Here is a 169256-nt window from a genome sequence, read left to right as displayed (position 1 = left end):
CCCCACCCCCGCTGCAAGCCTTCTGACGCTTGCCGCGAAATCCTTATCGAAATTGCTTCGTTCGCCTTTGCCGGCCGCGCCGCTAACGTGTTCAAAACGGCGGCGGCCCGCCATCTGCATTCCGGCAGGATGCGCACCGGCCGCCGCCATCACGACAACCGCGTCGCGATAACGGAACAGACCGGACGGGCCGCGTGCCCGCACCCCGCCAGGAACGTCCGCATCGCGCGCCCTTCGCGATGCCCATGGCCACGACCGACCGCATCATCGACACGACGCCGCTCGACGTCCGCGCGCAACCGCTGATCGACGCGCTGATCGACGAGTATTCGACCCGTTACAACGCGTATCGCCCCGACAGCCGCGCGTCCGCCCGCGAGGAACTCGCTCGCTACCCGGCCGAAGCGTTCGCGCCGCCCGAAGGCGCGTTCGTTCTGCTGCTGCGCGACGGCGTAACAATTGGCGGCGGCGCGTTCAAGCGCTACGACGCGCAGACCGCCGAGCTCAAACGCATCTGGACCCGCTCGGACCTGCGCCGCCAGGGCCTCGCCCGCCTCATCGTCGAGGCGCTCGAGTTGCGCGCCGCGCAGCAGGGCTATCGTCGCATCTACCTGACCACCGGTTTCCGCCAGCCCGAAGCATGGGCGCTGTACGACCGCACCGGCTATACGCGGCTGTTCGATCCGTCGATCGCGCCCGAAGCGTATTTCCACCTGCGGTTCGGCAAGGATCTCGCCGATCCGTCGCGCACGTCGACGCTGGCCGACCTGTGGGCGCCCGTGCCCGAACCGGTGCTGTCGCGCTGACCGCGACCGCCTCCCTGCCTCCCTCCGATCTCCGCTTGCCACCACAGGACGTCTACATGCAACGAGCCGTACCGTTTTCTTCCCGTGCCGCGCGCACGCTGGCCGCCGCACTGATCGGCCTGACCGCGTTCGCCGCAGCCGCGGCCGCCGCCACGTTCGACCTGAGCCCCGAGCAACGCGGCCGCCCGCGCGGCGTGGCCGATGCGGCCGTCGAGCGCGCCGTGCCCGCGTCGTTCAAGTTCGCCGAGCCCGGCACGCTGACGATCGGCGTTGCGCCGAGCCTGCCGCCGATCAGCTCGTATGCGACCGACGCGCGCACGGTGATCGGCTTCGACGCCGACGTCGGCCAGCTCGTGTCCGATAGCCTCGGCCGCAAGCTGAAGATCGTCGCGCTCGCGTGGGCCGACTGGCCGCTCGCCCTCGAATCCGGGAAAGTCGACGCGGTGATCTCCAACGTGACCGTCACCGAGGAGCGCAAGCAGAAGTTCGATTTCTCGACCTACCGCAAGGACCAGGTCGGCTTCTACGTGCGCAACGACAGCAAGATCCAGGCGATCCGCGAGCCGAAGGACGTCGCGGGCCTGCGCATCGTGACCGACGCCGGCACCAACCAGGAAAAAATCCTGCTCGCGTGGGATCGCGAGAACGTCGCGCACGGGCTGAAACCCGTGCAGATCCAGTACTACGACGATCAGGCGATGCGCATCGTCGCCGTGCAGTCGGGCCGCGCCGATGCGGTGTTCAGCGTGAACTCGGTGCTCGCGTACCAGAGCGCGCAGCAAGGCAAGACGCGGCTCGTCGGCGCGATCAGCGGCGGCTGGCCGCGCACCGCCGACATCGCGATCGCGACGCGCCGCGGCAGCGGGCTCGCCGATCCGCTCACCGTCGCGCTGAACGGGCTGATCAAGAACGGCCGCTACCAGCAGGTGCTCGACCGCTGGAACCTCGCATCGGAAGCGATCGACCAGTCGCGCACGAATCCGCCGGGGCTGCCGAAGAGCTGAACGCCGCGCACGCTCACCGTCCATTCACGCTCACGCAGGAACGCCGCCCACCATGTCTTATTCGCTTTCGTTGCTGGACAAGAGTCCGATCGCCGACGGCGCGAACGCCGCCGACGCGCTGCGCTTCACCACGACGCTCGCGCAGCGCGCCGAACAGCTCGGTTACGAGCGCTTCTGGGTCGCCGAACATCACGGCACGCCGGCCTTTGCAAGCTCGGCGCCGGAGATCGTCGTCGCGCACCTGCTCGCGCACACGTTGCGCATCCGCGTCGGCTCGGGCGGCGTGATGCTGCAGCACTACAGCCCGTTCAAGGTCGCCGAAACCTTCAAGGTGCTGGCCGCGCTCGCGCCGGGCCGCGTCGATCTCGGTATCGGCAAGGCGCCCGGCGGGTTGCCGCTGACCACGCGCGCGCTGCAGTGGTTCCACGACAAGGCGCGCAAGCCGGACTTCGCGGGCCAGCTCGCGGAGCTCGACGCGTTTCTCGGCTGGGGCGTCGCCGAGGATCACCCGCTCGCCGGCGCCGTCGCGCTGCCCGTGCCGCCGCAGGCGCCCGAACGCATCCTGCTCGGCGGCTCGCCGGACAGCGGCGCGCTCGCCGCGCGCAACGGCTGGCGTTTCTGCTACGCCGGCCATTTCAACGGCGACGACGCGAACCTCGAACGCTCGCTGGACGCGTACCGCAGCGCGGGCGGCACGCGGCCGCTGGTCGCGCTGTACGCCGTGGCCGCGCCGACGCGCGACGCGGCCGAGCAGCTGATCGGGCCGCTGAAGATCTTCAAGCTGCAGTTCGCGGGCGGCCAGAGCTTCAATCTCGCCAGCGCGCAGGCGGCCGCCGAATTCGCGCGGCAGAGCGGCGCGTCCGACTACCGGATCGACGAGTTGCGCCCGACGGTGCTGGCCGATACGCCCGAGCGCATCCACCGCGCGCTCGATGCACTGAGCCGGCGGCTCGACGTCGATGCGTTCGTGATCGATTCGCCGGTGACCGACTACGCGGCCCGGCTCGCATCGGTCGAATGGCTCGGCGGCGCGCTGTCGGCCTCGCCGTTGCAGGCGGCCCTCGCGGCCGACCGCTCCCTCTCTCCTGACCAGAACGCGTGACGCTCCCATGACCACCCGACGATCGATCCCCTTCGGCCTGATGCTGCAAGGCGCAGGCAGCCACATGAACGCATGGCGGCACCCGAGCAACCCGCCGGACGCGAGCATCAACCTCGACTTCGCGATCGGCATCGCGCGCAAGGCGGAAGCCGCCGGCATCGCGTTCGCGTTCGTCGCGGACGGCCTCTACATCAACGAGAAGTCGATCCCGCACTTCCTGAACCGCTTCGAACCGCTGACCGTGCTGTCGGCGCTCGCGGTCGCGACGAAGAAGATCGGGCTCGCCGGCACGATCTCGACGTCGTACAGCGAACCGTTCACGGTCGCGCGCCAGCTCGCGTCGCTCGATGCGATCAGCGGCGGACGCGCGGGCTGGAACGTCGTGACGACGCCGCTCGAAGGCACCGCGAAGAATTTCGGCAAGGCGCATCCCGATCACGAACTGCGCTACGAGATCGCCGACGAATACCTCGAAGTCGTGCAAGGCCTGTGGGACAGCTGGGACGACGACGCCTTCGTGCGCGACCGCGCGACCGGCCGCTTCTTCGACCGCGACAAGCTCCACACGCTCGACCACCACGGCCGCTTTTTCCAGGTCGCGGGCCCGCTCAACATCCAGCGCTCGCCGCAGGGGCAGCCGGTGATCTTCCAGGCCGGTTCGTCGGACACCGGCATCGCGCTCGCGGGCAAGTATGCGGATGCGGTGTTCACGCATTCGCCGTCGCTCGACGAAACGGCCGCGTTCACGCGGCGCGTGAAGCAGAGCGCGATCGAGCACGGCCGGCAAGGCAGCGACGTGAAGATCTTCCCCGGCATCGGGCCGATCGTCGGCCGCACCGCGGCCGAGGCCGAGGACAAATACCAGGCGATCCGCAACCTGCTGACGATCGACGAGGCGCTCGCGTATCTCGGCCGCTATTTCGATCACCACGATTTCACGCAGTACGCGCTCGATGCGCCGTTCCCTGAACTCGGCGAACTCGGCCGCAACAGCTTCCGCTCGACCACCGACCGGATCAAGGCCGACGCGAAACAGAAAGGGCTCTCACTGCGCGAGACGGCGCTCGCGGTCGCCACGCCGCGCCCGAACTTCATCGGCACGGCCGAGCATGTCGCCGACGAGCTGATCCGCTGGCACGACGCCGGTGCCGGCGACGGTTTCATCCTCGGCTTCGCGGTGCAGGCGCAGGGCGTCGAGGATTTCGTCGAACTCGTGATTCCGGAGCTCGAGGCACGCGGGCGCTACAGCCGCGACCTGCCCGGCGCAACGCTGCGCGACCACCTCGGGCTGCCGCGCAAGGCCAGCCGCCACGCGGCGCCTGGCGCGTCGCACGAAACGGCGGCCGAAGCGCACGCCTGACACCCGCCGCCGCGCCGCCCGTGCGCGGCGCGCCCGTCCGACCGATTCGAGGATTTCCACCGACATGAGCGACACCACCCACCTCGGCGGCGCGCTGCCGCCGCTCTCTCCCCCCGGCGCACGCGACGCCGGCACGCGTTTCAGGATCGTGCCCGCGCGCCACCGGTCGCGCACGGCCGGCACCGTGCTCGCCGTCGCGCTGATCGCGATCGTCCTGCATTCGATTCTCGGCAACCCGCAATGGGGCTGGCCGGTGTTCGCCGAATGGTTCCTGTCGCCGCCGGTGCTGTCGGGGCTCGCACGCACGCTGGTGCTGACGCTGCTCGGTGCGGTGTTCGGCTTCGTGCTCGGCGCGTTCGTCGCGCTGGCCAGGCTTTCGCGCTCGAGGCTGCTGTCGGCGAGCGCGTGGACATTCGTGTGGCTGTTCCGCTCGATTCCGCTGATCGTGCTGCTGCTGATCCTGAACAACCTCGGCTACCTGTACGAGCACGTGCGGCTCGGCGTGCCGTTCACGGACATCGTGTGGTTCGACACGCCGACGACCGATCTCATCAGCCCATTCCTCGCGGCCGTGCTCGGCCTCACGCTGAACCACGCGGCGTTTTCCGCGGAAGTGATTCGCGGCGGCATTCTCGCGGTCGACCAGGGCCAGCTCGAAGCCGCCGCCGCGCTCGGGCTGCCGCGCGGCCGCCAGACCACGCGGATCGTGCTGCCGCAGGCGATGCGCGCGATCCTGCCGACCGCGTTCAACGACCTGATCTCGCTCGCGAAAGGCACGTCGATGGTGTACGTGCTCGCAATGCCGGAGCTGTTCTATACGGTGCAGGTGATCTATCGCCGCAATCTCGAAGTGATTCCGCTGCTGATGGTCGCGACCGTCTGGTACCTGATCATCCTGACCGTGCTGTCGGCCATCCAGGTGCAGGTCGAGCGGCACTACGCGCGCGGCGCGCTGCGCAACCCGCCGCCGTCCGTCATCACGTTCGCGCTTGCGCGTATCGGCGCGCTGTGGCGCCGTGTCGCGTCCCGTCACGCGGCATCGGTCGCCCAGGCTCACGATGATGGCGACGCGGCGAGCGCCGTCGCACCGCGCGCCGGCGGCGAAGTGGCCGTGCATGGCGTCTCGAAGCAGTTCGGCATGCAGCGCGTGCTCGACAACGTGTCGTTCGTCGCGCCGCGCGGCAGCGTGACCGCGATCGTCGGGCCGTCGGGCTCGGGCAAGTCGACGCTGCTGCGCACGATCAACCATCTCGAACGCGTCGACGACGGCTTCATCGACATCGACGGCGAACTGATCGGCTATCGCCGCGACGGCGACGTGCTCTACGAGCTGAAGGAGCGCGACGTGCTGACGCGGCGCACGGCTGTCGGGATGGTGTTCCAGAACTTCAACCTGTTCCCGCACCTGACCGTGCTTGAGAACCTGGTCGAAGCGCCGGTCGCCGTCGGCGGCATCAAGCGCGATGCCGCCGAACGCATCGCCCGCACGCTGCTCGCGCGCGTCGGCCTCGCGGACAAGGCCGATGCGTATCCGCGCCAGTTGTCCGGCGGCCAGCAGCAGCGCGTCGCGATCGCGCGGGCGCTCGCGCTGCGCCCGAAGGTGCTGCTGTTCGACGAGCCGACGTCGGCGCTCGATCCCGAACTCGTCAACGAGGTGCTCGACGTGATCAAGGAGCTCGCGCGTTCGGGCACGACGCTCGTGATCGTCACGCACGAAATCGGCTTCGCGCGCGAAGTCGCGGACAACGTGCTGTTCATGGAGCGCGGGCGCATCGTCGAAGCCGGGCCGCCCGCCGTCGTGCTCGACGCGCCGTCGCATCCGCGTACGCGTGCGTTCCTGTCGCGGGTGCTGTGATGCGCGCCGCTCCCGACCTGCGAGGTACCGCACGATGACCGACCGACGCCAGTTCATGACCGCCGCGCTGGTCGCGGCAGCGGGCCTGCCGTGGCGCGCGGCGCACGCGGCCGCCGCGACGGCCGACCTCGATCCGCGCCAGGCCGGCCGGCCGCGCGCGCAACCCGACGACGCGGCGATCCGTGCGGCAGCCGGCTACCGCTGGGTACGCGACGGCGCGTTCACGGTCGCGATTTCACCGCATGCGCCGCCCGTGTCGACCTACGCGACCGACGCGCGCACCGTGGTCGGCGCCGATCCCGACTATGCGCAGCTCGTCGCCGACGCGCTCGGCCGCACGCTGGTGCTGCTGCCGATCGCATGGGCCGACTGGCCGCTCGGGCTGACGTCCGGCAAGTACGACGCAGTGATCTCGAACGTCGGCGTGACCGAGAAGCGCAAGGAAAAATACGATTTCACGACCTACCGGCTCGGGCTGCACGGCTTCTATGTGCGCACCGGCAGCCCGATCGCGAAGCTCGCCGAGCCGAGGGATATCGCGGGCCTGCGCATCATCACCGGCGCGGGGACGAGCCAGGAGCGCATCCTGCTCGAGTGGAACAAGCGCAACGTGGCGCAGGGGCTGAAGCCGGCCGAGCTGCTTTATTTCGACGACGATGCGGCGGCGCGCGTCGCGCTGCTGTCGGGTCGCGCGGATGCGGAGCTGAACCCGAATGCATCGCTCGCGTACGAGGCCGCGCGCACGGGCAAGATCCGCCGCGTCGGCGTCGTCAATGCGGGCTGGCCGGCCAACGCCGACGTGGCGATCGCGACGCGGCGCGGCAGCGGGCTTGCACCCGCGCTGACGCTCGCGACGAACGCGCTGATCGGCAACGGCCGCTACGGGCAGGCGCTCGCGCGCTGGGGTCTGCAGAGCGAGGCGATTGCGCGTGCGGAGACCAATCCGCCGGGGTTGCCGTCGTTTTGACGGCGTCGAAACGTCGACGACCCGAATGACATCGCCCCGGCATCCCGTAACGGAAATGCCGGGGCGAATCGCTGAAGTCCCGTACAACGTTGCGCCGCGATGCGTCTACGCCGTCACCGCCGCGTGATACCGGTCAAGCTCCGCTACGTGCGCATGAATCGCCGGAATCAGCTCGCGCCCGTAATCGAGCGCATCGTCCAGCGGATCGAACCCGCGAATCAGGAACGTCGACACGCCCAGCCGGTAATACGCGCCGAGCGCCTGCGCGACCTGTTCGGGCGTGCCGACCAGCGCGGTCGAATTCCAGCGCGCGCCGGTCAGGTTCGCGACACCCATCCACAGCCGCTCGTCGAGCACGTCACCCTGCGCGGCCGCCGCCATCAGCCGTTGCGAACCCGCATTCTGCGGCGCATGGCCGGCAATCGGCTGGCCGTTCGCGACCCGCGCCGCGCGCACGCGCTCGCGGATCGCCTCGGCCTTCTCCCATGCGGCCGCCTCGGTGTCGGCGACGATCGGCCGGAACGACACGCTGATGCGCGGCGCACGCCCGAATGGCGCGGCGGCCGCCCGCACGCGCGCGATCTGCTCGCGCACCGACGCGAGCGGCTCGCCCCACGTCATGTAGACATCGGCATGTTCGCCCGCGACCGCCAGCGCGGCCGGCGACGATCCGCCGAAATAGATCGGCACGTGCGGCCGCTGTGCGCCCTTGACGAGCGGCGACGCACCGCGCAGCCGGTAGAACGTGCCGTCGTGGTCGACCGGCGCGTCGGCCTGCCAGATCCGTTTCAGCACGTCGAGGTATTCGCCGGTCCTGCGATAGCGCGCATCGTGCGGCACAAAATCGCCGTCACGCTGCAGGTCCGCATCGTCGCCGCCCGACACGACGTTCAGCGCGAGCCGGCCGCCGCTGAACACGTCGAGCGTCGCGATCTGCCGCGCGGCGGCCGACGGCACGATCACGCCCGGCCGGTGCGCGAGCAGGATGCGGATGCGTTCGGTCGCGGCGGCCGCGAACGACGCAACGATGAAACCGTCCGCCGCGTTGCTGAAGTGGCCGACCAGGATCTGGTCGAAGCCGGCGGCCTCGTGCGCCTGCGCGAAGCGGCGCACGTAGTCGGGCTGGACGGCCGCGCCGCCCGGTACGTCGACCTCCGCGCCGGGTGTCGCGGTGATCATGCCGATGATGTCGACTGGCATGTCGGGGGGTCCTTCGGGTTATCGATCGGGAATCGTGGCCGGTATGGCCCGCTTACTGGGCGGCAGCCGTCTTCTGCGCAGGCGCCGCGAACGCACCCGCATACGAACGGTCGAGCAGCTTCGACGTGTCGTACGCCGCCGGAATCACGCCGGCCTTGTGCAGGAAGTCGGCCGTGTTCTGCGCGTCCTTCGCGGCCGTCTCGTCGACCGGGCCGACGCGCTGCTTCGCGTTGTTGAGCCAGCGGTATGCGACGTCGGGTTCGAGCTTCGCGCGCTTCGCCCACAGGTCCGCGTACTCGCGCGGATGGTTGTCGACCCACTGGCGCGCGGCAACGACGCGCCGCAGGAAATCGGTGATCTCGGCGCGCTTGCCGGAGGCGGCCTGCTCGTTCGCGGCAACGAAGCTCAGCGCCGGCATCAGCCCCTGCGCGGTCGCCACGGGCCGCGCACCCTGCCGCAACGCGAGCGTGCTGACGAACGGCTCCCACAGCGACACGGCGTCGACCGAACCGTTCGCGAGCGCGTTGGTCGCATCGATCGGCATCAGGTACGCGTACTTGACGGAATCCGCGCGCAAGCCCGCGTGTTCGAGCGCGCGCAGCACGAGCTGCTGGCTCCACGCACCGCGCCATACGGCGATAGTCTTGCCCTGCAGGTCGGCCACGGTGCGCACCGGCGAATCCTTCGGCACGAGGATCGCGACGCCGTCGAGGCTCTGGCGCGACACCGCGACCACCTTCACCGGCGCGCCGCGCGCGGCCAGCGTGAGCAGCGCCGAATCGCCGAGGAAGCCCACGTCGATCGCATTGCCGTTCAGCGATTCGGCAACGGGCGCGGCGGCCTGGAAATGCTTCCACTCGATCGTGTAAGGCAGGTCCTTCAGCACGCCGGACGCCTCCATCGACGCCTGGATGTTGAAGTAGTTCTGTTCACCGACGCGCAGCGTGACGGTGTCCTTGGCCATGCCCGGCTGCGCGGCAAGCGCCAGCAAGAGTGCCGTGACGATTCGACTCAACAACGTGATCTCCCGTAGGGTTGGCGGGCGGCCGCGCGAGGGCGGCGCCCCGTGGTCCGCCGTGCATGGTGGCCGGCGCAACGGATGGAACCGCTGAAGATACGTCGATCTTGATCATGAAACAAACGCAATATTCTTCTATCGAAAGATGCAAATGTTTTATGACACGGCGGGCCTCGCCGGATGCCGCCGGTCGCGGTCGCGGGAACCCGGTTCGAACGAATCCTCAACAGATATTTCGCGCGCGAAATAAATCTTGGACTATATTTCGCATACGAAATAACTGCCCGAGCGAGGATGGCCATGACCTCCCAACCCATCGAGTTTTCCGCCGCCGACGGCTACGCGCTGCACGGCACGCTGTGGTCGCCGGACGCGCCGCCGCGCGCGCTGGTGCTGATCCATTCGGCAACGGCCGTGCCGGAGCGGCTGTATGCGGGCTTCGCGCGCTTCCTGACCGAACGCGGCTTCGCGGCGCTCACCTACAACTACCGCGGCATCGGCGCGTCTCGCCCCGCGCGCCTGCGTGCGTTGAAGGCCCGCATGCGCGACTGGATGGAACTCGACGTGGGCGCCGCGACCGCGTGGGCGCGGCAGGCGTACGACGGTTTGCCGCTGCTGGCGGTCGGGCATAGCGTCGGCGGCCATGCGATCGGGCTGTCCGCCGCGACGCCGCACCTGCGCGCGGCCGTGCTGATCGCCGCGCATGCGGGCAGCACGCGGCTGATCACGCAGGCGGCCGAACGCCTGAAGGTGCGGCTGATCCTGCGTGTGCTCGGTCCGCTGATGTCGGCACTGCTCGGCTACGTGCCCGGCAAGCGGCTCGGGCTCGGCGAGGACATGCCGGCCGGCGTGTTCCGCGAATGGAGCCGCTGGACCGCGCTGCCGAACTATTTCTTCGACGATCCGACGCTCGGCGCCGCCGAACGATACGCGAAGCAGCAGTTGCCGATCCTCGCGCTGGGCTTCGACGACGACCCGTGGGCGAACCCGACTGCGATCGGTCTGCTGGTAAGCTATCTGACCCGCGCGACGGTCGAACGCCGCCAGATCGATCCGCACGCGGCGGGCAGCGGCCCGGTCGGGCACATGGGCTTCTTTCGCAGCCGCCCCGGCACCGTGCTGTGGCCCGACGTGGCCGACTGGCTCGCGCAGGCACTGGACACGCCGCGCGCCGCACGCCGCCCCTCCCTTTCCATTGCAGCCGGGAACCCAGCTTGAGCGAAGACCGACGACTGTTTTTCATGTTGAACATCGGCCAGCGGCGCGTGCAGCGCTGGATCGACCGCAAGGCGGAGACCGAGACGCGCGCGAGCGCCGCGCAGGCCGGCGTATTGTTCTGTCTCGCGAAACAGGACGGCGCGCTGATCGGTGAAGTCGGCGCCGCGCTGCAGCTTGCGCCGTCCGCGATGACGGGGCTCGCCGACCGGATGGCGAAAGCCGGCCTGATCGCGCGCCACGCCGATTCGGACGATGGCCGCGCGACGCGGTTGTACCTCACCGATGAAGGCCACGCCGCGCTCAAGCGTGCGCGCGTGCTGCTGCGCGAACTCAACGGCAAGCTGTGCGACGGGTTCTCCGACGACGAACTCGATGTCGTCGCGCGATGGCTGCATGCGCTGCAGGAGCGGTTTCCGGCGGAGCGCTGAGCAGCACGATCCCGCATCGCCGCCGGCGCTCAACGGCCCCATCGAAAGCGATTCCGATTCGCATTTTCGATTCGATTTTCATGCCGTCTCGACGGCATTTTTTGCGCGTCCGCCGCCCTCTTCCGGCAACGCTTTCCGGCTACGCACTGTTACAAAAAACTGCCTGCCGGGCGGCATTCGAATCGCCTACATTGCAATCCACCTCGACACATTCGTCGCCTGCCCGGGCAAGGCTTCCCGTCCGGCCGACATCGCAGTCACGCCCGACAATCAATGAAAATGAAAAGGAGTCTTAACCGAAGTGCTGGCGGCGTCCAGCGCACGCGGATTGCGATGACCGAAGCGGCATCCTGAACGACACGTATCGGCCCGATGCGCGGCATACGACGCCGCGCGCCGGATCGCGCTGCCGCGTCGTGCCGCCCCATCGCACCCGCACGTCAACGAGGAGCAGTCCATGCGACGCATGATCGTGTCCCACTCGCTTGTCACCCGCCTGTCCGCCGCGATGGCGATGGCCGCCGCTGCCGCGGCGCACGCCGATCCCGTCGTCGTGTCCGGCCCGAGCCCGTTCGTCGCCTGCACCATCGGCGGCCCCGGCACCAACTACGTGAACGCCGAAGTCGAGCCGTGGCTATCGGTCAACCCTGCAAACCCGATGAACATGATCGGCGTGTGGCAGCAGGACCGCTGGTCGAACGGCGGCGCCCACGGGCTCGTCGCCGGCTACACGTTCGACGGCGGCGCGACCTGGGCACGCACGCCGCAGCCGTTCAGCGCATGCGCGCCGGGCGGGCTCAAGTACGAGCGCGCGTCCGATCCGTGGGTCTCGTTCGGGCCGGACGGCACCGCGTACTCGGTGTCGATCTCGTTCAACCAGTCGAACAACAGCAATGCGGTTGCCGCGTCGGTGTCGTCCGACGGCGGACAGACCTGGAGCAGCCCCGCGGTGCTGATCGCGAACGACGAGCCGACGACGCAGTTCTTCAACGACAAGGAATCGGTCACCGCGAACCCGGTGAAGGCCGGCACGGCCTACGCGGTATGGGACCGCCTCGAGCTGCCGAACGGCAACCCTTATGCGAACCTGCACACGAAGGCGTTCCGCGGCCCGACGCTGTTCTCGAAGACGACCGACGGCGGCAAGACGTGGAGCGCCCCGAAAGTGATCGTCAACGTGCCTTCACGCCAGCAGACGATCGGCAACCAGATCGTGGTCGATCCGAGGAACGGCACGCTCTACGATTTCTTCGACCTGATCCAGCCTCCGTTCAGCAAGGCGGCCGGCAAGGTGGCGTTCATCAAGTCGACCGACGACGGCGCAACATGGACGAAACCGCAGGTGATTGCCGGCCTGCAGACGGTCGGCGTCACGGATCCGATGACCGGCGAACCGGTGCGTACCGGCGACATCATTCCGGAACCCGCGATCGATCCCGCGTCGGGGCAGCTGTACGTCGTGTGGCAGGACAGCCGCTTCAACGGCGGCACATACGACGAGATTGCGGTATCGACGTCGAAGGACGGCGGCGCGACCTGGAGCGCGCCACAACAGTTGAACACGCCGACCGGACGCCCCGCGTTCAATCCGTCGGTGCGCGTCGACAACACGGGGGCCGTGATGGTCACGTACTACGACTTCCGCGACCTGCAGGCCGGCAACACCACGACGCTGCCGACCGGCTTCTGGCGCAAGATCTCGCATGACGGCGGCACGACGTTCGCCGACGAGCGGCGTGTGGGCGGCCCGTTCGACATGAAGCTCGCGCCCAATGCCGAAGGTTTCTTCATCGGCGACTACCAGGGGCTCGACGTGCTTCCGTCGTCGTCGTTCCATCCGTTCTTCGTCCAGACCAACGCGGGCAACCTGACGAACCGCACCGACGTGTTCTTCGCACCATGACGCTTGCATGACCGCCACGCCGCCGCATGACGCGATGCGTCGCGCGGCGGCGCGTGCGTGTTCACGGCATCAATGCATGTCGGTCAGCACGATGCGCCCGTCGACCTTGCCTTCGCGCAACTTCGCGAACACGTCGTTGATGTTGCCGAGCCGGTCGCGATGGATATGCGCGCGCACCAGGCCATCGGCCGCGAAGTCGAGCGATTCCTGCAGGTCGCGCCGCGTCCCGACGATCGACCCGCGCACGGTGATGCCGTTCAGCACCGTGGAGAAGATCGGCAACGGGAAATCGCCGGGCGGCAAGCCGTTGAGCGCCACCGTGCCGCCGCGCCGCACCATCCCGAGCGCCTGCGCGAACGCGCTGCGCGACACGGCCGTGACGAGCACGCCGTGCGCACCGCCGATCTCCTTCTGGATCACCTTGGCCGGATCGTCGGTCGACGCGTCGATCGTCAGTTCCGCGCCGAGCTGCCGCGCCAGCGCGAGCTTGTCGGGCGAAATGTCGATGGCCGCGACGTGCAGCCCCATTGCGCGCGCATACTGCACGGCCACGTGCCCGAGGCCGCCGATGCCGGAAATCGCGAGCCATTGGCCCGGGCGCGTATCGGTGACGCGAATGCCCTTGTAGACGGTGACACCCGCGCACAGGATCGGCGCGATCTCGTCGAACGCGACCTGCGCGGGCAAATGGCCGACGTAGTCGGGATCGGCCAGCACGTATTCCGCGTAGCTGCCGTTCACCGAATAACCGGTGTTCTGCTGGCCGTGGCACAGCGTTTCCCAGCCCGTGTGGCAGTACTCGCAATGGCCGCAGGCCGTGTAGAGCCAGGGCACGCCCACGCGATCCCCCTCGCGCACGTGCGTGACGCCCGCACCGACCGCCGCGACGATGCCCACGCCTTCATGCCCCGGAATGAACGGCAACGTCGGCTTGACAGGCCAGTCGCCGTCGGCCGCGTGCAGGTCGGTGTGGCATACGCCCGATGCCTTGATGTTGACGAGGATCTGGCCGGGCCCCGGCGTCGGCACGGGCACTTCCTCGATGCGCAGCGGTTCGCCGAATGCGTGCACGACGGCCGCTTTCATGGTTTGGGTCATAGGTCGCTCCTGCCTGGTCGATGAGCGACCCAGTATCCGGCTTCGGAATCGACCGACGTTGATACGTATCAACACGCGGGGCAATGCACGACGATGGCCATCGCTACAAGACGTCGCACCGTTGCGCGACGCTGAATCGCACTGGCTCCTGATTCAGGCGCGGATGTCCGCGTCCGGCGCATCGATCAGCGCAGGGCCGCTTCCGGCGGGCCGCTTCGACGGACACCGAACACCGGACGCGGGCAACACGCACGGGGCCGACGTATCGGCAACGCGTCGGCGCGCGCATCGCATCACCCGGTTCTAGCGATCGTTTCGAGCACCGCGCAGACAGTTTCCGCTCCCGCCGCCATTTCACCCTTCCGACAGAAACCCGACAGGATCCCGCCATCCGGCTTGGATTTTGAAATGATATAACATATCATTTCGCGTGCTCGTCCGCCTGACGCCGTTCCACTTCGGGTGGCCGGGCCTCGCCGAGCCATGTTCCAACGGGTCACTGCGCGTCGCAGACGCAACAATATATCGTATCCAGCCGTGATCCGCATCGCTCGTTATCCGATCCGATTCCAACCGATTCACCGACCATGCGCGACCTCCCTCGTCTACCGCTTCGCCCGCTCTCGTCCCTTTCGCTGATGCTGTTCGCCGCCGTCGCGCACGCGCAGACCGAACCGCCCGCCGTGTCCGGCACGCCGCCGGCCACCACGCTCGCCCCGATCTTCGTGACCGCGAACCCGCTCGGCGACAACGAACTGATCGCGCCGACCGCCCAGCTTTCCGGCGATGCGCTGACGCGCCGCCAGGCCGATTCGCTCGGCGAAACGCTGAACGGGCTGCCCGGCGTGTCGACCACCACCTACGGGCCGATGGTCGGCCGCCCGATCATCCGCGGGATGGATGGCGACCGGATCCGGCTGCTGCAGAACGGCGTCGCGGCGTACGACGCGTCGTCGCTGTCATACGACCATGCGGTGCCGCAGGACCCGCTGTCGATCGAACGCGTCGAGATCGTGCGCGGCCCGGCTGCGCTGCTGTACGGCGGCAATGCGGTGGGCGGCGTCGTCAACACGATCGACAACCGGATTCCGCGCGAAGCGATCGAAGGCGTGACGGGCGCGCTCGACGCGCGCTACGGCGGCGCGAACTCGGTGCGCGCGGGCGCCGCGCAGGTCGAAGGCGGCAACGGCCGCTTCGCGTTCCACGTCGATGCGTTCGACCGCGAGACGAGCAAGCTGCGGATTCCCGGCTACGCGCGCAGCAGCGCACAACGCGCGATCGACGGCCCCGACGCGCCGCAGCCGTACGGCAACGTGCCGAACAGCGACGGCCGCGTGCACGGCGGCGCGGTCGGTGCGTCGTACACGTGGGCGGACGGCTTCGCGGGCCTGTCCTACAGCGGCTACGAATCGAACTACGGCTCCGTCGCCGAAAGCGACGTGCGGCTGCGGATGCGCCAGGAGCGCCTCGCGCTCGCGTCCGAAGTGCGCAACCTGAGCGGGCCGTTCACGAAGCTGAAATTCGACTTCGCGTACACCGACTATCGCCACAAGGAAGTCGACAACGGCGAGACGGCGACCACCTTCCGCAACCGCGGCTACGAGGCGCGCATCGAGGCAACGCATCGCAAGATCGGCCCGTTCGAAGGCGCCATCGGCGTGCAGTTCGGCCAGAACACGTTCTCCGCGCTGGGCGACGAGTTGCTCGTGCCGTCCACGCGCACGAACAGCGTCGCGCTGTTCGGCCTCGAGGAATGGCAGGTCGTCCCCGCGCTCAAGCTGAGCCTCGGCGGCCGCTTCGAACACGTGAAGGTCGATCCCGATCCGGCCGGCGTCGAGAAATTCGCGGGCGCGCAGCCGCGCGAATTCAACGCGGGCAGCCTGTCGGCCGGCGCCCTGTTCTCGCTGACGCCCGTGTGGTCGGTGGCGGCCAACGTCGCGTACACCGAACGCGCGCCAACCTTCTACGAGCTGTATTCGAACGGCCCGCACGATGCGACCGGCCAGTTCCTGATCGGCAACCCGAACGCGTCGAAGGAAAAGGCGGTGTCGACCGACCTGTCGCTGCGCTACGCGAGCGGCCCGAACCGCGGCAGCGTCGGCGTGTTCTACAACCGCTTCTCGAACTACCTGACCGAGTACAACACGGGCCGCGTGGTGAACGGAGACGACGAGCCGGTCGCGCCCGGTACCGACGGCTCGCTCAACGAGGCGATCTACCGCGGCGTGCGTGCCGAGTTCTACGGCATCGAGCTGGACGGCAAGTGGCGCGCGTTCGCGCGGCACGGCCACACGGTCGACCTGGAACTGACCGCCGACTACACGCATGCGCGCAACGTCGACACGGGCCAGCCGCTGCCGCGCATCGCGCCGCTGCGCGCGACCCTCGCGGCCGACTACGGCTACGGCCCGTTCGGCGCGCGTGCGCAAGTCACGCATGCGTGGTCGCAGCACCGCGTGCCCGACAACGATTTTTCGACGGACGGCTACACGTCGCTCGGCGTGATGCTCACCTACAAGTTCCGCGTCGGCCCGACGCACTGGCTCGCGTACTTGCGCGGCGACAACCTGACGAACCAGGAGATCCGCTATTCGACCTCGGTCGTGCGCGGCTTCGCGCCGCAAGGCGGCCGCAGCGTGATGGCCGGGTTGCGCACCACGTTCTGACCCTCTCATGGCCCGCGGCGCCCGCCGCGGGCCTCGTTCCGGCGCGCTCCCCCTGCGCCGCGAATTTCCGTTGATCCGTCATTACCGCTCATTGCGCGGCATTCTCCCGCGACGCGCACCGGTTCCCGTCTCCAATCAAGTCGAAACAAAATCCGATATTCATCCATAAATCGAAACCGATTCATCAGACAATTATTAGCAAAACGATAGTTTCTGTTTCACCCAGCAAAACCGGTTTCGAATTCCATGTATAAACCTTTTAATCACGGGCACTCCGTCAATTCCTGATCAAAATCAGGCGCGCCCATCCGGCAACGATTCCAGCGCTAAAAAAACTAATATCAGGGTTTTCGAAGGGTAAAGAATCATCCCGTATACCCGTTAATGCCGGCACGAGCCCGTATCTGGTCGAACAATAAATCCGATTCGTCAACCACACGCACAGAGGCACACTGTGAAAATCGCCAGAATGAGCATCAGAACAAAACTCCTTGGCGGCTTCGGCCTGCTCGCCGCGGTCGTCGTGATCGTGTCGGGCATGGCACTCAAGGCGCTATCCGATACGAACGCCGAGTTTTCCCGCTACATGAACGGCATCAATGCGCGGGCGACCGTTTCCGCGCAAATCCGTACCGCGGTCGACCGGCGCGCGATCGCCGCGCGCAACCTCGTGCTCGCGACCAAACCGTCCGACGTCGAGCTCGAACTGGCCGAGGTGAACCAGGCGCACAAGGACGTGCAGGATCGCCTCGCGAAGCTCAAGGACATGATGGCGAACGCGACGGACACCTCCGACCGCGCGCGCGAACTGGTGGCCGACATCGTGCGCATCGAAGCCAGCTACGGGCCCGTCGCGCTGCGCATCGTCGGGCTCGCGCAGGCCGGCAAGAAGGACGAGGCGATCGCCGACATCGACGACAACTGCCGCCCGCTGCTCGCGCAACTGGTGCGCGCAACCGATGCATACGCAACCTATACGCATGAACGCGAGCTCGCGATCGCGCAGCAATTCGCGGATCGCTATGCGATGGAGCGCAACCTGCTGGCCGGCATCTGCCTGATCGCGGTCGTGGTCGCGGCATGCGGCGGCCTGTGGCTGACGCGCAAGATCACGGCGCCGATCGGCTCGGCCGTGGACGTCGCGCGCACGGTCGCGAACGGCGATCTCGGCAGCCGCATCAACGTGAGCGGCAACGACGAGACGCGCGATCTGCTCGAAGCGTTGCGAACGATGAACGAGCGGCTGATCGGCATCGTCGGCCGCGTGCGCGATTCGTCGAACAGCATCGCGCATGCGGTCAGCGAGATCGCGTCGGGCAACCTCGACCTGAGCCAGCGCACCGAGGAACAGGCCGCGTCGCTGCAGGAAACCGCCGCGACGATGGAGGAATTCACGTCGACGGTGCGCCTGAACGCGGAGAACGCGCAACAGGCCAGCTCGCTCGCCGCGAACGCATCGGACGTCGCGCAGCGCGGCAGCTCGGTGGTCGGCCGCGTGGTCGACACGATGACGGAGATCGGCCACAGCTCGTCGAAGATCGCGGACATCACGGGCATCATCGAAGGCATCGCGTTCCAGACCAACATCCTCGCGCTGAACGCGGCCGTCGAAGCCGCGCGTGCGGGCGAACAGGGCCGCGGCTTCGCGGTGGTCGCGAGCGAAGTGCGCAGCCTCGCGCAACGTTCGTCGACGGCGGCGAAGGAGATCAAGGAACTGATCTCCGCGTCGGTGCAGACGATCCGCGACGGCTCCGAGCTCGCGGGCGAAGCCGGCAAGACGATGTCGGACGTCACGCAGGCCGTCGCGCGTGTGACGGACATCATGGGCGAGATCGCGGCCGCGTCGGCCGAGCAGAGCCGCGGCATCGACCAGGTGAACCTGACGATCACGCAGATGGACGAGACGACCCAGCAGAACGCGGCGCTCGTCGAGCAGGCCGCGGCCGCATCGAAGTCGCTCGAGGCGCAAGGCCGCGAGCTGTCCGAAACGGTTGCCGCGTTCCGGATGCCGTCCGGCACGCACGTGGCGTCGCCGGGCGCGTACACGCAAGAACCCGCCGCGCATCACTGGCAGCCGGCCGCTGCGTAACCGCATAACCGCGTAACCGATACCGCAAGGAGACGACGATGCGCCCGCTGTTCCGCCGGTCCGCCTGTATCACGCTTGCGCGCACCGCGCGAAGCGCGGCCGCACGCGGCACGCGCAACCGCTGCGCATCGTCACCGTCCGGCGCGGCCGGTTCGCATGCACGGCGTCGCGCTTCGCCGATTCGCGCCGCGCGTTCGCGGCACGCGTGCGTGTAACGCGCACACCTGCGTAATCGCATCGCCGGCGCTCGTTTCTACCGACCGGCGCGACATCGTGCGCGTGCCCGGCCATGCACGCCACCACGAACGATTGCGTGCGATACGCTCTCCTCCACATCGTAGGGCGCACGCTACGTTTGCAGCGGTGCGCAATTTTCGATCCCGCCCGCGGTTCGCACGTTGCCATACCGGCGACATGGAGATCACGTTGCATCCGCACGTGCATCGCTCTCCGATGCAGACTTTTAAAACGACCGAATGACGAGTATGCTTAAAAAAGCACTCCCCGTTCGGACGGCGAATCGCGTGCCCTGACTCCCGTCCGATCGCATTGCGGCCCCATCGCTCTGCGCGTATCGCGCGTCGATGGCGGCGTCTGCTTCTCGCGCCACGGCCGCACGAACCTTTCCCTCAACAAACGTCAGGAGAGCTGGTGAGCCGACTCGTCGTCGTATCCAATCGCATTGCAGATCCCCGTAAGGCCGCGGCCGGCGGGCTCGCCGTCGCCGTAAAGGACAGCCTGCAGGAATCCGGCGGCGTCTGGTTCGGCTGGAGCGGGAGGCTACGCGGCGGCGACGACCAGCCTGCGCACGGCGACGAAGTGCAGATCCAGAACGTCGGCGGCATCCAGCTCGCGACGATCGATCTCGACCCGCAGGATTACGACGCGTACTACCTCGGTTATTCGAACAACGTGCTGTGGCCGGTGTTTCACTACCGGCTCGATCTCGCGCAGTTCGACCGCCGCTTCGCCGACGGCTACCGGCGCGTGAACCAGCTGTTCGCGCGCAAGCTGCGCACGCTGCTGCGGCCCGACGACACCATCTGGGTCCACGACTACCAGCTGATTCCGCTCGCCGCCGAGTTGCGCGCGATGGGCTGCAGGAATCCGATCGGCTTCTTCCTGCATATTCCGATGCCGCCGCCGCCGATCATGGCCGCGATCCCGGAGCACGAATGGCTGATGCGTTCGCTGTTCGCCTACGATCTCGTCGGCTTCCAGACCGAGTCGGACCTGCTTCACTTCGAGCATTACGTCGAAGCGGAAGCCGGCGCCGCGCGGCTGCCCGACGGCCGCCTGCGCGCATTCGGCCGCACGCTGTCGGCCGGCGCATTCCCGATCGGCATCAACGTCGACGAGTTCGAATCGCTCGCGCGCGATCGCGACGGCCTCGACATGTTCGACCGGATGCGCGACGAATACTCGCGCCGCCAGTTGCTGGTCGGCGTCGACCGGCTCGACTACACGAAGGGGTTGCCGCAGCGCGTGAATGCATTCCGCCAGTTGCTCGAGCAATACCCGGAGAACCGCAACCGCGCGACGCTGATCCAGATCGCCGCGCCGAGCCGCGAGGATCTCGGCGCGTACGACGACCTGCGGCGCGAGATGGACAGCCTGTGCGGCGCGATCAACGGCGACTACGGCGAACTCGAATGGATGCCGATGCGCTACATTCACCGCACCGTCGCGCGCAAGCGCTTGCCGGGCCTCTACCGCGCGAGCCGCGTCGCGCTCGTCACGCCGCTGCGTGACGGGATGAACCTCGTCGCGAAGGAGTTTCTCGCCGCACAGGATGCCGCCGATCCGGGCGTGCTCGTGCTGTCGCGTTTCGCCGGCGCGGCCGAGCAGCTGAAGTCGGCACTGCTCGTCAATCCGTATGACACGCAAGGCACCGCACAGGCGATCCAGCGCGCGCTTGCGATGCCGCTCGAAGAGCGCCGCCAGCGTCACGCGGCGTTGATGGCGATCGTGCGCGCGACCGACGTGCACTGGTGGCGCACGCGCTTTCTCAACGCGCTCGCCGAAGCCGCCGAAGTCGCGGCCGCGACCGAATCCTGATCTGCGCTCACGCGTTCGTCATCGCGTATTCGAACACCGCGCCGTTCACGTCGCACAGGTCCACCGAAACCGGAATGCCTTCGCGCAGGCTCTCCGTCAGTACGCAATACGCATCGAACCGATCGAGCACGCGCGTCGCGGCTGCGAGATCGGCCCACGTCTTGCCGATCGACAGCCGTACCGACATCGCGCCCACGCGCACCCTGCCCGCTTCGTTCTGCACCATGTCGACGTCGATATGCGCGGCGATCGGCTGCGGATCGACATGTTGCTTTTCCAGCGCGAACAGCAGGCTCGCCGCGAGACAGGTCGCGACGGACGCGGCCAGTAACCGGATCGGGTTCGGCCCGCGTCCGTCGCCGAGCGGCGGCGGTTCGTCGGTAAGCACCGGCGCCAGCGTCGTGCCGGCAAATGCGACTTCGAAACAGAAACGCGCCTGCTGCGCGACATCGACCGATACGTGCGCCTCGCTCATGGCGACTCCGTGGAGATCAACGGGGAAAGGAATGCCGGCACGCAGTCGCTTCGACGCGCGCCGCTCGCAGGTTCGCGGCACCTTCAGCGCTCGGGTTCGCGTGGCGGCCCGTACGCGACGAAATCGCGCTCGACCGCGGACGCCTGCTCCGTCTCGACCGTGCCGTCGCGTGCGCCGGCTGCGTCGTCCGGCGCGATCGTGCTGGCGGATGGCGGTTCGACGCGCCCGTCGATCAGCGCCTGCAGCGCGTCGCGTTCGAGCACCTCGCATTGCAGCAGCCGGCGCGCGATGCGTTCGAGCACATCGCGGCGTTCGCCGAGCGTCGTCGCGACTCTTGCATGGGCGTCGGCCAGCAGCGTGCGCACCTCGTCGTCGATCATCCGCGCGGTGTGCTCGCTGCAGCGCCCGTCGCCCGCATGCCACGCGCCCGGCATGCCCTGGCGCGCAGCGCCGTCGTCGAACGTCGCGAGCCCGATCTTCTCGCTCATCCCGTACTGCATGACCATGTGGCGCGCCATCGCGGTCGCGCGTTCGAGATCGTTCTGCGCACCCGTCGACACGTCGCCGAACACGAGCTCTTCGGCAACGCGCCCGCCGAGCAGGGCATCGATCCGGTCGAGCAGCTCGCTCCGGCGCAAAACGTAGCGATCCTCGGTCGGTACCTGCTGCGTATAGCCGAGCGCCGCGACACCGCGCGGAATGATCGACACTTTCTTCACCGGATCGCAATGCGTGCGGCTTTCCGCGACGAGCGCATGGCCGGCCTCGTGATACGCGATGGTCAGCTTCTCCTGTGCGTTCATCACGCGGCTCTTGCGCTCGAGGCCCGTCAACGCGCGGTCGATCGCCTCGTCGAAGTCGGCCATGCCGATTGCCGGCTTGCCGAGTTCGGCCGCATGCAGCGCCGCCTCGTTGACGACGTTCGCGAGATCCGCGCCGACGAAGCCCGGCGTGCGCGATGCAAGTTCGCCGAGATCGACGTCGGCCGCGAGTTTCACGCGCTTCACGTGCACGCTGAGGATCTGCCTTCGGCCATTCACGTCGGGGCGGTCGATCGCGATGTGGCGGTCGAAGCGTCCCGGCCGCAGCAGCGCGGGATCTAGGATCTCGGGCCGGTTCGTCGCGGCCATGATGATCACGCCGGAGCCGGCCTGGAAGCCGTCCATCTCGACGAGCAACTGATTGAGCGTCTGCTCGCGTTCGTCGTTGCCCGACATCGGGCCGACGCCGCGCACCTTGCCGAGCGCATCGAGCTCGTCGACGAACACGATGCACGGCGCCTTCTGCTGCGCCTGCTCGAACAGGTCGCGCACGCGCGCCGCGCCCACGCCGACGAACATCTCGACGAACGCCGAGCCGCTGATCGAGAAGAACGGCACGGCCGCCTCGCCGGCCACCGCGCGCGCGAGCAGCGTCTTGCCGGTGCCCGGTGCGCCGACCACCAGCACGCCCTTCGGGATCTTGCCGCCGAGCCGCTGGTAGCGTTCCGGATTGCGCAGGAATGCGACGAGCTGCTGAAGTTCGGCCTTCGCTTCGTCGATGCCGGCGATGTCGTCGAACGTGATGCCGGTTTCCTGCTGCACGTACACCCGCGCGCGGCTCTTGCCCATCCCGGTGAAATCCTGCAGCCCGCCGCGCCTGCGCAGCATCATGTTCCAGATGAACACGAACAGCACGAGCGGCAGCAGCCACGACGCAAGCGATGCGATCCAGCTCGTGTCGGGCGCACCGTGATAGCGGATGCCGGCGGCGGTCAGCGTGTCGGTCAGGTGCTCGTCGGTCACGCGATTGGTCGTGAAGCGCCACGGCGCACCGGCCTCCCGCACGGCCGCGGCTTCGGACGCCGGCAGCATCGCGCCCGCCTGCGGCATCTTCAGCGTGCCCGAGATCGATACGGGGCCGACTTCGAGATCGTCGACGAGCCGTGCGGCGACGAGCTGGTGGAAATCGCTGTACGCAATCGGCGCCGACGTCGGATGCAGCATCAGCAACTGCGCGGCGAACAGCACGAAGAAGCCCGCCGCGATCAGCAATCCCGGGTAGTCGAATTTCCTGTCCATGGCATCGGGCCGGACGTGCGCGCTACGCTTGCGTTGCGCGGCACGGCGGACGTGTGCGGGCACGCGCGCAGCCGGCGCGCACCATCGGCGGCCATGCGGAAGCGGCATTCATGCGCGCCATCGTCGCCTCGCTTCATCGCGTCGTTCGTCGCATCAACGGCACCGCGACGGCGCCGTGGGCCGGCGCCGCCGGGCAATCCTCGCCCGGGCGGCATGCTGCGACGCGCCGCCCCTGAATCCAGTCTAGCTCGCGCGCAGGCGTCGCGCATCGCCCGACGCGCAACTCGAATCGTCCGACAAACACCTTTCATCCGCCCTCGTTGCCGCGTTATAGTCGCACTCGTGACATTTTTGTGACACATGCATCGCACCGGCCCAGCCGCGACACGGGCCGTTGCGTTCCATCGCGCGGCGCGGCAGCCTGTGCGACGCCGCCGCGCATCACGCCCCCGTCCACCCGCCCATTCGAGGAACCCACGACGTGAACGACACGCCCGATCGCCCCGACGACCTTCCCGCCGATCCCGACCGCCGCCGCATGCTCGGCGGCCTCGCCGCGCTCGGTGCGGGTGTCGCGCTCAGCGGCTGTGAAACCACGGCGGGCAGCGCACCGCGTTCGGCCGCCGACCTGCGCATCGACGAAGCGCTGCGCCAGCGCGTGCGGCACATCGTCGTGATCTATGCGGAAAACCGCAGCTTCGCGAACCTGTACGGCGATTTTCCGGGCGTGCGCCATCCGCTGAGCGAGGTGCGGCCCGAACATGCGCAGCAGCTCGATCGCGACGGCAAGACGCCGCTGCCCGTGCTGCCGAAGATCTGGGGCGGGCTCGTGCCGCAGGCACAGGAAGTGGACGGCAAGCGCTACGCGATCGCCGAGCGCGACATCGACAAGCTGCCGAACGCGCCGTTCCTGATCAAGGACGCGCAGGGCAACCCGCTGCCGAACGGCGTGATCACGCGCGACCTGTGGCACCGCTTCTACCAGAACCAAATGCAGATCGCGGCCGGCCGCAACAACCAGTTCGCCGCGTGGGCCGATTCGGGCGGCCTCGTGATGGGCCACTACCGCAATTCGGCCGACACGCTCCGGCTGTGGAATCTCGCGCGGCAATACACGCTGTGCGACAACTTCTTCATGGCGGCCTTCGGCGGGTCGTGGATGAACCACATGTTCCTCATCTCCGCGCAGCCGCCGCTGTATCCGGATGCGCACAAGCATCCGCACGCGGCGAAACTGCTGTCGAAGGTCGAAGGCGACGATCCGGCCGGTACGCGCCTGAAGCTCGCCGACAATTCGCCCGCGTCCGCGCTCGACGGCCCGCCGAAGTTCGTGGCCGACGGCCCGCTCACCCCGGACGGCTACGGCGTGAACACGATGGCGCCGCCGTACCAGCCGAGCTACGTGCCGCCGCCCGATCCGGGCAACGCCGCATATGCGGATCCGGCCGACCATCGCGTGATGCCGCCGCAAGGCCATGCGACGATCGGCGACCGCCTGTCGGAAAAGAACGTCGACTGGGCGTGGTACAGCGGCGCATGGCAGTACGCGCTCGAGCATCGCGACACGGGCGCCGTGCCCGATTTCCAGTACCACCACCAGCCGTTCAACTATTTCGCGAACTACGCGCCGGGCACCGAGGCGCGCAGCAAGCACCTGCGCGACGCGGGGCTCGGCGACGAGCCGTCGACCAACCACTTCATCGCCGACATCGACGCGGGCCGCCTGCCGGCCGTCACGTTCTACAAGCCGCAGGGCAACCTGAACATGCACGCGGGCTACGCGGACATCGAATCGGGCGACCGTCACATCGCGACCGTGATCGACCATATCCGGCGCGGGCCGCAATGGGACAACACCGTGATCGTGATGACGCACGACGAGAACGGCGGCTGGTGGGATCACGTCGCGCCGCCGGAAGGCGACCGCTGGGGCCCCGGTTCGCGGATTCCCGCGCTCGTGATCTCGCCGTTCGCGAAGAAGGGGTTCGTCGATCACACGCTGTACGACACGAACTCGATCCTGCGCTTCATCAGCCGCGTGCACGGGCTCGCGCCGCTCGACGGCGTGGTCGCGCGCAACAAGGCGTTCGCCGCGCGCGGCGCGACGCCGCCGGGTGATCTGACGAATGCGCTCGATCTCGGCTAAGCGCCGACCGGCCTGATCGGTTGGCCGCCTGGCCGCTTGAAATGAACGACGCCCCGGGCAATGCGGTTGCCCGGGGCGTCGTTCATTTCCGGCCTGCAAACGCTACGCGGCGCGGCGCACCGCATCGCACCCCGCTTGCGCGGCGTGACGCCCGGCCTGCCGCCCGAAGAATGTCGCGTCGGCCAGCGACAGCCCCGAGCTGTACCCGGCGCCCCAGCGCGGCAACCCGCAGGTCGTGCGGCCCGCCGCATAGAGCCCCGGCACCGGCGCGCGTGATGCATCGACCACCTGCCCGGTCGGCAGCGTGTCGAGCCCGCCGAGCGTGAAGTGCGGATAGAACGCGTAGTCGATCCGGCAATCGAGCGCGACGAACGGCGGCTCGATCAGCGGCTGCAGCCACTTCCTCGCCTTGTGGAACAACGGATCGGTGCCTTCGGCCGCATGGCGGTTGTAGACGTCGACGGTCGCCGTCAGCGTTCCGGCCGGCATCTGCAGGTCGCGTTCGACTTCCTCCCACGTTTCGCCCGCCGCCGCGATGCCGATCCGCGCGATCGCAGGCGGCTCCTGGTAGGTGGCCTGGTCGACGAGCAGGTAGATCCGGTCGTCGGCCTGGTGAAACGCGTGATGGCCCGTGCGGCCGTGATAGCCGTCCTCGTTGATGAAGCGCTGGCCGCGTGCGTTCACGAAAATGCCCTTGATCAGCGATTCGGGCGCGTAGAACGGCAGGCTGACGAAGCCCTGATCCATGTGAATCGCCGCGCCCCCCGCGCTCTGGCCGAGCAGGATGCCCGAGCCGTCGTCGCCGGGGCTGCCGATCGGTTCGTCCGAGCGCAGGAACTGCGGCGCATGCCGGCGCACCATGTCGCGGTTCATCGCGAAGCCGCCCGCGCACAGGATCACCGCGCGACGCGCGCGGACGAACGCCGTCTCGCCATAGGCGCGCAGCACGACGCCGCGCACCGCGCCGCCGTCATCCACGATCAACGCGAGCGCGCGCGTGTCGTAGCGCGTCGCGACACCGAGCGCCGCCACGCGTTCGGCCAGCACGCGCATCAGCATCTGTCCGCCGCCCCAGCCCGGCCATTGCGGGGTGTGCCCGCGCGGGCACGGCTTCGCGGCCTCGCTGAACGGCCAGGCTTCCTCGCTGCCCGACCAGATCAGGCAATCGTCGGTTTCCGGTTCGACGATCCGCTCGGCGACGAACGTGTTCTTGTACGTGAGGCCCTGCGCGACGAGCCAGTCGTGGTGCGCCAGGCTTTCGTTCGCGTAGAGGCGCACCTTCGACTCGTCGGCGTCGCGGCCGCCGGCCAGCATCAGGTAGCGGTACAGATCCTCGGTGTCGTCGGTGAAGCCGGCCTGCCGCTGGGCGGGCGTGCCGCCGCTGCCGCCGAGGTAGATCTCGCCGCCCGACAGCGCGCTCGTGCCGCCGTAGCTCGACGCGCGCTCGACGATCAGCGTGTCCGCGCCGGCGCTCGCGGCTTCGATCGCCGCGCACGCGCCGGCCGCACCGAAGCCGACGATCACGACATCGTGTTCGGCATCCCAGCGATGCACGTCGCGGGTGTTCAGGGGATGAGTCAGGGAATGGTCGGATGACATGAGGAATGGGTCAGCGTTTGGGAATACTGCGGAAAGCGGCGGAGGTGGCGACGGCCTGATGCGGCCGTCGCGGCGATGCCTCGTTGCCGAGACGGACGTGCAACGGGGCGCGTGGAAAACGCCCACCGTCTCATGTCCGGATTTAATCGAACCGCGGGAAGCGGGACCGGCGCGCGGCGATTCAGCCGGGGTCGTACGGGAAGGCGTCCGTGCGCCAGCGCGCCGCCACGGCTTCCGTGCTGCGCGGCGCGCGGCCGCGCCGGCATCACATGCCGCGCATCGCGGCGAAACCGAAGTGCGACGGATCGATTGGCACACAACCTGCCGGCAAACCGTTCGCGTCGACCGAGCGGCATTGCAGGATGCCGGCTGCATACGGCGGCGACGGGACCTGGTCGGCACCGTATCGCGCCATCGCCATGGCAGCGACCGTGCCTATCGCCAATACGCACAGCTTGCGAGTCGTCAGTCTCATGATCGTGGTCTCCTCCGGTTGTCCGCTGGTGCGGTTCGTGTCCGGCTGGCATCGCATGCGCCACCGGATGACTGCACGGTAGCCAGCGCCCGGCCGTCGGCCATCGTCCGTTTCGACTAGGGGCAAACGCTGAGCGGACGATGCGCGGCCTGCGGCATCGCAACATCGCGCGCCACGGCTTCGCCTGCATGAAGGAAACGCGGCACGTCGCGCGCCTGCCGCGGCCGGCCGCACGAATCGTCAGACGCATGCCGCGCACCGTTCGCTGCGCCGCACCATCCATGCACCCTGATGCCACATGCGGCGGCCCGCCCCGGTGTTTTCCCCGACCCTCGCCCTGCTCCGTATGGACGATGAATCCCGGCCGGCCCGGTGCGAACCTGCGCGTCGACGTCGCATTGCCGCCGCGTCGGCCCGCCTTGCGCGGCCAACGCGTTCCGTTCTTCCACGGGAGCCCACGCATGACCGATTCCAATCCCCGCCACGCGCTGTACGAACTTGCGTGCCGCTACGCGCAAGCCGTCGACCGGCGCGACTGGCCACGACTCACCGCACTCTTCACCCGCGACGCCACCCTGGCCGGCCCCGGCTTTCGCTTCGACGACCGCGACGCGATCGTCGCCGGCATGCGCGTGATCGAGCGCTACGAAGCGACCCAGCATCACGTGCACAACCAACTCGTCACGCTCGACGGCAGCGAGGCCGATGTCGAGACCTACGGCGTCGCCTGCCACGTCTACGTGCGTGACGCCGTGAAGCGCAAGCTCGACTGGGGGCTGCGCTATCGCGATCGCTGCGTGTTCGACGACGGCAAGTGGCGCTTCGCCGCGCGCACGCTGCACGTCGACTGGGCGCAAGACCTGCCGCTGGAGGGCTGAGCGATGCACACCTCTGCTCCCCTCGCCGGCCGCACCGCGCTCGTGACAGGTGGCGCCGGCGGCATCGGTGCGGCCTGCGCGCATGCGCTGGTCGCCGACGGCGCGGCCGTCGTGCTGATGGGCCGCCGCCGCGATGCGCTCGAACGCACGCAGCAGCAATTGACCGACGCCGTACCCGACAGCCGCGTCGCGATCCATGCGGGCGACGCCTGCGACGAAGGCGACCTGCAGGCCGCGCTCGACTGCGCATGGGCGATCGACCATCGGCTCGATATCGTCGTGCCGACGGTCGGCGGAGCCGGCTTCCGGCCGCTGCTGCTGCACGACGCCGACACCTTCCGCGCGGAAATCGACCTGAACCTGCACAGCGCGTTCGCCGCGATCCGTCATGCCGCGCCGCGGCTCGCTGAAAGCGGCGGCGGCGCGATCGTCTGCATTTCGTCGACGGCCGCGCAGATCAATTTCCGCTGGCTGTCCGCGTACTGCACCGCGAAGGCCGCGCTCGAAGCGCTCGTGCGCGGCGCGGCCGAGGAACTGGCCGGCGCGCAGATCCGCGTGAACGCAGTGCGCCCGGGCCTCACGCGCTCCGAAGCCACCGCGCCGATGTTCGACAACCGCGCGCTCGTCGCCGGCTTTCTCGAGCAGATCCCGCTCGGCACGCTCGGCGAACCGGAAGCGATCGCGCATGCGGTGCGCTATCTCGCCGGCCCCGAGTCGGGCTGGGTGACCGGCCAGAGCTTCGCGGTCGATGGCGGCCATGAGCTGCGCGCCAACCCGCGCGTCGACGACACGATCGCGCAGATCTACGGCACGGCCGCGCTCGATGCGATCAAGGCCGGCCGCGCGCCGGGTGCCGCATGAGCGCCGTCCTTCTTTCAACGTCAACGGAATCCGACCGACCATGAATCGAGTCGCAAACAAGGTCGCGCTGGTCACCGGCGCGGCAAGCGGCGTCGGCCGCGCGGATGCACTGCTGCTCGCCGCCGAAGGCGCACGTGTCGTGCTGACCGACATCGACGAGGACGCGGGTCGTGCGCTCGCCCGAGAGATCGGCGACGCGGCGCTGTTCGTCCGTCACGACATCGCCGACGAAGCCGGTTGGCAGCACGCGATCGCATCGACGCTCGAGCGCTTCGGCCGCCTCGACGTGCTCGTCAACAACGCGGCGATCTGCCCGGTCGGCTCGATCGAGGACACGAGCCTCGACACGTGGCGGCGCGTGATGCGCACCAATGCCGACGGCTATTTCCTCGGCTGCAAGTACGCGATCGGCGCGATGAAGGGCAACGACACGCCGGGCTCGATCGTGATGATGTCGTCGGTCGCCGCGCTCGGCGGGCTGCCGATGATGTGCGCGTACACCGGGTCGAAAGGCGCGGTGACGGCGCTCGCGCGCAGCGTCGCCGTGCACTGCAAGCGCAGCGGCTACCGGATCCGCTGCAACTCGATCCATCCGGACGGCATCTGGACGCCGATGACGCAGGCGCTGATGCCCGATCTCGACCCCGCCGCGCTCGGCATCGGCAGCGATCCGATGGCGCGCATGTGCGACCCGCAGGACGTCGCGAATCTCGTGCTGTTTCTCGCGTCCGACGAATCGCGCTTCGTGAATGGTGCGGAGCTGCGGATCGACAACGCGCAACTGGTGTCGTCGCTGTGACGCGACTCACTGCTTTCCCGTTCAAAGGAGTCCATCGATGATTTCATTCACCGGCAAGACCGTGCTGGTCACCGGCGGCGGCGCGGGCATCGGCCGTGCGTGCGCGCAAGCGTTCGGCGCGGCCGGCGCGCGCGTCGCGGTGGCCGAGATCGATCCGGCCCGCGCGCAGGATGTGCGCCACGCACTCGAAGCGGCGGGCGTCGATGCGCTCGTCGGCACCGTGGACGTCACGCGCCCCGACGAGGTCGACGCATTCGCGCGAACCGTCGACGCACGCTTCGGCGGCCTCGACGTGCTCATCAACAATGTGGGCGATTTCCTGCAGATCGCGAAACCGTTCGACGACTGCACCGACGACGACATCGCACGGCTGTTCGACGTGAACCTGCGCCAGGTGTTCATCGTCACGCGCGCGATGCTGCCGTTGCTGCGCAAGCGCGGCGCGGGCAGCAGCATCGTCGGCGTGTCGTCGATCGAGGGCTTCCGCGCGATTCCGAACTGCACCGTGTACGCGTCGTTCAAGGCTGCGCTGACCGGCTTCACGAAGAGCCTTTCCGTCGAACTCGGGCCGGCCGGCATTCGCGTGAACCAGATCGCCCCCGAAACCACCGAGACGCCGCAGGTGCCCGTCAGCGCGATGGTCGCGGCCGAGCATCACGGGCACATCCCGCGCTGGATCCCGCTCGGGCGCTTCGGCGTGGCCGGCGATATCGCGGGCGCCGCGCTGTTCCTCGCGAGCCCGCTCGCCGCGTGGGTCACCGGCACGACGCTGCATGTCGACGGCGGCGCGCTCGCGGCGGCCGGCTGGTATCGCGACCCGAACGGCTTCTGGACCAACCTGCCCGTCGTCACGGGCAACGGCTTCAACTTCTGAGCGGCACCGCTCGCCTGTTCCTCGCCTGTACCTTTCACGCGGCGCGGTTGCGCCGCTAACGGAGACTTCATGAAGATCCTGATCGTCGGCGGCACCGGCCTCATCGGCGGCCATGTCGCGCTGCACCTGCACGCGCAGGGCAACCATGTCACGCTCGCCGCGCGCAAACCGCCCGCGCCCGGCAGCGCACTCGTCCGGTTCGACGTGCTGCTGCGCGACTACGTGGCCGGCAACTTCACGCGCGACGATCTCGCGCCGTTCGACGCGGTCGTATTCGCAGCGGGCAACGACATCCGCCACCTGCCGCCCGGCACCGACGAAGGCGCGCACTGGGAACGCGCGAACGTCGACGCGGTGCCGCGCTTCTTCGCGCTTGCGCGCGACGCGGGCGTGAAGCGCGCGGTGCTGGTCGGCAGCTTCTATCCGCAGGTCGCGCCGGCGCTCGTCGACACGGTGCCGTACGTGCGCTCGCGCCATCTCGCCGACGAACGCGTGCGTGCGCTCGCGACGCCGTCGTTCGCCGTGTGCAGCGTCAACGCGCCGTTCGTCGTCGGATCGGTGCCGGGGCTGCGCAACGAGATGTTCGCGGCGTACACCAACTATGCGCAGGGCCGGTTCGCGGGGCTGCCCGTATTCGGGCCGGCCGGCGGCAGCAACTTCATCTCGACGCAATCGCTGTCGGAAGCGATCTGGGGCGCACTGCAGCGCGGCGAAGCGGGCAAGGCCTACCTCGTCGGCGACGAGAACCTCAGCTTCGCCGATTACTTCGCGGCCTTCTTCCGCGCGGCCGGCAATCCGCAGGACGTGCCGTCGCTCGACCAGGAGCATCCGCTGCTGCCCGACATGGCGATCTACACGGGGCGCGGCAACGTCGTGTCGTATGAACCCGATCCGGCCGACAGCGCGCTGCTGCGCTACCGGCGCGGCGACGTGCAGCGCGCGGTGGACGAAGTCGTCGCGCATTGCCGCGCGCAGTAAGCGAACGGCGCGTGTGCCGCGCCGATGCAGAAACGTCCCGCCGCCGGCGATGCATGCCGGCGGCGGGACGTCGGGTACGACGTGTCGATGCGGGCCGTCAGGCGCCGATGCGCTGCTCGATCTTCTTCATCGTGTCGGTCATTTCGGCCGGCAGCCGCAGCTTCAGCGTATCGAACAGCGCCGCATGCAGCTTCAGTTCCTCGCGCCATTCATCGGCGTTCATCGCCGTCACCGCATCGAACTGCTCGCGCGTGAAATCGAGCCCGTCCCAGTGCAGGTCCTCATACGCGGGCGACACGCCGAACGCATGCTCGCCGCCACCGCCCGTGCCTTCGAGACGATCGAGCATCCACTTCAGCACGCGCATGTTCTCGCCGAAGCCCGGCCACACGAACTTGCCGTTCGCATCCTTGCGGAACCAGTTCACGCAGTAGATCTTCGGCAGTTTCGCGCCCGCGCCTTCGAGCTGCTTGCCGAGTGTCAGCCAGTGCGCGAAATAATCGCTGACGTTGTAGCCGCAGAACGGCAGCATCGCGAACGGATCGCGGCGCACGATGCCCTGCTGGCCGACTGCCGCAGCGGTGGTTTCCGAACCCATCGTCGCGGCCATGTACACGCCTTCGACCCAGTCTCGCGCCTCGGTCACGAGCGGCACGGTCGTCGAACGGCGGCCGCCGAAGATGAATGCGTCGATCGGCACGCCGGCCGGATTCTCCCAATCGTCGTCGATCGACGGGCACTGTGCGGCCGGCGCCGTGAAGCGCGAATTCGGATGCGCGGCCTTGCGGCCCGTTTCCTTGCCGATTTCCGGCGTCCACGGGTTGCCCTGCCAGTCGGTCAGCTTCGCGGGCGGCGTGTCGGTCAGACCTTCCCACCACACGTCGCCGTCTTCCGTCAGCGCGACGTTCGTGAAGATCACGTTTTCTGTGAGCGTCGAGATCGCGTTCGGGTTGGTCTTCACGCCGGTGCCCGGTGCAACGCCGAAGAAACCGGCTTCCGGATTGATCGCATAGAGTCGGCCATCGCGGCCCGGCTTCAGCCACGCGATGTCGTCGCCGATCGTCGTGACCTTCCAGCCTTTGAAGCCCTGCGGCGGAATCAGCATCGCGAAGTTGGTCTTGCCGCACGCGGACGGGAACGCCGCCGCGACGTGATATTTCTTGCCGGCCGGTGACGTCACGCCGAGGATCAGCATGTGTTCGGCGAGCCAGCCCTGGTCGCGGCCCATCGTCGACGCGATACGCAGCGCGAAACACTTCTTGCCGAGCAGCGCGTTGCCGCCGTAGCCCGAGCCGAAACTCCAGATTTCGCGCGTTTCGGGGAAATGCACGATGTACTTGACCGGGTTGCACGGCCACGGCACGTCCTGCTGGCCGGCCTCGAGCGGATGGCCGACGCTGTGCACGCACGGCACGAACTCGCCGTCCTCGCCGAGCACGTCGTACACCTCGCGGCCCATGCGCGTCATGATCCGCATGTTCACGACGACGTACGGGCTGTCGGACAGTTCGACGCCGACGTGCGCGATCGGCGAGCCGAGCGGGCCCATCGAAAACGGCACGACGTACAGCGTGCGGCCACGCATCGAGCCGCGGAACAGGCCGTTGAGCGTTTCGCGCATTTCGGCGGGCTCGATCCAGTTGTTGGTCGGGCCGACGTCGTCGCGCGAAGCCGCGCAGATGAACGTGCGATCCTCGACGCGCGCGACGTCCGACGGATCGGATTGCGCGAGATACGAATTCGGGCGCTTCGCCGGGTTCAGGCGCTTGAGCGTGCCCTGGTCGACCATCGCCTGGCACAGCGCGTCGTTTTCTTCCTGCGAACCGTCACACCACACGACGCGCTCGGGCTCCGTGAGCGCCGCGATGCGCGACACCCAGTCGATCAGCTTGCGATGTTTGACGAAAGCCGGCGGAGCGATCAGCGGGCCGTGTGTTACTTCGGCCAGATTGTTGTGCGACATGAGGTGTCTCCAGATTATTAGGCGAGGATGGGGGATGCGGGGCGAGCCCGCGAGATGGGGTATGCGATTGGAGCGCAGGGTGCGGCGGCGCGCAGGACGGGACGCGCGAGCGGAGCGCGTGTCGATGCCGCGATGCGAGCGAGAGAAGGTGATGTCTCTTTAGTAAGTGCGAACGCGAGTTTCGCCATACAAGCAACCTGCCGTACAACTCCATGACGGCCAGCATACCATCGCCGTTATTCGGCAAACGTTGCGTTGCAACAAGAAACAACTATGTCGGCGACCCGGCACGCCGGTTGCCTGCGCGTTCTTTTTACAGCGCCATTGCGCGCGCTTTGGGGACGAAACGGCCAGGACGGCCGTCCGGCAAGGGTTTCGCGGAAGCGGAAAATTTGGCGCACCGCTCGCGCGCGCGGCCCGCACGAGCGCGGGCCGGGCGAATTCACGTTTTCGCTACTCAGGCAAACCCTGAATTAGGTTGCGTACACAAACATCTGACGTGAGCGTGTCGCAAGCACCCCCGCTCAAAACGGCGCGCCGGGCAATCCGGGGTAATACGCGCCCGCTGCCATCCCGCCGTCGACGGCCAGCTCGGCGCCATTGCAGTACGACGCTTCGTCGCTCGCGAGGAACAGCGTCGCGCGCGCGATTTCGTCAGGCAGGCCGACGCGTTGCAGCGGCACGTTCGCGTAGTGCTGGTTGATTTCCTCGAGCGGCGCGCCGGTCGGGTTCGACATCGCGGTGTTCACGCCGCCCGGATGGATCGAATTCACGCGCACGCCCTGATGGCCGAGTTCGAGCGCCGCAACCTTCGTCAGCCCGCGCACGCCCCACTTGCTCGACACGTACGCGGCCAGCGCGTTCACGCCGCGCAGCCCGTCCACCGACGAGATGTTGACGATCGACCCGCTCTTGCGCGCGATCATGTGCGGCGCGATGGTCCGGATGCCGACGAAGGTCCCGACGAGGTTGATCGACACCGCACGCTCGAAATCGCGTTTCGACAGCTCCGTGATGCCGCCGAACGTCAGCACGGCAGCGTTGTTGACCAGCACGTCGATCCGGCCGAACTGCTCCATCGTCGCGTCGGTCGCGCGCACCCAGCTTGCTTCGTCGGCGACGTCGAGCCGCATGAAGCGCGCCGCGTCGCCGAGTTCGCGCGCGAGCGCTTCGCCTTCCACGTCGAGCACGTCGCCGATCACGACGCGCGCACCTTCCGCGACGAACAGCCGGCACGTCGCCGCGCCCATGCCACGCGCACCGCCCGTGACGATCGCTACCTTTCCTTCCAGTCGACCCATGTCGTCCTCTCTTCGATTCCGGTTTGCCGGCTGCCCGCTACGCCCCTGCGCGGGTTTGCCGTTCCATGATTCGCGCGCGGCCCCAGTGCCGCGCACCTTCGATCCCGCCTTCAGCCCCAGTAAGCCTGGCCGCCGTCGAGCGGCAGCGTCGCGCCCGTCAGGTAGGCCGCGTCGCGGCTCGCCAGGAACACGATCGCGCGACCGATGTCCTGCTCGCAGTCGCCGACGCGGCCGAGCGGAATCGTGCGAAAGAACGCGGCGGCTTCCTGCGGATTTGCGTCGACCCAGCCTTTCAGGCCCGGCGACAACGCATGCGGCGCGACCGCATTCACGCGGATGCCGTCCACGCCCCATTCGCACGCGGCCGCGCGCGTCAGCGCACGGATCGCCTCCTTGGTCGCCGCGTACGCGCCGTAGCCGGATGCATCCCAGCGCACCGCGGCGGACGATGCAAAATTGACGATCACGCCGTCACCCTTCAGATGCGGATGGCACGCGCGCATCATGCGCAGCGTCGCGATCGGCCCCGATTCGAGCCCCGCCTGGAAACTCGCGTCGGTGACGTCGAGCAGGCGGCCGAGCGGCACGACCTGCGCGTTGTTGATCAGGATCTGCACGCCACCGAACCGCGCGACGACGTTGTCGACGCATTGCTCGATCTGCGACGCGTCCATCACGTCGCACACGAACGGCTCGGCCACGCCGTTGCGCGCGCGGATCGCCTCGCAGGTCGCGAGCAGTTTGTCGAGGGTGCGGCCGACCACGGCGACGTGCGCCCCTTCCGCCGCGAGCGCCTGCGCGACGCCCTGGCCGACGCCCTGCCCCGCGCCCGTCACGAGCGCGACCTTGCCTGTCAGGATGCCCATGCGTGCTCCTCAGGCGACGATCGCCGGATGCGCCTGTACAGGCCCACCCAGCAGTTCGCGGTACGACGGCGGCTGCTTGCCGTCGAGATCGGCGATGCCGTACCGCAGCGCGGCCTCCGCGCCGACTAGCACCTGGCCCGACAGCGTCATGCGCTGCGGATCGCCATGAATCGCGTGAATCACGCGGCCGGTGAACTCGGGGCTTTCCGCGACGAGCGAGAATTCCTTGTACAGATCCGGGTGTGCTTCCCACACGCGCGTCGTACGCTCCGTGCGCAGCGGGCCCATCCAGATCGACACGGCCGCGACGTCGAACGGCTTCAGATCGACGGCCATGTCCTTCGCGAACTTGTCGACGCCGGACTTCTGCGCGCCGTATGCCGCGCCGTGCATATAGCAGCTCGCGCCGAACGACGACGTGAACGCGATCAGCCCGCTGCGGCGCTGCGCCATCAGTCGCGCCGCGTGCCAGCTCGCGACATAGGCCGAGCGCAGCCCGACATCGAGGATGTTGACGAGATCGAGCGACTTCTCCCAGAACGGGCCCGGCAGGATCAGCTGATCGTGCAGGCAGGTCGCGTTGTTCACGAGAATGTCGAGCCGCCCGCTTTCGCGTTCGACACGCTCGAACAGCGCCTTCACCTGTGCGTCGTCCGCGTGGTCGCAGGCCACCGCGATCCCGCGGCCGCCGAGCGCATCGATCTCGCGCGCGGTTTCGTGGATCGTGCCGGGCAGCGGCGCATCGCCTTCGTTCTGCGAACGGCCCGTCACATAGACGGTCATGCCGGCCGCGCCGAGCGCGCGCGCGATGCCCTTGCCCGCGCCGCGCGAGGCGCCCGTCACGACGGCGACCGGCGCCTCGTGGTTCTGTGTCATGTTCGATGTCTCCTATGGAATGTGCTTGGCGCCACGTGGATGGCGTTCGCTTGCGTCAGGCGGCCGGCGGCAGCACGCCGGCGAACAGCACGCCCGGCGCATCGCCTTCGTAGCGGGCCGACAGCGTCGACGTGACGACGCAGCGCGTGCCCGCGATCTTCCATTCGCCGTCGACCTTCCGGTATGCGTCGTCGTAGTACGCGCCGAGCTGCGTGAGCGTGCGCGCGTTCGTGTCGATCATCTGGTAGTGCAGGCCCCACGTGCCGCGTGCATGCGTCGCGTCGAGCACGTCGATCTCGGGATTCACGCCGTGGTGCATCTCGACGATGTGCGGATGGCAGCCGAGTTGCGCGAACACGTCGACGAGCGCGTCGCGCGTGTCGAATGTGCCGATCCGGCCGTAGTCGATATGCACGGGGCCGGGCGCGAAGCAGTCGCGCATCCCCTCCGGATCCTTGCGGTCGCAGCAGGTGAAGTAGCGCGCCTTCAGCCGGCGGATTGCGTCGGCGTCCTCGAGCCGGCGCACGCGCGCTTCCAGCGATTCGATGAGGGTCATCCTGTCTCCTTGTTCGGTGCCGGCGCGGTTCGAACGCCGCGTCGATGCCACGTTACCGCCGCGCGATGTGTCGGCCATCACCCGTTCGGATGAAACCGGCGATTCGACCCGGCGGCACGGGCCGCATGCGTGCGGCGCGTTCGTCCGAACAGACGATGTGGTGCGGGTGCCTTCGTTCCTACCATCGAACGACACCACCACGAGACCCGGCGATGGACGACACGACCCGCACGCTCCACGAGTACGAACAGATCAGGCAGTTGAAGTACCGGTATTTCCGCGCGGTCGACACGCACGACTGGGCGCTGCTCGCGGATTGCCTGACAGAAGACTGCGAAGCGCGGCTGTATGGCGGCCGCTATGCGTACGACGGCCGCGACGCGTTCGTGACGAGCCTGCGCGCGCTGATCGGCAAGCCGACCTTCCTGACGATGCATCACGGCCATCACCCGGAGCTCACACTCGTGTCGGTCGATCATGCGTGCGGTGTGTGGTTTCTCGAGGATCACGCGATCAATCTTGAGGATAACTACCTGCTGCACGGCACCGCGTTCTACGACGACCAGTACGTGAAACGCGATGGCGTGTGGCGCATTCACGCGACGCGCCACGAGCGGCTGTTCGAAACCGTCACGTCGCCGATCCCGCCGTCGTTCACGCTGACCGCGAACCGGTTCGCGCCGGATGCGCATCAGATGTCCGGATCGACCGAAGCCGCTTCCTGAATCCCGGCGGCAATGCCGCCGATCCTGTCATCCCCCTCTGGAGCCGGAGCAATGGAGAAAATCATGTATGTGTTGTGGCGCGATACGCAGGCCGCGCCCGATCAGTGGAGCCGCACGGTGCGCGCGCAGCTCGCCGACAAGCTGCTGTCGCTCGGTGCGCACGGCGTGCAGGTGAACGTCGCCGATGCGGATGTCGCGCCGGCCGCCGGCCTGAAACAGACCAACACGCACCCGGGCATCGACGGGATCGTCGCGGTGTGGGTCGACAGCGCGAATGCGATGTTCCGTCAGCCGTTCGACGACGCGGTGCGCGCCGTCGTCCCGCACATGGCGGCGTATCTCGTCACCGAGTCGCAGCCGATTCCGAATACGCGCTTTCCGGCGCGGCCGGGTGAGCGGACCACGGGGTTCTCGCAGCTCGCGTTCCTGAAGCGGCCGCCGCGGCTGACGCACGAAGCGTGGCTCGACGTGTGGCACGGGCATCACACGCGCGTCGCGATCGATACGCAGGACAATTTCCTGTACGTGCAGAACGTCGTCGTGCGCGCGCTCACGCATGCGGCGCCGGGGTACGACGCGATCGTCGAGGAGTGCTTCCCCGCGGCCGCGATGACCGATCCGCATGCGTTCTTCGATGCGCTCGGCGACGACGAGAAGTTTCAGCGGAACGTGGCGGAGATGATGGACAGCTGCGGGCGATTCATCGATTTCGACAAGATCGATGTGGTGCCGACGAGTCAGTATGTGGTGAAGGCGGTGCGGGGGTGAGTTTGGGCGATCGCGTGGAGCGATCGCCTTGCGCGGGATCGGGTGCCCTGTTCCCCTGCCGGCCGGCGCAGCGCTCGCGCGCATCGCCGGCCTGACGTTCGGACAGGCCGGCGCAAGGCCGGCCACGACGCTAGAACGCGCTCTTGATCACGCCACCGTCGGCGCGCAACGCGGCGCCCGTCGTCGCCGACGAAAGCGGGCTGGCGACATACGCCACGAGCGACGCAACTTCCTGCGGCGAACTGAATCGCTTGATGAGCGACGTAGGACGGACCTTCTCGAAGAATTCCTTCTCGTACGCTTCGAACGATTTGCCGTCCGCCTTCGCGAGCGTCTCGACGAATTCGCCCACGCCGCGCGATCGGGTCGGCCCCGGCAGGACGCTGTTGACCGTAATGCCCGTGCCGGCAACGGCCTCGGCCAACCCGCGCGCAACCGCAATCTGCGCGGTCTTCGTCATTCCGTAGTGGATCATTTCGGTCGGAATCTGAACGGCGCTTTCGCTCGAGATGAAGATGATGCGCCCCCAGTTTGCCTGCTTCATCGCCGGCAGAAACAGCCGCGCGAGGCGCACGCCACTCAGGACGTTGACGTCGAAGAAACGCTGCCAGTCCGCATCGGGGATCTCTTCAAACGGCTTGGGCTCGAAGATGCCGAGGTTGTTGACCAGAATTTCCACGCCGGGATGGCGCTGCGCGAGTTGGTCGGCCGCTTCGGCGGTGCTCAGATCGCCGGCAAACCCGACCACGTCGCCGCCGGTTTCCGCCTTCAGTTGTTCGACCGCTTCATCCACCGATGACTGCGAGCGGCCGTTGACGATCACGCGAGCGCCTTCCTGCGCCAGCGTGCCGACGATAGCGCGGCCGATGCCGGCCGTGCTTCCGCTGACCAGCGCGAGTTTGCCTTTCAGATTGAGATCCATGGTGATTTCCTGTTCCTTGAACGAAGTAAAAACGACGACATCAAGTGCTGAACAACCGGATGCGGCGATCGGGGCTCAAGTCCGCGTGATCGAGGCGCCGCCATCGACCAGCGATGCGGTGCCGGTCACGAACGACGAATCGTCCGACGCAAGATAGAGCACCGAGCGCGCGAGTTCTTCCGGCTTCGCGACGCGCTTGAGCGCATGCAGCCCCGTCACGAACTGCCGGGACTCGTCGGTATCGTTCATGCCGCGATACATCTCCGTGTCCACCGCGCCCGGCAACACCGCGTTCACGCGCACGCCCTGTGCGCCGTACTCGGCGGCGAGCGCCTGAGTCAGGCCGATCAGGCCGGCCTTGCTCGCCGCATAGGCCGCGGTGCCCGGAAACGCGAACGAGTACCCGACGAACGTCGACGTGAAGATGATCGATCCGCCGCCGTGCTTCACCATTTCGGGAATCTGGTGCTTCGCGCCGAGGAAGGCACTGGTCAGGTTGGTGGCCAGCGCGGCGTTCCAGCCCGCTTCGGAAATACCGGTGCTCGGCCCCATCTCGCCCAGCGTACCCGCGTTGTTGTAGGCAATGTCCAGGCGGCCGAAGCGGTTCACGGCGAGCGCGACCAGCGCCTTCGCGAAGTCCTCCGATTGCACGTCGCCCGCCAGATACGCGGCTTCGCCGCCTTCGCTCGCAATCTCTGCGGCGAGCGCTTCAAGCTCGCCCGCGCGGCGGGCCGCAATGACCACCTTGGCGCCTTCCTTCGCGAACAGCTTCGCCGTTGCCCGGCCGATTCCTGCACTGGCGCCCGTCACGATGGCGACTTTTCCCGTCAAACGTTGCATGTTCAATCTCCGATGTACTCCGTTGGCCAGTGCCCGATGCCTTGGCCCGTGAGAGCACTATAGGATTCAGCATTGATTGAAGAAAGGCAGAAAACGTGGTTGTATCGTTCATCTTTTATGAATGATCGGGGAACGAGATGGACCGCCTGCGTGCGTTTGAGGTCTTCGTAACCGTCGTGAGCCGCGGCGGCTTTGCGCGAGCGGCGGACGTGCTCGGCACGTCGCCCGCCAACGTCACCCGTTATGTGCACGAGCTGGAAGCGCACCTCGGCACGCGCCTGCTGAATCGCACGTCGCGCACGCTGTCGCTCACCGAGGGCGGCGAGACCCTGTACGCGCGCTGCAAGACCATCCTCGACGAAGTCGCGGAGACGGAAGGGCTCGTGTCGTCCGCGTCGGTGGAGCCCCGTGGGCGCCTGCGCATCAACGCGCCCGTGAGCTTCGGCATTCAGTACCTGGCGCCGCTATGGCCCGGCTTCATGCAGAAATATCCGCGCATCGAACTCGACGTCGGGCTGATCGACCGCGTCGTCGATATCGTCGACGAAGGCTACGATCTCGCCATTCGCATTTCTCGCGCGGGTTCGACGAGCCATGCAGCGCGAAAACTGGCGACGTCGCAAAACGTTCTGTGTGCGTCGCCGGCCTATCTGGCGCACTTCGGACATCCGGCCGTGCCCGAGGACCTGATCGGGCATCGACGCATCGGGTACACGTATGCGGCCACCGGCGACGAATGGGAACTGATCGACGGAGACGGCAAGGTTCATATCGTGAGGTCCGACTGCCACATGCATACCAACAACGGAGATACGGCACGCGCCGCCGCGCTCGCCGGGCAAGGCATCATCTGGCAACCCACCTTCCTGATCGGCGACGATCTCCGGACAGGCAAGCTCGTTCCCGTGTTGCCCGGGTATCGCCTGCCGGATATCGACATCCTTGCCGTCTATCCGAGCCGGCGGCATTTGAGCGCCCGGGTGCGCGTCATGATCGACTTCCTGGTCGATGCGTTCGGCGGCGTGCCGCCGTGGGATCGGGACGCCGGAAATCGGGCAGACGCCACGCAGGCGACGCGTTGAGTGCAAATTCGGCCCACAGTGTCCGTCATGTTGTTCGTTCAGGTTGGGGCGTGGGTGGTCGTTCTTCGGTAGCCCCGCGCCGCCGCATCCATTCAGCTCAAGGCACCTTGGCCAACGCCAGAATGGCCATCACCGCATCGTCCTCGATTCCCTTGATATCCGACGGAAATCGATTCCTTTGCGGTATCAGCACGATGAGCCCCTCGATCTGCGCGGTGACCAGTGCAGCGCGCCGGTTGAGCGCGGCTTGCGACAATGCCGGGTTCACCGCTTCGATGAATCCGGCGATCACGCTTCGCTGAAACCCGTATCCCTCTTCGAGCATTTTCCGCGCGAACTCTTGCGTCTGAGCCAGTGCCCAGAAGTTCACGAACAGGCTTTGGGTCCTGGGCTGCTTGCTGTCTTCGAGCAACAGCCGGACCACTTTCTCCAGACGGCCCTCGGGTGTCAGCGACGTGTCCGCACGCACGCTGTCGTACGTGTTGGCGTACGCCTCCCTCGTCACGGTCAGGATGGCCTCGAAGATGTCCTCGCGCGTGGGAAAGTAATGCTGCAGGTTCGACAGCGCCAATCCCGCCTTTGCCGCGACCTTCCTCATGGTCAGCCCGCCGTAGCCTTCGTCCACGAAGATCTCGATCGCACTGGCCATAATCTTGTTCACAGCGTGCTTGCCGCGTTCGGTCAAGACGCGTCCGTTATCGAGAGCCGCCCTCTTCAAGAATTCCTCCTGCTGCCCTGTGAGCGAATGCCCCGGGCGATGATGCCGATGGCGCGTCAGCGCCGTTCATGCCCGGTCGCAGACCGACCGCGTCTTATCGGCGCCATGCATGAGGCGCGGTAATTTAGGTTGGTCGACCGGATTTTGCAAAACATCGATGCCTGACACGGGTCGTGTCAGTTCCACTGCAGGGGCCGAAAGGCCGAACCTGACGGCGACATTCTACGCAGGATCGGCAATCCGGGGACAGGCGCCGATGTCGATTGGCGAGCGGCCCCATGACTTGCTCGACACCCGTCAAAAATGGGTCGAGTGACACCTTTTCGTCGATGCGACCGAACACCGTTGACGCCCCCGCGGTCCCGTCCCTTTGCCACGCGCATGACAAAACGTCTATACTTGGACATTCCATCGACCGACTCGCCGACGCACTCGCCCCGGCGCGCCTCGATCCCCCGGCCCCACCTGCCCGGAGCGACATGAGCGACTATCCCGTTTTCGACACGCTTTGCGATCTGCTGAACACGTCCGGTGCGCGGTTCCGTGTGCTGGAGCATCCGGCCGAAGGGAAATCCGACGCAATCGCCGCGCTGCGCGGCACGCGCCCCGAACAGGGCGCGAAGGCGATGCTCTGCACGTTCAAGGATGGCGGCGACGCCACCGCGCTCGCGGTGATTCCCGGCCACCTGAAGATCGACTTCCGCAAGGTCGCCGATGCGGTCGGCCGCCGCAAGGCCACCCTCGCATCGCCCGACCTCGCGGCCACCGTCACGCGCTGCGTGATGGGCGCCGTGCCGCCGTTCGTGTTCGACCCGAGCGTGACGCTCGTCGTCGATCCGGCCCTGGTCGAACGCAACACCGAGATCGCCTTCAACGCGGGTCGCCTCGATCGCTCCGTCGTGCTCGACGCGGCCGACTACGTTCGGATCGCGCAGCCGCTGCTCGCCGACATCACGCGGCCGGAGGCGGCGGGCGGCGAGTAACACGCCTGTCGCCCGTTTCCCCAAGCCGTCGCATCGATCCGAAACCTGACCGCGAAACCATCATGACCACCACCCGTAAACTCGCGCTGACCGAACAGGCATCGCTGATCGAACAGGTGCAGCGCATCGCCGAAGGGCTCGGCGCGATGTTCGCGCCGTTCACCGAGGTCGTGGTTCACGACCTGCGCACGCCGAAGCACGCGATCCTCGCGATCCACAACAACCTGTCGGGGCGCGCAGTCGGCGATCCCGCGACCGAGCTCGGCCTCGCCCGCATCGCGGACGACGATTTCCCGCCCGTGCTCGCGAACTACCCGAACCGCTTCGCCGACGGCCGCACCGCGAAAAGCACGTCGATCGGCATCAAGGATTCGACCGGCCGCTACGTGGCCGCGCTGTGCCTGAATGCCGACGTCACGCTGTTCCGCGGCTTCCAGGGCATGCTGAACCAGTTCTGCAGCACGGACGGCGAAGCCGTCGCGGAAACGCTCGATCCGGCCGGCGCGGATGCGATCCGCCAACGCATCGACGCATTCGCGATGCGCCTCGCGACGACGCCGCGCGAACTGAAGACCGACCAGCGCCGCGAGTTGATGCAGACGTTGAAGGCCGACGGTTTCCTCGAAGTACGCCGCGCGATGGAGATCGTGTCGCAGCATCTCGGCGTCTCGCGCGCGACCGTCTACAACGATGCGAAATGACGCAAGCGCGCGGCACGCGCGCTGCTTTACTGCTGAACGATTCCAACGACCACCAGGCAATCCATGAACGCTCCGACTCTCCCCACATACGACGACGTCGCCGCCGCCGCGGCCCGGCTCGAAGGCCATGCGCACCGCACGCCGGTGATGACGTCGCGGACGATCGACGAAGCACTCGGCGCGCAAGTGTTCTTCAAGTGCGAGAACCTGCAGCGCATGGGCGCATTCAAGTTCCGCGGCGCGTTCAACGCGCTGTCGCGCTTCGACGCGGAGCAACGCCGCAACGGTGTCGTCGCGTTCTCGTCCGGCAACCATGCGCAGGCGATCGCGCTGTCGGCGCGCATGCTCGGCATTCCCGCGACGATCGTGATGCCGCAGGATGCGCCGGCCGCGAAGATGGCCGCGACGCGCGGCTACGGCGGCAAGGTTGTGACCTACGACCGCTACACCGAGGATCGCGAGCAGATCGGGCGCGAACTCGCCGCGCAGCACGGGCTCACGCTGATCCCGCCCTACGACCACCCGGACGTGATCGCCGGCCAGGGCACGGCGGCCAAGGAACTGTTCGACGAAGTCGGCCCGCTCGATGCGGTATTCACGCCGCTCGGCGGCGGCGGGCTGCTGTCGGGCACCGCGCTCGCCACGCGCGCACTGTCGCCGCACGCGACGCTTTACGGCGTCGAGCCGGAAGCCGGCAACGACGGCCAGCAATCGTTCCGCTCGGGCGCGATCGTGCATATCGACACGCCGCGCACGATCGCCGACGGCGCACAGACGCAGCACCTCGGCAACCTGACGTTCCCGATCATCCGCCGCGACGTCGACGACATCCTGACCGCGACCGACGCGGAACTGGTCGACTGCATGCGATTCTTCGCCACGCGTATGAAGATGGTGGTCGAGCCGACCGGCTGCCTGTCGCTCGCCGCGGTGCGACGGATGAAGGACGCGCTGCTGGGCAAGCGCGTGGGCGTGGTGATCAGCGGCGGCAACGTCGATCTCGAGAACTTCTGCGCGCTGGTGTCGGCACCGGCATGAACGTCGCGGCGCGCATGAACATTCCGTCATCCGCGCCGCATCACTCCTTCACGTCGCGTTAAGTTTCGCGCCCTAGACTGATTACGTTGTCCCGCAGCCAGTCGTGAAGGAGCCACCATGAAATCGCACGCGATCGTCGCCGCCGCCCTGGCGGCTGCTTCCCTTTCGGCGTTCGCTCAACCGGGCGTGACGTCATCCGGTTTCCCCGCCGCGTCGCCGCACGACGCCGTTGCGCAAGCGACGCACCGCTCGCCCGGCACGTTGCCGCACGCCGGCTTCGTGCTCGCGAAGATCGATCAGAACAATACGCCGCCCGATCGCGGCGGCGACCCGAGCGGCCGCTCGCATTCCGGCATGCGCATGTGACGACACGCGCCGGGCGTGGCTGCCGCACCGGCCGTCAGAACGACGGCAGCGACGGATCGCGTGCAGCGAGGATGTCGTCGGTGCGCCGCTGCAGCGCGCCGTCGATCGTCTCCGGTTGCGGAATCAGCCAGTAGCGCCCTGCCCGGATACCGTCGAACACCCGCGCGGCGAACGCGTCGGGCGTGAGCCCGTGCGCGTTCAGCATCGAGCGCATCGTGTCGACGAAGCCGCGCACCTCGGGCCGGTCATGCACCGCGCCGAACGGGTCGTTGAAGATGCCCGACTGCACGGGGCCCGGCGCGAGCAACGACACGCCGACCGGTGCGCCCAGCATCTTCAGTTCTCCATACAGCGATTCCGTCAGCGCGACCACCGCGAATTTCGTCGCCGAATAAGGCGACATCAGCGGGCTCGGCAGGAACCCGCCGACCGACGCGGTATTCACGACGCGCGCCGGCACGTTGCGCTCGAGCATCCGCGGCACGAAGCTGCGGATGCCGTTCAGCACGCCGTGCACATTGATCGCGAAGCTGCGCGCGAAGCGTTCCGGCGTGATTTCCCAGCTGAAGCCGGTCGCCATCACACCGGCGTTGTTGAACAGCAGGTCGACGCCGCCGAAGCGCTGCCAGGCGGCCTCCGCCAACGCGTCGACGGCTTCCGGCCGGCTGACGTCGGTCGGCACGCACAGGACCTCGGTGTCGAGCGTCGCGGCGAATGCGTCGAGCTTCGCCGGGTCGAGATCGGCCAGCACGACGCGCATGCCGAGCCCGGCGGCGTGGCGTGCGAGCCCGCTGCCGATGCCGCTGGCCGCGCCGGTGATCACGGCGGTGCCGCCGTCGAAGCGAATCGAATTCGTCATGTCAATCAAAGTCCTGTCGGGTCGATGTGGGGATGCGCATACGCGGGAATCACCGGCGGCGGCAGCACCGTGCGGCCGTCGAGCGAGCGCACCGCGAGTCGCTGCGCGAGCGGGAAATGCAGGCTGTGCGTGACGAGGCCCGTGCGTTCGCGCGCCGGCAGGCGGCACAGCGCGAGCGCGGTTTCGGCGAGATACGCGACGTCCTCGGTCGGATAGCCTTCAGGGATGTAGCGCGCGGCGCCCGGCGTGCGGATCGCCGTGCTCGGCGCGACGAGATTCACCGCGATGCCGTCGGCTTCGAGTTCGGCCGCGAGCCCCTGCGTGAAGCGCGACAGCGCCGCTTTCACCGCCGCATAGACGGTCGCGCCGCCCGCACGCGAGAAATCGTCGAACGGGCGCAGCGGCGGCAGCGCCGTCACCGAGCCGACGTTGACGATCCAGCCTGCGCCACGGGCGCGCATCAGCGGGATCGCGGCCTGCGCCAGCGCGAACGGAATGCGCAGATAGTGTTCGATCGTCGTGTCGAACATCGTCATCGGCATCGCGTCGACGCACGCGTAGTCGGCCACGCCCGCGTTGTTGACGAGAATGTCGAGGCCGCCGGCGGCTTGCGCCGCGCGCCCGACGAGCGCATCGCGCTCGGCTGCGTTCGACAGATCGGCCGCAAGCGCGATCGCGCGGCCGCCGGCCTGCTCGATCAGCGCAACCGTTTCGGCGAGCGTGCCGGCGGTCGTCGCCGATTGCGTGAGGCTGCGCGCCGTCACGACGACGGTCGCGCCTTCGGACGCGAGGCGCTGCGCGATCGCACGGCCGATGCCGCGGCTTGCGCCCGTCACGAGCGCGCACTTGCCGGCCAGTACGCCGGTTCGGGAATCGGTCATCATTGTCTCCTGTGATGTGCGTGCGGGCCGCTCAGCGGGCGATATCCGCAACATGAAGCACCAGCTTCGTTTTCGCCTCGCCCGTTTGAACGAGATCGAGTGCGCGGGCCGCCTGTTCGAGCGGAAAACGGTCGAAACACGGCACGCGCAGCACGCGCTTCTCCAGTTGCGCCGCGATCCGGCCGAGCGTGCCGCCGCTCGGCGTCCGGCTGTAGGTCATCGCGGTGCGCAGGCCGCGCCGTGCGGCAACGGCCGCCGTCGCGGCGAGCCGCTCCGCATCGCCGGCCGCGAGCGTCATGATGTTCACCAGCGTGCCGCCCGCCGCCAGCAGGTCGAGCGGATTGGCCAGCGTGCCGCCGCCGACCGCGTCGAGCACGAGGTCGACCCCGCCGGGCGCCCAGGCGCGCAGCGCCGCGGCGATATCCTGCGCGCGATAGTCGATGCTCGCCGCCGCGCCCAGCGCTTCGACCGTCTCGCGGTTGCGCGCCGAACACGTCGCCGCGACGCGCGCGCCGGCCTGCACCGCCAGCTGGATCGCGAACGTGCCGACCGCACCCGCGCCGCCGTGTACCAGCACGGTCTGGCCCGCCTGCAGCCCGCCGTCGTCGAACAGGCCGGCCCATGCGGCGAGCGCGGGCGTCGGCACCGTCGCGGCTTCCGCCAGGCTCACCGCGTCGGGCACACGCACGACCGAGTCGTGACGCACGGCGACGTATTCCGCATACGCGCCCCAGCGCCCCGCGCCGACGTCGGTCTGCGCGAACACGCGCATGCCGGGCTCGAATCCGTCGACGCCCTCGCCGACCGCTTCCACCACACCCGCCGCGTCGAACCCGATCACGAACGGAAACGTGTATTGCATGAATGCGCCGAGGTAGCCCTCGCGGCATTTCCAGTCGGCGGGATTGATGCCCGCGCAGGCCACGCGGATCAGCACGTCGCCGGGGCCCGGCGTCGGGGCCGGCACGTCGGCCATTCGCAAGGTGTCGGAATGACCGACGCGGTCGATCAACAGGGCTCGCATCTTCGTGTCTCCAGGGTTGGTTTGACGTCAGCTTGATGTGGGCTGCGCGTCAGGCCGCCGTATCCGCCAGCAGGCTCGACGCGAGCGGACAGAACGCATGCGAGATCGCATCGACCGTCCAGTCGGGGCTTTCGGCGTCGAACCGGCGGTCGACCCAGCCCCAGTGATACGGATGCATCAGGTATTCGCCGAGCAGATCGCCGACGTGCGCGAATTCCTGCTGCCACACGTGCGTCCATGCGCCGGGCGGCTCGATCCGGCTCAGGCGCCAGTTGCGGATGCCGGGCATGAACGCGGGCATCTGCAGCAGTTCGCGTTCGAGCGCGGCGATCCGCGCTGTGCCGGCCTGCGGCCGCGCGCGCAGCATCAGCGTGCGCCATACGCCGTCGCGCAGCGCCGATTCGCGCAGGCCGCCGCCGATCGCGCGACAGCGAGCGCCGTCGATGCGCTCGATGCCCGGCAATCGAGCCAATGCGGCGAAATCCGCCGTACCGTCGGCCGCCGACTCGTCGCGCAATACGTCGAGCGTGTAGTCTCCCGCGCCCCAGCTGCCATCCAGATTGCGTGCCAATGCCACGCGTTTCGTGCCGGCCCGCGCGTGCGCGGCTGCGCGCAATGCATGCTCGATCGCGCCCGCGTCGCAATCTGCCGACACGAATACCTGTGCCGTGTCATGCCGCATGATCGACCTCCGTCAGCGCAGGCAGCGGCGCATCGGCATCCGTCATCACATGGCGGCGGCGCACGTCGCACAGCGCGTCGACGGTCATCCAGAAACCGACCACGTCGGCATCCGTCAGCGCGCGCATCCGGTAGTAGGCCGGCGCGTCGGCCACGTGCCAGGTCAGCCACAGCGTGCTCGGCTGCCCCGGCACCGCGACGGGCGGCGACACCCAGCGGCCGGCCGCCGTCAGCCCGCGCGCCGCGTGGCCCGGCAGGTAACGGTCGCGCAGCAGTGCAAGCACGTCGGGAATACGCTCGGGCGCGAGCGTGATTTCATCTACGATCTGGATCATTCGCGTGTCGTCCGGGGTCGTTCGTTACAGGATGCGCAGCGCGCCTACGCCGTTTCGGTGAGGCCGAAGGCGGTCGGCGTGGATAGCATTCTTGCGTGGCGACGGTTGTCGGACCCCTACCACCGCGCTCACCGACCCCTGTCACAACGCTCAGATCGGGAGACTCATGAAACAGCGCGCCATGCCGGCCCGCGGCCGCATCTTGCCGGGCCTCGGTGCGCGCCTGCTGAGCGAACTCACGCGCAGCGGCGCGCCGCCGGCCGACTGCGACGCGCAGCCGCCACAACCGGCAGCGACGCCGGGCGATTTCGTCGCGCTGTACCGCGACGCGATCGAACGCCTCGAGGCGCAGGTCGCGCGTGGCGACAGCCACCCGCCGATGCGCAAACGCGAAGTCGACCTGATGTGCCGCTGCCTGCTGAGCTGCGCGACGCTCGCCGACGCGATCCGCTGCGCGCGCGAATTCGGCGAGATGCTGACGCCGCGCGCCGGCGCGCTGTCACTCGCCGTGCGTGACGGGCGCGCGACGTTCCGGATGGATTCGCTGCGCCGCACACGCAGCCCGGCCGCGTGCCTCGTCGACCTGACGGGGCTGTTCTGCTATCTGCAGCTGTTCGGCTGGCTGATCGGGCAGCCGCTGCGGCCGACCGACGTGTGGCTCGGCCATCCGCGCCGCGACGACGCGATGCCTTTGCTGGGGCTGTTCAACGCGCCGGTCGAGGTGGGCCGCAAGAGCTACGGCTTCGCATTCGATGCGGGGCGGCTCGAGTGCCGCGTGATCCGGCAGCCGGCCGAGCTCGACGCGTTTCTCGTCGATTTTCCGTTTCGCCTGATCGATGCGGCGCCGGCCGTCGTGTCGTGGGCGCAGCAGGTGCGCGGCTTTCTCGATGCGGCGCTCGCGCACGAACAGGCATTGCCGGCACTCGCCGAACTGGCCGTGTGGCTCGGCGTGAGCGAGGCGACGTTGCGGCGGCGGCTGGCGGCCGAAGGCAGCGGTTATCACGTGCTGCGGGAGCAGTGTCTCGCCGAGGCTGCGCAACGCTGCCTGCGCGAGTCGGACTGGCCGGTCGCGCGGATTGCCGCGCATCTCGGGTTCGGCGGCGAGGAAGCCTTCCGCCGCGCGTTCGTCAGGTGGACGGGTGTCGCCCCGAGCCGGTTCCGGCGCGATTGCATGGCAGCAAACCACGCCATTTCGTCAGACATGAAACGCGCCATCGACGCATGAAAGACAGGATTTCGAAAGTTTTTGCGCATCGATGACGTTTTTTCGCATCCGCGGGCTGCCCGACAATTGACGCGCCGGAGCGCACGCCATTACCCTTGCGCGCTGATGGTTCCCAGGGATGGGATCAAAAGGGAACGCAGGAGAGGCCGCGCCTCGAATCTGCGGCTGCCCCCGCAACTGTGAGCGGCGAATCCGTGCCACTGCATGCCACTGGGAAACCGGGAAGGCCGGCACGAATCAGGACCCGCGAGCCAGGAGACCTGCCATCGACCCGAGGTCCAAGCAGCCGCACCGGGCGGGGTGTCCCGGCGCGCCAGGCACCGCCATTGGCGGTCGCCCGTTGCATGGACGGCCCGACCTCAGGATCCGCCCGATGTCCACTGTTACCGCATCCGCCTCCTCACCGGAAGCGTCGCGCCGGCACACCGCCGGCATGCACGGCCCGCCAGCTCGCGCGCGCCGTTCCCTATCGATCGCGTCCGCCGGCATGCGCCGCGCCGACGCCCGCGACCGCGGCCCGCTCGACCCGGCCGCGCGATAGCCCGATCACGGATAACAAAACCGGTGCTGCCGCCGCCCGCTCACGATCGACGCATGCGCAGCCCGACCATAACGACAGCCTCATGAAGATTCGACACCTCCTTGCCACGTCCGCCGCGACCGCGCTTCTCTCGCCGCTCGCCCACGCCGCCGGCGACACCACGGTTGCGCAACCGGCCCCGGCCGCCGACGCCGCCGACCTGCCGACGATCAACGTAACCGACACACGCCGGCTGCCCGAGTCGTTCGACCAGCGCTATGCGACGACCCAGGTGCTCACGCGCACCGATCTCGACCGGCTGTCGCCGAGCGACCCGAGCATCACGCAGGCGCTCGCGACGCTGCCCGGCGTGACCGTCTCGCAGAACGGCGGCCCCGGTTCGTCCGCGTCGGTCAGCATCCGCGGCTCGTCGGCCAGCCAGGTCGCCGTGTTCATCGACGGCATCCGCATCGGCTCGCCGACCACCGGCATCGCGCCGTGGGCCGACCTGCCGACCGAAGCGTTCGAACGTGTGGAAGTGATCTCGGGGCCGGCCGCCGCGTCGTTCGGCGCCAATGCGATGGGCGGCGTCGTGCAGCTCTTCACGCGCCGCGCGGCCAACCAGCCGAACCAGACCACCGTGTCGTTCGGCGGCGGGTCGAACAAGACGTTCGACACGCAACTGCGCACGTCGGGCACGGTGCCGTCGACCGGGCCGCTCGCCGCACTCGGCGGGCTCACCTACTCGCTGGGCCTGCACTCGTACAACACGGCCGGCATCGACGCGACGCGGCCCTTCGCGTACGGGCACGAGGCGGGCCGCAACCCGTACCATGCGCAGGATCTCGATGCGCGCGTCGGCTACGCACGCGACAACTGGTCGATCTCGACGTTCGCGCTGTATCACCGGTCCGATCTGTCCTACGACAACAGCGGCTACGCGAACCGCCAGCTCGATCATCAGCTGACGACCGGTATCGCGTTCCACCTCGACATCGCGCCGGACACGCAGTTCGACCAGTCGTTCGGTTATGCGAACGATCGCGGGTTCATCTACGCGAGTGATCCGGCCATCCCGACCGACCAGATCAATTCGCAGCGCATCAGCACGTCGACGTCGTTGACGCACCAGGAGCGCGGATTCCATCTGTTCGGGCTGCCGCTGTCGGGCGAAACCAAGCTCGCATACGACTTCACGCGCGAGCAGGCATTCCTGCCGGTCGACATTCCGAACGGCGTGCCGACGCGCAACGATTCCGCGTTCTCGCTGCACCAGTCGGCGACGCTCGGCAGCGTGACGATGTTCCTCGCGGGGCGTCATGAAATCATCGCCGGTCAGTCGGTGAATACGGGTAACGCGGCGCTCGCGTGGGCGATCACGCCGGTGTACACGGCGCGCGTGTCGTACGGCAATGCGTTCAAGCTGCCGTCGTTCAACGACCTGTACTACCCCGGCTACGGCAATCCGAACCTCAGCCCGGAACGCAACACGTCGGTCGAGGCAGCGATCGATGCGAACACGTCGTATGGCACGTTCACGGCCGCGATCTACGATACGCGCGTCACCAACCTGATCGCGTACAACCCGGCGACGTTCTCGCCGATGAACATCGGCCGCGCGCATATTCGCGGGATCGACCTGTCGTACAAGGGGACGATCGGCCGCTCGACGCCGGTAAGCCTGGCAGTCGGGATCCTGAATCCGCAGGACGAAACCAACGACTCGTGGCTCAACCGCCGGCCGCGCCAGACGGTCAGCCTCAACATCGATCACACGTGGGATGAACTGCACCTGCATGCGTTGAGCACGGGGGCGTCGCTGCTTTATGGCGGCACGACGTTCGACGATCCGGCGAATTCGACCTATCTGCCTTCGTACCTGACGGTGGGGCTGCGTGCTTCGTACCGGATCAATTCGCACCTGACCGTGTCGGCGACGGTGTCGAACCTGTTCGATCGGCAGTACATGACCGCGTATGGGTACAACACGCTCGGGCGGACGGCGTTCGGGAAGGTGAGTTATACGTTCTGACGGGAATGGGGAGGCGTTGGCCGGACAGGTGGCAAGGCCTCCCATTTGACATGGCGCATCCGATGCCTGCGCCACCAGGTTCTTGAAACGGGTGATGCCACCCCAAAACCGGGCGATGGACTGACGACTACCGAGCCGTCGGTCTTTCGTCGCACTGCGCACGTTGCTGTCCGTATCAACGCTGTTAGACTGCGGACGCCTTCCCCGCACATGGACTCCACCATTCAGGACAGTGACATGACCGAATGCGCGCTGACATTGACCAGCCAGATCGAATGGGAAAACTGGTTGGAGCAAAACGGCAGCACGTCGGACGGAACATGGCTGCGTCTGGCGAAAAAAGGCACCGCGCAGCAAACCATCACCTATGAACAGGCGTTGGAAAGCGCCCTCTGCCATGGCTGGATCGATGGTCAAAAACGGGCTGAGAGCGAGCAATACTGGTTGCAACGCTTCACCCCGCGCTCCGCAAAAAGCATCTGGTCCAAACTCAACACGGACAGGGCTGAAGCGCTGATCGCCGCCGGCAGGATGCGCCCGCCCGGCTTGCGCGAAATCGAGAAAGCCAGAAAGGACGGCCGCTGGCAGGCTGCCTATACGTCGGCCAGCAACTCGATCGTGCCGGACGACCTGCAGGCGGCCCTGGACGCCAATCCGGAAGCCCGCACGTTTTTCGCAACACTGAACAGCCGTAACCGATATGCGATCCTGTTTCGGATACAGCATGCCAAAAAGCCGGAAACACGGGCGCGCAAAATCCGGGAATTCATCGACATGCTGAATCGCGGCGAAACCATCCATCCATAGATTTTTCGCTGACGAGAATGGGGCCAAACGGCGCATATCGCCCGTCATGGCTGCTTCGGCTCCGCAGCCGGTACCGCAACGCGCAATCAGTGAACGCAGCGACTGGAGGTGAACCATGGACCAAGGCGGAGACTTCATCGTGCGCACCATGTCGGCCGACGAGGTCGCCATGTCGATCGAATGGGCCGCGGCGGAAGGCTGGAACCCCGGCCAGCACGATCCTTCCTGTTTCAGGGCAGCTGACCCGGCCGGGTTCTTTATCGGCGTCTGGCGCGGCGAGCCGGTCGCGTGCCTTTCTGCTGTCGCCTATGACGAGCGCTTCGGCTTCATCGGCCTCTACATCGTGAAACCCGGGTTTCGCGGCAAAGGCTTCGGTATCCGAACCTGGCAGCACGGGATGCGTTACCTCGGAGACCGTAACATCGGGCTCGATGGCGTCGTCGCCCAGCAGGCGAACTACAGGAAGTCCGGATTCGAGCTTGCTTACCGCAACATCCGCTATGAGGGACGCGTGGACGGCATCGGGTGCGCGCACGTGGTAGCGGCGGCCGACGTGCCGTCCGAGCAGTTGCTGGCCTACGATCGCGCGTGCTTTCCCGCGGCGCGCGAGCGTTTCGTCTCCGCCTGGATCGCGCAGCCGGATGCCGTTGCGCTCGCGGCAATCAGCGGCGGCCGTGTCGCCGGCTACGGTGTAGTGCGACGCTGCGGGACGGGCTGCAAGATCGGCCCGCTTTTCGCCGACGACGCGGGCGTCGCTACCGGGCTGTTTCGCGCGCTGGCGGCGCGCATGCCCGGCGAAATCATCGTGCTCGACGTACCGGAAACGAACCCCGCGGCCGTCGCGCTGGCCGAGCGGCACGGCATGACGAGCGTGTTCGAAACCGCACGGATGTACACGAAAGAAGCGCCAGAGATAGCGATCGATCGCGTGTTCGGGGTGACGTCGTTCGAGCTGGGGTAATCGTGGCGAACATGGCGGCGGCCGAATTCGGGAAATTGACGCCAACCCAAAACCTAATACAATTAGCCTTTTCGCTAATTCGAATAGCATTCGCCATGGCACGTGCCGGCATCACCCTGGACAAACTCGTCGAAGCCGGCGCGCAACTCGCCGATGAAACAGGCTTCGAGCAGCTAACCGGCGCGGCGCTGGCGCGTCACTTCGACGTCAAACTGGCCAGCCTGTACTCCCACATCCCGAGCTTCGACGACCTCAAGAGCCGCATCGCACTCTTCGCGCTGAAGGAACTCGCCGATCGCGCGACCGACGCGTTGGCCGGCCGCACCGCCAAGGACGCGCTCACCGCCCTCGCCAACGTCTATCGCGACTACGCCCGCGAGCACCCCGGTCGCTTCGCCGCAGCGCGCCACCCGGTAAGCGCCGAACGCGCCGCCGAAAGCGCGGGCGGCCAGCTCGTCAGGATGACCTCGGCCGTGCTGCGCAGCTACGCCATTCCGGAAGCCGAGCAAACGCATGCGATCCGCCTGCTCGGCGGCTTCTTCATGGGTTACGTCACGCTCGAAAGCGCCGGCGGTTTCGCGCACAGCGCACCGGCTTCCGATGCGTCGTGGTCGCGCAGTCTCGATGCGCTGGACGTGATGCTGCGCCACTGGCCTGCTGCCGCATGACTCGCGCAACGTCCAACGGAACCGAATCGATGAAAGACAAACCCGACGGCGTCGTCCTGCCGAGCCGCATCGTCCCCTTCCCGACGTCGATCAGCGACGAAGCGCGCACCGCATTGCAACGACTGGTCGGCAGCGACGGCGTGCCGCTGAACGCGCTGCACGTGATGCCGTCCCCGGACGATTTCGCTGCATGGATGCGCGTCAAGGCGGCCGCCGATGCGCACTACGCGGCGGCCATCGAGCAGCTCGGCGGCTCTCTGCGTTCGAGCGTGGAGACGATCCGGGCCGGCGCGGCGGACGTGCATGTCGCCACGCCCGAAGCAGCAGCGTCCAGCGAATGCGCGTACATCGATCTGCATGGCGGTGCGCTGGTGCTCGGCGGCGGCGCCGCGTGTCGCGCCGGCGCGCAGATGCAGGCCGACCGGCTCGGCATTCGATGCTACGGCGTCGACTATCGCCTGCCGCCCGAGCATCCGTATCCGGCCGCACTCGATGATTGCATCGCGACCTATGCGTATGTGCTGGAGCACTACGCGCCGGAAAACATCGTCATCGGCGGACGCTCGGCGGGCGGCAACCTCGCCGCGGCGATGGTGCTGCGCGCCCGCGACGAAGGCTTGCCGCTGCCGGCCGCGCTGGTGCTGCTGTCGCCGGAAGTCGACCTGACCGAATCCGGCGACAGCTTCGAAACCAACCGTCTCATCGATGTCGTGCTGCCCGCGTCGCTGATGCCGAACAACCTGCTCTACGCGAACGGCGCCGATCTCGCGCACCCGTACCTGTCGCCGCTGTTCGGCGATTTCTCCGCCGGTTTCCCGCCGACCTTCATCCAGAGCGGCACGCGCGACCTGTTCCTGTCGAACGCGGTGCGGCTGCATCGCGCGTTGCGGCGCGCACAGGTGCCGACCGAGCTTCACGTATTCGAAGGGATGCCGCATGGCGGGTTCATGGGCGCGCCCGAGGACACGGAGCTGAGCCAGGAAATCGCGCGCTTCGTGCATGCGCATTTGCCGGCGTCGGACGTTGAATCGAAGCCGTCGAGCGCCAATCGATGAACGGCAACGCGATCCGCTCGACGCACTGCGCTAAATGACCCCGCGCACGCCCGCGACCATCTGAATCACGCCGAATACCGCGATCACCGCGGCCGACGCGCGCGACAACCCGTGCATGAACGCGAACGACATCTTCGTGCGCAGCGCGGCGGTCGTACCGCTCAGGCATAGCCACCACGTCGCGGAACCGATGAACACACCGGCGACCATCAGCGCCACGGCCGGCCACACCGTCCCTTCCCGCGCCCCCGACAGCGGGCCGAGCGCCGCGAAAATCCCGACGAACGACAGGATCGTCATCGGGTTCGACAGCGTCAGGCCGAACGTCGTCACAAAATCGCGCAGGACGGACGTGCGCGGCAGGTCGCGCTGCGCCGTCGATGCGGCCGGCGCCTGGCGCGCGATGGTCCACGCCAGCCACACGAGAAACGCGCCGCCGCCGATTTTCAGGCCGACTGTCAGCATCGGGAACGCCGTGACGATACCCGCGATGCCGAGCGCGCCGAGCAGGCCGTAGATCGCATCGGCGCACGCGGCGCCGACGCCCGTCGCGAATCCCGCCTGAAAACCGCGGCTCAGGCTGCGCTGGATGCACAGCATGCCGATCGGCCCGACCGGCACCGCGATCGACAGCCCCATGACGACGGACTTGATGAACAGCATTGCCTGCTCCTTGCGACATGTCACGTGTTGAACAGGCATCGTAGGGAAAATCCCGTCATCGCTGAATGCGGTTTTTAAGGAAGAATGGCCACTCCGCCTTAAAAAATACCGCCGTGATGGACGATCTGGACTGGAAGATAGTGACGCTGCTGCAGGCCAACGGCCGCATCAGCTACACGGAGCTGGCGCGCCAGGTGCACCTGTCGGTGCCGGCGGTGACGGAACGCGTGAAGCGGCTTGAAGCGGCCGGCGTCATCGAGGGCTACACGGCCCGGATCAATCCTGCCGCGGCCGGCTATCCGGTCAGCGCGCTGATCGGCATCACGGTGCCGCAACCGGCAAAAGCAAAATTCCTCCGGTTGCTGGAGACGATTCCCGAAGTCGTCGAATGCCATCACGTGACGGGCGCGGACTCGTACATGATGCGGCTCGCCGCGATCAGCATGACCCATCTCGAACAACTGATCGAACGCATCAACCTGTACGGCGAAACCCGCACGTCGATCGTGATGTCGACACCGCTGCCCGCACGCGGGCTGGCGCGGCCGCCGTCGCAGCGCGACGTCGTTCGCGATTGACACATCGAGAGGCCCGTCCGATCCGCTGCCCGCAGGGGATCATCAAGCCATTCCGGTCGGCGGTAACCGGCGGCCGATCATCGTTCGGCCGGGTACCGCCGGGACGATCGACATCGATCGACTACTTGCCGGCCAGACCGCCCAAGCCGCCCAGCAGGCCACCCACCAGCCCCGTCACGGGTGCCAGCGGATTGGAGAGACCACCCAGCGGTGAGCCGCCGCCCGTGCCGCCCGTGCCCGTCGTGGAACCGTTGTGGACGATCGCCGTATTCCCGCCGACCACGCTCGTCACCAGGCCCGCGACCGGCACCGCGCCGTTCGCACCGGCCGGGTTCACGAGGCCGCCCGCGTTGGTCACGGTGTTGCCGACCGCGCGCACGAGGTCGCCCACGCCGCCGACCAGCGGCTGGGGCGACGTCGACGTCACCTTCCATCCCGCCGACGTGATCGCGCCGCCGATCTGTCCGAGCAGGCCCGCGACGGGCTGCCCGAGGCCGGTCGCCGTGCCGACCTGCTGCGTGACCTGGCCGACGGTCGTGACGAGCGGCGTGATCGCCGTGCTGATCGCCTGCGTCGTCTGCTGGACCGGGCCCGACGACAGGGCCGCGCCGAGCATGGTGCCGCCCGTCTTGAGGCCGCCGGCGACGGTGTCGAGCAGGCCGCCGACCGGCGTCGTGAGCGGCGCCAGCGGCGACAGCGGGCCGGTGCCGAGCGCCTTCACCGTGTCGCTGAGGCCGGCGACCGGGTTGCTGGTCGAGCCGACGATGGAGCCCAGCCCGGCGACCGTCGTGCCGACCGGGTTCGCCGTGAAGCCGATCTGACCAATGCCGTTGCTCACGGCGTTCGACGTGTCGCGGATGATCGTGCCCGCGCCCGTGACCGTGTTGCCGAGGCCGGTGGTCACGCCCTTGCCCACTGGCGGGCTCAGGTCGCCGAGCGTGACGCCGGCGTCGATGACGACCGCGCCGACGGCGCTGACGATGCCGTTCGTGCCCGGGGTGCCGCTTGTGCCGCTCGTGCCACCGATTCCGCTGGTTCCACTCGTGCCACTGGTCCCACTCGTGCCGCTGGTTCCGCTGGTTCCGCTGGTTCCGCTGGTTCCGCTGGTTCCGCTGGTTCCGCTCGTCCCGCTCGTCCCGCTCGTCCCGCTCGTCCCGCTCGTCCCGCTCGTCCCGCTCGTTCCGCTGGTTCCGCTCGTCCCGCTGGTTCCGCTCGTCCCGCTGGTTCCACTCGTGCCGCCGGTCCCGCTCGTCCCGCTCGTCCCGCTCGTCCCGCTCGTCCCGCTCGTCCCGCTTGTCCCGCTTGTCCCGCTTGTCCCGCTCGTCCCGCTCGTACCGCTCGTGCCACTAGTCCCACCCGTGCCACTCGTACTCGTTCCGATGGTGTTGCCACCCGACTTCGGCGCCGTCACATCGCTGCCGCCGCACGCAGCCAGTGCGCAAGCCGTCGCAATGGCGGCGAGCGCAACGTTCGCCTTGATGAAATGATTTTGCATGGAAGCCCCCGCTCTCTTTTTCAGCTCGATCATCCCGACAAGCATCTATCGTGCCAGTGAGATCGGCATCATCGACGACTGCCTCCAGCCTCGGACCGCCGCGTCCCGACGGCCGTCCGGCGTGCGACGCACGGCATACGGGCGTAACTTCACAAGCCGTGGTCAAGCGTTGCGTCCCGGGTAACGCGTGCGTAACGCGGGCCCTGCGTTACGTAGCATCGCGCGGCGAAAGACGCAGTCCTGCTCCTGTCCCTATCATTCGAGTCTGCGAAACGGCGCTGTCGCCGATACTCGCCTCATCATTCACACCCGCTGCACGAACGGCGCCCCGACTCCCGACAAGGACAGACGATGAACACCCTGCGTGAAGTGCTGAAAGCCGCCGACATCGCGGCGATGGAACCGGAGCGTTCCACCCACCCGCTGAACGAGAATGCCGTCCGCCTGAAGCGTTCGCTTGGCGACGCAACCGGGCTCACGCAACTCGGCGTTCATCTCATGACCTTGATGCCCGGGCACGAATCCACCGAATACCACCGGCATCTCTACGCGGAGGAATGCGTCTACGTCTTGTCGGGAACCGGCGAGGCAATCGTCGATGGCCGGACCCATGCAATCAGCCCGGGCGACTTCATGGGATTTCCGCGCGGCGGCAGCGCGCACACGATGCTGAATACGGGCGATCAGCCGCTGGTCTATCTCGTGGCGGGCGACCGGCCGGAACATGACGTGTGCGACTATCCGAAACTCGGCAAGCGGCTGTACAAGGCGGGCGCCAACAAGGTCTTCGTGGACCTCGGCAACGGACCTGCGTGACACATGCATCGCCCGGCGCAGGACCGCCCGCGGCCGGCCCTCACCCGTGCACGGCGATTCCGCGAGCCCGCGCCGGCTTGACCATGACGGCCCGTCACACGATCAACGTCACACCGGCCCACGCAATCAGCACGACGCCCAGCGCACGCCCGACACGTTCGCCGCCGGGCAGGATCTTCTCCGCAAACACGAAGAGCGACAGCGCGGCGATCCACACGACGTTCATCACGCCGCCGACGAACAGCAGCGCCATCAGCAACCAGCAGCAGCCTACGCAAACCATGCCGTGCCGCGCGCCGAGCAGGAAACTGCCGGCGACGCCCGGGCGCCAGTGCGCAACCAGGAACCCGGCCGGCGCCCGGCATTGCCGAAGGCACGCGCGTTTCAGCGGCGAGAATTGATAGAGCCCGGCGAGCGCCAGCACGATCGCGGAAAGGACGGCGCTCTTCGACCACAGCATCATCGCGGAGATCAGCCCGGCCGGCTGCAGCATCGCCTGAAGCAACGCCGCGCCGATCGAGAACGCGAGCCATGCGGCGAGGTAGCCGGCCAGCAGCGACAGCGACGTGAACGCCGAACCCGCCCCATCCGCGCCGCGCTGCCGCAGCACCCGCCGGTACAGCATCACGAGCGGCGCCGCGCTGGGCGTCATCATCGCGATCATCATCACCCACCACATCACGATCACCGTGGGCAGCGACGGATCCATGCTGCCCATGGCGCCCTTCAGGCGATGCGGAAAGAGCGTAACGGCGGTCATCTCGAGCGCCGACATGCCGGTTCCCGCGCCCGTCCAGAGATAGAACCAGCACAGACCGACGAGCGCGGCCATGCCGAGCAGCGTGACGACGCGCTCGCGCCCGAGCCAGTGGTCGACGGGAGTCATGCCGCGACGCGATGCCGAACCACCCCGTGGTTGTTCAGGTGCAGCCGCGCGAACTGCGCATAGCTGCCGTCGAGGGTCAGCGGAATGTGCCCCTGCGAGCGCGACGAGCCCGAGCCGATTTCGGCCAGCTCGTATTCGAAGCCGTGCGGCAGGTCGATCCTCGCGCGATGCTCGGCGCCCGTCACCGGATTGACGATGGGATCGCCCGCGAGGTCGAACACGCCGTCGACGTGAATCCGGCCACGCCGCGCATCGACATCGACGTCGAAATCGATCTTCGCGAAGATCGGATCGAACGCCTGCTCGAGCGTCGAAGCAAAGACCGAGAACATCGTCGCAAACGGATCGGTATCCTGACCAGTCATGATCTTCAGCACCGCCTCGCGCTGCGCCGGGCTGGCCCGCTCGTCGACGATCGGCTGGCACCGGCCCCGCCCCTCGTGGATGGCCCCTGGCCATTCGAACACGACCGCGATCCTGACGCCGTCGAGCACCACGTTGCCGTAGTGGCCGCTGTCGATCGAAATCGCCCCCATCGCCGCGCAGTGGCCATGGGTCGGCGGCGCATTGAACTGGCATGGGCAACCGTATGAGCAATTGCAATTGATCAATTCGGTGCCCTGAATCTCCCACGGCGTCATGGCTCCACCTCGCGCTCGGCTACACAGGAATGATTCGAATCTAGTGCACCGCACAGGGGAAATCAAAGCCGCCGTGGCGGCCCGGATCGACGCATGAAAACCGCCGGTCAAGCGCGCGTGGAAGGCGCTTCGGCGCGCTCGTGCAAGCCCCCACCGGCGGACGTCGGCTCGTGCGAATCCCGCACGGATCTCACACGACCAGCGACGCGACGATCGCGCACCACAACGCACTTGCGCCGCACAGAAACACGCGCCGCGCGACGAGCATCCGCGATTCGTCGTCGGGAGTCTTCATCGGCGACGTGGCGAGAAACGGCACGCTGACGAGGCACGCGAACCCGGCCAGCGCCGGCAGGATCACGACGTAGTCGCCGAACCGCCACGGCAGCGGCTCGTGCCAGCCCCAGTAGCCGAGAAACAGCATGCCCATCGAAAACATCGTCGCGGCGGCCGAACTGAGCGCGACCACCGATCCCGTCGGAAATTGCATGGGAGCCTCCCCTCGCGCAGCGTGCGCGACGCCGGGTCATTATCCCGGCACGGCGGGAAAAAGCACAACGACGGCCGATGGACGGCCACGCTCATACCGACGTCGAAGCCGACCAGCACGTCGAAGGAGCGGAGCCCGATCCCGGTGGGGTGGCCGGCTGCGCCTGCGGCGCGGGGATGCGGCAGAGGCACTGACGATTGCGGCGATGCCGCATGAATGATCGTTGTCACGGATTGACAGCGATCTGCTTCAGGTGAAGGAAGCGCCAGCCTTCAGCCCGGCTTCTTCGCGGCCTGCATCACGGAAATCCAGCCCACCACCGCCGCGGCGACCCAGCAGCACGCGATCATCAGGTCGAGATCCATCCAGCCTTCGAAATTCGTGCTGTTTTCGAAGCTGCAGCGCTGATGGCCCCTGACCCACACGCAGCCATTGATGAACTGCTGGATGTGCATATAAACGCTGTAGACGGCAAAAGCCGACGCAATGACTGTGAGCCGCAAACGGACGTGCTTTTTCATGTGGCGCGGATGCCGGTGGGAAAGCCAGTGCCGATCTTACGGCAACGGCAACCCGCCCGGCAATCCGTCGCATCCTGGGCGCCCGGATGCCCGCCGCTCACCCGTCGATCCGCCTGATCGTGCGCAGGCAGTCGGCCGCCAGTTGCTGATAGATGCGCGTACCGTTCGCCTTCGCGTCGATCTCCGAATCGCTCAGCCACCGCACGACGCGCCCCGGCACGCCCGCGAGCAGCACGCCGCGCGGCACGTCGTAGCCGGCCTTCACGAACGCGCACGCGGCGACGATGGTCGTGGCGCCGATCGTCGCGCCGTCCATCACGACCGCGTTCATGCCGATCATCGTGTCGGGTTCGAGCGTCGCGCCATGCACGATCGCGCCGTGGCCGACGTGGCTGTTGACGCCGAGCCGGCACGTCTCGCCGATCCCGACGTGCAGCACGCAGCCGTCCTGCACGTTGCTGCCGTCCTCGACGACGATCGCGCCAAAGTCGCCGCGCAGGCTCGCATGCGGGCCGATGTAGCAGCGCGCGCCGATCGTCACGTCGCCGATCACGACCGCGCTCGGATCGACATACGCGGACGAATCGATGCGCGGCCGCATCCCGTTGAATTCGAACAGCGGCATCGGTCAGAGCGCCGCGGCCGCTTCCGGCACGAGCGTGAACAGGTCGCCGACCACGCCGTAGTCGGCCACGCTGAAGATCGGCGCTTCCGGATCCTTGTTGATCGCGACGATCACCTTCGAATCCTTCATGCCGGCCAGGTGCTGGATCGCACCCGAGATGCCGACCGCGATGTACAGCTGCGGTGCGACGATCTTGCCGGTCTGGCCGACCTGGTAGTCGTTCGGTACGTAGCCGGCGTCGACCGCGGCGCGCGATGCGCCGAGTGCGGCTTGAAGCTTGTCGGCCAGCGGCTCCAGCACCTTCGTGTAGTTCTCGCCGCTGCCCAAGCCGCGGCCGCCCGACACGATGATGTTGGCGCTGGTGAGTTCCGGACGGTCCAGCTTCGTCACTTCACGGCTCACGAACCGCGATTTGCCGGCATCCGCTGCCGCTTCGATCTTCTCGACCGTGGCGCCACCGCCTTCCGATGCCACCGGATCAAACCCGGTCGCACGCACCGTGATCACCTTGACCGGATCGCTCGACTGCACCGTCGCGATCGCGTTGCCCGCGTAGATCGGCCGCTCGAACGTGTCGGCCGATATCACCGCCGTGATCTCGGAGATCTGTGCGACATCCAGCTTCGCCGCAATGCGCGGCGCGATGTTCTTGCCATAGGCCGTGGCCGGCGCAACGATGTGCGCGTAGCCGTTCGCGACGTTCATCACCGTCGCTTCGACGTTCTCGGCCAGACCGTCGGCCAGTTGCGGCGCATCGGCCAGCAGCACCTTCGTCACACCGGCGATCTTCGCCGCTGCATCGGCTGCCGCTTGTGCGTCGTGTCCAGCGACGAGCACATGAACGTCGCCGCCGCCCACCGCGTTGAGCACCTGTGCGGCAGCGACGGCATTCAACGTCACGGCCTTGATCGACGCGTTGTCGTGATCCGCAATCACCAGAATCGTCATTTCCTTGCGTTCCCTGTTACAGCACCTTGGCTTCGGTCTTCAGCTTCTCGACCAGCGTCTTCACGTCCGGCACCTTCACACCGGCTGCGCGCTTCGGCGGCTCGCTCACCTTGAGCACCTTCAGACGCGGCGTCACGTCCACGCCGAGGTCGCCGGGCGTCACGATGTCCAGCGGCTTCTTCTTCGCCTTCATGATGTTCGGCAGCGTCACGTAGCGCGGCTCGTTCAGGCGCAGATCCGTGGTGATGACGGCGGGCAATTGAAGCGACAGCGTTTCCGCGCCGCCGTCGACTTCGCGTGCGACGGTCGCACGGCCGTCGGCGATCGTCACCTTCGATGCGAACGTCGCTTGCGGCAACCCCGCCAGCGCGGCCAGCATCTGGCCCGTCTGGTTCGAATCGTCGTCGATCGCCTGCTTGCCGAGGATCACCAGTTGCGGGTGTTCCTTGTCGACCAGCGCCTTCAATACCTTCGCGACGCCGAGCGGCTCGACGCTGTCGTTCGATTCGACGAGGATCGCGCGATCCGCGCCGATCGCGAGCGCCGTGCGCAGCGTCTCCTGCGCCTGCGCGACGCCCACCGACACGGCGATCACTTCGGTCACGACGCCGGCCTCCTTCAACCGCACGGCCTCTTCCACCGCGATCTCGTCGAACGGGTTCATCGACATCTTCACGTTCGCGATGTCCACACCCGTCCGGTCGGATTTCACGCCGACCTTCACGTTCGCGTCGACCACGCGTTTCACTGCCACGAGCACTTTCAACTGCCTGTCTCCTGTTTCGTTGCGTGCGCCGCGCCCTGTCAGCGCGCGGTAAAGCCGCCGTCGATCACGAGCTCCGCACCCGTCACGTAGCGGCCTGCCGGCGACACGAGATACAGGATCCCGGCCGCGATGTCGCGCGGGCTGCCAATCTTCGCCATCGGCACATTCGTCTGCATGTACTCGAAGGCGCGATCGGGGTCCTGCCCCATCTGGCGGAACGCTTCCTCGAGCATCGGCGTGCGGATATAGCCGGGATGCACCGAGTTCGCACGAATGTTCTTCGCCGCGTACAGCATCGCGTCGACCTTCGCCATCATCCGTACGGCCGCCTTCGACGCGTGATACGCGGGCACGTCGGGGCCGCCGACGATCCCGTACATCGACGACAGGTTCACGATCGAGCCGCCGCCGGCCGCGTCGATATGCGGAATCGCCGCACGCGTGCACAGGAACACGCCGTTCACGTTGACGTCCTGCACGCGCTGCCACTGCGCAAGCGTGAGCTCGTGCGTCGGCACGTTGTGGCCTTCGATGCCCGCGTTGTTCACGAGCACGTCGAGGCGCCCGAAGCGCGCGACGATCTCGCCGAACACGCGCGCCACATCGGCCTCATGCGTGACGTCGAGCGACCAGAACGCGGCCTGGCCGCCCTGCGCGCGGATTTCCTCGACGAGCGCTTCGGCCGGTTGCGACAGCACGTCGAGAATCGCGACGCTCGCGCCGGCGGCAGCCAGCGTGCGTGCGGTTTCCGCGCCGATGCCGCGCGCGCCGCCGGTGATCGCGGCCACCTTGCCGCGCAGGTCGAACAGGTCTTCGATGAGCTTCATGTCGTCTCCAGGTATTGGTTCGGACGGGCCGCCCGCATCGGGGCCGGCCGTCAGGGGCATCCGGCGTTATCGCGTAGTGCGCGTCGCAAGAAAATCGAGGCATTCCCGATTGAAATAGTCGGCGTGTTCCACCATCACCCAGTGGCCGCACCGGTTCATCAGCACGAAGCGCGCATCGCGGCAGCGTTCGAGGAACTTCAGCGCGCCGCCGACCGGATTGAAGCGGTCGTCCGTGCCCCAGAAGCCGAGCACCGGCGTACGCAGGTCGCCGAGCGCGTCGGTCAGGTTCGGCACGCTCATCGTCGACAGCACTTCGGTCGGCTGTTCGACGCACACCTTCATCCGCTCGGCGACGAGCGCGTCGGTGACGATCGCCGGATCGTGCACGAGCAGCGTCAGCAGCTCGCGCATCGTGTCGTCATTCATCTGGCGATTGGTGAACAGCTTCACCATCCGCTGGATGCCTTCCATCCGGAAATAGGTGTCGCGATCCTCGACGCCGCCCGGCGCCATCATGATCAGCCCGTCGACGTCGCCCGGATGGTCGAGCGCGTACTTCAGCGCAATCGCGCCGCCGAGCGAGTTGCCGAGCAGCACGGCCGGCCCGATGCCGAGCGCGGTCAGCTGCGCATGCAGCGCGCTGACGAAGAAATCGAGCGTATAGGCGACGTCGGCGGGCTTCGACGACTGCCCGTAGCCGGGCAGGTCGACGACGATCGCGCGATAGCCGGCCGCCGCGAACGCGGGCACGTTGTGCTTGAAGTTGCTGAAACCGCTGGCGCCCGGGCCGCTGCCGTGGATGAACACCACGGGCCGCCCTTCGCCCGCCTCGTAGTGATGCAGGCGCAGGCCGCCCGGCACGTTGGTGAAGATGCCGGCGGGCGGCGTCGTGGGGATCGTCATTGCGGGTTGTCTCCTTCGTCGTTCGATGGATGTCTGCCACGATGATTGCGCCGCCGGCGTCGGCCGGCATCATCCTTTCAGACTACGAAGCCGCGCGCGCTTCTTCCTATCATCGGCCCACCGAAACGGAGGCAACGATGAACGGATTCGACTACAGCGGCAAGACGGTGCTCGTGACGGGCGGCACCAAGGGCATCGGGCGGCGCATCGCCGAACGGTTTCTCGCGGCAGGCGCGCGCGTGTTCGTGTGCGGACGCAGCGCGCCCGACACGCCGCCTTCTGCCGGCGGCCGCACGGCGGCGTTCGTCGCGGCCGACCTGCGCGACATCGAACAGGTCGACGCGATGCTCGCGACGATTCGCGCCGCGGCGGGCGGCCTCGACGTGCTCGTCAACAACGCCGGCGGCTCGCCGTTCGCGCTCGCGGCCGATGCGTCGCCGCGCTTCACCGAATCGATCGTGCGCCTGAACCTGATCGCGCCGCTGCAACTCGCGCAGCGCGTGAACGCGATCATGCAGCCGCAGCCCGAAGGCGGCGTGATGCTGTTCATCGCGAGCGTCAGCGCGTCACGGCCCTCGCCGGGCACGGCCGCATACGGCGCCGCGAAAGCGGGCCTCGTCAACGCGGTCACGTCGCTCGCCGTCGAGTGGGCGCCGCGCGTGCGCGTGTGCGCGATCAGCCCGAGCCTCGTGCAGACGGAATCGGCCACCGAAGGCCACTACGGCGACGCCGCCGCGCTCGACGCCATTCGCGCGACGATTCCCGCCGGACGGCTCGCGACATCCGACGACGTCGCCGCCGCGTGCCTGTTCCTCGCTTCGCCCGCAGCGTCGTACACGTCGGGCGCGAACCTGCGGCTCGACGGCGGCGGCGAACGGCCCGCGTTCCTGTCGGCCGCGCAGGCCGCCGCACGCTGATGCACGCATGGCCAACCATACGGCGCGAATCGTTGTCAGTCCTAGGGAAGTCATCTAGTTCATTTTGACGATTCCCTGCTACCGCGATCTCCCTACTCTGCCTCTCACGACAACACACACAGTCGACCGTCGTCGATACCCCAAGAGGAGACACCATGCATCAACGGATTTCGCGCCGTACCGACAAGCGGGCAACCGCCACGCTGTCGACGCTGGCCGCCGCGCTGCTGGCATGTGCCGCGCCCGGCGCACACGCAGGCAGCACGATCGAGCTGGGCGCCGACACGACGCTGGACTACACGTTCACGCTCAGTTACGGCCTCGGCATGCGCACCCGCGCACCGAGCGGCAATCTCCTCACGCCGGCGAACATCAACGGCGACGACGGCGACCGCAACTTCGCGAAGAACAAGCTGATCGAGAACCAGGTCAGCCTGCTCGGCGAAGTGAACCTGAAGCACGACGACTGGGGCGTGTTCGTGCGCGCCGACACGTTCTACGACCAGGCGTATCGCCGCCCGAACTACAACGACGCGCCGGGCACCGTGAACCAGTCGGGCCAGTACAACAACTTCACGAGCGATGCGCGCTACTGGTCGGGCGGCCACACGACGTTGCTGGCCGCGTATGCGTACAACACGTTCAAGATCGGCTCGACGAGCCTGAACGTGAAGGTCGGCGACCAGGTCGTCGCGTGGGGCGAGAGCCTGTTCTTCCCGAACATCGCGGGTGCGCAAGGGCCTGCCGACGCGACCAAGTCGTACATGGCCGGCGCCGAAGTGAAGGACATCCTGCTGCCGGTGCCGCAGATCTCCACGCAGTGGCAGATCACGCCGAACTTCAGCCTGCTCGGCTACTACCAGTTCTCTTACCAGCAGAACCGGCTGACCGCGCCCGGCACGTACTGGAGCTATTCCGACGTCACGGGCCCCGGCGCGCAGTTCATCATCGGCCCGGGCGGGATGATCATTCCGCGCGGCCCCGACGACAAGCCGAGCGCGCGCAACCAGTGGGGGATCGGCGCGCGCTTCCGCGTGCTCGGCGACACCGAGCTCGGCCTGTACCACCTGCACTACAACGACATGAACCCGAGTGTCGTCACGACCTACTTCCCGACGCTCCAGTACCAGCAGACCTACTTCAGCAACATCAAGCTGACCGGCGCGAGCTTCTCGACGCAGGTCGGCCCGGTGAACGTCGCCGGCGAAGTGTCGTACCGCCAGGGGGCGGCCGTGCTCGTCAACACGCCGACCGGCCCGCAGTCGACCCGCGCGAACGTGCTGCAGACGAACCTGTCCGGCATCTACTCGATCGGGCCGAGCTTCCTCGCGAATTCGCAGACGCTGATCGGCGAACTCACGTACGTGCATGCCGGCAGCATCTCCGAGCTCGACGGCTCGACCACGCTCACGAATTCGCGCAACGCGCTCGCGATGGAGATCGCGTGGACGCTCAGCTACAAGAACGTGTTCAACGGCTGGGATCTCGACGTGCCGCTGACCTACACGCACGACCTGACGGGCACGTCGCCGCTCGCCGGCGCGCTCGGCTCGCTGACGGGCCAGGGCGACCACCGCGTGACGGCCGGCGTGACCTTCACGCGCCTGAGCAACCTGCAGCTGTCGCTCGTCTACGCGAAGTTCCTCGGCTCGCCGAACCCGGTCACGCGCCCGCTCGCGGATCGCGACTACGTGCTGGCCACGGCGACCTACCACTTCTGAGCGGCCCGGCCGCTCGTCATTCAGCACTATGAGGACCGATATGAAACGCATTCATCTCCCCCTCCTGCGCGCGTCGGTGATGGCCGCGTGCGCGGTCGTCGCGACGGCGTCGTTCCCGAAGGTCACGCCGGACGACCTGAAGGCGCTCGACGGCCCGCTGACGCCGATGGGCGCGGTGCGCGCCGCCAGCAAGGACAGCGGTGTGCCCGAGTGGTCGGGCAAGTGGCTCGGCACGCCGCCTGACGTGCAGTACAAGCGCGGCAGCCGCTACCCCGACCCGTTCGCGAACGACAAGCCGGTCGCGACGATCACCGCGGAAAACATGGCGCAGTACGCCGAGCACCTGACCGACGGCCAGAAGGCGATGTTCAAGCGCTACCCGGCCACGTTCAAGATCAACGTCTACCCGAGCCACCGCGACTTCCGCTACGCGGATTCGGTCTACAAGGACATCCGTGCGTACGCGCCGGATTCGACGATGACGTCCGACGCGAACGGCCTCACGAACGCGCCGCCGACGGTGCCCTACCCGATCCCGAAAACGGCTGCCGAACTGCTGTGGAACCAGCGCTTCTCGTCGGCGATCGGCGCCGAGCAGGCAACCTACGACCAGGCGGTCGTGTACTCGGACGGCAACGTTGCATGGGGCAAGGTGCGCTACGACATCTACTCGCCGCGCAATTCCGGCAAGTTCGACGTGAAGAGCGACCTGAACAACCGCACGTACTACCGCAACGCGACGGAGCTGCCGCTGTCCGACCGCGGCTCGCTGATCGTCGGCTTCACGAACTGGGACAAGGCCGGCGCGGACAACTCGTCGCGCACGTGGATGTACAACCCCGGCACGCGGCGCGTGCGGCAGGCGCCGGAATACGGCTACGACCAGCCGCAGGGCCCGGGAGGCTTCCGCACCGTCGACGACGACCGCCTGTACAACGGCCCCGGCGACCGCTACGACTGGAAGATCGTCGGCAAGCGCGAGATCTACGTGCCGTACGACAACTACAAGGCGATGGACAGCTCGGTGAAGTACGCCGACCTGCTGACCAAGGGCCACGAGAACCCGTCGTATATCCGCTACGAGCTGCATCGCGTGTGGGTGCTGCAGGCGACGCTGAAGAGCAATTACCGTCACCAGTATGCGAAGCGCGTGCTGTACATCGACGAGGATTCGTGGATGACGCTGCTCGCCGACAACTACGACGCACGCGGCCAGCTGTGGCGCACCAACGTGGCGACGACGCTGTATGCGTATGACGCGAAGGTGTTCTACCCGGGCGTCGTGTTCTATCACGACCTGATCTCCGGCGCGTACATGGCCGACCGCCTGACGAACGAAGGCCCGATGCCGAAGCTCGACAACAGCCCGCAGTTCAACGAGGCGTACTTCTCGCCGGACGCGATCCGAAGTTCGGGTAACTAAGCAACCCGCGCGCCGGAGCCTGCGCTCCGGCGCTCCAAGCCGCCCGCCACGGCGGCCTGTTCCATTCGAGATTCGAGGGCCCTTTCATGTCTTCCCGCCTGCATACGACGCTCGGCGACGAGCTGTACGCCGCGTGGCACGCGCGTGCGCCGGTCGCGCCGCTGTCGAGCCGCCCGCGCCGCCTGTCGCTCGACGACGCCTACCGCATCCAGCAGCGCTTCATCGAGCGCCGCATCGAGCACGGTGAGGCCGTGGTCGGCAAGAAGATCGGCGTGACGAGCCAGGCCGTGCAGGACATGCTGAACGTGCGCCAGCCCGATTTCGGCATCCTGCTGTCCGGCATGCATTACGCGGCCGGCGAAGCGATCGCCGCCGATACGCTGATCGCGCCGCGCGCCGAGGGCGAGATCGCGTTCATCCTCGCGCGCGACCTGCGCGGCCCCGGCATCGACCGTACCGACGTGATCGCCGCGACGGCCGCCGTCGCGCCCTGCTTCGAGATCGTCGATTCGCGCATCCGCGACTGGGCGATCCGCATCGAGGACACCGTCGCCGACAACGCGTCGTGCGGCGTGTACGTGCTCGGCGACGCGCGCGTCGATCCGCGCACGCTCGACCTCGCCGCGTGCGAGATGACGATCGACAAGAACGGCGAGCCCGTCGCACAAGGGCGCGGCGACGCGGCGCTCGGCCACCCCGCCGACGCGGTCGCGTGGCTCGCGAACACGCTCGCCGCGTACGACGTGCCGCTGCTCGCCGGCGAGATCGTGCTGTCCGGCTCGCTTGCCAAACTGATTCCGGTCACGGCCGGCGACGCGCTGTCGATGCATATCTCCGGCATCGGCAGCTGCGACGTCCGCTTTATCTAAAGGAAGAATCCTGATGAAGAAAATCAAATGCGCACTGATCGGGCCCGGCAACATCGGTACCGACCTGCTGTACAAGCTGCGCCGCTCGCCGGTGCTCGAACCCGTGTGGATGGTCGGCGTCGATCCGGCGTCCGACGGCCTCGCGCGGGCGCGCGAGTTCGGCCTGAAGACCACCGACCGGGGTGTCGACGGGCTGCTGCCGCACGTGGCTGACGACGACATCCGCATCGCGTTCGACGCGACCTCCGCCTACGTGCATCGCGACAACTCCGACAAGCTCACCGCGCTCGGCGTGAAGATGATCGACCTGACGCCCGCCGCGATCGGGCCGTACTGCGTGCCGCCGGTGAACCTCGACGCGCATCTCGACAGCGCGCAGGCGAACGTGAACATGGTGACCTGCGGCGGCCAGGCGACGATCCCGATGGTATATGCGGTATCGCGCGTGCAGCCGGTTGCGTACGGCGAGATCGTCGCGACCGTGTCGTCGCGCTCGGTCGGCCCCGGCACGCGCAAGAACATCGACGAATTCACGCGCACGACGTCCGGTGCGATCGAACAGGTCGGCGGCGCCCGCAAGGGCAAGGCGATCATCGTGATCAACCCGGCCGAGCCGCCGCTGATCATGCGCGACACGATCCACTGCCTGACCGACGGCCCGCCCGACGTCGACGCGATCACCGCGTCCGTGCATGCGATGGTCAAGGAAGTGCAGCGCTACGTGCCCGGCTATACGCTGAAGAACGGCCCCGTGTTCGACGGCAATCGCGTGTCCGTCTTCATGGAGGTCGAAGGGCTCGGCGATTACCTGCCGAAGTACGCGGGCAACCTCGACATCATGACCGCCGCCGCGGCCGCCACGGCCGAGCGTTTCGCCGAACAGATGCTGGCCGCGACGGCCGCCACCGCTTGAGTCGAGGAGTCACACGATGTCACTTGCAGGCAAGAAGATCACCGTCCACGACATGTCGTTGCGCGACGGGATGCACCCGAAGCGCCACCAGATCACGCTCGACCAGATGCGCAACATCGCGCGCGGGCTCGACGCGGCCGGCGTGCCGCTGATCGAGGTCACGCACGGCGACGGGCTCGGCGGCGCGTCGGTCAACTACGGGTTCCCCGCGCATACCGATGAGGCGTACCTCGGCGCCGTGATTCCGGAGCTGAAGCAGGCAAAGGTGTCGGCGCTGCTGCTGCCCGGTATCGGCACCGTCGAGCATCTGCGCATGGCGCACGAACTCGGCGTCGGCACGATCCGCGTCGCGACGCACTGCACCGAGGCGGACGTGTCGGAGCAGCACATCGGCCTCGCGCGCACGCTCGGGCTCGATACTGTCGGCTTCCTGATGATGGCGCACATGTCGTCGCCGGAGCAGCTCGTCGTGCAGGCGAAGCTGATGGAATCGTACGGCGCGAACTGCATCTACATCACCGATTCGGCCGGCCACATGCTGCCGGATGACGTGACCGCACGGATCGCCCGGGTGCGCGACGCGCTGAAGCCGGAGACCGAACTCGGTTTCCACGGCCATCACAACCTCGCGATGGGTGTCGCCAACTCGATCGCGGCGGTTGCCGCCGGCGCGAACCGGATCGACGCGGCCGCGGCCGGCCTCGGCGCCGGCGCGGGCAACACGCCGATGGAAGTGTTCGTCGCGGTGTGCGACCGGATGGGGATCGAAACGGGCGTCGACGTGTTCGCGATCTCGGACGTCGCCGAGGATCTCGTCGTGCCGATCATGGACGCGCCGATCCGCCTCGACCGCGACGCGCTGACGCTCGGCTATGCAGGCGTCTACTCGTCGTTCCTGCTGTTCGCGAAGCGCGCGGAAGCGAAGTACGGGATTCCGGCGCGCGACATCCTCGTCGAGCTGGGCCGGCAGCGGCTCGTGGGCGGGCAGGAGGACATGATCGAGGACGCGGCGCTGACGATGGCGCGGGCGCGGGCGGTGGCGGCCTGAACGTACGCGGCCGGCAATCATCCGGACGCAGCGGCACAGCGGCAAACGGGGCGCAAGCCCCGTTTTCATTTCGGATGCGCGGATCGAGCGACGTCGGTCACGCATCGCCCGCCGGCTTCAGCGATGCTTCCCCCCGTGCCGCTTGCGCCGATGCGCTTCACGCGCCTGCAACAGCGACGGCATCAGTTCCTCGATGTATTGCCGCGCCTGCCCGCGCGTCACGATCTCGCTGAAGCGCTGATGGGCCTTGTCATGCCCGACCAGCGCCGCATGCGCTTTTTTCAGGATGTGCAGAAACGCGATCAGGCTCGTGCCGTCGCGCACGGGCAGCGCATCGCGCGGGTCGGGGGCCGGTGTCGTACTCATGATCCGATCCTTTGCGGGCAGTCGGTGCGGCACGTCGGGGTGACGAGTGCCAGCAGGTCGTTCGCGAGACGGTCGCGATCCGTCAGCGGCGCGAGACCGAACAGCCGCTCGAGCGTCGCGGCGACCGATGCATGATCGTACGGCGTGTGGTCGACCTGCCCGGCCGCGACCCACGGCGAGATCACGATCGCCGGCACGCGCACGCCATACACGTCGAACCCGAAGCCGCTCGCGTTCAACGTCGCCGCCGCGCCATCGTTCGGCGGCGGCGCGGCGCCCGGCCTGACCGAATCGTAGAAACCGCCGTGCTCGTCGTAGCAGATCACGAGCAGGCTGCTGTTCCACACCGGCGAATTGCGGATCGCGTTGTACACCCGCGCGGCGAGCTGATCGCCGCCGGCAAGGCCATCCATCGGGTGCTGCGAGCTGCCGTTCTGGTACGTGCCGTGCACGATGTCGCCGTATCCGGGCTCGATGAACGTGTAGCGCGCCGTATAGCCGGCCGCGAGATCGGCCTCGAAGTGCGCGAGGTCGTCGATGTCGAAGAAGCTGATGCCCTTCAGCGACGCGACCTGCGGCACGTGGCCGAGCGGGTCGCCGGTCTGGTCCTGGTAGATGCGCCAGTTGTCGTCGCCGAGCGCGGCGAAGATCGAACCCTTCGGATACGGAAAGCCGTTGAACGCATCCCATCCGGCCATTTCTTCCCTGGTCGGCGAATGGTCGAGCCCGGCCGACGATGCGCCGTGCAGGAAGAAGCGGTTCGGCCAGGTCGGCCCCGGCATCGACGCATGCCATGCGTCGCACAGCACGAACGCGTTCGCGAGCGCGTGCAGCGACGGCGCCTGCGTCGCGATATCGACGCCCTGCATGATCTTGCCCGCGTCGGCCTGCTGCGGCGGCGTGCCTTCGGAATGCGATGTCGCGTAGTTCGACACGAACCCGGTGTTGACGACCGGCGGATACGGCTGCCCTTTCACGAACGGCACGCCCGCGCCGCACAGCTGTTCGAGCACGTCGTTGAATTCGTGGCACGGATCGGTCGGCATCCGGTCGGGCGCGCCGCCGCCGAACGGATATACCGCGTCACCGTACGCATTGCTGTTACCCGGCGACGCGGCAACGATATCGGGGTAGCCCGACAGCGCGAACAGGTGATCGAAGGAACGGTTCTCGAGCATCAGCACGAACACGTGCTGGATGCGGTCCTGAACCGACGGGGATGCGGGGGCTGCGTCTGCACTCATGGCGCCTCCTGGCGTCGCGCGACGAAAGTCCTGCTGGCACGATCGTCGGCCCGCTGAAAGCTGCTGAAGGAATTGAAAGCCGTGGCGCGGGCCGCGAATTGCCGATGAGTGTACGACCGCCCCGGCCCGCACGTAAAGCCGCACGCGAACCGCGTCGCGGCGGGCGCGTTCAACTGTCCGCCGACGCGGTTTTCAGCGTGACGACATCGCGCCGCGGCGGCGCACCGAACATCCGTGCGTATTCGCGGCTGAACTGCGACGCGCTTTCGTAGCCGACGCGATACGCGGCCGTTTCCGCGTTCGCCGCGCCCGTCACCATCAGGTGCCGCGCTTCCAGCAGGCGCAACTGCTTCTGGTACTGCAGCGGCGTCATCGACGTGAGCGCCTTGAATTGCCGGTGAAACGCCGACGGGCTCATCTGTGCGACAGCGGCGAGATCCTCGACGCGGATCGCCTCGGCGAACTGGCCGCGCAGCGCATGAATCGCCGCGACGACGCGCTGCGCATGGCCGTTGGCGAACACGACGCGCGCGACTTCGCCGCCGTGCGGCCCCGCGAGCAGCCAGTAGCAGATCTCCCGCTTCACGAGCGGCGCGACGACCGGAATCGCGGCCGGCGTATCGAGCAGCCGCATCATCCGCAGCACGCAATCGGCGAGCGGCCCGCCGAAATCGGTCACGCACACGCCATGGCCGATCGCGCCACGCGGTTGCGATGGCGGCGTATCGAGTCGCTCGAGTACTTCACGCATCATCGCGATATCGAATTCGAGCACCATGCCGAGGAACGGTTCGGTCTCGCTCGCCTTGACGATGCGGCTCGTCGCCGGCATCTCGACGCTGACGACGAGCGCGCGGCCGGGCCCGTAGTCGTAGCGGCGCCCGCCGAACGTCGTCCACTTCGCGCCCTGCACGACGACGCACAGCGCCGGTTTCATGATCAGCGGCGCGGGCAGCTTCTCGCGATTGGAACGCAGCAGGATCAGCCCGTCGATCGCCGTCGCGAACGGGCTCTCTTCACCCGCCGCGCCCGTCAGGCGAGCGACACGTTCGACCAGTTCGTCCGACATGCAGCCCCTCCGTATCCCGATGTCCGGATGGTACACGCGGCGCGACGCTTGCCGGGGCGGTCGGGCAGGATCAGGCAAGAACGCGGCCGGTTCCGGCATTCAGGCGCGGCAGCCGCCACCGTACGCTTGGCGCTGTTCGTCACCGACTTCGATCAGGAGCCCAGCATGACCGCAGCCCAATCCCATCCTTCCACCCCGAAAATCGCCGTCGTCACCGGCGGCAGCCGCGGGCTTGGCCGCAATACGGTGCTGCATCTCGCGCAGCGCGGCGTGCGCGCGCTCTTCACCTATCACTCGAATCGCACCGAGGCCGATCGCGTCGTCGCGCTGGCCGCCGACGCGGGGCAGGCGGCGATCGCACTGCCGCTCGATACGGGCGACAGCGCGACGTTCGACCGCTTCGCCGGGCAGCTCCGCGAAGCGCTGGCCAGTTGGGGCGCCGACCGGTTCGATTTCCTCGTCAACAATGCAGGCACGTCGCATCACGCGCCGATCGCCGAAACGACGGAAGCCGATCTCGATGCGCTCTATCGCGTGCACTTCAAGGGCGTGTTCTTCCTCACGCAAGCGCTGCTGCCGCTGATCCGCGACGGCGGCCGCATCGTGAACGTGTCGTCGGGCCTCACGCGCGTCGCCGTGCCGGGCAGCGCGGCGTACGGGTCGATGAAGGGAGCCGTCGAGGTGCTGACGCGCTATCTGGCCAAGGAGCTCGGCCCGCGCCGCATCGCGGTGAACGTCGTCGCGCCGGGCGCGGTGGCAACCGACTTCAGCGGCGGGATGGTGCGCGACAACCCCGAGGTCAACCGGCGCGTCGCGGAATGGACGGCGCTCGGCCGCGCGGGCGAGCCCGACGACATCGGGCCGATGATTGCTTCGCTGCTGTCGGACGACAACCGCTGGGTCAATGCGCAGCGCATCGAGGTGTCGGGCGGGATGGCCCTCTGAGCGTTGACTTTCGCCGAGCGGCCCGATACGATCGGCGCACTTTCAAGACGCCCTCCCGGTCCGCCGGGAGGGCGTTTCGTTTTGGTTCCGCCAACCAAAAGGAAACCCCTTGAAATGAACCGCATCGCCCCCCTCGCCTCCGGCCCGAATGGCGGCCTCGGCTACCTGCAGCACGGCACCGGCCCCGAATGCGTGATGGTCCTGCACGACTGGCTCGGCGACCGCACGAACTACACGGCGCTGCTGCCGTATCTCGACGAAGCGGCGTTCACGTACGTGTTCGTCGACCTGCGCGGCTACGGCGAATCCATCCACCTGAGCGGTGCCTGTACCGTCGACGAAATCTCGGCCGACTGCCTGGCGCTCGCCGATCGCCTCGGCTGGCAGCGCTTTCACGTGATCGGCCATTCGATGACCGGCATGGCGACGCAACGGCTCGCCGCCGACGCGCCATCGCGCATCAGGAGCGCGATCGCCGTGTGCCCGGTGTCGGCGGCCGGCAATCGCCTGAACGACGACGCACGTGCCTTCTTCGCGAGCACGACCGTCGATGACGATGCGTTTCGCCGGCTCGTGCGATTCGTGACGGGGGGATTGTCGGCGCGCTGGGCCGACGTGAAGCTGCGGCAGAACCGCGAGCGTGTGGCGCCGGATTGCCGGCTCGCGTATCTCGACATGCTGACCGGCACGGATTTCATCGACGACATCCGCGGGCTCGACACGCGTTTCCTGGTGATCGTCGGCGACAAGGATCCGGGGCTCGACGCGGCGGCGATGCAGGCGACGTTCCTCGCGTGGCATCCGAACGCGCGGCTCGTGACGATACCGAATTGCGGGCATTACCCGATGCAGGAATGTCCGCCGTATTTCGCGATGATCGTCGAGGATTTCCTGCGGGACGCGGCCGCCTGAGCGTTGTGCACGCGCGGCGGCCGGTGAAGGCGGTGTGGGCCGCCACGGCATGACGATGCCGGCGGCCGGCGGACGGCACGCGATGTGTCGTCCACCCGGCTCGTCCGGCCTCGTCGGCCGGACAGGATTCGATCGGCGAGGCAGTGCTGCATGCCCGCGCCGATCGTTGCCGCGCTTAACGGCGCGGTTGGCCGCTGCGCTGCGGACGCGGGGAATTCGCGTCCTTGTGACGGAAGTTGATGCGACCCTTGGTGAGGTCATAGACCGACAGTTCCAGCGTCACACGGTCACCCGCGAGAATGCGGATGTGGTTCTTGCGCATGCGGCCCGACGCGTAGGCGCCGACCACGACGCCGTTTTCCAGCGTGACACGGTATTTGCTGTCCGGCAGCACTTCGTCGACGATTCCGTCCAGTTCCAGCAGTTCTTCTTTTGCCAAACCAATTCCTCCAGACAAGGTAATTGACCGCGGCCGCGGCGATCTGCCCGGCGCCGTGCCCCACAACGGGACGGCGGCCGGCAGGCTGCCGGGGATCGGTTCGTTCAGACGGGCCCAGGGCCTGTCTTGCGATCGGAGCCCGGCGCGTTACGGCGTTCAGGCGGTCGGTGGCGGCGGCGCATGGAGCGCCGCGCAAAGTCGGGACCGCGCCTGCTACGGCATGGCGGCGGTCTGCTCGGGTTGATGCGTTGAAGCGGTGATGCGCTCGCGAAACGGCAGGCGCTTCACGAAGGCGTTGCGTCGCACGCGGGTCGCGCATGCGATGAGGGAGGCGTCACGACCGATGCATCGTGGATGTCGCGATGCATCGGTCGTGCGCATCGGAAACGCGCCGGCTGCCGCCAAAGCGGCGCCCTGCGCGCCAATCCAGCCGGCAGCGGCCACCGTTTGGCGGCCGTTGCCGATGCGACTTACTGCGGCGTGATGTTCGACGCTTGCAGACCCTTCGGGCCGCGCTTCACTTCGAAGCTGACCTTCTGGCCTTCGGCCAGGGTCTTGAAGCCCGTGCCGCGAATTTCGGAGAAATGGGCGAACAGATCGTCGCCGCCGTTGTCAGGGGAGATGAAACCAAAGCCCTTGGTTTCGTTGAACCACTTGACGGTACCGGTATCCACAATTACTTCCTTAATACAAATGACGAATGATTGAACATGCGCCCGTGAAGGGCACAGAAAGAATCAAAAGAGGGAGAGACCAACGACCGCCGCACGGAGTGCGGCCAATGATGAGCAATCGAACTTCTTGAACACTTCGGTCATGGACACTACGCGCTAGTGGCCGCTTCGTCAAGTCTTTTTGATGCGATGCACAAGCATGCCCACCGCGTGCGCCTTACGCGGCGGGCGTTGCCGGCCGACGGGAAGCATTTCGATACGCCCCCCTTTTTCGGCCGGGCCGCCGCGTTTTCACTGCGGCTCGAACACGTGATGCAGCGCCGGGGGCGCGTCACCTTCGCGAATCCGCATCTCGAACGCCTTGCGGGCGACGCTCGTCGGCCGCACGTCCGCCACGTCCAGGTAGAACTGCGAATACCAGTCGCGCATCTGGTACAGCGGCCCGTCGCCTTCGCACAGCAGCGGGTTGTCGATCCGCGTCTTGCTGTGCCAGATGTCGACGTCCTCGTAGAACGCGCGCTGCGCTTCCTTCACGTACGCGTTCGCGATCTCCATGTTCTGCGCGTCGGTCAGCCCGGGCACCTTCTTCACGATCACGCCGTAGCGCAGCTCGAAGCTGTTCATGTCGATCGGCACGTGGCAGTTCAGCAGCACCGAGTGGATCGGCTGCCCGCCGCTCTGCCCCGTCATCTGCGTGATGTGCACGGCCGGCCCGAAATACGTCGACAGCGCGGTCAGGGCGTCGCCGCCGAGCTTTTCGCTGCGGCCGACCATCAGTTGCGTCGCCTTGTGATCCTCGAACAGGTTCGCGAAATAGTCGATCGGCGCGCGGTGCACGGTCGCGAAGTGCGCGACGTCCGAGATGTTGTCGACCAGTTCGCGGCAGTTGGCCTGGATCACCATCTTGTCGACGACCCAGTCCGACCATTCGTCGGAAAAGCACACGTCGAGGCGCGGAATCGCGACCTCCGGCGGCGGCGCGTTGCCTTCCGGGTCGTTCCACACGAACAGCAGGTTGTTTTCCTCGCAGGTCGGCCATGCGCCGATGCGCGCCTTCGGCGGGATCCGCTTGCAGTACGGGATCGATGCGCACTGCCCTTCGCCGCTCCACGCCCAGCCGTGGAACGGGCACACGAGGTGGTCGCCCTGCACCGTGCCGAGGCTCAGGTCGGCGCCCATGTGCGGGCAATACGCGTCGACGATGTTGACCTTGCCGGTCGAATCGGCGAACGCGGCGAGCTTGCGGCCGAAGGCGTTCAGCGTGTGCGGCTTGCCGTCCTTGAAATCGCGGGCGAGCCCGAGGCAGTGCCAGCCGCGCGCATAGCGCTGCGCGAGCGGCTGGGCTTCGATCTTGTAAGGGCGTGCGGACATGTGGGTTGACTCCTCTTGTGGAGAGCGCGCGGCGGCCGGCCGCGCGCGGGGGAAATGGGCGCGCCGGTCAGCGCATCGGGTTGCCGGATTCGAGCGCGGGCGACGGCTTCAACGGTGCCGGCGCCGCCGGCGACGGCTGCTGCTGGTGCCGCTCACGGCGCTCGGCCTGCTCGACGCCGAGCCATGCGGCGAGCGCGGGCAGCAGGAACACCGCGCCGAACAGGTTCACGAGGAACATGAACGCGAGCAGCACGCCCATGTCGACCTGGAACTTCAACGCGGAGAACGCCCAGGTACCGACGCCGATGAACATCGTGACGGCCGTGAACAGCGCCGCCGTGCCGCGCTGGCGCATCGCGTCGGCGAAGGCATCCGGCAGCGTCGCGCCGTGGCGGATGTCGTGCTGCAGGCGCTCGTACAGGTAGATCCCGTAGTCGACGCCCACACCCACGCCGAGCGTGATCACCGGCAGCGTCGCGACCTTCAGCCCGATGCCGAGGCGCGCCATCACCGCATTGCACAGGATCGACACGAGCGTGAGCGGCACGATGATGCACAGCACCGCGCGCCACGAGCGGAACGTGACCGCGCAGAGCAGCGCAATCGCGCCGAAGATCGACAGCAGCATCGCGATCTCCGCGTCGCCGACCGCCTCGTTGGTCGCGGCCATCACGCCGACGTTGCCGCCCGCGAGCCGGAACGCGACGTTCGGCGTCGGGTTCTCGGCCGCGAAGCGCTTGATCTCGTCGACGATGTGCGCGATGGTCGTGCCTTCGTGGTTCTTCGTGTAGATCAGCACCTGGATCGCCTTGCAGTTCGCGGTGTTCATCCCGTTGTCGGGATCGAACGCGTTGGAACCCTGCGTGAGGCCGTCGCTGGAGCGCGGCAGCGCGGCCCAGCGCGGGTTGCCCTCGTTGAACGCGGCGATGAACACCTTGCCCTGCGACGACACGCTCGTCACCGACTGCACGCCGGCCACGCCGCGCATGTTCATCTCGAACTTCTCGATCGCGCTCATCACCGGGTAATGGAGGCACGCATCGTCGAAGCCGGTCGTCTCGACGATCACCGACAGCACGTCCACGCCGATGTTGTACTGGTGCGTGATCGCCGCGTTGTCGACGTTGTAGCGCGAGTTCGCGCGCAGTTCAGGCGCACCGGTGCCGATGTCGCCGATCTCCAGCTTGCGCGATTCGAGCGTGCCGTACGCGAGCAGCGCGAGCGCCACCGCGAACACGCCGAGCGCCGGCGCCGGCCGTGCGAACACCGCGAAGCGCGACCACATCGGGCTGCCGCCGGCTGCCGCGGTGCGCTGCGCATGCGCCAGCGTGCCGCGCTCGAGGCGCGTGTACGACAGCAGGATCGGCAGGAACACCTTGTTCGTCACGATCATCAGCAGCACGCCGAGGCACGCGGTGATGCCGAGCTCGCGCACGATGTCGATCCTGATCCGCATGATCACCATGAAGCCGAGCGCGTTGGTCAGCAGCGCGACCGTGCCCGGCACGAACAGCTTGCGGAATGCGTCGCGCGCGGCATCGACCGACGACGCGCCGCGCACCAGCGCCTGCTTCCACGCGTTGGTCATCTGCACGGCGTGCGACACGCCGATCGAGAAAATCAGGAACGGCACGAGGATCGACATCGGGTCGATGCCGAGGCCAAGCAGCGGCAGCGCGCCGAGGAGCCACACGACCGGCAGCAGCGCGACGACGAGCGCCAGCACGGTGGTCTTCAACGAGCGTGTGTACGCAAACAGCAGCGCGGCCGTCACGAGGAACGCGAGCGCGAAGAACGCCATCACGCCCGCGATGCCGTTTTCGACGTCGCCCACCAGCTTCGCGAAGCCGATGATGTTCACGTCGATGCCCTGCTTCGCGTAGCGCGCGCGGATTTCCTCGAGCTGGCGCGCGACCGCGCTGTAGTCGAGCCGCTTGCCGGTGGCCGGGTCCGTCTCGCGCAGCTCCGCGCGGATCAGCGCCGACTTCAGGTCGTTGCCGACGAGGCGGCCGATCTGCCCGGAACGCGCGACGTTGCGGCGCACCTTCCCGAGATCGTCCGGGTTCGCGCTCGAGAACTGGCCCGGCACGACCACGTCGCCACGAAAGCCGGCCTCGGTCACCTCGGTGTAGTGGACGTTCGGCGTGAACAGCGAGAACACGCGCGAGCGGTTCACGCCCGGGATGAAGAACACGTCGTCGGTCGCATGGCGCAGCGCGTCCATGAACGTCCGGTTGTAGATGTCGCCGTCGCCCTTCCAGCGCAGGCTCACGAGGATCGTGTTCGCGCCGGGGAACGCACCCGCATAGCGGTCGAACACCTGCATGTACGGGTGCTGCATCGGGATCATCTTGTTGAAGCCCGGATCGAGCTTCAGGCGCGTCGCGGACAGCCCGAGCGCGAGCGTCACCGCGACGCACAGCAGCATCAGCAGCTTGCGCCGGCGGATGATCGTGTCGGCGCAGCGCTCGACGAACGCGGCGAGGCGCGACGCGGGAACGGCTTCAGGGGAGCGTGACAGGTCGTTCATGGAATTCTCTTGTCGATGCGAAACGAACGGGAGCAGGCAGCAGGACGGCCGCGCGTCAGGACGGGCTTGACGCAACCGCGCCGGCGAGCGGCGCGACGCCGGCCTCGCCGCCGAGCAGCAGCGTGCCGTGGCCCATGTCGAGCACGGCCGCGAGGCTCTGCACGCCGCCGAGCTTGCGCACGTCGAAGGTCAGCCCGCCGTCGCGCGACGCGACGATCGCGCCGCCCTGGCCCACCAGCACGAGTTCGCCGTCGGCGAGCTGGGTCGCGCCGAAGTACGACACCGGGACGTGGCTGTCGACATGCGTCCAGGTCGCGCCGCGATCGGTGCTGCGCACCACGTTGCCGCGCATCCCGTACGCGACCCAGTCGCCGTTCGCGAGCATCAGCGCGCCGAACAGCGAACCGGCGTACGGCGCCGGCAGCTTGTCCCACGTCGCGCCGTTGTCGGTCGAGCGCAGCAGCGTGCCGCTCTCGCCCGCGACCAGCAGGGTGCCGTGGCCGTCGCCGACGATCGCGTTCAGGTGACGATCGCCCGCCGGCGTCTTCACGGTCTGCCAGTTCAGGCCCGCATCGTCCGAGCGCAGCAGCTGGCCGAAGCTGCCGGCCGCGAACAGCGGGCCGTCGGCCGTGCCCCATATGGACAGCAGCGGATCGGCATGGGCGTGGTCCGTGTGCACTTCGCGCCAGTGCAGGCCGGCGTCGTCGCTGCGCACGATCCGGCCGTCGTGGCCGACCGCGATGCCGAGCGTCGGCGTGATGAAGCGCACCTGCGTGAGCGTCGATGCCTGGCCGGGTGTGATCGCGGCCGGCCGCCAGTGGGCGCCCGCGTCGTCGCTGAGCAGGATCACGCCGCGTTCGCCGACCGCGACGATGCGCGCGCCGGCCCGGGCGAGCCCGTTGACCTGCAGCCGGTCCGCATGGATCGCGGTGACCGGGAACGCCGGCAGCGGGCGCGGCGAAAACGCGAACAGCGCGGCGCCGAGCACGAGCGCCGACATCGCGAGTCCGGGCAAAGTTCGTTTCATCGCTTGTCTCCTGTGTCTGCGTTCGACGACGGTTCGCGCCATCGCACTTACCGTCGTCGCCTGCAAGGCTCCGGGCCTTCGGTCGTTGCCGCGGCCTCGAATGGTCCTGAATGGCGGGCAGCCTGAACACCGCGGCCCGTCCGCGTGCCGCTACGCGCCGACTTCGAACAGCGCGGCGGCACCCATCCCGCCGCCGATGCACATCGTCACGACCGCGTGCCGCACGCCGCGCCGCGCGCCTTCGAGCAGCGCGTGCATCGTCATCCGCGTACCCGACATCCCGAACGGATGGCCGAGCGCGATCGCTCCGCCATCGACGTTCAGCCGGTCGTCGGGAATGCCGAGCGTGTCGCGGCAGTACAGCGCCTGGCACGCGAATGCCTCGTTCAGCTCCCACAGCCCGATGTCGCCGACGGTCATCCCGAAGCGCGCCAGCAGCTTCGGAATCGCGAACACGGGGCCGATGCCCATCTCGTCGGGCTCGCAGCCGGCCACCGCGAGGGCGCGGAACGCGCCGAGCGGTGTCAGCCCGCGGCGCATCGCCTCGCTGCGCGACATCACGACCACGGCCGCTGCGCCGTCCGACAACTGCGACGCATTGCCGGCCGTGACGAACGCGCCCTGCTCGACGACCTTGCCGCCGCTCCACGACGGTTTCAGCCCCGCGAGCCGCTCGGCCGTCGTGTCGGCGCGCACGCCTTCGTCGCGCGCGGCGTTCACGTCCTCGTAACCGGCCGGGTTGCCTTCCTTGTCGAACAGCGCGCGCCGCACGTCGAGCGGCGCGATTTCCGCGTCGAAGCGGCCGGCCACCTGGGCGTCGGCCGTGCGCTGGTGGCTCTGCAGCGCGAATTCGTCCTGTGCGGCGCGCGAGATCCCGTAGCGGCGCGACACGATCTCGGCCGTTTCCATCATCGCCATGTACGCAGCCGGCTGATGGTCGAGCACGGCCTGCGAGCGCGCGCGATACGCGTTCTTGTGCTTGTTCTGCGTGAGCGAGATCGACTCGACGCCACCCGCGACGACGATCCGTGCGTCGCCCGCGCCGATGCTGCGCGCGGCGCTCGCGATCGACATCAGGCCCGACGAGCACATGCGGTCGATCGCCATGCCGGGCACCGACGCCGGCAGCCCGGCCGCCGCGGCCGACAGGCGGCCGATGTTGTAGCCCTGCGTGCCCTGCTGCGCGGCGCAGCCGATCAGCACGTCGTCGACGTCGGCTGGCGCGACGCCCGCGCGTTCGAGTGCGGTGCGCACGACGTGGCCGCCCAATGCGGGCGCCTCGGTATCGTTGAACATGCCGCGAAACGCCTTGCCGATCGGCGTGCGCGCAACGGAAACGATGACTGCGTCTTCCATGTGTCTGCTCTCTGAATCTAGAAGTAATAGCGGCTGATCGTGTCGGCCACACAGCCGGGCTTCGCTTCGCCCTCGATCTCGACGGTCACGCGAATCCATGCCTGCACGCCGCCCTCGAGCGGCTCGACACGCAGCAGCTCGCCGACGCCGCGCACACGCGCACCGACCTTCACCGGCGCGGGGAAACGGATCTTGTCGCAGCCGTAGTTGACGCCGAGCCGCGCGCCGTCGATCCGCACGATCTGCGGCAGGAAGTAATTGACGAGCGACAACGTCAGGTACCCATGCGCGATACACGCGCCGAACGGACCGTCCTTCGCGCGCTCCGGGTCGACGTGCACCCATTGGTGGTCGCCCGTTGCGTCGGCGAAACCGTCGATGCGGATCTGTTCGATCGCGAGCCATGCGCTCGCGCCGAGCGTGTCGCCGACGGCCTCGGCCAGTTCGCCGGGATGCGCGAACACGCGGGGCGTCGCGAGCACGAGGTCGAGGGTCGTGCTCATCATGCGTGCTGGCTGCTGACCGACAGCACTTCGCCCGTCATGTACGACGCGTAATCGCTTGCAAGGAACACCATCACGTTCGCGACCTCCCAGACTTCGGCGGCGCGCCCGAAGGCTTCGCGCGACGCCAGTTGATTCAGCAAGTCGGCCGGGGCCGACTTCTTCAGAAAATCGTGCATCGCGATGCTCGGCGCGACCGCGTTGATGCGCACGCCGTATGGCGACGCCTCGAGCGCCGCGCAGCGCGTGAGCGCCATCACGCCCGCCTTCGCGGCCGCGTAGTGCGCCTGTTCCGCCTGTGCGCGCCAGCCGAGCACCGATGCGTTGTTGACGATCGCGCCGCGGCCGCGGGCCTGCATGTGCGGCAGCATCGCGCGCGTCATCCGGAACGTCCCGGTCAGGCTAATGTCGATCACGCGCGACCATTCGGCATCGTCCATATCGACGATGCGGGTCGAGCCGCCGAGCCCGGCGTTGTTGATCAGCACGTCGACGCCGTCGAGCTGGTCCTGCGCTTGCGCGACCAGCGCCTGCACGTCGGCCTCGACCGCGACGTTGCACAGGCGGCCGTAGACCTGCTGCAGCCCCGTTTCGGCACGCAGCGTCTCGACCGCCTGCTCGAGGCGCTTTTCGTGGATGTCGGAGATGAACAGCGCGCGGCAACCTTCTTCCGCGCAGCGGCGCGCGGCCGCGAAGCCGATGCCGGCACCGGCGGCGGCCGTGATCAGCACGGATTTGCCGGCGAGCAGCTGGTGGCCCGGCACGTAGGCCGGCGCTTTCTGGATCTGGGGTTCGGTCATGCGTTACCTCGCGGTTCTCTGGGCATGCCGAGCCCGCGCTCGGCCATGATGTTGAGCTGGATTTCGTTGGTGCCCGCGTAGATCGTGTCCGCGCGGGAGAACAGGAATACGCGCTGCAGATGGGTGAGTTTTTCGTCGGCCGGATCGATCACGTTCGCGCGGGCCCCCAGTGCATCCATCGCGAGCTGGCCGAGGTCGCGGTGCCAGTTCGACCAGAAATACTTGTAGATCAGCGCCTCGCGGCGCAGCGGCGTGCCGGCGCCGGCATCGGCGCCATCCGCACCGGACAGCATCCGCAGCGCGTTGTAGCGCATCACGCGAAGCCCGGCCCACGCGCGGCCGATCCGCTGGCGCAGCACCGGGTCGCGATCCGCGCCCGATTCGCGCGCGGCGTCGATCACCCATTCGAGCTCGCGGACGAACTGCATCTGCTGGCCGAGCGTCGACATCCCGCGCTCGAAGCCGAGCAGCGTCATCGCGATCCCCCAGCCGTCGCCGGGTGCGCCGACGAGGTCGCGGGCTTGCGCTCGCGCGCCGTCGAAGAACACTTCGTTGAATTCGGCGCCGCCGTTGAGCTGTTTGATCGGCCGGATCTCGATGCCCGGCTGGTCGAGCGGCATCAGCAGGAACGACAATCCCTTGTTGCCCTTCGACGCCGGGTCGGTACGCGCGAGCACGAAGATCCAGTCGGAATCGTGTGCGAGCGACGTCCAGACCTTCTGGCCGGCCACGCGCCACGTGCCGTCCGCATCCTGTTCGGCACGCGTGCGCACGTTGGCCAGGTCCGAACCCGCGCCCGGTTCCGAATACCCCTGGCACCAGAACTGCGTGCCCGCCAGGATGCCGGGCAGGAAGCGCGCGCGCTGGTCGTCGGTGCCGCACGCAACGAGCGTCGGCCCGAGCAGCCCTTCGCCGATGTGCCCCATCCGACCGGGGCCGCCTGCGCGTGCATATTCCTCGTGGAAGATCACCTGTTCGGCAACCGAGAAGCCGCGCCCGCCGGCGTCCGTCGGCCAGCCGAGCCCGGTCCAGCCGCCCTTCGCCAGTTCCTGCTCCCACGCCTTGCGCAGCTCGGGCCACGCTTCCTCGTCGCCTGGGCCGCCGCGGTATTTCAGGCATGCGAAGTCGCCGGTCAGGTGCGATTGCACCCAGTCGGCCACTTCGTGCCGCAATTGCTGTTCGCGCGTCTCGCTGTTCATTGCAGGGCTCCTGCGCGTGCGGCCGACGGGCGAGATGCCGCCGCGGCGGGCGGTGCGAACGCTTCGACGCGAGCCGATGCGCCGCCGTCGATCGCATGACACGCGATCCATTCGAGCAGTTGCGGCGTGCTGCCGAACTGCGCACCCGACGCCTGTGCGCGCTTGAAATAGAGATGCGGGTCGTATTCCCACGTAAAGCCGACGCCGCCGTGCAGCTGGATCGCTTCCTGTGCGCAGAACGCATACGCGTCGTTCGCGGCGGATTTCGCGGCGGCGATGTCGGCGCGCAATGCGTCGCTCGGTGTCGCGCCGCCGGCTTCCGCGTCCCACGCGTGTGCGGCTCCGAGCACGGCCGAGCGCGCGGACTCGATCAGCACCATCATCTGTGCGCAACGGTGCTTGACCGCCTGGAACGACGCGATCGCGCGGCCGAACTGCACGCGCTGGCTCGTATAGTCGAGCGTCAGGTCGAGGCATTGCTGGGCGCCGCCGAGTTGTTCGGCGGCCAGCGCAAGTGCTGCGAACCAGGCGGTGCGCTCCAGCACCTGTGCTGCCGCGTTGCCGCACGCGAACAGCCCGTCGCGGTTCACGCGGACTTCGTCGAGCACGATCCGCGCGATCGGCCGCGTGGCGTCGAGCGAGTCCAGCGGCGTGACGTCGAGCCCCGACGCCGTCGCGACATCGATCGCGAACAAGCCGATCGACTGCCCTTCGTTCGCGATCCGCGCGGGCACCAGCAGCAGGTCGGCATGCGCGCCGTCGATCACCTGTTCGACCGTGCCGGACAGCGCATAACCGCCAGCCGCTTCTTCCGCGATTACCGGCAGTTGCCGCGCACCGGCCGGCAGGTCGAACGGCAGCGCCAGCGTCGCGCTGCACGCACCTTCGGCGATCTTCGCGAGCCAGCCGTTTGCCGACGGCGTATCGGCGCAGCCTGCGAGCGCGGTCGCCGCGAGGCACGCCGTCGAAAAATACGGCACGCACGCAATGCGCCGGCCGAGCTGTTCCATCAGCACCGTCTGCTCGACGGCACCGAGCCCCAGCCCGCCGGCCGCCTCGGGCAATGCGAGCGCATTCCAGCCAAGCTCGCCTGCCAGCGCGGCCCACAACGCATCGTCGCGGCCGGCCGACTGCTCGAGCGCGCGGCGCACGTCGGCGGACGCGCTGCGTTCGGCGAGCACGTCGGCCGCTGCGTCGCGGATCATCGCCTGTTCGTCGGTGAGCGCCAGATCCATCGTCAGCTCCCGTACACGCGCTGCGCGGGCCGCGCAGCGGCGAGCAGCTGGGTGACCGCCGGGCCAACCTCGGCCGCCGCCCAGCGCGCGCCGCGATCGATGCTCGGGCCGGTGCGCCAGCCTTCGGCGACCGCGATCATCCCGCCCGCGACCTCGAACACCTGGCCCGTCACGTCGGCCGACAGCGCGCTGCCGAGCCACACGACCAGCGGCGCGACGTTGGCCGGATCGAAGTAGTCGAAGCCGCCGTCCTCGGGCTTCTTCATCATGTCGGCGAACACGCCTTCGGTCATCGACGTGCGCGCGGCCGGCGCGAGCGCGTTCACGCGCACGCCGTAGCGCTGCAGCTCGGCCGCCTGCATCAGCGTGAGCGCGGCGATCCCCGCCTTCGCCGCGCCGTAGTTCGACTGGCCGATCGAGCCTTGCAGCCCGGCGCCCGAACTCGTGTTGACGATCCGCGCGTCGACCGCATGGCCGGCTTTCGCCGCGTCGCGCCACAAGCGCGCCAGCACGCTCGACAGGCAGAAGTGGCCGCGCAGGTGCACGCGCATCACGTCGTCCCAGTCGGTTTCCGTCATGCTCGTGAACATCTTGTCGCGGCAGATGCCCGCGTTGTTGACGAGCACGTGTATGTCGCCGAATGCTGTGTGTGCCGCGTCGACGATACGCTGCGCGGTGTCGACGCGCGTGATGTCGTCGGCATTGGCAAGCGCGCGACCGCCGCGCTGCGCGATCTCGTCGACGACCGCCTGTGCGGCGTCGTGCCGGATGTCGTTGACGACGACCGCCGCGCCTTCGGCCGCGAATGCCAGCGCGTATTCGCGCCCGAGCCCGCCGCCCGCGCCGGTGATGATGACGGTGCGTCCGTTACAGATTCCCATGCTCATGCCTCGTGGATCGTGAAAGATGGCGCGCTCACAGGCGCTCGATGATCGTGACGTTCGCGAGGCCGCCGCCTTCGCACATCGTCTGCAGCCCGTAGCGGCCGCCCGTGCGTTCCAGCTCGTGCAGCAGCGTCGTCATCAGCCGTGCGCCGGTCGCGCCGAGCGGATGGCCGAGCGCGATGCCGCCGCCGTTCGGGTTGGTTTTTTCGTGCGGGAAACGCGTGTCGGCGAGCCATGCCTGCGCGACCGATGCGAATGCCTCGTTCATCTCGACGACGTCGATCTGCGACCAGTCGAGGCCGCTCTTCTCCAGCGCGGCCTTCGTCGCCGGAATCGGCGCGGTGAGCATCCACAACGGATCGTCGCCGAGCACGCTCAGGTGATGGATGCGTGCGCGAGGCGTGAGGTCATAGCGCTTCAATGCATCCTCCGACACGATCAGCAGCGCGGCGGCCGCGTCGCAGGTCTGGCTCGCGACGGCCGCCGTCAGCGAGCCGCCCGGCATCAGCGGTTCGAGCGTCGCCATCTTTTCGAGCGACGTGTCCGGGCGCGGCGTCTCGTCGTGCATCACGCCTTCGAGCGGCACGATTTCCCGCTTGAAATGCCCGGCTTCGATCGCCGCCACCGCGCGACGATGGCTTTCGAGCGCATACCGCTCCATCTCGTCGCGTGACAGGTTCCAGTGATCGGCGATCCGCTGCGCGGCGACGAACTGCGACACCGGCGCATCGCCGAAGCGCGCGCGCCAGCCGGTGCTGCCCGAGAACGGGTCGTCGAAGCCGAGCGGCGCCGCGCTCGTCATCGCGGACGAGATCGGGATCTGCGTCATCGTCTGCACGCCGCCGGCCACCACCACGTCCTGCACCCCGCTCATCACCGCCTGCGCGGCAAAGTGCACGGCCTGCTGCGACGAGCCGCACTGGCGGTCGACCGTCACGCCCGGCACCTGCAGCGGCAGCCCGGCCGCGAGCCAGCAGGTGCGCGCGATGTTGCCCGCGAGCGGGCCGATCGTATCGACGCAGCCGAACACCACGTCGTCGTATTCATCGGCGGGAATCGCGTTGCGCTCGACCAGCGTCCTCAGCACGAAGCCGCCGAGGTCGGCCGCATGCACGTGCGCGAGCCCGCCCTTGCGGCGGCCGGTCGGCGTGCGCAGCGCGTCGACGATATAGGCTTGTTTCATCAGTTCGTTTCCTCGAAGTCGAAGGTCTGCGCGGGGCCGATCGGCAATGCGTCGCCGAGAATCGCGTCGGCCACGCGGGCCTTGTGGAACGCGCTGTCGCCCCAGCTGCCGGAGAGCGCCCAGATGCGTTTCATGAAGATCTGCAGGTCGAGCTCCCACGTGTAGCCGATCGCACCGTGCACCTGCATCGAATGGCGCGCGGCCAGCTGCGCCGCCGACATCGCCGCGAGCTTCGCGTGCGACACGAATACCGCGCGCTGCGGGTGGTCGTCGGCGATCGCCTGTGCGGCGCGTGCCACCACCGGTCGGGCGAACTCGTAGCGGATCGCGACGTCCGCAAGCAGGTGCTTGAGCGCCTGGTACGACCCGATCGCCTTGCCGAACTGCTTGCGCTGCGCGCTGTAGTCGATCGCGACGTCGAGCACGCGCTGCGTGAGGCCGAGCAACTGCGCGGCGACCGCGAACGCGCCGTGGTCGAGCGCGCGATTCAGCAGCGGCGCGGCCGCGTCGGCGCTCGCGATGCGCGTGGCCGGCGACGGCTCCCAGTCGAGCGTGAACAGCCGCCGCGACGGGTCGACGCTGTCGACCGCACGCCAGGCGCACTGCGCGGGATCGACGCGGTGCAATTCGCCGCGGTGCTCGCACAGCAGCGTCTGCGCGACGTGGACATCGGCCGCATACGGGTTCACCGGATGCACGAGCGCGACGCGCGCGCGCCCTTCGGCGATGTCGCGCAGCAGCGCGTCGCGCCAGTCGCTCGCCGGCAGCCGCGCCAGCACGCCGGCCGACACGAGCGCCGTGTCGAGCAACGGTTCGGGGCTGCCGAAATAGCCGTAGGCCTGCGCGAGCAGCGCCCATTCCGCTTCGGTCAGGCCGAGGCCGCTGTACGCCTCGGGCACCGACACGGCCGTCAGCCCCTGCGACGCGAACAGCGCCCACAGGTCGTCCGAGCGCCCGGTCGGCGTGGCCCACAGCTCGCGGATCAGCTCGGGCGTCATCTCGGTCATCAGCAGGCGCTTCACGCTGTCCGCGAGCGCTTCCTGGTCTTCATCGAATACGAAATCCATACGATGTCCGTTCTGTAAAGGTGGCGCCGGCGCGCTTACGCGCGCGGCATGCCGAGCATCCGTTCGGCGACGATGTTGCGCTGGATCTCGTTGGTGCCCGCGTAGATCGTGCCGGCCTGGGCGAACAGGAAGCCGTCGAGCCAGTGGCCGAGCGTCGCGTGCTGCGCGGCCGTCTGCGGGACGACCTCGCCGTGCGCGCCGAGGATGTCGAGCGCGGTCTGGTGCATGCGCAGGTCGAGCTCCGACCAGAACACCTTGTTGGTGCTCGACTCCGCGCCGATATGGCCGCCCTTAAGCAACCGGCTCGCGGTCGCGTAGGTCGACAGCGCGTAGGCCTGCGCATCCATCCACGCCTGCACGACGCGTTCGCGCAGCGTCGGATCGCGATCGGCGCTGTCACGGTGCGCGAGATACAGGTCGCGCAGCGCCTGCGCGGTGCGCTGGAACCGTGCCGGCGAACGCAGCATCAGCCCGCGCTCGAAGCCGGCCGTCGCCATCGCGACCTGCCAGCCCGTGCCTTCGGCCGCAAGCCGGTTCTCGACCGGCACGCGCACGTCGTCGAAGAAGATTTCCGCGAAACCCGTCTGCCCGTTCAGCTGGCGGATCGGCCGCACCGTGATGCCCGGCGCGGACAGCGGCACCATCAGGAACGTGAGCCCGTGGTGGCGCGACGATTCGGGATCGCTGCGAAAGAGGCCGAACAGCCAGTCGGCCCACACCGCGCGCGTCGACCAGATCTTCTGGCCGTTCAGCACGTATTCGTCGCCGATGCGGGCGGCCGTCGTGCGGATCGCGGCCATGTCCGAGCCCGCGTTCGGCTCCGACCAGCCCTGCGCCCATACGTGCTCGCCGGCCGCCATCGCGGGCAGGAAGCGCGCCTTCTGCTCCGCCGTGCCGAAATCCATCAGCGTCGGGCCGAGCAGGAAGATGCCGTTCTGGTTCACGCGCATCGGCGCGTCGGCGCGCCAGTACTCTTCCTCGAAGATCAGCCACTCGATCAGGTCGCAGCCGCGCCCGCCGAGCTCGCGCGGCCACGTGACCATGCTCCAGCGTCCCGAATGCAGCGTGCGCTCCCATTCGCGGTGCGCGGCGAAGCCTTCCTCGGTGTCGAAGCTCGGCAGCCGCTCGCGCGGCACGTGCGCGGCGAGCCATGCGCGGATCTGCGCGCGAAACGCCTGTTGCTGCGGCGTATAGGTCAGGTTCATACGCGGGCCTCCTCGACGCTCGCCTGCGCGTCGAAACGCGCATCGCGCTTCTCGACGAACGCGGCGCGCGCTTCCGTCGAGTCGTTCGTCATGTATGCCTGCAGCGTGAAGCCCTGCTCCCAGCGGTACTTGCTCTCGAGATCGCCGTCTTCGACGCCGTTCAGCGCTTCCTTCGCGAGCCGCACCATCGCCGGGCTCTTCTCCGCGATCTTGCGGGCGATCGCGAGCGCCGCGTCGCGCAGCGTGTCGCGCGTCACGACCTGCTCGACCGCACCGAGGCGGTACGCTTCGGCCGCGTCGATCATGTCGCCGGTGAAGTACATCGCGCGCACCTTCTGCACGCCGAACAGACGCTGCAGATGCGCGCCGCCGCCCATCGCGCCGCGGTCGATCTCGGGCACGCCGAAACGCGCGCAGTCGGCTGCGACGACGATGTCAGCCGCGCCGCAAATGCCGATCCCGCCGCCGAGCACGAAGCCGTGCACGGCCGCGATCACCGGCTTCGGGTTGCGGTGCACCGCGCGGAACGTCTCGTAGTTGCCCGCGTTGACGGCGACGATCCGCTCCGGGTGCGCGGCCAGTTCCTTGATGTCGACGCCCGCGCAGAAGCCGCGCCCTTCGCCGCGCACGACGATCACACGTACGCCGTCGTCCTCGCCGAGCGCGTCGAGCGCACGCGAGAGCGCGTGCCAGCCCTGCGCGTCGATCGCGTTTACGGGCGGATGGGCGATCACCAGTTCGGCGATGCCGTCGGCGCGATCGATCCGGAACGGCATCGCGCCGGCCGGTTGTTTGGATGTTGTCATCTGCACTGCCTCCCTGTGATGTCTTTCAAGCCGTCACGCCGCCTGGGTCGCCGCCGCGCCGCGCAATGCGGCCAGAGCGTCGAGCCGCTCGCCGGCTTCCGCGACGATCCGCGCGATCAATGCGTCGCAGGAATCGATCGCGCCGATCATCGCGGCCGCCTGGCCGCTCGGCAGCACGCCTTCATCCGGGCGGCCCTCGACGATCGCGCGCTGGATCAGGAACGGCGCGTTCGCGGCCATCAGCGTCTGGCTGGCGGTGTAGTCGTGCGAGCGCAGCGCCTTGATCGCGAGGCCGAGCATGTCGCCCGTGCTCAGGCCGTTCTGGCGCCGCCACGCTTCGGCGGTCTTCAGCGCGAACCACGTGCGGCGCAGCGGGCCGAAGCGTTCGAGCTTCAGCAGGTACGGGTTGTCGATCATTCGTTGCGGCAGCCCGTCGAGCGCGTCCGATACGCGAATGCGCGCCGGGTCGCCCACCGCGACGTAGCGCTCGAGCGTCTCGCGCGGCACCGGCGACTCGGCGCTCATCAGGAAGCGCGTGCCCATCGCGATGCCGGCCGCGCCGTAAGCGAGCGCGGCGGCCAGCCCGCGACCGTCGAAAAAGCCGCCGGCCGCAACCACCGGCACGCGCACCGCGTCGAGCACCTTCGGCAACAGCAGCGTGGTCGGCACCGATCCCGTGTGGCCGCCGCCTTCCGCGCCCTGCACGGTGACGATGTCCGCGCCGAGTTCGACCGCTTTCGCCGCATGCTTCGGCGCGCCGACGGTCGGCATGCAGACGATGCCGGCATCCTTGAAGCGGCGGATCGTCTTCGCATCGGGCCCGCGGCCGTAGCTCACCGCGCGCAGCTTGTGCTTGATCGCGAGCTCGACGACCTGCTGCGCGTTCTTCTGGAACATGTGGAAATTGATGCCGAACGGCTGGTCCGTCAGCGACTTCACCTTCAGGATCTCGGCCTCGACCTGCCCGGGCTCGAGCGTCGCGCCGGCCAGGAAGCCGAAGCCGCCCGCGTTGGCGGTCGCCGCGACGAGCCGCGCGTCGGCCACCCAGCCCATCGCGGTCTGCACGATCGGGTAGCGGCAACCGAGCAGGTCGCACAAAGGCGTGTGCAGCGTCGTGCTCATGCGGCGGCTCCGTTGACGGCAACCGGTGCCGGTGCCTGCGCCTGCGCGTCGCTGCGGTCCGCGCCGTTCGGCTGGCGCTGCGAGCTGGCCATGCTGCGTGCGTCGTAGCCGCCGAGACGGTCGCCGCTCACCAGTTCGTTGTGCGCATGCGCGAAGTGATGCCATGCAAACGCCGCGTCCATCGCCGCGCGCTTGCCCTGCAGTTCCTCGACGTGGTTCAGCGCCTGCTTGGTCAGCGTGAGCCCGAGGCGCGGCATCGTCGCGATCTTCGCGGCGATCGCGTAGGTTGCGTCGTGCAGCCGCTCGCGCGGCACCACGCGGTTGACCATCCCCATCTGGTACGCACGCTCGGCCGGCATCCGCTCGCCGAGGAACAGGAATTCCTTCGCGATGCGCGGGTTCAGCTCGTACGCATGCGCGAAATACTCGACGCCCGGAATCCCCATCCGTACGACCGGATCGGCGAAGAACGCATCCTCCGACGCGACGATCAGGTCGCACACCCACGCGAGCATCAGGCCGCCCGCGATGCACGCGCCCTGCACCATCGCGATCGTCGGCTTCGGCAGGTCGCGCCAGCGCCGGCACATCCCGAGGTACACCTCCTGCTCGCGGGCATAGAGGAATTCGCCGCCTTCCTTGTCGACGTGGTCGTACCACAGCGACGCGCGGTCGAACGACTCGTGGATGTCGCGTCCCGGCGTGCCGATGTCGTGGCCCGCCGAGAAATGCTTGCCCGCGCCCGCGAGCACGATCGCCTTCACCGCGTCGTCGTGCGCCGCGCGCCGGAACGCCGCGTCGAGCGCATACGTCATCTTCGAGTTCTGCGCGTTGTGATACTCGGGGCGGTTCATCGTGATCGTCGCGATGCCGTTCTCGACCGCGTAATCGACGACACCGTCGCCGAAGGTCACCTGGGTCGCTTCCATGTCTGACCTCATCCCCGGCGCGGCGCCGGATTGTTGCGCACGATCGTCGCGCGCAAGTTGTGCGGATCGAGCGCACGGACGATGCGCAGGTCTTCCGCGTTCGGCGGGGCCGTCGTGCCGAGGTCGGGTGCGGCGAACAGCGGGAAGCCCGTCGCGTCCTGCACCTCGTCGAAGCTCACGCCCGGATGCAGCGAACGCACGCGGATCGCATGGTCCGGCCCGCCGAAATCCATCACGCACAGGTCGGTGACGATGCTGCGCAGGTCGACGAAGGTCTTCATCCCGGGCAGCCGGCGCGCCGGGTTGTAGCCGACCGTGCACACCATGTCGACTTCGCGTTCGACGAACGTGCGCTTGCCGTGGCCGCTGACGAAGAACGAGTTCGCGTGGTTCGTCGTGTTGCCGGGGAAGCCGCGCGCGCCGAGCAGCTGGGTTTTCGGGCGCGCGTAGTCGTCGCCGAGCCACGAGATGTTCGCCTGGCCGAAGCGGTCGATCTGCGTCGGCATCACGAGCGCATGGCGGCGGCCGTGCCACAGGCAGTCGAACACGCGCTCGTAGGTCATCCAGCCGCTCGCCTTCACGCGATAGCCGTCGGGGCGGGGCCCGAGCGGCACCGGCTCCTCGACGAGATACGCTTCGCCGTCGGTCAGCATCAGCCCGTTGTTGTATGCGAGCCGCGCGAGGCCGGCCGCGAGCCGCGGGCCCGTGCCGATGCCGGTCGCGAGCACTTCGCCGTCGTCGCGCCAGAGCCGCGCGGACGCGACGATCATCAGTTCCGCGAGGGAATGGTCGAGAGATTCGCTCACAGGCGCTCCTTTACAGAATCGGCAACGGCAGCGTCGTCACGTGCGACAGGCCGCCGACGCCTTCGAGGTACCGGCGTTCGTCCTGGCCGACCACGTCGCGCAGGTACGCCGTCGTTTTCGCATCGTCTTCCGCGCTCGCGCAGTACGCGCGCAGGTGCGGCAGGTCCCAGCCGTAGGCGGGCCCGCACGACGTCGGGTGCGCGCCGCCCGGCGCATGCACGACGCCGGTGACGAGCGAGCGCTCGAACGGGTTACGTTTGGCGGCGTCGAGGTCCTCGCTCGCGAGCGACGCATCGACCGTTTCCGCCGACACGTAGCAGCGCTGTGCGGCCCGCGCCATCCACGCATCGAAGAACGGATCCGGGCCGTCGATGCGCGTATTGCCCATCCGGTCGGCCGCGTTCACGTGCAGCAGCGCGACGTCGAGTTCGATCGCGGGCATCGCGAGCAGCGTTTCGCCGTCGTCGTACGGCGATTGCACGGTGCGCAGTTGCGGCGCGTGATCGAGCAGCGCGGTGCCGAGCCCGGCTCGCGTCGGCAGGAACGGCAGGCGCGCGGCGGCCGCGCGCAGGCCGAGCTGCAGCATCCCTTCGTCGAGTTCCAGCACGTCGACGCGGCCCTGCTCGCGAGCGCGGCGGAAATGCGGTTCGAGCGGAATCACGTCGAGCGACACGAAGCCGAACACCACCTTGCGCACCTTGTTCGCCGCGCACAGCAGGCCGACATCGGCGCCGCCGTACGCGACGATCGTCAGGTCCTTCAGGTTCGAGCGCGCGATTTCGCGCACCAGCGCCATCGGCTTGCGCCGCGGCCCCCATCCGCCGATGCCGATCGTCATGCCGTCGGCGAGTTGCGCGACCACGTCGCGCGCGGACATCGTCTTGTCGAGAGGTTTCATCGTCATCGTGCTGGCTTACCGGTATCCGATGCTGAAATCGTGGCCCCACTGGCTCACCTTCGTGGCCTCGAATACCGCGTGCTTCGACCAGTCGACCGTGAGGCCGCCGAAGCCGTATTCGAGATCGAAGCCACCGGGGGTCTTCATGTAGAAAGAGATCATCTGGTCGTTGCAGTGACGGCCCAGCGTCGCGGACATCTTCACGTCGTGCGCGGCCACGCGGTCGAGCGCACGGCCCACTTCGTCCATCGAGTCGACTTCGGCCATCACGTGCACGCAGCCCGACGGCACGGCCATCTCGAACAGCGCGAGGCTGTGATGGCGCGCGTTGCGGCAGTGCATGAAGTGGATGCGTTTCTCGGGTTCGGCCGGATCGGGCGTGAACTTCACGCGATAGATGTCGGACAGCTCGAAGCCGAGCACATCGCGCACGAATGCGTCGGTCGCGTCGAACTGCGGCGCGGGCAGCACCGCGTGGCCGAGCCCCATGTCGCCGGTGACGAAGCGCGCGACGCCCAGCGGCGACACGAAGCGGCGGAAGTCGCAGCGCGCGCCCCAGTACAGCTCGTGGCGGTTGCCGGACGGATCGGTACACCACGCCATCGCCTGCACGCGGCGCAGCGCGGCTTCGTCGCGGGTGGCGCGCACCGGCTCGACACCCGCGCGCTGCAGTGCCGCCAGCGCGGCATCGAACGCGGCGCCGTCGGGGAGCTCCCAGCCCGACGCGAAATAGCGGTCGGTCGAGCCGGGAACGATCACGTAGCGGAAATCGCGCTCGTCCATCTTCAGGTACAGCGCGCCGTCGGGTGCGTCGAGCGCCTGCATGCCCAGCACGTCTTCCGCATAGCGGCGCCACGCATCGACGCGCGTCGCCTCGACGACGACATAGCCAAGCGCACGGACATCGATCATGTCGGCCTCCTCCTGGTTCAGAATCCGTTGTTCGTGAAAGGATTCTGGCCGGTCGGGGGTGGTGTCACATCGTCTGTTGGGACGAGAGGCGGCGGGGAATTGGCGCGGCACATGTGCGCGCGCAAGCCCGGTGGGACGGGCTATACATGCGGGAGGAGACGGGAAGCAGGTGCAGGTTGCCGCAGCGCGGCAACCCGGATCAGTCGAACGGGTTCAGCAGCTTGACGCCGGTGCGGGCGAAATCCGCGACGTTGCGCGTGACCACCGTGAGATCGTTGATCAGCGCGGTGGCCGCGATCAGCTTGTCGAGTTCGTGCGTCGGATCGGGTACGCGCAAATGCCCCCACATCTGGCTGATCTCGATGTCGACCGGCAGGATGTTCGGCGCATAGCCGGACAGGATGGTCGCCATCCAGGCCTCGAGCGCCGACGCCTGGGGATGATCGCCGCGATGACGGATCAGATCGACGCCGCGGCGAAGTTCAGCAACCGTTACGACGGAAAGATAAAGCGGGCTTGCGTCCGCCGCGGCCTGCCTGAAAAACGCCCGCACGCCACGGTTGGTTCGCTTGCCCTTCCTGATTTCGCTGATGATATTCGTGTCAATCAAATACACGCCTGGCCTCGCCGGAATCCTGAACACGTTGAAAATCCGCGTCGTCGCCAACATCGGGCATGCTCATCAGCACTTGCGCAAATGTCTTCCGCTTCGGCCGGCCGAGCGCATCGGCCAGGATGGCCCGATGTTCGGCCTCGGCACTCCTGCCATTTGCCGCAGCCTGCTCGCGCAGGCTCTGAACGATACTGTCATCCACGTTACGCACCAGTAGATTTGCCATGAGTTCCTCCATCCGGGTTTGATATCAATGATAGCGCCACGAGGGCGAATTGCAATCATTGCTATCATCGCCGTTGACGGAAGGAGGACGGTGATTGGCGTCGGCGAACGGCAACGGGCCGCATGAAACCTCTCGGCATGCGCCGCTCGCCCGACGGGTCGAATTGCTGTCTGCAAGGTGAGCCGGAACGGAACGGCAGGAAAGACGGCCGATCGGCTATTCGCCGCGTCTTGTGAAGGCGCACGCACACGCTGCAGCGACGCGGCTGCATTCACCGCGTCCGCGCGCCGTACTCGCGTCGGTCGTCAAACGGCAGTCTTGCCAACCCTCGTTGCCACGCCCGTTTCGGCGATGCCGGCATTGCCCGCACCGGCACACGCAATGACGTCTCGACCGCTCAGAACCGATACGAAATCCCGATCTGCAAAACCGGGTACCACCGGTAGCGCGACATCACCTGCCGCAGAGAATCCAGCCCGCTCGCGGCCAGGATCTGGCTCTTCGCCGGCCCGGCCGCAGCTGCCAGTTCAGGCGACAGCGTGTACGAACATTTCGGTATCCCGTACGCCACGCCGAGATCGGCAACGAACCCCAGCCCCTTGGAAGCCGGCCGGTGCCCGTAACCGATCCCGAAGTACGGCATCACGGTCGGATAGCGCTTGCCGCCGAACACGTAAGAGCCGTTGGTCGGCACCGATACGCCACGGAGATCATCGTCGTTGAAGCGCAGGCCGAGCGTCGCCTGGAAGCCGCTGCCTCGCCATGGAATCGTGGCGTGGTGACCGCTTGTCGTGCAGATCCGGCAACGTTTTCCGGATGCAGCGACGCGTTCGATCCGGAAGCGAACCCGCGTCGCCATGACGTCGCAGCTACTCCCGGGAACCAAGCGCTTCTGCCAGCCAGATTGATTTACACTTCGGCGTCCAACCCCACCCACGTTATCGATGACGAAGTCTGCTCCGCCCCCCAATAGTCAGCGCGTATTCGGACTGGATATACTGCGCGCGCTCGCAGTTCTCCTCGTTCTCGCCAGCCATACCGTGGTGCATGGGGCGCCGCCTGCGTGGCTGAGATGGTACTTCTGGGCACAGGGGACGATCGGCGTAGAGATCTTTTACGTTCTGAGCGGGTTCCTGATCGGCAGCGTGCTGATCCGGTCCCGGAAAGCGGGCAAGCTCAAGGCCCTGGGCGATGTTCTTGACTTCTGGAAACGCCGCTGGGCACGCACCCTCCCGCTCTATGTCTTCTTCCTGCTCGTCTATCTACGCTTCGACTACCACGGCCCGGCATCCCTCGATGTCGCGTGGCCGTTCTTCCTCTTTCTCCAGAATCTGGCCTGGCCGACAGGACCATTCTTCGAGCACTCGTGGAGCCTGGCCGTCGAAGAATGGTTCTACCTGTTGCTCCCGTTCGTATTTCTCGCCGCCGCAAGCACGCTGAAATCAAACGGACGTGCGATGCTCGCAACGTGTGCCGTGTTCATCGTGGGCCCGCTTGTCGCAAGGATCGTTTTTGGCTGGCACGCGCAGTCGCTATCGGATGTCGATCGCCATGTTCGATCCATCGTATTGTGCCGACTGGATTCCCTGTTCATTGGGGTAATCGTCGCGTATATCCGCATCGAACGACCGAAACAGTTTGCGCGTCTTGCATCGCTCTGGAAATTTGCGTTGCCGATATTTGTCGTCCTGACGCTCTATTTCGCGTGCGGTGCGCCTTATCTCGTCACCAATGCCATCGTCCGCACGATGGCATACCCGATGCTGTCCGTCGTCATCGCCGCGTTGCTTCCCGCAGCGATGACCATTCGCACGTCGGGCAGTCGTCTGCTCGATCGCTTCATCGACTGGACCAGTCGGATTTCGTACTCCCTCTACCTGGGACACATCTGCATGCTGACGCTGGTGCTCGGCATGTTTGCAAAATACGGATGGTCAATCGAAAGCCATCGCACGACGCTCATCCTGTATGTCATCCTGGCCTGCTTCTATTTCGCATTCGCGCATCTGACATACATGTTCGTCGAGCAGCCCTACATCCGGCTTCGCGACAAGGTCATGGGAAACAGCGACGAGCGAAGCGGATGCAATGCTGTGAGCGTTCCCTCAGTCCGGCCGGAAGCCCCGGAAAAGCGTTCTCCGAAAGTGCTTGCGAACGTGCAACACATCGAGCATCGGTAGCAGGGCCATCAGGCGAATCGGAAATGCAAAGGCCGCTTGCAACGAGCGGCCAGCCCTTCGCGTTCGGTCGGCCGTGCTACAACCCATACCCACCCGACACATTCAACTGCTGCCCGGTAATGTAATTGGCCCGGTCCGACGCCAGAAACACCGCCGCCCGTCCGACATCGTGCGCCTTCCCCCAGCGCTTGAGCGCGAGCATCTTCTGCGTCTCGTCGATCCACGCCTGGTCGAACTGCCTCTGTTCGAGCAGCACCGGAAACATCCCGGCCTCGATCACACCGACCAGGATCGAATTCGCGCGAATGTCGTAACGCCCCTCCTCGCGCGCCAGCCCTTTCACCAGCGCCTCGTTCGCCGCCTTCGGCGCGACCGACAGCCCGTCGCGATCCGGCCAGCGCAGGTGCCCGGCTGACCCGAGCGTCACGAACGATCCGCCGCCCGACGCACGGAAGTGCGGCAACGCAGCCTTCGCCGCCACGAAGAAGCCGACCGTCTCGACGTCGATCGCGCGGCGCCAGTCGTCGTGCGTCATGTCGCCGATATGACGCTGGTTCACGAACGGCCCGGCCGCCCAGACGACCGTATGCACGCGGCCATGCGCGTCGATCGCCGCCGCGAGCGCGGCATCGACCTGTTCGGGATCGGTCACGTCCACGCAGTGCGTGGTGGCCGCGACGCCTTCGCCGCGAATGTCGCGCGCCACGCGCTCGGCCACGTCGGCCTTGCTCCGATAGCCCAACGCGACCGGCACGCCGGCACGCGCAAACTCGAGCGCGACACCCTGCCCGATCCCGCCGCTGCCGCCGAACACCAGCACCGCGCCCTGTGCAAACCCGTTGTCGTTCATGCGCTCATCCCGTTCGTTTATCGCGGCGGCGCCCACGCTCAGGCCGCCGCTTCGGTCCCCGCCCGCAGGCGGTACTTCAGCACCTTGCCGGCCGCGCTCGTCGGCAGTTGCTCGACGAACGTGAAATACCGCGGCACCTTGTAGTTCGCCATGTTGCGGCGGGCCCAGTCGTTCAGTTCGTCGGCGTCGGCATGCGCGCCCGGCCGCAGCACGACATACGCGTGCCCGACTTCGCCGAGCCGCGTATCGGGCACGCCGACCAGCGCAACCTGCGCGATCGCCGGATGCGCGGCGAGCAGCCGCTCGATCTCGGCCGGGTAGCAGTTGAAGCCGCCGACGATGAACATGTCCTTGATGCGATCGGTGATCTTCAGGTTGCCGTTCGCATCGACGCAGCCGAGATCGCCCGTATGCAGCCAACCCTCCGCATCGACGGTCTCACGCGTCGCGTCCGGCTGGTTGAAGTAGCCGCGCATCACGTTGTAGCCGCGCACCCAGATCTCGCCGGTCTCGTCCGGCCCGAGCGGCGCGCCGCCCTGGCCCGCAATGCGCAATTCGACATCCGGCATCGGGCGCCCCGACGTATGGGCAACGGTTTGCGCATCGTCGCCCTGGCGGCACAGCGTCGCGAAGCCGCACGATTCGGTCAGCCCGTAGCCGGTCAGCACCGTCTCGAAGCCGAGTTCCATGCGCATCCGCTCGATCAGGCTCGGCGCGATCGCCGCCGCGCCCGTCACCGCGATCCGCAGCGACGACAGGTCGCGCGTCGCGCGATCGGGCGCGTCGAGCAGCGCGTAGTACAGCGTCGGCGGGCCGGGCAGCACCGAGACGCGATCGTCGGCGACGCGCCGCAGCACGTCGGCCGGCTGGAACACGAGATGCGGCAGCACGGTCGCGCCGCTCGACAGCGCAGCGAGCCAGCCGGCCTTGTAGCCGAACGTGTGGAAGAACGGATTGACGATCAGGTAGCGGTCGTCGGCACGCACGCCGGCGATCGCCGCCCACGCCTGCGCGGCGCGCAGGTTCTGGCCGTGCGCGGTCATCACGCCTTTCGGGCGGCCGGTCGTGCCGGACGTGAACATCAGGTCCATCACGGTGTCGGGCGTGACCTGCGCCTCGCGTTCGCGCACCGCGGCCAGCGGCACCTCGGCGCCGCGCGCGAGGAACGCGTCCCAGGTCTCGTCGCGCGCACCGGCCGGCGGCTCGCCGTCGAACACGACAACGCGCTCGAGCGTCGCGGGCCGGTGCGGCGCGAGCATCGCCGGATAGGATTCGCCGAGGAAGGTGCCACAGCAGAACAGCAGCCGTGCGCCGCCGTCGTGCAGGATGCCGCCCACCTCCATCCCCTTCATCCGCGTATTGACCGGCACGAGGATCGCGCCGACGGTGTGGATCGCCAGCGCCGCGACGATCCATTGCGGCAGGTTCGGCGCCCACACCGCGACGCGGTCGCCTGTCTCGATACCGCTCGCGAGCAGCGCGCGGGCCGCGGCGACGCGCGCCGCGTCGAGTTCCGCGTAGGTCAGCCGGCCATGCTCCGACTCGATCGCCGGATGCGCGCCGTGGCGCGCGGCTGCCCGGGCGATCAGCGCGGGCGTGGTCAGGATTTCGTTGTCCATCGTCTCAGATCAGGGTGGTCGTGCGCGCCGCCGGCGCGCGACGGCTCAGTCGGGAAACACCACGCGCAGCGCGTCGCTCGCGGGCCGCGCGCAACAGGCGAGCGTCCAGCCGGCCGCGATCTCGTCGTCGTCGAGCACGTGGTTGCTGTCGAGCGCGACTTCGCCACGCTCGATCCGGCACATGCACGCGCCGCACTGCCCCATCCGGCAGGAATTCGGCGCCGGCACGCCCGCGCGCAGCATCGCGTCGAGCAGCGTTTCGCCGGGGGCGCTGTCGAACGCGAACGCGTCGCCGTCGAGCACCGTCTCGATCGCCGCGCCATCGCCGGATGCCGAGGCCGCCGCTGCAACGCTTGACGCCGTCGCATCCGCCGACGCCGCCCCCGGTGCCGGTGCCGGTGCATCGGGCAGCGATGCAAAACGCTCGACATGTACCCGCGAGCGCGGCAGCCCGAGGCCGAGCATCGCGGCCAGCGCGTTCTCCATGAACAGCGCGGGCCCGCAGATGAACGTCTCCTGCTGGCTGAACGGCTGAGCGAGTTCCTCGAGATGGCGCTGCTGCGGGATGCCCTGCACGCTGTCGAGCCAGTGGATCACGCGCACACGGCCCGGATGGCGCTGCGCGAGCTGCTGCAGCTCGGCGCGGAAAATCACCGAGCGCTCGTCGCGGTTCGCGTAGATCAGCGTCACCATCCCGCGTCCGTGCACGAGCGCCGATTTCAGGATCGACAGCACCGGCGTGACGCCGCTGCCGCCCGCGAACAGCAGCAGGTCGCCATCGAGCGTGCGCGGCGTGAACACGCCGGCCGGCGGCAGCACGTCGAGCGCGTCGCCGGCCTTCACGCGGTCGCACAGCCAGTTCGACGCGCGGCCGTCGCGCACGCGCTTGACGGTGATCTTCGGCGCGGCGTCGATGCCGGGCGCGCTCGACAGCGAGTAACAGCGCGCGACGGGCGCATCCGCGCACGGCACGTTCAGCGTCAGGAACTGGCCGGGCCGGTACGCGAATGCGTCGCGCAAAGCGGCCGGCACGTCGAACACGAACGAGCACGCGTCGTCGCTTTCGGCAATCACGTCGGCCACGGTCAGCCGATGGAAGCGCGAATCGCTCATGGCCGGCTCCTCACGTCACGCGGCCGCACGGGCCACCGGCGCGCCGGGCGTCGTGTAGGCGCCGTCGAGATAGACGAGCGGATCGACGTCGCCGCTCATCAGCACCTCGCGGATGCGCCCGATGAACACCGTATGCGTGCCGTATTCGAAACGTCCGTCCTGTTCGCACACGAGGCTCGCCTGCGCGTCACGGAGGTACGGCACGCCGAGCGCCGACGTATGCCAGTCGCCGGTCGTGAAGCGCGCCTCGCCCTTCAGGCGGCCGCTGCAATCGATCGCGATGCCTTCGTGGGCCGCCGACAACACGTTCACGCAGAACCCGGCGCCCGCGTCGAGCGGCGGATACAGCGACGCGCTGCGGTTGATGCAGATCAGCAGCGAAGGCGGATCGGTCGACAGCGAATCGACCGCCGTCGCGGACATCGAGTAGCGCCGGCCGTCGTGCGCACTGCTGATGACCGTGACGGAGCGCGCGAGGCGGCGCATCGCGAGCAGCATGTCGGTGCGCAGCGGATGGGAGGTGAGATCGCTCATCATTGGACTCCGTCAAGTTCAGTCGTGGATGGCCGGGCGGGCCGGCCGCCGGCGTCGGCTGCGCGAGCAGCCAGGTGGTCGGCGGCGAGATACCCGAAGGTCATCGCCGGACCGAGCGTCGAGCCGGCGCCGGGGTAGCTCGCGCCCATCATCGATGCGCTGGTGTTGCCGATCGCATAGAGGCCGTCGATCGGCTCGCCGTCGGCGCGCAGCACGCGGGCGTGCACGTCGGTGACGAGCCCGCCCTTCGTGCCGATGTCGCCCGCGTCGATCCGCACCGCGTAGAACGGCGCCTGGTCGACCGGCCCGAGGCACGGGTTCGGCTTGTTCCGCGGATCGCCGTAGTACGTGTCGAACAGGTTGTCGCCCTTGCCGAACGCTTCGTCGATCCCCGTGACCGCATAGCGCGCCATGTCGCGCAGCGTGTCGTGCAGGCCGGCGGCGTCGACGCCGATGCGCGCAGCCAGCGCGTCGATCGTGTCGGCCTTCACGATCACGTCGCGGAACGCGGCCGGAATCCGTGAATCGGGCATCATCGACGCCGGCATGATCGGCCCGCACGGATACTTGCGGCGAAACCGCGCGTCGAACACCATCCACGCGGGCACGTTCGCGCCGGTGCGAGCGTGGTCGCGATACATCGCCGGCACGAATTCGGAGTACGGCGCGGCTTCGTTGACGAAGCGCTTGCCGAGGCGGTTCACGATCACGCAGCCCGGCAGGTTGCGTTCGACGAACAGCGCGCGCTGCTTCTCCTCGCCCGCGACACCGACCGTCGGCGCGCCCCACACGTGCGCCATCAGCGCCAGCGCGCCGCCGAGCCGATGGCCTTCGGCGATCGCGTCGCCGGTGTTGGCCGGCGGCGTCGCGCTCCACTGCGCCTGCGTCGGCTGCGGCAGGTAGCGCTCGCGCATCGGCTGGTTGCGCTCGAAGCCGCCCGCGCCGAGGATCACGCCGCGGCGCGCGGCAATCGTCACCGGCTGCCCGAAGCGCTGCGCGCGCACGCCGGTCACGCGGCCGTCGACGTCGAGCAGGTCGCGCATCGGCGTGTCGAGCCACACGGGTACGTTGCGATCGAGCAGCGCACGGCGCAGCCCGCCGATCAGCGCGTTGCCGAGCGTCAGGCGCCGGTCGCGCCGCGTGCGGCGGCGCATCCCGATATCGAGCCAGTAACGGCCGAACTGCGCGATCGCGAGCTTCATGAAGCCCGGCCCGCGCGAGAACAGCGTATGCGCCTCCTTCGACGTCACGGCCACGCGCCCGCCGATCAGCGTACCGGGCGACGCCGGCCGCAGCCGGTCGAATTCGTCGCCCAGCAGCCCGCCGTCGAACGGCATCGGATCGAGCGCGCGGTAGCCCGGCATCGCGCCCGGCACCTTCTGGAAATAGTCCGCGTATTTCGGCAGCGACTGGTAACGCACCGGCGTCTTCGATTCCAGGTAGCGCAGCATCTCCGGCGCGCGGTCGAGATACGCGTCGATCTTCTCGGGCGTCGATTCGCCGGCCACGCACGCTTCGATATAGCCGCGCGCGGCCTCGCGCGAATCGGTCGCGCCCAGCTCGGCGATGTGGTGGTTGCACGGCACCCAGATGCCGCCGCCCGACACGGCCGACGTGCCGCCGTACAGCGCCGTCTTCTCGATCACGACGACGGACAGGCCGCGGTCGGCCGCGCGGCACGCGGCAAGCAGCGCGCCCGCGCCCGAACCGACGACCACCACGTCGAACACGTATTGCTGTGCTTGCGGGTCGTTCATCTCGGCCTCGTCAGATGAAGAAGTCGGTGTTCTCGCGGCCCAGCATCACGGCGCCGAGGTTCTGGCCGAAACGGTCGACGTTGTTCGCGTAGTGCGCGCGGGCCGCATGCAGGTCGAGGAAGCGGCGCACCAGCGGATTGCGGTGATAGATGCCGTTGCCGCCCGCGTAGCGCAGCAGCGCGTTCGCGGCCTGCGCGCAGCGCTCGGCGACCTGTGCGGACTGGTAGCGGAAATGCACGCGACGCTCGATCGACACGGCCGGGCCGCCGGTGACGGACGCCATCAGTTCCGCGAAATTGCGCTTGAGGAGCACCTGCATCTCGTCGATCGCGACGGCCGTGTTCGCGCACGCGTTCTGCGCGCCCGGATCGTCGGTCGTCTTCGCGCCGCTGTTGGCCGACACGCGCGTGGCCGCATAGCCGGTGAAATCGTCGAGCGCGCCCTGCAGCGCGCCGATGCACGACGTGCACACCGCGCGCACGAAGATCTGCGCGAACGGCAGCCTGAACAGCGGCGCATCGTTCACGGCGAGGCCCGGGCTCGTGCCCATCATCCCGTCGATCGCCTTGTGCGTGCGGTACGCGGACACGAACACGTCGTCGACGACGATGTCGTGGCTGCCCGTCGCGCGCAGGCCGAGCACGTCCCAGTCCTGCTGGATCCGGTAGTCGGATTTCGGCAGCAGGAAGGTGCGGTATTCGGGCGGCTGGCCGGCAACGGCTGCCGGCACCAGCGCGCCGAGGAACACCCACTCGCACAGTTCGCTGCCGCTCGAGAACTTCCAGTGGCCCGACAGGCGGAAGCCGCCGTCGACCGGCGTCACGCGGCCCACCGGCATGTAGGTCGACGCGATCAGCGTCGCCGGGTCGTTGCCCCATACGTCCTGCTGCGCGCGTTCGTCGAACAGCGCGAGCTGCCAGTTGTGCACGCCGACGACGCCGTACACCCACGCGGTCGACATGCAGCCGCGCGCGAGCGCCATCTGGATGTCGAAGAAGGCCTGCGGATCGAGCTCGTAGCCGCCGTAGCGCTTTGGCTGCAGCACCTTGAAGAAGCCGGCGGCCTGCATGTCGGCGATCGTCTCGGCCGGGATGCGGCCCTGCGCGTCCGCCTGCGCGGCGCGGCCGGCCAGCGTCGGCGCCAGTGCCTCGGCCCGGGCGATCAGCGTGGCGGCCAGTGCGTTCGAATCGTTGTCGCGATGCACGAATGTCTCCTGTGGAACGGGGGCCGCGCCGCGGCGCCTGCCCCGCTCTCGTTCAAAGTTGTTCGGCGCGGCCTGGCCGCGGGCGATGCTCGCCACCACTGATGGTCGGCTTCGCGCGACCGCGCCGCATCGTCCGACCAGACGGGACGACGGGCGCGGCCTCGAACATCACGCGCAGGCGCGCTCCTTCTCCTTGTTGAAGAACGGGATCACGTGCTCGCCGATGTTGCGGATCGTCTCCATCTGCGCGTCGTGCGGCACCGTGCCCATCTGGCACAGGAACAGCACTTCGTCGACGCCGGCTTCCTGCAGGCGGCCGACATAGCCGATGCAGTCGTCCACCGTGCCGTACGCATGGTTCGGGTTCATCATCGCGAGCGCCGGGTCGGCGAAGTTCACGACGACTTCCTCCGACGCGAAGCGCGAGCGGATCACCATCTCGCCGGTGTCGGCCTGCACGAGGTCGTCGCCCCACTTCGCCGGGTCCGGACGCTCGCCGCCCGTGTACCAGTACGCGAGCGACTCCATGAAGTAGCGCTGGCCGCGGATGCCGATCTTGCGGGCGGCCTGGCCGTCGGCCATCACGACCGTCGGGCACAGCGCGGCAAGGTGCTGGGTCGGGCGGAAGCCGACCTGGTCTTCCGGCTTGCGGCTCGCCCACGCTTCGCGGTACACGGCGTTCTTCTTCGCGACTTCGTCGGGGCCGCCGAAACCGAGCACCAGCGCGCCCATCCCGCGCTGGCCGGCGCGCAGCAGCGCGTCGGTGTTGGTACACGCGAGGTACATCGGCGGATGCGGATCCTGGAACGGCTTCGGGTGGATCGGACGCTTCGGAATCTTGATGTACTTGCCGTCGTGCTCGATCTCGTCCTGCACGAACATCTTCGGCACGAGGTACATCGATTCGTCGATCATCGGCTGCAGTTCGTTGAGGTCGTAGCCGAACGCACCGGCTTCCTGCTGGCTGCCGCCCTTGCCGACGCCGAAGTGCACGCGGCCGCCGGACAGGATGTCGAGCAGCGCGACGCGCTCCGCGACCTTGATCGGGTGGTTCATCGCCGGCGGCAGGCACACGACGCCGTGGCCGAGGCCGATGCGCGTCGTGCGGCCGGCCAGGTACGCAAGGAAGGTTTCCGGCGCGCTCATGTGCGCATAGTTGGTCAGCGACGTGTGCTCGACGCACCAGATCGTGTCGAAGCCGACCTGCTCGGCGAGCAGCGCCTGTTCGACCGTCTCCTTGAATACCCGGTGGTCGCCCTCGCGCGATGCGTCGGTGGTCTGGGCTTCGTAGATGAGGGAAAACTTCATTGCGTGCGTCTCCATGGTTGTTGGACGAGTCGGGTCGTGCAGCCCGCCCGCACGATACGGACGAAGCGCGACGGTCCACGAATGGGAGTGTCGGCGCGCGCACGGGCGCGGGCATCGTCTGTTCGGAGTACCGGCGCGCCTGCGGGGACAGAGGGGTTTCACCGTCATCCGATCGGACTGCGTGAGCGCGCGGACGGCGCGCTAGCATCGAACGGCGGGCGCGTGGCGCGCACCGACCAACGACAAGGGAGAGCGGGAATGAAGGTATCGATGCTGCTGTATCCGGTCGACGACATCGACACGGCGCTGCCGCTGTTCGTCGACGGGCTGGGCCTGAACGTGCAGTTTCGCGACGGCGACCGTTATTGCGCGCTCGACGGCGGCCCGCTGACGATCGCGCTGGTGGCGGGCGACGAGCAGATCGTCGAGCGTGCGGCGCTCACGCTGCGCGTGGACGAGGACGACGACCTGTATGCGGCGATGGCGCGAGTGGTCAAGGCCGGCGCATCGGTGCGCGTGCCCGTGCAGGCCGGGCCGCACGAATACCGCGCGGTGCTGGAGGACAAGAACGGCGCGCTGCTCGTGATTTCGCAGAAACGGGCCGCATGACGGTACGCGGCGCGGGCGCCCGATGCGGGTGCCGCGCGTGTGGCAGGCCCGTTACGCGTCCGCGCCCGGCGTGCTCAGATCGCTCGCTTCGAGCAATTCGAGCAGCGTGCGGGCCGGCTGGCTGAGCCGCTTCGCGGCCAGCGCGATGAACTCGATGTCGGGCAGCACGGGCAGCGCGTCGCCGTTGACCAGCGGCGCGAGCCCGCGCGTCGACAGATAGTGCGACGTCGCGGTCAGGCCGAGCCCCGCGCGGGCGGCCGCGATGCAGCCCGGCTGGCTGCTGCTCGAACACACGACTTCCCAGCCGATCCCCTTCTCCGCGAGCGCGTTCAGGACGATCGCGCGCGTCACGCTCGGCTCGGCGACCAGCACGAGCGGCAGCGGCCGCTCCGGATCGACGACGGTGCCAGGCCGCGCGACCCATTCGAGCCGCGTGCGCAAGAGCGGCGTGCCGCGACGTTCGCCGAGCCGCCGCTTGCCGATCATCAGGTCGAGCGCGCCCGCGTCCAGCCCTTCGTAGAGCCGGCTCGTCATGCCGGTGGTGATCTCCAGCGCGACGTCCGGGTGCGCGGCGCGAAACCCGGCGAGCACGTCCGGCAACGCGACGAGCGCGAGGTCGTCCGGCGCGCCGAGGCGCACCCGCCCCTTGAGCCTCGGCTTGCGGAACTGCGATTCCGCGCGGTTCAGCGCCTGCAGGATCACGTTCGCATGCACGAGCAGCGCCTCGCCGTCGGCCGTCATCGCGATCGAATGCGTGTCGCGCACGAACAGCCGCCGGCCGACGCTCTCCTCGAGACGACGGATGTGTTCGCTGACGCTCGACTGGTTGAGCCCGAGCTGCCGCCCTGCTTCGGTGAAGCTGCGGCAGTTCGTGACGGTCGCGAACGTGTTGAGCCAGACGGGATTGAGCATGGCGCATTGTCATCGGCAATGCCGATGACAGTCAACGACTTAAGGCAGCTTCCCGATGACCATCGGAATCGGTACCATCGTGCGCTTGGAGACCGGCAGGCGCCGCGCAACCGCGTGAAGGCGCCACCCGCGCCGGCCTTTGCACCACCGATTTCGCCATGTCCCGGGAACCCACACACTCCGCGCTGCTCTGGATCGTCGCCGCTGCATTCTTCATGCAGTCGCTCGACACGACGATCGTCAATACCGCCCTGCCTTCGATCGCGCAAAGCCTGCATGCGTCGCCGCTCGCGATGCAGCCCGTCGTGGTCGTCTATACGCTGACGATGGCGATGCTCACGCCGGCGTCCGGCTGGCTTGCAGACCGGTTCGGCACGCGCCGCGTATTTTCGCTCGCGATCCTCGTATTCGTGCTGGCGTCGATCGGCTGCGCGGCGTCGCATACGCTCGGCCAGCTCGTCGCCGCGCGCGCGCTGCAGGGCATCGGCGGCTCGATGCTGCTGCCGATCGGCCGGCTCGCCGTGCTGCGCCGCGTGCCGGGCGAACAGTACGTCGCGGCGATCGCGTTCGTGTCGACCGCCGGCCAGCTCGGCCCGATCGTCGGGCCGACGCTCGGCGGCTGGCTCACGCAGGCGATTTCGTGGCACTGGGTGTTCATCGTCAACGTGCCGGTCGGCGTGGTCGGCTTCGTCGCCGTGCAGCGCTACCTGCCGCACGACCAGGCGCACCAGCCGCCGCCGTTCGACTTCGTCGGCTGTGCGCTGCTGTCGCTCGCGATGATCGCGCTGTCGCTCGCGATCGACCCGCCGGTGCCCACGCATCGCGCCGCATGGGCAGCCGGGCTCGCCGTGCTCGGGCTGGCGAGCGCGCTTGCTTACCTGCCGCATGCACGGCGCCGCGCGCAGCCGCTGTTCCGGCTCGGGCTGTTCCGCGAGCCGAACTTCGGCTCGGGCCTGCTCGGCAACCTGCTGTGCCGGATCGGCACGAGCTCGGTGCCGTTCATGCTGCCGCTGCTGATGCAGGTGCAGCTCGGCTATACGCCGCTGCAGTCGGGGATGATGATGCTGCCGGCCGCGATCGCGGGCGTCATCGCGAAACGCTGGATCGCGCCGCTCGTGAAGCGCTTCGGCTATGCGGCGTTCCTGGTCGTGAACACGGGGATCGTCGGGTGCGCGATCGCGGGATTCGCGCTGGTGTCGATGCGGCCCGCGCCGCTACTGGAAAGCGCGCTGCTGATCGTGTTCGGCACGGCGAACTCGATGCAGTTCGCGGCGATGAACGGCGTGACGTTGAAGGGGCTGTCGCATGCCGACGCCGGCAGCGGCAACAGCCTGTTCACGATGATGCAGATGCTGGCGATGGGGCTCGGGGTGTCGATCGGCGGCGGCCTCGTCAACCTGTTTGCCGCCTATTGGGGCTCCATGGCGCACGGGTTCATGCTGTCGTTCACGTGCATGGGCGTGGTGACGCTGCTGTCGTCCGTCGTGTTCCGGCGGATCGATACGGCCGCGCCGCCGGCGAGTGCGGCCGCGCGCCCGTCCGCGTGAGCGCGGCCGTCAGTTCGCCGGGCGGCGCTCGACGACACGCTTGAGCACCCAGCGGATCGACGAACCGTCGGCCGGCGGCTGCGCGACGCGGTACTCGTCGATTTCGAGTGTGTACAGGTAGCCGGGCTGGTACGCGAAGCCTTCGATGCCGGCGTACCACAGGCTCCACGGCTCGTTCGGGGCGTTGCGCACCTGCAGGCACTCCATCGGCGCGACGCCCGTGCAGCGCGCGGATTGCGGCGCGACATACACGGTCCTGGTCACCGGCTTGCTGTCGGCCGGGCGCACCGCGTTCGCCGACGTGGCGACGGCGTCGGTCTGGCATCCGGCGAGGAGCGTGCTGCCGGCAATGACGGCCGCGCCGAGCAGCGTTCTGGATGGGCGAATCATCGGGTGTTCCTCTGGAAGCGTTGGAGGGCCGATTAGAGGCCCTCACGGCAAGAAAGTTCACAAACACCTTACGGCCATCATGCCCCCTTCATCCCCGGCGAACCGCGCGGCATCGCGGAATCGGTGACGCGGATGTGCTCTCCCGGCGCGCGCTTCGTCATGGGTCAAGCGATCGCTGTCGACGGCGGATTCACCGCGTGCCGATCGTGTACCATCGGCGCTTCCCGACATGCCTGATCGCGTTGTGCTCGTCCGCCCTTTCACGTGCGTACGATCCGCGCAGCGCACCTCGCTTCACATGACCTCACCCGTTCCGTCCGACACCGCGTTGCGCCCGCTGCCGATCGATGCGCTGACCGTGCCGGCCGCGCTCGACGGACGCTCGGGCACCAACCGCGCGAGCAGCGCGCATCCGCAGATTGCCGCGACCAACGACCTGGACGCGGTGCGCGCGTGGCTTGCCCGCTTCGTCGATACGCCGACCACATTCCAGAACTACCGCAAGGAAGCCGAACGCCTGCTGCTGTGGGCCGTGATCGCGTGCGGCAAGCCCCTGTCGTCGCTCACGCACGAAGATCTGGTCGTCTACCGCCAGTTCCTGCTCGCACCCGCGCCGGCCGAGCTGTGGTGTGCGAACGGCGGGCGCAAGCATCCGCGCGACGATCCGCGCTGGCGGCCGTTCTACGGGCCGCTGTCGGCGGCCAGCCAACGGCAGGCGCTGGTGATCCTGAACGTGATGTTCTCGTGGCTCGTGCAGGCCGGCTACCTTGCAGGCAATCCGCTCGCGTTGTCGCGTCAGCGGCAGCGCCGGCCCGCGCCGCGCGTCACGCGCCATCTTGGGCAGCCGCTGTGGCAGTCGGTCAAGGATGCGATCGCCGCGATGCCGCGCGACGACGCGCGGGCGGGCTTCCATGCGGATCGTGCACGCTGGCTGTTCACGCTGCTGTATCTCGGCGGGCTGCGCATCACCGAAGCGGCCGACACGACGATGGGCCAGTTCTTCTGCCGGCGCGATGCAGACGGGCGCGACCGCTGGTGGCTCGACGTGACGGGCAAAGGCGGCCGGCAGCGGCTCGTGCCGGCCACCGACGAGATGATGGCCGAGCTGTCGCGCTACCGGCGTGCGCACGGCCTGCCCGCGTTGCCGTCCGACGGCGAGGCCACGCCGCTCGTGCTGCCGGTCGGCCACGCACGCAAGCCGCTCACGCGCGCCGCGCTGCACCGGATCGTGAAGCAGGTGTTCCGGCACGCGGCCGACCGGCTGCGTGCGAACGGCGAAGCCGGCGAGCAGCAGGCGCGCGTGCTCGAACAGGCGTCCGCGCACTGGCTGCGCCACAGCGCGGGCTCGCACATGGCCGATGGCCGCGTCGACCTGCGGCTCGTGCGCGACAACCTCGGCCACGTGTCGCTCACGACGACCAGCCAGTACCTGCACGCGGACGACGACTGGCGGCATCGCGAGACGGAGGAGAAGCATCGGATCGGCTGGTAGGTGGCATCCGCCCCGTCCGGCGCGTCACACTCGATCAGTACACCGCCACCCAGTGCCCGGGCACCCATGCCCAGTGATTGCCGGCCCACCGGTAGTGCCCCCTCGCCCAGCGATAGCCCGGCGCAGGCATCGGCGGTGGCACCTCGACGACGGGCGCCGGCTGCGGCGGCCGCACGGGTTCGACCACGCATGCGGACATCAGCGCCGCACTGGCCGTCACCAGCATGGCGAGCGAAACGGATCGGATCTTCATCATCTTGCATTCTCCCTTTTGTGTAGTGGATGGATTCATTGCCGAAGCGGCAACGCCGCGCGTCACGCGGCTCCGCGAATCAGCCCGCTCATCGGCCGCGTCGCACCGCTTTGCGCAAACAGCGCGGACGCGGTACGGCGCGGATCGAGCCGCAGGCTCTCGGCGGCGGCGCCCGAAATCAGCGCGTCGAGCGACGCGGTCGGTTTCAGGTCGCGCCCTTCGTACAGGTCGCCCGGCCGCAAACCGGGCCAGTCGGCGATCACGCGGCCGCCCGCGACCGCGCCGCCCGTGAGCATCGCGACGGATGCTTGCCCGTGATCGGTGCCGCCCGTGCCGTTCGCGGCCGCCGTGCGGCCGAACTCGGTTGCGACCAGCACCGTGGTTTGCTGCCACGCGGGCCCGAGGCCATCGCGCAACGCGGCGAGCATCGTGTCGAGCGCTTTGAGCTGATTCGCGAGCCGTGCGTTCTGTGCGCTGTGCGTGTCCCAGCCGCCCGTCTCGATCATCGCGATGCGCGGGCCGTCGTCGCGCGCGAGGAACGTCGCGGCGAGCTTGCCGACGCCCGCCGGATCCTGCCTCGCATGCGCATCGCCGGCGAGGCCGCGCGCGTCCATCGCCGACTGCCACAACGGGCCGAGCTGCGCATCGGCCTCGTAGAGCGCCGACACGCGTGCGAGCAGGTCGTCCGGCGCGGCCGGCAAACCGGACGGCGCGTACGACGCGGCCTGCACGGTGCCGCGCAACGCGAGCGGCACGGTCGGCGCGAACGCAATCGCGCTTTCACGCGTGGCCGGCAGCAGCGCGGCGAGCCGGTTCAGCCAGCCGTCCTTCACCTGGTACGGCGCGCGGCCGCCCGTCTCGAGCACGTTCTGCCCGTCGAAATGCGAGCGGTCGCGATACGGCGACGCAATCGCATGAACGAACAGCGCCTGCCCGTCGCGGTACAACTGCGCGGTCTGCACGAGCGACGGATGCAGCGCGAACGTGCCGTCGAGCCGCGTCGCGGCTGCCGTGTCGATCGCGAGCGGGCCGCGCAGCGACGCATACGCGGGCTCGGCATACGGAACGACGATATTCAGGCCGTCGGCGGCGCCGCGCTGGATCACGAACACGAAGCGCCGATCGGTCTCGACGTTCGCGAACACGATCCGCGGTGCGACGAGGATCGCGCCTGCGCCGGCGGCGGCCACGCTCAGGAATTGTCGGCGGGACAGTGCCATGGTCATCTCCGTTGGAAATCGGGTGAGACGAGCAACAGCGCGAGCGACGTGGTCGCGCTTTCGGCGCGCGACAGCGCGGTCGCCGTCGGCGCGCTCAACGAACCGGCGAGCAGCGTGTTGCCGAGCGCGCGCGGGTCGAGCCGGTCGCCCGTGCGCGCGGCCAGGCGCTGCGCGAGCTCGACACGACGCACGAGCGCGTCGGGCGCGGCCCAGCTCGCGGCAATGTCGTCGTAACCGGCCGGCGAGCCGGGCCGCCACACCGGCTGGCCGAGCTGCGCGAGCAGCGGCGCGACCTTCAGGTCGCCCGCGTCGCGCCAGCCGAGCCCGCGCAGCGACGACACGGCCCACTCCCACGGCGTCTTGAACTTGCGGTTGACCGGCGACCACGCGTCAGGCGCTTCGACGAGCGCCCGGTAGACGGTCGGCAGATCGCCGCCGCTCGAATCGAACGCGCGGGCCAGCCGGTCGGTCAGCGCAGGTGGCGGATTGTCGGCGACGAAATGGCGGGCCAGCTGGAACGCGACATGCCGGCCGGTTGCCTCCGAATGCGCGAGGTCGTGCAGGATCGCGCGTGCCTGCGCTTCGCCCGGTTGATCGTAGGTGCGGCCCATCACCGTGCGCGTGCCCGGTTCGTGCAGGTTCGGGCGAAACACGAATGCACCGGGCACCGCATCGCCGGGCTGCGGCCCGCGCCCGCCGGCGATGCTCCAGCCGGTCAGCGCACGCGCGAATTCCGTCACGTCGGCCTGCGTGTATCCCGTGCGTACGCCGAGCGTGTGCAGTTCCATGATTTCTCGCGCGAGATTCTCGTTGAGCCCGCGTTTGGCCGACGGATTGCGGGCTTCGGCACGCAGCGCGGCCGGGCTGTCGGGGCCGACCGAGCGTGCCTGGTCGAGGAAAAGCTGCATCGCGGGATGCTGTTCGACGGCGACCAGCATGTCCTCGAAACGGCCGAGCACGTGCGGGCGGATCGCGTCGCGTTCGAACGCGCCCGCATAGGCCGCCACCGGCCCCTTGTCGACCGACACCGCGAAATGGTTCGCCCAGAAATGCACGAGACGTTCGACGAACGGTGCGGGTGTATTCAGCGCACTGTTCATCCGCGCGACGACGGCGCTGCGATACGCGTCGTTGCCGTCGCGCCGGATCGACTGCTCGGTCGCGCGCTTCGTTGCCGGATCGTTGGCCGTCATCGCATTGCGCGCGTTCGCGAAGCGCGTCGCGAGCGCGACCGCGTCCGGCTCGCCGGTCCATGCGGCCGGCCGCGCGTCGTAACGGTCGAATTGCGCGACGAGCGCCGCCTTCGGGTCCGCTGGCGGCGCTTCGTCGGCCCGCGCGCCGAGACCGAATCGGTTCAGCGCGATCGCGGCCGGCGTGATGTCGTTCGGATGGTCCATGACGGGTTCTCTCGCGGTGCGTACCCACGTTCAACGCGGGAGCGCCGGGAAATCCGTCGCGGGACTGCGAAATATTTGTGCTTCGCGGCCGAAGAACGAGATGACTTGCTGCTTGCTTTCAATCGCCGTCAGGCGCGTACGGTTACCTCAGCGTGCAGTACCCGCATCGCCGAGCCCCGCGGCATGCTTGCCGGACAGGCTCGACAGCAACGCCTCGATCGGCAACTTGCGCGCCATCCGCGGCTGCGAAAGACCCAGTTCGCGAAACGCCGAATCGATTTCCTCCCGGGTCGGTTGCAATGGTGCGAGCGCAGACGCGAGGGGCGGGACAATCTGCTTGACCATGTAACGACGCCCCGTCGCCTTGATTTGCCTGACGACGATCAATATGCCAAGCGCGATGAAGAAATAGATGCCGTAGTTCGTCGCGTCCGGTGCGACCATTCCCACCGTCACGGACCCTACGATCGCGACGGCGAACGCGACGAAGATCGCAAGTATGTCGCGCCAATTGATACGGCTCGATGCGAAATAACGCTCGGCCTTCGTCGATAGCACCACGAACGGATCGCGAATCAAAGCCTGTCGCTCGTCGGGCTGCAGAGACGGGAGCGCGGTGCGAACCCGCTCCTCGAGGACGAGCCGGTCTCTCCATGCCGATTCCAGATCGGGAAAGGTTCGCGCGGTCAGCTCCGGCAGCGGCGCGGGCTTCGGCGACACGCTTGCATAGGTGGACAGCTCGCTCTTGACCGGTGTTCGGCAAGTCTGGCAAGTTCGCTGATATCCGACCAGCCGCCCTTCGCCAACCGAGATGTTGTAGACATGACCGGCAGAGCCGACCCGCTGCAATTCGAATGTACGCGGGGCTCTGCAAATCGGACAGAAGTCCGCTACATAGCCCTGCTTGCGATAGACTAACTTCCGCCCCCAGAAGACGAACATGGCATTCCCCCGAATTCCGGGGATATGCCCCGGCATGTTCAATTCATTGATTATTTGTTTTCCAGTCCGAAACGACACGGCGGTTTATTCTGCCTGAATATTTTTTCCCGCGGGTGGCGTTTTTGCCGGTCGGGGCGGTTCGAAAACGCAACGCGACGCGAATGCTTTCATCCGGTTTTCATTTCACCTTCGATGGCATCGCGACGCCAGGAAACGATACGCCGGCACGATCGATCGGCTGTCACACTCCGATGTCCTGATCGCGCGACAGACGCGCTGCTTACGCTAATGGGTCGACAACACGATGGTCACCATTTACCCTGCCGGGCCGCGCGAAGTGCCGGCCGGACTCGCGCGTGCGAGCATCGCGTATCGCCGCAACGTATGGCTGGCGGTTGCGAGCCTCGCGCTGTTCATCCTGCTGTATCTCGCGCTGACCGCGTGGTTCGCGTTCTCGGCAATCACCGGTGCATTGCGGCTCGCGCTGGATGGCGGGTCGGCCGGGTTGCCCGAATGGCTCGCGTGCGGCGGCAGCCTGTTCCTGGCGATATTCCTGGCCAAGGCGCTCTTTTTCGTCCGGAAGGACGTGAGTACGGACCGCGTTGAATTGACGCGCGCGCAGCAGCCGCGGCTGTTCGCGTTCCTCGAACGTATCGCCGAAGACGCCGGCGCGCCGCGCCCGAACAAGGTGTTCGTCAGTGCGCGGGTCAATGCGGCCGTGTTCTACGACCTGTCGCTGCTGAACCTGGTTCGGCCTTCGCTCAAGCATCTGGAGATCGGGCTCGCACTCGTCAACATGCTCAATCTCACCGAATTCAAGGCGGTGTGCGCGCACGAGTTCGGCCATTTCGCACAGCGGTCGATGGCGCTGGGCCGATGGGTCTACACGGCGCAGCAGATCGCCGTCCATATCGTCGCGCAGCGCGACCTGCTCGACCGCGTCCTGCACCGTCTGTCGAACCTGGACGTGCGCATCTCGTGGATCGGCTGGCTGCTCGGCCTCGCCGTCTGGGCATTGCGTTCGATCATCGACATGGCGTTCCGCCTGGTTGTCGTCGCGCAACGGGCGCTGTCGCGTGAAATGGAAATGCAAGCCGACCTGGTCGCCGTGTCGTTGACCGGCAGCGATGCCATCGTGCATGCGTTGCACCGGTTGCAGATTGCAGACGACGCATGGGACCGCACACTGGGCCTGCTGCGCAGCGAAGTCGCCAACGGCCGGCCGCCGCGCGACGCATTCGTCGTGCAGCAGGCTTTTGCCGATCGCCTCGGTCGCATCTACAACGATCCGGCTTACGGCCGGCGCCCGCAGGTGCCGGCGGACGCAGCCGATGCGTTCCGCGTGTTCGACCGGGAAATCGCGCAGCCGCCGCGCATGTGGGCCACGCACCCGCAGAATCACGAACGGGAGGAAAACGCGAAACGCACGTATCTGGCCGCCCCCGTGGACGAGCGTAGCGCGTGGGTGCTGTTCGACGACGCGCACAGCCTGCGCGAGCACATGACGGCCGCGCTGACCGGCGACACCGGACACGCGCCGGTGGACGCCGACGTGTCGCTGCGGCAAATGGACGAACATTTCGCGCAGGAACATCTTGGGCCGCAATATCGCGGCATCTACATGGGTTTCCCGGCCACCCGGCACGCGCGATCCGCGCAGTCATTGACGGAGCCCGTCACCCGCGCCGGTCCGCTCGATACCGACACGCTGTACCCTGCCACCATCGGCCACGACCTCGAGCGGCTGCGCAAGCTCGATCGCGAGCATGCACTGCTTTGCTCGCTGCGCGACGGGCGCTATCAAGCGATCGACGGGGTCATCCGCCACCGCGGCCGGGTACTTCGCCGCGCCGAGTTGCCCGGCGCGATCGACGCGGTCGATGCCGAGCGTTCCGCCGCCCGCGGCCGCCTCCACGCGGTGCTGAAGGCGGTACGCAGCGCCCACCTGGCCGCCGCCGCCACCCTGTCGCCAGCATGGCGCGCATATCTCGAAGGCTTGCTGCGCTTGCTTCACTATGCGGAGCATGCCGAAGCGAACGTGCGCGACGCTTACGCGCATCTGTCGCTGCGGCGGCAGCGGGCCACGGCTGGCGGAACAATCACCGAGCACGGCATCGGCCATATCGTCCGTGCGGCCGAGCAGTTGCAGCGTGCATTGGCGCAAGTCTTCCACCACGCGGAGGATGTACGCCCGAGCGCGCCCGTGCTGGCCGCGCTCGGCATCGACGCCTGGCCCGACGCGCTGGGGCATTTCGCGCTCCGCGAGCCGGTGCGAAGCAACATAGACGACTGGCTGCGTGCTGTCGGCGGTTGGGTCCAGCATGCGGCCGGACAACTTTCCGCGTTGCGCCGCGCGACGCTCGACGAACTCCTGCGCGCCGAAGCGATCGTCGCCGCCGCCTATGCGGGTTCCGGCGCACCGGCGACGGAAGCGCCACCGCCGGCGCCATCCGTTCCGACCGCGTACGACACGCTCGTCGCCGGCACCGAGCGCGTGCTGCACGTCGACCAGCCGACCTTTCGCGAGCGCTTCGGCACGGCCAGCGGCGTGCTTCCCGGTATTGCCCGCGCGGCCGTGGCACTCGGAATCGTGGGATCCGTGCTCGTGTTCGGCTGGATGCAAGGCCGCGTCACCGTCTCGGTGTACAACGGCCTCGCCCGCACCGTGTCCGCGACAATCGACGGACGGCGCGTCGAACTGCAACCGGGTGCGTCAGCCGACGTGACCGTTCACGGCGGCCGCGATATCCGTATCGTCAGCACGACTTCCGATGGCGAGCCGATCGAATCGTTCGATGCCCCGCTCGGTTTTCTGCATGCGCGGTTCGTCTACACCGTCGCCGCCGCCGCGCCGCTGCGCCTGTGGACGGCCGCCTACGGCAGCGCAGCCGCACCGCCGCCGCACTGGCTCGCGCCGCTGCGATGGCAGCCCGCTTCGGCCGAGTACGTCTTTTCCCGACCGCCGGCCAGCATTCGCACGAAGGACGGCGGCACGACGCGCACCGTGCTGGACGCAGGCAATGTCGTCGCACCCGAGACCCTGGTGCGCGCCGCCGGCGGCAACGCGGCGGCGGCGATGGTGCTGTCGCACGTGCGATTCGATGCGCCGGACTCTCCTTATCTGCGCAATTGGCTGGATCTCGCCAGAACGACACCCGGCTTCGATCGGGCGCTGGCGGCACGACTCACGCATGTTCCCGACGGCGCGTCCGCGGTGCGAATCGGCCAGGCGGCAACGGAGAGCCGCCACGATAACGGCGTCGGCAAGTAGGGCCGCGCATTCGGTGACACCCGCCGCAATGCCGATTCGCGACGACGATTACTGACTCGCCGCGTCGCCCTGCTTCTTCTGCCACTTCGCCGGCAGCCGCCAGTTCCCGCTACGCCGCAACCCGTCGACGAACTTCGCGCGCTCGTCCGGCGTCAGCGTCGCCGCGAAATCGACGACGCGGCGCTCGACCTGCGCACGCAGCGCCGTATCGGCCGCGCGCGTCCGGTCGAGCGCCGCGTCGATCGCCGTGCGATCGAGTTGCGGCGCGGCCAGCAGGTCCAGCACGGTGATCCGGTCGTCGCGCCCTTCCCGCGCGAAATCGCGGCCGTCCTTGCGCGCCGCCTTCAGCGCCGCAACGAATTCCTGCTGGCGCGCGTCAGGCAATTCGTCCGCGGCGAAACGCAATGCGGTGCGCGACGCCGGTGCGCCCGCCGCCCGCAGGTCGCGATGCGTCGAAAACCACTGATACGCACCGCCGCCGATCGCGCCGAGCATGAATACGTTCAGCACGACCGAACCGACGAGGACGAATTTCCAGCCACGCTCACTCATTCATCACTCCAGTCCACGCTCGGCCCACCGAACGTCGTAGTCAGATAGCCGGGCTCATGCGCAGGCGGCACGCTGCCGAGCATCAGCATCGACACGGCCACCGCGCCCGCGAGCGCACCGGCCAGGCCCACGCCCGCGAACGCCGCGCCCGACCACCACACGGCGCCGCGCCGCCGCGCGCGCCGCGGGGCGGGCGCCGTCGCGACGATGCGCTCGACGAGCGCCGGCGCGGGCGGTGCGACCGTATCGTTTGCGAGCCACGCGTCGAGTTCGGCTGCATCGTCCAGCGCCGCCAATGCATCGCCCGGATGCGCACGCGCCCATGCCTCGGCGGCCGCGCGCTCGCCGTCCGGCCAGCGCCGCGCATCCGAGCCGTACGCGGCGACGATGGTACGAAATCGTTCGGGTGTCATCGGATGTCCTCGCTAGGTGAGTCGCCGGCCAGTTGCGTGCGCAAGTTTCGCCGCGCACGCGCGAGCAGGCTTTCCAGCGCGTCGACGGTAATGCCCATCAGGTTGGCCGCCTCCACGTTCGACATTTCCTGATAGTACTGGAGCACGAGCGCTTCGCGCTGCCGCACCGGCAACGCCGCGAGCGCCTGCCGCACGCGCGCGTCGCGCGAGCGGGTCTCCGCACGGGTGGCCGGCTCCGGTTGCGGATCGGGCACGTCGGGCAGCACGTCGACCGGTTCCTCGCGGCGGCCGCGCAAGCGGTCGTAGCACAGATTCAGCACGACGCGATGCAGCCACGTGTCGAACCGTGCCTCGCCTTCGCGCCAGCCCGGCGCCTGTTTCCAGATCCGCAAGAACGTCTCCTGTGCGACGTCCTCGGCTTCCGTGCGGTCGCCGAGCATGCGCGTCGCGAGCGCGAGCAGTCGCGGCAGCTTGCGCGCGACGAGCATGCGCACGGCCGACGCGTCGCGCGCGCCGACCCGTGCGACCAAGGCCGCGTCCGGATCGCCGTCGCTCAACGCGGGGCGCTCCAGCGCATCGCGCGTCTGTGCCGCGGCGCGATCGTTGATACGCCCGCCTGCAGACTGATGCTCATCGTCGTGCTCTCCTTGCATGCGCTGTACCATTAACCGGCCCCGCCACACTGGCGGTCGGGGATCGCCGCACGCACCGCGCACGGCCTCGGCAAGGTCCGTTTCATCGGCATCCGTTTCAGGCTGCATGGCGATCGGGTCGATCGGGTGCCGGCCGCCCGTTTGCGCGAGCGGCGGCCGGCGTGCTCAATATACGACGACCGGCGCGGGCCGGTAATAGACCGGACGCGCCGGCACCACGACGCAGCCGGCCAGCACGATGGCTGCGGCCGCCAGGATCACGATGGTTCGAAAAGGCATGGCTTCGACTCATGATGTTGCACGAAGTAGCTGCCGCGCCGGCACCGCGTGCCGTGCGGCGGCGTAAGCGTCACGCCCAGTGACCGGGCACCCAGCGCCAGGCCGGCCCGCGCGCGGCCCAATGGCCCGGCACCCAGTGGTAGCCGACGCGCACCATCTGCCAGTGGCCCGGAATCCACACGTAGCGACCTTGCCGCCAGTGCCAGTGGCCCTGATCCCACACGTAGCCCGCGCGCGGCGCCGGCAGCACTTCGACGCGCGGCGGCGGCGGCGCGTAAGGCGCGACGATCACGGCCTGCGCGAAGGCCGCGGACGCAGCCAGTGCGGCCACGCATGCCACGGCGAATCGCAATGGATGGGAAAGCTTCATGTAAGACTCCGAAGTAGCGGGTATCGACCGGAAGCGGCCGTTCATGCGTTAAACGGCGCGGGCGAATGGAATCCGTCGCGGTGTCCGCAAATAAATTTCGGCCGAACCTGACGCGCGTCGGCGCTGGCCGGATGCCGCGATCCACGCGTTCGTGGCCTGAGCCAACGCTTGCGCGGGGTTGCCCTGCTGTCACAACCCGGCAAAACTGCCCTTCGACAATGTCTCGCACCGGGATCCCGCTCGTTCCCGGCTCTCGCACTGGTCACGCTCGCGCACGGCCAGGCGGTTCCTCATCTCGCGTCTCCACCCACGAAAACACCGACCATGTCGAACCAGGACAACTCCCCGATCCAGCCGAACGAGCCGGCCGCGTCCGTCTCGCGTCGCGGCTTCCTGAAACTCGCCGGCGTCTCCGGCCTCGCCACCGCCGCCGGTGGCCTCGCGGCAGCCAGGGCCGCCGCGTCGAACCCGGACGGCACGCCCGAGCAGGTCCACCTGACCTGGGGCAACGATCCAACGTCGGAAGTCGTGATCTCGTGGGCCTCGCTCGCGTCGGCCGTCAATCCGCGCGCGCGCATCGTCGCCGACGGCGAGCCGGCACGCACCGTGCACGGCGTCCAGCGCCTGTACACCGATGGCCTGAACGGCGAAACGGTATTCGCGTACCACGCACGCGTGCACGGGCTGAAGCCGAATACGCGCTACCGCTACGAGATCACGGCCGACAACGACAGCAACGCCGCGCAGCCGTTCTCCGCGAATTTCTCGACCGCGCCGCGCGGCCGCGCGCCGTTCCGCTTCACGAGCTACGGCGATCTCGCGACGCCGAACGGCGCGTGGGTGCTGTCGTCGCCGCAGAGCCGCTTCGCGGTGCAGGCAGTCGAGCAGTTCCAGCCGCTGTTCCACCTGCTGAACGGCGACCTCTGCTATGCGAACCTGAACCCCGCGCACCAGCCCGAGGTATGGCGCGATTTCGGCAACAACAACCAGACGTCGGCCGCCAACCGTCCGTGGATGCCGTGCCCGGGCAATCACGAGATCGAGTTCAACAACGGCCCGCAGGGGCTCGACTCGTATCTCGCGCGCTATACGCTGCCGGAGAACGGCACGCGCTTTCAGGGTCGCTGGTACAGCTTCCGCGTGAGCTCGGTGCTGTTCGTCTCGCTCGACGCGGACGATGTCGTGTACCAAGACGCCGCCGCGTTCGTCGGCGGCCCCGCACCGCTCGTGCCGGCCGCGAGCACGGGCCACCCGCCGATCGAACCCGGCACGTCGTTCTACGTGCGCGGCTACAGCAACGGCGAGCAGACGCGCTGGCTCGAACACACGCTGCGTCACGCTGCGCACGACGACGACATCGACTGGATCGTCGTGCAGATGCACCAGGACGCGCTCAGCTCGTCGAAGACGGGCAACGGTTCCGACAAGGGCATTCGCGAAGCATGGCTGCCGCTGTTCGACCGCTACGGCGTCGACCTCGTGCTGTGCGGCCACGATCACGACTACGAGCGCAGCTACCCGGTGCGCGGCTGCAATCACCGCGCGGGCGTCGATGCGACGACCGGCGAAGTCGTCGAGACGCTGCAGCCGCGTCCGGTCGGCTCGAACGACCCGGACCGCACGAAGTTCGACACGAGCCACGGCACGATCCACCTGATCCTCGGCGGCGGCGGCACCAGCGCGCCGCTCGACGTGTACGGCGAGAACCCGGCGACCGGCTTTGCGCGCGCGAAGGTGTTCACGAAGCCGAACCGGCCGGTGCCGGGCACGGCGCCGAATACGTTCGTGCGCGCGCCGGCCGATGCGCTCGAGGATGCGATCTGGTCCGCGCGCCGCGATACGGGCACCGGTTACGGGATCGCGGTGTTCGACCACGACCCGGGCAAGCCGGGCGGTCACACGACGATCACGATGCGCTACTACCACGCGCCGGGCGCCGACCAGCACCCGACCGCCGACTACGAGCTGTTCGAGACGATCGAACTGAGCAAGAAGCGCAACGAACGGTGACCGTCAGGCGCCCGTTGCGACGGGCGCCTGACGTCGTGCCGTTGCGGGACGGTGCGCGATGCCACGCGTTGGACTGCACGCGTCGCCCATCGGCCCATGAAGATGAGTTTCGAATACCGCATCCACACGACGCCGTCGGCCGACGCATTCGACGCCATCGCGAATGCGTTGCGACACGCGCACGACGACATCGACATCGATCCCGACCACCGACGGCTCGAAGTCCGTGGCGACGCCGGCGGCTGGCCGCTGATCGGCCTGTCGACCGACGAAGACGGTTTCTTCCTGGTCACGACGCTCGGGCCGACGCGAGACGCGATGCTCGGTTCGATCGGCAACGCGTTGTCGGCAATCGGCGCGGCGTGGCGCATCGACGACGCGTGACCGGTTGCCACGTGACGCCCATACTCCCGAATCGGCCGCAAGCGCCGGGCCGATCACCGCCAACGCCGCTGCCCGATCTCCGTCACCCCGTTAAACTACGCGTTTGCGTCGGCAATGGCCGTCACGCATGCCGAATGCGCGCGTGGCTCATGCCGGCAGACCCGAATCACTAGAAGTCGAATTTGAATATTGAAACAGGCAGGAAGCATGAAGCGCAAGAATAAGGCAACGCTCGCCGGGCTCGGCGCGGTGTTGTTGTGGGCCTCCGTGGTCGCCCTCGTTCGTGGCGTGAGCGAAAGCCTCGGCGCGACCGGCGGCGCCGCGATGATCTATACGGTCGCATCCGCGCTTCTGCTGTTCACGATCGGCTTCCCCGATCTCAGCAAATTCCCGAAACAGTACCTGCTCTGGGGCGGGCTGCTGTTCGTCTCGTACGAGCTGTGCCTGTCGCTGTCGATCGGCTATGCCAGCAACGGCCGGCAGGCGATCGAAGTCGCGATGGTCAACTATCTGTGGCCGAGCTTCACGCTGGTGGCGGCGATCGTGTTCAACAAGCAGCGCGCCAACCTGCTGGTCGTGCCCGGCGTCCTGTTGTCGATGCTCGGGATCTGCCGGGTGCTCGGCGGCGACCGCGGCCTCGACCCGGCCGGCATGCTGCGCAACGTCGCGGACAATCCGCTGAGCTACGGCCTCGCATTCGTCGGCGCGCTGATCTGGGCCGGCTATTGCACGGTGACGGCGCGCCTCGCCGACGGCAAGAACGGTGTCACGCCGTTCTTCATGCTGGTGGCGCTGGCGCTCTGGATCAAGTTCGCGATCGAAGGCGGCGGCGGCATGACGTTGAGCCTGCATGCGGTCATCTATGTCGTGCTGGCGGCATCCGCGCTGGGGTTCGGCTATGCGGCCTGGAACACCGGCATCATGCACGGCAACGTGACGATTATCGTCGGCGCGTCGTACTTCACCCCGGTGCTCGCCGCCCTGCTCGCCGCGACGCTGCTGCATGCGCCGCTGTCGATCGAATTCTGGCAAGGCGCATCGATGGTTTGCGGCGGATCGATCCTGTGCTGGCTCGCGACGCGCAGCCGGCGCCGTGAAAAAGCCGCGCCCGTCCGGGTCGGCAACGAAGCGCAGGGCAACTGCCAGGGTTGACGACGCCGGGCGCTTGCGTTGCGATACCGCTTGAAACCCCAGCGATCCTGCATGCCGTCAATCACTCGCGCTAGCGCGACTCCAGTGCGATACGCACGGCCAGCCCGGCCAGCACCGTGCCCATCAACCAGCGCTGGGCCGACGCCCAGACCGGCCGCCCCGCCAGAAAGCCCGCGATGCCGCCTGCCATGCAGGCAATCAGCGCATTCACGCTGACGCTCACCGCGATTTGCACGCAGCCGAGCGCCAGCGATTGCGCGAGCACGCTGCCGTGCCCCGGCGAAATGAACTGCGGCAGCAGCGACAGATACATCACCGCGATCTTCGGATTCGCGAGGTTCGTGACGAAGCCCATCGTGAACAGTCTGGCACGGCTGTCGTGCGGCAGTTGCCTGACCTGGAACGCCGAGCGGCCGCCCGGCTTCAGCGCCTGCCACGCCAGGTACGCCAGATAAAGCGCCCCGGCAAAGCGCAACGCATCGTACGCATACGGCACGGCCATCACCAGCGCGGTGATGCCCAGCGCCGCGCACACCATGTAGAACACGAACCCCAGCGCGACGCCGCCTAGCGACACCAGCCCGGCACGGCGGCCCTGGCAGATCGAACGCGATACCAAATAGATCATGTTCGGCCCGGGTGTCAGCACCATGCCGAGCGACACGAGTCCGAAAGCAAGCAAGGTGGGCAAGGCCGGCACGGCAATCTCCTTCGGGACGAAGCGGTCAGGGGCGAGTTCGAACAATGTATTGCATCTCGACGGTCATCGGCTTGAATAAACTTCAAGTCGCCCATGAACGCTGTTCATCCCCGAAGCGGCTCGTTACCGGGCCTTTCTCGCGCGCGTGTTGACCGCCTTCGCCGCCTTCGCGCGTTGCGCGTCGACGAGCCGCACGAACGCGTCCGCGATCGCGTTGCCGGCCGTATTCCACGACAACCGCACCGAGCGATGCAGCCTCGGCGACAACTCCAGCACGCGGCCGCCGAACGGCGTGTACGTGAGCGTGATGCGCGGCACGATCGACACGCCCATGCCGGCCTCGGCCATCGACAGGATGGTGCGCATCTCGACCACGTTGAACGCGGCCCGCAGCGGTGCGCCGCCGCGCGCGAAGTAATCCGCGATCACCGGCCCGCACCCTGCCTTCGAGAAGATGAACGGCGCCGTGGACAACTGCTTCGCCGACACGCGCTTGCGGCCGGCGAACATGCCTTCGGCCGCCACCGCGACGAAATCCTCGTCGAGCAGCGGCAGATTGTGGGCGAACGTCTTCGTGCCGGCCACCACGCCGACACCGGCCGTACCGTCGTCGATCCACCCTTCGACTTCGCTGTCCGTGCCTTCGAGCAGCACCGCCGACACGCCCTCGTGCATGTCCTTCAACGCCTCGAGCGCGGGGACGACGAACGCCAGCGACACGCTCGGCAACGACGCGACCACCAGCTTCCCTTCGAGCTTGCCGCGCGACAGGCTGAACTGTTGGCGCAACAGCTGCGCTTCCCGCACCACGTTCTGGACGTACGGCCACAGGCGTTCGCCCGCCGCCGTCAGGACGACCGGCTGCCGGTCGCGCCAGAGCAGCTTGACCTCCGTGAGCGCTTCCAGCTCGGTCAATGCATGACTGATCGCGGATTGACTGCGGCTCAACCGGTCGGCCGCAGCCGTGAGCGAACCGAGTTCGACCACGGCCGCCAGGGCCTGCAACTGGGCAAGCGTCATCGACACCTCCTTGCTCAACGATATGAATCCGGCACATGAGACGACAAACCGTCATGAATTATATTGAACCGCGGAAATGATCACGTCGACGCGCCCCATGACGCGCCAAGGCTCGTGCCGAATGCCCTTCGCAACGCTCAGGTAAGATGCAGCGTCGAACCGCCTGTCGATTGCCTGCGCCCCCGGCCGCACCACGGCGCGGCGCCAAGCGGTCGACTTCCGGTCCAAGCCGATCCAGAACAAATGCGTGCAAGACACACGCTTCCGCCACGTGCGCCATCGACAGCGCTCGCTGCCGGATATGCCGCGACATGCCATTCCATGATGCATTTCAATCTGACTGAAGGGGTGCTGGTCTCCAGCCTGCAGGGGCTCAGCGCGTTCGATCTGGCCGGCATCGCCATTGCGCTGCTGCTGGGCGGCATGGCCAAGGGGATCACCGGCATCGGCGTGCCGCTGATCGCGATGCCGATACTCAGCCAGTTCCTGCCGATCCGGCATGCGGTGCTGCTGCTGTCGATGCCGATCATCCTCGGCAACATTCCGCAGGCGCTGGAAGGCGGCCAGCTGCTGGCGACGGCACGCAAGATCGCCGCGCCGATCGCGGGCACCGTGATCGGCAATATCGTCGGCGTGGCGATCCTGCTGTCGCTCAATCCGGGGCACGCGCAGGCGGCATCCGGCGCGCTGCTGATCGTCGCCGCGGCGCTGATGCTCGCCGCGCCGAAACTCAGCCTGCCGGACGCCTGGCAGAAGCCCGTCGGCTTCGCGCTCGGCTTCGGCGCGGCGCTGATGGAAAGCATCGCGTCGGTTCCCGGCCCGCTGCTCGCCACCTACCTGATTTCGTCCGGCGCGACCGGGCGCGTCTTCACGAAGCAGATCGCGATCATCCTCGTGGTGTCGGTCGTCACGCTGATCACGACGTTCAGCGGCGCCGCGCACGCGAGCGGCGCCGACCTCGCGATCTCGGCGGCGGCGAGCCTGCCGGCCATTGCCGGCATGTGGCTCGTCCGCCCGCTGCGGGACAAGATGTCGCCCCGCCTCTTCAGGAGGGTCGTCCTGCTGTTCGTGCTCGTCGCGGCGTCGCAGATGATCTGGAAATCGGGTGTGTTCCGGCACGGCGGATCGCACGTTAGCCAGATGAGCAGCGCGCACGCGGGCAATAACCAGTAGATGGCGCAAAGCGATCGCTCGCGCATGCGTTCTGAAAGCTGCGAAGCGTAGTATTCGCGGACCCGGCGTATCGCCCCGCCCGACGGGCCGATCGATACGTCACCGACGTTGCTGCTCGCTCGCTGATGCCCGCATCGGCGCTGCCACGCTTTCAGAGGCATGACATGGAAACCTACGTATTGCTCGGCTGCGGATTAGGCCTCGGCCTGTTGATCGCCGTCTGGGGCATCTGGCAACTCAAGTAACGCTTGCACGCCCCGTCCACGCGCAAGCCATCCGTAGGGAGACGGACGGGCAAATGTAGTTTGCATCCGCGTTCGTCACCCGACTACTTCGCACTCCGATTCAGCTGTCCATCAGCATCGGCTACCCGAGTCCGCTTCCATTCGAAAGCAAACGTGAACGCGCGGCATCGAAGCGCGTGCACTCGGCCTTGAGCCAATTCGAAAACGCCTCGGTACGCGGATCGTCGGGATGGCGTGACAACAGCACGTAGCGCGCCGGCGCACGCACGTGCGTGCCGAAGACATCCACGAGCCGCCCGCTCGCAATCTCGTCATGCACGAGCGCGGCACGCCCCATCGCGACACCCTGATGGTTCAGCGCGGCCGTGATCGCCAGGCTGGAGAAGTTGAACTGCGGGCCGTCAAGGTGCGCCGTCCACGCCGGACGGACTTCCTCGAGCCACGTGCGCCACTCCACGAACTCGGGCGCGCCGCCCCACGGCGCGGCGTCGTGCAGCAGGACGACGCCGTCCAGCGATTCGCCGCGGGCAAAAGCCGGATGCTGCGCCAGATACGCCGGCGTGGCGACCGGAAACAGGATTTCGTCGAGGATGGCCTCGGCATGCAGCCGATCGTATTGCACCGGGTCGTAGCGCACGGCCACATCGATGTCGTCGGCCTCCATGGCCTGACGATCCAGCACCTGAAACTCGGCCTTCACGCGAACCGGCACGTCCGGCTGTTGCCGGTGAAATTCGGACAGGCGCGGCATCAACCACTGCAGCGCGAGCGACGGCAGGCAGCTGACCTGCAGCGGCGCATCCGGCATGCCGAGCGCCTGAAGCGTGCGATTGATGTCGACGAACGCGCTCGACATCGTCCCGAGCAGGATCCCGCCCTTCTCGGTCAGCTTCAGCCCGCGCGCCTGGCGCACGAACAGCGGATAGCCGAGCCGGTCCTCCAGGTTCCTGATCTGCTGGCTCACGGCGCTTTGCGTTAGGTTGAACGCCTGTGCCGTCTTCGTGAAGCTCAGCAACCGGCCGGCCGTTTCAAAGCAGAGCAACGCACCCAGGATCGAACCGTCGAGTCGCATAGATATCAGTCAGGCTAATGGATTCATTAGAAATCGGCGCTTTCGCGCGGGCTTCCCGGATCGTAGCATTTCGGCCATATCTCTCGTTTATCCAGCGCAGGACCGATCCATGACCATCACGCTCCAACCCGCCGATCTATTAGCCAGACTGCAATCCCGCCAACCGCTGCTGTGGCTGAATCCCCATGCCGGCAGCCCGTTGCCGCACGACGCGCCGGGGCTCGGCGCCATTGCGATGGCCGAAGCGCGGCTGGCGCGCTGCGAACCGCTGATGGCCGAACTGTTTCCCGAACTCGTGGCGAGCGCGGGAAAAATCGAATCGCCGCTGATGCCGGCAGACATGCTGCAGCGCTTGCTGTCGCGCCCGGCAGACGCACACGGCGCGTGGTTCATCAAGCGCGACGACGCGTTGCCGATCGCCGGTTCGATCAAGGCGCGCGGCGGCTTTCATGAAGTGCTCGCGCTCGCGGAGTCGATCGCGATCGAGCACGCGTTGCTCGACCCCGCGGGCGACCGGCGGATCCTCGCATCGGCCGCCGCGCGCGAACTGTTTGCCGCGCATACCGTCATCGTCGGCAGCACCGGCAATCTCGGCCTGAGCATCGGCGTGATGGCCGCCGCGCTGGGGTTCGAATCGGTCGTGCACATGTCGACCGACGCGAAGCCGTGGAAGAAGGCGCGCCTGAGAAAGCGCGGCGTTCGCGTGATCGAGCATGACGGCGACTATGCGCAAGCCGTCGCGGCCGGGCGGGCGCAGGCACGCGATCAGCCGCGCAGCCACTTCGTCGACGACGAAGGCTCGCTGATGCTGTTCCTGGGCTACGCAGCCGGCGCCCGCCATCTCGCCGCGCAGCTCGCCGAGGCGGGCCGCCGCGTGGACGCGACGCATCCGCTCTTCGTTCATGTCCCGTGTGGGGTGGGCGGCGCACCAGGTGGCATCGCGTATGGTCTCAAGGCGCTGTTCGGCGAGCACGTGCATTGCTTCTTTGCCGAGCCCGTCACGTCGCCGTGCATGCTGGTCCAGCTGGCCGCCGGCCCCGGGAAGCCCGTATCCGTCTACGACGTGGGGCTCGACAACCGGACCGAGGCCGACGGCCTGGCCGTCGCACAGGCATCGCACCTCGTCAGCCCGCTGATGGCGTCGCTGCTGTCGGGGGTGTTTACCGTCAGCGACGCGCAGCTCTACGCCCAGTTGCTCGCGGTTCAGCGCGCGACGGGCGTGGAACTCGAACCGTCGGCCGCCGCTGCAATCGGCGGCCCCGGATGGCTGACGGCGTCCCCGGCCGCCCGCGACTACGTGCATCGCCACGCGATCGACCTGCGCCGGTCGACGCACGTCATCTGGGCGACCGGCGGCTCGCTCGTGCCGCCGGAAGAGCACCGACGCTTCCAGTCGCATGCGCAAGCGCTCGCCGGTGCCGCAGCCAACACGTGACGTATCGGGACAGCGTTCAGCCCCGCTTCCGAAGACGCGTTAGACTGTCCCGATGGAACAATGCCGTTATTGCCAGAGAATCCGCGATGAATGGGATTGCCACGGTGACGAATGCCGCCGGGCAATCGCCAAGGCGCTGCGCCGGCAGCGCGCGGGCCTGCCCATGGTGCCCGATCGCATCCGCAACGAACTGCCGTCCGGCGCGCCGACCCAGCAGGTGATCGCCGTGCTGTCGCGCCAGCGCCTGCGCGCGCGCCGCGGCAACGAGGAACGCCGGGAGCGCAAGGAAATCGACGACGACGTCTGATCCGGCCGCGTCGCAGTTCGTCCACCACCTCTCGCCCGCGCCGTCGCCGCCGCACGCCCGCGCGGGCGTGCCGTCCGCGCCATGCGCATCCGCCTCCTCTCCCTTGCAAATCCGGCCACGTCGATTAGGGACGGAAGGCATTTATCTCGATATTATTGTCCGGACCGCAACGATCTTTCGCCAAAACTCACGTTTACCCTAGGTCGACCGGCGCCTACGATGTAATCAACCGCTTACGACATGGTGTCGAACGCGGAAAGCCAAAAACATCGGAGGTCATCATGAAATCGCTCGTTTCCGCAGTCGTTGCCGCCGTCGCCCTGTCCGCCTCGTTCGGCGCCTTCGCCCAAAGCACCGTGACCCGCGCTCAAGTGCGCAATGAACTGGTCCAGCTCGAAAGCGCCGGCTACAAGCCGAGCCAGTCGAGCCCGTATTACCCGGCCGACATCCAGGCCGCGCAAGCCCGCGTGCAGGGTGCCGACAACAGCGGCTACGGTGCGCAACCGGCCGCGACCGTCCAGGGTGGCGCACCGGCCGTCAAGGTGCAAAACCCGCGCGATTCGGTCTACTTCGGCCACTAAGCAAGCCTGCCGCTGCGCGCCTCCGCGCGCAGTCCGCATCCGCCACGAGCCCGTCTTGCGACGGGCTCGTGGCGTTTGCAACGCACGGATCGGCGGCGGCCGTTACCGGCCGCCGCTCGACGCAACCCGGCCGGCCGCCTCGTCCGTCCCGCTGCCGGCGCCACTCCCGTTGCCGAGCAGTTCCTGGTAGCGCACGAACGCACGCTGCGCGGACGCCTTCGCCGCGTACATCGCCGCATCGGCCTTGACGAGCAGCTCCTCGGCCGACGCGCCGTCAGCCGGAAACTCGCTGACGCCGATGCTCGCGCCGACCGCCACGCGCCGGTCGCCGAACTCCAGTTCCTCGTCCATCACGAGCTGGATGCGCGACGCGACCTCGCCGATCACCGCCGGTGAGCGCACGTCCGTCACCAGCACGATGAATTCGTCGCCACCGAGCCGCGCGACCATGTCGCCGCGACGCAGCACGAGGCTCAGCCGCTTGGCGACCGCGACGAGTGCGCGGTCGCCGGCCGAGTGTCCGTGCTGGTCGTTGATCTGCTTGAAGCGGTCGAGGTCGACGAACATCACGGCCAGCCCTTCGTGCATCGCCGCCGCACGCCGGATCGCGGCATCGAGACGCTCCATGAACAGCAGCCGATTCGGCAGCTCGGTCAGCGCATCGTGTCCGGCAAGGTGCGTGAGCTCCAGCTGCTTCGCTCGCAACATCGCGACCTGCGTGCGGATCTCGACACGCATGCTGTCGAAACAGCGCGCAAGCACGCCGATCTCGTCGGCACGCCCGACCGGCAACTGCTCGGTGGCCGGATCGTCGAACACGTGCGTCGCGGCGCGCGCGAGCGTCTGAAGCGGCCGCGTGATCGCTCGCGCGAACAGGATCGCGAGGATCACCGCCATCAAGCTCGACACGAGCACCATCCGGACGATCCGCTCGCCGAGCACGCCCGCCGGCGACAACACATCCGCCAGCGGGCGCCCCATTCCGAGCACGACGAAGCGATTGCCCTCGTCGTGTCCGAACGGCGTGCGCACGAACGCGAACATCTGCCCCGGTGCCGCGGCGGGGTCGGCCAGCCCATTGAGGGTAACGTTCGTGCGCGCGCTGTCGAACAGCGCACGCGTGACGGCGAAGCGGTCCTGCATCAATACACGCCGGCCGCGATCGAAGCCGAACGTCTGCGCCGGATCGGGATGCACGAGGAAATCGCCCCACTCGTTCGCGAGGTACACCGCGTAGTCGTCCGGCAGATCGCGTTCGAGCCGCTCGAACACGCGCGACAGTTCGACGTCGACAACGAGCGCCCCAACCGTCTGGCCCGACGCATCGACGACCGGCGTGCCCACGCGCAGGATCGGCAGCCCTTCGGCCGCGTGCGACCCCGTCTCGTGGTTGATCACGATCGGCGACAGGTAGATATGGCCGGGCGCCGTCGCCAGCGTATCGAATACGTAGGAAAACTGACCTTTCTCCTGGAACGCGCTGTCCGGCAGCACCACGATGCCATGCGCATCGCGATCGACGCGGATGCGTTCGAGCCCGAAATCCCCGCGCGCGATCAGGCGGATCTGCAGGTACTCCGGGTGATTTCTCATGAAGCTGTAGAACACCTGCTCGAGCCGCGCGCGTGGCGCGCCATCCCGGTTGTCGCCGCTCGAGACCCGTGCACACGACGGCAACTGCGCGAGCACGAGCGCATCGTCCGAGACGTCGGACAGCGCCGTGGTGAAGCGCTGCCCGAGCAGTTGCGTCGACATCAGCAGGCTGTGCTGCGCCTCCTGCACCAGCATCGTGCGATTCGCGCGATACGCGTAATAACCGGTCGTGCCGGACGCGATCACGCCGATGCAGGCGAACAGCACCGACAGTTTCGACGTGAGCCCGAGCCGGATCATTTTCCGAACCGCTCCGGCCGGTCGCCCGACACGATGCGGTTCCATAGCGATTCGCGCCGCGCGATGTCCTCGACGGGCTGGAGCCAGACGAGATGCTGGTGCCCGGTGCCGAGGCCCGGCGGTGGTACGAGCGTGTTCGCGAGGCCCTGGCGTTCGGTCAGCAGCGCACCGATCGCCGGTTCGAGCATGTAATTGATCCACGCGAACGCGAGCTCCGGATGTTGCGCACCGCGCGTGACGGCCCAGCAGTCGAGCCACGCGAGCGCGCCCTCATCCGGGATCACGTAGCCGACGTCCGCGCCGGCACGTCGCAGCAGCTCGATCTGTTGCGTGCCGTAGTTGCCGAACATCAGCGCCGCGCGATGCCGGACGAACAACGCGGTCGCCTCTTCGGGGAGCGTGTAGTACGTCAGCAGGTTGCGGCGCAGGTCGATCAGCTTGTGCGTGACGGCGAGCGTCTGCGCGGGCGACAGGTGGAACGGATCCGGATAGCCGAGCATCAGCGCCGTGAACGAAAAATTGTGCTGCGCGCTGTTGAAGTCGAGCACCTTGCCGCGGTAGCGCGGATTCCACAGCTCCCGCATCGAGCGCGGCGCGGCCGGCACCTGCTTGCGGTCGTAGATCAGCCCCATCGACGAATACGTGAACGGAATCGCATACGCGGCACCTGCTTCGACGAGCCCGTCGATCGCCGCGAGTTGCTGGAAGTTCGGCAACTGCCGCCGCCGGTTCGGAATGCGCGACAGGTCGATCGGCGCGAGCAGGCGTTCGTGCGCATAGCGCTGGATCTCGGCCGTATTCGCGGCCAGTACGTCGTACGGCGGTGGCGCCGCGCTGCGCATGCGCGTCCACAGTGCTTCGTCGGAGTCGACGAACGTCACTTCGACGCGCGCGTGAAATTGCGCCTCGAACGCACTGACGACATCGTCGTCCGCATAGCCGGGCCATGCGAGCACACGCAGCACGTTGTCGTTGACGGTTTCGGGAGAAGCGGCGAACGCGGGGGGAAGCACCGAGGCAAGTAAGCCCGCCGTCAAAATGACAAGCAGCCGGCGCACGGCGATACGTACGCGTGTACGTGCGCCGATTCCCCTGATCAATTGGACCCCGTGTGAATCGCCCCGCTGCATTCGACTGTCCTTTTTCGAGTCGATGCGATATCCCGCAACGAGACCACAAAACCTGTGGTCGCGCAATCGGAAGAAGCCGTACAAGGGGGACGCGCGCGCCGTTGCTCACCTCCGTATGACGGTAACGTTACGCCGGCCTGTCTGCTTTGACCGAACGAGCGTCAGCGCCACGCCTGCGCTTTCCTTTTCGGGCCGCGCATCGGACAATGAGCCGCGCCCGCCGGCGCGGCGCCACTCCGGCCCGCGCGTGGCGGCGGTGCGCTCCGCCCTCGCCGATGAAACGCTACGAAACCCTCGCCCACACGATCGCCGACGACATCCGCAACGGCAACCTCGCCGTCGGCACGCGCCTGCCGTCGCTGCGGCAGATCATCGCGCAGCACGGCGTGAGCCAGTCGACGGTGTTTCGCGCGTACTACCTGCTCGAGCAGTGGGGGCTGATCCGCGCGCGCGAACGCTCGGGCTACTACGTCGCGCCGGGCGCCACGCCGCAGGCAAGCCCGGCCGCCAAGCGCCAGGCAAACCGCGCCGGCGTCACGCGCAAGGTCGACATCAGCAGCCTCGTGTTCTCCGTCCTCGACGCGGCCACGCAACCCGGCATCGTGCCGCTCGGCTCCGCGTTCCCGTCGCCGCAACTGTTTCCGCTGCCGCGTCTCGCGAAATCGCTCGCGCAGGCCACGCGGCTCGTCAGCCCGTGGAGCACGGTGGTCGACCTGCCGCCCGGCAACGAGGCGCTGCGCCAGCAGATCGCGCGGCGCTATCTCGCCACCGGCATCTCGCAGCCGATCGACGAGATCGTCGTCACGAACGGCGCGCTCGAAGCGCTGAACCTGTGCCTGATGGCCGTCACGCGGCCCGGCGACGTCGTAGCCGTCGAAGCGCCCGGTTTCTATGCGGCGCTGCAGGCGATCGAGCGGCTCGACCTGCGCGCGGTCGAGATTCCCGTCGATCCGCGCACGGGCCTCGATCTCGACGCGCTCGCGAACGCGCTCGACCGGCACGACATCCGCGCGTGCTGGTTCATGACCAACTTCCAGAATCCGACCGGCGTCACGCTGTCCGCCGAGAAAAAGCGCGCGCTCGTCGAGTTGCTCGCCGCGCGCGACGTGCCGCTGATCGAGGACGACGTGTACGGCGAGCTGCACTTCGGCCCCGACTATCCGCTGCCCGCGCGTGCGTTCGATCGGCACGGCCTCGTGATGCATTGCAGCTCGTTCTCGAAGACGCTCGCGCCCGGCTACCGGATCGGCTGGGCCGCCGCCGGCCGGTTCGCGGAGAAGGTGCAGCGGCTCAAGCTGATGACGACGCTGTCGGCCAGCATTCCCGCGCAGGTCGGTATCGCGAACTATCTCGAGCACGGCGGTTACGATCGGCACCTGCGCAAGCTGCGCGGTGCGCTGCACACGCAGCTCGACCGGATGGACGACGCGCTGCGGCGCTGGTTGCCGGCCGGCGTCGAGTGGGTGCGGCCCGAAGGCGGCTATTTTCTGTGGCTCGCGTTTCCCGACGCGATCGACGCGATGGAGCTGCATCGCCAGGCAATCGCACGCGGGATCAGCTTCGCGCCGGGGCCGCTGTTTTCGGCCGCGCATGGCTTCGAACGTTGCGTGCGCGTGAACTTCGGCCATCCGTGGAGCCGCGACATCGAGCGCGCGATCCGCGTGCTCGGCGAGCTCGTCGCGCAGCCTGCCGTGCGCAAGGGCGGTTGAATCTCACCCGGTGCGCACCGCCTGCGTCACGGTGATGCGCGCAATCCGCACGCGGGTTACAGTGCTGATCCCGCCGCCCTTCACGATTTCCGATGAGTCAACTGCCCTACCTCGAACACGACGCGCTGTTGAAACTGACCGCTGAAGCCGCGCACGTCACGCAGTCGTGCATCTGCACGAAAACGCCGCTCGCCGGATGGACGACCCTGCCGCTGTCGCTGCAGGACGCGCAACTGACCGAAATCGCCACGCTCGCGCCGCCCGACGAGACGGAGCCGACCTACGCCGAATATCACCCGGCCGGCACACGCTACGCGTCGGACGACGCACCGATCGCACTGCGCCATTTCCCGTACAACCGCTGCACCGTCAACCGCTGCCGCTCCTGCGGCCGCCTGTTCCTGCGCTACCAGGAAGGCGGCGGCTACTTCATCGACCAGCGCATCCGCGCGCTCGATCCGGCGCTCGTCGTCGACGCCCCTGCATAAACACCTGCTACGGGCATGCACGCACGCATGCCCGGCCCGCGCCGGCGTCACGCCGGCCATCTGCTGCGCCCTTTTCGTCCCCATCTGCTGCTTGTCCCGCCCCATCGCGTTCCCTACGCTGTCTTCGGTTGCCTGACACCCGTCGCAACGTCTGTCCCGAGCCGCGCGCTCCGCACCGCGGCTCCTCTCGCGTATCACGTCATGTATCGATATACCGTTTTCGACCGGGCGCTCGTGCACAGCCGCGCCGCCCAGTTTCGCGACCAGCTCGAACGCTGGCAGCACGGCACGCTGAGCGAAGACGCGTTCCGGCCGCTGCGCCTGCAGAACGGCTGGTACGTGCAGCGCCACGCGCCGATGCTGCGCGCGGCCGTCCCGTACGGCGAACTGTCGAGTGCGCAGCTGCGCGTGCTCGCGCGGATCGCGCGCGACTACGACGTGCCCGACGAGGCCACCTACCGCGCCGCATCCGACGCGCAGGCCTTGCTCGGCACGCTGCGCCTGCCGACCCGCAGCGCGCACTTCACGACACGCACCAACGTGCAGTTCAACTGGATTCCGCTCGACAAGGCCGCCGACGTGATGGACCTGCTCGCGACCGTCGACATGCACGGCATCCAGACGAGCGGCAACTGCATCCGCAATATCTCGTGCGACGAGCGCGCCGGCGTCGCGCCGGACGAGATCGCCGATCCGCGCCCGTTCGCCGAAGTGATGCGCCAGTGGACCACGCTGCACCCCGAGTTCGCATTCCTGCCGCGCAAGTTCAAGATCGCGATCACCGGCGCGACCGAAGACCGCGCGGCCACCGACTGGCACGACGTCGGGCTCAAGCTCGTGCACAACGACGCGGGCGAACTCGGCTTTCGCGTGAGCGTCGGCGGCGGGATGGGCCGCACGCCGACGATTGCGACGCTGCTGCGCGCGTTCCTGCCGTGGCAGCACGTGATGAACTACATCGAGGCGATCGTCCGCGTGTACAACCGCTACGGGCGGCGCGACAACAAGTACAAGGCGCGCATCAAGATCCTCGTGAAGACCGAGGGGCAGCGCTACATCGACGACGTCGAGGAAGAGTTCCGCCAGATCGTCGATCACGACGGCGGGCTGCACACGATTACCCAGGTCGAATTCGACCGCGTCGCCGCATCGTTCGTCCCGCCGCGGCTCAAGCCGCGCACGGTCAGCCTGCGCGACGCGAACCTGCGCGTGTCCGCCCAGGCGGCACGCCATCCGGCCTTCGCACGCTGGCTCGCACGCAATGTCGCCGACCACCGCGACCCGGCGCTGCGCATCGTCACGCTGTCGTTCAAGCGCCGCCTGCAGGCACCGGGCGACGCATCGCCCGACCAGCTCGACGCGCTCGCCGATCTCGCCGACCAGTTCTCGGCCGGCGAGGCGCGCGTCACGCACACGCAGAACGTCGTGCTGCCATGGGTGCATGTCGACGACCTGTTCCTGCTGTGGGAAAACGCGCGTGCGATCGGCCTCGCCAGCGCGAACGTCGGACTCCTGACGGACATGATCGCGTGCCCCGGCGGCGACTTCTGCGCGCTCGCGAATGCACGCTCGATCCCGATCGCCGATGCGATCGCCGAGCGCTTCCAGGATCTCGACGTGCTGCACGACGTCGGCGACATCGACCTGCACATCAGCGGCTGCATCAACTCGTGCGGCCATCATCACAGCGGCCACCTCGGCATCCTCGGCGTCGACAAGGACGGCGCCGAGTGGTATCAGGTCACGCTCGGCGGATCGGACGGCTCGACCGCGAGCGGCCCCGCGCGGCCGGGCAAGGTGATCGGCCCGTCGTTTTCGGCGGACGAGATCGTCGATGTCGTCGATGCGATCGTCAACGCGTATCTCGACGCGCGCATCGATGACGACGGCCGCAGCGAACGATTCATCGATACCGTCCGCCGCATCGGCACGGAACCGTTCAAGGCTGCCGCGAACGACGCGCGCCATCAGGTGGAGCAAGCATGAAGCACGCGCATCCGACCGCACGCATCCGGCTGCTGACGCCGGCCGAACACGCCGGCGACTCGCAGCGGCACGGCGACGCGACGCTGACGATCGGCAACGACGAGGAACTGCCGCCGCTCGCCGAACACATCGCGCGGGCTGCGCGCATCGACCTGGCGTTTCCGTCATTCACCGATGGGCGTGCGTACAGCCAGGCGTACCTGCTGCGCAAGCGCTACGGCTTCGCCGGCGACCTGCGCGCGACCGGCGAGGTGCTGGTCGACCAGCTGCTGCTGATGGAACGCACGGGGTTCTCGAGCGCGGTGCTCGGCGACGGCACCGACATCGCGGCCGCGCAGCGCCAGCTCGACCGGTTTCCCGGCTTCTACCAGCACGATGCACGCACGGCGATGCGTCAGCCGAACGCGGCGACGCCCGCCGGAAAATGAAACGGGCGGCCCGCAGGCCGCCCGTACGATGAACCGGATACTTCCGGCCGGCGCCCGCCGCAAAGCGGGCGCCGGCGTTCAGCGCGCCGCGACCGGCTTGCCGAACGCGCCGAGGATCTTCTTCTCGAGCGCGATGTAGTCGCGGCCGAAGTGGTGATCGCCCTGCGTCTTGATCACGTCGGCGCCCGTGTTCACGAGTGCCGGACACATCGTGTCCTTCTCTTCCGCGCCATAGAAACACTGCACGAGCTGCGGCGGCACCTTCGCGATTTCCGGCGCGACCTTCAGCGCCTTGTCGCTTGCGGGCATGCCGAGCCAGCCCGTCACGCGGATCTGGAAATCGGCGGCCGGCGCGAAGCCGAGCAGCGACATCACGGCGACCTTGTCGCGCAAATCGGCCGGCAGCCGGTTGTACGCGAACGGCATCACGTCGGCACCGAACGAGTAGCCGACCAGCGCCACCCGATTCGCATGCCAGCGTGCCGTGTAGGTGCGCATCACCCGCGCGAGATCGCGGCTCACCTGCGCCGGCGGCTTCTCGCTCCAGAAATAGCGCAGGCTGTCGATGCCGACCACCGATACGCCGTCGCGCTGCAGCGCCTCGGCGATCGTCTTGTCGAGATCGCGCCAGCCGCCGTCACCCGAGATCACGATCGCGAGCTGGCCGTTGCCGCCCTTGGCCGGCAGCTCGACGAGCGGCAGGTCCGACACGTCGAGCTCGTCGCCGCTGGTGGTGTCCCGCAGATGCGACGTGACGAGCGACACGAGCTTCGTGGAATCGCCCGTGGCCGCCGTTTCGACGAAGCCCGGCATCGCGCGGCGCACGATCGTCGGATCCGGCGGGCACGGCTTGAAGCGCGGATCGAGCTTGGCAGCCGGATCGACCGAGACGACACCGGCGATCGTGTTCTCCGGCGCCATCGACAGGATCTGCTTCGCGATCGCGCCGCCCTGGCCCACGCCCGCGACGATCGGCGTGAAATAGCGCGACGACTGTGCAAGGCGTTCGAGCTGGTGGCTGACCGCTTCGGCGTCGCCGTCGAGGTGGTGACAGGCCTCCTGCTTCGCGGCGAGATTCATCGCATAACGCTCCGAATCGACACCGACCGTCATCGCACCGGCCTTCGCGAGCGCGTCGGCGGCCTGCTGGTCGGCCGCATTCCAGCCGGCCTCGCGCGAGAACAGCACGACGAAGCCGCGCAGCGGCCCGCTGGGTTTGGTCACGGTCACGGGCCCGTAGCGGCCGCCCGATACGGTTTCGGCCTTCACTGCGACCGGTTGCGTGGCGCACGCGGCGCCGGCCAGCATCATTCCCGCGCAGGCGGCTGCCGCCCGCGCGATTCCCTTCTTCAACATCATGAACGCCGACCTCCAGCCAGCAATGACAGATCCGCCAGCGTGACGAACACGCCGACCGTGCCCGAGGCCGCGAGGTAACGCGGCTCCCAGTGCGGTTCGAACTTGCTCTTGAATGCGCGCAAGCCGCGGAAGTTGTAGAAGCGGCCGCCGAAGCGCCAGACCATCAGGCCGATCCGGTGCAACGGCGACGGCATCTTCGCCGCCCCCATCCCCGAGAACGGCGCGATACCCAGGCTCAGCTTGCGAAAGCCCGCTTCCTTCAGATGCAGCGCGAGCTGCGTAAACAGATATTCCATCGCGTACGGCGATGCCTCCGGCAGATGGCGCATCACGCCGACCGTCGCCTCGGTGTTGAGGTCGGTCGTCATGAACGTGACGAACGCGATCGGCTTGTCGGCCTGCCGCACCAGCATCACCGACTGCGTCGCCAGATAGCCGTCGTGGAACGCGGCGACCGAGAAGCTCTTCTCGCGCGCGTCGCGGCTGTCGAGCCAGCCGTCCGAGATGTCGCGCAGCGCCGGCAGCGCGGCCGGCACGTCGCTCGGCGCGATCACTTCGACCGTCAGCGCGTCCTTGTCGCCGCGGCGCAGCGCGTAGCGCAGGTGCGACCGGTTCGAACCCTTCAGGTCGAAGCGGTCGAGCGCGATATGCGCTTCCTCGCCGAGCTTCATCAGCGTGAGCCCCGCGTCGAGATACAGCGGCAGCGCGTTCGCGCGCACCTGGTAGAACGCCGCACGGCCGCTATGCGCGTGCGCGAGCGCGATGAACTTGCTGATCAGCGCCGGCCACTCCTCGCGCGGCCCGACCGGGTCGTGCAGTGCGGCCCACGTGCGGCCGTTCTTCGCATACATCAGGAAGGCCTGGCGGGACTCCGAGAACAGGAACGACTTGTCGCCCATCAGCGCGAGGCCCGCATCGCTGCATTCCTGCGCGCGGATGATCCGTTCGGCATCCGACAGATCCTGCTCCGCAGGCTTCACGAAACGGCCGGGCGCCGGGCGCAGCAGCTGCCACAGCGCGAACAGCGCGACGAACACGCCAGCGGCGAGCGTCGCGCGCAGCGCCCGCGGCGCACGCGCGTCGAACGAGAAGTGCGACCACAGCTCGCGCGTGTACGGCACGTCGCGGAACGCGAAGAACAGCACCCACACGGCCAGCATCAGCACCATCGCCACCGACACGAACCAGCTCACCGTGAAGCGCTCGGCCAGCAGCGACGAATGGCGGTTGAAGCGGCGACGGCTGACGAGCAGCAGCACCAGCAGCGTGCCGAGCACGCCGGCCTCGACGAACGCGAGGCCCTTCGCCAGCGACAGCGCGAGGCTGGCGAGCGTCAGCGCGAAGGTCATCCACCATGCACCGTCGAGGCGGCGCAGCAACCCGCGCGCGACGAACAGCAGCGCGACGCCAAGCACGCTGCAGATCACCTGCGAGCCTTCGAGCACCCACAGCGGCACGAGGTGGCGCAGGATCGCGATCCGGTGCCAGAACGCGGGCGTCGCGCTCGAGATCACCAGCATCCCGCCGACCGCGAACGTCACGAGGCTCAGGAACACCGGCGCGAGCTGCGATACGCGCACGGCCTGCCGCGTCACGAGCCGGCGCCGCAGCGCACGGCCCTCGAAACCGGCCAGCAGGCCGGCCGACAGCACGAGCGGCACGCCGAAATAAATCGCGCGATACGCGATCAGCGCGGCCACCATCGCGTGCGGCGGCACTTCGCGGCCGAGCGTGAAGACCATCGCGGCTTCGAACACGCCGATCCCGCCCGGCGTATGCCCGATCATCCCGAGCAGCAACGCGGCGGCGTAAACAGTAATGAAGGTCGGGAAGCCGACCGGCGCAGCCGGCAGCAGCACCCACAGCGTGAGGCCCGCCGCGACGACGTCGAGCACTGCATAGACCACCTGCGCGACGAGATCGCGCCGCGCCGGCACGTCGAACGACAGCCACTTGAAGCGCGTGACGACCGGGCGCGCGGTATTGCCGCACATCACGACCATCGCGGCCAGCACCACGAGCAGCGCGGCGCCGGTCCACGTGAGCACGCCGGGCGCGACATGCAGCATCGCGGCGAGCGCCTCCGGCACGCAGACCATGCCGATCGCCGTCATCCACACCATCGCGAGCGCCAGCGTGCCGCTCGTGAACACCGTCATCCGGCCGATCTGCGCGGGCGTGACGCCCGACACGCCGTACACGCGTGCGCGCACCGCGCCGCCCGTCAGCGCGCCGAAGCCGGTCGCGTTACCGAGCGCGGACCCTGCGATCGCGCCGATCCACAGCGCGACGCGCGGCACCTTCGCGGCGACATAGCGCAGGCCGACCGCGTCGCGGGCGACGAGTGCGAGATAGCTGAGGGCCGTCGCGGCCAGCGAAGCGCCCCACTCGCCGGCGGACATGTGACGCAGTTGGCGGATCACCGACCGGTAGTCGACGGATTCCGACAGGTGCTGGAAAACCACGATCAGCAGCAGGCCGATGCCGAGCGCAAGCAGCGGCGACAGCACGCGCTCGTTGCGGATCAGCGCCCGGGCACGGGCGATCACCGCCGCGGCACGACCAGGCGAACCAGAGTGGCGGGAAGACATAAGTTGTTCAGTGGTGGTGCATAGCGTGTCGCGGCGCGGGTTGGCCGGGCGGCGACGTATCTGTGGTTGTTCTGCGTGGGCGGCCGGCCGAAGACGGGCTCGGAGGCGCCTGGGTCAGAACTTACGAGTATACGGAATTTATATTACAGAATCTTTCACGTCGGCTTTGTGCGTATTTGTGGTATCTCGTCCATCAAAAACGCATAAAGAGACAAGGCGTCCTGCAACGCAAGGTGCGCATCATACCGGGAACCGGGATGGTTTTTTCATCTGATGAATGACTTCCGATGCATTTGGGAAAAAATTGCCGGAAGCGCCCGCGCGGACAGGGACAAATACGCAACGCCGCGCGGCTTTCCGGGACGGGAGGCGCCGATCTCAGGCAGGCACCCGCTTTCCGTCACTTCGCCCGCTCATGCTCCCCCAACCCGATCGCCTTGTAGTCGTACGTCGGATAGAACTCCGTCCGGTACGCGCCCCACGCCGTATCCTCGAGCACGCGATTGACCTCGCGCAGCCGCGACGCCGGCAGCCGCAGCACGACGATCTGCCCGATTCCCATCGTCACGGTCCAGCTCACGACTTCGACGCCCGGCGGCGGAAACGCCTTGTAGAACCCCTGCTTCGCGAGTTGCGCATTCAGCTCGGCGAGCGGGCGCGACTGGTCGTGCTTGAGGAAAACAGTCAGCAGCACCGCATTGTCGGGCGTCGCGGCGGCCGAGCCCGCCGGCACCGTCGACGTCTGGCCGACGGCCGGGGCGCTGCAGATCGCAGCACCGGCCAACACTGCAGCAATGGCAAAGGTTCGAATCGGGAAATCCGGGCGTGCCTTCATGACGCAACTCCATGGCTTCGTGGCTGGAGCCGCCATCATGCGCCGCCGGCCCCAATGCTGCAGCCGGCAGGCCGCTGCGCCTACGCGTCGTCCGCGCCTTCGCGCTCGCGCAGCACGTCGATGAACGCGCGCAGCTTGGCCGGCACGTGCTTGCGATTGACGTAGTACAGCCACATCGGCGGGAGCCTGCGACACGCGCCCGGCAGCACCTCGACGAGCGTGCCGTCGTGCAAGTCCTGCTCGATCCGCTCGCGCATGAACGCGAACGCGATGCCGACGCCCGCACGCGCCGCATCGATCACCCCGTCGGCATCGTTCGTCACGAACACGCCGTCCGGATCGAGATCGACGTCGCGCTGCCCGTCGCGCAACAGCCATTTGTGCAGGCGTCCGCTCTCCGAGAACCGGAATCGGATGCACGCATGCCGCTCGAGCTCGGCAATCGACGCCGGCGCGCCATACCGCGCCAGATAGCCGGGCGACGCCACCAGCGCGCACGTCAGCGCCGGCGCGATCCGCACGCCGATCATGCCCGGCTGCAACCGGTCGGCCAGGCGAATCCCCGCATCGAACCCGTCCTTCGCGATATCGACCAGCTCGTTCTCGTAGCGGATCTCGAGCCGGACTTTCGGATAGCGTTCGCGGAACGTCGCGAGCACCGGCGCGATCACGAGCGCTCGCGCCAGCGGCAACGCGGTCACGCGCAACAACCCGTTCGGCTCGCTGCGCGCATCCTTTAGTTCGTCGCGCGCCTGCATGACCTGCCGGTACGCGGGCTCGGTCTGCCGCCAGTAGCGCTGGCCGGCTTCCGTGAGGCTCACGCCGCGCGTGCTGCGGTTGAACAGCTTCACGTTCAGCTCGCCTTCGAGCTGGCCGATCGCCAGGCTGACGGCGGCCGGCGTCAGGCCGAGGGCAGCCGCGGCGCGCGTGAAGTTGCCGGCCGTCGCGACGGTCATGAACACGTGCAGCCCGGCCATCGGATCGCGTCTGCTCATCGTTTGCCCATCATTAAAAAAACTTGAAACTCCTTCGAGCGGAATGCGGATTCTCCCATATACCGCCACCGCCTACACTGGCGCTGTCGTCCCACCGGAGCCTCGCATGGACCCGCTCACTGCCGCACTGCCGCTCGCCGTCGCCCGCCGCACGATCGACGCGGCGCTGGCGCATGCCGCATCGCTGCAGGCCGCCGGCATCGCCGTCGCGATCGTCGACGCCGGCGCGAACCTGCTCGCGTTCGCGCGCACCGACGACTGCTTTCTCGGTGCGATCGATCTCGCGCAACGCAAGGCGCTGACGGCGATCCGCTTCCGCGCCTCGACCGGCGCACTCGGTGCGATGTCGGGCGACGGTCCGCTGCGCGGCATCGAGCACAGCCACGGCGGGCTCGTCACGTTCGGCGGCGGCGAACCGCTCGTCGACGGCGACGGGCGCTGCGTCGGCGCGATCGGCATCTCGGGCGGCAGCGTCGACGAAGACACCGCGATCGCGCAGCACTGCCGCGACCGCTTTCCGGCAACGTTCCACTCCACAAGGTAAGCACATGGCACAGAAACGCATCCTCATCACCGGCGCGGGCACCGGCTTCGGCCGCGAAGTCGCGTTGCGCCTCGCCGAACGCGGTCACGACGTGACGGCCGGCGTGCGCATCACCGCCGAAATCGACGCACTGACGGCTGCCGCCTCGCAGCGCGGCACCGCGCTGCGCGCGATCAAGCTCGACGTGACGTCACCACATGACCGCGCCCGCGCGGCCGAACTCGACATCGACGTGCTCGTGAACAACGCGGGCGTGGGCGAAGCCGGCGCGCTCGTCGACCTGCCGGTCGAGATCGTGCGCGAACTGTTCGACGTGAACGTGTTCGGGCCGCTCGAACTCACCCAGCAGATCGCGCGCGGCATGCTCGCGCGCGGGCACGGCAAGATCGTGTTCGTGTCGTCGATCGCGGGCCTGATCACGGGGCCGTTCACCGGCGCCTATTGCGCGTCGAAGCACGCGGTCGAATCGGTGGCCGAAGCGATGCACGCGGAACTCGCGCCGCACGGGATCAAGGTCGCGGTCGTGAACCCCGGCCCGTACAGCACGGGCTTCAACGACCGGATGATGGAAACGACGCGACGCTGGCGCGATCCGGCCGTGCATACCGTGACGCCCGAGCGGCTGACGTTCCCGCTCGAACAGCACGACCCGGAGGAAATGATCGCGAAGATGGTCGACGTGATCGACAGCGGCGGCGGCGCATTCCGCAATGTGCTGCCGGCATCGTCGGAAGCGTTCGTGCGCGCCGAACAGGCGCGTGCGTGGGAGCGGCAGCAGTAACGAACCGGGCGGCAGGCACCGGATGGCGGGCCGCCGCCCGCGAGATCAGTACACGTCCCGCATATAGCGCCGCGCCTTCGAAAGCCGCGCGACGTAGTCGTTCGCGGCTTCGTCCGACATCCCGCCGTGCTCGGCAACCACTGCCTTCAGCGCCGCCTCGACGTCCTTGGCCATCCGCGCGGCATCGCCGCACACGTAGAAGTGCGCGCCTTCCTCCAGCCATGCGAACAGCTCGGCGCCCTGCTCGCGCATCCGGTCCTGCACGTAGATCTTGTCGGCCTGGTCGCGTGAGAACGCGAGATCGAGCCGCGTCAGAAAGCCGCTGTCGTGCATCGCGCGCAACTCGTCGCCGTAGTAGAAGTCGGTCTGCGCATGCTGCTCGCCGAAGAACAGCCAGTTGCGCCCGCGCGCGCCGCGCGCCTGCCGCTCGTGCAGGAAGCCGCGGAACGGCGCGATGCCGGTACCGGGGCCGACCATCACGATCGGCACGTCGCCGTTCACCGGCGGCCGGAAATGCGCGGACTTCTGCACGAACACCGGCACGCGGCCGTCGTCCGCGCGATCGGCGAGGAACGTCGACGCCACCCCTTTGCGCGCGCGCCGGCCGTTGTGATAGCGCACGGCCGACACGGTCAGGTGGATCTCGCCCGCGTGCGCGCTCGGGCTCGACGCGATCGAATAGAGGCGCGGCTGCATGCGCTTGAGCATCCCGACCAGCTCCGTGCCCGACAGCTCGACCGGAAACTCGTGCAGCACGTCCGCGAGCTGCTGCCCCCACAGCCATTGCTTCAGGTCGCTCTTGCGGTCGTCGCCGAGCAGCGACTTCAGCGCGCCGTTCGCGCTGCGCGACGCGATGAACGCGAGCGTGTCGGGATGCGGGCGCGTGATGTCGAAGTGGCGCGCGAGCGCGTCGCCGAGGCGCACGTCGCCGACACCCGCGATCGACACCGGCGCATCGGCCTTCAGCGCGGTGACCGACAGCAGCTCGTCGACCAGCTCCGGGCAGTTGGTCGGCCACACGCCGAGCGCGTCGCCGGTTTCGTATTCGAGGTTCGCGCCTTCGGTCGACAGCGACACATAGCGCGTGTCCTTCGCCGCACCCGGACGGTTCAGCCGCAGGTTCGCGACGAGCTTCGACGGCGCCGGATGCGCCTTCGTCGGCAGCAGCCCCGTCGGGCTCATCCCGCCGGTCTGCACCGCGTGCAGCGCGGCGTCGGCCTCCTTGATCCGCGCGACGACGCGTTCGAGCCACTGGTCGGCGTCGCGCTGGAATTCGACATCGCAATCGACCCGCGCACAGAGACGCGCCGCGCCGAGTTCCGCGAGCCGAGCGTCGAGCCGGCGGCCGTGGCCGCAGAACTGGTCGTAGTTGCGATCGCCGAACGCGAGCACGGCGAAGTGCACGCCATCGAGGCGCGCGGCGCTGCCGACCTGCAGCGCGTCCCAGAATTCGCTGCCGTTGTCGGGCGCGTCACCGTCGCCGAACGTGCTCGTCATCAGCAGCACGTATTGCGCACCGGCGAGCGACGCCACCGGGTAGTCCGACATGCACGCGGTGCGGATGTCGAAGCCCGCGTTCATCAGCTGCGTCGCGTAATCCTCGGTCAACGATTCGATGTTGCCGGTCTGCGATGCCCACAGCAGCACGACCTTCGGCCGCGCGCGCACGATCCGCACGCCGCCGGACGCGCCGGCATCGGCCGGCAACGACGGCGCCGCACCGTCCTGTGCCCGAGCGGGCGTCGAACGGCTGAACAGCCCCGCGAGCATCCCGTCGAGCCACAACCGCACCGGCGGCGTGAGCGGCGCGGCTGCCGGCACCACGGGCACGCTGCCCTCGCGCCGGCCCGCGCCCGCCTTCAGCCCGCTGACGAAGCCGGCCACGTACAGCCGCTCGGTGTCCGTCAACGGCGGCGGCGCGATATCGGCCACGCCGAGCGCGGCCGCGAAAGTATCGATGTCTGCCATGTCGGATTCCTGTGAAGCAGTCGCCTGCACCAGCGCCGGCGCGGGCCGCGTGTCGTCGGCGCGGGCGTCGGGTTGCGCGGCCACTTCATCGGCGGACGCGAACGCATCGGTCTCGACGCGCCGCAGCGCGACCGCGCAGTATTTCAGTTCGGGCTGCTGCGATTCGGGGTCGATCGCGTCGTTCGTCACCGCGTTGATGCACAGCTCGTCGCCGTACACGTCGTTCCAGTGCATCGGCGCGAAGCAGTTGCCACGCTGCACGCGCTCGGTCACGACGGCCGGCAGCACCGCGCGGCCGCGCGCCGAACGGATCTCGACGCTGTCCTTCGCGGCGATGCCGAGCGCGCTCGCATCGTCCGGGTGCAGCTCGACGAACGGGCGCGGGTTGAGCTTGTTCAGCATCGCGACCTTGCCCGTCTTCGTCATCGTGTGCCATTGATGCTGCAGCCGCCCGGTGTTCAGCACGATCGGGAACGTGTCGCCGGGCAGCTCGGCCGGATCGACGTGCGGCCGCGCGAAGAAGCGCGCCTTGCCCGACGGCGTCGGGAACGCGACGCGCGGCGCGTCGTTGCCGTCGGCGGCCGGGCGCAGCGTCTGGCTCACGCCGTCGTTCAGGTAGCGGATCGGGTGGCGTTCGCGCGCGGTGCCCGGCGCGACCGGCCACTGCACGGGCCCGTCGCGCAGCGCCGCATGGCTCGCGCCGCGCAGGTCGTAGCCGGTCGCCGGATTCGAGAAGCGCACGATTTCGTCGAACACGTCGGCCGCCGACGCATAGTCGAACGCATCGCCGAAGCCCATCGCGCGCGCGACTTCCGCGACGATGCGCCAGTCGGGCAGCGCGTCGCCCGGCGGCGCGATTGCCGCGCGCATCAGCGTCATGTTGCGCTCGGAGTTGATCATCACGCCGTCGCCTTCCGCCCACAGCGCGCCCGGCAGCAGGATGTCCGCATAGCGGTTGGTCTCGGTGTCGAGGAATGCATCCTGCGCGATCACGAGCTCGGCGGCCTGCAACCCGGCGATCACGTTCTGCCGGTTCGGCACCGTGGCGACCGGGTTCGTGCAGATGATCCAGCAGGCCTTGATGTCGCCGGCCGCCATCCGCGAGAACATGTCCACCGTGCCTTGCCCGGTCTCCGTGCGCAGCGTGCCGGCCGGCACGCGCCACAGGTTCTCGACGAAACGGCGATCGTCGTCGGACGCCACCGAGCGCTGGCCCGGCAGCCCGGGGCCCATGTAGCCCATCTCGCGCCCGCCCATCGCATTCGGCTGGCCGGTCAGCGAGAACGGGCCGCTGCCGGGGCGGCAGATCTTGCCCGTCGCGAGATGCAGGTTGCAGATCGTATTGGTGTTCCACACGCCGTGCGTGCTCTGGTTGAGCCCCATCGTCCAGCAGCTCATCCACTCCTGCGCGTCGCCGATCCACTGCGCGGCCGTGCGGAGATCGGCTTCCGCGAGCCCGGTGATTTCCGCGACACGCTCGGGCGTGTACTCGGCGAGGAACGCGGGCATCGCGTCCCAGCCTTCGGTGTACGCATCGATGAACGCGGCGTCGATGCGGCCGTTCGCATGCAGCAGGTGCAGCAGCCCGTTGGTCAGCGCGAGATCGGTGCCCGGCCGGATCTGCAGGAACAGGTCGGCCTTGTCCGCCGTGCCGGTGCGGCGCGGATCGACGACGATCAGCTTCGCGCCGGCCTTCACGCGATCCATCATCCGCAGGAACAGGATCGGATGACAGTCGGCCATGTTCGCGCCGATCACGAAGAACAGGTTCGCGCGATCGAAATCCTGGTACGACCCGGGCGGGCCGTCCGCGCCGAGCGACTGCTTGTAGCCGGTGCCCGCGCTCGCCATGCACAGGCGCGAGTTCGACTCGATGTTGTGGGTGCCGACGAAGCCCTTCGCGAGCTTGTTGACGAGGTATTGCGCCTCGATCGACATCTGCCCCGATACGTAGAACGACAGCGCGTCGGGCCCGTGCGCGTCGAGCACCGCGCGCAGGCGGCGCGCGGTGTCGGCGATCGCGTCGCGGGCCGGCAGCGGCACCAGGTCGTCCTCGCGCGCGCGGCGCACGAACGCGCGGTCGAGCCGCCCCGAGCGGCGCAGCGCGACGTGCGCCGACGAGCCCTTCGTGCACAGCCGCCCGAAGTTGGCCGGATGGTCGGCGTCGCCGGACACCTTGACGACCTCGCCTTCCTCGACGTGCAGCACCATCCCGCAGCCGACGCCGCAGTACGGGCACACGCTCTTGACGGGGGTGGCGGTCATGCGCGCTCCGGGGCGGTCAGGCCGCGATCCACACGAAACCGTCCTCGACCCGCGACGGATACGCGCTCACCGAGTGCTCGGGCGCCTCGAGGCATTCGCCGGTGCGCAGGTCGAAATGCTGCTTGTACAGCGGCGACGCGACGACGACGCGCTCGCCGAGGCTGCCGATCAGCCCGCGCGACATCACGGCCGCCTGCGAGACCGGGTCGACGTTGTCGATCGCGAACACGCCGCCGGCTTCGGCATGCGCGACGTGAAACACCGCGACCTGCTCGCCGTTGACGAGCGCACACACGCCGGTGTTCGGCACGATGTCGTCGAGCGGGCACACGCGGGTCCAGGACAGCGGAAGACGATCGTTCATGATGGGCTCCTTGGAAAATATGCGGGCGTCGGTCACGGTCAAACGGTGGCGGGTTCGGTGGCGGCTTGCGCAGCGCCGACAGCCACGACGGGAATCGGCACCGGCTTGCCGCCCGCGCGTTCGCCCGGCGTCGCGGGCCGGATCTGGCCGCGCGTCTCGACGAATTCGATGGTCGAGTCGGGCGCGTCGCTGTTCACGAAGTGGCGGAAGCGCTTGCGCGTGTCGGGGTCGGTCACGGCCTTCTTCCATTCGCACTCGTAGGTGTCGACCACGTGCTGCATGTCGGCTTCGAGTTCGGCGCCGATCCCGAGCCGGTCGTGCACGACGACGTCGACCAGGTAGTCGAGGCCGCCTTCGAGGTTGTCGCGCCACACGCTCGTGCGTTGCAGCCGGTCGGCAGTGCGTACGTAGAACATCAGGAGACGGTCGATGTAGCGGATCAGCGTCGGGCGGTCGAGATCGGACGCGAGCAGTTCCGCGTGGCGCGGCTTCATCCCGCCGTTGCCGCACACGTACAGGTTCCAGCCCTTCTCGGTCGCGATGATGCCGACGTCCTTGCCCTGTGCTTCCGCGCACTCGCGCGTGCAGCCGGACACACCGAACTTGATCTTGTGCGGTGCGCGCAGCCCCTTGTAGCGGTTTTCGAGGTCGATCGCGAGGCCGACCGAGTCGTCGACGCCGTAGCGGCACCACGTCGACCCGACGCACGATTTCACGGTGCGCAGCGCCTTGCCGTATGCGTGGCCCGATTCGAAGCCCGCGGCGATCAGTTCTTCCCAGATCGACGGCAATTGCTCGACGCGCGCGCCGAACAGGTCGACGCGCTGGCCGCCGGTGATCTTCGTGTACAGGCCGTATTTTTTCGCGACCTGGCCGACCGCGATCAGCCCTTCCGGCGTGACTTCGCCGCCCGGCATGCGCGGCACGACCGAGTACGTGCCGTCGCGCTGGATGTTCGCGAGGTAGTAGTCGTTCGAATCCTGCAGCCCGGCGTGCTCCTTCTTCAGCACGAATTCGTTGAAGCACGACGCAAGGATGCCCGCCACCGCCGGCTTGCATACGTCGCAGCCAAGACCGTGGCCGTGCTTCGCGAGCAGTTCGTCGAAGGTCGTGATGCGCTCGACGCGGATCAGGTGGAACAGCTCCTGGCGCGAATACGGGAAGTGCTCGCACAAGTGGTTGTTGACCGCGAGGCCCTGCTTCTTCATCTCGGCCTTCATGATCTGCGTGACGAGCGGCACGCAGCCGCCGCACGACGTGCCGGCGCCCGTGCACGTCTTCAGCGCGCCGAGGCTCGTCGCGCCGTCGGCGACCGCCGTGCAGATCTGCGACTTCGACACGTTGTTGCACGAGCAGATCTGGGCGGCCGCCGGCAGCGCCTCGACGCCGATCGCCGGCTTCGCGACGCCGTCCGACGACGGCAGGATCAGGAATTCCGGCGACTCCGGCAACTCGATGCGGTTCAGCATCATCTGCAGCAGCGTGCCGTATTCGGCAGCATCGCCGACCATCACCGCGCCGTGCAGGAACTTGCCGCAATCGGACACCACGAGCTTCTTGTAGACCTGGCGGCGCTCGTCCGCGTACTGGTAGGTGCGGCTGCCGGCCGTCGTGCCGTGCGCGTCGCCGATGCTCGCGACGTCCACGCCCATCAGCTTCAGCTTCGTGCTCATGTCGGCGCCGGCGAATGCGGCCCCGGCCGCACCGTTCGCATCGCCGCCAAGCTGCTTCGCGACCACGCGCGCCATGTCGTAGCCGGGGGCGACGAGGCCGTAGACCATGCCGTTCCAGGCCGCGCATTCGCCGATCGCGTAGATGTCGGCGTCGCTCGTGCGGCATGCGTCGTCGATCGCGACGCCGCCGCGCGGGCCGATTTCCAGCCCACATGCGCGGGCCAGTTCGTCGCGGGCGCGAATGCCGGCCGAGAACACGATCATGTCGGCGTCGAGGTGCGAGCCGTCGGCGAACGCCATCCGGTGCGTGCCTTCCTCGCCATCGACGATCTCGAGCGTGTTCTTGCCCGTATGCACGGTCACGCCGAGCGCCTCGATCTTCGCGCGCAGCATGCGCCCGCCACCGTCGTCGACCTGCACGGCCATCAGCCGCGGCGCGAATTCGACGACGTGCGTGTCGAGCCCCATGTCGCGCAGCGCCTTCGCGCATTCGAGGCCGAGCAGCCCGCCGCCGATCACGACACCGCGCTTCGCATGCGTGCCGCACGCCTGCATCGCTTCGAGGTCCTCGATCGTCCGGTACACGAAGCAGCCGTCACGATCGTGGCCCGGCATCGGCGGCACGAACGGGCGCGAACCCGTCGCGAGCACCAGCTTGTCGTACGCGAGCGTTTCGCCGGATGCGAGCGTGACCGTATGCGCGGCGCGGTCGATCGACGCGACTGGTGCGTTCAGGCGCAGGTCGAACTGCGGATGACGCTCGAAGAAACCGGGTTCGACGAGCGACAGGTCGTCCGCCGACTTGCCCGCGAAGAATTCGGACAGGTGCACGCGGTCGTAGGCCGGGCGCGGTTCCTCGCCGAGCACCGTGACCTGCGGCGCGCCCGCGGCACCCGCTTCCGCTGCGACGCATTCGAGCAACTTGTGGCCGACCATGCCGTGGCCGATGACGATGAGTTTCATGGTGACGTTTCCTTCGGTCGATCAGTTCGCGACGCCGCTGGCAGCCAGCGCGCGGTCGCGCAGTTCGGCTTCGCGCGCCTTGTGCTCTTCGCTGAAGCGCACGGCCATCGCGCACAGCGCGGTCGCGGTGACGGCCAGGCCGAGCAGGCTCAGCGTGTGCTGCACGTCGCCGACGCCTTTCAGCAGGAAACTCGCGGCCACCGCGCCGACGTTGCCGCCCGCGCCGACGATCCCCGCCACGCCGCCGAGTGCCTTGCGGTCGATGAACGGCACCAGCGCGTAGGTCGCGCCGCAGGCCATGTGCGTGAACAGGCCGAACGTGAGCATCGCGACGAGTGCGATGCCGACGCTTTGCGCATGCGAGAACCAGATCAGCCCGAGCCCTTCGCCGACGATCAGTGCGCACAGCAGCATCGCGCGCACGTCGAGGCTGCGGCGCGCGGCAATCTTGTCGGACAGCCAGCCGCCGAGCGCGCGGGCGAACAGCGCGAGCAGCCCGAACAGGCCGACCGCGAAACCGGCGTCCTTCAACGACAGGCTGAAGTGATCGACGTAGTACAGCGCGGCGATGTTGTGGATGAACACCTCGACGCCGAAGCACGCGCCGTACGTGACGAACAGCATCCACACGCGATAGTTGCCGCAGGCCGCGAAGAAGCTTGCCCAGCCGCCCTTCTTGCCGCTGTCGACCGTCACGCCTTCCTTGCGCAGCGCGAGGATGTCGCCTTGCGGGCAGTCCTGCGTGAAGCGCCAGTACGCCCAGGCCATCACGAGCATCGAGGCGCCCGGCACGACCAGCGCGATGCGCCACGACGAATCCTCGCCGAAGCCGAGCATCAGGCCGGCAGCGACGAGCAGCGGCATCAGCGCCTGCGTCGCGCCTGCGCCGGCGTTGCCCCAGCCGGCCGTCGTCGCGTTCGCGGTGCCGACCACGTTCGGCGCGAACATCACCGACGTGTGGTACTGCGTGATCACGAAGCCCGCGCCGATCGCGCCGATGCCGAGCCGGCAGATCAGGAACGACAGGTAGTCGTGCGTGAACGACACCGCGAACACGGGGATCGCGCCGAGCAGCAGCAGGCCGACGTACACGCGGCGCGGGCCGAAGCGGTCGCACAACGGGCCGACCAGCAGCCGCACGGCGATCGTCGCGGCCACCGCCGCGATATTGATGTTGGCGACCTGTGCGGCCGTCAGGTGAAATTCGCGTGCGATCAGCGGCATCAGCGGCGCACACGCGAACCACGCGAAGAAGCACACGAAGAACGCCATCCACGTCAGGTGGAACGCGCGCATCGGCGCGGTGCGGAAGCTGAAGAGATCGATACGGGTAGCTTTGTCGGTCATGTCATCCGCCAAACGAAAAACGGCGTCCTGCGCACCCGGTCTCGTCGAGACCCGATGCGTAGGACGCCGTTGCCCATGAAGCCCGTTGCCGGGCGCGTCTGTAATCGGTACTGCCGGACGAATCGCCATTGATCCGCCCGAGCACCCTGACGCAAACGCCGTGCCATGTTGAAGCGAATCGAGCCCGCAGCCCCGCCACGCAACGCGCATCGGGCGTCATACGACGCGCGAGTCCACGCGACCCACGATGCGTCGTGATGCAGCGAGGCACAGATGTGGTGCGCTGCAGCACTGTCGCCGTGCGACATCGCGGTGCGCGCCGACGGTGCGCGATGCACGCCGATACGGCATTGCAGTTGCCCGTGCGCGGCGGCCGCATGCATGCACGAGGCCGGCGCGCGGCGCGGCGCGCACCGTTGCCGCCGCGCCGGCGCGACGTGTCATCCCGGTTGGCCCGGATATTGCTGAATCCCGCTGCATGACACCGGCAACGGCGCCGGTGGGCAGTCCCAGCAAACCATGCCCGTCATTACGGCGGGCCGATCAGGACAACGGCGTCCCTCCGTGCGCGGCACGGCCGGATGCCGGTGCGTTTCGACCGCCCGCCGCCGCCGCGCAAGACAATGCGCTATCGACCGCCCCATGCAGGCGGTACAGGAACACGACATGACGACAGGCAAAGTCACGCTGCTGGGCGCCGGCCCGGGCGATCCCGATCTCCTCACGCTGAAGGCCGTCAAGGCGCTGGCCGCTGCCGACGTGCTGCTGCTCGACGATCTCGTCGCACCCGGCATCGTCGAACTCGCCCCGCAGGCACGCGTGATCCGCGTCGGCAAGCGCGGCGGCTGCCGCTCCACGCCGCAGGCATTCATCGAGAAGCTGATGCGCCGCTACGCGCTGCGCGGCGCGCACGTGGTGCGCGTGAAAGGCGGCGATGCGCTGCTGTTCGGGCGCGCCGGCGAAGAACTCGCGATGCTGCGCGCCGCCGCGATTCCGGTCGAGATCGTCAACGGCATCTCGTCGGGCTTCGCGGCCGCCGCGAGCCTCGGCATCTCGCTCACGCACCGCGCGCATTGCCACGGCGTCACGTTCGTCACCGCGCACCGTCAGGACCACGGCGAGCCCGACTGGGCGCGTCTCGCGGCGACCGGCACCACGCTCGCGATCTACATGGGCATGAGCCGCGTCGACAGCATTGCCGCCGGCCTGCTCGCCGTGCTGCCGCCCTCGACGCCGGCCGCGGTCGTGCAATGGTCCAGCACGCCCAATGAACGCCGCTGGATTGGCATGCTAGGCAATCTCGCGCGCGGCATCGACGAAGCGCGGCTCGGCAGCCCGGCCGTGATCCTCGTCGGCGGCGCGATTGGCGAAGCGGCCGTGCAGCACGCGCCGGACGCCGGCGCCGGCGCCGGGATCGAAACCGCGTTGTCCCGGGCCGCGTAGCATGCGCGACACCACGCGGCACCGGCCGCCCACCACCGATCATGAAGACAGCCGCACCGGCGGACGGGCCGCCGCGCGCGGCACCGACGCGCTGTGCGCCCGGCGCCGTTGCTCCCGTCCCGGCCATCGCGCCACGCTTTCACCGCCGTCCGCGTCATGAGTACGCCTGCTTCTTCCGCCCGCCTGCGCGTGCTGCTCGTCACCGACACCGACAAGCCGATCGGCGAGCTCGGCGACGCGCTCGCGCACCTCGGCTACGAGATGCTGAACGACGTCGCGACGCCCGCGCGCCTGCCGGCTGCCGTCGAGGAGCAGCATCCCGACGTCGTGATCATCGATACCGATTCGCCGTCGCGCGACACGCTCGAGCAATTGGCCGTGATGCATGCCACCGCGCCGCGCCCCGTGCTGATGTTCAGCCACGACGCCAACCAGTCGCTGATCCGCGCGGCGGTCGGCGCGGGCGTCAGCGCCTATCTCGTCGAAGGGCTGTCGGCCGAACGCCTGGCGCCGATTCTCGAAGTCGCGCTTGCCCGCTTCTCGCACGACGACGCGCTGCGCCGCCGGCTCGCCGACGTCGAGCGCGAGCTCGCGGAGCGCAAGCTGATCGACCGCGCGAAGCGCCTGCTGATGGATGAGCGCAAGCTGTCCGAACACGACGCCTACGCGGCGCTGCGCAAGCGCGCGATGAATCAGGGCCTGCGCATCGTCGACGTCGCGCGGCAACTGCTCGACGCGTCACCCCAGTCATGACTGCCATGGATACCTCTTCTGCCACCGCGCCGGAACGCGCACATCTTCGCCTCGGGTTCGTCGCGCTGAGCGACGCGGCCCCGCTGATCGTCGCGCAGCGCCTGAACCTCGGCGAACGGCACGGCCTCACGCTCGAACTCAGCCGCCAGCCGTCGTGGGCCGCCGTGCGCGACAAGCTGCTGAGCGGCGAGCTCGACGCCGCACATGCGCTGTACGGGCTCGTCTGCGGCCTGCAGCTCGGCATCGGCGGCCCGCAGGCCGACATGGCCGCGCTGATGGTGCTGAACCGCAACGGCCAGGCGATCTCGTTGTCGCGCGGCCTCGCCGACGCATATCGCGCCGGCGGCAGTGTGCGCGACGCGTTCGCGACGCTCGGCCGCAAGCCGCTCCTTGCCCAGACGTTCCCGACCGGCACGCACGCGATGTGGCTGAACCACTGGCTCGCGTCGCACGACGTCGATCCGCTGCGCGACGTGCGCAGCGTCGTGATCCCGCCGCCCGAGATGGTGGCCGCGCTCGCCGGCGGCGAACTCGACGGCTTCTGCGCCGGCGAGCCGTGGCATGCCGTGGCCGAGGCGTGCGGCGCGGGGCGGACCGTTGCCGTCACGAGCGAGATCTGGCCCGATCATCCGGAGAAGGTGCTCGCGGCCCGGCGCGATTTCGTCGCGCTGTACCCGGCCACGGCCCGCGCGCTGATCCGCACGCTCGTCGATGCCTGCGCGTGGCTCGACAGCCCGGCGCACCGTCGCGAGGCGGCCGACTGGCTGGCGTCGCCCGATGCGCTCGGTGTGCCCGCCCGGCTGATCGCGCCGCGCCTGCTCGGCGACTACGGCTCGGGCCCGTTCGCCGTGCCGCCGCTGCCGATCCGCTTCCACGACGGCGGCGCCGTGAACCGCCCCGATCCGCGCGAAGGCGAGTGGTTCCTGTCCCAATACCGGCGCTGGGGCATGCTCGACGGGGCGCACGACGACGCGGGGATCGCCCGGGCGATCGCGCAAACCGCGTTGTATGATGCTGCCGTCGCCGAAAGCGGCGCACCGGGCCTGTCGCAGGCGTGATGCGCGCCGCTTGATGCAGGCGGCGCGCGCGCCCGCGCCACGCCTGTCCGGGCCGCCTGCCGGCGCCCGGCACGCGGCACGCGGCCCCGGGCGACGCCGCATGACCACCACTCCGTCCCCGATTCGATGCCGAAACCCACGCGCGCGCCGCTCGACGTGCTGCTCACCGAAATCCGCGCGTGCCGTGCCTGCGAAGCCGACCTGCCGCTCGGCCCGCGCCCCGTCGTGCGCGCCCATCACGACGCGCGCATCCTGATCGTCGGGCAGGCGCCGGGCGCACGCGTCCACGCGAGCGGCATTCCGTGGGACGACGCGAGCGGCCAACGGCTGCGCGGCTGGCTCGACGTCGACCCCGGCACGTTCTACGACGAGACGCGCTTCGCGATCGTGCCGATGGGCTTCTGCTACCCGGGCCGCGGCGCCAGCGGCGACAACCCGCCGCGCCCCGAATGCGCGCCCCTGTGGATCGACAGGTTGCTCGCCGAACTGCCGTCGATCCGGCTCACGCTGCTGATCGGCCAGTACGCGCAGCGGCATTTCCTGCGCGATACGCGCAAGGCCACGCTGACCGACACCGTGCACGCCTGGCGCGGCTATGGCCCCGACGTGCTGCCGCTGCCGCATCCGTCGCCGCGCAATCAGGCGTGGTTCAAGCACCACCCGTGGTTCGACGCGGAGGTCGTGCCCGAGCTGCGGCGCCGGGTCGCGCCTTTGCTCACTCGGTAAACGAAACCGCTGCCACGTCGCGATGCTTCACGACACCCCGTTACCCGTACCGAATCAAGCATGAACGACACCCCCACCGACCTCGACTTTGCCTGCAACGGCTGCGGCGGATGCTGCCACGACCTGCGCATTCCGCTGACGATCGACGAGGCTATCGCGTGGCTGCAGCGCGGCGGCCACGTGGAGCTGCTGTGCGATGCGATGCCGTGGCTCGTCGAGCCCGAGCCCGACAACGCGTTCGCCGCGTACAAGCGCGTGCGCTCGACCGCCGCGCTCAGCGGCTCGCTGCCCGTCCGCATCACGGTCATGCTCACCGCCACACATGCCGGGCCGTGCCCGAACCTGCGCGACGACCTGCGTTGCGCGATCTACGACGCGCGCCCGCTCGTGTGCCGCATCTATCCGGCCGAAGTGAATCCGTTCGTGCCGCTGGTGCCGGACGGCAAGCAATGCACGCCCGACGCATGGCAGCAGGCGCCGTTCGTCCGCGGCGGCACGATCGTCGACGCGGCCACCCGTGAGAACATCGCGCGCTCGCGTGCGGCGAGCGAAGCCGAGACGCCGCTGCGGGCACGGTTATGTACGGTGCTGAGGATCGATACTGCGGCGGTGGCCAATGAAGGGTTCGCGGTCCATGCGCCGCCGGCCGCCACGCTGCTCGCCGCGCTGACGGCTTTGACGGCGCAGCGCGCGTCGGAGTCGGCCCTGGCCAATGCCGACGACACCATCGCGTGGACCTTGGTGTCGAACCGTACGTCGACGTTGAATGCACTCGTGTCGGTCGGTGCGGCAAGCCAGCCTGCCGGTCGCGCCAACCCGCACACCCGTTATCTCGGCTTCCATCCGGACGAATGATTGCTCCGCGGCACGCCGCGAGCGCCTCCGGGCGAAGCCATGCGGCCGCACGGATCGCCGCCGCGCCCGGTTCGCTGTACCATCGCGGCTCAACCGCGTCACGAACAGCAGAATCCTCCATGCCCTCCATCGCCCCGCCGCGCCTGTACGGGATGCCCGAACGCAGCGACCGGCTCGACTTCTACATCCGCGACCAGGCGTCGCGCCAGGCGATCACCGAACCGCACCGGCACGCGTATTTCCAGATCCAGTTCAATCTCGGCGGCGACACCGAACAGCGGATCGGCGGCGTCACGCGGCCGTTTCCGCGCGGCGCGCTCGCGTTCGTGCTGCCGCACCGCGAGCACCTGATCCCGCATCCGGAAGGCGCGCACTTCATCGTGATCAACTTCAGCCAGGCGTTCCTGCGCGCCGATCTCGACGTCGACCCGCTCGATCTCGAGGACGTGCCCGCGCACCGCTTTCCCGAGCTGACGCCGTTCCGCTTCCAGGAACACCTCGACTTCATCCTGACCGGCGACACCTACGAAGAAGCGCGCCGCCTCGCGCTGTGCATGCTCGACACCGATCGCGTGCGCACGTTCGGCTCGACCACGCTGCTGCGCGGCTACCTGCTGCAGCTGATCGGGCTCGTCTGCACGCAGTACGCGGGTGCGCTCGACAAGCTCGCGCAGCGCGGCGCCCAGCGCGCGGGCCGGCGCGACGCGCTCGCGCGCGTGCTGCGGCACGTGCGCGCCAACCTGACCCGCGAAGACCTGACGCTCGCCGCGACCGCCGAGGCCGCGTTCCTGTCGCCCAACTACCTTGCCCACCTGATCCGCAAGGAAACCGGCAGCACGTTCACCGATCTCGTGACCGAGCGCCGGATCGCGCTCGCGCAGTCGCTGCTGGCGCATACCAGCCGGCGCATCGCGGATATCGCGCGCTCGGTCGGCTTCCGCGACGAAGGGTATTTCGCGCGGCGCTTCCGTGCGCGGGTCGGCGTATCGCCGAAGGCATACCGCGACGCGAACGCCGCGCTACCGGACGGCGACGACACACCGGCGGCGGCCGACGCGTAGTTTTGTCCCGGTAAAACGCAGTTGCGTCGCATCCGGCCGCACGGGTGTCGGGTATCGTTGCACGCATGCCGGCCCGTGCGCCGCACGGGCGCGGCATCCGTCTTCCTATCGAACGAGGCCATCCGATGTCCGCATATGTCATCGACGCTGCCGAGCGTCCTTCCGTCGAAGTCGACCAGTCGTCCGCGCGCTTTCCGGTGCGCCGTGTCTTCTGCGTCGGCCGCAACTACGCCGACCACGCACGCGAAATGGGCGCCGATCCCGACCGCGAACCGCCGTTCTTCTTCACGAAGCCGGCCGATGCGATCGTTCCGGCCAGCGGCACCGTCGCCTATCCGCCGCTGACGAACGACCTTCATCATGAAATCGAGCTGGTCGTCGCGATCGGCAAGGACGGCCGGTCGATCGCCCCGGCCGACGCGCTGTCGCACGTGTGGGGCTACGGCGTCGGCGTCGACCTCACGCGCCGCGACCTGCAGGCCGAAGCAAAGAAGCTGAGCCGTCCGTGGGACTGGGCGAAGGGTTTCGACGCATCGGGCCCCGTCACCGCGCTGCGCGCGGCATCGGCCACCGGCCACCCGGCAACGGGCCGCATCTGGCTCGCGGTCAACGGCGAAACACGCCAGCAAGGCGACCTGGCCGACATGATCTGGGCCGTGCCTGATGTCATCGCGTATGTGTCGCGTTCGGTCGAGCTGAAGGCCGGCGACCTGATCTTCACCGGCACGCCGGCGGGCGTCGGCGCGCTGCAGCCCGGCGATCGCGTCACGGGCGGTGTCGACGGCGTCGCGACGTTCGAATTCGTCGTGGGCGCGAAGCCGTAAGCCATAAGCCGTCACGCAGCACGCACGGCGGCCGCCTGCGCGGGGCCGCCGTGCGCTATCCCGATTTCGGTCAGTCGTAGCGGCGCAGGAATGCGTCGGCGACGGCCGGCGGATTCAGTGCCTTCGCCGATTCGTTTTCCAGCGCCTCGGCAGCATCGTCGTCGCTGATCGACACGAACAGCGTGATCGCCGCCCTTTCGTCGCCCGTGCCGAACAAGCCTTCGCGGTCGAGCAGGCGCAACGCCGCGATCATGTCGGCGTGCAGTTGCCGCGAGAATTCCGGGAATCTCGACCGGACGAACTGCGGGCTGAGCACGTCGTCGGCGAGCTTGCCGCAGATCGCATTGAACGGTGACGCTTCCGCCGCCGCGTACGCCCATTCGGAAAAGCCCCACGCATACCACGGGTCGTCGTCCGGGACGGCCTGCTGCTCGCGGATCCGGCGCAGCCCCTCGACCGAATTGGCTGCCGGCACCACCGTCATCGCGCCGCTGTCGGTATACAGCGCGAACGCATAGAAATGCTCGTCCGGGTGTTGCGCCCGCAGCGCCCTGAATGTCGCTCTCGCGGCGTCGGCAATGTCTCGCTGGAAATCAGAAAAGTCGCTCATCGCATCCTCGTCCAGTCGCCCTTCTCGCGTCGGAGCATGCTCGGCGCGCGGCGGGGTCGTCGTCTCCCGATAATCGATCGATTGTCCGCCAATCGCCCACGGCACGGTAGCGGTGCCCGCCCGCATGCCCTGCTCCGGACGGCAATACCGCGCGTCTGCGTTCACCGCCCGGCGTCGCGCGCATCGAACACCCGCACGCAGGCGGCCGCCGCCAGCGCGAGCGCGGCCGACAGCAGCATCATCACGAGCGGCGCATAGCCCGCGTTGCCGGCCGTCAGCACCGCCCCCGTCAGCGACGAAAACGCGGCGCCCCCGGCGATCGTCATCGCGCCGGCCAGCCCCGATGCACTGCCCGCCAGTTCCGGGCACACCGACACCGCGCCGGCATGCGCCCCGGGATTGCTCAGCCCGTTGCCGATGCCGACCAGCACGCACGGCCCGAACCATGCGATCGCCTGCGTCGCTCCACCGAACATCAGCGCGAGGCCGATCAACGGCCCCGCGCACGCGACCACGCGCCCGAACAGGATCGTCGTGGCCAGCGCGTAGCGGCGCGCGTAACGCGCGGCCAGGAAGCTGCCGCACACGAAGCCGGCCGTGATGGTCCCCATGTAGAAGCCGATCGCCGCCGGCGCGATGCCGAACACCGTTTGCGCGGCGAGCGGCGCGCCGGCCTGGAACGCGTAGAACGCGCCGGTCGAAAACGCCATGCACAGCGCATAGGCCCAGAAACGGCGCGCACGGAGCAGCGCCGGATACGCGCGAAGCTGCTGCACGAGGGTAGACGCCCGGTTCGCATGGGTTTCGACAAGGTCGAACGCGCACCAGACGAACAGCGCGATGCCCGCCGCGCCGAGCAGCCAGAAGCTCGCACGCCAACCCGACGTCTGGTCGAGCGCGCCGCCGAGCGTCGGGCCAAGCATCGGCGCGAACGCGGCCGCCATCGCCGCATAGCCGATCCGGCTCGCCGCGTACGTACCGCCGCCGGTGTCGCGGATCGTCGCCATCGACACCGGATAGACGGACGTGATCGCCGCCTGCATCAGCCGGCAGGCCAGGAACGCACGAATGTCGGTCGCCATCGCGCAGCCGAGCGAGCCGAGCGCAAACACGCCGACACTCACCATGACGACCGGTCGCCTCCCGAACCGGTCCGACAGCGGCCCCATCACGAACTCCAGCGACGCGGCCACCGCCGCGTAGCCGCCGAGCGACAACGCGACGAGGGCATAGTCGGCGCGCAGGTCGCGCGCGATGGCCGGCAGCGACGGCAGGAACAGGCTCAGCGGCAGCACCGAGAACGCGCACAGCAGGATCAGCGTCGCGAGTCTCGGCGACGCCCGTTCGGAAGCGACCGGCAGGTTCGATTGCAAGCGGATGCCCTCCATGCACGTGCCGCACACGGCCGTGCGCAATGCAAAAAAAAGCCCCCGAACGAGTCGGGGGCGCATGGGTGCCGGCGCGGTGCCGCTACCGGACCCTGCGCCTGTGGACTACTACGAAGAAGGTTGCTGCTTTCATGCCGGATGACTCCTGATGGCCTGGCTGACTGCGTGCGATATCGGACGATGCTAGGCGGACGATGCCGGGTGCGTCAACGCCCTACCGCGCATGCACCGACACGAACCTCCGGGCGTTGTTGCGCTGGATCAGCACGGCGATCACGCTGCCGTTCGCTTCGAGCGTCGGTATGTCATCGGGCGTCTCGAGCAGCGTGTCGTTGAGCTCCAGCACGACGTCTCCCGGCTGGATGCCGGCCTTGGCTGCCGGGCCGTGCACCGCGTCCACCATCATCCCGACCGCGAGGCCGGTCGAGCGGCGCTCGTCGTCGCTGAGCGCATGCATCGTCAGCCCGAGGCGATCGCCGCCGTCGGCAGCCGCTGCGCCCGCCCCCGGCCGTGCAGCCGCCTTCGGCGCCGCCATGCCGACGGTCGCATCCGCGTTACCGGCGGCCTCGCCGGCGCCCTCGCGGGCACCCGTGATCGTCAGCATCACCGGCGCGCGGTTGCGGATCAGCCGCAGCGGCGCCTTCTGGCCGGGCGGCAGCGCGGCGGCCAGGTCGTTCAGCTCGGCCGAACGGCCGATCGTCTTGTCGCCCAGCTTCACGATCACGTCGCCGGGCCTCACGCCGGCCGCCGCGGCCGGCGAGCCGGGCGCGACGCCGTTGACGAGCGCGCCTGCCGGACGCGGCAGTCCGAAAGCCGCAGCCAATCCGATGCCGACATCCTGCACGTCGACGCCGAGCGCGTTGCCGGACGACGCATCCGGCGCCTGGGACTGCTGTGCCTGTGCCTGCATCTGCTTCTGCAGTTGCGCGCGCACCTTTGCGGCAAACGCGATCGGGATCGCGAACGTCGTGCTCGCGTAGCGGTCCGGGCCCGTATAGACCTGCACCGCGATGCCGATCACGTCGCCCGCGCGATTGAACACGGGGCCACCGGAGTTGTCGGGGTTCGGCGCGATGTCGGTTTCGAAGAACGGAAACGCGCTGCCGTCCGGCAGCCGGTGCGACGTCGCGCTGACGATGCCGGCCGTGACCGTGTTGCCCGATCCGTCCGGCGCGCCGATCGTCATCACCGGCTCGCCCGCGCGCACCTTCGACGAATCGCCGATGCGCACGAACGGCAGCTTCTTCCCGTCGATCCGCAGCACCGCGACGTCGCTTTGCGGGTCGACGGCCAGCACCGTCGCCTTGAATTCGCGACGGTCGGTGAGCCGTACCGTCACGTCGCTCGCTTCGTCGACCACATGCGCCGACGTGAGGATCAGGCCGTCGGCGCTGACGATGAAACCCGAGCCGCTGCCCGATACCGCGCGCGGCAACATGTCGGGTGCCTGTACCTGTGCCGGTGCGCCTTGTGCCGACGGCGGTGCGTCGTGCCTGAAGAACGCGGCGAGCGGATCGTCGGTATCGAGGATCGCGAACGACGGCCCGCTCGCCTGCTGGTCGGGAGCGGCGGTCATGATGGTCACGACCGCCGGGCCGTAGCGGTCGACGATCGCCGGAAAATCGACCGGCATCGCGTAAGGCGCGGTAGCCGGCCGTTGCTTCATGGTGTGCGGCGTGACGGGCGGCGAGAGGGTTCCGGCAAGGGCGGCCGGCGAGGCCGGCAAACAGCCTGCGAACACGCCCCCGATCAACGCGGTGCGAAGCACGGCGCGAGCAAGCGTCTGGCGAACCACGGTGCACCTCCCCCGGGAGTCACGGCGCCGACATGCGCGAGACGCGCAGGCGCTCGACAAGGCCCGGTACACCCATCCATTTATAGTCCACGCGGCCTGTTCGAACATACGAATCGAAACCCGAATGTCGGGCGGCGCTGCAAGTGCGGAGCCGCGACGGCGTTCGTTTCGAACAAAGTGCGCGGTTCGTCAATCCGCACAAGTCCGATTGTCATCGGTCGCACGAGAGCGTCCGGCTCCTGTAGAGAAAGCAGCCGGAGCAACGACGGTCGTCACCGATCCAGTTCGCATATTCATGACTCGATTCTCCTGTCGGGATGCCGAGGCGAATGCGAGATCGAAAGCGAAAGCGAAAGCGAAAGCGAAAGCGAAAGCAATACGGTCGCGGAAATCACCGGCGACGGGTGACGTATCCCGCGCGCTCGGACGCCCCCACGTC

General features: G+C 68.2%; 156 protein-coding genes, 1 pseudogene and 1 riboswitch. Of the genes and pseudogenes, 67 read left to right on the top strand and 90 right to left on the bottom strand.

Features of this window, described 5'->3' with window-relative positions; genetic code table 11:
* The first annotated feature begins 245 nt into the window (after positions 1-245).
* From FFS49_RS18535 to FFS49_RS18510, 6 genes are all read left to right on the top strand, one after another.
* Entirely contained in the window at positions 246-806 is a 561-nt protein-coding gene (locus FFS49_RS18535) for a GNAT family N-acetyltransferase (protein ID WP_039357701.1), read from the top strand.
* Positions 807-862: 56 nt separating this feature from the next.
* The gene (locus FFS49_RS18530; RefSeq protein WP_105815210.1) at positions 863-1810 is read left to right on the top strand and encodes an ABC transporter substrate-binding protein; all 948 of its coding nucleotides are present in this window, start codon (positions 863-865) and stop codon (positions 1808-1810) included.
* A 52-nt stretch (positions 1811-1862) separates the two neighbouring features.
* On the top strand, positions 1863-2912 hold the full coding sequence (locus tag FFS49_RS18525) for an LLM class flavin-dependent oxidoreductase (protein ID WP_105815209.1): 1050 nt from the start codon (positions 1863-1865) through the stop codon (positions 2910-2912).
* Between the two features lie 7 nt (positions 2913-2919).
* Positions 2920-4272 (top strand): LLM class flavin-dependent oxidoreductase, encoded by a 1353-nt coding sequence (locus FFS49_RS18520; RefSeq protein WP_039357693.1) that lies wholly within the window; start codon positions 2920-2922, stop codon positions 4270-4272.
* Positions 4273-4336: 64 nt separating this feature from the next.
* Positions 4337-6127: an amino acid ABC transporter permease/ATP-binding protein gene (locus tag FFS49_RS42940; protein WP_083417607.1), complete on the top strand. Its 1791-nt coding sequence runs from the start codon at positions 4337-4339 to the stop codon at positions 6125-6127.
* A 34-nt stretch (positions 6128-6161) separates the two neighbouring features.
* Positions 6162-7094 carry an ABC transporter substrate-binding protein gene (locus FFS49_RS18510; RefSeq protein ID WP_039367657.1) on the top strand — a complete coding sequence of 311 codons (933 nt, stop codon included), beginning with the start codon at positions 6162-6164 and terminating at the stop codon, positions 7092-7094.
* A 105-nt stretch (positions 7095-7199) separates the two neighbouring features.
* On the opposite strand, the gene FFS49_RS18505 is transcribed toward FFS49_RS18510, so the two are convergent.
* Both FFS49_RS18505 and FFS49_RS18500 read right to left on the bottom strand, forming a co-directional pair.
* Positions 7200-8294 (bottom strand): LLM class flavin-dependent oxidoreductase, encoded by a 1095-nt coding sequence (locus FFS49_RS18505; protein ID WP_105815208.1) that lies wholly within the window; start codon positions 8292-8294, stop codon positions 7200-7202.
* A 52-nt stretch (positions 8295-8346) separates the two neighbouring features.
* Positions 8347-9312: an ABC transporter substrate-binding protein gene (locus tag FFS49_RS18500; protein ID WP_039367651.1), complete on the bottom strand. Its 966-nt coding sequence runs from the start codon at positions 9310-9312 to the stop codon at positions 8347-8349.
* A gap of 300 nt (positions 9313-9612) precedes the next feature.
* Between FFS49_RS18500 and FFS49_RS18495 the strand changes: the two genes are divergently transcribed.
* From FFS49_RS18495 to FFS49_RS18480, 4 genes are all read left to right on the top strand, one after another.
* Complete coding sequence (locus FFS49_RS18495) at positions 9613-10530, top strand: alpha/beta hydrolase (RefSeq protein WP_105815412.1); 918 nt, start codon at positions 9613-9615, stop codon at positions 10528-10530.
* Positions 10527-10958: a MarR family transcriptional regulator gene (locus FFS49_RS18490; RefSeq protein ID WP_039367648.1), complete on the top strand. Its 432-nt coding sequence runs from the start codon at positions 10527-10529 to the stop codon at positions 10956-10958. Before FFS49_RS18495 ends, FFS49_RS18490 begins: the two co-directional genes overlap by 4 nt.
* Positions 10903-11235: a hypothetical protein gene (locus FFS49_RS18485; protein ID WP_135370715.1), complete on the top strand. Its 333-nt coding sequence runs from the start codon at positions 10903-10905 to the stop codon at positions 11233-11235. Before FFS49_RS18490 ends, FFS49_RS18485 begins: the two co-directional genes overlap by 56 nt.
* Positions 11236-11415: 180 nt before the next feature.
* Positions 11416-12861, top strand: a complete 1446-nt coding sequence (locus FFS49_RS18480; RefSeq protein ID WP_105815207.1) for a sialidase family protein — start codon at positions 11416-11418, stop codon at positions 12859-12861.
* A gap of 69 nt (positions 12862-12930) precedes the next feature.
* Here the strand turns inward: FFS49_RS18480 and adhP are convergent, their stop codons facing one another.
* On the bottom strand, positions 12931-13959 hold the full coding sequence (gene adhP, locus FFS49_RS18475) for an alcohol dehydrogenase AdhP (protein ID WP_039367642.1): 1029 nt from the start codon (positions 13957-13959) through the stop codon (positions 12931-12933).
* Positions 13960-14546: 587 nt separating this feature from the next.
* On the opposite strand from adhP, the gene FFS49_RS18470 reads away from it, so the two are divergent.
* From FFS49_RS18470 to otsA, 3 genes are all read left to right on the top strand, one after another.
* On the top strand, positions 14547-16625 hold the full coding sequence (locus FFS49_RS18470) for a TonB-dependent receptor (RefSeq protein ID WP_224755672.1): 2079 nt from the start codon (positions 14547-14549) through the stop codon (positions 16623-16625).
* A 469-nt stretch (positions 16626-17094) separates the two neighbouring features.
* Positions 17095-18714: a methyl-accepting chemotaxis protein gene (locus FFS49_RS18465; RefSeq protein WP_105815204.1), complete on the top strand. Its 1620-nt coding sequence runs from the start codon at positions 17095-17097 to the stop codon at positions 18712-18714.
* 651 nt (positions 18715-19365) lie between these two features.
* Positions 19366-20772 carry an alpha,alpha-trehalose-phosphate synthase (UDP-forming) gene (otsA, locus tag FFS49_RS18460; RefSeq protein ID WP_105815203.1) on the top strand — a complete coding sequence of 469 codons (1407 nt, stop codon included), beginning with the start codon at positions 19366-19368 and terminating at the stop codon, positions 20770-20772.
* 7 nt (positions 20773-20779) lie between these two features.
* On the opposite strand, the gene FFS49_RS18455 is transcribed toward otsA, so the two are convergent.
* Entirely contained in the window at positions 20780-21247 is a 468-nt protein-coding gene (locus FFS49_RS18455; RefSeq protein ID WP_105815202.1) for an OsmC family protein, read from the bottom strand.
* A gap of 83 nt (positions 21248-21330) precedes the next feature.
* Positions 21331-23307 (bottom strand): ATP-dependent zinc metalloprotease FtsH, encoded by a 1977-nt coding sequence (ftsH, locus tag FFS49_RS18450; RefSeq protein WP_105815201.1) that lies wholly within the window; start codon positions 23305-23307, stop codon positions 21331-21333.
* Positions 23308-23788: 481 nt separating this feature from the next.
* On the opposite strand from ftsH, the gene FFS49_RS18440 reads away from it, so the two are divergent.
* A complete protein-coding gene (locus FFS49_RS18440) occupies positions 23789-25453 on the top strand; it encodes an acid phosphatase (protein ID WP_071332556.1) in 1665 nt (554 codons plus the stop codon).
* A 102-nt stretch (positions 25454-25555) separates the two neighbouring features.
* Here the strand turns inward: FFS49_RS18440 and FFS49_RS18435 are convergent, their stop codons facing one another.
* Together FFS49_RS18435 and FFS49_RS18430 are read right to left on the bottom strand one after the other, a co-directional pair.
* On the bottom strand, positions 25556-27052 hold the full coding sequence (locus FFS49_RS18435; RefSeq protein ID WP_071332555.1) for an FAD-dependent oxidoreductase: 1497 nt from the start codon (positions 27050-27052) through the stop codon (positions 25556-25558).
* Between the two features lie 265 nt (positions 27053-27317).
* Positions 27318-27527, bottom strand: a complete 210-nt coding sequence (locus FFS49_RS18430) for a hypothetical protein (RefSeq protein WP_046196543.1) — start codon at positions 27525-27527, stop codon at positions 27318-27320.
* Between the two features lie 461 nt (positions 27528-27988).
* Here FFS49_RS18430 and FFS49_RS18425 point away from each other — a divergent pair, with 461 nt between their 5' ends.
* From FFS49_RS18425 to FFS49_RS18405, 5 genes are all read left to right on the top strand, one after another.
* On the top strand, positions 27989-28405 hold the full coding sequence (locus FFS49_RS18425; RefSeq protein WP_105815411.1) for a nuclear transport factor 2 family protein: 417 nt from the start codon (positions 27989-27991) through the stop codon (positions 28403-28405).
* Between the two features lie 3 nt (positions 28406-28408).
* Positions 28409-29266 (top strand): SDR family oxidoreductase, encoded by an 858-nt coding sequence (locus FFS49_RS18420; RefSeq protein ID WP_105815200.1) that lies wholly within the window; start codon positions 28409-28411, stop codon positions 29264-29266.
* Between the two features lie 40 nt (positions 29267-29306).
* The gene (locus tag FFS49_RS18415) at positions 29307-30065 is read left to right on the top strand and encodes an SDR family oxidoreductase (RefSeq protein ID WP_039367607.1); all 759 of its coding nucleotides are present in this window, start codon (positions 29307-29309) and stop codon (positions 30063-30065) included.
* A 37-nt stretch (positions 30066-30102) separates the two neighbouring features.
* Positions 30103-30939 carry an SDR family NAD(P)-dependent oxidoreductase gene (locus tag FFS49_RS18410; protein WP_105815199.1) on the top strand — a complete coding sequence of 279 codons (837 nt, stop codon included), beginning with the start codon at positions 30103-30105 and terminating at the stop codon, positions 30937-30939.
* Positions 30940-31008: 69 nt separating this feature from the next.
* Positions 31009-31917, top strand: a complete 909-nt coding sequence (locus FFS49_RS18405; protein WP_039367603.1) for an NAD-dependent epimerase/dehydratase family protein — start codon at positions 31009-31011, stop codon at positions 31915-31917.
* A gap of 97 nt (positions 31918-32014) precedes the next feature.
* Here the strand turns inward: FFS49_RS18405 and FFS49_RS18400 are convergent, their stop codons facing one another.
* From FFS49_RS18400 to FFS49_RS18375, 5 genes are all read right to left on the bottom strand, one after another.
* Positions 32015-33880: a phosphoenolpyruvate carboxykinase (GTP) gene (locus tag FFS49_RS18400; protein WP_039367600.1), complete on the bottom strand. Its 1866-nt coding sequence runs from the start codon at positions 33878-33880 to the stop codon at positions 32015-32017.
* 524 nt (positions 33881-34404) lie between these two features.
* A complete protein-coding gene (locus tag FFS49_RS18390) occupies positions 34405-35181 on the bottom strand; it encodes a glucose 1-dehydrogenase (RefSeq protein WP_039367597.1) in 777 nt (258 codons plus the stop codon).
* Positions 35182-35291: 110 nt separating this feature from the next.
* Positions 35292-36047 (bottom strand): SDR family oxidoreductase, encoded by a 756-nt coding sequence (locus FFS49_RS18385; RefSeq protein WP_105815198.1) that lies wholly within the window; start codon positions 36045-36047, stop codon positions 35292-35294.
* 9 nt (positions 36048-36056) lie between these two features.
* Positions 36057-36923, bottom strand: coding sequence for an SDR family NAD(P)-dependent oxidoreductase (locus FFS49_RS18380; RefSeq protein WP_105815197.1), 867 nt, complete (start codon positions 36921-36923; stop codon positions 36057-36059).
* A 55-nt stretch (positions 36924-36978) separates the two neighbouring features.
* Positions 36979-37479, bottom strand: a complete 501-nt coding sequence (locus tag FFS49_RS18375) for a nuclear transport factor 2 family protein (RefSeq protein WP_105815410.1) — start codon at positions 37477-37479, stop codon at positions 36979-36981.
* Positions 37480-37691: 212 nt separating this feature from the next.
* Between FFS49_RS18375 and FFS49_RS18370 the strand changes: the two genes are divergently transcribed.
* Both FFS49_RS18370 and FFS49_RS18365 read left to right on the top strand, forming a co-directional pair.
* The gene (locus tag FFS49_RS18370) at positions 37692-38204 is read left to right on the top strand and encodes a nuclear transport factor 2 family protein (protein ID WP_071332548.1); all 513 of its coding nucleotides are present in this window, start codon (positions 37692-37694) and stop codon (positions 38202-38204) included.
* A 51-nt stretch (positions 38205-38255) separates the two neighbouring features.
* Positions 38256-38972 carry an EthD domain-containing protein gene (locus FFS49_RS18365; protein ID WP_039367584.1) on the top strand — a complete coding sequence of 239 codons (717 nt, stop codon included), beginning with the start codon at positions 38256-38258 and terminating at the stop codon, positions 38970-38972.
* A gap of 130 nt (positions 38973-39102) precedes the next feature.
* On the opposite strand, the gene FFS49_RS18360 is transcribed toward FFS49_RS18365, so the two are convergent.
* Both FFS49_RS18360 and FFS49_RS18355 read right to left on the bottom strand, forming a co-directional pair.
* On the bottom strand, positions 39103-39894 hold the full coding sequence (locus FFS49_RS18360) for an SDR family oxidoreductase (RefSeq protein ID WP_105815196.1): 792 nt from the start codon (positions 39892-39894) through the stop codon (positions 39103-39105).
* Positions 39895-39969: 75 nt separating this feature from the next.
* Positions 39970-40734 carry an SDR family oxidoreductase gene (locus FFS49_RS18355; protein ID WP_071332545.1) on the bottom strand — a complete coding sequence of 255 codons (765 nt, stop codon included), beginning with the start codon at positions 40732-40734 and terminating at the stop codon, positions 39970-39972.
* A 137-nt stretch (positions 40735-40871) separates the two neighbouring features.
* Between FFS49_RS18355 and FFS49_RS18350 the strand changes: the two genes are divergently transcribed.
* A complete protein-coding gene (locus tag FFS49_RS18350; RefSeq protein ID WP_105815195.1) occupies positions 40872-41816 on the top strand; it encodes a LysR family transcriptional regulator in 945 nt (314 codons plus the stop codon).
* 97 nt (positions 41817-41913) lie between these two features.
* On the opposite strand, the gene FFS49_RS18345 is transcribed toward FFS49_RS18350, so the two are convergent.
* Complete coding sequence (locus FFS49_RS18345) at positions 41914-42501, bottom strand: TetR/AcrR family transcriptional regulator (RefSeq protein WP_137909837.1); 588 nt, start codon at positions 42499-42501, stop codon at positions 41914-41916.
* Between the two features lie 512 nt (positions 42502-43013).
* Between FFS49_RS18345 and FFS49_RS18340 the strand changes: the two genes are divergently transcribed.
* From FFS49_RS18340 to FFS49_RS18325, 4 genes are all read left to right on the top strand, one after another.
* The gene (locus FFS49_RS18340) at positions 43014-43517 is read left to right on the top strand and encodes a YbaK/prolyl-tRNA synthetase associated domain-containing protein (protein WP_105815193.1); all 504 of its coding nucleotides are present in this window, start codon (positions 43014-43016) and stop codon (positions 43515-43517) included.
* A gap of 62 nt (positions 43518-43579) precedes the next feature.
* Entirely contained in the window at positions 43580-44218 is a 639-nt protein-coding gene (locus tag FFS49_RS18335; protein WP_105815192.1) for a helix-turn-helix transcriptional regulator, read from the top strand.
* Between the two features lie 63 nt (positions 44219-44281).
* Complete coding sequence (locus tag FFS49_RS18330; protein ID WP_105815191.1) at positions 44282-45256, top strand: threo-3-hydroxy-L-aspartate ammonia-lyase; 975 nt, start codon at positions 44282-44284, stop codon at positions 45254-45256.
* 117 nt (positions 45257-45373) lie between these two features.
* Entirely contained in the window at positions 45374-45622 is a 249-nt protein-coding gene (locus tag FFS49_RS18325) for a hypothetical protein (RefSeq protein ID WP_105815190.1), read from the top strand.
* A gap of 34 nt (positions 45623-45656) precedes the next feature.
* On the opposite strand, the gene FFS49_RS18320 is transcribed toward FFS49_RS18325, so the two are convergent.
* The 5 genes from FFS49_RS18320 to FFS49_RS18300 are packed head-to-tail and all read right to left on the bottom strand — an operon-like array spanning position 45657 to position 49402.
* Positions 45657-46481: an SDR family NAD(P)-dependent oxidoreductase gene (locus tag FFS49_RS18320; protein ID WP_105815189.1), complete on the bottom strand. Its 825-nt coding sequence runs from the start codon at positions 46479-46481 to the stop codon at positions 45657-45659.
* 5 nt (positions 46482-46486) lie between these two features.
* Entirely contained in the window at positions 46487-47362 is an 876-nt protein-coding gene (locus tag FFS49_RS18315; protein WP_105815188.1) for an SDR family NAD(P)-dependent oxidoreductase, read from the bottom strand.
* Positions 47363-47393: 31 nt separating this feature from the next.
* Positions 47394-48386: an NADP-dependent oxidoreductase gene (locus FFS49_RS18310; protein WP_105815187.1), complete on the bottom strand. Its 993-nt coding sequence runs from the start codon at positions 48384-48386 to the stop codon at positions 47394-47396.
* 49 nt (positions 48387-48435) lie between these two features.
* A complete protein-coding gene (locus tag FFS49_RS18305; RefSeq protein ID WP_105815186.1) occupies positions 48436-49068 on the bottom strand; it encodes a Dabb family protein in 633 nt (210 codons plus the stop codon).
* Complete coding sequence (locus FFS49_RS18300) at positions 49058-49402, bottom strand: hypothetical protein (RefSeq protein WP_071332537.1); 345 nt, start codon at positions 49400-49402, stop codon at positions 49058-49060. Before FFS49_RS18300 ends, FFS49_RS18305 begins: the two co-directional genes overlap by 11 nt.
* Before the next feature lie 166 nt (positions 49403-49568).
* On the opposite strand from FFS49_RS18300, the gene FFS49_RS18295 reads away from it, so the two are divergent.
* The 6 genes from FFS49_RS18295 (at position 49569) to FFS49_RS18270 (ending at position 56670) form a co-directional block, all read left to right on the top strand.
* Positions 49569-50627, top strand: coding sequence for an AraC family transcriptional regulator (locus FFS49_RS18295; RefSeq protein WP_105815185.1), 1059 nt, complete (start codon positions 49569-49571; stop codon positions 50625-50627).
* 89 nt (positions 50628-50716) lie between these two features.
* Positions 50717-50910: riboswitch (cobalamin riboswitch) on the top strand.
* Between the two features lie 340 nt (positions 50911-51250).
* Complete coding sequence (locus tag FFS49_RS18290; protein WP_105815184.1) at positions 51251-53179, top strand: TonB-dependent receptor; 1929 nt, start codon at positions 51251-51253, stop codon at positions 53177-53179.
* 237 nt (positions 53180-53416) lie between these two features.
* Entirely contained in the window at positions 53417-53986 is a 570-nt protein-coding gene (locus FFS49_RS18285; protein ID WP_105815409.1) for a YdeI/OmpD-associated family protein, read from the top strand.
* A gap of 115 nt (positions 53987-54101) precedes the next feature.
* Entirely contained in the window at positions 54102-54947 is an 846-nt protein-coding gene (locus FFS49_RS18280; RefSeq protein ID WP_105815183.1) for a GNAT family N-acetyltransferase, read from the top strand.
* Positions 54948-55042: 95 nt separating this feature from the next.
* Positions 55043-55615 carry a TetR-like C-terminal domain-containing protein gene (locus FFS49_RS18275; RefSeq protein ID WP_046547921.1) on the top strand — a complete coding sequence of 191 codons (573 nt, stop codon included), beginning with the start codon at positions 55043-55045 and terminating at the stop codon, positions 55613-55615.
* Positions 55616-55644: 29 nt separating this feature from the next.
* Positions 55645-56670, top strand: coding sequence for an alpha/beta hydrolase (locus FFS49_RS18270; protein ID WP_105815182.1), 1026 nt, complete (start codon positions 55645-55647; stop codon positions 56668-56670).
* A 30-nt stretch (positions 56671-56700) separates the two neighbouring features.
* Here the strand turns inward: FFS49_RS18270 and FFS49_RS18265 are convergent, their stop codons facing one another.
* Positions 56701-57333 (bottom strand): LysE family transporter, encoded by a 633-nt coding sequence (locus FFS49_RS18265; protein WP_071332531.1) that lies wholly within the window; start codon positions 57331-57333, stop codon positions 56701-56703.
* A gap of 116 nt (positions 57334-57449) precedes the next feature.
* On the opposite strand from FFS49_RS18265, the gene FFS49_RS18260 reads away from it, so the two are divergent.
* Entirely contained in the window at positions 57450-57911 is a 462-nt protein-coding gene (locus tag FFS49_RS18260) for an Lrp/AsnC family transcriptional regulator (protein ID WP_071332530.1), read from the top strand.
* Positions 57912-58032: 121 nt separating this feature from the next.
* Here the strand turns inward: FFS49_RS18260 and FFS49_RS18255 are convergent, their stop codons facing one another.
* Entirely contained in the window at positions 58033-59406 is a 1374-nt protein-coding gene (locus tag FFS49_RS18255; protein WP_137909838.1) for a collagen-like triple helix repeat-containing protein, read from the bottom strand.
* A 351-nt stretch (positions 59407-59757) separates the two neighbouring features.
* On the opposite strand from FFS49_RS18255, the gene FFS49_RS18250 reads away from it, so the two are divergent.
* Positions 59758-60222 carry a cupin domain-containing protein gene (locus FFS49_RS18250; protein ID WP_105816513.1) on the top strand — a complete coding sequence of 155 codons (465 nt, stop codon included), beginning with the start codon at positions 59758-59760 and terminating at the stop codon, positions 60220-60222.
* A 94-nt stretch (positions 60223-60316) separates the two neighbouring features.
* Here FFS49_RS18250 and FFS49_RS18245 read toward each other — a convergent pair whose 3' ends face one another.
* From FFS49_RS18245 to FFS49_RS18205, 9 genes are all read right to left on the bottom strand, one after another.
* Positions 60317-61108 carry a DUF2182 domain-containing protein gene (locus FFS49_RS18245; RefSeq protein WP_046196521.1) on the bottom strand — a complete coding sequence of 264 codons (792 nt, stop codon included), beginning with the start codon at positions 61106-61108 and terminating at the stop codon, positions 60317-60319.
* Complete coding sequence (locus FFS49_RS18240; RefSeq protein WP_105816515.1) at positions 61105-61749, bottom strand: DUF1326 domain-containing protein; 645 nt, start codon at positions 61747-61749, stop codon at positions 61105-61107. The genes FFS49_RS18245 and FFS49_RS18240 overlap by 4 nt, the downstream gene beginning before the upstream one ends.
* Positions 61750-61939: 190 nt before the next feature.
* The gene (locus FFS49_RS18235) at positions 61940-62239 is read right to left on the bottom strand and encodes a hypothetical protein (RefSeq protein ID WP_039350755.1); all 300 of its coding nucleotides are present in this window, start codon (positions 62237-62239) and stop codon (positions 61940-61942) included.
* A 272-nt stretch (positions 62240-62511) separates the two neighbouring features.
* Positions 62512-62760, bottom strand: coding sequence for a hypothetical protein (locus tag FFS49_RS18230; RefSeq protein ID WP_046547929.1), 249 nt, complete (start codon positions 62758-62760; stop codon positions 62512-62514).
* Positions 62761-62857: 97 nt separating this feature from the next.
* Positions 62858-63385, bottom strand: a complete 528-nt coding sequence (locus FFS49_RS18225) for a transferase hexapeptide repeat family protein (protein WP_105816516.1) — start codon at positions 63383-63385, stop codon at positions 62858-62860.
* A gap of 3 nt (positions 63386-63388) precedes the next feature.
* On the bottom strand, positions 63389-64333 hold the full coding sequence (locus FFS49_RS18220) for an FAD-binding protein (RefSeq protein ID WP_105816517.1): 945 nt from the start codon (positions 64331-64333) through the stop codon (positions 63389-63391).
* 16 nt (positions 64334-64349) lie between these two features.
* Positions 64350-65099 carry an electron transfer flavoprotein subunit beta/FixA family protein gene (locus FFS49_RS18215; RefSeq protein WP_105816518.1) on the bottom strand — a complete coding sequence of 250 codons (750 nt, stop codon included), beginning with the start codon at positions 65097-65099 and terminating at the stop codon, positions 64350-64352.
* A 38-nt stretch (positions 65100-65137) separates the two neighbouring features.
* Positions 65138-65926 carry an SDR family NAD(P)-dependent oxidoreductase gene (locus FFS49_RS18210; RefSeq protein ID WP_039350771.1) on the bottom strand — a complete coding sequence of 263 codons (789 nt, stop codon included), beginning with the start codon at positions 65924-65926 and terminating at the stop codon, positions 65138-65140.
* Positions 65927-65992: 66 nt separating this feature from the next.
* On the bottom strand, positions 65993-66829 hold the full coding sequence (locus FFS49_RS18205) for an alpha/beta hydrolase (RefSeq protein WP_105816519.1): 837 nt from the start codon (positions 66827-66829) through the stop codon (positions 65993-65995).
* Positions 66830-66966: 137 nt separating this feature from the next.
* On the opposite strand from FFS49_RS18205, the gene FFS49_RS18200 reads away from it, so the two are divergent.
* The 6 genes from FFS49_RS18200 (at position 66967) to dmpG (ending at position 73720) form a co-directional block, all read left to right on the top strand.
* Positions 66967-67746, top strand: a complete 780-nt coding sequence (locus tag FFS49_RS18200) for an SDR family oxidoreductase (protein WP_105816600.1) — start codon at positions 66967-66969, stop codon at positions 67744-67746.
* Positions 67747-67901: 155 nt separating this feature from the next.
* Positions 67902-69467 carry a DUF1302 family protein gene (locus FFS49_RS18195; RefSeq protein WP_039350777.1) on the top strand — a complete coding sequence of 522 codons (1566 nt, stop codon included), beginning with the start codon at positions 67902-67904 and terminating at the stop codon, positions 69465-69467.
* A 40-nt stretch (positions 69468-69507) separates the two neighbouring features.
* Positions 69508-70890: a DUF1329 domain-containing protein gene (locus FFS49_RS18190; RefSeq protein WP_039350780.1), complete on the top strand. Its 1383-nt coding sequence runs from the start codon at positions 69508-69510 to the stop codon at positions 70888-70890.
* A gap of 86 nt (positions 70891-70976) precedes the next feature.
* Positions 70977-71759, top strand: a complete 783-nt coding sequence (gene dmpE, locus FFS49_RS18185; RefSeq protein WP_039350783.1) for a 2-oxopent-4-enoate hydratase — start codon at positions 70977-70979, stop codon at positions 71757-71759.
* A gap of 13 nt (positions 71760-71772) precedes the next feature.
* On the top strand, positions 71773-72672 hold the full coding sequence (locus FFS49_RS18180) for an acetaldehyde dehydrogenase (acetylating) (protein ID WP_105816520.1): 900 nt from the start codon (positions 71773-71775) through the stop codon (positions 72670-72672).
* Between the two features lie 16 nt (positions 72673-72688).
* Positions 72689-73720, top strand: a complete 1032-nt coding sequence (gene dmpG, locus FFS49_RS18175) for a 4-hydroxy-2-oxovalerate aldolase (RefSeq protein WP_105816521.1) — start codon at positions 72689-72691, stop codon at positions 73718-73720.
* A gap of 117 nt (positions 73721-73837) precedes the next feature.
* Here the strand turns inward: dmpG and FFS49_RS18170 are convergent, their stop codons facing one another.
* The 3 genes from FFS49_RS18170 to FFS49_RS18160 all read right to left on the bottom strand — a co-directional run bounded on the left by FFS49_RS18170 (position 73838) and on the right by FFS49_RS18160 (position 76399).
* Entirely contained in the window at positions 73838-74086 is a 249-nt protein-coding gene (locus tag FFS49_RS18170; RefSeq protein WP_069251683.1) for a hypothetical protein, read from the bottom strand.
* A complete protein-coding gene (locus tag FFS49_RS18165; RefSeq protein ID WP_105816522.1) occupies positions 74083-75330 on the bottom strand; it encodes an alkaline phosphatase family protein in 1248 nt (415 codons plus the stop codon). Before FFS49_RS18165 ends, FFS49_RS18170 begins: the two co-directional genes overlap by 4 nt.
* Positions 75331-75499: 169 nt before the next feature.
* On the bottom strand, positions 75500-76399 hold the full coding sequence (locus FFS49_RS18160) for an AraC family transcriptional regulator (RefSeq protein WP_039350797.1): 900 nt from the start codon (positions 76397-76399) through the stop codon (positions 75500-75502).
* A 165-nt stretch (positions 76400-76564) separates the two neighbouring features.
* Here FFS49_RS18160 and FFS49_RS18155 point away from each other — a divergent pair, with 165 nt between their 5' ends.
* Complete coding sequence (locus FFS49_RS18155) at positions 76565-77344, top strand: SDR family oxidoreductase (RefSeq protein ID WP_105816601.1); 780 nt, start codon at positions 76565-76567, stop codon at positions 77342-77344.
* Positions 77345-77458: 114 nt separating this feature from the next.
* On the top strand, positions 77459-78256 hold the full coding sequence (locus FFS49_RS18150) for an alpha/beta hydrolase (RefSeq protein WP_105816523.1): 798 nt from the start codon (positions 77459-77461) through the stop codon (positions 78254-78256).
* Between the two features lie 175 nt (positions 78257-78431).
* On the opposite strand, the gene infA is transcribed toward FFS49_RS18150, so the two are convergent.
* The 23 genes and pseudogenes from infA to FFS49_RS18035 form a co-directional block, all read right to left on the bottom strand.
* Entirely contained in the window at positions 78432-78695 is a 264-nt protein-coding gene (infA, locus tag FFS49_RS18145; protein ID WP_039350804.1) for a translation initiation factor IF-1, read from the bottom strand.
* A gap of 470 nt (positions 78696-79165) precedes the next feature.
* Positions 79166-79369: a cold-shock protein gene (locus FFS49_RS18140; protein ID WP_006483056.1), complete on the bottom strand. Its 204-nt coding sequence runs from the start codon at positions 79367-79369 to the stop codon at positions 79166-79168.
* A gap of 291 nt (positions 79370-79660) precedes the next feature.
* Positions 79661-80740, bottom strand: a complete 1080-nt coding sequence (locus FFS49_RS18135) for a Rieske 2Fe-2S domain-containing protein (protein ID WP_039350830.1) — start codon at positions 80738-80740, stop codon at positions 79661-79663.
* A 67-nt stretch (positions 80741-80807) separates the two neighbouring features.
* Entirely contained in the window at positions 80808-83270 is a 2463-nt protein-coding gene (locus FFS49_RS18130) for an MMPL family transporter (RefSeq protein ID WP_105816525.1), read from the bottom strand.
* A gap of 55 nt (positions 83271-83325) precedes the next feature.
* Positions 83326-84297 carry a sialidase gene (locus FFS49_RS18125; protein WP_105816526.1) on the bottom strand — a complete coding sequence of 324 codons (972 nt, stop codon included), beginning with the start codon at positions 84295-84297 and terminating at the stop codon, positions 83326-83328.
* A gap of 150 nt (positions 84298-84447) precedes the next feature.
* Positions 84448-85653: an acetyl-CoA C-acyltransferase gene (locus tag FFS49_RS18120; protein WP_105816527.1), complete on the bottom strand. Its 1206-nt coding sequence runs from the start codon at positions 85651-85653 to the stop codon at positions 84448-84450.
* Positions 85654-85670: 17 nt separating this feature from the next.
* Positions 85671-86156, bottom strand: a complete 486-nt coding sequence (locus FFS49_RS18115; protein ID WP_105816602.1) for a MaoC family dehydratase — start codon at positions 86154-86156, stop codon at positions 85671-85673.
* Entirely contained in the window at positions 86156-86956 is an 801-nt protein-coding gene (locus FFS49_RS18110; RefSeq protein ID WP_039350841.1) for an SDR family oxidoreductase, read from the bottom strand. The genes FFS49_RS18115 and FFS49_RS18110 overlap by 1 nt, the downstream gene beginning before the upstream one ends.
* Complete coding sequence (locus tag FFS49_RS18105) at positions 86953-88155, bottom strand: acyl-CoA dehydrogenase family protein (RefSeq protein WP_105816528.1); 1203 nt, start codon at positions 88153-88155, stop codon at positions 86953-86955. The genes FFS49_RS18110 and FFS49_RS18105 overlap by 4 nt, the downstream gene beginning before the upstream one ends.
* Positions 88152-89390: an acyl-CoA dehydrogenase family protein gene (locus FFS49_RS18100; protein ID WP_105816529.1), complete on the bottom strand. Its 1239-nt coding sequence runs from the start codon at positions 89388-89390 to the stop codon at positions 88152-88154. The genes FFS49_RS18105 and FFS49_RS18100 overlap by 4 nt, the downstream gene beginning before the upstream one ends.
* Positions 89391-89392: 2 nt before the next feature.
* Positions 89393-90271, bottom strand: a complete 879-nt coding sequence (locus FFS49_RS18095) for an SDR family oxidoreductase (RefSeq protein WP_105816530.1) — start codon at positions 90269-90271, stop codon at positions 89393-89395.
* Between the two features lie 34 nt (positions 90272-90305).
* Positions 90306-91457 (bottom strand): acetyl-CoA C-acetyltransferase, encoded by a 1152-nt coding sequence (locus FFS49_RS18090; protein ID WP_105816531.1) that lies wholly within the window; start codon positions 91455-91457, stop codon positions 90306-90308.
* Complete coding sequence (locus FFS49_RS18085; protein WP_105816532.1) at positions 91457-92524, bottom strand: acyl-CoA dehydrogenase family protein; 1068 nt, start codon at positions 92522-92524, stop codon at positions 91457-91459. Before FFS49_RS18085 ends, FFS49_RS18090 begins: the two co-directional genes overlap by 1 nt.
* Before the next feature lie 35 nt (positions 92525-92559).
* Positions 92560-93729, bottom strand: coding sequence for an acyl-CoA dehydrogenase family protein (locus FFS49_RS18080; protein ID WP_137909839.1), 1170 nt, complete (start codon positions 93727-93729; stop codon positions 92560-92562).
* A complete protein-coding gene (locus tag FFS49_RS18075) occupies positions 93726-94535 on the bottom strand; it encodes an enoyl-CoA hydratase family protein (RefSeq protein WP_105816534.1) in 810 nt (269 codons plus the stop codon). The genes FFS49_RS18080 and FFS49_RS18075 overlap by 4 nt, the downstream gene beginning before the upstream one ends.
* A 33-nt stretch (positions 94536-94568) precedes the next feature.
* A complete protein-coding gene (locus FFS49_RS18070) occupies positions 94569-95657 on the bottom strand; it encodes a nitronate monooxygenase (protein ID WP_105816535.1) in 1089 nt (362 codons plus the stop codon).
* The gene (locus tag FFS49_RS18065) at positions 95654-96586 is read right to left on the bottom strand and encodes an enoyl-CoA hydratase (protein WP_071332494.1); all 933 of its coding nucleotides are present in this window, start codon (positions 96584-96586) and stop codon (positions 95654-95656) included. The genes FFS49_RS18070 and FFS49_RS18065 overlap by 4 nt, the downstream gene beginning before the upstream one ends.
* Positions 96587-96594: 8 nt before the next feature.
* Positions 96595-97392 carry a ketoacid CoA transferase gene (locus FFS49_RS18060; protein ID WP_105816536.1) on the bottom strand — a complete coding sequence of 266 codons (798 nt, stop codon included), beginning with the start codon at positions 97390-97392 and terminating at the stop codon, positions 96595-96597.
* 10 nt (positions 97393-97402) lie between these two features.
* Positions 97403-98296, bottom strand: a complete 894-nt coding sequence (locus FFS49_RS18055; protein WP_046547957.1) for a CoA-transferase — start codon at positions 98294-98296, stop codon at positions 97403-97405.
* Positions 98297-98305: 9 nt separating this feature from the next.
* Complete coding sequence (locus FFS49_RS18050; RefSeq protein ID WP_039350875.1) at positions 98306-99202, bottom strand: VOC family protein; 897 nt, start codon at positions 99200-99202, stop codon at positions 98306-98308.
* 199 nt (positions 99203-99401) lie between these two features.
* The gene (locus FFS49_RS18045; RefSeq protein ID WP_226285408.1) at positions 99402-99818 is read right to left on the bottom strand and encodes a type II toxin-antitoxin system VapC family toxin; all 417 of its coding nucleotides are present in this window, start codon (positions 99816-99818) and stop codon (positions 99402-99404) included.
* Entirely contained in the window at positions 99805-100041 is a 237-nt protein-coding gene (locus FFS49_RS18040; protein WP_039351245.1) for a DNA-binding protein, read from the bottom strand. The genes FFS49_RS18045 and FFS49_RS18040 overlap by 14 nt, the downstream gene beginning before the upstream one ends.
* A gap of 397 nt (positions 100042-100438) precedes the next feature.
* Positions 100439-100825: pseudogene (locus tag FFS49_RS18035) on the bottom strand (hypothetical protein); the annotation flags it as partial.
* 160 nt (positions 100826-100985) lie between these two features.
* Between FFS49_RS18035 and FFS49_RS18030 the strand changes: the two are divergent.
* Entirely contained in the window at positions 100986-102221 is a 1236-nt protein-coding gene (locus FFS49_RS18030) for an acyltransferase (RefSeq protein ID WP_105816538.1), read from the top strand.
* 76 nt (positions 102222-102297) lie between these two features.
* Here FFS49_RS18030 and FFS49_RS18025 read toward each other — a convergent pair whose 3' ends face one another.
* The 7 genes from FFS49_RS18025 to FFS49_RS17990 all read right to left on the bottom strand — a co-directional run bounded on the left by FFS49_RS18025 (position 102298) and on the right by FFS49_RS17990 (position 110606).
* Positions 102298-103071: an SDR family oxidoreductase gene (locus tag FFS49_RS18025; protein WP_105816539.1), complete on the bottom strand. Its 774-nt coding sequence runs from the start codon at positions 103069-103071 to the stop codon at positions 102298-102300.
* A 38-nt stretch (positions 103072-103109) separates the two neighbouring features.
* On the bottom strand, positions 103110-104690 hold the full coding sequence (locus FFS49_RS18020; protein WP_105816540.1) for a FadD3 family acyl-CoA ligase: 1581 nt from the start codon (positions 104688-104690) through the stop codon (positions 103110-103112).
* 45 nt (positions 104691-104735) lie between these two features.
* Positions 104736-105803, bottom strand: a complete 1068-nt coding sequence (locus tag FFS49_RS18015) for a ferredoxin--NADP reductase (protein ID WP_105816541.1) — start codon at positions 105801-105803, stop codon at positions 104736-104738.
* A gap of 15 nt (positions 105804-105818) precedes the next feature.
* Positions 105819-106337, bottom strand: coding sequence for a flavin reductase family protein (locus FFS49_RS18010; RefSeq protein ID WP_105816542.1), 519 nt, complete (start codon positions 106335-106337; stop codon positions 105819-105821).
* The gene (locus tag FFS49_RS18005) at positions 106337-108094 is read right to left on the bottom strand and encodes an FAD-dependent oxidoreductase (protein WP_105816543.1); all 1758 of its coding nucleotides are present in this window, start codon (positions 108092-108094) and stop codon (positions 106337-106339) included. Before FFS49_RS18005 ends, FFS49_RS18010 begins: the two co-directional genes overlap by 1 nt.
* A 10-nt stretch (positions 108095-108104) precedes the next feature.
* Positions 108105-109298, bottom strand: coding sequence for an acyl-CoA dehydrogenase family protein (locus FFS49_RS18000; RefSeq protein WP_105816544.1), 1194 nt, complete (start codon positions 109296-109298; stop codon positions 108105-108107).
* 168 nt (positions 109299-109466) lie between these two features.
* Positions 109467-110606 (bottom strand): LLM class flavin-dependent oxidoreductase, encoded by a 1140-nt coding sequence (locus FFS49_RS17990; protein ID WP_105816545.1) that lies wholly within the window; start codon positions 110604-110606, stop codon positions 109467-109469.
* A 258-nt stretch (positions 110607-110864) separates the two neighbouring features.
* Between FFS49_RS17990 and FFS49_RS17985 the strand changes: the two genes are divergently transcribed.
* Entirely contained in the window at positions 110865-111215 is a 351-nt protein-coding gene (locus FFS49_RS17985; RefSeq protein ID WP_105816546.1) for a VOC family protein, read from the top strand.
* A gap of 51 nt (positions 111216-111266) precedes the next feature.
* Here FFS49_RS17985 and FFS49_RS17980 read toward each other — a convergent pair whose 3' ends face one another.
* Positions 111267-112127, bottom strand: coding sequence for a LysR family transcriptional regulator (locus FFS49_RS17980; RefSeq protein WP_039350907.1), 861 nt, complete (start codon positions 112125-112127; stop codon positions 111267-111269).
* Positions 112128-112285: 158 nt separating this feature from the next.
* Between FFS49_RS17980 and FFS49_RS17975 the strand changes: the two genes are divergently transcribed.
* Complete coding sequence (locus FFS49_RS17975) at positions 112286-113674, top strand: DHA2 family efflux MFS transporter permease subunit (protein WP_105816547.1); 1389 nt, start codon at positions 112286-112288, stop codon at positions 113672-113674.
* 9 nt (positions 113675-113683) lie between these two features.
* On the opposite strand, the gene FFS49_RS17970 is transcribed toward FFS49_RS17975, so the two are convergent.
* On the bottom strand, positions 113684-114064 hold the full coding sequence (locus FFS49_RS17970) for a DUF4377 domain-containing protein (protein ID WP_039350912.1): 381 nt from the start codon (positions 114062-114064) through the stop codon (positions 113684-113686).
* Positions 114065-114362: 298 nt separating this feature from the next.
* Here FFS49_RS17970 and FFS49_RS17965 point away from each other — a divergent pair, with 298 nt between their 5' ends.
* Positions 114363-115556: a tyrosine-type recombinase/integrase gene (locus tag FFS49_RS17965; RefSeq protein ID WP_105816548.1), complete on the top strand. Its 1194-nt coding sequence runs from the start codon at positions 114363-114365 to the stop codon at positions 115554-115556.
* A gap of 34 nt (positions 115557-115590) precedes the next feature.
* Here the strand turns inward: FFS49_RS17965 and FFS49_RS17960 are convergent, their stop codons facing one another.
* From FFS49_RS17960 to FFS49_RS17945, 4 genes are all read right to left on the bottom strand, one after another.
* Positions 115591-115809 (bottom strand): YXWGXW repeat-containing protein, encoded by a 219-nt coding sequence (locus tag FFS49_RS17960; RefSeq protein ID WP_105816603.1) that lies wholly within the window; start codon positions 115807-115809, stop codon positions 115591-115593.
* Between the two features lie 62 nt (positions 115810-115871).
* On the bottom strand, positions 115872-117035 hold the full coding sequence (locus FFS49_RS17955; protein WP_171026778.1) for a DUF1501 domain-containing protein: 1164 nt from the start codon (positions 117033-117035) through the stop codon (positions 115872-115874).
* Positions 117032-118426, bottom strand: a complete 1395-nt coding sequence (locus tag FFS49_RS17950) for a DUF1800 domain-containing protein (protein WP_105816549.1) — start codon at positions 118424-118426, stop codon at positions 117032-117034. The genes FFS49_RS17955 and FFS49_RS17950 overlap by 4 nt, the downstream gene beginning before the upstream one ends.
* A 147-nt stretch (positions 118427-118573) precedes the next feature.
* A complete protein-coding gene (locus FFS49_RS17945; RefSeq protein WP_137909840.1) occupies positions 118574-119368 on the bottom strand; it encodes a hypothetical protein in 795 nt (264 codons plus the stop codon).
* Between the two features lie 304 nt (positions 119369-119672).
* On the opposite strand from FFS49_RS17945, the gene FFS49_RS17940 reads away from it, so the two are divergent.
* Entirely contained in the window at positions 119673-122639 is a 2967-nt protein-coding gene (locus tag FFS49_RS17940; RefSeq protein WP_105816550.1) for a M48 family metallopeptidase, read from the top strand.
* 48 nt (positions 122640-122687) lie between these two features.
* Here FFS49_RS17940 and FFS49_RS17935 read toward each other — a convergent pair whose 3' ends face one another.
* The 4 genes from FFS49_RS17935 to FFS49_RS17920 form a co-directional block, all read right to left on the bottom strand.
* Positions 122688-123191: a periplasmic heavy metal sensor gene (locus tag FFS49_RS17935; RefSeq protein ID WP_105816551.1), complete on the bottom strand. Its 504-nt coding sequence runs from the start codon at positions 123189-123191 to the stop codon at positions 122688-122690.
* Positions 123188-123604 (bottom strand): hypothetical protein, encoded by a 417-nt coding sequence (locus FFS49_RS17930; protein WP_071332479.1) that lies wholly within the window; start codon positions 123602-123604, stop codon positions 123188-123190. Before FFS49_RS17930 ends, FFS49_RS17935 begins: the two co-directional genes overlap by 4 nt.
* Positions 123601-124269, bottom strand: a complete 669-nt coding sequence (locus FFS49_RS17925; RefSeq protein WP_224756022.1) for an RNA polymerase sigma factor — start codon at positions 124267-124269, stop codon at positions 123601-123603. Before FFS49_RS17925 ends, FFS49_RS17930 begins: the two co-directional genes overlap by 4 nt.
* A 337-nt stretch (positions 124270-124606) precedes the next feature.
* Positions 124607-124906, bottom strand: coding sequence for a YXWGXW repeat-containing protein (locus FFS49_RS17920; protein ID WP_105816553.1), 300 nt, complete (start codon positions 124904-124906; stop codon positions 124607-124609).
* 324 nt (positions 124907-125230) lie between these two features.
* Here FFS49_RS17920 and FFS49_RS17915 point away from each other — a divergent pair, with 324 nt between their 5' ends.
* The 3 genes from FFS49_RS17915 (at position 125231) to yddG (ending at position 128452) form a co-directional block, all read left to right on the top strand.
* Positions 125231-126916, top strand: a complete 1686-nt coding sequence (locus FFS49_RS17915) for a metallophosphoesterase family protein (protein ID WP_039350936.1) — start codon at positions 125231-125233, stop codon at positions 126914-126916.
* A 96-nt stretch (positions 126917-127012) separates the two neighbouring features.
* Positions 127013-127300: a hypothetical protein gene (locus FFS49_RS17910; protein WP_071332477.1), complete on the top strand. Its 288-nt coding sequence runs from the start codon at positions 127013-127015 to the stop codon at positions 127298-127300.
* A gap of 207 nt (positions 127301-127507) precedes the next feature.
* Positions 127508-128452 carry an aromatic amino acid DMT transporter YddG gene (yddG, locus tag FFS49_RS17905; protein ID WP_137909841.1) on the top strand — a complete coding sequence of 315 codons (945 nt, stop codon included), beginning with the start codon at positions 127508-127510 and terminating at the stop codon, positions 128450-128452.
* Between the two features lie 70 nt (positions 128453-128522).
* Here yddG and FFS49_RS17900 read toward each other — a convergent pair whose 3' ends face one another.
* Positions 128523-129152, bottom strand: coding sequence for a LysE family translocator (locus FFS49_RS17900; protein WP_069252952.1), 630 nt, complete (start codon positions 129150-129152; stop codon positions 128523-128525).
* 123 nt (positions 129153-129275) lie between these two features.
* A complete protein-coding gene (locus FFS49_RS17895) occupies positions 129276-130172 on the bottom strand; it encodes a LysR family transcriptional regulator (RefSeq protein ID WP_105816556.1) in 897 nt (298 codons plus the stop codon).
* A 321-nt stretch (positions 130173-130493) separates the two neighbouring features.
* Here FFS49_RS17895 and FFS49_RS17890 point away from each other — a divergent pair, with 321 nt between their 5' ends.
* The gene (locus tag FFS49_RS17890) at positions 130494-131345 is read left to right on the top strand and encodes a sulfite exporter TauE/SafE family protein (RefSeq protein WP_071332475.1); all 852 of its coding nucleotides are present in this window, start codon (positions 130494-130496) and stop codon (positions 131343-131345) included.
* 366 nt (positions 131346-131711) lie between these two features.
* Here the strand turns inward: FFS49_RS17890 and FFS49_RS17885 are convergent, their stop codons facing one another.
* Positions 131712-132668, bottom strand: a complete 957-nt coding sequence (locus FFS49_RS17885; protein WP_171026780.1) for a LysR substrate-binding domain-containing protein — start codon at positions 132666-132668, stop codon at positions 131712-131714.
* Between the two features lie 103 nt (positions 132669-132771).
* On the opposite strand from FFS49_RS17885, the gene FFS49_RS17880 reads away from it, so the two are divergent.
* The 3 genes from FFS49_RS17880 to FFS49_RS17870 all read left to right on the top strand — a co-directional run bounded on the left by FFS49_RS17880 (position 132772) and on the right by FFS49_RS17870 (position 134985).
* The gene (locus FFS49_RS17880; RefSeq protein ID WP_105816559.1) at positions 132772-134097 is read left to right on the top strand and encodes a D-serine ammonia-lyase; all 1326 of its coding nucleotides are present in this window, start codon (positions 132772-132774) and stop codon (positions 134095-134097) included.
* A gap of 52 nt (positions 134098-134149) precedes the next feature.
* Positions 134150-134404, top strand: coding sequence for a hypothetical protein (locus FFS49_RS17875; protein ID WP_027791787.1), 255 nt, complete (start codon positions 134150-134152; stop codon positions 134402-134404).
* Positions 134405-134685: 281 nt separating this feature from the next.
* The gene (locus tag FFS49_RS17870; RefSeq protein ID WP_039350959.1) at positions 134686-134985 is read left to right on the top strand and encodes a DUF4148 domain-containing protein; all 300 of its coding nucleotides are present in this window, start codon (positions 134686-134688) and stop codon (positions 134983-134985) included.
* Positions 134986-135087: 102 nt separating this feature from the next.
* On the opposite strand, the gene FFS49_RS17865 is transcribed toward FFS49_RS17870, so the two are convergent.
* A complete protein-coding gene (locus FFS49_RS17865; protein ID WP_105816560.1) occupies positions 135088-136878 on the bottom strand; it encodes a sensor domain-containing diguanylate cyclase in 1791 nt (596 codons plus the stop codon).
* On the bottom strand, positions 136875-138008 hold the full coding sequence (locus FFS49_RS17860) for an extracellular solute-binding protein (protein WP_039350967.1): 1134 nt from the start codon (positions 138006-138008) through the stop codon (positions 136875-136877). The genes FFS49_RS17865 and FFS49_RS17860 overlap by 4 nt, the downstream gene beginning before the upstream one ends.
* A 275-nt stretch (positions 138009-138283) precedes the next feature.
* On the opposite strand from FFS49_RS17860, the gene FFS49_RS17855 reads away from it, so the two are divergent.
* The 4 genes from FFS49_RS17855 (at position 138284) to FFS49_RS17840 (ending at position 142619) form a co-directional block, all read left to right on the top strand.
* Positions 138284-139717 carry a PLP-dependent aminotransferase family protein gene (locus FFS49_RS17855; RefSeq protein WP_105816561.1) on the top strand — a complete coding sequence of 478 codons (1434 nt, stop codon included), beginning with the start codon at positions 138284-138286 and terminating at the stop codon, positions 139715-139717.
* 92 nt (positions 139718-139809) lie between these two features.
* The gene (locus tag FFS49_RS17850; RefSeq protein WP_105816562.1) at positions 139810-140205 is read left to right on the top strand and encodes a hypothetical protein; all 396 of its coding nucleotides are present in this window, start codon (positions 139810-139812) and stop codon (positions 140203-140205) included.
* A gap of 201 nt (positions 140206-140406) precedes the next feature.
* Positions 140407-142191 (top strand): nitrite/sulfite reductase, encoded by a 1785-nt coding sequence (locus FFS49_RS17845; RefSeq protein WP_105816563.1) that lies wholly within the window; start codon positions 140407-140409, stop codon positions 142189-142191.
* A complete protein-coding gene (locus FFS49_RS17840) occupies positions 142188-142619 on the top strand; it encodes a DUF934 domain-containing protein (RefSeq protein WP_105816564.1) in 432 nt (143 codons plus the stop codon). Before FFS49_RS17845 ends, FFS49_RS17840 begins: the two co-directional genes overlap by 4 nt.
* Positions 142620-142697: 78 nt before the next feature.
* Here FFS49_RS17840 and FFS49_RS17835 read toward each other — a convergent pair whose 3' ends face one another.
* From FFS49_RS17835 to FFS49_RS17820, 4 genes are all read right to left on the bottom strand, one after another.
* Entirely contained in the window at positions 142698-143978 is a 1281-nt protein-coding gene (locus FFS49_RS17835; protein WP_105816565.1) for an AcvB/VirJ family lysyl-phosphatidylglycerol hydrolase, read from the bottom strand.
* Positions 143975-146569 carry a bifunctional lysylphosphatidylglycerol flippase/synthetase MprF gene (gene mprF, locus FFS49_RS17830; RefSeq protein ID WP_105816566.1) on the bottom strand — a complete coding sequence of 865 codons (2595 nt, stop codon included), beginning with the start codon at positions 146567-146569 and terminating at the stop codon, positions 143975-143977. The genes FFS49_RS17835 and mprF overlap by 4 nt, the downstream gene beginning before the upstream one ends.
* 400 nt (positions 146570-146969) lie before the next feature.
* Complete coding sequence (locus FFS49_RS17825; protein ID WP_046547989.1) at positions 146970-147404, bottom strand: hypothetical protein; 435 nt, start codon at positions 147402-147404, stop codon at positions 146970-146972.
* An 80-nt stretch (positions 147405-147484) separates the two neighbouring features.
* On the bottom strand, positions 147485-148399 hold the full coding sequence (locus FFS49_RS17820; protein WP_071332464.1) for a LysR family transcriptional regulator: 915 nt from the start codon (positions 148397-148399) through the stop codon (positions 147485-147487).
* A 106-nt stretch (positions 148400-148505) separates the two neighbouring features.
* Between FFS49_RS17820 and FFS49_RS17815 the strand changes: the two genes are divergently transcribed.
* Entirely contained in the window at positions 148506-148943 is a 438-nt protein-coding gene (locus FFS49_RS17815; protein WP_105816567.1) for a heme-binding protein, read from the top strand.
* Positions 148944-148947: 4 nt separating this feature from the next.
* On the top strand, positions 148948-149724 hold the full coding sequence (locus FFS49_RS17810; RefSeq protein ID WP_105816568.1) for an SDR family oxidoreductase: 777 nt from the start codon (positions 148948-148950) through the stop codon (positions 149722-149724).
* A gap of 45 nt (positions 149725-149769) precedes the next feature.
* Here the strand turns inward: FFS49_RS17810 and FFS49_RS17805 are convergent, their stop codons facing one another.
* Genes FFS49_RS17805 through FFS49_RS17790 form a run of 4 tightly spaced genes read right to left on the bottom strand, consistent with a single transcriptional unit; the run spans position 149770 to position 158304 of the window.
* Positions 149770-153957: a bifunctional nitrate reductase/sulfite reductase flavoprotein subunit alpha gene (locus tag FFS49_RS17805; RefSeq protein WP_105816569.1), complete on the bottom strand. Its 4188-nt coding sequence runs from the start codon at positions 153955-153957 to the stop codon at positions 149770-149772.
* 16 nt (positions 153958-153973) lie between these two features.
* The gene (nirD, locus tag FFS49_RS17800) at positions 153974-154321 is read right to left on the bottom strand and encodes a nitrite reductase small subunit NirD (protein WP_039351002.1); all 348 of its coding nucleotides are present in this window, start codon (positions 154319-154321) and stop codon (positions 153974-153976) included.
* Positions 154322-154359: 38 nt separating this feature from the next.
* Entirely contained in the window at positions 154360-156957 is a 2598-nt protein-coding gene (gene nirB / locus FFS49_RS17795) for a nitrite reductase large subunit NirB (RefSeq protein WP_105816570.1), read from the bottom strand.
* Between the two features lie 21 nt (positions 156958-156978).
* On the bottom strand, positions 156979-158304 hold the full coding sequence (locus tag FFS49_RS17790; protein ID WP_105816571.1) for an MFS transporter: 1326 nt from the start codon (positions 158302-158304) through the stop codon (positions 156979-156981).
* Positions 158305-158970: 666 nt separating this feature from the next.
* On the opposite strand from FFS49_RS17790, the gene cobA reads away from it, so the two are divergent.
* The 7 genes from cobA (at position 158971) to FFS49_RS17750 (ending at position 165024) form a co-directional block, all read left to right on the top strand.
* Positions 158971-159747, top strand: a complete 777-nt coding sequence (gene cobA / locus FFS49_RS17780; protein WP_105816604.1) for a uroporphyrinogen-III C-methyltransferase — start codon at positions 158971-158973, stop codon at positions 159745-159747.
* Positions 159748-159903: 156 nt separating this feature from the next.
* Complete coding sequence (locus FFS49_RS17775; RefSeq protein WP_105816572.1) at positions 159904-160500, top strand: ANTAR domain-containing protein; 597 nt, start codon at positions 159904-159906, stop codon at positions 160498-160500.
* Positions 160501-160505: 5 nt separating this feature from the next.
* Entirely contained in the window at positions 160506-161558 is a 1053-nt protein-coding gene (locus tag FFS49_RS17770; protein WP_105816573.1) for a CmpA/NrtA family ABC transporter substrate-binding protein, read from the top strand.
* Positions 161559-161684: 126 nt separating this feature from the next.
* A complete protein-coding gene (locus FFS49_RS17765) occupies positions 161685-162284 on the top strand; it encodes a uracil-DNA glycosylase family protein (RefSeq protein ID WP_105816574.1) in 600 nt (199 codons plus the stop codon).
* A 60-nt stretch (positions 162285-162344) separates the two neighbouring features.
* A complete protein-coding gene (locus FFS49_RS17760) occupies positions 162345-163139 on the top strand; it encodes a YkgJ family cysteine cluster protein (RefSeq protein ID WP_105816575.1) in 795 nt (264 codons plus the stop codon).
* A gap of 119 nt (positions 163140-163258) precedes the next feature.
* On the top strand, positions 163259-164200 hold the full coding sequence (locus FFS49_RS17755) for a helix-turn-helix transcriptional regulator (RefSeq protein ID WP_071332452.1): 942 nt from the start codon (positions 163259-163261) through the stop codon (positions 164198-164200).
* Between the two features lie 125 nt (positions 164201-164325).
* On the top strand, positions 164326-165024 hold the full coding sequence (locus FFS49_RS17750) for a fumarylacetoacetate hydrolase family protein (protein WP_039351031.1): 699 nt from the start codon (positions 164326-164328) through the stop codon (positions 165022-165024).
* 70 nt (positions 165025-165094) lie between these two features.
* Here FFS49_RS17750 and FFS49_RS17745 read toward each other — a convergent pair whose 3' ends face one another.
* The 3 genes from FFS49_RS17745 to FFS49_RS17735 all read right to left on the bottom strand — a co-directional run bounded on the left by FFS49_RS17745 (position 165095) and on the right by FFS49_RS17735 (position 168817).
* Entirely contained in the window at positions 165095-165634 is a 540-nt protein-coding gene (locus FFS49_RS17745) for a DUF4303 domain-containing protein (protein ID WP_071333604.1), read from the bottom strand.
* A gap of 161 nt (positions 165635-165795) precedes the next feature.
* Entirely contained in the window at positions 165796-167007 is a 1212-nt protein-coding gene (locus tag FFS49_RS17740) for an MFS transporter (protein WP_105816605.1), read from the bottom strand.
* 229 nt (positions 167008-167236) lie between these two features.
* On the bottom strand, positions 167237-168817 hold the full coding sequence (locus FFS49_RS17735) for a trypsin-like peptidase domain-containing protein (RefSeq protein ID WP_105816576.1): 1581 nt from the start codon (positions 168815-168817) through the stop codon (positions 167237-167239).
* Positions 168818-169256: the final 439 nt, after the last annotated feature.

The sequence above is a fragment of the Burkholderia sp. 4NA327C6 genome, assembly GCF_005502655.1.
GTDB classification, from domain to species: domain Bacteria; phylum Pseudomonadota; class Gammaproteobacteria; order Burkholderiales; family Burkholderiaceae; genus Burkholderia; species Burkholderia contaminans.
The sequence above is the reverse complement of the archived record's forward strand: the minus strand, read 5'-3'. Positions and strand labels throughout refer to the sequence as shown.

Bases quoted from the DNA above. Each gene is read 5' to 3' on its own strand.
- FFS49_RS17855 (WP_105816561.1), top strand. From the start codon at position 138,284: ATGAAACGCTACGAAACCCTCGCCCACACGATCGCCGACGACATCCGC.
- FFS49_RS17755 (WP_071332452.1), top strand. From the start codon at position 163,259: ATGCCCTCCATCGCCCCGCCGCGCCTGTACGGGATGCCCGAACGCAGC.
- FFS49_RS18305 (WP_105815186.1), bottom strand. From the start codon at position 49,068: ATGCGGCATGACACGGCACAGGTATTCGTGTCGGCAGATTGCGACGCG.
- FFS49_RS17980 (WP_039350907.1), bottom strand. From the start codon at position 112,127: ATGCTCAATCCCGTCTGGCTCAACACGTTCGCGACCGTCACGAACTGC.
- FFS49_RS18150 (WP_105816523.1), top strand. From the start codon at position 77,459: ATGAACCGCATCGCCCCCCTCGCCTCCGGCCCGAATGGCGGCCTCGGC.
- nirD (WP_039351002.1), bottom strand. From the start codon at position 154,321: ATGAACGATCGTCTTCCGCTGTCCTGGACCCGCGTGTGCCCGCTCGAC.
- FFS49_RS18265 (WP_071332531.1), bottom strand. From the start codon at position 57,333: ATGCTGTTCATCAAGTCCGTCGTCATGGGGCTGTCGATCGCGGTGCCG.
- FFS49_RS17915 (WP_039350936.1), top strand. From the start codon at position 125,231: ATGTCGAACCAGGACAACTCCCCGATCCAGCCGAACGAGCCGGCCGCG.
- FFS49_RS18240 (WP_105816515.1), bottom strand. From the start codon at position 61,749: ATGACGCCGTGGGAGATTCAGGGCACCGAATTGATCAATTGCAATTGC.
- nirB (WP_105816570.1), bottom strand. From the start codon at position 156,957: ATGAAACTCATCGTCATCGGCCACGGCATGGTCGGCCACAAGTTGCTC.
- FFS49_RS17940 (WP_105816550.1), top strand. From the start codon at position 119,673: ATGGTCACCATTTACCCTGCCGGGCCGCGCGAAGTGCCGGCCGGACTC.
- FFS49_RS18310 (WP_105815187.1), bottom strand. From the start codon at position 48,386: ATGCGAGCCCTGTTGATCGACCGCGTCGGTCATTCCGACACCTTGCGA.
- FFS49_RS18155 (WP_105816601.1), top strand. From the start codon at position 76,565: ATGACCGCAGCCCAATCCCATCCTTCCACCCCGAAAATCGCCGTCGTC.
- FFS49_RS18425 (WP_105815411.1), top strand. From the start codon at position 27,989: ATGACCGATTCCAATCCCCGCCACGCGCTGTACGAACTTGCGTGCCGC.
- FFS49_RS18275 (WP_046547921.1), top strand. From the start codon at position 55,043: ATGGCACGTGCCGGCATCACCCTGGACAAACTCGTCGAAGCCGGCGCG.
- FFS49_RS18195 (WP_039350777.1), top strand. From the start codon at position 67,902: ATGCATCAACGGATTTCGCGCCGTACCGACAAGCGGGCAACCGCCACG.
- FFS49_RS17770 (WP_105816573.1), top strand. From the start codon at position 160,506: ATGGATACCTCTTCTGCCACCGCGCCGGAACGCGCACATCTTCGCCTC.
- FFS49_RS18400 (WP_039367600.1), bottom strand. From the start codon at position 33,880: ATGTCGCACAACAATCTGGCCGAAGTAACACACGGCCCGCTGATCGCT.
- FFS49_RS18270 (WP_105815182.1), top strand. From the start codon at position 55,645: ATGAAAGACAAACCCGACGGCGTCGTCCTGCCGAGCCGCATCGTCCCC.
- FFS49_RS18090 (WP_105816531.1), bottom strand. From the start codon at position 91,457: ATGAAACAAGCCTATATCGTCGACGCGCTGCGCACGCCGACCGGCCGC.
- FFS49_RS17840 (WP_105816564.1), top strand. From the start codon at position 142,188: ATGAAGCACGCGCATCCGACCGCACGCATCCGGCTGCTGACGCCGGCC.
- FFS49_RS18365 (WP_039367584.1), top strand. From the start codon at position 38,256: ATGGAGAAAATCATGTATGTGTTGTGGCGCGATACGCAGGCCGCGCCC.
- FFS49_RS17810 (WP_105816568.1), top strand. From the start codon at position 148,948: ATGGCACAGAAACGCATCCTCATCACCGGCGCGGGCACCGGCTTCGGC.
- FFS49_RS18375 (WP_105815410.1), bottom strand. From the start codon at position 37,479: ATGACCCTCATCGAATCGCTGGAAGCGCGCGTGCGCCGGCTCGAGGAC.
- FFS49_RS18465 (WP_105815204.1), top strand. From the start codon at position 17,095: ATGAGCATCAGAACAAAACTCCTTGGCGGCTTCGGCCTGCTCGCCGCG.
- FFS49_RS42940 (WP_083417607.1), top strand. From the start codon at position 4,337: ATGAGCGACACCACCCACCTCGGCGGCGCGCTGCCGCCGCTCTCTCCC.
- FFS49_RS17985 (WP_105816546.1), top strand. From the start codon at position 110,865: ATGAAGGTATCGATGCTGCTGTATCCGGTCGACGACATCGACACGGCG.
- FFS49_RS18250 (WP_105816513.1), top strand. From the start codon at position 59,758: ATGAACACCCTGCGTGAAGTGCTGAAAGCCGCCGACATCGCGGCGATG.
- FFS49_RS18360 (WP_105815196.1), bottom strand. From the start codon at position 39,894: ATGGATCTCAATCTGAAAGGCAAACTCGCGCTGGTCAGCGGAAGCACG.
- FFS49_RS18165 (WP_105816522.1), bottom strand. From the start codon at position 75,330: ATGAGTGCAGACGCAGCCCCCGCATCCCCGTCGGTTCAGGACCGCATC.
- FFS49_RS18380 (WP_105815197.1), bottom strand. From the start codon at position 36,923: ATGACACAGAACCACGAGGCGCCGGTCGCCGTCGTGACGGGCGCCTCG.
- FFS49_RS17945 (WP_137909840.1), bottom strand. From the start codon at position 119,368: ATGTTCGTCTTCTGGGGGCGGAAGTTAGTCTATCGCAAGCAGGGCTAT.
- FFS49_RS18290 (WP_105815184.1), top strand. From the start codon at position 51,251: ATGAAGATTCGACACCTCCTTGCCACGTCCGCCGCGACCGCGCTTCTC.
- FFS49_RS18485 (WP_135370715.1), top strand. From the start codon at position 10,903: ATGTCGTCGCGCGATGGCTGCATGCGCTGCAGGAGCGGTTTCCGGCGG.
- FFS49_RS18455 (WP_105815202.1), bottom strand. From the start codon at position 21,247: ATGAGCGAGGCGCACGTATCGGTCGATGTCGCGCAGCAGGCGCGTTTC.
- FFS49_RS17935 (WP_105816551.1), bottom strand. From the start codon at position 123,191: ATGAGTGAGCGTGGCTGGAAATTCGTCCTCGTCGGTTCGGTCGTGCTG.
- FFS49_RS18535 (WP_039357701.1), top strand. From the start codon at position 246: ATGGCCACGACCGACCGCATCATCGACACGACGCCGCTCGACGTCCGC.
- FFS49_RS18505 (WP_105815208.1), bottom strand. From the start codon at position 8,294: ATGCCAGTCGACATCATCGGCATGATCACCGCGACACCCGGCGCGGAG.
- FFS49_RS17895 (WP_105816556.1), bottom strand. From the start codon at position 130,172: ATGACGCTTGCCCAGTTGCAGGCCCTGGCGGCCGTGGTCGAACTCGGT.
- FFS49_RS18065 (WP_071332494.1), bottom strand. From the start codon at position 96,586: ATGGAAGCGACCCAGGTGACCTTCGGCGACGGTGTCGTCGATTACGCG.
- FFS49_RS18245 (WP_046196521.1), bottom strand. From the start codon at position 61,108: ATGACTCCCGTCGACCACTGGCTCGGGCGCGAGCGCGTCGTCACGCTG.
- FFS49_RS17990 (WP_105816545.1), bottom strand. From the start codon at position 110,606: ATGAAGTTTTCCCTCATCTACGAAGCCCAGACCACCGACGCATCGCGC.
- FFS49_RS17805 (WP_105816569.1), bottom strand. From the start codon at position 153,957: ATGACCGCCACCCCCGTCAAGAGCGTGTGCCCGTACTGCGGCGTCGGC.
- FFS49_RS18095 (WP_105816530.1), bottom strand. From the start codon at position 90,271: ATGGGAATCTGTAACGGACGCACCGTCATCATCACCGGCGCGGGCGGC.
- FFS49_RS18120 (WP_105816527.1), bottom strand. From the start codon at position 85,653: ATGGAAGACGCAGTCATCGTTTCCGTTGCGCGCACGCCGATCGGCAAG.
- FFS49_RS18055 (WP_046547957.1), bottom strand. From the start codon at position 98,296: ATGACGATGAAACCTCTCGACAAGACGATGTCCGCGCGCGACGTGGTC.
- FFS49_RS18200 (WP_105816600.1), top strand. From the start codon at position 66,967: ATGAACGGATTCGACTACAGCGGCAAGACGGTGCTCGTGACGGGCGGC.
- FFS49_RS17965 (WP_105816548.1), top strand. From the start codon at position 114,363: ATGACCTCACCCGTTCCGTCCGACACCGCGTTGCGCCCGCTGCCGATC.
- FFS49_RS18350 (WP_105815195.1), top strand. From the start codon at position 40,872: ATGGACCGCCTGCGTGCGTTTGAGGTCTTCGTAACCGTCGTGAGCCGC.
- FFS49_RS17760 (WP_105816575.1), top strand. From the start codon at position 162,345: ATGAACGACACCCCCACCGACCTCGACTTTGCCTGCAACGGCTGCGGC.
- FFS49_RS18410 (WP_105815199.1), top strand. From the start codon at position 30,103: ATGATTTCATTCACCGGCAAGACCGTGCTGGTCACCGGCGGCGGCGCG.
- FFS49_RS17930 (WP_071332479.1), bottom strand. From the start codon at position 123,604: ATGACACCCGAACGATTTCGTACCATCGTCGCCGCGTACGGCTCGGAT.
- FFS49_RS17815 (WP_105816567.1), top strand. From the start codon at position 148,506: ATGGACCCGCTCACTGCCGCACTGCCGCTCGCCGTCGCCCGCCGCACG.
- FFS49_RS17865 (WP_105816560.1), bottom strand. From the start codon at position 136,878: ATGATCCGGCTCGGGCTCACGTCGAAACTGTCGGTGCTGTTCGCCTGC.
- FFS49_RS17970 (WP_039350912.1), bottom strand. From the start codon at position 114,064: ATGATTCGCCCATCCAGAACGCTGCTCGGCGCGGCCGTCATTGCCGGC.
- FFS49_RS18085 (WP_105816532.1), bottom strand. From the start codon at position 92,524: ATGGATTTCGTATTCGATGAAGACCAGGAAGCGCTCGCGGACAGCGTG.
- FFS49_RS18330 (WP_105815191.1), top strand. From the start codon at position 44,282: ATGAACGCTCCGACTCTCCCCACATACGACGACGTCGCCGCCGCCGCG.
- FFS49_RS18300 (WP_071332537.1), bottom strand. From the start codon at position 49,402: ATGATCCAGATCGTAGATGAAATCACGCTCGCGCCCGAGCGTATTCCC.
- FFS49_RS18050 (WP_039350875.1), bottom strand. From the start codon at position 99,202: ATGATCGATGTCCGTGCGCTTGGCTATGTCGTCGTCGAGGCGACGCGC.
- FFS49_RS17890 (WP_071332475.1), top strand. From the start codon at position 130,494: ATGATGCATTTCAATCTGACTGAAGGGGTGCTGGTCTCCAGCCTGCAG.
- FFS49_RS18385 (WP_105815198.1), bottom strand. From the start codon at position 36,047: ATGGGCATCCTGACAGGCAAGGTCGCGCTCGTGACGGGCGCGGGGCAG.
- FFS49_RS18025 (WP_105816539.1), bottom strand. From the start codon at position 103,071: ATGAACGACAACGGGTTTGCACAGGGCGCGGTGCTGGTGTTCGGCGGC.
- FFS49_RS17955 (WP_171026778.1), bottom strand. From the start codon at position 117,035: ATGACCATGGCACTGTCCCGCCGACAATTCCTGAGCGTGGCCGCCGCC.
- FFS49_RS18320 (WP_105815189.1), bottom strand. From the start codon at position 46,481: ATGACGAATTCGATTCGCTTCGACGGCGGCACCGCCGTGATCACCGGC.
- FFS49_RS17765 (WP_105816574.1), top strand. From the start codon at position 161,685: ATGCCGAAACCCACGCGCGCGCCGCTCGACGTGCTGCTCACCGAAATC.
- FFS49_RS18480 (WP_105815207.1), top strand. From the start codon at position 11,416: ATGCGACGCATGATCGTGTCCCACTCGCTTGTCACCCGCCTGTCCGCC.
- FFS49_RS18230 (WP_046547929.1), bottom strand. From the start codon at position 62,760: ATGAAAAAGCACGTCCGTTTGCGGCTCACAGTCATTGCGTCGGCTTTT.
- dmpE (WP_039350783.1), top strand. From the start codon at position 70,977: ATGTCTTCCCGCCTGCATACGACGCTCGGCGACGAGCTGTACGCCGCG.
- FFS49_RS18220 (WP_105816517.1), bottom strand. From the start codon at position 64,333: ATGACGATTCTGGTGATTGCGGATCACGACAACGCGTCGATCAAGGCC.
- FFS49_RS18005 (WP_105816543.1), bottom strand. From the start codon at position 108,094: ATGAACGACCCGCAAGCACAGCAATACGTGTTCGACGTGGTGGTCGTC.
- FFS49_RS18530 (WP_105815210.1), top strand. From the start codon at position 863: ATGCAACGAGCCGTACCGTTTTCTTCCCGTGCCGCGCGCACGCTGGCC.
- FFS49_RS18040 (WP_039351245.1), bottom strand. From the start codon at position 100,041: ATGGCAAATCTACTGGTGCGTAACGTGGATGACAGTATCGTTCAGAGC.
- FFS49_RS18370 (WP_071332548.1), top strand. From the start codon at position 37,692: ATGGACGACACGACCCGCACGCTCCACGAGTACGAACAGATCAGGCAG.
- FFS49_RS18280 (WP_105815183.1), top strand. From the start codon at position 54,102: ATGGACCAAGGCGGAGACTTCATCGTGCGCACCATGTCGGCCGACGAG.
- FFS49_RS18180 (WP_105816520.1), top strand. From the start codon at position 71,773: ATGAAGAAAATCAAATGCGCACTGATCGGGCCCGGCAACATCGGTACC.
- cobA (WP_105816604.1), top strand. From the start codon at position 158,971: ATGACGACAGGCAAAGTCACGCTGCTGGGCGCCGGCCCGGGCGATCCC.
- FFS49_RS18105 (WP_105816528.1), bottom strand. From the start codon at position 88,155: ATGAACAGCGAGACGCGCGAACAGCAATTGCGGCACGAAGTGGCCGAC.
- FFS49_RS18435 (WP_071332555.1), bottom strand. From the start codon at position 27,052: ATGTCATCCGACCATTCCCTGACTCATCCCCTGAACACCCGCGACGTG.
- FFS49_RS18130 (WP_105816525.1), bottom strand. From the start codon at position 83,270: ATGAACGACCTGTCACGCTCCCCTGAAGCCGTTCCCGCGTCGCGCCTC.
- FFS49_RS17845 (WP_105816563.1), top strand. From the start codon at position 140,407: ATGTATCGATATACCGTTTTCGACCGGGCGCTCGTGCACAGCCGCGCC.
- FFS49_RS18260 (WP_071332530.1), top strand. From the start codon at position 57,450: ATGGACGATCTGGACTGGAAGATAGTGACGCTGCTGCAGGCCAACGGC.
- FFS49_RS17875 (WP_027791787.1), top strand. From the start codon at position 134,150: ATGGAACAATGCCGTTATTGCCAGAGAATCCGCGATGAATGGGATTGC.
- FFS49_RS18405 (WP_039367603.1), top strand. From the start codon at position 31,009: ATGAAGATCCTGATCGTCGGCGGCACCGGCCTCATCGGCGGCCATGTC.
- FFS49_RS18205 (WP_105816519.1), bottom strand. From the start codon at position 66,829: ATGACGATCCCCACGACGCCGCCCGCCGGCATCTTCACCAACGTGCCG.
- FFS49_RS17880 (WP_105816559.1), top strand. From the start codon at position 132,772: ATGACCATCACGCTCCAACCCGCCGATCTATTAGCCAGACTGCAATCC.
- FFS49_RS17910 (WP_071332477.1), top strand. From the start codon at position 127,013: ATGAAGATGAGTTTCGAATACCGCATCCACACGACGCCGTCGGCCGAC.
- FFS49_RS17960 (WP_105816603.1), bottom strand. From the start codon at position 115,809: ATGAAGATCCGATCCGTTTCGCTCGCCATGCTGGTGACGGCCAGTGCG.
- FFS49_RS17790 (WP_105816571.1), bottom strand. From the start codon at position 158,304: ATGACCGACAAAGCTACCCGTATCGATCTCTTCAGCTTCCGCACCGCG.
- FFS49_RS18115 (WP_105816602.1), bottom strand. From the start codon at position 86,156: ATGAGCACGACCCTCGACCTCGTGCTCGCGACGCCCCGCGTGTTCGCG.
- FFS49_RS18015 (WP_105816541.1), bottom strand. From the start codon at position 105,803: ATGAGCGATTCGCGCTTCCATCGGCTGACCGTGGCCGACGTGATTGCC.
- FFS49_RS17920 (WP_105816553.1), bottom strand. From the start codon at position 124,906: ATGAAGCTTTCCCATCCATTGCGATTCGCCGTGGCATGCGTGGCCGCA.
- FFS49_RS18325 (WP_105815190.1), top strand. From the start codon at position 45,374: ATGAAATCGCACGCGATCGTCGCCGCCGCCCTGGCGGCTGCTTCCCTT.
- FFS49_RS17750 (WP_039351031.1), top strand. From the start codon at position 164,326: ATGTCCGCATATGTCATCGACGCTGCCGAGCGTCCTTCCGTCGAAGTC.
- FFS49_RS18295 (WP_105815185.1), top strand. From the start codon at position 49,569: ATGAAACAGCGCGCCATGCCGGCCCGCGGCCGCATCTTGCCGGGCCTC.
- FFS49_RS18210 (WP_039350771.1), bottom strand. From the start codon at position 65,926: ATGAAGCTCATCGAAGACCTGTTCGACCTGCGCGGCAAGGTGGCCGCG.
- FFS49_RS18225 (WP_105816516.1), bottom strand. From the start codon at position 63,385: ATGCCGCTGTTCGAATTCAACGGGATGCGGCCGCGCATCGATTCGTCC.
- mprF (WP_105816566.1), bottom strand. From the start codon at position 146,569: ATGTCTTCCCGCCACTCTGGTTCGCCTGGTCGTGCCGCGGCGGTGATC.
- FFS49_RS18030 (WP_105816538.1), top strand. From the start codon at position 100,986: ATGACGAAGTCTGCTCCGCCCCCCAATAGTCAGCGCGTATTCGGACTG.
- ftsH (WP_105815201.1), bottom strand. From the start codon at position 23,307: ATGGACAGGAAATTCGACTACCCGGGATTGCTGATCGCGGCGGGCTTC.
- FFS49_RS18430 (WP_046196543.1), bottom strand. From the start codon at position 27,527: ATGAGACTGACGACTCGCAAGCTGTGCGTATTGGCGATAGGCACGGTC.
- FFS49_RS18125 (WP_105816526.1), bottom strand. From the start codon at position 84,297: ATGAAACGAACTTTGCCCGGACTCGCGATGTCGGCGCTCGTGCTCGGC.
- FFS49_RS18170 (WP_069251683.1), bottom strand. From the start codon at position 74,086: ATGAGTACGACACCGGCCCCCGACCCGCGCGATGCGCTGCCCGTGCGC.
- dmpG (WP_105816521.1), top strand. From the start codon at position 72,689: ATGTCACTTGCAGGCAAGAAGATCACCGTCCACGACATGTCGTTGCGC.
- FFS49_RS18520 (WP_039357693.1), top strand. From the start codon at position 2,920: ATGACCACCCGACGATCGATCCCCTTCGGCCTGATGCTGCAAGGCGCA.
- FFS49_RS18390 (WP_039367597.1), bottom strand. From the start codon at position 35,181: ATGGGTCGACTGGAAGGAAAGGTAGCGATCGTCACGGGCGGTGCGCGT.
- FFS49_RS17975 (WP_105816547.1), top strand. From the start codon at position 112,286: ATGTCCCGGGAACCCACACACTCCGCGCTGCTCTGGATCGTCGCCGCT.
- FFS49_RS18335 (WP_105815192.1), top strand. From the start codon at position 43,580: ATGACCACCACCCGTAAACTCGCGCTGACCGAACAGGCATCGCTGATC.
- FFS49_RS18100 (WP_105816529.1), bottom strand. From the start codon at position 89,390: ATGGATCTGGCGCTCACCGACGAACAGGCGATGATCCGCGACGCAGCG.
- FFS49_RS18255 (WP_137909838.1), bottom strand. From the start codon at position 59,406: ATGCAAAATCATTTCATCAAGGCGAACGTTGCGCTCGCCGCCATTGCG.
- FFS49_RS17860 (WP_039350967.1), bottom strand. From the start codon at position 138,008: ATGCAGCGGGGCGATTCACACGGGGTCCAATTGATCAGGGGAATCGGC.
- FFS49_RS18110 (WP_039350841.1), bottom strand. From the start codon at position 86,956: ATGACCGAACCCCAGATCCAGAAAGCGCCGGCCTACGTGCCGGGCCAC.
- FFS49_RS18415 (WP_039367607.1), top strand. From the start codon at position 29,307: ATGAATCGAGTCGCAAACAAGGTCGCGCTGGTCACCGGCGCGGCAAGC.
- FFS49_RS17775 (WP_105816572.1), top strand. From the start codon at position 159,904: ATGAGTACGCCTGCTTCTTCCGCCCGCCTGCGCGTGCTGCTCGTCACC.
- yddG (WP_137909841.1), top strand. From the start codon at position 127,508: ATGAAGCGCAAGAATAAGGCAACGCTCGCCGGGCTCGGCGCGGTGTTG.
- FFS49_RS18190 (WP_039350780.1), top strand. From the start codon at position 69,508: ATGAAACGCATTCATCTCCCCCTCCTGCGCGCGTCGGTGATGGCCGCG.
- FFS49_RS18010 (WP_105816542.1), bottom strand. From the start codon at position 106,337: ATGAGCGATCTCACCTCCCATCCGCTGCGCACCGACATGCTGCTCGCG.
- FFS49_RS18495 (WP_105815412.1), top strand. From the start codon at position 9,613: ATGACCTCCCAACCCATCGAGTTTTCCGCCGCCGACGGCTACGCGCTG.
- FFS49_RS18355 (WP_071332545.1), bottom strand. From the start codon at position 40,734: ATGCAACGTTTGACGGGAAAAGTCGCCATCGTGACGGGCGCCAGTGCA.
- FFS49_RS18285 (WP_105815409.1), top strand. From the start codon at position 53,417: ATGACCGAATGCGCGCTGACATTGACCAGCCAGATCGAATGGGAAAAC.
- adhP (WP_039367642.1), bottom strand. From the start codon at position 13,959: ATGACCCAAACCATGAAAGCGGCCGTCGTGCACGCATTCGGCGAACCG.
- FFS49_RS18160 (WP_039350797.1), bottom strand. From the start codon at position 76,399: ATGTCGGACGAACTGGTCGAACGTGTCGCTCGCCTGACGGGCGCGGCG.
- FFS49_RS18135 (WP_039350830.1), bottom strand. From the start codon at position 80,740: ATGTCCGCACGCCCTTACAAGATCGAAGCCCAGCCGCTCGCGCAGCGC.
- FFS49_RS18070 (WP_105816535.1), bottom strand. From the start codon at position 95,657: ATGAGCACGACGCTGCACACGCCTTTGTGCGACCTGCTCGGTTGCCGC.
- FFS49_RS17745 (WP_071333604.1), bottom strand. From the start codon at position 165,634: ATGAGCGACTTTTCTGATTTCCAGCGAGACATTGCCGACGCCGCGAGA.
- FFS49_RS18080 (WP_137909839.1), bottom strand. From the start codon at position 93,729: ATGAACCTGACCTATACGCCGCAGCAACAGGCGTTTCGCGCGCAGATC.
- FFS49_RS18340 (WP_105815193.1), top strand. From the start codon at position 43,014: ATGAGCGACTATCCCGTTTTCGACACGCTTTGCGATCTGCTGAACACG.
- FFS49_RS18510 (WP_039367657.1), top strand. From the start codon at position 6,162: ATGACCGACCGACGCCAGTTCATGACCGCCGCGCTGGTCGCGGCAGCG.
- FFS49_RS18525 (WP_105815209.1), top strand. From the start codon at position 1,863: ATGTCTTATTCGCTTTCGTTGCTGGACAAGAGTCCGATCGCCGACGGC.
- FFS49_RS18075 (WP_105816534.1), bottom strand. From the start codon at position 94,535: ATGACAACATCCAAACAACCGGCCGGCGCGATGCCGTTCCGGATCGAT.
- FFS49_RS17925 (WP_224756022.1), bottom strand. From the start codon at position 124,269: ATGGTACAGCGCATGCAAGGAGAGCACGACGATGAGCATCAGTCTGCA.
- FFS49_RS18470 (WP_224755672.1), top strand. From the start codon at position 14,547: ATGCGCGACCTCCCTCGTCTACCGCTTCGCCCGCTCTCGTCCCTTTCG.
- FFS49_RS18315 (WP_105815188.1), bottom strand. From the start codon at position 47,362: ATGACCGATTCCCGAACCGGCGTACTGGCCGGCAAGTGCGCGCTCGTG.
- FFS49_RS17870 (WP_039350959.1), top strand. From the start codon at position 134,686: ATGAAATCGCTCGTTTCCGCAGTCGTTGCCGCCGTCGCCCTGTCCGCC.
- FFS49_RS17820 (WP_071332464.1), bottom strand. From the start codon at position 148,399: ATGAGCAGACGCGATCCGATGGCCGGGCTGCACGTGTTCATGACCGTC.
- FFS49_RS17950 (WP_105816549.1), bottom strand. From the start codon at position 118,426: ATGGACCATCCGAACGACATCACGCCGGCCGCGATCGCGCTGAACCGA.
- FFS49_RS17825 (WP_046547989.1), bottom strand. From the start codon at position 147,404: ATGAAGGCACGCCCGGATTTCCCGATTCGAACCTTTGCCATTGCTGCA.
- FFS49_RS17850 (WP_105816562.1), top strand. From the start codon at position 139,810: ATGAGTCAACTGCCCTACCTCGAACACGACGCGCTGTTGAAACTGACC.
- FFS49_RS18420 (WP_105815200.1), top strand. From the start codon at position 28,409: ATGCACACCTCTGCTCCCCTCGCCGGCCGCACCGCGCTCGTGACAGGT.
- FFS49_RS17835 (WP_105816565.1), bottom strand. From the start codon at position 143,978: ATGATGTTGAAGAAGGGAATCGCGCGGGCGGCAGCCGCCTGCGCGGGA.
- FFS49_RS18020 (WP_105816540.1), bottom strand. From the start codon at position 104,690: ATGGACAACGAAATCCTGACCACGCCCGCGCTGATCGCCCGGGCAGCC.
- FFS49_RS18235 (WP_039350755.1), bottom strand. From the start codon at position 62,239: ATGCAATTTCCGACGGGATCGGTGGTCGCGCTCAGTTCGGCCGCCGCG.